At 73.7% G+C, this 228,535-nt stretch carries 195 protein-coding genes and 3 pseudogenes (2 of these 198 only partly in view); 92 read left to right on the top strand and 106 right to left on the bottom strand.

All coding sequences use genetic code 11. The features are described 5' to 3' along the window. Both ACFYU9_RS20005 and ACFYU9_RS20000 read right to left on the bottom strand, forming a co-directional pair. Window positions 1–219, bottom strand: partial view of a DUF397 domain-containing protein gene (locus tag ACFYU9_RS20005; RefSeq protein WP_389207595.1) — the 5' portion only. The gene continues 27 nt to the left of window position 1, outside the view; only the first 219 of its 246 coding nucleotides appear in the window; it begins with the start codon at window positions 217–219; its stop codon lies off the left edge, out of view. Continuing rightward, window positions 216–1,043 carry a Scr1 family TA system antitoxin-like transcriptional regulator gene (locus ACFYU9_RS20000; RefSeq protein ID WP_389207593.1) on the bottom strand — a complete coding sequence of 276 codons (828 nt, stop codon included), beginning with the start codon at window positions 1,041–1,043 and terminating at the stop codon, window positions 216–218. Before ACFYU9_RS20000 ends, ACFYU9_RS20005 begins: the two co-directional genes overlap by 4 nt. Before the next feature lie 128 nt (window positions 1,044–1,171). Between ACFYU9_RS20000 and ACFYU9_RS19995 the strand changes: the two genes are divergently transcribed. The 3 genes from ACFYU9_RS19995 (at window position 1,172) to ACFYU9_RS19985 (ending at window position 3,064) form a co-directional block, all read left to right on the top strand. Further along, window positions 1,172–1,609 carry an ATP-binding protein gene (locus tag ACFYU9_RS19995; protein ID WP_389345561.1) on the top strand — a complete coding sequence of 146 codons (438 nt, stop codon included), beginning with the start codon at window positions 1,172–1,174 and terminating at the stop codon, window positions 1,607–1,609. A 21-nt stretch (window positions 1,610–1,630) separates the two neighbouring features. Continuing rightward, entirely contained in the window at window positions 1,631–2,386 is a 756-nt protein-coding gene (locus ACFYU9_RS19990) for an SDR family oxidoreductase (protein WP_389345560.1), read from the top strand. Window positions 2,387–2,506: 120 nt separating this feature from the next. Beyond that, on the top strand, window positions 2,507–3,064 hold the full coding sequence (locus ACFYU9_RS19985) for an RICIN domain-containing protein (protein WP_389207587.1): 558 nt from the start codon (window positions 2,507–2,509) through the stop codon (window positions 3,062–3,064). Between the two features lie 106 nt (window positions 3,065–3,170). Here the strand turns inward: ACFYU9_RS19985 and ACFYU9_RS19980 are convergent. Both ACFYU9_RS19980 and ACFYU9_RS19975 read right to left on the bottom strand, forming a co-directional pair. Next, window positions 3,171–3,299 (bottom strand): annotated as a pseudogene (locus ACFYU9_RS19980) (ADP-ribosylation/crystallin J1); the annotation flags it as partial. Between the two features lie 70 nt (window positions 3,300–3,369). Beyond that, window positions 3,370–5,508, bottom strand: a complete 2,139-nt coding sequence (locus ACFYU9_RS19975; protein ID WP_389345559.1) for a LamG-like jellyroll fold domain-containing protein — start codon at window positions 5,506–5,508, stop codon at window positions 3,370–3,372. A 437-nt stretch (window positions 5,509–5,945) separates the two neighbouring features. Here ACFYU9_RS19975 and ACFYU9_RS19970 point away from each other — a divergent pair, with 437 nt between their 5' ends. Together ACFYU9_RS19970 and ACFYU9_RS19965 are read left to right on the top strand one after the other, a co-directional pair. Next, the gene (locus ACFYU9_RS19970; RefSeq protein ID WP_389207583.1) at window positions 5,946–6,572 is read left to right on the top strand and encodes a nucleoside/nucleotide kinase family protein; all 627 of its coding nucleotides are present in this window, start codon (window positions 5,946–5,948) and stop codon (window positions 6,570–6,572) included. 28 nt (window positions 6,573–6,600) lie between these two features. Next, window positions 6,601–7,179 (top strand): isochorismatase family protein, encoded by a 579-nt coding sequence (locus tag ACFYU9_RS19965; RefSeq protein ID WP_389345558.1) that lies wholly within the window; start codon window positions 6,601–6,603, stop codon window positions 7,177–7,179. Here ACFYU9_RS19965 and ACFYU9_RS19960 read toward each other — a convergent pair. Next, window positions 7,133–7,858: a hypothetical protein gene (locus ACFYU9_RS19960; RefSeq protein WP_389207579.1), complete on the bottom strand. Its 726-nt coding sequence runs from the start codon at window positions 7,856–7,858 to the stop codon at window positions 7,133–7,135. The genes ACFYU9_RS19965 and ACFYU9_RS19960 overlap by 47 nt on opposite strands. 214 nt (window positions 7,859–8,072) lie before the next feature. Here ACFYU9_RS19960 and ACFYU9_RS19955 point away from each other — a divergent pair, with 214 nt between their 5' ends. The 7 genes from ACFYU9_RS19955 to ACFYU9_RS19925 all read left to right on the top strand — a co-directional run bounded on the left by ACFYU9_RS19955 (window position 8,073) and on the right by ACFYU9_RS19925 (window position 16,704). After that, window positions 8,073–8,786, top strand: a complete 714-nt coding sequence (locus ACFYU9_RS19955) for a DUF4232 domain-containing protein (protein ID WP_389345557.1) — start codon at window positions 8,073–8,075, stop codon at window positions 8,784–8,786. Window positions 8,787–8,948: 162 nt separating this feature from the next. Then, window positions 8,949–9,437: a hypothetical protein gene (locus ACFYU9_RS19950; protein WP_389345556.1), complete on the top strand. Its 489-nt coding sequence runs from the start codon at window positions 8,949–8,951 to the stop codon at window positions 9,435–9,437. Then, entirely contained in the window at window positions 9,434–12,937 is a 3,504-nt protein-coding gene (locus ACFYU9_RS19945) for a hypothetical protein (protein WP_389345555.1), read from the top strand. Before ACFYU9_RS19950 ends, ACFYU9_RS19945 begins: the two co-directional genes overlap by 4 nt. Before the next feature lie 30 nt (window positions 12,938–12,967). Beyond that, the gene (locus tag ACFYU9_RS19940; RefSeq protein ID WP_389207572.1) at window positions 12,968–13,576 is read left to right on the top strand and encodes a tetratricopeptide repeat protein; all 609 of its coding nucleotides are present in this window, start codon (window positions 12,968–12,970) and stop codon (window positions 13,574–13,576) included. Between the two features lie 4 nt (window positions 13,577–13,580). Further along, window positions 13,581–14,471 (top strand): LysR family transcriptional regulator, encoded by an 891-nt coding sequence (locus ACFYU9_RS19935; protein WP_389207571.1) that lies wholly within the window; start codon window positions 13,581–13,583, stop codon window positions 14,469–14,471. A gap of 41 nt (window positions 14,472–14,512) precedes the next feature. Next, window positions 14,513–15,475, top strand: a complete 963-nt coding sequence (locus ACFYU9_RS19930; RefSeq protein ID WP_389345554.1) for a hypothetical protein — start codon at window positions 14,513–14,515, stop codon at window positions 15,473–15,475. Between the two features lie 68 nt (window positions 15,476–15,543). Further along, window positions 15,544–16,704, top strand: coding sequence for a M24 family metallopeptidase (locus tag ACFYU9_RS19925; protein ID WP_389345553.1), 1,161 nt, complete (start codon window positions 15,544–15,546; stop codon window positions 16,702–16,704). A gap of 167 nt (window positions 16,705–16,871) precedes the next feature. On the opposite strand, the gene treZ is transcribed toward ACFYU9_RS19925, so the two are convergent. Together treZ and ACFYU9_RS19915 are read right to left on the bottom strand one after the other, a co-directional pair. After that, a complete protein-coding gene (gene treZ, locus ACFYU9_RS19920) occupies window positions 16,872–18,623 on the bottom strand; it encodes a malto-oligosyltrehalose trehalohydrolase (protein ID WP_389345552.1) in 1,752 nt (583 codons plus the stop codon). Between the two features lie 55 nt (window positions 18,624–18,678). Continuing rightward, entirely contained in the window at window positions 18,679–19,686 is a 1,008-nt protein-coding gene (locus tag ACFYU9_RS19915; protein ID WP_389345551.1) for a GNAT family N-acetyltransferase, read from the bottom strand. A 119-nt stretch (window positions 19,687–19,805) separates the two neighbouring features. On the opposite strand from ACFYU9_RS19915, the gene ACFYU9_RS19910 reads away from it, so the two are divergent. Together ACFYU9_RS19910 and ACFYU9_RS19905 are read left to right on the top strand one after the other, a co-directional pair. Then, the gene (locus ACFYU9_RS19910) at window positions 19,806–20,363 is read left to right on the top strand and encodes an FHA domain-containing protein (protein ID WP_389345550.1); all 558 of its coding nucleotides are present in this window, start codon (window positions 19,806–19,808) and stop codon (window positions 20,361–20,363) included. A 218-nt stretch (window positions 20,364–20,581) separates the two neighbouring features. Further along, complete coding sequence (locus ACFYU9_RS19905) at window positions 20,582–21,622, top strand: cytochrome P450 (protein ID WP_389345549.1); 1,041 nt, start codon at window positions 20,582–20,584, stop codon at window positions 21,620–21,622. Between the two features lie 38 nt (window positions 21,623–21,660). On the opposite strand, the gene ACFYU9_RS19900 is transcribed toward ACFYU9_RS19905, so the two are convergent. From ACFYU9_RS19900 to glgX, 3 genes are all read right to left on the bottom strand, one after another. Next, window positions 21,661–22,188, bottom strand: a complete 528-nt coding sequence (locus tag ACFYU9_RS19900) for a hypothetical protein (RefSeq protein WP_389345548.1) — start codon at window positions 22,186–22,188, stop codon at window positions 21,661–21,663. Between the two features lie 26 nt (window positions 22,189–22,214). Beyond that, window positions 22,215–24,563 (bottom strand): malto-oligosyltrehalose synthase, encoded by a 2,349-nt coding sequence (gene treY / locus ACFYU9_RS19895; protein WP_389345547.1) that lies wholly within the window; start codon window positions 24,561–24,563, stop codon window positions 22,215–22,217. A gap of 70 nt (window positions 24,564–24,633) precedes the next feature. Beyond that, on the bottom strand, window positions 24,634–26,754 hold the full coding sequence (glgX, locus tag ACFYU9_RS19890; protein WP_389207556.1) for a glycogen debranching protein GlgX: 2,121 nt from the start codon (window positions 26,752–26,754) through the stop codon (window positions 24,634–24,636). A gap of 193 nt (window positions 26,755–26,947) precedes the next feature. Between glgX and ACFYU9_RS19885 the strand changes: the two genes are divergently transcribed. From ACFYU9_RS19885 to ACFYU9_RS19870, 4 genes are all read left to right on the top strand, one after another. After that, window positions 26,948–27,739, top strand: a complete 792-nt coding sequence (locus tag ACFYU9_RS19885; RefSeq protein WP_389345546.1) for a Tat pathway signal sequence domain protein — start codon at window positions 26,948–26,950, stop codon at window positions 27,737–27,739. Between the two features lie 50 nt (window positions 27,740–27,789). After that, a complete protein-coding gene (locus ACFYU9_RS19880; RefSeq protein WP_389345545.1) occupies window positions 27,790–29,112 on the top strand; it encodes a copper amine oxidase in 1,323 nt (440 codons plus the stop codon). An 88-nt stretch (window positions 29,113–29,200) separates the two neighbouring features. After that, on the top strand, window positions 29,201–30,463 hold the full coding sequence (locus tag ACFYU9_RS19875) for an SAV2148 family HEPN domain-containing protein (RefSeq protein ID WP_389207552.1): 1,263 nt from the start codon (window positions 29,201–29,203) through the stop codon (window positions 30,461–30,463). 87 nt (window positions 30,464–30,550) lie between these two features. Beyond that, complete coding sequence (locus tag ACFYU9_RS19870) at window positions 30,551–31,279, top strand: 3'-5' exonuclease (RefSeq protein ID WP_389207550.1); 729 nt, start codon at window positions 30,551–30,553, stop codon at window positions 31,277–31,279. A gap of 80 nt (window positions 31,280–31,359) precedes the next feature. On the opposite strand, the gene ACFYU9_RS19865 is transcribed toward ACFYU9_RS19870, so the two are convergent. Continuing rightward, on the bottom strand, window positions 31,360–32,190 hold the full coding sequence (locus ACFYU9_RS19865) for an alpha/beta fold hydrolase (RefSeq protein WP_389345544.1): 831 nt from the start codon (window positions 32,188–32,190) through the stop codon (window positions 31,360–31,362). Window positions 32,191–32,236: 46 nt separating this feature from the next. Further along, window positions 32,237–33,094, bottom strand: coding sequence for a phosphotransferase enzyme family protein (locus ACFYU9_RS19860; RefSeq protein WP_389345543.1), 858 nt, complete (start codon window positions 33,092–33,094; stop codon window positions 32,237–32,239). Window positions 33,095–33,198: 104 nt separating this feature from the next. On the opposite strand from ACFYU9_RS19860, the gene mgt reads away from it, so the two are divergent. From mgt to ACFYU9_RS19840, 4 genes are all read left to right on the top strand, one after another. Continuing rightward, entirely contained in the window at window positions 33,199–34,404 is a 1,206-nt protein-coding gene (gene mgt, locus ACFYU9_RS19855) for a macrolide-inactivating glycosyltransferase (RefSeq protein WP_389345542.1), read from the top strand. Between the two features lie 187 nt (window positions 34,405–34,591). Beyond that, on the top strand, window positions 34,592–35,806 hold the full coding sequence (locus ACFYU9_RS19850; protein WP_389345541.1) for a S8 family peptidase: 1,215 nt from the start codon (window positions 34,592–34,594) through the stop codon (window positions 35,804–35,806). 109 nt (window positions 35,807–35,915) lie between these two features. Then, entirely contained in the window at window positions 35,916–36,473 is a 558-nt protein-coding gene (locus ACFYU9_RS19845; RefSeq protein WP_389345540.1) for a DUF1697 domain-containing protein, read from the top strand. Between the two features lie 88 nt (window positions 36,474–36,561). Next, complete coding sequence (locus ACFYU9_RS19840; RefSeq protein ID WP_389207539.1) at window positions 36,562–37,167, top strand: DsbA family protein; 606 nt, start codon at window positions 36,562–36,564, stop codon at window positions 37,165–37,167. On the opposite strand, the gene ACFYU9_RS19835 is transcribed toward ACFYU9_RS19840, so the two are convergent. Beyond that, on the bottom strand, window positions 37,164–37,922 hold the full coding sequence (locus ACFYU9_RS19835) for a hypothetical protein (RefSeq protein WP_389345539.1): 759 nt from the start codon (window positions 37,920–37,922) through the stop codon (window positions 37,164–37,166). The two genes, ACFYU9_RS19840 and ACFYU9_RS19835, sit on opposite strands and share 4 nt — an antisense overlap. A 174-nt stretch (window positions 37,923–38,096) precedes the next feature. Between ACFYU9_RS19835 and ACFYU9_RS19830 the strand changes: the two genes are divergently transcribed. After that, the gene (locus tag ACFYU9_RS19830; RefSeq protein WP_389207535.1) at window positions 38,097–38,663 is read left to right on the top strand and encodes a TIGR03086 family metal-binding protein; all 567 of its coding nucleotides are present in this window, start codon (window positions 38,097–38,099) and stop codon (window positions 38,661–38,663) included. Here the strand turns inward: ACFYU9_RS19830 and ACFYU9_RS19825 are convergent. The 13 genes from ACFYU9_RS19825 to ACFYU9_RS19765 all read right to left on the bottom strand — a co-directional run bounded on the left by ACFYU9_RS19825 (window position 38,555) and on the right by ACFYU9_RS19765 (window position 49,953). Beyond that, entirely contained in the window at window positions 38,555–39,373 is an 819-nt protein-coding gene (locus ACFYU9_RS19825; protein WP_389345538.1) for a sirohydrochlorin chelatase, read from the bottom strand. The genes ACFYU9_RS19830 and ACFYU9_RS19825 overlap by 109 nt on opposite strands. Window positions 39,374–39,377: 4 nt before the next feature. After that, the gene (locus tag ACFYU9_RS19820; RefSeq protein ID WP_389207531.1) at window positions 39,378–40,289 is read right to left on the bottom strand and encodes an ABC transporter permease; all 912 of its coding nucleotides are present in this window, start codon (window positions 40,287–40,289) and stop codon (window positions 39,378–39,380) included. Continuing rightward, the gene (locus ACFYU9_RS19815; protein WP_389207529.1) at window positions 40,276–41,079 is read right to left on the bottom strand and encodes an ABC transporter ATP-binding protein; all 804 of its coding nucleotides are present in this window, start codon (window positions 41,077–41,079) and stop codon (window positions 40,276–40,278) included. Before ACFYU9_RS19815 ends, ACFYU9_RS19820 begins: the two co-directional genes overlap by 14 nt. 44 nt (window positions 41,080–41,123) lie before the next feature. Next, entirely contained in the window at window positions 41,124–42,233 is a 1,110-nt protein-coding gene (locus ACFYU9_RS19810; RefSeq protein ID WP_389207527.1) for an aliphatic sulfonate ABC transporter substrate-binding protein, read from the bottom strand. Between the two features lie 222 nt (window positions 42,234–42,455). Next, the gene (locus tag ACFYU9_RS19805) at window positions 42,456–43,814 is read right to left on the bottom strand and encodes a sulfate adenylyltransferase subunit 1 (protein ID WP_389345537.1); all 1,359 of its coding nucleotides are present in this window, start codon (window positions 43,812–43,814) and stop codon (window positions 42,456–42,458) included. After that, the gene (gene cysD, locus ACFYU9_RS19800) at window positions 43,814–44,749 is read right to left on the bottom strand and encodes a sulfate adenylyltransferase subunit CysD (RefSeq protein WP_389207523.1); all 936 of its coding nucleotides are present in this window, start codon (window positions 44,747–44,749) and stop codon (window positions 43,814–43,816) included. Before cysD ends, ACFYU9_RS19805 begins: the two co-directional genes overlap by 1 nt. A gap of 91 nt (window positions 44,750–44,840) precedes the next feature. Further along, window positions 44,841–45,407 (bottom strand): adenylyl-sulfate kinase, encoded by a 567-nt coding sequence (gene cysC / locus ACFYU9_RS19795; protein ID WP_389345536.1) that lies wholly within the window; start codon window positions 45,405–45,407, stop codon window positions 44,841–44,843. Beyond that, window positions 45,404–46,120, bottom strand: a complete 717-nt coding sequence (locus ACFYU9_RS19790; protein ID WP_389207519.1) for a phosphoadenylyl-sulfate reductase — start codon at window positions 46,118–46,120, stop codon at window positions 45,404–45,406. Before ACFYU9_RS19790 ends, cysC begins: the two co-directional genes overlap by 4 nt. Then, window positions 46,117–46,296, bottom strand: a complete 180-nt coding sequence (locus ACFYU9_RS19785; RefSeq protein WP_389345535.1) for a hypothetical protein — start codon at window positions 46,294–46,296, stop codon at window positions 46,117–46,119. The genes ACFYU9_RS19790 and ACFYU9_RS19785 overlap by 4 nt, the downstream gene beginning before the upstream one ends. After that, on the bottom strand, window positions 46,293–47,990 hold the full coding sequence (locus ACFYU9_RS19780; RefSeq protein WP_389207515.1) for a nitrite/sulfite reductase: 1,698 nt from the start codon (window positions 47,988–47,990) through the stop codon (window positions 46,293–46,295). Before ACFYU9_RS19780 ends, ACFYU9_RS19785 begins: the two co-directional genes overlap by 4 nt. Before the next feature lie 126 nt (window positions 47,991–48,116). Beyond that, on the bottom strand, window positions 48,117–48,200 hold the full coding sequence (locus ACFYU9_RS19775; RefSeq protein ID WP_389208060.1) for a putative leader peptide: 84 nt from the start codon (window positions 48,198–48,200) through the stop codon (window positions 48,117–48,119). A gap of 145 nt (window positions 48,201–48,345) precedes the next feature. Continuing rightward, window positions 48,346–48,939, bottom strand: a complete 594-nt coding sequence (locus tag ACFYU9_RS19770; protein ID WP_389207513.1) for a GNAT family N-acetyltransferase — start codon at window positions 48,937–48,939, stop codon at window positions 48,346–48,348. A 204-nt stretch (window positions 48,940–49,143) separates the two neighbouring features. Then, a complete protein-coding gene (locus ACFYU9_RS19765; protein WP_389207511.1) occupies window positions 49,144–49,953 on the bottom strand; it encodes a helix-turn-helix domain-containing protein in 810 nt (269 codons plus the stop codon). A gap of 135 nt (window positions 49,954–50,088) precedes the next feature. Here ACFYU9_RS19765 and ACFYU9_RS19760 point away from each other — a divergent pair, with 135 nt between their 5' ends. Then, the gene (locus tag ACFYU9_RS19760) at window positions 50,089–50,511 is read left to right on the top strand and encodes a hypothetical protein (RefSeq protein WP_389207509.1); all 423 of its coding nucleotides are present in this window, start codon (window positions 50,089–50,091) and stop codon (window positions 50,509–50,511) included. Window positions 50,512–50,735: 224 nt separating this feature from the next. Here ACFYU9_RS19760 and ACFYU9_RS19755 read toward each other — a convergent pair whose 3' ends face one another. Together ACFYU9_RS19755 and ACFYU9_RS19750 are read right to left on the bottom strand one after the other, a co-directional pair. Then, the gene (locus tag ACFYU9_RS19755; RefSeq protein ID WP_389208058.1) at window positions 50,736–52,046 is read right to left on the bottom strand and encodes a GAF domain-containing protein; all 1,311 of its coding nucleotides are present in this window, start codon (window positions 52,044–52,046) and stop codon (window positions 50,736–50,738) included. A 364-nt stretch (window positions 52,047–52,410) separates the two neighbouring features. Beyond that, window positions 52,411–54,060: an acyl-CoA dehydrogenase family protein gene (locus ACFYU9_RS19750; protein WP_389345534.1), complete on the bottom strand. Its 1,650-nt coding sequence runs from the start codon at window positions 54,058–54,060 to the stop codon at window positions 52,411–52,413. A gap of 17 nt (window positions 54,061–54,077) precedes the next feature. On the opposite strand from ACFYU9_RS19750, the gene ACFYU9_RS19745 reads away from it, so the two are divergent. Further along, window positions 54,078–55,247, top strand: a complete 1,170-nt coding sequence (locus ACFYU9_RS19745; RefSeq protein WP_389345533.1) for a YihY/virulence factor BrkB family protein — start codon at window positions 54,078–54,080, stop codon at window positions 55,245–55,247. Here ACFYU9_RS19745 and ACFYU9_RS19740 read toward each other — a convergent pair. Genes ACFYU9_RS19740 through ACFYU9_RS19725 form a run of 4 tightly spaced genes read right to left on the bottom strand, consistent with a single transcriptional unit; the run spans window position 55,244 to window position 62,186 of the window. Then, a complete protein-coding gene (locus tag ACFYU9_RS19740) occupies window positions 55,244–58,804 on the bottom strand; it encodes an SAV_2336 N-terminal domain-related protein (protein WP_389345532.1) in 3,561 nt (1,186 codons plus the stop codon). The genes ACFYU9_RS19745 and ACFYU9_RS19740 overlap by 4 nt on opposite strands. After that, on the bottom strand, window positions 58,794–59,816 hold the full coding sequence (locus ACFYU9_RS19735; protein WP_389345531.1) for an AAA family ATPase: 1,023 nt from the start codon (window positions 59,814–59,816) through the stop codon (window positions 58,794–58,796). The genes ACFYU9_RS19740 and ACFYU9_RS19735 overlap by 11 nt, the downstream gene beginning before the upstream one ends. A gap of 19 nt (window positions 59,817–59,835) precedes the next feature. Continuing rightward, window positions 59,836–61,746, bottom strand: coding sequence for a trypsin-like peptidase domain-containing protein (locus ACFYU9_RS19730; protein ID WP_389345530.1), 1,911 nt, complete (start codon window positions 61,744–61,746; stop codon window positions 59,836–59,838). Continuing rightward, a complete protein-coding gene (locus ACFYU9_RS19725) occupies window positions 61,743–62,186 on the bottom strand; it encodes a CU044_2847 family protein (RefSeq protein WP_389345529.1) in 444 nt (147 codons plus the stop codon). The genes ACFYU9_RS19730 and ACFYU9_RS19725 overlap by 4 nt, the downstream gene beginning before the upstream one ends. A gap of 136 nt (window positions 62,187–62,322) precedes the next feature. Between ACFYU9_RS19725 and ACFYU9_RS19720 the strand changes: the two genes are divergently transcribed. Further along, entirely contained in the window at window positions 62,323–63,078 is a 756-nt protein-coding gene (locus ACFYU9_RS19720; RefSeq protein WP_389345528.1) for a helix-turn-helix domain-containing protein, read from the top strand. Here ACFYU9_RS19720 and ACFYU9_RS19715 read toward each other — a convergent pair. The 3 genes from ACFYU9_RS19715 to ACFYU9_RS19705 form a co-directional block, all read right to left on the bottom strand. Next, entirely contained in the window at window positions 63,003–63,425 is a 423-nt protein-coding gene (locus ACFYU9_RS19715) for a VOC family protein (protein ID WP_389345527.1), read from the bottom strand. The two genes, ACFYU9_RS19720 and ACFYU9_RS19715, sit on opposite strands and share 76 nt — an antisense overlap. Before the next feature lie 78 nt (window positions 63,426–63,503). Next, window positions 63,504–65,822: an N-acetylmuramoyl-L-alanine amidase gene (locus ACFYU9_RS19710; RefSeq protein ID WP_389207491.1), complete on the bottom strand. Its 2,319-nt coding sequence runs from the start codon at window positions 65,820–65,822 to the stop codon at window positions 63,504–63,506. Between the two features lie 174 nt (window positions 65,823–65,996). Further along, window positions 65,997–66,563 (bottom strand): TetR/AcrR family transcriptional regulator, encoded by a 567-nt coding sequence (locus ACFYU9_RS19705; protein WP_389207489.1) that lies wholly within the window; start codon window positions 66,561–66,563, stop codon window positions 65,997–65,999. Between the two features lie 98 nt (window positions 66,564–66,661). Between ACFYU9_RS19705 and ACFYU9_RS19700 the strand changes: the two genes are divergently transcribed. From ACFYU9_RS19700 to ACFYU9_RS19685, 4 genes are all read left to right on the top strand, one after another. Continuing rightward, complete coding sequence (locus ACFYU9_RS19700; RefSeq protein WP_389345526.1) at window positions 66,662–67,873, top strand: MFS transporter; 1,212 nt, start codon at window positions 66,662–66,664, stop codon at window positions 67,871–67,873. Between the two features lie 29 nt (window positions 67,874–67,902). Continuing rightward, on the top strand, window positions 67,903–68,280 hold the full coding sequence (locus ACFYU9_RS19695) for a nuclear transport factor 2 family protein (RefSeq protein ID WP_389345525.1): 378 nt from the start codon (window positions 67,903–67,905) through the stop codon (window positions 68,278–68,280). A 232-nt stretch (window positions 68,281–68,512) separates the two neighbouring features. Then, window positions 68,513–69,649, top strand: coding sequence for a ribosome small subunit-dependent GTPase A (rsgA, locus tag ACFYU9_RS19690; protein ID WP_389345524.1), 1,137 nt, complete (start codon window positions 68,513–68,515; stop codon window positions 69,647–69,649). 139 nt (window positions 69,650–69,788) lie between these two features. Continuing rightward, entirely contained in the window at window positions 69,789–71,522 is a 1,734-nt protein-coding gene (locus ACFYU9_RS19685) for an AlkA N-terminal domain-containing protein (protein ID WP_389345523.1), read from the top strand. On the opposite strand, the gene ACFYU9_RS19680 is transcribed toward ACFYU9_RS19685, so the two are convergent. The 4 genes from ACFYU9_RS19680 to ACFYU9_RS19665 form a co-directional block, all read right to left on the bottom strand. Beyond that, window positions 71,519–71,893, bottom strand: a complete 375-nt coding sequence (locus tag ACFYU9_RS19680) for a PPOX class F420-dependent oxidoreductase (protein ID WP_389207479.1) — start codon at window positions 71,891–71,893, stop codon at window positions 71,519–71,521. The genes ACFYU9_RS19685 and ACFYU9_RS19680 overlap by 4 nt on opposite strands. Window positions 71,894–71,939: 46 nt before the next feature. Continuing rightward, window positions 71,940–72,422 (bottom strand): DUF456 domain-containing protein, encoded by a 483-nt coding sequence (locus ACFYU9_RS19675; protein ID WP_389207477.1) that lies wholly within the window; start codon window positions 72,420–72,422, stop codon window positions 71,940–71,942. Between the two features lie 95 nt (window positions 72,423–72,517). Next, window positions 72,518–72,967 (bottom strand): hypothetical protein, encoded by a 450-nt coding sequence (locus ACFYU9_RS19670; RefSeq protein WP_389207475.1) that lies wholly within the window; start codon window positions 72,965–72,967, stop codon window positions 72,518–72,520. A gap of 128 nt (window positions 72,968–73,095) precedes the next feature. Further along, complete coding sequence (locus tag ACFYU9_RS19665; RefSeq protein WP_389345522.1) at window positions 73,096–74,079, bottom strand: helix-turn-helix domain-containing protein; 984 nt, start codon at window positions 74,077–74,079, stop codon at window positions 73,096–73,098. Window positions 74,080–74,313: 234 nt separating this feature from the next. Between ACFYU9_RS19665 and ACFYU9_RS19660 the strand changes: the two genes are divergently transcribed. The 4 genes from ACFYU9_RS19660 (at window position 74,314) to ACFYU9_RS19645 (ending at window position 81,815) form a co-directional block, all read left to right on the top strand. Further along, on the top strand, window positions 74,314–78,096 hold the full coding sequence (locus ACFYU9_RS19660) for a S8 family serine peptidase (protein ID WP_389345521.1): 3,783 nt from the start codon (window positions 74,314–74,316) through the stop codon (window positions 78,094–78,096). 123 nt (window positions 78,097–78,219) lie between these two features. Continuing rightward, window positions 78,220–79,533 (top strand): protein phosphatase 2C domain-containing protein, encoded by a 1,314-nt coding sequence (locus ACFYU9_RS19655; RefSeq protein ID WP_389345520.1) that lies wholly within the window; start codon window positions 78,220–78,222, stop codon window positions 79,531–79,533. Window positions 79,534–79,574: 41 nt separating this feature from the next. Then, a complete protein-coding gene (locus tag ACFYU9_RS19650) occupies window positions 79,575–81,317 on the top strand; it encodes a pyruvate dehydrogenase (RefSeq protein ID WP_389345519.1) in 1,743 nt (580 codons plus the stop codon). A gap of 93 nt (window positions 81,318–81,410) precedes the next feature. Then, entirely contained in the window at window positions 81,411–81,815 is a 405-nt protein-coding gene (locus ACFYU9_RS19645; protein WP_389345518.1) for an ATP-binding protein, read from the top strand. Window positions 81,816–81,868: 53 nt separating this feature from the next. Here ACFYU9_RS19645 and ACFYU9_RS19640 read toward each other — a convergent pair whose 3' ends face one another. Next, window positions 81,869–82,942 carry a DUF2637 domain-containing protein gene (locus ACFYU9_RS19640; RefSeq protein WP_389207463.1) on the bottom strand — a complete coding sequence of 358 codons (1,074 nt, stop codon included), beginning with the start codon at window positions 82,940–82,942 and terminating at the stop codon, window positions 81,869–81,871. Between the two features lie 206 nt (window positions 82,943–83,148). Next, a complete protein-coding gene (locus ACFYU9_RS19635; protein ID WP_389345517.1) occupies window positions 83,149–84,015 on the bottom strand; it encodes a (2Fe-2S)-binding protein in 867 nt (288 codons plus the stop codon). A 147-nt stretch (window positions 84,016–84,162) separates the two neighbouring features. Between ACFYU9_RS19635 and ACFYU9_RS19630 the strand changes: the two genes are divergently transcribed. Continuing rightward, window positions 84,163–84,954 carry a GntR family transcriptional regulator gene (locus tag ACFYU9_RS19630; RefSeq protein WP_389345516.1) on the top strand — a complete coding sequence of 264 codons (792 nt, stop codon included), beginning with the start codon at window positions 84,163–84,165 and terminating at the stop codon, window positions 84,952–84,954. 74 nt (window positions 84,955–85,028) lie between these two features. Further along, window positions 85,029–86,579, top strand: coding sequence for a WD40 repeat domain-containing protein (locus tag ACFYU9_RS19625; RefSeq protein ID WP_389345515.1), 1,551 nt, complete (start codon window positions 85,029–85,031; stop codon window positions 86,577–86,579). 16 nt (window positions 86,580–86,595) lie between these two features. Here the strand turns inward: ACFYU9_RS19625 and ACFYU9_RS19620 are convergent, their stop codons facing one another. Then, on the bottom strand, window positions 86,596–87,618 hold the full coding sequence (locus tag ACFYU9_RS19620) for a saccharopine dehydrogenase NADP-binding domain-containing protein (RefSeq protein WP_389345514.1): 1,023 nt from the start codon (window positions 87,616–87,618) through the stop codon (window positions 86,596–86,598). 105 nt (window positions 87,619–87,723) lie between these two features. Between ACFYU9_RS19620 and ACFYU9_RS19615 the strand changes: the two genes are divergently transcribed. Next, a complete protein-coding gene (locus tag ACFYU9_RS19615) occupies window positions 87,724–88,674 on the top strand; it encodes a helix-turn-helix domain-containing protein (RefSeq protein WP_389345513.1) in 951 nt (316 codons plus the stop codon). A gap of 7 nt (window positions 88,675–88,681) precedes the next feature. Here the strand turns inward: ACFYU9_RS19615 and ACFYU9_RS19610 are convergent, their stop codons facing one another. Both ACFYU9_RS19610 and ACFYU9_RS19605 read right to left on the bottom strand, forming a co-directional pair. After that, complete coding sequence (locus tag ACFYU9_RS19610; protein ID WP_389207453.1) at window positions 88,682–89,449, bottom strand: hypothetical protein; 768 nt, start codon at window positions 89,447–89,449, stop codon at window positions 88,682–88,684. Window positions 89,450–89,647: 198 nt separating this feature from the next. After that, a complete protein-coding gene (locus tag ACFYU9_RS19605; RefSeq protein WP_389207451.1) occupies window positions 89,648–91,342 on the bottom strand; it encodes a PucR family transcriptional regulator in 1,695 nt (564 codons plus the stop codon). A gap of 381 nt (window positions 91,343–91,723) precedes the next feature. Between ACFYU9_RS19605 and ACFYU9_RS19600 the strand changes: the two genes are divergently transcribed. Then, on the top strand, window positions 91,724–93,190 hold the full coding sequence (locus ACFYU9_RS19600; RefSeq protein ID WP_389207449.1) for an NCS2 family permease: 1,467 nt from the start codon (window positions 91,724–91,726) through the stop codon (window positions 93,188–93,190). Window positions 93,191–93,275: 85 nt separating this feature from the next. Further along, window positions 93,276–94,412 (top strand): XdhC family protein, encoded by a 1,137-nt coding sequence (locus ACFYU9_RS19595; RefSeq protein WP_389345512.1) that lies wholly within the window; start codon window positions 93,276–93,278, stop codon window positions 94,410–94,412. A gap of 6 nt (window positions 94,413–94,418) precedes the next feature. Here the strand turns inward: ACFYU9_RS19595 and ACFYU9_RS19590 are convergent, their stop codons facing one another. Beyond that, on the bottom strand, window positions 94,419–95,024 hold the full coding sequence (locus tag ACFYU9_RS19590) for a TetR/AcrR family transcriptional regulator (protein ID WP_389207445.1): 606 nt from the start codon (window positions 95,022–95,024) through the stop codon (window positions 94,419–94,421). Between the two features lie 162 nt (window positions 95,025–95,186). Here ACFYU9_RS19590 and ACFYU9_RS19585 point away from each other — a divergent pair, with 162 nt between their 5' ends. Next, the gene (locus ACFYU9_RS19585) at window positions 95,187–96,350 is read left to right on the top strand and encodes an acyl-CoA dehydrogenase family protein (RefSeq protein WP_389207443.1); all 1,164 of its coding nucleotides are present in this window, start codon (window positions 95,187–95,189) and stop codon (window positions 96,348–96,350) included. Here ACFYU9_RS19585 and ACFYU9_RS19580 read toward each other — a convergent pair. Beyond that, window positions 96,319–96,759: a glutaredoxin domain-containing protein gene (locus ACFYU9_RS19580; RefSeq protein ID WP_389207441.1), complete on the bottom strand. Its 441-nt coding sequence runs from the start codon at window positions 96,757–96,759 to the stop codon at window positions 96,319–96,321. The two genes, ACFYU9_RS19585 and ACFYU9_RS19580, sit on opposite strands and share 32 nt — an antisense overlap. Window positions 96,760–96,862: 103 nt before the next feature. Here ACFYU9_RS19580 and ACFYU9_RS19575 point away from each other — a divergent pair, with 103 nt between their 5' ends. From ACFYU9_RS19575 to ACFYU9_RS19560, 4 genes are all read left to right on the top strand, one after another. Beyond that, entirely contained in the window at window positions 96,863–97,267 is a 405-nt protein-coding gene (locus ACFYU9_RS19575; RefSeq protein ID WP_389345511.1) for a hypothetical protein, read from the top strand. 174 nt (window positions 97,268–97,441) lie between these two features. After that, window positions 97,442–98,203 (top strand): SDR family NAD(P)-dependent oxidoreductase, encoded by a 762-nt coding sequence (locus ACFYU9_RS19570; RefSeq protein ID WP_389345510.1) that lies wholly within the window; start codon window positions 97,442–97,444, stop codon window positions 98,201–98,203. 132 nt (window positions 98,204–98,335) lie between these two features. Beyond that, window positions 98,336–99,040: a TetR family transcriptional regulator gene (locus ACFYU9_RS19565; protein ID WP_389207436.1), complete on the top strand. Its 705-nt coding sequence runs from the start codon at window positions 98,336–98,338 to the stop codon at window positions 99,038–99,040. 140 nt (window positions 99,041–99,180) lie between these two features. After that, window positions 99,181–99,582, top strand: a complete 402-nt coding sequence (locus tag ACFYU9_RS19560) for a Zn-ribbon domain-containing OB-fold protein (protein WP_389207434.1) — start codon at window positions 99,181–99,183, stop codon at window positions 99,580–99,582. 151 nt (window positions 99,583–99,733) lie between these two features. On the opposite strand, the gene ACFYU9_RS19555 is transcribed toward ACFYU9_RS19560, so the two are convergent. From ACFYU9_RS19555 to ACFYU9_RS19535, 5 genes are all read right to left on the bottom strand, one after another. Further along, on the bottom strand, window positions 99,734–100,690 hold the full coding sequence (locus ACFYU9_RS19555) for an electron transfer flavoprotein subunit alpha/FixB family protein (RefSeq protein WP_389207432.1): 957 nt from the start codon (window positions 100,688–100,690) through the stop codon (window positions 99,734–99,736). Window positions 100,691–100,723: 33 nt separating this feature from the next. Further along, complete coding sequence (locus tag ACFYU9_RS19550) at window positions 100,724–101,509, bottom strand: electron transfer flavoprotein subunit beta/FixA family protein (protein WP_389207430.1); 786 nt, start codon at window positions 101,507–101,509, stop codon at window positions 100,724–100,726. Between the two features lie 28 nt (window positions 101,510–101,537). Continuing rightward, window positions 101,538–102,689 (bottom strand): acyl-CoA dehydrogenase family protein, encoded by a 1,152-nt coding sequence (locus tag ACFYU9_RS19545; RefSeq protein ID WP_389207428.1) that lies wholly within the window; start codon window positions 102,687–102,689, stop codon window positions 101,538–101,540. A gap of 586 nt (window positions 102,690–103,275) precedes the next feature. After that, window positions 103,276–103,860: a TetR/AcrR family transcriptional regulator gene (locus tag ACFYU9_RS19540; RefSeq protein ID WP_389345509.1), complete on the bottom strand. Its 585-nt coding sequence runs from the start codon at window positions 103,858–103,860 to the stop codon at window positions 103,276–103,278. 116 nt (window positions 103,861–103,976) lie between these two features. Then, window positions 103,977–104,465: a hypothetical protein gene (locus tag ACFYU9_RS19535; protein WP_389345508.1), complete on the bottom strand. Its 489-nt coding sequence runs from the start codon at window positions 104,463–104,465 to the stop codon at window positions 103,977–103,979. Window positions 104,466–104,608: 143 nt separating this feature from the next. Here ACFYU9_RS19535 and ACFYU9_RS19530 point away from each other — a divergent pair, with 143 nt between their 5' ends. After that, window positions 104,609–105,037 carry a BlaI/MecI/CopY family transcriptional regulator gene (locus ACFYU9_RS19530; RefSeq protein ID WP_389207423.1) on the top strand — a complete coding sequence of 143 codons (429 nt, stop codon included), beginning with the start codon at window positions 104,609–104,611 and terminating at the stop codon, window positions 105,035–105,037. A gap of 5 nt (window positions 105,038–105,042) precedes the next feature. Beyond that, window positions 105,043–106,053, top strand: coding sequence for a M56 family metallopeptidase (locus ACFYU9_RS19525; protein ID WP_389207421.1), 1,011 nt, complete (start codon window positions 105,043–105,045; stop codon window positions 106,051–106,053). A 26-nt stretch (window positions 106,054–106,079) separates the two neighbouring features. On the opposite strand, the gene ACFYU9_RS19520 is transcribed toward ACFYU9_RS19525, so the two are convergent. Beyond that, the gene (locus tag ACFYU9_RS19520; protein ID WP_389208056.1) at window positions 106,080–106,535 is read right to left on the bottom strand and encodes a tellurite resistance TerB family protein; all 456 of its coding nucleotides are present in this window, start codon (window positions 106,533–106,535) and stop codon (window positions 106,080–106,082) included. Window positions 106,536–106,640: 105 nt separating this feature from the next. Here ACFYU9_RS19520 and ACFYU9_RS19515 point away from each other — a divergent pair, with 105 nt between their 5' ends. Next, window positions 106,641–106,979 carry an ArsR/SmtB family transcription factor gene (locus tag ACFYU9_RS19515; protein WP_389207419.1) on the top strand — a complete coding sequence of 113 codons (339 nt, stop codon included), beginning with the start codon at window positions 106,641–106,643 and terminating at the stop codon, window positions 106,977–106,979. Window positions 106,980–107,052: 73 nt separating this feature from the next. Further along, window positions 107,053–108,405 carry an MFS transporter gene (locus ACFYU9_RS19510; RefSeq protein WP_389345662.1) on the top strand — a complete coding sequence of 451 codons (1,353 nt, stop codon included), beginning with the start codon at window positions 107,053–107,055 and terminating at the stop codon, window positions 108,403–108,405. Window positions 108,406–108,471: 66 nt separating this feature from the next. On the opposite strand, the gene ACFYU9_RS19505 is transcribed toward ACFYU9_RS19510, so the two are convergent. Next, entirely contained in the window at window positions 108,472–109,917 is a 1,446-nt protein-coding gene (locus tag ACFYU9_RS19505; RefSeq protein WP_389208052.1) for a glyceraldehyde-3-phosphate dehydrogenase, read from the bottom strand. 210 nt (window positions 109,918–110,127) lie between these two features. Here ACFYU9_RS19505 and ACFYU9_RS19500 point away from each other — a divergent pair, with 210 nt between their 5' ends. Beyond that, window positions 110,128–110,811, top strand: a complete 684-nt coding sequence (locus tag ACFYU9_RS19500; protein WP_389345507.1) for an esterase/lipase family protein — start codon at window positions 110,128–110,130, stop codon at window positions 110,809–110,811. Continuing rightward, the gene (locus ACFYU9_RS19495; RefSeq protein WP_389345506.1) at window positions 110,808–111,854 is read left to right on the top strand and encodes a PhzF family phenazine biosynthesis protein; all 1,047 of its coding nucleotides are present in this window, start codon (window positions 110,808–110,810) and stop codon (window positions 111,852–111,854) included. The genes ACFYU9_RS19500 and ACFYU9_RS19495 overlap by 4 nt, the downstream gene beginning before the upstream one ends. Before the next feature lie 26 nt (window positions 111,855–111,880). Here the strand turns inward: ACFYU9_RS19495 and lysA are convergent, their stop codons facing one another. From lysA to ACFYU9_RS19480, 3 genes are all read right to left on the bottom strand, one after another. Further along, a complete protein-coding gene (gene lysA / locus ACFYU9_RS19490) occupies window positions 111,881–113,224 on the bottom strand; it encodes a diaminopimelate decarboxylase (protein ID WP_389345505.1) in 1,344 nt (447 codons plus the stop codon). A 5-nt stretch (window positions 113,225–113,229) separates the two neighbouring features. Then, window positions 113,230–113,577 carry an SAV_915 family protein gene (locus ACFYU9_RS19485; RefSeq protein WP_389345504.1) on the bottom strand — a complete coding sequence of 116 codons (348 nt, stop codon included), beginning with the start codon at window positions 113,575–113,577 and terminating at the stop codon, window positions 113,230–113,232. 135 nt (window positions 113,578–113,712) lie between these two features. Then, a complete protein-coding gene (locus ACFYU9_RS19480) occupies window positions 113,713–115,548 on the bottom strand; it encodes an endonuclease/exonuclease/phosphatase family protein (protein WP_389345503.1) in 1,836 nt (611 codons plus the stop codon). Window positions 115,549–115,814: 266 nt separating this feature from the next. Here ACFYU9_RS19480 and ACFYU9_RS19475 point away from each other — a divergent pair, with 266 nt between their 5' ends. After that, a complete protein-coding gene (locus ACFYU9_RS19475) occupies window positions 115,815–116,975 on the top strand; it encodes a hypothetical protein (RefSeq protein WP_389345502.1) in 1,161 nt (386 codons plus the stop codon). A 42-nt stretch (window positions 116,976–117,017) separates the two neighbouring features. Here ACFYU9_RS19475 and ACFYU9_RS19470 read toward each other — a convergent pair whose 3' ends face one another. Beyond that, window positions 117,018–117,503, bottom strand: coding sequence for a carboxymuconolactone decarboxylase family protein (locus tag ACFYU9_RS19470; protein ID WP_389345501.1), 486 nt, complete (start codon window positions 117,501–117,503; stop codon window positions 117,018–117,020). 271 nt (window positions 117,504–117,774) lie between these two features. Here ACFYU9_RS19470 and ACFYU9_RS19465 point away from each other — a divergent pair, with 271 nt between their 5' ends. The 3 genes from ACFYU9_RS19465 (at window position 117,775) to ACFYU9_RS19455 (ending at window position 120,124) form a co-directional block, all read left to right on the top strand. Next, window positions 117,775–118,686, top strand: coding sequence for an RNA polymerase sigma-70 factor (locus tag ACFYU9_RS19465; RefSeq protein WP_389345500.1), 912 nt, complete (start codon window positions 117,775–117,777; stop codon window positions 118,684–118,686). Window positions 118,687–118,746: 60 nt separating this feature from the next. After that, on the top strand, window positions 118,747–119,355 hold the full coding sequence (locus tag ACFYU9_RS19460) for a phosphoribosylanthranilate isomerase (RefSeq protein ID WP_389345499.1): 609 nt from the start codon (window positions 118,747–118,749) through the stop codon (window positions 119,353–119,355). Between the two features lie 85 nt (window positions 119,356–119,440). Beyond that, window positions 119,441–120,124 (top strand): alpha/beta fold hydrolase, encoded by a 684-nt coding sequence (locus ACFYU9_RS19455; RefSeq protein WP_389345498.1) that lies wholly within the window; start codon window positions 119,441–119,443, stop codon window positions 120,122–120,124. Window positions 120,125–120,207: 83 nt separating this feature from the next. Here the strand turns inward: ACFYU9_RS19455 and ACFYU9_RS19450 are convergent, their stop codons facing one another. The 5 genes from ACFYU9_RS19450 to ACFYU9_RS19430 form a co-directional block, all read right to left on the bottom strand. Next, window positions 120,208–121,974 (bottom strand): ABC transporter substrate-binding protein, encoded by a 1,767-nt coding sequence (locus tag ACFYU9_RS19450; protein ID WP_389345497.1) that lies wholly within the window; start codon window positions 121,972–121,974, stop codon window positions 120,208–120,210. A 284-nt stretch (window positions 121,975–122,258) separates the two neighbouring features. Further along, the gene (locus ACFYU9_RS19445; RefSeq protein ID WP_389345496.1) at window positions 122,259–122,795 is read right to left on the bottom strand and encodes a PadR family transcriptional regulator; all 537 of its coding nucleotides are present in this window, start codon (window positions 122,793–122,795) and stop codon (window positions 122,259–122,261) included. 39 nt (window positions 122,796–122,834) lie between these two features. After that, the gene (locus ACFYU9_RS19440; protein WP_389345495.1) at window positions 122,835–123,716 is read right to left on the bottom strand and encodes a hypothetical protein; all 882 of its coding nucleotides are present in this window, start codon (window positions 123,714–123,716) and stop codon (window positions 122,835–122,837) included. A gap of 9 nt (window positions 123,717–123,725) precedes the next feature. Further along, window positions 123,726–124,907, bottom strand: a complete 1,182-nt coding sequence (locus ACFYU9_RS19435) for a DUF2306 domain-containing protein (protein ID WP_389345494.1) — start codon at window positions 124,905–124,907, stop codon at window positions 123,726–123,728. A 143-nt stretch (window positions 124,908–125,050) separates the two neighbouring features. Then, window positions 125,051–126,313, bottom strand: a complete 1,263-nt coding sequence (locus ACFYU9_RS19430; protein ID WP_389345493.1) for an MFS transporter — start codon at window positions 126,311–126,313, stop codon at window positions 125,051–125,053. Window positions 126,314–126,360: 47 nt separating this feature from the next. Between ACFYU9_RS19430 and ACFYU9_RS19425 the strand changes: the two genes are divergently transcribed. The 3 genes from ACFYU9_RS19425 (at window position 126,361) to ACFYU9_RS19415 (ending at window position 131,056) form a co-directional block, all read left to right on the top strand. Further along, complete coding sequence (locus ACFYU9_RS19425) at window positions 126,361–127,047, top strand: ArsR/SmtB family transcription factor (protein WP_389207389.1); 687 nt, start codon at window positions 126,361–126,363, stop codon at window positions 127,045–127,047. Window positions 127,048–127,187: 140 nt separating this feature from the next. After that, window positions 127,188–128,567 (top strand): rhodanese-like domain-containing protein, encoded by a 1,380-nt coding sequence (locus ACFYU9_RS19420; protein WP_389345492.1) that lies wholly within the window; start codon window positions 127,188–127,190, stop codon window positions 128,565–128,567. A 167-nt stretch (window positions 128,568–128,734) separates the two neighbouring features. Then, window positions 128,735–131,056: a SpoIIE family protein phosphatase gene (locus ACFYU9_RS19415; RefSeq protein WP_389345491.1), complete on the top strand. Its 2,322-nt coding sequence runs from the start codon at window positions 128,735–128,737 to the stop codon at window positions 131,054–131,056. On the opposite strand, the gene ACFYU9_RS19410 is transcribed toward ACFYU9_RS19415, so the two are convergent. From ACFYU9_RS19410 to ACFYU9_RS19350, 13 genes are all read right to left on the bottom strand, one after another. After that, window positions 131,028–134,075, bottom strand: a complete 3,048-nt coding sequence (locus ACFYU9_RS19410; RefSeq protein WP_389345490.1) for a HAMP domain-containing protein — start codon at window positions 134,073–134,075, stop codon at window positions 131,028–131,030. The two genes, ACFYU9_RS19415 and ACFYU9_RS19410, sit on opposite strands and share 29 nt — an antisense overlap. 327 nt (window positions 134,076–134,402) lie before the next feature. Then, entirely contained in the window at window positions 134,403–134,960 is a 558-nt protein-coding gene (locus tag ACFYU9_RS19405) for an ATP-binding protein (RefSeq protein WP_389345489.1), read from the bottom strand. Next, window positions 134,957–135,361 (bottom strand): STAS domain-containing protein, encoded by a 405-nt coding sequence (locus tag ACFYU9_RS19400; protein ID WP_389345661.1) that lies wholly within the window; start codon window positions 135,359–135,361, stop codon window positions 134,957–134,959. The genes ACFYU9_RS19405 and ACFYU9_RS19400 overlap by 4 nt, the downstream gene beginning before the upstream one ends. Before the next feature lie 197 nt (window positions 135,362–135,558). Then, window positions 135,559–136,590 (bottom strand): questin oxidase family protein, encoded by a 1,032-nt coding sequence (locus ACFYU9_RS19395; RefSeq protein ID WP_389345488.1) that lies wholly within the window; start codon window positions 136,588–136,590, stop codon window positions 135,559–135,561. 432 nt (window positions 136,591–137,022) lie between these two features. Continuing rightward, the gene (locus tag ACFYU9_RS19390) at window positions 137,023–137,862 is read right to left on the bottom strand and encodes a discoidin domain-containing protein (protein WP_389207376.1); all 840 of its coding nucleotides are present in this window, start codon (window positions 137,860–137,862) and stop codon (window positions 137,023–137,025) included. A 260-nt stretch (window positions 137,863–138,122) separates the two neighbouring features. Beyond that, entirely contained in the window at window positions 138,123–138,677 is a 555-nt protein-coding gene (locus tag ACFYU9_RS19385) for a phage tail protein (protein ID WP_389207374.1), read from the bottom strand. Between the two features lie 6 nt (window positions 138,678–138,683). Next, entirely contained in the window at window positions 138,684–140,696 is a 2,013-nt protein-coding gene (locus ACFYU9_RS19380) for a putative baseplate assembly protein (RefSeq protein ID WP_389207372.1), read from the bottom strand. Beyond that, window positions 140,693–141,097 (bottom strand): GPW/gp25 family protein, encoded by a 405-nt coding sequence (locus tag ACFYU9_RS19375; protein ID WP_389207371.1) that lies wholly within the window; start codon window positions 141,095–141,097, stop codon window positions 140,693–140,695. The genes ACFYU9_RS19380 and ACFYU9_RS19375 overlap by 4 nt, the downstream gene beginning before the upstream one ends. Window positions 141,098–141,143: 46 nt before the next feature. Then, window positions 141,144–141,431 carry a PAAR domain-containing protein gene (locus tag ACFYU9_RS19370; RefSeq protein WP_389207369.1) on the bottom strand — a complete coding sequence of 96 codons (288 nt, stop codon included), beginning with the start codon at window positions 141,429–141,431 and terminating at the stop codon, window positions 141,144–141,146. A 117-nt stretch (window positions 141,432–141,548) separates the two neighbouring features. Further along, window positions 141,549–143,405 (bottom strand): VgrG-related protein, encoded by a 1,857-nt coding sequence (locus ACFYU9_RS19365; RefSeq protein WP_389207367.1) that lies wholly within the window; start codon window positions 143,403–143,405, stop codon window positions 141,549–141,551. Beyond that, window positions 143,405–144,211 carry a LysM peptidoglycan-binding domain-containing protein gene (locus tag ACFYU9_RS19360; protein ID WP_389345487.1) on the bottom strand — a complete coding sequence of 269 codons (807 nt, stop codon included), beginning with the start codon at window positions 144,209–144,211 and terminating at the stop codon, window positions 143,405–143,407. Before ACFYU9_RS19360 ends, ACFYU9_RS19365 begins: the two co-directional genes overlap by 1 nt. A 5-nt stretch (window positions 144,212–144,216) precedes the next feature. Then, window positions 144,217–144,657, bottom strand: a complete 441-nt coding sequence (locus tag ACFYU9_RS19355; RefSeq protein WP_389207363.1) for a phage tail protein — start codon at window positions 144,655–144,657, stop codon at window positions 144,217–144,219. Window positions 144,658–144,667: 10 nt separating this feature from the next. After that, the gene (locus ACFYU9_RS19350) at window positions 144,668–145,585 is read right to left on the bottom strand and encodes a hypothetical protein (RefSeq protein ID WP_389345486.1); all 918 of its coding nucleotides are present in this window, start codon (window positions 145,583–145,585) and stop codon (window positions 144,668–144,670) included. Window positions 145,586–146,150: 565 nt separating this feature from the next. Here ACFYU9_RS19350 and ACFYU9_RS19345 point away from each other — a divergent pair. Then, the gene (locus ACFYU9_RS19345; protein WP_389345485.1) at window positions 146,151–146,288 is read left to right on the top strand and encodes a hypothetical protein; all 138 of its coding nucleotides are present in this window, start codon (window positions 146,151–146,153) and stop codon (window positions 146,286–146,288) included. Between the two features lie 749 nt (window positions 146,289–147,037). Here ACFYU9_RS19345 and ACFYU9_RS19340 read toward each other — a convergent pair. From ACFYU9_RS19340 to ACFYU9_RS19325, 4 genes are read right to left on the bottom strand one after another with little or no spacing between them, the layout of a single operon-like run. Then, complete coding sequence (locus tag ACFYU9_RS19340; protein WP_389207359.1) at window positions 147,038–147,181, bottom strand: DUF6760 family protein; 144 nt, start codon at window positions 147,179–147,181, stop codon at window positions 147,038–147,040. After that, window positions 147,178–147,672, bottom strand: a complete 495-nt coding sequence (locus ACFYU9_RS19335; RefSeq protein WP_389345484.1) for a hypothetical protein — start codon at window positions 147,670–147,672, stop codon at window positions 147,178–147,180. The genes ACFYU9_RS19340 and ACFYU9_RS19335 overlap by 4 nt, the downstream gene beginning before the upstream one ends. Further along, the gene (locus tag ACFYU9_RS19330; protein WP_389207356.1) at window positions 147,672–148,115 is read right to left on the bottom strand and encodes a phage tail protein; all 444 of its coding nucleotides are present in this window, start codon (window positions 148,113–148,115) and stop codon (window positions 147,672–147,674) included. The genes ACFYU9_RS19335 and ACFYU9_RS19330 overlap by 1 nt, the downstream gene beginning before the upstream one ends. A 13-nt stretch (window positions 148,116–148,128) precedes the next feature. Next, window positions 148,129–149,697: a phage tail sheath family protein gene (locus ACFYU9_RS19325; protein ID WP_389207354.1), complete on the bottom strand. Its 1,569-nt coding sequence runs from the start codon at window positions 149,695–149,697 to the stop codon at window positions 148,129–148,131. A gap of 315 nt (window positions 149,698–150,012) precedes the next feature. On the opposite strand from ACFYU9_RS19325, the gene ACFYU9_RS19320 reads away from it, so the two are divergent. After that, entirely contained in the window at window positions 150,013–153,201 is a 3,189-nt protein-coding gene (locus ACFYU9_RS19320; RefSeq protein ID WP_389345483.1) for a hypothetical protein, read from the top strand. 5 nt (window positions 153,202–153,206) lie between these two features. Continuing rightward, on the top strand, window positions 153,207–153,638 hold the full coding sequence (locus ACFYU9_RS19315; RefSeq protein ID WP_389345482.1) for a hypothetical protein: 432 nt from the start codon (window positions 153,207–153,209) through the stop codon (window positions 153,636–153,638). A 12-nt stretch (window positions 153,639–153,650) separates the two neighbouring features. Here ACFYU9_RS19315 and ACFYU9_RS19310 read toward each other — a convergent pair whose 3' ends face one another. From ACFYU9_RS19310 to ACFYU9_RS19295, 4 genes and pseudogenes are all read right to left on the bottom strand, one after another. Further along, a complete protein-coding gene (locus ACFYU9_RS19310) occupies window positions 153,651–155,654 on the bottom strand; it encodes an ATP-binding protein (protein WP_389345481.1) in 2,004 nt (667 codons plus the stop codon). Between the two features lie 17 nt (window positions 155,655–155,671). Further along, window positions 155,672–156,247 (bottom strand): annotated as a pseudogene (locus ACFYU9_RS19305) (DUF4255 domain-containing protein); the annotation flags it as partial. Window positions 156,248–156,254: 7 nt separating this feature from the next. After that, window positions 156,255–158,273, bottom strand: a complete 2,019-nt coding sequence (locus ACFYU9_RS19300) for a VWA domain-containing protein (protein WP_389345480.1) — start codon at window positions 158,271–158,273, stop codon at window positions 156,255–156,257. A gap of 163 nt (window positions 158,274–158,436) precedes the next feature. Further along, entirely contained in the window at window positions 158,437–159,066 is a 630-nt protein-coding gene (locus tag ACFYU9_RS19295; protein WP_389207345.1) for a response regulator transcription factor, read from the bottom strand. A gap of 251 nt (window positions 159,067–159,317) precedes the next feature. On the opposite strand from ACFYU9_RS19295, the gene ACFYU9_RS19290 reads away from it, so the two are divergent. After that, window positions 159,318–160,658 carry a hypothetical protein gene (locus tag ACFYU9_RS19290; protein WP_389207343.1) on the top strand — a complete coding sequence of 447 codons (1,341 nt, stop codon included), beginning with the start codon at window positions 159,318–159,320 and terminating at the stop codon, window positions 160,656–160,658. A gap of 57 nt (window positions 160,659–160,715) precedes the next feature. On the opposite strand, the gene ACFYU9_RS19285 is transcribed toward ACFYU9_RS19290, so the two are convergent. Next, window positions 160,716–161,540, bottom strand: a complete 825-nt coding sequence (locus ACFYU9_RS19285) for a DUF4157 domain-containing protein (protein WP_389207341.1) — start codon at window positions 161,538–161,540, stop codon at window positions 160,716–160,718. Between the two features lie 223 nt (window positions 161,541–161,763). Between ACFYU9_RS19285 and ACFYU9_RS19280 the strand changes: the two genes are divergently transcribed. Beyond that, window positions 161,764–163,386, top strand: coding sequence for an adenosine deaminase (locus tag ACFYU9_RS19280; RefSeq protein WP_389345479.1), 1,623 nt, complete (start codon window positions 161,764–161,766; stop codon window positions 163,384–163,386). A gap of 177 nt (window positions 163,387–163,563) precedes the next feature. On the opposite strand, the gene helR is transcribed toward ACFYU9_RS19280, so the two are convergent. From helR to ACFYU9_RS19260, 4 genes are all read right to left on the bottom strand, one after another. Then, the gene (gene helR / locus ACFYU9_RS19275) at window positions 163,564–165,741 is read right to left on the bottom strand and encodes an RNA polymerase recycling motor ATPase HelR (protein ID WP_389207337.1); all 2,178 of its coding nucleotides are present in this window, start codon (window positions 165,739–165,741) and stop codon (window positions 163,564–163,566) included. A gap of 120 nt (window positions 165,742–165,861) precedes the next feature. Further along, window positions 165,862–166,884: a methylmalonyl Co-A mutase-associated GTPase MeaB gene (gene meaB, locus ACFYU9_RS19270; RefSeq protein WP_389345478.1), complete on the bottom strand. Its 1,023-nt coding sequence runs from the start codon at window positions 166,882–166,884 to the stop codon at window positions 165,862–165,864. Window positions 166,885–166,888: 4 nt separating this feature from the next. Further along, a complete protein-coding gene (scpA, locus tag ACFYU9_RS19265) occupies window positions 166,889–169,063 on the bottom strand; it encodes a methylmalonyl-CoA mutase (RefSeq protein ID WP_389345477.1) in 2,175 nt (724 codons plus the stop codon). Further along, window positions 169,063–170,892 (bottom strand): methylmalonyl-CoA mutase family protein, encoded by a 1,830-nt coding sequence (locus tag ACFYU9_RS19260; protein WP_389345476.1) that lies wholly within the window; start codon window positions 170,890–170,892, stop codon window positions 169,063–169,065. The genes scpA and ACFYU9_RS19260 overlap by 1 nt, the downstream gene beginning before the upstream one ends. Before the next feature lie 366 nt (window positions 170,893–171,258). Here ACFYU9_RS19260 and ACFYU9_RS19255 point away from each other — a divergent pair, with 366 nt between their 5' ends. Continuing rightward, a complete protein-coding gene (locus tag ACFYU9_RS19255; RefSeq protein ID WP_389345475.1) occupies window positions 171,259–172,101 on the top strand; it encodes a hypothetical protein in 843 nt (280 codons plus the stop codon). On the opposite strand, the gene ACFYU9_RS19250 is transcribed toward ACFYU9_RS19255, so the two are convergent. After that, window positions 171,998–173,104: a LacI family DNA-binding transcriptional regulator gene (locus tag ACFYU9_RS19250; RefSeq protein WP_389345474.1), complete on the bottom strand. Its 1,107-nt coding sequence runs from the start codon at window positions 173,102–173,104 to the stop codon at window positions 171,998–172,000. The genes ACFYU9_RS19255 and ACFYU9_RS19250 overlap by 104 nt on opposite strands. 184 nt (window positions 173,105–173,288) lie before the next feature. Between ACFYU9_RS19250 and ACFYU9_RS19245 the strand changes: the two genes are divergently transcribed. Then, complete coding sequence (locus ACFYU9_RS19245; RefSeq protein ID WP_389345473.1) at window positions 173,289–175,541, top strand: RICIN domain-containing protein; 2,253 nt, start codon at window positions 173,289–173,291, stop codon at window positions 175,539–175,541. Between the two features lie 16 nt (window positions 175,542–175,557). Here the strand turns inward: ACFYU9_RS19245 and tatA are convergent. After that, window positions 175,558–175,725: pseudogene (gene tatA, locus ACFYU9_RS19240) on the bottom strand (Sec-independent protein translocase subunit TatA); the annotation flags it as partial. Window positions 175,726–175,816: 91 nt separating this feature from the next. Between tatA and ACFYU9_RS19235 the strand changes: the two are divergent. After that, window positions 175,817–176,032: a hypothetical protein gene (locus tag ACFYU9_RS19235; RefSeq protein ID WP_389345472.1), complete on the top strand. Its 216-nt coding sequence runs from the start codon at window positions 175,817–175,819 to the stop codon at window positions 176,030–176,032. Here the strand turns inward: ACFYU9_RS19235 and mgtA are convergent. The 4 genes from mgtA to ACFYU9_RS19215 all read right to left on the bottom strand — a co-directional run bounded on the left by mgtA (window position 176,029) and on the right by ACFYU9_RS19215 (window position 181,729). Further along, window positions 176,029–178,650 carry a magnesium-translocating P-type ATPase gene (gene mgtA / locus ACFYU9_RS19230; RefSeq protein WP_389345471.1) on the bottom strand — a complete coding sequence of 874 codons (2,622 nt, stop codon included), beginning with the start codon at window positions 178,648–178,650 and terminating at the stop codon, window positions 176,029–176,031. The two genes, ACFYU9_RS19235 and mgtA, sit on opposite strands and share 4 nt — an antisense overlap. Then, entirely contained in the window at window positions 178,634–178,936 is a 303-nt protein-coding gene (locus ACFYU9_RS19225; protein WP_389208050.1) for an ArsR/SmtB family transcription factor, read from the bottom strand. The genes mgtA and ACFYU9_RS19225 overlap by 17 nt, the downstream gene beginning before the upstream one ends. Before the next feature lie 180 nt (window positions 178,937–179,116). Next, entirely contained in the window at window positions 179,117–180,988 is a 1,872-nt protein-coding gene (locus ACFYU9_RS19220) for a potassium transporter TrkA (RefSeq protein WP_389345470.1), read from the bottom strand. 186 nt (window positions 180,989–181,174) lie between these two features. Further along, the gene (locus ACFYU9_RS19215; protein WP_389207316.1) at window positions 181,175–181,729 is read right to left on the bottom strand and encodes a hypothetical protein; all 555 of its coding nucleotides are present in this window, start codon (window positions 181,727–181,729) and stop codon (window positions 181,175–181,177) included. A gap of 164 nt (window positions 181,730–181,893) precedes the next feature. On the opposite strand from ACFYU9_RS19215, the gene ACFYU9_RS19210 reads away from it, so the two are divergent. Further along, entirely contained in the window at window positions 181,894–183,177 is a 1,284-nt protein-coding gene (locus ACFYU9_RS19210; RefSeq protein WP_389345469.1) for an NAD(P)/FAD-dependent oxidoreductase, read from the top strand. Here ACFYU9_RS19210 and ACFYU9_RS19205 read toward each other — a convergent pair. From ACFYU9_RS19205 to ACFYU9_RS19190, 4 genes are all read right to left on the bottom strand, one after another. Continuing rightward, the gene (locus ACFYU9_RS19205; protein WP_389345468.1) at window positions 183,160–184,629 is read right to left on the bottom strand and encodes an NAD(P)/FAD-dependent oxidoreductase; all 1,470 of its coding nucleotides are present in this window, start codon (window positions 184,627–184,629) and stop codon (window positions 183,160–183,162) included. The two genes, ACFYU9_RS19210 and ACFYU9_RS19205, sit on opposite strands and share 18 nt — an antisense overlap. Window positions 184,630–184,654: 25 nt before the next feature. Next, window positions 184,655–185,428: an MBL fold metallo-hydrolase gene (locus ACFYU9_RS19200; RefSeq protein WP_389345467.1), complete on the bottom strand. Its 774-nt coding sequence runs from the start codon at window positions 185,426–185,428 to the stop codon at window positions 184,655–184,657. A gap of 70 nt (window positions 185,429–185,498) precedes the next feature. Then, window positions 185,499–186,476, bottom strand: a complete 978-nt coding sequence (locus ACFYU9_RS19195) for a GlxA family transcriptional regulator (protein WP_389207309.1) — start codon at window positions 186,474–186,476, stop codon at window positions 185,499–185,501. 239 nt (window positions 186,477–186,715) lie between these two features. Next, a complete protein-coding gene (locus ACFYU9_RS19190; protein ID WP_389207307.1) occupies window positions 186,716–186,931 on the bottom strand; it encodes a DUF6243 family protein in 216 nt (71 codons plus the stop codon). A gap of 372 nt (window positions 186,932–187,303) precedes the next feature. On the opposite strand from ACFYU9_RS19190, the gene ACFYU9_RS19185 reads away from it, so the two are divergent. From ACFYU9_RS19185 to ACFYU9_RS19100, 18 genes are all read left to right on the top strand, one after another. Continuing rightward, entirely contained in the window at window positions 187,304–187,966 is a 663-nt protein-coding gene (locus ACFYU9_RS19185) for a hydrolase (RefSeq protein ID WP_389207306.1), read from the top strand. A gap of 5 nt (window positions 187,967–187,971) precedes the next feature. Next, the gene (locus ACFYU9_RS19180) at window positions 187,972–188,478 is read left to right on the top strand and encodes a DoxX family membrane protein (protein ID WP_389345466.1); all 507 of its coding nucleotides are present in this window, start codon (window positions 187,972–187,974) and stop codon (window positions 188,476–188,478) included. Between the two features lie 168 nt (window positions 188,479–188,646). Further along, complete coding sequence (locus ACFYU9_RS19175; protein ID WP_389345465.1) at window positions 188,647–189,228, top strand: Dps family protein; 582 nt, start codon at window positions 188,647–188,649, stop codon at window positions 189,226–189,228. Continuing rightward, complete coding sequence (locus tag ACFYU9_RS19170) at window positions 189,228–190,652, top strand: dihydrolipoyl dehydrogenase family protein (RefSeq protein WP_389345464.1); 1,425 nt, start codon at window positions 189,228–189,230, stop codon at window positions 190,650–190,652. Before ACFYU9_RS19175 ends, ACFYU9_RS19170 begins: the two co-directional genes overlap by 1 nt. A gap of 397 nt (window positions 190,653–191,049) precedes the next feature. After that, window positions 191,050–191,883, top strand: coding sequence for an alpha/beta fold hydrolase (locus ACFYU9_RS19165; RefSeq protein ID WP_389207299.1), 834 nt, complete (start codon window positions 191,050–191,052; stop codon window positions 191,881–191,883). A 47-nt stretch (window positions 191,884–191,930) separates the two neighbouring features. Beyond that, entirely contained in the window at window positions 191,931–192,884 is a 954-nt protein-coding gene (locus ACFYU9_RS19160; RefSeq protein WP_389207297.1) for an alpha/beta hydrolase, read from the top strand. Next, window positions 192,881–194,767: an amidohydrolase gene (locus ACFYU9_RS19155; RefSeq protein ID WP_389345463.1), complete on the top strand. Its 1,887-nt coding sequence runs from the start codon at window positions 192,881–192,883 to the stop codon at window positions 194,765–194,767. The genes ACFYU9_RS19160 and ACFYU9_RS19155 overlap by 4 nt, the downstream gene beginning before the upstream one ends. A gap of 14 nt (window positions 194,768–194,781) precedes the next feature. Next, window positions 194,782–195,525: a GPR1/FUN34/YaaH family transporter gene (locus tag ACFYU9_RS19150; RefSeq protein ID WP_389207293.1), complete on the top strand. Its 744-nt coding sequence runs from the start codon at window positions 194,782–194,784 to the stop codon at window positions 195,523–195,525. 43 nt (window positions 195,526–195,568) lie between these two features. Continuing rightward, window positions 195,569–195,883 (top strand): GNAT family N-acetyltransferase, encoded by a 315-nt coding sequence (locus tag ACFYU9_RS19145; RefSeq protein WP_389345462.1) that lies wholly within the window; start codon window positions 195,569–195,571, stop codon window positions 195,881–195,883. A gap of 181 nt (window positions 195,884–196,064) precedes the next feature. After that, window positions 196,065–197,396 (top strand): ABC transporter substrate-binding protein, encoded by a 1,332-nt coding sequence (locus ACFYU9_RS19140; protein WP_389345461.1) that lies wholly within the window; start codon window positions 196,065–196,067, stop codon window positions 197,394–197,396. Then, on the top strand, window positions 197,396–198,361 hold the full coding sequence (locus ACFYU9_RS19135; RefSeq protein ID WP_389345460.1) for a carbohydrate ABC transporter permease: 966 nt from the start codon (window positions 197,396–197,398) through the stop codon (window positions 198,359–198,361). Before ACFYU9_RS19140 ends, ACFYU9_RS19135 begins: the two co-directional genes overlap by 1 nt. Then, the gene (locus tag ACFYU9_RS19130) at window positions 198,358–199,245 is read left to right on the top strand and encodes a carbohydrate ABC transporter permease (protein ID WP_389345459.1); all 888 of its coding nucleotides are present in this window, start codon (window positions 198,358–198,360) and stop codon (window positions 199,243–199,245) included. Before ACFYU9_RS19135 ends, ACFYU9_RS19130 begins: the two co-directional genes overlap by 4 nt. Then, complete coding sequence (locus ACFYU9_RS19125; protein ID WP_389345458.1) at window positions 199,242–201,992, top strand: AAA family ATPase; 2,751 nt, start codon at window positions 199,242–199,244, stop codon at window positions 201,990–201,992. The genes ACFYU9_RS19130 and ACFYU9_RS19125 overlap by 4 nt, the downstream gene beginning before the upstream one ends. Before the next feature lie 132 nt (window positions 201,993–202,124). Next, the gene (locus tag ACFYU9_RS19120; RefSeq protein WP_389207283.1) at window positions 202,125–202,961 is read left to right on the top strand and encodes an alpha/beta fold hydrolase; all 837 of its coding nucleotides are present in this window, start codon (window positions 202,125–202,127) and stop codon (window positions 202,959–202,961) included. A gap of 103 nt (window positions 202,962–203,064) precedes the next feature. Next, window positions 203,065–204,150, top strand: a complete 1,086-nt coding sequence (locus tag ACFYU9_RS19115; protein WP_389345457.1) for an LLM class flavin-dependent oxidoreductase — start codon at window positions 203,065–203,067, stop codon at window positions 204,148–204,150. After that, window positions 204,147–204,758: an FMN reductase gene (locus tag ACFYU9_RS19110; RefSeq protein WP_389345456.1), complete on the top strand. Its 612-nt coding sequence runs from the start codon at window positions 204,147–204,149 to the stop codon at window positions 204,756–204,758. Before ACFYU9_RS19115 ends, ACFYU9_RS19110 begins: the two co-directional genes overlap by 4 nt. A 72-nt stretch (window positions 204,759–204,830) precedes the next feature. After that, window positions 204,831–207,686 carry a helix-turn-helix transcriptional regulator gene (locus tag ACFYU9_RS19105; protein WP_389345455.1) on the top strand — a complete coding sequence of 952 codons (2,856 nt, stop codon included), beginning with the start codon at window positions 204,831–204,833 and terminating at the stop codon, window positions 207,684–207,686. Between the two features lie 388 nt (window positions 207,687–208,074). Continuing rightward, window positions 208,075–210,330 (top strand): helix-turn-helix domain-containing protein, encoded by a 2,256-nt coding sequence (locus ACFYU9_RS19100; RefSeq protein ID WP_389207277.1) that lies wholly within the window; start codon window positions 208,075–208,077, stop codon window positions 210,328–210,330. Window positions 210,331–210,345: 15 nt separating this feature from the next. Here ACFYU9_RS19100 and ACFYU9_RS19095 read toward each other — a convergent pair whose 3' ends face one another. The 3 genes from ACFYU9_RS19095 to ACFYU9_RS19085 form a co-directional block, all read right to left on the bottom strand. After that, a complete protein-coding gene (locus ACFYU9_RS19095) occupies window positions 210,346–211,338 on the bottom strand; it encodes an alpha/beta hydrolase (RefSeq protein ID WP_389207275.1) in 993 nt (330 codons plus the stop codon). Beyond that, a complete protein-coding gene (locus tag ACFYU9_RS19090) occupies window positions 211,335–212,408 on the bottom strand; it encodes a helix-turn-helix domain-containing protein (protein WP_389345454.1) in 1,074 nt (357 codons plus the stop codon). Before ACFYU9_RS19090 ends, ACFYU9_RS19095 begins: the two co-directional genes overlap by 4 nt. Window positions 212,409–212,752: 344 nt before the next feature. Next, on the bottom strand, window positions 212,753–213,844 hold the full coding sequence (locus ACFYU9_RS19085) for a magnesium and cobalt transport protein CorA (protein ID WP_389345453.1): 1,092 nt from the start codon (window positions 213,842–213,844) through the stop codon (window positions 212,753–212,755). A 184-nt stretch (window positions 213,845–214,028) separates the two neighbouring features. Here ACFYU9_RS19085 and ACFYU9_RS19080 point away from each other — a divergent pair, with 184 nt between their 5' ends. After that, entirely contained in the window at window positions 214,029–215,147 is a 1,119-nt protein-coding gene (locus ACFYU9_RS19080; protein WP_389345452.1) for a winged helix DNA-binding domain-containing protein, read from the top strand. A gap of 29 nt (window positions 215,148–215,176) precedes the next feature. Here the strand turns inward: ACFYU9_RS19080 and ACFYU9_RS19075 are convergent, their stop codons facing one another. Beyond that, window positions 215,177–215,992 (bottom strand): response regulator transcription factor, encoded by an 816-nt coding sequence (locus ACFYU9_RS19075; RefSeq protein ID WP_389207261.1) that lies wholly within the window; start codon window positions 215,990–215,992, stop codon window positions 215,177–215,179. Between the two features lie 118 nt (window positions 215,993–216,110). On the opposite strand from ACFYU9_RS19075, the gene ACFYU9_RS19070 reads away from it, so the two are divergent. Together ACFYU9_RS19070 and ACFYU9_RS19065 are read left to right on the top strand one after the other, a co-directional pair. After that, window positions 216,111–217,835, top strand: a complete 1,725-nt coding sequence (locus ACFYU9_RS19070) for an AMP-binding protein (RefSeq protein ID WP_389345451.1) — start codon at window positions 216,111–216,113, stop codon at window positions 217,833–217,835. Next, on the top strand, window positions 217,832–219,487 hold the full coding sequence (locus ACFYU9_RS19065; protein ID WP_389345450.1) for an AMP-binding protein: 1,656 nt from the start codon (window positions 217,832–217,834) through the stop codon (window positions 219,485–219,487). Before ACFYU9_RS19070 ends, ACFYU9_RS19065 begins: the two co-directional genes overlap by 4 nt. On the opposite strand, the gene ACFYU9_RS19060 is transcribed toward ACFYU9_RS19065, so the two are convergent. The 3 genes from ACFYU9_RS19060 to ACFYU9_RS19050 form a co-directional block, all read right to left on the bottom strand. Then, window positions 219,484–220,098, bottom strand: a complete 615-nt coding sequence (locus ACFYU9_RS19060) for a GNAT family N-acetyltransferase (protein WP_389345449.1) — start codon at window positions 220,096–220,098, stop codon at window positions 219,484–219,486. The two genes, ACFYU9_RS19065 and ACFYU9_RS19060, sit on opposite strands and share 4 nt — an antisense overlap. Before the next feature lie 67 nt (window positions 220,099–220,165). After that, window positions 220,166–220,975 carry a TIGR04222 domain-containing membrane protein gene (locus ACFYU9_RS19055; protein ID WP_389207256.1) on the bottom strand — a complete coding sequence of 270 codons (810 nt, stop codon included), beginning with the start codon at window positions 220,973–220,975 and terminating at the stop codon, window positions 220,166–220,168. Window positions 220,976–221,090: 115 nt separating this feature from the next. Next, a complete protein-coding gene (locus ACFYU9_RS19050) occupies window positions 221,091–222,008 on the bottom strand; it encodes a hypothetical protein (RefSeq protein ID WP_389207255.1) in 918 nt (305 codons plus the stop codon). Between the two features lie 245 nt (window positions 222,009–222,253). Here ACFYU9_RS19050 and gcl point away from each other — a divergent pair, with 245 nt between their 5' ends. After that, the gene (gene gcl, locus ACFYU9_RS19045; protein ID WP_389207254.1) at window positions 222,254–224,041 is read left to right on the top strand and encodes a glyoxylate carboligase; all 1,788 of its coding nucleotides are present in this window, start codon (window positions 222,254–222,256) and stop codon (window positions 224,039–224,041) included. 160 nt (window positions 224,042–224,201) lie between these two features. On the opposite strand, the gene ACFYU9_RS19040 is transcribed toward gcl, so the two are convergent. Further along, window positions 224,202–225,203 carry an ArsR family transcriptional regulator gene (locus ACFYU9_RS19040; protein ID WP_389345448.1) on the bottom strand — a complete coding sequence of 334 codons (1,002 nt, stop codon included), beginning with the start codon at window positions 225,201–225,203 and terminating at the stop codon, window positions 224,202–224,204. A gap of 98 nt (window positions 225,204–225,301) precedes the next feature. On the opposite strand from ACFYU9_RS19040, the gene ACFYU9_RS19035 reads away from it, so the two are divergent. The 4 genes in view from ACFYU9_RS19035 to pqqC are tightly spaced (at most 41 nt apart) and all read left to right on the top strand, a layout consistent with a single transcriptional unit that may run on beyond the window. After that, window positions 225,302–226,537, top strand: coding sequence for an MFS transporter (locus ACFYU9_RS19035; protein WP_389345447.1), 1,236 nt, complete (start codon window positions 225,302–225,304; stop codon window positions 226,535–226,537). 41 nt (window positions 226,538–226,578) lie between these two features. Beyond that, window positions 226,579–226,800, top strand: coding sequence for a hypothetical protein (locus tag ACFYU9_RS19030; protein WP_389207251.1), 222 nt, complete (start codon window positions 226,579–226,581; stop codon window positions 226,798–226,800). Between the two features lie 13 nt (window positions 226,801–226,813). After that, window positions 226,814–227,848, top strand: a complete 1,035-nt coding sequence (locus ACFYU9_RS19025) for an MBL fold metallo-hydrolase (RefSeq protein WP_389345446.1) — start codon at window positions 226,814–226,816, stop codon at window positions 227,846–227,848. Then, on the top strand, window positions 227,845–228,535 hold the 5' portion of the coding sequence (gene pqqC, locus ACFYU9_RS19020) for a pyrroloquinoline-quinone synthase PqqC (protein WP_389207250.1). Its footprint extends 50 nt past the window's final position; the window shows 691 of its 741 coding nt (coding positions 1–691); the start codon lies at window positions 227,845–227,847; the stop codon falls past the right edge of the window. The genes ACFYU9_RS19025 and pqqC overlap by 4 nt, the downstream gene beginning before the upstream one ends.

Here is a 228,535-nt window from a genome sequence, read left to right as displayed (position 1 = left end):
CGTGCCCCAGGCGGTGGGGTCGAGGGCGAGCCGGGCGTCGTGGGGCCGCTTGGAGTCGCGGACGTGGACGGTGGTGGGGCAGGTGGCGACTTCGACGCAGTCGCCGTCGCCGCTGCTGCTGTACGTGGACTTGTGCCAGGAGAGCGCTACCTCGACGCAGTCGCCGCTCCCGCCGCTGCTGTAGCTGCTCTTGAACCATGCCAGGTCTGTGGTGCTCATGTCGCTCCTCGCATCTCCCGCAACAGGCTCTGGGAGTCTTCAAGGGTGAGAGCCTGTGACCGCATCCTGGCATACCGCATCTGGAAGATGCTGACCACTTCGGCGTCGGAGAAGAGGAGACCGCTCTCCTGTCCCTCGGAGTATCCGAGCCAGTTGTGGTCGGGCGTCTCCAGGATCTGGAACGGCCCGTCGAGACCGGCGTGATGGTCCCGGCTCTGCTCCATCACCTGGATCTCGATGTTCCGCTCCTGGGACATCAGCAGGATGTGGTCGAGCTGTGCCCGATGCACCTCGGGCCCGCCTGTCTGCTTGCGCAGCACGTGCTCCTCAATGATGAAGCTGTACGCGGTATTGGGTCGTCCCGTAAGTAACTGCGCGCGCTTCGCTCGCGCGACCAGCTTCTCCTCGATGTCCTCGTCACTCATCAGCGGAAGCTGCTTCTGGAAGAGCGTGTTCGCGTACGGCTCGATCTGGAGCAGTCCGGGGATCAGTCGGCTCTCGTACGTGTAGAGGCACAGCGCCGTCAGCTCCAACTTGGCCCACTGCTGGAACCAGTTGGCCAGGCCCGGCTGCCGCGACAGATGCTTCGCCGCTCCCTTGATCGCCCCGAACGCGTCCAACTCCACCTCTGAGCGGTCCACGAGCTTCTGCGATGGAAACCTCCGCCCCTGCTCCACCGACGCCACCGTCTGCTGCGAGTACCCCACTCTCGGGGCGAACTCCTCCTGGGTGAGCCCCGCCCGCCTTCGGAACGCCTTGAGTACTTCCCCGAAAGCCTTCAGGCTCTCCGAGGGCTCCGGCTCCGTGTTGTCGTCGTCTGTCATCACGTACACCTCCCAGAGGAATGCTCACGGGGCGTGACTGCTCGTGTCTACACTCCGAACCCGTACGCTTACCGAGCGTACGAGTTGGTGAGCTGGGATGAAGGCCGTTTCGGCGCCACATTGGCCCCATGACTCCCCCTCGGACCCGCCAAGAGCCGGTTACCGTACGTGTGTTCACCCAGCGCTTCAGTTCCACCCCGCGCGGCGCCCGCCTCGCCCGCCACCTCACGCTCCACCAGCTCGACCGCTGGGGCATCGGCTACGGCTCGACCGCCTCCGACACCGTCGCGCTGATCGTCGCCGAGCTCGCCGCGAACGCCGTCACGCACGGCCGAGTCCCGGGCCGGGACTTCGAGTTGACGCTCACGTACGCGGGCGAGCCGGCAGCGACCCTCCGTGTCGACGTCTCCGACACCCGTACCGAGAGCCGTCCTCGCCTCGCCCCGCTCGCGCCGCTGTCGGACAATGGACGGGGTCTGTTCCTCGTCGATGCGCTGGCCAGTCGGTGGGACGTCCTGGACCGCGTGCCCGTCGGCAAGACGGTCCGCGCCGAGCTGGACCTGTAGCGGAGAAAGGCGGCCGGTGTCATGGCCACGATCCTGGTGACAGGCGGTACCGGCACCCTCGGACGGCTCGTCGCCGCGCGGCTGCGCGACGGCGGTCACGAGGTGCGCGTGCTGAGCCGGCACTCCGAGCCGTACGCCGTCGATCTGCGCGAGGGCGGGCCGGCGCTCGACGAGGCGCTCGCGGGCGTGGACACCGTGGTGCACTGCGCGACGACGCAGACCGGCGGCGACGAGGACGCCGCCCGGCACCTGGTTGGCGCGGCGCAGCGGGAGGGGGTCCGGCACCTGGTCTACATCTCGATCGTCGGCGTCGACGAGGCGCCGTTCCCGTACTACAAGTCCAAGCTCGCCGTCGAGAAGATCGTCGAGGCATCCGGGGTCGGGTACACGATCCTGCGCGCGACGCAGTTCCACGACCTCGTCCTGCGCTTCCTGGAGATCACGGCCAAGCTGCCCGTGATGCTGCTGCCGGCAGGCTGGTCCGACCAGCCCGTCGACACCGACGAGGTCGCGGCCCGGCTCGCCGAGCTCGCTTCCGCCCCTCCGGCGGGCCGCGTGCCCGACATGGGCGGCCCCGAGATCCGCAGCTTCGCCGACCTCGCCCGCGCCTACCTCCGGGCCAGCGGCCGCCGCCGCGCCCTCCTCTGCGTCCCCGTCCCGGGCGCGGCCTCCCGCGGCTTCCGCGAGGGCGGCCACCTCGCCCCGGACCACATGGACGGACGCGTCACCTTCGAGGAGTTCCTGTCGACGCGACCGGGAGCGAAGACGGCCCGTTAGTCACGCCCACGCCGCGTGAGAGACACAAAACCGACCGGTTGGATTTGTTGTCACGCATTGGCTACTCTCAGTGATGTACCGCGCACGTGCGGTGACTGAACTAGAGGTGGGAACGTGAAGATGCGCAAGCAGTGGGCCGTGGGTGCGGCGGTTGTCGCGATGACGGCCGCGGTGATGTCGGGGACGGCCGGCTCGGCGACCGCCGAAGGCCCGGCGGGGGCGGCGCCGCGGTCCATCGTCGCCCAGCAGTTCACGCTGCGGCTGCTGAGTGACGACAAGCAGGTCGCGAACGTCCAGGGCGCGGGCACCGCGGACGGCGTGCCGATCATCCAGTACCCGTGGTCCGGCAGGTCCAACGAGCGGTGGGAGCTCGACTCGGCGCTCGGCGGCTACTACCGGATCAAGTCGGTCAGCAGCGGCAAGTGCGTGAACGTCGAGGGCGGCGGCAACGCCAACGCGACCCGGGTCATCCAGTACACCTGCGGCACCTCCGACAACGAGCTGTGGAAGTTCGTCCCGGTGGGCAGCGGCTACCAGGTCGTCGTCAAGTCCAGCGGCAAGTGTCTGAACGTCGCCGGCGGCGTCGGGGTGGGCCACGGCCTCATCCAGTACGACTGCGTCGCCGGCGGAGCGCCGAACGACGTGTGGCTGCCCGTCTGGGAGCCGAACAACCTCTGACCGCTGCCCCGCGCCGGCGCCGGCCCCGTCTCGGGGGCGGAGCCGGCGCGGGCCCGGCAGGCGGTTCACTCGCCCCGGCGGCCGGAGCGTCCGGCAGGGCCGCCGCTCAGCGGAACTCGTGGACGACCTCGATCGCGCCCACGATGACCTCGAAGCGGGTCACGTAACCGACGTCGCTGTGCGGGACGTTCCAGTCGCGCGCGATGCGGATCGCGCAGTCCTCGGCTCTTTCCGGTGCCGCGGACCGCGGACCGCGGACGGCCGGGACGGAATCTCCCGTCCCGACCGCCCCGGCGTCGCGCGCGTCAGGCCACCGGCGCCTGGAAGTGGCAGTTCGTCGAGATCGGTGACGTGGTCGTGCCGTCGGTCGCCCGGACGCGCCAGCCGTACTCGTGGCCCGGGAGCAGCTGCGGGACCGGGACGGAGACCGTGCCCTGGCCGCGGACCTTGGCGCTCGCCGAGCCCGTCTCGCCCATGGTGATCGGCTGCGGCTGGGCCGGGTCGGTGTTGTCCCAGATCGAGAACTCGGCCCAGACCTCCTTCGACGGGTCCGGGTGGGTGACCGCGGCCGTCAGGGTCGGAGTGAGGCTGGTCGCCGTCCCGTAGTCGGCGCCGAAGGGGTCGACGTCCTGGTGGCAGCCCTGGGAGAGCGGCTCGCCGGGCGCGTCGCGCAGTGCGGTGTTCCGGCCCGTCGGGGCCGTGAGCTTCCCGGCGTACGCGGCGATCTGGTCGTCGCGCAGCGGGTAGTCGAAGGCCGCCGCGCGCTGCACGAAGCCGTTGAAGTACGCGTTGTTCGCGCCCTTCACCCTGTCGCGGCCGACGACGAACGGGCCGGTGGCGGCCCAGCGGTCGGCGTCGGCGTGGGTGGCGGTGGCCTTCTTCGTACCGTCGACGTAGAGGGAGACCGTGCCGGCGGCGGCGTCGTACACGCCCGTGAGCCGGGTCCACGTGCCGGCCGTGGCCGGGGCGATGGCCTGGTCGACGCTCCAGGTGGCGCTGTCGGCCTTCGGGAGGGCGAAGCGCCAGGTGCTGTCGCCCGCGTTGTAGAAGAGCATCGTCCCGCTGATCGTCGTCCCGTCCTGGGACAGCACGACGCCCGTGCCCGCGCCCGGGTTCGCCTTCGCCCAGGCGGAGACGGTGAAGCTGTGGGCGGTGTCGACGGCCGGTCCGGCCGCGGTGACGGCGCCCGAGGAGCCGTCGAGCGCCAGCGCCCCGCCGTGCTCGCCCGGCGCCCAGGAGGCACCGCCCGTCAGCGTGCCCGCGTACCCGCCCGAGCCGCCCGTCGTGGCGCCGGGGCCGCCGTCGAGCCGCCAGGACAGCTTCGCGGCGCCCTGCGTGCGGCCGTACAGCGGGGTGTGGTCGGAGTAGCCGGTCGCGGAAGGCGTGCAGGGGTTGGTGACGGTCACCGGCGTCGACCCGGTGCAGGTCGGCTGGACCGAGACGCGGTAGTCGGCCTGGTCGGCGAAGTCGGTGCGGGAGTCGCAGCCGGTGAAGCCGTCGGTGGCGAAGAGGTAGTCGATCTTCGAGGTCGTGTAGCCGGCGTACGAGACGATCCCGCCGTCCGGGTCCGTCGTCACGCCGTCGAGCGTGAACTTGGTGACCTCGTTGGACGCCTCGCCCGGCACGTACGTCCGCTGGTCGCACTCGGACATCAGGCTGTAGAGCGGCTGGAGCCGGTCCTGGAGCCGGGTGTTGAAGTCACCGCCGAGGACGACGGACGGGAACTTCCCGACCACGGCCGCGATCGTCGCGATCTGGTCGTCGTAGTACTGGTCGGCCAGCGCCTGCGTCAGCTTCGCCGGCACGTCGGCGCCGAAGTTCGACACGTGCGTGGTGCACACGTGGTTCTCCCAGCCGGCCACCTCCACGCACAGCACCGTGCCACGGTCCATCGACAGACCGAGCGGAGTGGTGAAGTCCGTCTCGGTCTTCCACGTCATCCGGCCCTTGACGCCGATGGCGACGCCCAGCGTGCCGGACAGCGAGCCGCGGCACTTCGAGCCCTGCGTGTCGACGAACTCGACGCCCGGCTTCTCCGCTTGGTACGCGTCGCCCGGACGCGTCACGCCCGCGAGCGCGAACGTCCAGTCGGAGCCGGGATCGTCGGCCTCCAGCTTCGCCTCCAGCGGCGCGAGGTGGCTGGTCGAGCACACCTCCTGGAGCATGACCACGTTGAGGTCCTGCTCCTGGACCAGCCGGGCGATGCCCTCGATCTTCTTGCCGGGCACGTTGCGGTACGGGCAGTAGCCCGCGTCCGAGGCGATCCTGCCGCCCGCCTCGCCGCACATGTTCCACGTCATCGCCCGCACCGACTCCCGGACGGGCGCGGTGCCGGCCGCGTCCCCGGGGACCGTGGTGACCGCGGCGGCCGGTGTCGCCTGCGCCCCGAGCAGGACGACGGTGGCGAGGACGGTCGCGAGGACCGTCGTCAGGGCGGTCGTCATGGCCTGCAGCCCGTGGGCCGCTCTTCTTCTCATGAGTCGTCACTTACCAGCGGACCTGTGGGGGTCCGCTCTTCCCCCCGCCCCGGCTCCGGGGCAGTGATCACGACTCTGCCAGCCCTGTCACCGCAGGTCGACGCATATCAGGGGGAGGAGGGAGGAGGGAGGAGGCGGGGGGAGTGAGAGGCGGTGGGGCCTGGGTCGGACCGAGGCCGGGTCGGGAGAGGCCGGGCCGGGCTGAGGCCGGGTGGGGCCCGGGCCGGGCCGGTGTCGGGGTCGCCCGGCCGGATCCACCCCCGTCGGATCCGGCCGGGCTCATGGGCCGTCGTCAGGCCGCCTCGGCAGGCATGCCCGCCTCGACCCAGTCCTGGACGCCCTCGCGGTACTGGCCGCTCCGGCACCTCCCCGGTCCCGTGGGCTCCGGTGCGACAATTCCCGGCATGGACGCGCGGGAACTGGAACGGCTCACCGAGCGGGCCCGGGGGCTGGCCCGGCCCGGACGGCGGCGGCTGCTCGGGATCGCCGGGCCGCCCGGCGCCGGGAAGTCGACGCTCGCCGGACACCTCGTCGCCCGGCTCGACGGCCTCGCCGCGCTCGTACCGATGGACGGCTTCCACCTCGCGCAGGCCGAGCTGGAACGGCTCGGCCGGGCCGGGCGCAAGGGCGCGCCCGACACCTTCGACGCGGCCGGGTACGCGGCCCTCCTCGGCCGGCTGCGGGCCGCCGAGCCCGGAGTGACCGTGTACGCGCCCGCCTTCGACCGGGCCCTGGAGGAGCCGGTCGCCGGGGCCGTACCCGTACCGCCCGAGGTGCCGCTCGTCGTGACCGAGGGCAACTACCTGCTGCACGACGAGGGCCCCTGGTCCGCCGTGCGCCCGCTGCTCGACGAGGTCTGGTACGTGGACCTCGACGACCGCCACCGCGTCCCCCGGCTCGTCGCGCGCCACGTCCGCTTCGGCAAGGACCAGGAGCGGGCCGAGCGCTGGGTCGCCGAGTCCGACGAGGCCAACGCCCGCCTGGTGGCACGGGGCAGGGACCGCGCCGACCTCGTCGTACCGATGTCGTGATCCACCCGGCAGGCAATAGCGTGTGTGCATGACACACGCGCCGGCGGTCCTCGTCATCGACATGCAGAACGCCCTCGCCGAGATCGCCCACCGCGCCGACGACACCGTCGCCGTCATCGCCGGGCTCTGCGCCCGCGCCCGTGCCGCCGGCCTGCCCGTCATCACCGTCCAGCACCACGGCGGCGGCCTCGAACCCGGCACTCCCGGCTGGCGGATCGTGCCCGAACTCGCCCCGGCCGACGGCGAGTCGGTGATCGCCAAGACCAGTGCCGACAGCTTCCTCGACACCGGCCTCGACGCCGCCCTGCGCGCGCTCGGCGCCACGGAACTCGTCGTGACGGGCTTCGCCACCGAGATCTGCGTCGACACCACCGCACGCCAGGCCCTCAGCCGCGGCTACGACCTCGTGCTCGTCGCCGACGGCCACACCACCTCGGTGCGCGGCGGCGAAGGCCCGTACGCCGCGCCCGACGCGTCCGTCGCCCACCACAACGAGATCTTCCGCAACCTGGACTTCCCGGGGCGCTCCGTACGCGTCCTGCCCGCCGCCGACGTCGACTTCAGCCCGCCGCGTGCGCGCCGGCCGCCCGCGCCCACGCGCGGATGACCGGGTGCGGGCGGCTGCCGTCGCCCGCCAGCTCCGGCTGGAACAGGGTGGCGAGGAAGAAGGGATGGCCGGGCAGTTCGGCGATCCGGATCTGGCCGTCGTCGTCGGCGCCGGTGAAGCGCAGGCCGTGCGCGGTCAGGGTGTCGAGGTGGCGGCTGTCGGGGCCGTAGTTGCAGTGGTAGCGCTCGGTCGTCAGCTCGGCGCCGATCACCTGCTCCGCGAGCGAGCCCGGCGTCACCCGCACCGCGCCCTCGTGGCCCACCAGCGAGCAGGCGAGCGGGGCGAGCAGCAGATCGGCCTCGTCGGCCGCCGGGTCGTTCTCGGCGTGCGCCGCCCGCTCCAGGTCGCACACGTTCCGCGCGAACTCCAGGAGCGCGTGCTGGAAGCCCGCGCAGGTGCCCAGGAACGGGATGCCGTCCTCGCGGGCCGTGCGGATCGCGGCGATCGCGCCCGCCTCGCTCTCGTACGGGCTGCCGGGCAGCAGCCACACGGCGTCGAAGCCCTTCACCGCGCCGGGCTCCTCGGCGTCCCGGCTCCGGATCCAGTAGGCGTCGAGGACGAGGCCGTCGCGCTCGGCCAGCGCTTCGAGCAGCAGTGGGATGCGGACATGGGACTTCACGTGCGGGGAGCGGTCGCCGACGAGGGCGATACGGGCGGTGTGCGTGGCCTGTGCGTTCATGACCACCATGCTGGCCGCGCCCGGCGTTCACGTCCAACGATGATTCCTGCACTCTCCATCGCAGATGCTTATCGAGCCGGGGGGCGGGTGGGTGGTGAGTCCGTGGGCCGGCGGGTCGGTGGGTGGCGAGTTCGTGGATGGTGGGTCCGTGGGTGGCGATCCGGGGTGCCGCGAAGCTGTGGTCGGAGCGTCCGGGCGGGCGTACCGTGACGACATGAAGCACAAGGCCGCGTTTTCGGTCGCATTCCTCGCCGCCGCGTCGCTGTCGATGACGGCCTGTTCGTCCTCTTCCAACTCCTCCTCCTCGCCCTCGGCGCCGTCACCGGCTCCGTCGGCCCCGACCACGACGGCCCCGACCCCGACGGCCCCGACCCCGACGGCCAGCGGCGCGCCGAATTCCCCGTCGGCCCCGGCTGCCCAGCCGTCTTCGCCTTCGTCGCCTTCGTCGCCGGGTGGGAGTGGCCGGCCGGCCGGTTCGAGCAGCCCGGCCGGCACGAGCGGCGGCGCGCCCAAGGAGTGCGCGACCAGTCAGCTCTCGGCCGCCCTGACCACTCCCGAACCCGCCGCGGGCTCGATCTACGCGACCCTGGTGTTCACCAACCGCTCCACCGTCACCTGCACGATGACCGGCTACCCGGGCGTGTCCTACGTGGCGAAGAACGGCGTGCAGTCCGGCAACGCCGCCGTGCGCGAGCCCGGCACGACCGCCACCGTCACCCTGCACCCCGGCGGACGGGCGAAGGCCGCACTGCGCGACGCGAACGGCGTCAGCGGCTACGACCCGGCACAGTGCGCGCTCTCGCCCGCCGAGGGCCTGCGGATCTACCCGCCGGACCAGAAGGCCGCGCTCTTCGTCCCGTGGAAGACCGAGCACTGCGCGGGGCCGACGGTGCACGCGCTGACCATCGCGCCGGTCAAGACGGGCTGATCCGGCGGATTCAGCTGGTCCGGCCGGTCCGTTTGATACGGCCGGTCCGGTTGATGAGGCCGGTCCGGTTGATCCGGCCCGAGGGCCGGTCCGGGAACCGGGCGAGTCGTACCCTCGTCCTCGACAGTGGTACGCGAACTCGCTCTGTTCTTGGGAGAGTTGATGTCGAATCCGGAGGCGACCGCGCTCGCGATGGCCGCTGCGACGACGATCGTCACGGCGATGGCGACCAGCGCCTGGCAGGCCACGAGAGCCGGAGTCGCGAGGATCTTCGGGCGGGCCGCCGGCGACGAGTCGGGGCCGGACTCCGGATCCGAGGCCGGGGCCAGGGCCGGGTCGGCCGTCGAGGTGCGCCTGGAGCGCAGCGCGGCGCGGATCGCCGGCGCCGACGACCCGGAGCGGGTACGGCAGGCGCAGATCGACCGGTGGCGGGACGACATCGAGGACCTGCTCCTCGACCATCCCGACGCGGCGGCCGAGCTGGCGGCCCTGGTGGAGGCGGTCCGGCGGCAGCTTCCGCCGGTCGGGGAACGCTGGGTCCAGCGCGTCGAAGCGCGTGACGGAGGGTTCGCCGTCGGGGCGCAGGGGCCGGGCAGCAGCGTCGTCGTCCACCGTGACCGGGAGACGCCGCCCACCGGGGACGCTCGTTGAACTCCGCGCCGCAGCAGCAGCACCAGCAGCATCAACAACAGCAGCAGTACGTCACGGCCGTCAACGGCTTCGCCTACGGCTGCGTCGGCGCGGACATCCACGTCTTCGGCGACGGCGTGCCGCTGTACGTCCTCCAGCGCTGGCGCGCCGAGGCCCGGCCGGACCCCGCCTGGCTGCTCGATCTGCCCAGCCGCGTGCTGAACGCGCGCTACGAGGTCGTCGACTTCACCGGGCGCGAGGAGGAGCTGACCGATCTGCGCCGCTGGCGCGACCACGGTCCACGGCTGGCGGTCCAATGGCTGCACGGGCCGGGCGGCCAGGGCAAGAGCCGGCTCGCCGCGCGGCTGGCGGAGGAGTCGGCGGCGGCCGGCTGGACCGTGGCGACGGCCGTCCGCGGCCCCGGCGTCGCCCACCCGCCACCCGGGAGCCAGGACCTGCGCACCGACGACGGTGCCGGGGTGCTCCTGGTCGTCGACTACGCCGACCGCTGGCCCGTGGCCCATCTGACCTGGCTGCTCAGCAACACGCTGCTGCACCGTCCCGCCGGCCGGGCGCGCGTGCTGCTGCTCGCCCGCAGCCGGGACGCCTGGCCCGCCCTCCGCGCCTCCCTCGCCGACCTGCAGGCCGACGCGTCGACCCGTAGCCTGCCGCCCCTGGCACCCCTCGACGCGGGCCACCGGACCGGCGACAGCGAACGCCACGACATGTTCCGGGCCGCGCGCGACGCCTTCGCCGACCTCTACGGCGTGCCCGCGCGCGGCATCGAGCCGCCCGCCGAACTGGGCGGACCGGACTTCGGACTGACGCTCGCCGTCCACCTGGCCGCGCTGGTGGCCGTGGACCGCCACGCCGTCGCCACCGGCCGGGTACGGGACTTCGTACGGGACGGCGTACCCGCACCCGTACCCGTATCCGATCCCGTACCCGTGCCCGTACGGGATCCCACGCCCGACATGACCGGCCTGACCGCGTACCTCCTCGACCGGGAACGCCGCCACTGGCACACCCTGCACGCGACCGGAGCGCTCGGCAGCACCAGCACGGAACTCTCCCGTGCGGTGTTCGTCGCCGCGCTCACCGGCGCGCTTCCCTACCGGCAGGCGAAGCGGGCTCTCGGGCTCGCCGGCCCCGGCGCCGACACGGACCGCCTGCTCACCGACCACGCGTACTGCTATCCGCCCGGCGCCTCCGGCACCGTCCTCGAACCCCTCTACCCCGACCGCCTCGCCGAGGACTTCCTGGCGCTCTCCCTCCCGGGCCACGACCTCCCGGACCACGCCGCCGACCCGTGGGCGGCGGACGTGCCCGAACTCCTGCTGCCCGCGCTGCCAGTGCTGCCCGCGGCCGGGGCCGGAGAGTCCGGCGCGTCCGGCGCGTCCGCCGGTTCTGCTGGTCCCGATGGCTCCTCCGGTTCCGGTGGTTCCTCCGGTTCCGGTGGTTCCGCCGGTCCCGCTGGGTCCGCCGGTTCCGACGGCTCTGCCGGTTCCGACGGCTCCGCCGGACTGCCGGCCTACGCTCCCCGGGCCCTCACCTTCCTCGTCGCCGCCAGCCACCGCTGGCCCCACCTGCTCCCCACCCTGGAGGCCCTGGACGCCCGGCTGCCGGACGACGTCGACGCGAACGAGGAGCTCGCCGCCGCCGCGGCCGACCTCGCCGAACGACTCGCCCCGCGCCGCCTGTCCGTGCTGGCGGCGGCCGACCGCGTCGAACGCGCGCGGATCCACCGCGCCCTGGGGCGGCGGCTCGACCAGGCGCGGCGGGCCGTGCAGGCCGCCCCCGCGCTCGCGGAGGCCGCGCGGCTGTACCGCGACCTCGCCGCCTCGGACCCGGCCGGCTTCGACGCCCTCTTCGCCGAGTCGTCGTTCGAACTGGCCATGGCCCTGGTGTTCGCGGAACTGGAACCCTGGACGCGCGAACCCCATGAGCACCTCGCGGTCGACACGGCGGGGCTCGACCAGGCGGCGGCCGCGTTCCGCGACGCCATCGAGGCCTTCCGCCGACTGGCGGCGCAGAGCCCCGGCGAGCACCGGGAGGACCTGGCCAAGGTGCTGATGGCGGCCTCCTTCCTCGTGCCGCGGCTCGGACCGTCGGACCAGGCCGTCGAGGCGGCCCTCGAAGCGGTCGACCTGGTCCGCCAACTGGTGGAGGAGGAGCCCGACGGAGCCGACACCAACCTGCCCTATGTGCTCGCGGCCGCCGCCACCACCCTGACCGGAGCACACCCCGAGAAGGCGCGGACGCTGGCCGGCGAGTCGGTCGGCATCGCACGCCGGGCGACCCGCGAGGACCCCGTGAGGAACGCGGAGCACCTGGCCTTCGCGCTCGCCACCCAGGCGTCGGTGCTGCTGCGCCTGGGCGAGGGCGAGGAGGCCCTCGACGCGCTCAGCGAGGCGGCGGAGCTCAGCGGCCGGGGCACGGCGGCAGGCCCGGACCCGGACCCCTGGGCGAGCGTCATGCACCAGGTGCTCGGCTTCGTATGGGTGCAGGAGCGTGCCACCGGCGCGACGACCGGCCGCGACACGGCCGTGGACGTGCTGTGCCGACTGGCCTTCGGCGACACCTCCGGTCGCGCGCCCGCGCTGCTGGACGCCCTGTTCGCCCTCCTCGGCATGCTCGACGCGGCCACGCACACGGAGGACATGCTCGCGGTGCACCGAGCCGTCATCCACCTCCTGCGCACCTCGGACGAGATCCCGTACGCCCCGGGCGATCGCGCCGGACGGTCCGACGTCAACGGGGGGCTGGTGCAGGTGAGCGCCCTCCTGGCGAGGGCGGACCGCTGGGACGAGGCCCTGGCGTACCTGAACGAGGCGGCCCGTGAAATGCAGGCCGAAGGGGTCGGTTCCCTCGACGTGAGCCTGACGAGCGCGCTCACCGTCCTGGTCGCCATGCTGGCCGACCTCGACCCGGACGAGGGCGGCGATCCGTACCGCCGCATGGCGCGACCCGAGGCCGTACCCGTCCTCCTCCTGGTGAACGAGACGTACCGCCGCCTGGCGCGGAACGACCCCGCCGGCTACGAACTCGGGCTCGCGATCACGGAGAAGGTCCTGTCCGAGGCGCTGTGGATGCTGGGACGGGACGGGGAAGCCGTCGCCGCCGGCCGGGAGTCGGTGCGCGTCTGGCGCCGCTGCGCCGCCCGGGACGACGCACCCGAACACCGCTACCAACTCGGCCTCGCCCTGCGCCGGCTCGCCGACAAACTGACGGACACCGACGTACCGGAACAAGCGGCCACCGCGGCGCGCGAGGCCGCCGAGATCTGGCGCGCCCTGTCCTGCGAAGCCCCCTCGGCCGGCCACGAGGCCGGCGTCGCCGCGGCCCTCTACCTCGTCGCCCGCAACCTGCGCCGGCTCGACCCCGCCACGGCCCTGGCCGCCGCCGAGGAGTCCGCCGACGTGCTGCGGCGCTTCCCCGGCGACGACCCCGCCGAGCACCGGTCCACCCTCGCCATCGTGGAGAGCCTCGTCGCCTGGATCCGGGAGGAAATGCGCGAATAGGCCGGCGATGGTCGGGGATAGGCTGCCGCCATGACGATCAGCGACACCGGCGACACGGGCGGAACCGCCGACCCCGCAGGCACCTCAGGCGCCGGCGCCACCAGCCCCACCGGCGCCCTCCGCGACTGGGAAGAGCGCGTCGCCGCCGCCTGGGCCGGGCTCGACGCGTACGAGGACGACCCCGCCGCCTTCCGCGCCCGCATCGCGGAACTCGCCGCCGAGCGCCCCGAGGACGACCCCGCCGCCCTCTTCGAACTCGCCGCCGCGCACGACTCCACCGGCGAGCCCGAGCAGGCCGTGCGCCTCTACCGGCGCGCCCTCGACGGGAGCCTCACCGGACTGCGGCGCCGCCGCGCGGTCATCCAGCTCGCCAGCAGCCTGCGCAACCTCGGCCGCCCCGACCAGAGCGTCGAACTCCTCACCGAGGAAAGGGCCATCGCGGCAGACAGGCTCGACGCCGACGAGACCGCGCTGTCCGCCGCCGTCGACGCCTTCCTCGCGCTCGCCCTCGCCGACACCGGCCGCGAGCGCGAGGCCGCGTCGCTCGCCCTCGGCGCCCTCGCCCCGCTGCTGCCGCGCTACAACCGCTCGCTCGCCGCCTACGCGCGGGACCTGCTGAAGACGCCCCAGGGGTCCTGAGCCGGTGGACCCGCACCTCCTGCGCACCTACGTCGCCGTCGCCCGGCTCGCCTCCTTCTCGGAGGCGGCCCGCGACCTCGGCTACACCCAGTCGGCGGTCTCGCAGCACATCGCCGCCCTGGAGGCCGACCTCGGCCAGCCGCTGCTCACCCGCCGGCCCGTCGCCCCCACCCCGGCCGGCGAGCGGCTGCTCGAACACGCCGGTTCGCTGCTGCTCCGGCTCGACGCGGCCCGCGCCGACCTCGCCCGCTTCGCCGCCGCGCCACGCGGGACGATCACCCTCGTCGCCTCACCACTCGCCCTGCACCCGCGGGTCCTCGCCGCGCTGCCCGCCACGGGCGTGACCCTGCGCACCCTGCCCCGCGACGAGGTGCCGGCCGTCGTGGCCGTCGGGGAGGCCGACCTCGGGCTCGTCGACGGGATCGCCGCGCCCAGCGACCCGCTGCGGCTGCCCGACGTCGCCCCGCTCACCGCCCGCGCGGTCGCGGAGGATCCCGTCGCCGTGGTCCTGCCGGCCGGCCACCCGCTGGCCCGGCGCTCGGGCCTCGACCTCGCCGACCTCGTGGACGCCCGCTGGCTCGACGCCCCCGACGCCGGCTTCCCGCTCGACCGGCTGCGCGCCGCGCACGCCGGCCCGGCCGGCCACGGCTTCCGTACCGCCCTGCGCTACGAGGGCACCGACGCCCGTACCCTCACCGCCCTCGCCGCCGCCGGCCACGGCCTCGCCCTGCTGCCGGCCTCCGCCGCCGCCGGCGTCCCGGGCGCGGTGGCGGTCCCGCTCGCCGTGCCCCGCCTCGTCCACCGCACCGAACTCCTGCACGTCGGAGGCGAACCGGCAGGTCCCGCAGTCGAGTTGGCCCGACGTCTCACCCTCCGCCCGCCGGACGGCCGATAATCTGGCTACCGGCCGGCGATGGCGACGAAAGGCGGGGCGACGTGGGGTGGTTCCGGCGAGGGTCGAGGCGCGACGACGAGGACGCGCCGAGGGACCCGGAATTCTCGTACTTCTCCGAGCGCGAGGCGGCCCTCTTCCGGGGCCGGGTCCGGGCGGCCTTCGCCGAGCTCGGACTCGAAGTCACCGTCTACGCCGATCATGTGACGGACAACGCGGGCCGCCGTTTCGGCCTCGGCAACCTCGCCGCCGTCTGCCACCAGGACCCGCGCGGCACCCGCGTCTGGCCCCGGATGATCGACCGGCACGTCCGGCTCGTGGTCCGCGCCCTCGAAGGGCCCTCCGCCCTCGACACGCTGCCGCCCGAGCAGATCCGCGCCCAGCTCTACCCGCGCGTCGTCAGCGGAGACGGCATCGACCCCGGCACCTTCGGCTACGCCCGCAGCGTCGCCCCCGGCCTCTACGAGGTCCTCGCGCTCGACCTGCCGGAGAGCGTCATGACCCTCACCGACGAGGCCCTGGAACGCCTCGGCGACCCGGCCCGGCTGCGCGCCCGGGCGCTCGACAACCTGCGCGGGCTGCCCGTGGAGGGCCACGAGACCGTCAAGGACGCCGACGGCATGCGCTTCGAGGTCATCCTCGGCGACTCCTTCTACACCGCGAGCCGCGTGCTCGACCTCGACGCCGTCGTCCGCCGGGTCACCGGCCGCCCGCTCACCGACGACGGCGCCCTCGTCGCCATGCCCTTCCGTCACCAGCTGGCCTTCCACCCGATCCGGGACACCACGATCGTGCCCGCGCTCGGCGCGATGGCCTCGTTCGCCGCCTCCGGTTACGAGGACACGCCGGGCGCCATCAGCCCGTACGTCTTCTGGTGGCGTGGCGGCACGCTGACCCAGCTCAGCGAGCACGGCGAGGAGGACGGCCAGCTGCGGATCGTCGTCGGCGACGAGTTCCAGGAGCTGCTGGAACGCCTCATCGTCCGCCGACCCGACCAGGGCCGCTGAGGCCGGTAAGCGGTCGCGTCCGCCGTCCGCTCCGGGCAGGATGGCGTACGTCGAGGAGGAGATCACCCATGCCCGAGAGCACGCCCGAGAGCACGCCCGAGAACAGCACCGCCCCCACGCCCTTCACCGCCGACGACTACCGGGCCCGGATGGCCCGCGCCGCCGACTCCGCCGCCGCGGCGGGGCTCGCCGGCGTGCTCGTCGCGCCCGGCCCCGACCTGGTCTATCTGACCGGCTACCAGCCCACCGCGATCACCGAGCGGCTCACCGTCCTCGTCCTCGCGCCCGGCCAGGACCCGGTCCTCGTCGTGCCCACCCTGGAGGCCCCGGACGCCGCGAAGGCGGCGGGCGCCGAGGCCCTGACGCTGCGCGACTGGACCGACGGCAAGGACCCGTACGCCGTCACCGCCCCGCTGCTCGACGTCTCCGGCCGCTTCGGCGTCAGCGACAACGCCTGGGCCATGCACCTGCTCGGCCTCCAGCAGACCCTGCCCGACACCTCGTACGTGTCGCTCACCGAGGCCCTCCCGATGCTCCGCGCCGTCAAGGACGACCACGAGCTCGCCAGGATCGCCGCCGCCGGCGCCGCCGCCGACGAGGCCTACGGCGAGATCGTCAAGGTCCGCTTCGCCGGCCGCAAGGAGACCGAGGTCGCCGCCGACCTCGCCGCCCTGCTCATGCGCTTCGGCCACTCCCAGGTCGACTTCACCGTCGTCGGCTCGGGCCCCAACGGCGCCAACCCGCACCACGAGGCCGGCGACCGCACCATCGAGCACGGCGACATGGTCGTCCTCGACTTCGGCGGCCTCAAGCACGGCTACGGCTCCGACACCACCCGCACCGTCCACGTCGGCGAACCCACCGACGAGGAGCAGCGCATCCACGACCTCGTCCGCGAGGCCCAGCAGGCCGGCTTCGAAGCGGTACGCCCCGGCGCCGCCTGCCAGGACGTCGACCGCGCCGCCCGCAAGGTCATCACCGACGCCGGCTACGGCGAGTACTTCATCCACCGCACCGGCCACGGCATCGGCGTCACCACCCACGAACCCCCGTACATGATCGAGGGCGAGGACCTGCCCATCCTCCCCGGCATGTGCTTCTCCATCGAACCGGGCATCTACCTCCCGGGCCGCTTCGGCGTCCGCATCGAGGACATCGTGACCCTGACGGAGTCCGGCACCGGCCGCCGCTTCAACAACACGTCACGCGAAATGGCGATCGTGGAGTGACGCCCACGTCACAAGCCCGCGCGGCCGGGCGGCACCCTGCCCCCGGCCCCGACACTGACGCACCGCGCCTGCCCGTCCGACACGGCCCCCGCCCGTGCCACCGATGCCGGCTTTGAGCGTCAGGGCCTCTGGCTGATCACGAAGCCCTGTTCCGCGTGGAGCCGGGCTCAGCCGTCCGTCAGGATCACCGCCGACTCCGGCGGCAGCCTCAGCAGCCCGTCTTCGCCCGGGGCCTCCGTCCGTTCCCACGCCGCGAGGACCCGGTCGCGGCCGGTGGAGCCGAGGGCGATGTCGGCCGGTTCCTTGCCCAGGTTGACCGCGATGCGGATGTCGCCGCGGCGGAAGACGAGCCAGCGGGCTTCCTCGTCGTAGGCGACCTTCACGCCGCCGAGGTCGGGGTCGGTGAGGTCGGGGAGGGTGCGGCGCAGGGCGATGAGCTGGCGGTACCAGGTGAGGAGGCGGCGGTGGGGGTCGCGTTCGCGTTCGGTGCGGTCGAGGACGGAGCGGTCGCGGGTGGCCGGTTCCTGGGGGTCGGGGACGTCCTCCTCGGCCCAGCCGTGGGCGGCGAACTCGCGGCGCCGGCCTTGCCGTACGGCCTCGGCGAGTTCCGGGTCGGTGTGGTCGGTGAAGTACATCCAGGGTGTGCTCGCGCCCCACTCCTCGCCCATGAAGAGCATGGGGATCGCCGGGCCGGTGAGGACGAGGGCGGCGGCGCAGGCGAGGAGGCCGGGGGAGAGGGCGGTGGAGAGGCGGTCGCCGGTGGCGCGGTTGCCGATCTGGTCGTGGGTCTGGGAGTAGCCGAGGAAGCGGTGGGCCGGGGTGCGGTCGCGGTCGACGGGGCGGCCGTGGTGGCGGGCGCGGAAGGTGGAGTACGTGCCGTCGTGGAAGAAGATCCGGGTGAGGGTCTTGGCGAGCGCGGCCATCGGGGCACGGGCGAAGTCGGCGTAGTAGCCCTGCGACTCGCCGGTGAGCGCGGTGTGCAGGGCGTGGTGGAAGTCGTCGTTCCACTGGGCGTGGACGCCGAGGCCGCCGATCGCGCGCGGGGTCGTGGTGCGCGGGTCGTTGAGGTCGGACTCGGCGATCAGGAAGTGCTTGCGGCCCTGCTCGCGGGCCACCTCGTCGACGGCCGCGGACAGCTCCTCCAGGAAGGTCAGCGCACGGGTGTCGGCGAGCGCGTGCACGGCGTCCAGGCGCAGGCCGTCGATCCGGTAGTCGCGCAGCCAGGCGAGCGCGCTGCCCAGGAAGTACGCCCTGACCTCGTCCGAGCCCGGCGCGTCCAGGTTCACCGCCGCGCCCCAGGGCGTGTGGTGCGTCTCCGTGAAGTACGGCCCGAAGGAGGGCAGATGGTTGCCGGACGGGCCGAGGTGGTTGTGCACGACGTCCAGGACGACGCCGAGTCCGAGCCCGTGCGCCGCGTCGACGAAGCGCTTGAGCGCCGCCGGCCCGCCGTACGGCTCGTGCACGGCCCACGGCGCCACCCCGTCGTACCCCCAGCCGTTCACCCCGGGGAACGGGCACAGCGGCATCAGCTCCACATGGGTGATGCCGAGCCCGGCGAGCTCGCCGAGGCGCGCCGTCGCCGCGTCGAGAGTGCCCTCGGGCGTGAAGGTGCCGACGTGCAGCTCGTACAGGACGCCGCTGCGCAGCTTGAGCTTCGGCGACGCGTGCTGCCAGGCGTACGTGTCGTGGTCGACGACCGCGGCCAGGCCGTCCGGGCCGTCGGGAAGCCGGCGGGCGCGCGGGTCGGGGAGCACGGGGCCGCCGTCGAGCGAGAAGCCGTAGCGGTCTCCGTCGGCGGCGGGGACGACCCCGGTCCACCAGCCGGCCCGCTCGGCCTCCCGCTCCAGCGGGTGCTCCGCGCCGTTCAGCTCCAGCGTCACCCGGTCACGGGCGTGCGGCGCCCAAACCTCGAACAGCACGTGACGGTCCCCTCGACGACACGGACGACGGACGACTACGGGACCATCCTGGCAGTCAGTCGGCCCGACCGCCCGGCGCATCCCACACGAAGTTGATCGCCCGCTCGAAGGCCGTGTAACCCGCCCGGGCGAACGAATTCGCCATCGGCACGTTTCCGACGTCCGTCGCCGCGCGGATCCGCGGCACGTCCTCGGCGGCGAGCACCCGGGTGCCCTCGGCGAGGATGTCGTCGACGTAGCCCTGGCCGCGGTGGGTGGGCAGCACGCCGATGTACGCGATGATCGCGTGGTAGTTGTTGCGCGCGGGGACGACGAAGCCGACCGGCTCGCCGGTGCCGGGCAGCTCGGCGATCCGCCACCACTCGCGGGGCGTGGTGTAGTGCGCCAGCTCGTCGTCGTAGTGCAGCTCGGCGGCCTCGCGCGGGGAGAGCCCGCCGGCGAGGTCGGCCCGGCCGTGGGCGTCGAGGGTGCCCTCCATGACCGGGGTCATGAGCGCGAGCAGGTCCTCGCGGTCCCGGACCGGGCGGAAGACGAGGCGCTCGCCCGGCGCGGGCACCGGGCTGCCGGCCCGCCACTCCAGGCGGAGCCGCTCGACGAGCGGGCGGGCGCCGGAGTCCGTGAGGACGCCGAAGAGGGTCTCCAGGAGACCGCGGGTCTTCGGGTCCTCCCGCCAGTTGGCCGGCATGAAGCGGCCGAACTCGGGGCGCGGGCCGTCGCCGATGACCGCGGCGCTCGCGGTCCGAAGGAGCTGCCGGCCGGTCTCGGCGGCCTCCTCGGGCGGCAGCGCCGGGTCCAGGTCGAAGAAGTCGAGGGCCTGCGGTCCGGTACCGGGCCGGCCGGTCCACCAGCCGATGCGGCCGACGAGACGGTCGCCGCGCAGCGCCACCCACAGCCACTCCGGGCGGCGGCGGCCGGTGGCGAGGTCGTCCGCGAGCTCGTGGTCGAGGACGTAGTCGAGGCGGTTGAAGAGGTCCAGTTCGCCGGGCCCGGCGAGCGGCCGGACGGCGAGCGGGGAGGCGGAGGTGTGAGAAGAGGAGTGAGAAGAGGCGTGCTGCGAGGTCAAGATAAGGGTTCCCCCAGGTCGGCGAGTCGGCAGACCGTAGCAACGAACCGGCAGGGGCCGCACCCGAGTTAACGGGGCCCTTCTGGACACCTCGGGGCCTTCCGGCCGACAATCACGATGTGACGACCCCTTACGAGCTGCCGGCGGGCCCGCCGGACGCCCCTCGGCTGAGCGACGCCGAGCGGGAGCGCGCGCTCGCGTTGCTGCGCGAGGGCGCGGCGCAGGGGCGTCTGTCGCACGACACCTTCCTGTTCCGGATGGAGCGGGTGCTGCTCGCCCGGCGGCCCGACGAACTGGCCCTGCTCACCGCCGATCTGGCGACGGAGTCGCCGTGGACACGGCGGGTGGTGGGCGCGGTCGAGAAGATGTCGGCGTTCACCGCGAAGCTGGGCCGGGCCTGGCACTCCGAGCGGCTGCCGAAGCTGCTGCTTCCGCACCCGGGGCCGTATCCGCTGCGGATCGGGCGGGATCCGGTGAACGGGCTGCGGCTCAGCCACGAGACGGTGTCCCGGCTGCACGCGGAGCTGTCCTCGCAGGGCGGGCTGTGGGTGCTGCGGGACCTCGGGTCCACCAACGGCACGACGGTCAACGGGCGCCGGGTGACGGGCGCGGTGGTGGTGCGGGCCGGCGACCAGGTTGGATTCGGCCAGATGTCCTTCCGTCTCTCGCTCAGCTGAGTCCCGGGCGTGCCGCGGCGCCGCCCGTCGTCCGGCCTTCCGTCTCTCGCTCGGCTGTGCCGTCGTCCAAGCCCTTCGTCCGGCCTCTCCCTCCGCTCAGCCCTTTCGTCCGATCGTGCCGGGGTCGAAATCACCCGTTCGGCGGTATACCTGCTGCGACCGGGTCTTCCCGGTGATGGTCTGGGGAGACGCGCGCCGCTGACCGACGAGGGGGCGAGATGAGCGACGAGCCGAACCGTTCACCCTGGCGGAACAACTGGGCCGAGCTGCCCACCATGGCACCCGCGCCCGTCCGGCCGGGGCCCCGGCCCGGGCCGGCACCGCACCGGCGCCCGGGGGCGCGCCATGTGGCGCCCAGCCCGCTGGAACCGGGCGCCGGCCGCGACCCGTACCGCGTCTACCGGGTGCTCCGCGAGGAGTTCCCGCTCACCCACGACCCGCTGCTGCGGGCCTGGGTGCTCAGCCGGTACGCGGACGTGGCGAGCGCTCTCACCGACGCCCGCTTCACCCACGGCCACCGGCCCGGCGACCCGCCGTGCGCCGAGACCCACACCGACGTGGACGAGGCCGAGCTGCGGGCCGTCGCCGAACGCACCGCGTTCGTCCTGGCCCGCCGGATCGCCGACCGGCCGCAGGCCGACCTGGTCGCCGACTTCTGCCACTGGCTGCCCGCGGGCACCGTCGCCGCCGCCGTCGGCGTCCCGTACCGCGACATGATGCGCCTGGTGCGCGGCCGGGCCGCGTCCTCGCTGGCCGGGCAGTGCACGGCGCAGATCGCCGTGCGCGAGAAGGCGCTCGCCGGCTTCCTCGCCGACGTCCTCACCGACCCCGACCCCGACCGCACCGCCGCCCTGCGCGACGCGCCCGCCGGGCTCGTCGCCCGCGCCTGGACCGAGTCGCTGCGCCGCGAGCCCCCGGTGCAGATCGTCATGCGCCGCACCCGCGGCGAGATACGGGTCTCCGGCGGCACCCTGCCGTCCGGCGCCCCCGTCGCCCTCCTCATCGGCGCGGCCGGCCGCGATCCGGAACGCTTCCGGGCCCCCGACCGCTACGACCCCTTCCGCGACGACGCCGGCCAGCTGACCTACGGGCCCGGCTACTGCCCGGCCGTCACGCTCGCCGCGCTGGAGGCCGAATACGCCCTCCGCGCGCTCTTCCGGGCCATGCCGCGGCTGCGGCTGGCGGAGGGCTTCCGGCCGGAACGGACGGGTGTGATCACGCGGGCGCCGAGGAGCCTCGTGGTGCGGCCGGGCGGTTAGGGCCTGTCCGGCGGATCATGGCCGCGGCCTGTCCGACCCTAATCCGCCGGACAGGCCCTAGGGCGCCCGGGCAGCAGCACGGAGGCGAACAGCAGGACGCCCGGGAGGATGCCGGCGGTCACCCGGATCGCCGGCGTGGGCGCGTCGAGGGCGGCCAGGACCAGGCCCGCGAACCCGCAGGCGGTCAGCGCGGCGGCGAGGACGTGCAGGGCGGAGCGGCGCCAGGCGACGGCGAGGCCGAAGAAGTGGACGCCGACGACCAGGGTGATCCAGCCGACCGTCGCCTGCGGCAGGTGGAGCACCGGGTTGAGCACCACGAGTCCGGCCACGAGGGCGGCCGCCTCGGCCGCCACCACGTACCAGTAGCCGCGCCCGAAGCGCGGGCCCGCGGCCGGCTCGGCCGCCGTGCGGGTACGGCGGCCGAGGACGACCACGGCGAGGAAGGCGGCGATGGCGAGGACGCGCAGCGCGGCCGCGGCCGGCGTGGGGAGGAAACCGATGTTCGCCGCGACGAAGAAGAGACCGAATCCGGCCCCGATCATCCGCCCTACCTGATCTTTTGTCATGATCACGAGCTTAGCCGGGCGCCTCGTCAGGCATCGCGCACCAGCAGTGCCACCGGACCGGCCTCGAACAGCTCCGCCAGCTTCACCGGCGTGTCCGGACCGCCGGTGAACTCCCGTACGCCGTCCAGGGCGTCGAGCCAGCGGCCCGCCGGCAGGACCATCGCGGTGTCCTGCCAGCCGCCCGCCTCGGCGAGACGCAGCGGGAGCCGGGTGACGGCGGTGAGGACCCGGCCCGCGCGGGCGAAGGCGAGGCAGTGCGGGGCCGCCGGGCCGGTGGCGGTCAGCGGGGCGTACGAGGCGGAGGTGCCGAACAGGTCCGGGTGGTCGCGGCGCAGGCGCAGCGCGGCGCGCACGAGCGAGGTCTTGTCGTCGTCGGGGCCGATCGTGAACGGCGCCCGGTTGTCGGGGTCGACCAGCGCGCGGTAGTCGCGCTCGGTGTTCTGGTACAGCTCGGGCACGCCCGGCATGGTGAGGTGGACGAGCGTGGCGCCGAGGGCGTGGGCGCGGATGTGGGGTTCGAGCGCGAAGGCCGACTCGGAGGCGCCGCGCAGCGGGATGCGACCCGGCCCCGCGGCGACGAAGTCGGCCACCGCCCGCTCGTAGCCGGCGTCCGGCTCGGTCCAGCTGGTGTGCAGGCCCGCCTCGCGCACGGACTTCAGGACGGCGGGACCGAGCCGGTCCGGGTCCGGCGTGCCGAAGCCGAAGGCGGTCTGCCAGGCCGTCCACGCCAGATGCGGATCGGGGGCGGGCACCCCGGAGACCTGCTCCAGGAGCTCCGCCCACCGCTCGGGACACTGCGCGAGGACGGCGATCCCGGCGCGTACGTCCGCGCTGCGCTTGGTGTCGTGGGTGGACAGGACCGTGCCGGTGGCCGGCCAGTCGCGGGCCAGCCGGGCGCAGTAGGTGTGGAACTCGTCGGGCGTGACGGCCGGCCGGCCCGGGTCGCCGCCGACCTCGTTGGCGGACAGCAGCGGCGTGTAGCGGTAGAAGGCGGTGTCCTCGACGGACTTGGCGCGCAGCGCGGAGGAGGTCTGGGCGAAGCGGGCCCGGAAGGCGCGGTGCTCGGGGCCGTCGCCGTACGCGCCGAGCACCAGGTCGCGGACCACGTCCACCGCCGTCGCCTCCTCCGGCACCGCGAACGCGGCCTTCGCGCCGCGCGCCGCCTCCGGGGTGAGGACCTCCTCGCCGCCGGTGCGGTAGGGGCGGTAGACCGGGACGCGCACGAGGAGTTCGCGGATGGCGGTGTGCAGCGCCCAGGGCGCGTGGTCGCGCAGCCGCGGGTCGGCGGCGCAGATCCGGCTCGCGGTGCGGGTCAGCGCGGCGGTCTCGGCGGCCAGTTCGTGCGTCACCACCTTGTACGCGGCGCGCCGCGCGGTCGCTTCCCAATAGCCGCCCCGGTCCCCGGCGCGGCCCGCGAACTCGCGGTAGATGTCGGCGAGTTCTGCGGCGCCCACCGGGTCGGTGAAGACGCCGTCCACGTGCCGCAGCGCGTCGTAGCCGGTGGTGCCCGCCACCGGCCAGGAGCCGGGCAGCGGCTCGGCGCCGGTGAGGATCTTCTCGACGACGATCCAGCACCGGCCGCCGGTCGCCGCCTCCAGGCGCTCCAGATAGCCCTCCGGGTCGGCGAGCCCGTCCGGGTGGTCGATCCGCAGCCCCTCGACGACGCCGTCCGCGACCAGTTCGAGCACCTTCGCATGGGTGGCCGCGAACACCTCCGGGTCCTCGACCCTGACCCCGATGAGATCCGAAATGGTGAAGAAGCGGCGGTAGTTGAGGTCGGTGCGGGCCAGGCGCCACCAGGCGAGGCGGTACCACTGGGCGTCGAGCAGCTCGTCGAGCGGCAGCCCCGCCGTGCCCTCGCGCAGCGGGAACTCCTGCCCGTCCAGGGTCAGGGCGCCGCCGGACACCCGGATCCGGTCGCGCACCTGTGGCAGCCGGGCCGGCAGCACGGGGAGCAGCAGCCGCCCGTCGCCCGCCGCCCAGTCGATGTCGAACCAGCGGGCGTACGGCGAGCCGGGCCCCTCGCGCAGCACCTCGCGCAGCGCGTGGTTGTGCCGGGCCGAGGCCGCCATGTGGTTGGGCACCAGGTCCAGGACCAGGCCGAGCCCGTGCGCCCGCGCGGTCGCCGCGAGCGCACGCAGTCCGGCCTCGCCGCCGAGCTCCGCCCGTACCGCGCGGTGGTCGGTCACGTCGTAGCCGTGCGTGGAGCCGGGCACGGCCTCGAGGACGGGGGAGAGGTGGAGGTGCGAGACCCCGAGCCCGGCGAGGTGCGGGACGGCCCGCGCGGCGGCGGCGAAGGGGAAGTCCGGCCCGAGCTGGAGCCGGTAGGTGGCGGTGGGCAGCGCCCGTTCCGAGGAGGACGAGGAGGACGTCATGCGAACGTACGTACCCCGTTGGGAGGCTTCCGTGTCATGACGTTCACCCGTACGGGCCACACCGGCCCCGTCAGGCCGGCCGCCGCAGCACCGTCAGCGTCAGCGGTGCGAGCGCCACCCGCTCGCCCGCCGTCACCTGTGGGCCCAGCTCGGGCGGCATGCCCTCCGGATGGGAGGTGTCCACGACGACCTTCCAGCACTCGCCGTGGGTGTCCGGCACCTCGAACTCCAGCTCCTGCGCCGAGGCGTTGAACATCATCAGGAAGGAGTCGTCGGAGATCCGCTCGCCCTGCGGGCCCGGCTCGGAGATCGCGTTGCCGTTGAGGAAGACCGTCAGGGCCTGCGCGTGTGCCGCCTGCCAGTCCCGCGAGGTCATCTCCACGCCCTCCGGCGTGAACCACGCGATGTCCGTCAGCTCGTCGTGGGTGCCCTCGACCGGGCGGCCGTGGAAGAAGCGGCGGCGCCGGAAGACCGGGTGCTCGCGGCGCAGCCGGACCATCGCGCGGGTGAACTCCAGGAGCGTGGCCTCGGGTTCGCCGCCCGGCTTGGGCCAGCGCACCCAGGAGACCTCGCTGTCCTGGCAGTAGGCGTTGTTGTTGCCGCCCTGGGTGCGGCCGAACTCGTCGCCGTGGCTGAGCATCGGCACGCCCTGCGACAGCATCAGCGTGGCGAGGAAGTTACGGGTCTGACGTGCCCTCAGCTCACGGATGCCGATGTCGTCGGTGTCGCCCTCGGTGCCGCAGTTCCACGAGCGGTTGTGGCTCTCGCCGTCCCGGTTGCCCTCCCCGTTGGCCTCGTTGTGCTTCTCGTCGTACGACACGAGGTCGCGCAGCGTGAAACCGTCGTGGCAGGTCACGAAGTTGACCGAGGCCAGCGGGCGGCGCCCGTCGTCCTGGTAGAGGTCCGACGAGCCGGTGAGCCGGGAGGCGAACTCGGCCAGCGTGCGCGGCTCGCCGCGCCACAGGTCCCGTACGCAGTCGCGGTACTTGCCGTTCCACTCGGCCCACTGCGGCGGGAAGTTGCCCACCTGGTAGCCGCCCTCGCCCAGGTCCCACGGCTCGGCGATCAGCTTCACCTGGCTGACCACCGGGTCCTGCTGCACCAGGTCGAAGAACGAGGACAGCCGGTCCACCTCGTGGAACTGCCGGGCGAGGGTGGCCGCGAGGTCGAAGCGGAAGCCGTCGACGTGCATCTCCGTCACCCAGTACCGCAGACTGTCCATGATCATCTGAAGGACGTGCGGGGACCGCATCAGCAGCGAGTTCCCGGTGCCGGTGGTGTCCGTGTAGTAGCGCGGATCGTCCCCGAGCCGGTAGTACGAGGGATTGTCCAGGCCCCGGAAGGAGAGCGTCGGGCCCAGGTGGTTGCCCTCGGCCGTGTGGTTGTAGACCACGTCGAGGATCACCTCGATCCCGGCCTGGTGCAGCGCCCGGACCGCCGACTTGAACTCCAGGACCTGCTCGCCCCGGTCGCCCCACGAGGCATAGGCGTTGTGCGGGGCGAAGAAGCCGATCGTGTTGTAGCCCCAGTAGTTCGACAGGCCCGCGTCGACCAGCCGGTGGTCGTTGACGAACTGGTGGACCGGCATCAACTCCAGGGCGGTCACGCCCAGTTCCTTCAGATGCCCGATCACCGACGGATGCGCGAGCCCCGCGTAGGTGCCGCGCAGCTCCTCCGGCAGGTCCGGGTGGAGCATGGTCAGGCCCTTCACATGGGCCTCGTAGATCACCGTGTGGTGGTACTCGGTGCGCGGCCGCCGGTCGTCGCCCCAGTCGAAGTACGGGTTCACCACCACCGAGGTCATCGTGTGCGGCGCCGAATCGAGGTCGTTGCGGGCGTCCGGCCGCCCGAAGGGGTAGCCGTACACCGCCTCGCCCCAGTCCACCGCGCCCGAGATCGCCCGCGCGTACGGGTCGAGCAGCAGCTTCGCCGGGTTGCAGCGCAGCCCGCGCTCCGGCGCGTACGGGCCGTGCACCCGGAAGCCGTACCGACGGCCCGGCATCACCCCGGGCAGATAGGCGTGCCGCACGAAGGCGTCGGTCTCGCGCAGCTCGACCGAGGTCTCCGTGCCGTCGTCGTCGAGCAGACACAGCTCGATCCGTTGGGCGGTCTCCGAGAAGACCGCGAAGTTGGTACCGGCGCCGTCGTAGGTGGCGCCCAGGGGATACGCCTGTCCCGGCCAGACCTGCATAGACGAACTCTTCCCCTTCGGAAGGAGGTGTGTACGTCGGCCAGATCCTGCCCGAAACGTGCGCAACCTCCTAGGACTTCGGCCCGTCCTACCGGGTGACCATCACTCCATAGGGGGAAAACATGAACGTGTGGGGGGAAGTGTGTACGAAATAGTGCGCCGTCACCTGGGGAAGGTGGTGGCGGGCGCAGCCATGGCCGTGACCGGGACCGCGGTGGCCGTCGCCGTCACCCTGCCCGGCAGCGCCGGTGCCGACGAGGCGCCGCGCGCGGGCGCCGGCGCCCCCGGCAGCACGGTCTCGGGGGCGCAGGGGGAGACGCAGGGCGACGGGCAGGCGCCCGGACCGGCCGCGCTGGCCTCCGCGCCGCCCGAGGGGGAGAAGGGAGTGGGCACGGACCCGCTCACCGCCGACGAGCTGAAGCGGGCCGAGGCCCTGGCGATGACCCCGCCGGCCTCCCCGCCGGGGGTGCCCCCGGCCACCGCGCAGCGGAACGCCGAGGGCGGGCGCGGCCCGCAGCGCCTCGGCACCGAGCTCGCCGACCCCGCGCCCGGCGAGAGCGCCGGCGGCCCGCGCCGCGCCCAGGTCCGCTTCTACGACTACGGCCGCGACGAGCTCATCACCCGGACGGTCAACCTCGACACCGGCAGGGTGGAGCAGTCCGGCGCCCAGCGCGGGGTGCAGCCCTCCGCCCACCCCGAGGAGCTGCGCGCCGCCCTGGAGCTGATCCTCGCCGACCCGCTCGGCAAGGGCGTCAAGGAGGACTACAAGGACGCCACGGGCCGGGAGCTGACCTCTCCCGACCAGCTGTGGTTCAACGGGGACGTCTACCGCACCTACCGCGAGGCACACGTGCCCGCGCCGCTCGCCAAGTGCGGCGAGCACCGCTGCGTCCGGCTCGTCACCAAGGTGAAGAACGGCGCGTGGATCGACACCCGCAAGCTGATCGTCGACCTCAGCGCCCGCACCGTCACCCGCGTCGGCTGACCACCGCCGCCTCGTCCAGGATTTGCCTCGTACCGAGGGAGTACGTACGCATGACCACTCCGCGACTTCGGCAGGCCCGCCGCCCGGGCGCCGTCCTCGCCGCGACGGCCCTGCTCGGCGCCGTCGCCACCGCCGCAGCGAGCCCGGCCGGCGCCGCGCCGACGCCGACGCCGACCGCGACGCCCACCCGGCCCGCGCCCGCCCCGGCCGACTGCTCCGCCGCGTACCGCATCGAGCAGAAGCTCGACGGTGGCACCGTCTGGCGGATGTGCTGGCGCTACTCGACCGACTCCGGGCTCGTCCTGGACAAGGTGACCTACCAGCCGCCCGGCGAGCGCGCGCCCATCCGCGTCCTCAACAGCGCCAAGCTCGCCCAGATCCACGTCCCGTACGACAACGGCAAGGCCGAGTACGACGACCTGACCGGCGCCGGCTTCGGCTGGGGCCTGCAGAACCTGAAGCCCGGCGAGTGCCCCGGCGGCACCATCACCTCCGTGCGGGTGCCCGACATCGGCAGGATCAACGGCCTGTGCACCACCACCCGGGCCCGCGGCCACGCCTACCGCATGGCCGCCGACTCCGGCAAGGTCTACCAGGCCCAGGGCAAGGACCTGCTCGTCTACACCGTCAACAAGGTCGGCTGGTACGAGTACATCAGCGAGTGGCGCTTCTCCTCCGACGGCGCCATAGCCGCCAACGTCGGAGCCACCGGCAGCCTTTCGCCCGTCGACTACGACGCGACCGACGGCCGCGGCTGGCCGATCGGCAAGGGCGCCCGCGACTACGCCACCAGCCACGCCCACAACGTCTTCTGGAAGCTGGACTTCGGCCTCGACGGCAGCAACAAGGGCCGCATCGAACAGTTCGACTCCAAGGTCACCCCGCCGGTCCGCGACGGCAGCCCGACCGTGAAGACGACCCGCACCCCCGTCACCAAGGAACTCGCCGGTGACGCCGCCAACATGCGCTGGTGGCGGGTGGTGAGCGCGACCGGCAAGAACAAGGACGGGCACCAGCGTTCGTACGAGATCGTGCCCGGCCACACCAACACCTACGGCGGCCGCCCCTTCACCAAGCACGACATCTACTTCACCCAGGCGCGCGCCTGCGAGCAGTTCGCCAGCAATAACATCCTGAACTGCGGCCGGGGCGCTCCCGACAGCGTCGACAAGTGGGTCAACGGGGAGACGCTGACCAATCCGGCGGTCTGGGTCAACATCGGGTTCCACCACATCGCCCGGGACGAGGACCAGCAGCCGATGCCGGTCCACTGGCAGGGATTCCAGCTCCTGCCCAGGGACGTAACCGCTATGAATCCGCTCACTCCGTCCGAACTCGCCAACCAGAACGGCGCGCCGAACACGGGCAGTTGAGCAACGGGCCGGGCGATCCTGCTGCACCGCCTCCCGCTCCCGGAGTACCCTTCCTTGATCGTTGTCGGGAGCAGAAGGCGGTGCGCGGGTGAGCTCGGGAGGTCTGGAGCTGCCACCGGGCGAGGCGGGGCACGACGGGGGACCGGACGGCCCCGGTGCGGCGCCGCCCGGCGCGGTCTCCGTCGTCCGGCCGGTCGAGATCGGGGCCGAGCTGGAGTGGGGCGCGGAGGCGTGGAGCGAGGTGCGCACCCGGGCCCAGCGGGCCGGCCGCGCCTACATCTGGCTCAACCTCGTCGAGCAGCGGCTGCGGGCCGTCGTCGCGGCCGTGCTGCGGCCGGTGTACGAGCCGGTGCACGGCGAGGAGTGGGTGGTGGCCGCGGCCGGGCCGGCCGGCCAGGAGTGGGTCCAGCGGGCCGTCGCGGTCCGCGAGGTCTCGCGCCGCAAGGGCTATCTGCTCGACCCGGCCGACGACAACGTGCTCAGCTTCCTCACCCTCCCGCAGCTGCGGGAGCTGATGGTGCAGCACTGGCCCTGCTTCGAGCCGTACTTCGACGACCGGCGCGAGGTCGAGCTCGCCCTGGACGAGCTGGAGGTGACCCGGAACGTCGTCTCCCGCAACCGGGCCCTGTCGCTGACCGTGCTCGCCCAGTCCGAGCGGGCCTCCGCCCGGCTCCTGGAGATCCTCGGGAGCGGGGCGGGGGTGCCCTCGGCCGACCGGCTGCCGGTCGACGCGGTCGAGGACCTGGTCGGCGACCGGTACGCGGACGTGGTGTCCGTCCATCCCGACCGGGTGCGGCTGCAGCGCCAGCTGCCGGCCGAGGACCTGTTCGGCGGGGCGCGCCGGCTCGACGCCACGGGCATAGGCCTCAACCTGCTCGTGCAGAACTTCTCCGGGCGGCGCATGGTCCGGCTCGCCGAGTCCGGCTGCCGGATACGGCTGCTCTTCCTCAACCCGGCCAGCAGCGCGGTCAAGCGGCGCGAGCGGGAGCTCGGCCTGAAGAAGGGCGAGCTGAGCCGCGCGGTCGAGATGAACATCCTGCACATGCGCCGGGTCCGCGCCGCGCTGCGCGACCCGGGCGCCTTCCAGATCCACGTCTTCGACGAGACCCCGCGCTTCACCGCCTATCTGGTCGACGGCGACGGCCCGGACGGGCTCGCGGTCGTCCAGACCTATCTGCGCAAGGCGCGCGGCATGGAGGCGCCGGTCCTCGTGCTGCGCGGCGGCGGGCGGAACGTGGTGCGCTCCGGTGGTCAGGGCGGCGGCCTCGACCAGGACGGAGAACACGGACTTTTCGCGACATACCGGGAGGAATTCGAGTCGGTCTGGCTCGACTCGCGCCCCGTCTCGTGAGCCCTCCGGCCGCCCCCTCGACCGCGTTGTCAGTGGCGCGTGCGAAGGTTTTCAGCACCACGGGGGAGATCACGTAAGGAGGACCCGATGGCTTGGCATGGGGAACCACTGGTCGGCTTCGACCTGGAGACGACCGGTACGGACCCGCTGGAGGCCCGCATCGTGACGGCCTGCGTCGTCGGCGTCCACGGCGGCCGGGTGGTCCGGCAGCGCGACTGGCTCGCCGACCCGGGCATCCGCATCCCGGAGCAGGCGTCCGCGATCCACGGCATCAGCAGCGAGCGCGCCGCCGCCGAGGGCCGCCCGGGGCGCGAGGTGGCCGACGAGATCGCGCGGACACTGACCGGCTACTGGGCCGAGGGAGTCCCGGTCGTCGCGTACAACGCCTCCTTCGACCTGACCCTGCTCTCCGCCGAGCTGCGCCGGCACGGACTGCCCTCGCTCAGCGAGCGGCTGGGCGGCGCCGGCATAGGCCCGGTCGTCGACCCCTACACCATCGACCGGGCCGTCGACCGCTACCGGCGCGGCAAGCGCACCCTGGAAGCCGTCTGCGTCGAGTACGGCGTCGAGCTCACCAGTGCCCACCAGGCGGCGGCCGACGCGCTCGCCGCCGTCCGGGTCGCGATCGCGATAGCCGAGCGGCACGCCTCGGTCGCCGCCCTCGACCCGGCCGAGCTGCACGAGCGCCAGATCGGCTGGTACCGGACCTGGGCCGAGGACTTCCAGGCCTTCCTGCGGAAGAAGGGCGACACGGAGGCGGTGGTGGACCCGGTCTGGCCGCTGCGGGAGCTCGGACCCGTGCCGGTGGCCGGCTAGGCGTCCGCCTGGGGGGCGAACCAGGAGTCCACCCAGGGCTTCGTCTGAGAGTTTGCTGGGGAGTTCGCCTAGGAATTCGCCTAGGAGTTCGCTCGGATGAAGTCGAGCAGCAGCTCGTTGACCTTCTCCGGCTGGTCGAGCTGGAGCCAGTGACCCGCGTCCTCGACGCGCTCGTAGCGCCAGGAGCCGGCGACGTGCTTGCCGGTGTCCGCCATCGACTGCTCGGTGAGGAAGCGGTCGCCGGTGGACCAGACGCCCATCACCGGCACCGTCGCGGGCAGCGGAGGCAGCGGGAGCACCGGCGCGAACATGATCTCGGCCGGCAGGCCCGCGCGGTAGACGTTCAGCGCGGCCGTCAGATTGCCGGGCTCGCGCAGCGGCTCCATGACGGCCTCCGCGTCCGGGTGCTCGGCGAGCATCTCGCGCAGGTTCGCGTAGTCGTCGTGGGCCAGCCAGTTCTCGGCGACCTCCGCCAGCTGGAAGAGCAGCATGTACCAGGACAGCTGCCGCTGCTCCCAGCCGGCGCCGCGGACCGCGGCGAAGTGGCCGACGGACAGGATGCTGAGGCTCAGCACCCGGTCCGGCAGCGCCTGCGCGAAGCCCTGGACGATGCCCGAGCCCCAGTCGTGGCCGACCAGATGGGCCCGCTCGATCCCCAGACGGTCGAGCAGCTCCACCATGTCGGCGACGGACGCCGAAGGCGCGTACGCCTGTGCGCCGCCCTCCGGCCGGTCCGAGCCGCCGAAGCCGCGCAGCGTGGGCGTGATCGTCTTGAACCCCGCCGCGTTCAGGGCCGGGATCTGATGGCGCCACAGGTCGTGGCTGTCCGGGAAGCCGTGCACCAGGAGGACCGCCGGGCCCTCGCCGCTCACCTCGACGTCCAGTGTGACGTCGGACAGTTCCATCCGCATCCCAACACCCCTTCGTTACCGACCGGTTCGATCGGGGATCATGATGTCAGAAGGGGTACCAGCGCACCTCGGGATCGCCGTCCCTGAGGCTCGCCACCCGGCGCTCGAACTCGGCGAGCGCCTTCGGGTTCGCCGGGGCGTGCTGGGCCACCCAGGCGCAGCTCGCGGTCTCCCGCGCGCCGCGCAGCACCGCGCAGCCCTCCCAGGCGCGCACGTCCCAGCCGTACGCCTCGGTGAAGGCGTCGTAGGCGGCCGGGTCCAGGCCGTAGCGGTCCCGGGCGAGGGCGAGGACCACGAGGTCGTGCTCGCGCAGGTCGGAGGAGAAGGTCTCCAGGTCCACCAGGACCGGGCCGTCGGGGCCGACATGGACGTTGCGGGGCAGGGCGTCGCCGTGGATCGGGCCGGGCGTCAGGTGCGGGGTGAGCGCGGCGGCCGCCGGGGCGAAGGAGTCGCGGCGCTCGCGCAGGAAGGCCGCGTCGGCCGGGTCGACGGCGTCGCCCGCGAGCCGCAGCCAGCGCTCGACCCCGCCGAGCAGTTCGCGGCGCGGGAGTTCGAGCCCGGCCGGCTCGGGCAGGGCGTGGACGGCGCGCAGCAGCGGGGCGAGGTCGCGCGGCTCGGTGGGCCGGACGGCCTCGGGGAGCCGGTGCCACAGGGTGAGCGGGTGGCCCCCGACGAGGAGCGGCTCGGCCTCCGCGGCCCGTACGGCGGGGATGCCGGCCGATTCCAGCCAGCCGGCCAGGGCCAGCTCCCGCTCGGCGCGCGGCAGCAGTTCGGCGTCGCGGCCGACCTTGACCACCAGGTCGCCGAGGGCGAAGACCGCGTTCTCGCCCAGGGCGAGCAGCCTCGCCTCGTCCGCCCGCAGTCCCGCGGCGGCCAGGATCTCCCGGGCCCGCGCCTCGTCCATCGTTCTCTCCTCAGCTGTGCGCTTCACAAGCGATTTCCGCCAAAGTCTCGCACGTCTCCCCTATTCATTAGACGAGACGTTCCGTCTCACCTAAGCTCGCCGTCATGATCAACGACCGCCGCGCCCACATCGCCATGTTCTCCATCGCCGCCCACGGCCATGTGAACCCCAGCCTCGACGTCATCCGCGAACTCGTCGACCGCGGCCACCGGGTGAGCTACGCGATCCCCGCGGCCTTCGCCGACAAGGTCGCCGCCACCGGCGCCACCCCCGTCGTCTACACCTCGACCCTGCCCACCGACGACGACCCCGACGAGTGGGGCACCGAGCTCATCGACAACATCGAGCCGTTCCTCGCCGACGCCGTCCAGGCGCTGCCGCAGCTCGCCGCCGCCTTCGACGCCGACCGGCCCGACCTCGTCCTGCACGACATCACCTCGTACCCCGCCCGCGTCCTCGCCCACACCTGGGGCGTGCCGGCCGTCTCCCTCTGGCCGAACCTCGTCCCGTGGACCGGATACGAGGAGGAGGTCGCCGAGCCGATGTACGCGGAGCTGAAGGCGTCGCCGCGCGGCAAGGCGTACTACGAGCGCTTCACCGACTGGCTCGCCGGGCACGGCATCGACACCCACCCCGACCCCTTCGTGGGCCGCCCGCGCCGCGGCCTCGTGCTCATCCCGAGGGCGCTCCAGCCGCACGCCGACCGGGTCGACGAGTCCGTCTTCACCTTCGTCGGAGCCTGCCGGGGCGAGCGCGCCGAGCCGGGGGAGTGGCGCCGTCCGGCGGGTGGCGAGAAGCTGCTCCTGGTCTCGCTCGGCTCCTCCTTCACCAAGCAGCCGGCCTTCTACCGGGCCTGCGTCGAGGCCTTCGGCGGACTGCCCGGCTGGCATGTCGTGCTCCAGATCGGTGCCTTCGTCGACCCGGCCGAACTCGGTGAGGTCCCGGACAACATCGAGGTGCACTCCTGGGTGCCGCAGCCCGCGATCCTGCGCGAGGCCGACGCCTTCGTCACCCACGCCGGCGCCGGCAGCAGTCAGGAGGGCCTGGCGAGCGCGACCCCGATGGTGGCCGTGCCGCAGGCCGTCGACCAGTTCGGCAACGCCGACATGCTCCAGTCGCTCGGCGTCGCCACCCATCTGCCGATGGACGAGGTCACTCCCGAGCGGCTGCGCGAGACGGTGCTCGCGCTCGTCGACGATCCCGAAGTGGCCCGCCGTGCCCGGGAGATCAAGGCGGAGATGGCGCGGGAGGGCGGCGCGCCGAGGGCCGCCGATCTGATCGAGGCCGAGCTGAACGGGTCGTCAGCCTGACGCGGAGTGGGACGAGTTGAGGCGACTCGTCCCATTCCCCTTTTTAAGAAAGCTTGTTGAAAAAGCCATAGGTGTGTGAAGGCCTTGATTTGCACTCGGCAATCGGTCAGGGTTTCGAACGTGCCGCCGGAAGAACCTCGTCCGGCGGCCCAACCCCCCACAAATCCTGACGAGGAGACCCCTCTTCATGGCAATACACAAGCGTGACCGCAAGCAGTTCCGGATCATCGCCATCACGACCGCGATCGCCGCGGCCGCCGGAGTCACCGTCCTCACCGGCCCGTTCGCCGGTGCGACGCCCGCACCCGCCGAGGGCACCGTCTACGGCCTCGGCGTCAAGGGCGCCGTGGCGGGCAGCTATGTCGTGCTGCTCGACGGAAAGACCGGCCGGGACGGCAAGAGCGAACTGGCCAAGGAGTACGGCGGCACCCTGCGCCGCAGCTACGACTCCAGCGTCAACGGCTTCTCCGTCAACGGCCTCACGGAGACCGAGGCCAAGCGCCTCGCCGCCGACCCGGCCGTCGCCAAGGTCGTCCAGAACCGCACCTTCCACATCGACGAGACCCAGGAGAAGCCGCCGTCCTGGGGCCTCGACCGGGTCGACCAGACCGACACCGCCGGCGACGACAAGTACACCTACCCCGACAGCGCGGGCGAGGGCGTCACCGCCTACGTCGTCGACACCGGGGTCCGGATCAGCCACAAGGACTTCGGCGGCCGGGCCTCGTACGGCTTCGACGCCGTCGACAACGACGACACCGCCCAGGACGGCAACGGCCACGGCACGCACGTCGCCGGGACCATCGCCGGCTCCACGTACGGCATCGCCAAGAAGGCGAAGATCGTCGCCGTGCGCGTCCTCGACGACAACGGCTCCGGCACCACCGAGCAGGTCGTCGCGGGCATCGACTGGGTCACCAAGAACCACAAGGGCCCGTCCGTCGCCAACATGAGCCTGGGCGGCGGCGCCGACCCGGCGCTCGACGACGCGGTGCGCAAGGCCATCGCCTCCGGCGTCACCTTCGGCGTCGCGGCCGGCAACGAGTCCGCCGACGCCGGCCAGGGCTCCCCGTCCCGGGTCACCGAGGCGATCACCGTGGCGTCGTCCACCAAGGACGACCAGCAGTCCGACTTCTCCAACTTCGGCTCGGTCGTGGACCTCTACGCGCCGGGCTCGGAGATCACCTCGGCCTGGAACGACAGCGACACCGGCACCAAGACGATCTCCGGCACCTCCATGGCCACCCCGCACGTGGTCGGCGCCGCCGCCGTCTACCTGGCCGGCCACAAGGACGCGACGCCGGACCAGGTCGCCCAGGCCCTGGTCGCCGGGGCCACCCCGGACAAGATCGGCAACGCGAGCCCCGGCACCGCCAACAAGCTGCTGAGGATCGTCGAGTAGGCGGTCGAGCATCTCGCCGAGTAGTAATCCCGTAGCGAGCGGGAAGCCTTGAAGCGGCGGCCGCCGCGCCCTCCCCCACGGGGCACGGCGGCCGCCTTATGGTGTGCCCATGACGACCACGTACGCCCTCCTGCTCCGCGGGATCAATGTCAGCGGACGCAACAAGGTGCCCATGGCGGAGCTCCGTTCGCTCCTCGAAGGGCTCGGCCACGACGGTGTGAGGACCTACCTCCAGAGCGGCAACGCCGTCTTCGCCACCGACCGCGAGACCACCGAGGACGAGCTCGCCGCCGAGGTGGAGGACGCGATCGCGAAGCACTTCGGCTTCCGCGTCGCCTGCCTCGTGCGCGGCCACGACTACCTCGCCGCCGTCGAGGCCGGCTGCCCCTTCCCCGCCGCCGAGCTGGAGGGCAAGCAGCTCCACGCCCTCTACTTCTCGGGCCCCGTCACCGCCGAGCGGTTCGCCGCGCTCGACCAGGAGGCGTTCCTGCCCGAGGCGTTCGCGCTCGGCGACCGCGTCCTCTACCTCTACGCACCGAACGGCCTGGGCCAGTCCAAGCTCGGGGAGGCCGTCTCCCGGCCCTCCCTGTACAAGGACGTCACCGTCACCGGGCGGAACTGGAACACGGTGCGCAAGCTCGTCGAGATGACGGCGCCCGAGAGCTGACGGGCCTGCGGGGCACGGTAATTGGCCCAGTGGAACGACTCCTGAATGGCCCGCCCGGACGGGCCATCCCGGGACTACTGTTCCTTCCATGACAACGACTGTGGACTTCTACTTCGACCCCGCCTGCCCCTTCGCCTGGATCACCTCCCGCTGGATCCTGGAGGTCGAGCAGCAGCGCGACATCGACGTGCGCTTCCGGCTGATGAGCCTCTACTTCCACAACGAGGGCAACGAACTGCCCGACTGGTACCGCACCCTCGTCGACGCCTCCATCGGCCCGGTCCGGGTGGCCGCCGCCGCGGCCGAGAAGCACGGCGAGGAGATCCTGCGCCCGCTCTACACCGCCTACGGCACCCGCATCCACGACCGGAAGAACAAGGACTTCGACGCGGTGATCGCCGAGTCCCTCGCCGAACTCGGCCTCCCGGCCGAGCTCGCCGCGGCGGCCCGTGACTCCTCGTACGACGCCGCCGTCCGTGTCAGCCACGACGCCGGCAAGGACCCGGAGGCCGAGGCGTACGTCGGCACGCCGACGATCCACGTCGACGGCACCGCCTGGTTCGGCCCCGTCCTGCGCGCCATCCCGCGCGGCGAGAAGGCCGCCGAACTCTTCGACAGCTTCCGCGTCCTGGCCGCCCACCCCGACCTGTTCGAGCTGAAGCGGGAGCGCTCGGGCGGCCTCGACTTCAGCTAGTCCGTCGGCCTGTCCGGCGGATCAGGGGCGGATGGGCCCCGGTCCGGCAGCCTGCCCGGCCGCTTCCCCGGCCGGGCCGCCCGGCCCGCGACCAGGGCCCGGCGGATCCCGGCGGCCGCCCGGCGGGCGTGCTCGTCCGTGGCGGTGGTCTCCGCGGTGCCGGGGACGAAGCGGTGCTCGGGCTCCTTGCAGTACGGGCACGGGGCGCCGTCCTGCACCAGGTGGCCGTCCTCGCAGGCGGGGTTGCGGCACGGGCCGCGGCCGACCAGGAACTCGGCGATCTCCTGCGGGGCCCAGCGGCGCCGGTCGTCCTCGTCGCGCTCGTGCAGGGCGTGGGACCAGCGGGTGTGCCAGCGCCGCTCGACCCGGTCGAGGAGCTGGGCCGGGGTGCGGTGGGCGAGCTCGGCGTACAGGATGTCGTGCAGGCTGCGCGGCAGGGAGAAGCCGAGGGCCTGGAGCAGCGGCTGCGGGAAGCCCTGCAGGACGAAGCCGACCGGATCGCTCCCCGGCCCCCGCTTCCACCTGCGGCACCGGCACACGCCCTGCTCCGGCAGGGCGGCGCCGCACCGCCCGCACTGCCCCCGGCACTCCGCGCACAGCCCGCCGTCCAGACCGTCGACATGCGGCGCCGGAGCCCGCCCGCACTCCCGGCAGCAGGCGGCGCACGGTCCGCAGAGCCGCTCCTCGCCGAACCGGGTCGTCCAGGAACGCTGCTGGCAGCGGCAGCACAGCCGGCTCTGGCAGTAGTCACCCACCCCACGTCTCCCTTCGGAGCTCGACGCCTCGGGCGTTCTTCTGGCATGTGCCTCAGGCACACCCGGAACAACGATCCGATGATCCGAAGGAAACGCTCCGTCCGGCGCTCCGCGGCTGCGCGCTGTCGCGAATCTTCAAGACCGCGCCGCGCACCCCTGCGTACCGTGACGGGCATGAACGAGATCCACCACCACCTCACCGCCTGCGCCGCCGAAGCCGCCCGCGTCACCCGGGGCATCGGCACCGGGCAGCTCGACGCCCCGTCCGTCTGCACCGACTGGACCGTCCGCGAGCTGGCCAACCACCTCGTCCTCTACTCCGCACACGGCCTGGAGCACCGCGCGCTGCGCACCGCGCTCCCCGAGGAGACCGTCCAGCGGGACTTCACCGCCGACGCCGACTGGTCCGACCGGTACCGCGCGCAGCTCGACCGGGCGCTCGCCGCCTGGGAGAAGCCGGAAGCCTGGGAGGGCGACGTCGATCTCGGCGGCAGCGCCATGCCCGCGACCGGGATCGCCGCGATGCTCGTCCTCGAACTCGCCCTGCACGGCTGGGACCTGGCGCGCTCCACCGGCCAGGAGTACGAGGTGCCGGAGGAGACCGGCGACTACCTGCTCGACGTGGTCGGACGCTATGCCGAGATGTACCGGGAGTACGCCGGGTTCGACGCGCCCGTCGTCACCGCCGCCGGGGCCGCGTCCTTCACCAGGGCCCTCGCGCTCAGCGGCCGCACGGTCTGAGCCGCCGCCTCGTACCGCTCCAGGAGCAGCCGCGCCAGCTCGGGCGACGGACCGAGGACGTCCGCGAGCACGTCCGCCCCGGCCGCGCCCTTCGCGATGCGGTCCGGCAGCCGGCCCGGGGCGATCACGTACGGGGACACCGCGACGCGGCGGACGCCCGGCTCGGCGCGCAGCGCCCGCACGGCGTCCTCCGTGCGCGGAAGGGATGCGGAGGCGAACGCGGGCCGCACGGAGCACCAACCGGTGCGCCGCAGCTCCCGCGCCGTTTCTGCGATCACCGCGATCGCCTCCGGGTCGGTGGAGCCCGCCGAGGCCAGCACGACCCCGGTGGTGCTCTTGTCGGCGGGCGTGAGCCCCGCCTCGTACAGCCGCCGTTCGACCGCCGCGAGCAGCAGCGGCGACGGGCCGAGGACCGCCGCCTGGCGGACGGTCAGGGACGAAGGGGCCTGCCGCAGCACGGCGGGGATGTCGGCCTTCGCGTGGAAGGCGCGGGTCAGCAGCAGCGGCAGCGCCACCACCTCCCGCACCCCCTGCGCGGCGAGCCGGTCGAGCACTCCGGTCACCGACGGCAGGTTGAAGTCCAGGAACGCCGTCTCCACGCGCAGCCCCGGCCGCAGCAGACCGGCCCGGCGCACCAGCGCCTGGACGGTGGCCGCGTGCCGCGGATCGCGGCTGCCGTGGGCGACGACGAGGAGGACCGGCGTACTCACGGGATCAGCCCTTCACCAGCAGACCGCGGCGGCGCAGCACCGCACGCTCCACCGGGCTGAAGACCAGCAGGTCGATGGCGACGCCGACGAGCAGGATCAGGAAGATCGCCAGGAAGATCCCCGGCATGTCGAAGTTGTTCCGGCCGTTCTCCAGGAGCTGGCCGAGGCCCAGGCCCAGGTCGGGCGAGGAGGCGATGATCTCCGCCGCCATCAGCGAGCGCCAGGAGAACGCCCAGCCCTGCTTGAGGCCCGCGAGATAGCCGGGCAGCGCGGCCGGCATCACGATGTGCCAGGCGCCCTTGAGGCCGGTCGCGCCGAGCGTCCGGCCCGCGCGCAGGAACAGCGGCGGCACCTGGTCCACGCCCGCGACCAGGCCGTTGGCGATGGAGGGCACGGCGCCGAGCAGGATGACCGCGAACATCATGGAGTCGTTGAGCCCGAGCCACAGCACCGCCGGCGCCACCCAGGCGACCGAGGGCAGCGACTGCAGACCGGACAGGATCGGGCCGATCGCCGTGCGGATCACGCCCACCCGGGCCACGATCAGGCCGAGCGGCGTGCCGATCGCGAGGGCGAGCAGGAAGCCGAGCAGCGCCCGGGACACGCTGGTCCACAGCACGTCGAGGAGCGTGCCCTCCAGCCACATCGTCTCCAGGCTGCCCCAGACGGCGCCCGGCGACGGCAGCTTGCCCTCGTCGGTGACCTTGGCGGTCACCAGGACCTGCCACACCACCAGGACGAGCGCGATCGCGAGGACCGGCGGCAGGACCTTCTTCAGCAGGATCTCGCGCACCGGGACGCGGCTGATCTGCACGCTGTCCAGGGCGTCGAGCCCGGCCTCCAGGCCGGCGATGTCGTCGGCCTTGCCGGTGTCCGGCCGGGAGGCGTCGGCGGTCGTGGTCTCAGTGCTGGCCATGACGGCGGATCTCCCCACGCAGGTGTTCGGTGATCTCGAGGGACAGCTCGGCGACGTCGGCGTCCTCGATGCGGCGCGGCTGCGGGATGTCGATGGTCCACTCCCGGGCGATCCGGCCGGGCCGGGAGGAGAGCAGGACGACGCGCTCGGCGAGCCGCACGGCCTCGCGCACGTTGTGGGTGACGAACAGGACCGAGAGCCGCGTCTCGCGCCAGATCCGGGTCAGTTCGTCGTGCAGCACGTCACGGGTGATGGCGTCGAGCGCCGCGAACGGCTCGTCCATCAGGAGCAGGTCGCTGGCCTGGGCGAGGGCCCGGGCCAGGGCGACGCGCTGGCGCATGCCGCCGGACAGCTCGTGCACCCGCTTGCCGTACGAGCCGCCGAGCCGCACCAGTTCGAGCAGCCGCTCGGCCTCCGGGCGGCGCTCCGCCTTCGGCACGCCGCGCAGCTTCAGGGCGAGTTCGACGTTCTTGCCCGCGGTGAGCCACGGGAAGAGGGCGTGCTCCTGGAACATCAGGGCCGGCCGGCCGCCGGGGGTCTCGATGGACCCCGCGGACGGCCGGTCGAGCCCGGCGACCAGGTTGAGCAGGGTGGACTTGCCGCAGCCCGAGGCCCCCAGAAGGGTCACGAACTCGCCCGGCGCGACATCGAGCGTGATGTCGTCGAGGACGAGCTGACCGCCGGCGGGGCCGCCGAAGGACTTCGAGACGTGCGCGATGCGCGCGGCGTGGTCGACCGAGGCCGGGCCGACACGGTCCTCGGCCTTGGCGAGCGTCGTGGTCGTGGCCATGTGCGTCACCTTCCTGGGAGACCTGAACTCGGGCTGCGCTCTGGTTACTTCACGCCGAGACCGGCGTCGGAGACCTCGGGCTGCCCCGCGGCCTTGAGGACCTTGTTGAGCGGCTTCAGGTCGTAGATGCCGTTCAGGTCGGGCTGCTTGAGGAGACCGGCCTTGACGGCGTGGTCGGCCTGCGCCTGGAGCGTGGCGGCCAGCGGGTCGTTGGTGAACTGGATCGACGGCCAGGCGCCGTTGATCACCTTGTCACCGAGCGCCTTGCCGGACAGCGCCTTCAGCTTGGCGTTGGCGGAGGCCTTCGCCTTGTCCTGGTTGGCGTTGATCCACTCGTTCGTCTTCACCGAGCCGCGCAGGACCGCCTCGACGACGTCCGGGTGCTCCTTGAGGAACTTCTGCGACACGATGATGTCGGTGATGACGAACTTCTTGTCCGGCCACAGGTCGGACTCGTCGAGCAGCACCTTCGCGCCCTCGGCGACCAGCTTCGACGCGGTCGGCTCCGGCACCCAGGCGCCGTCGATGTCACCGGACTTGTAGGCGTCCGGCGTCACCTTGTTGTCGGTGCGGACGACCGAGACGTCGCCCTTGCCGCTCTGGGAGTCGACCTTCCAGCCCTTCTCCGCGACCCAGTTGAGGAAGGCCACGTCCTGCGTGTTGCCGAGCTGCGGGGTGGCGATCCGCTTGCCCTTGACGTCGTCCAGGGTCTTGATCTTCGCGGGGTTCACGACGAGCTTCACGCCGCCGGAGGCCGCGCCGCCGATGATGCGGAGGTTGGTGCCCTTGGACTTGGTGTAGCCGTTGATGGACGGCGAGGGGCCGATGAAGCCGATGTCGATCGAGCCGGCGTTGAGCGCCTCGATCTCCGACGGGCCCGCGTTGAAGGTCGACACCTTCAGCTGCGTGCCGCCCAGTTCCTTCTGGAAGATGCCCTCGTTGTCGCCGACCAGGGCCGTGGCGTGCGTGAGGTTGGGGAAGTACCCGAGCCGTACGGCGTCGGCCGAGAGCTTCGCGCCCTCGGCGGCCACCTTCTTCTCGTCGTTCTTCGCCGCGGAGCCGTAGCTGCAGGACGCGAGCGCCCCGATGAGCAGGGGCAGTGCGGCTGCGGCGGCCAGGCCGCGGCGCAGGGTGGTACGGGTGGTGGCAGGCACGGGAGGGTTCCCCTCGATCAGTGTCAGTGAAGTCTGCGTTTACGCCGTTCGCGGTCGAACGGGTGGAGCGGGTGGAGCGGGTGGAGCGTTATCGCGCCGCCGCAGCGGCGCGGCGAGGTCAGCACGCACATCGCGCGACGCCTCCCCGGCCCGCGCCGAGGGCACCGGAGCCCACTCGGCCGCCCTCCTTGGCGAAGGTGGCCCAGAAGTCCTGACTGATCATCAGAAGTCCCAGCCTTCCTCGTCGTCGACCGTCGTCGTCTCGACGGCCTTGGCGGTGGCGAAGGACTCGCCGGCCATGCCGGCGGCGAGTGTGGTGCCGTCGGCGGGGTCGATCAGCAGGAACGAGCCGGTGCGGCGGGAGTCCGCGTACGAGTCCAGCGCGAGCGGTTCGGCGGTGCGTACCTTGACGCGGCCGATGTCGTTGGCGACGAGCTGCTCGGGGTTGGGGTGCTGGGAGAGGTCGTCCAGGGTGAGCCGGGAGGGGATCTCCTTGACGATCGCCTTGACCGTGCGGGTGGTGTGCTTGAGCAGCACCCGCTGGCCGACCGTCAGCGGGGTGTCGGCCACGTGGCAGACCGTCGCCTCGACGTCCTGGCTCGTCGCCGGGGCGTCCTCGGCGGGCGTGAGCAGGTCGCCGCGCGAGATGTCGATGTCGTCGGCGAGCCGGATGGTGACCGACTGCGGCGCCCACGCGATGTCCACGGGCTCGCCGAGCGCGTCGATCCCGGTGATCGTCGACGTCCTGCCGGACGGCAGTACGGTGATCTCCTCGCCGACCCGGAACGCGCCGGCGGCGATCTGGCCCGCGTAGCCCCGGTAGTCCGGGTGCTCGGCGGTCTGCGGACGGATCACGTACTGCACCGGGAAGCGCGCGTGGCAGGCCGTCAGGTCATGGCTGACCGGGACCGTCTCCAGGTGCTCCAGGACCGTCGGACCGCCGTACCAGTCCATGTGGGCGGACGGCTCCACGACGTTGTCGCCGGCCAGCGCGGAGATCGGGATCGCGGTGATCTCCGGGACGCCGAGCTCGGAGGCGTAGGTGGTGAACTCCTGGGCGATGGCGGCGAAGACGGATTCCTGGTAGGCGACCAGGTCCATCTTGTTGACGGCGAGGACGACGTGCGGGACGCGCAGGAGGGCGGCGACGGCGGCGTGGCGGCGGGTCTGCTCGACGACGCCGTTGCGGGCGTCGACGAGGACGACGGCGAGTTCGGCCGTGGAGGCGCCGGTGACCATGTTGCGCGTGTACTGCACGTGTCCCGGCGTGTCGGCGAGGATGAAGCGGCGGCGCGGGGTGGCGAAGTAGCGGTAGGCCACGTCGATGGTGATGCCCTGCTCGCGTTCGGCGCGCAGGCCGTCGGTGAGCAGCGCGAGGTCGGGCGCGTCCTGGCCGCGGGAGCGGGAGGCGTGCTCGACGGCTTCGAGCTGGTCGGCGAGGACCGACTTGGAGTCGTGCAGGAGACGGCCCACCAGGGTGGACTTGCCGTCGTCGACGGAACCGGCGGTCGCGAAACGCAGCAGCGTGGTCGCCGCGAGCTCCGCGTTGCCGGCGGTCGGCTGGTCGGTGGTCGTGCTCATTAGAAGTACCCCTCGCGCTTGCGGTCTTCCATCGCGGCCTCGGACAGCTTGTCGTCCGCCCGGGTGGCGCCCCGCTCGGTGAGCCGGGACGCGGCGATCTCGGTGATCACGGCCTCCAGCGTGGTGGCGTCGGAGTCCACCGCGCCGGTGCAGGACATGTCGCCGACCGTGCGGTAGCGGATCAGCCGCGTCTCCACGGTCTCGGAGTCCTTCGGGCCGCCCCAGTCGCCGGCCGTCAGCCACATGCCGTTGCGCTGGAACACCTCGCGCTCGTGCGCGAAGTAGATCTCCGGAAGCGCGATCTTCTCCCGCTGGATGTACTGCCACACGTCCAGCTCGGTCCAGTTGGACAGCGGGAACACCCGGACGTGCTCACCGGGAGCGTGCCGGCCGTTGTACAGCTGCCACAGCTCCGGCCGCTGGCGGCGCGGGTCCCACTGGGAGAACTCGTCGCGGAGGCTGAACACCCGCTCCTTGGCGCGGGCCTTCTCCTCGTCGCGCCGGCCGCCGCCGAACACGGCGTCGAAGCGGTGCTGCTGGATCGCCTCGGTCAGCGGGACCGTCTGCAGCGGGTTGCGGGTGCCGTCCGGGCGCTCCTTGAGCGCGCCGCGGTCGATGTACTCCTGCACCGACGCCACGTACAGCCGCAGCCCGTGCTCGGCGACCACGCGGTCGCGGTACTCGATGACCTCGGGGAAGTTGTGCCCGGTGTCGACGTGCATCAGCGTGAACGGGATCGCCGCGGGGGCGAACGCCTTCAGCGCCAGGTGCAGCATGACGATGGAGTCCTTGCCACCGGAGAACAGGATCACCGGCCGCTCGAACTCGCCCGCCACCTCACGGAAGATGTGGACGGCCTCGGACTCCAGCGAGTCGAGGTGCGACAGCGCGAACGGGCTGTCGGTCTCCTCGTGGAGATGGGCGACGGTGGTCATGCTGTGCCCCTTTCGTGAGCTTCTCCGCCCGCGCGGCGCGCAACCGCGGCGATCGTCGTGGTCCGCGGCCCGTCGGCCGCGCGTGCGTCGCTCACAGCAGACCCCGCTCGGTGAGCAGCGCGTGCAGCTGCGCCGCCGACTCCTGCACGGTCTGGGTGTGGGACTCGATCCGCAGGTCGGGCGTCTCGGGTGCCTCGTACGGGTCGTCGACACCGGTGAGACCGCTGATCTCGCCCGCCGCCTGCTTGGCGTACAGGCCCTTGACGTCACGCACCGAGCACACCTCCACCGGCGTGGCGACGTGCACCTCGACGTAGGCGGTGCCCTCGGCGGCGTGCCGCTTGCGGACCGCCTCGCGGCTGTCGGCGTACGGCGCGATGACGGGCACGAGCACCGTCACGCCGTGGGAGGCGAGGAGCTCGGCCACGAAACCGATCCGCTGCACGTTGGTGTGCCGGTCCTCGCGGGTGAAGCCGAGGCCCGGCGAGAGGAACTCACGGATCTCGTCACCGTCGAGCACCTCGACGCGGTGGCCCTCGCCCCGCAGCCGGCCGGCCAGCTCGTACGCGATGGTGGTCTTGCCGGCGCTCGGCAGACCGGTGAGCCAGATGGTGGCACCCGTCACGTCGTTCTCCTGGGTTTCCTGAGTGTCCGTCATCCGTGCAGCCCGCATTCGGTCTTGGCGCGCCCGGCCCAGCGGCCGGCCCGCGCGTCCTCGCCCTCGGCGACCCGGCGGGTGCAGGGGGCGCAGCCGACGGAGGCGTAACCGTCCATCAGGAGCGGGTTGGTGAGGACGCCGTGCTCCGTGACGTACGCGTCGACGTCGTCCTGGGTCCAGCGGGCGATGGGGGAGATCTTCACCTTCCGCCGCTTCTCGTCCCAGCCGACGACCGGGGTGTTCGCCCGGGTCGGGGACTCGTCGCGGCGCAGTCCGGTGGCCCACGCGGCGTAGCCGGTCAGGCCCTCCTCCAGCGGCTTGACCTTGCGCAGCGCGCAGCACAGGTCGGGGTCGCGGTCGTGCAGCCGCGGCCCGTACTCGGCGTCCTGCTCCTCGACCGACTGGCGCGGCGTGATCGTGATGACGTTGACGTCCATGACGGCGTCGACGGCGTCCCGGGTGCCGATGGTCTCGGGGAAGTGGTAGCCGGTGTCGAGGAAGACGACGTCCACGCCCGGCATGGCGCGCGAGGCGAGGTGCGCGACGACCGCGTCCTCCATGGAGGAGGTGACGCAGAAGCGCTTGCCGAAGGTGGCGGCCGCCCACTGGAGGATCTCCAGGGCGGAGGCGTCCTCCAGCTCGCGGCCGGCCTGCTCGGCGAGTGCCTTCAGGTCGGCCGCGGTCAGCTCCTCGGCGGACTGATCGACCGTCATATCTCGTTCCTTCCAGGGGTGTCGGCCGGAAGTCCGGGGGCGAGCAGCCCCAGGAACTTCAGCTGGAAGGCTCGGCTGCACGCGGCGCATTCCCAGGCGCCATGGCCCTGCTCGCCGGGACGCAGGTCCTCGTCCCCGCAGTAGGGGCAGTAGAAGGGGGCGGCTCGCTCGCTCACGACAGCGCCTCCTCGGAGGCACGCGCCGCCCAGGTGGCGAAGCGCTCGCCGTCCGTGCGCTCCGACTGGTAGCGCGTGAGGACTCGCTCGACGTAGTCGGGCAGCTCGGCCGCGGTCACCTTCAGGCCGCGGACCTTGCGGCCGAAGCCGGCCTCCAGGCCGAGCGCGCCGCCCAGGTGGACCTGGTAGCCCTCGACCCGGTTGCCGTCGTCGTCCAGGACCAGCTGGCCCTTGAGACCGATGTCCGCGACCTGGATACGGGCGCAGGCGTTCGGGCAGCCGTTGATGTTGATGGTGAGCGGCTCGTCGAACTCCGGGAGACGGCGCTCCAGTTCGTCGATGAGCGAGGAGCCGCGGCCCTTGGTCTCGACGATCGCGAGCTTGCAGAACTCGATGCCGGTGCAGGCCATCGTGCCGCGCCGGAAGGGCGACGGGGTGACCCGCAGGTCCAGCGCCTCCAGGGCGGAGACGATCGACTCGACCCGCGCCTCCTCGACGTCCAGGACCAGCATCTTCTGCTCGGCGGTGGTGCGGACCCGGCCCGAGCCGTGCGCCTCCGCGATCTCGGCGATCTTGGTGAGCGTGGCGCCGTCGACCCGGCCGACGCGCGGCGCGAAGCCCACGTAGAAGCGGCCGTCCCGCTGCTTGTGGACGCCCACGTGGTCGCGCCACTGTCCGATCGGCTGCTCGGGGGCGGGCCCGTCGGTCAGCTCGCGCTTGAGGTACTCGTCCTGAAGGATCTGACGGAACTTCTCCGGGCCCCAGTCGGCGACGAGGAACTTCAGCCGGGCGCGGTTGCGCAGCCGGCGGTAGCCGTAGTCGCGGAAGATCGAGATGACGCCCTCGTAGACGTCCGGCACCTCGTCGAGCGAGACCCAGGCGCCGAGCCGGACGCCGAGCTTGGGGTTGGTGGACAGGCCGCCGCCCACCCAGACGTCGAAGCCGGGACCGTGCTCGGGGTGGTTCACGCCGACGAAGGCGATGTCGTTGATCTCGTGCGCCACGTCGAGCAGCGGCGAGCCGGAGATCGCGGACTTGAACTTGCGGGGCAGGTTGGAGAAGTCCTTGTTGCCGACGATCCGGCGGTAGATCTCCTCGATGGCGGGCGTGCCGTCGATGATCTCGTCCTCGGCGATGCCGGCGACCGGCGAGCCGAGGATGACGCGCGGGGTGTCGCCGCACGCCTCGGTGGTCGACAGGCCGACCGCCTCCAGGCGGTTCCAGATCTCCGGGACGTCCTCGATCCGGATCCAGTGGAACTGGACGTTCTGCCGGTCGGTGATGTCGGCGGTGCCGCGCGCGAACTCCTGGGAGATCTCGCCGATCACCCGCAGCTGTTCGGTGGTCAGCCGGCCGCCGTCGATGCGGACCCGCAGCATGAAGAACTCCGCGTCCAGCTCCTCCGGCTCCAGGACACCGGTCTTGGTGCCGTCCAGGCCCTCGCGGCGCTGGGTGTAGAGACCCCACCAGCGCATGCGACCGCGCAGGTCGTTGGGGTCGATGGAGTCGAAACCGCGCTTGGAGTAGATCGTCTCAATACGTGTCCGCACATTGAGACCGTCGTCATCCTTCTTGAACTGCTCATTGCCGTTCAGCGGGGTGAAGTGCCCCGCGGCCCACTGCCCCTCGCCACGGTGGCGCCCGGTCTTGCGACGGGCGGCGGCGGGAGTGGGGTTTTCCGGGGTGGCGGCCATGGCGATATGTCCTTCGGGACGGCGAGAGGGCGGCTCTGACCTGCACACTCGCGCGTGGGTCGGAGGGTGGCGCGGCGGTGCGCGGCGAAACAGGACGTCAGGAAGAGTGCGGCGGTGCTGGTTTTCTCAGCGCGCCGAACAGATGGCGCTGGACATGCGGCCGAGGTCGACGTGCCGCCGACTCACCAAGGCAGTTCCAGTTCCAGACATGACGGAAGCGTGTCACGGGACTTTGGACCCAGTCCAGCTTCGTCCATGATATGGACAGGTATGTCTCGCTTGATGAGATGCTGTGGCCTGGGTCACGCAAAAGGGGCCCAGTTCAGGGCCCCTTTCATGGATGTCTGGCGATGCCTCAGGCGTGGGCGCCCGGCCACGGGCCCGGCGTCTCGACCACCGGCGCCTCCTCCACCGTGGTGTCGAAGAGCCGGAAGCCGCGCCGCTCGTAGTTCGCCATCGCGTGCTCCCCGTCGAGCGAGCAGGTGTGCAGCCACACGCGCTTGGTCGGCGTCCGCTCCGGCCAGCGCTCGGCCAGGTCCCAGGCGCGCTCCACCCCGTAGGAGAGGAGGTGCCCGCCGATGCCGCGGCCCCGGAATCCGGGGATCAGGCCGAAGTAGACGATCTCCACCACGCCGTCGTCCTGCGGGTCCAGCTCCACGTACCCGGCCGGCGTGCCGTTCTCGTACGCCACCCAGATCTCGGCACCCGGCTTCTCGACGATCTCCTGCCACTGCGCGTAGGTGAGGGAGAGCCGGTCGGTCCACTTGATGTCGCCGCCGACCGCCGTATAGAGGAAGCGGCTGAACTCCGCCGACGGCGTCCCGGCGCGCACGACCTTCAGGTCCCGGCCCTCGGGGGCGGGGGCCGGGCGGAGGTCGGACGGCGAGGTCTGTTCGAGGGACCAGGTGGTGAGGGTGATGCTCTGGGGCGAGGTATCGGGCGTGCTCATGGGCTTATCGCATCATGCGGAGCGCCGGATTCCCAGGGGCTTCCTGCCCTGCGGGACCGGAATCACGACCGGGACGCCGCCCCGGAGCGAGGGACGGAGGTGCCGCACGGGGTTCCGTGCGGGGTCACCACGGGGTTTTGCACGGGGCCGCGCACGGGGTCCCGAGCTGGGGCGCCGCACGGGGCCTCGGGCCAGGTCGCCCCGTCAGCGACGGGCGGCCGCGGCCTCGGCGAGCAGTTCCGCGGTACGGGCGTCCGCCGGAAGGAAGGCCTCCAGCTTCAGCTCGGCCACGGTGACGTCGGCCGCCGTGCCGAACCGGGTCAGCGTGGTGAGCAGCCGCAGCTCCTCGTCGCCCGCGGGCGTGCGCAGCCGCAGCGGGACCGCGAAGCCGACGTAGTCGGGGCCCGGGTCGCGGGGGCGCTCCGGGACGAGCGCGGTGAGCCCGGCGATCCGCTCCGTGAGCCGGTTGTCCGGATTACGGACAGCCTCGTTCCGCATCGAGTCCAGGATGTGCCAGGCCCACTCCTCCAGGTTCACGATCCGGGGCGCGAGCCCGCGCGGGTGCAGGAGCAGCCGGGCCACGTCCACCGGGGCCCGCAGCAGCTCCGGATCGGCCGTCGCGGTGAGCGCGGCGAAGGCGGCGTTGCCCGCCACCAGGTCCGCGTACCGGTCGACGATCACCGCCGGATACGGCTCGTGCGCCTCCATCACGCGGATCAGCGCCGTGCGCACCGGCGCGAGCGCCGGATCGTCGAGCCGGGACTCGCGGTACGCGGGGGCGTAGCCGGAGGCGAGGAGCAGGGCGTTCCGCTCGCGCAGCGGAAGCTCGAGCGACTCCGCGAGCCGCACCACCATCGCCCTCCCCGGCACCGACCGGCCGCTCTCGATGAAGCTCACATGCCGCTGCGTGGTCCCGGCCCGCGAGGCCAGCTCCAGCTGGCTCATCCGGCGCCGGCTCCGCCAGGCGCGAAGGGAAGGCCCCACGCCGCTTCTCGGTCTCGTCTCGGTGGTCACGGCCCCGTGTCTACCGGAGCGGAGGGCGTGCGGACCATTCCCCGGCGGGAATTGCCGGGACGCACGCCTGCCCGGAATCTGGACGCACACCGACCGGATCGCCGGACACAGACCGCCGAACGAGGAGCGTCCCCCATGTCGTACCCCGACCCGCAGACCGTCGCCGACCGCTACGCCGCCGTCTGGAACGAGTCCGACCCCGAGGCGCGCCGCCGCGCCGTCCGCGAGCTGTGGCACGAGGACGGCGTCCACGTCCTCCAGCCGCCGCAGGAGCTGCGCGAGGCCGCCCGCGCGATCGGCTTCGCCGAGCCCGAGCTGCGCGCCCGCGGCCACGCCGAGCTGGACGCCCGGGTGAACCGCGCGTACGAGGAGTTCGTCGCGTCCGGAACCATGACCTTCCGCGCCGTGCGGGACGCCGAGCGCCTCGGGAACGTGATCAAGTTCCGCTGGGAGGCGGTGCTCGGCGAGACGGGGGAGGCGGGCGGCGGCGGTCTCGAGTTCGTCGTCCTGGCCGAGGACGGCCGGATCGTCGAGGACTACCAGTTCATCGAGAGCTGAGCCGGGCCGCCAGGCCCGGGCGGCCCGGGCGCTCAGGTCCGGGCGGTGCGGCCCGGGCGGGCCGGTCTGGTCCGGCCGTCCAGCATGTGGACGGCCGGGGCGTGCGGCGCGGCGACCACGTACGTGGAGAGAACCCGCTCAGCCGGTCACCGCGGCGCAGTCCTGAGCCCCGGGGAGCCGCTCAGCCGGTCACCGCGGCGCAGTCCTGAGCCCCGGGGAGCCGCTCAGCCGGTCACCGCGGTCATCGCGGCCCGGGCCGCCACCACCGCCGGGGCCGTCGACTGCGGCAGCAGGTCCGACGGATGGGCCGGGCGGCGCAGGTCGACCTCGACCTCCTCGCTGAAGCGGTACGGCCGGTGGGCGAGGACGCCGGCCAGGTTGCGGCGGACGCGCGACATCTCGGCCCGTACCGTCACCGTCCTCGTCCGGTCGCCGAAGACGTCCTCGGCGAGCTCGGCCGCCGTCCGGCCCTCCGGGTGCAGGGCGAGCAGGTAGAGGAGTTCGGCGTGCCGGGGGCTGAGCTCCTGCGACCAGCTGCCGGCCGCGCCCGACACCGCGACGGTCCAGCGGCGCGGCCGGCTGAGGTCGAGGACGACCCGGCTCGCCGCGCCGGCGGCGGGGCCGTCCGCCGGGGGCACGTCCTCGGCCCTGAGCAGCCAGCCGCCGGGCAGCGGTTCCACCGCGCACATGCCGAGCGACGGCAGCCACACCCGCCCGGCCTTGACGGACTTGGGCAGCGCGAGCCGGTCCACCGGCGCCATGCCGGTCACCGCCGCCGTCCAGCCGTGCGGGTCCACGGCGATGGCGCGCCCGCCCACCCGGCACAGGATCGGCGCGGCGACCGAGCGCAGCCGCTCGATCGACCGCAGGTGCCGCTGCCGCATCTCCGCCTCGGCGAGCTGGGCGACGGAGGCGACGAGCGCGAGCGTCGTCGGGTGGAAGCTGGACGCCGGGCCGCTGACGTCGACGATCCCGAGCAGCCGCTGGTCGCGCGGGTCGTGGACGGGCGCGGCGGCGCAGGTCCAGTTGTGCAGCTGCTGGACGTAGTGCTCGGCGGAGTGGACCTGGACGGCCCGGCCCATCGCGAGGGCCGTGCCCACCGCGTTGGTCCCGGTGTCGCTCTCGCTCCAGGCGGCGCCCTCCTCCAGACAGATGCCGTGGGCCTGCCGCATCACCGACAGATTGCCCTCCCGCCACAGCACCCGGCCGTGCTCGTCGGTCACGACCATCATCTGCATCGAGGCGTCGGCGATCCGCGCGAGCCCGGCGCTGAGGGTCCGCATCACCTCGCCCAGCACCGTCGAGCGGCGCCGCTCCTCCAGCTCGTCGCGGCGCAGCAGCACGCTGCTGGTGCCCTGGTCGGGCTTGAGGCCGAGCCGGAACATCCGCTGCCAGGAGGCGTCGATGACCGGCCGGGGCGCGACCGGCGGGGTCCGGCCGGCCAGCGTCTCCTCACGGACCCTGTGCAGCAGCCGGGTCGCCTGGGCGGCGTCCATCGAGGCCAGCCGGCTCAGGTCGAGTTCGGTGTTGTTCATCGGTCCCTCCCAGCCACCCGCGGTGCGGTAGTCGGTGCTCGGTCGCATGCGTCGTGCGGTGTCGCGATGCTGCTGCTGTATCGGTTCTGCAGGGTGCGTGCCGCGGTACCGGCGTGCGTCCAGGCGCCCATCGTGCCGCTCCGCGGGGCGGCGCGCCGGGTGCTTCCGGTAATCCTGCAACCCCTTGCAACTCTGGCAACCCCCGCCCCCGTGCACGAGGGTGGAGCCGAAGCGGAGGGTGGTGCCGTGTCGGCGCAGCACCACCCCCCGCTTCTCCGCGCGTGCCGACCCCCGCAGGTCCACCCCTGGCACGCGCGGCACCAGCACCTCGCTCACCCGCCCGGGCGACGCTTCGCACAGAAGTTCAGGCCAGCGGCCGGGCCCGTTCCACCACCGCACCGAGATCGAGCGTGTGCGGCAGCGTCCCGAACGACGCCCCCCAGTCCCCGCCGAGCCGCGACGCGCAGAACGCGTCCGCCACCTCCGCCGGCGCCCACCGCACGAGCAGCGCGCCCTGCAGCACCCGGGCCATCCGTTCCACGAGCCGGCGCGCCCGCGCCTCGATCCCGTCCAGATCGGCCAGTTCGGCCAGCAGGTCCCGGATCGCCCGGTCGAGCCGGTGGTCCGCGCCCCGTGCCCGCCCCACCTCCATGAGGAACGCGTCGAACGCGCCCGGCTCCCGCTGCAACGCCCGCAGCACGTCCAGCGCCTGCACGTTCCCGGCGCCCTCCCAGACCGAGTTCAGCGGCGACTCGCGCAGCAGCCTCGGCAGCCCGGACTCCTCCACGTACCCGTTGCCGCCCAGGCACTCCAGGGCCTCCGCCACCACCGGCGTGCACCGCTTCGTCACCCAGTACTTCGCCACCGGCACCGCGATCCGCAGCAGCGCCCGCTCCTGCTCCGCGCCGGTGCCCGCGCCGTCGTACGCCGCCGCGAGCCGCATCCCGAGCACCGTCGCCGCCTCCGACTCCAGCGCCAGATCGGCGAGCACGTTGCGCATCAGCGGCTTGTCGACGAGCAGTCCGCCGAAGGCCGCGCGGTGCGAGGCGTGGTGCACGGCCTGCGCGACCGCCTGCCGCATCAGCGCCGCCGAGCCGAGCACGCAGTCGAGCCGGGTCGCCGCCACCATCCCGAGGATCGTGCGCAGCCCGCGCCCCTCCTCGCCGACGAGGCGCGCCCACGTCGACCCGTCGAACTCCACCTCGGCGGAGGCGTTCGAGCGGTTGCCCAGCTTGTCCTTCAGCCGCTGGACGGCGAACGCGTTGCGCGTGCCGTCCGGCAGCACCCGCGGCAGCAGGAAGCAGCTCAGCCCCCCGGGAGCCTGCGCGAGCACCAGGAACCCGTCCGACATCGGCGCCGAGCAGAACCACTTGTGGCCCGTCAGGACGTACTCACCGGCGGCCGCCAGCGGCTCCGCCCGGGTCGTGTTCGCCCGGACGTCGCTGCCGCCCTGCTTCTCCGTCATGCCCATCCCGAGCAGCACGCCCGCCTTCTCCAGCGGCGGCCGCAGCTCCTGCTCGTACACCCGGGACGCGAGCAGCGGCTCCCAGGCAGCCGCGAGCTCCGGGTCCGTGCGCAGCGCCGGCACCGCCGCGTGCGACATCGACAGCGGACAGCCGTGCCCCGCCTCCACCTGCGTGGCGAGCACGAACGCCGCCGCCCGCCGCACATGGCCGCCCGGCCGGTCCCAGGCCCCGCCGCCGAGCCCGGCCGCCACCCCGCGGCCGAGCAGCCGGTGCCAGGCCGGATGGAACTCGACCTCGTCGATCCGGTGGCCGTACCGGTCGTGCGTCCGCAGTCGCGGCGGATGCTCGTTCGCGAGCCGCCCCCACTCCTGCGCCTGCGCCGAACCCGCCGACACCCCGAGGGCCGTCAGCTCCTCCACGGCCTCCGCCGACACCTCCGGTGCCAGATGCCGCTCCACGGCCTCGACGAGTGCCCGGTCGCTCGCGTACACGTCGTACCCCACCAGCGGAGGTGCCTGGTTGGTCACGGTGTGGGTCCTTGCTGCCATGCCGATACGGTAAGGAGGTGCAGGCAGCAAACGAAACACCCGACCGTGGCGACCGGGGCGAGGAACCGGACCGGGCCGAGGAACCGGACCGGGCCGAGCGGCGCCGCTGGCGCAGGCTCCACCGTGCCCGCGTCCTCTACCGCAACGTCTCGAAGCGGAAGATGGCCTGGCTGCTCCTCAAGGACACGGTCAACTCGTGCATGGAGTACCGCATCCTCGGCCTCGCCGCCGAAGCCGCCTTCTTCACCCTGCTGTCACTGCCCCCGCTGCTGCTCGGCCTGATCGCCATGCTCGGCTACGCCGACGAGTGGACCAACACCGACACCGTCGTCAGCATCCAGCAGAACATCCTGCACGCCGCCGGCACCGTCCTGTCCGGCAAGGGCGTCAACGAGATCGCCCGCCCGCTGCTGGAGGACGTCACCAGGGCCAAGCGGCCCGAGATCATCTCCCTCGGCTTCGCCATCGCCATCTGGTCCGGCTCCCGCGCGGTCAACGTCTTCATCGACACCATCACCGTCATGTACGGCCTCGACGGCCACCGCGGCATCGTCAAGACCCGGCTGCTCTCCCTGCTGCTCTACATCGTGGCCCTGCTCATCGGCGCGGTCGTGCTGCCGCTCGCCGTCGTCGGGCCCGACCGGCTCGTGCACATCCTGCCCTGGGGCACCGAGGTCGTCTCGGTGCTCTACTGGCCGACCGTCATCCTGCTGTCCGTCGTCTTCCTGACGACGCTGTACCACGTGTCCGTGCCGGTCCGCTCTCCGTGGATCGAGGACATCCCCGGCGCCTTCGTCGCCCTCGGCATGTGGGTCCTCGGCAGCTTCCTGCTGCGCATCTACCTGATCAGCCAGGTCGAGGGCCCCACCATCTACGGCTCCCTCGCCGCGCCCATCGCCGTCCTCCTGTGGATCGGCATCTCCGCCTTCGCCGTCCTCGTCGGCGCCGCCGTCAACGCCGCCATCGACCGCGTCTGGCCCTCCGTCGCGACCGCCGCCGCCCGCGAGGCCGGCGAACGCGCCCGCGCCGCCCGTGCCGCCGACCTCGTCGCCCGGCAGCGCGCGGAGGAGGACGACGTGGACGAGGACGACCCCGACATGCCGTCCGAGTTCCCGGAACGCTGGTCGAAGTTCCTGCCGCCGGACGACGTGAAGTCACGGCTGCACGCGAACCGGGAGAAGGACTAGAGCCCGGGATCCTCCCCCGGAGCGAGTTCCCGCCGCTCGTGGCGGAAGACCACCACGAGCTGCCAGCCCTCCGCCGTCGCCGTGACCGTGGTGAACCGGGCCTTCAGGGCCGGCGGCAGCTTCGTCCGCAGCCGGTGCGAGACCAGGACCGTCACGATCAGCAGCGCGCCCGCGGTCTCGGCGTCCGTCGGCTCGCGGCCGGCGCGCGCGAGGGAGACCCCGGCCTCCTCGGTGCCGTCGTGGACGACGACATCGACCCGTACCGGCGGATACGAGCCGCCCGGCAGCTCCGCCGCCAACCGTTCCGGCAGCTTCTCCACCGCCCACTCCACCAGACGCGGCGCCTCGGGCCCGTGGCCGAGCGGGGTCCGGATCGAGCCGTCCGAGCGCGGCACGACCAGCCCGAAGTACGGCCGGTCGCGCGTGTCGTTGACCAGCGAGTACAAGGTGCCGAGCAGGGTCGAGGGCTCGGTCCTGGTGCCGGCGCGCCGGCGGACGAGGAGCACTCCCGGCGCGTCCGGCGGCGCGTCGTCGAGCTCGGCCAGCCGCCCGGCCAGCTCGTCGCGCCAGTCGCGCAGCCTGTCGCGCTCGGCCTGGGCCCACGCCCCCGGCACCCCGTCGAGCGGCTCCCCGTACCAGAGGGCCAGGGCCGAGCCGAGGGCCGCGCGCGCCGCGTTCCGGTCGCCGCGCCGCAGCGCCGCGTCGGCCTGCCCGACGAGCGCCTCCGCGGCGAGCAGGTCGAGCGAGGCCGGATTCACCGGCAGCCGGTAGGAGCCGTACGAGAGTTCCACGGGGTGCCCCTGGGTGCGCAGCCGCAGCGCGTACGTCCCGGGACGCACGTCCGGGGTCTCCCGTACGGCCTCGGCGGCCTCGTCCTCCGTGACCGGCAGTCCGCGCGCCGCGAGCAGCCGGCACAGGAAGGCGTTCCGCTCGTACGCGCGCTCCGACACGTCCTCGCCCGCGACCGTCGCCTGCGGCGGCCCGAGCAGGCGGTACGCGACGCTGTCGGAGCCGAGCCCGCGCCCGGGCCTGCGGCGGAGGTCGGAGAGCGCCCAGGCCCCCTGCTCGCGCTCCGCCGGATCCTTGGACAGCAGCAGGCGCACGGCCGTGTCGAGGGCCGGAGGGACCTCCGGGCGCAGCCGGCTCGGGAGCGGCGGGACGGTCTCGGCGTGGTGCCGGAGCACGGTGGCGAGGTCCGCGTCGGTGAACGGCGGGGCGCCGGTCAGCATCTCGTACACGATGCAGCCGAGCGAGTAGAGATCGGCGGCCGGGCCGGGCTTCTCGCGCTGTCGTTCCGGCGCGAGATAGCGCGCGGTGCCCCGTCGGGGCAGGACGCCCGGGACCGGCGACAGCGGGAAGGAGCCCGCGCGGTCCGGGTCGGTTCCGGCGCCGGGCCCGGTGTCGCCGTACGGCCACCACAGCCGGTGGTCGCGCAGCCGCGGATACCCGTCGACGCCGAGGATCTTCGACGGCGTCAGGTCGCCGTGCCCGTCGCGGCGCAGCTCGCGCGCCATCAGCCCGGTGCGCACGAGGTCGCCGATCCGGACCGCCTCCTCGACCGGCAGGGCGCCGGCGGCGTCGAGGTACTCGCGCAGCGAACGGCCCTCGACCAGTTCGGTCACCACGCAGCAGCCCGTGGGCACCACCACGACGTCGAGCACCTGTACGAGGGAGGAGTCGGGTGTCATCTCGGGGTTCAGCGTGTGGGCGATGAGGTCCGCCGCCACCGCGTCCGTGTTCCGATGGCCCTCGGGCCGCTCGTCCGGCGGCGGGAAGAACAGGTACGACAGGGCGACCGGCCGGTCGAGATAGCGGTCGTGGCCGCGCCACACCCGGCTGCCGGCGCGCCCGAGCCGGGCGCCGATCTCGTACCGCTCGCCCAGATCGGGCGGCACGATCTCGTCGGGACCGGAGCCGGGAGGAGTCGCGGGCCCGCCCGCCGCCCGCTCCGGCCCCCGCAGCAGCCGTACGCTCTCCTCGCTCACCAGCGCGAACGGCCGCCCCGCCGCCCGCTCCCCGCGCTGTCCCGCCAGGCTCTCCACCAGCGCCCGGAACTCACCCGGCAGCGCACCCGCACGCGCCTCGATCTCCGCGCTGACCAGGGCGAGCAGCCGCGCCGTGCCCAGCAGGGCCGAGCGCGGCAGCGTGCCGAGCAGCACCTCGCGGACGCCGGGCCGGAAGTCGTACGCGCCGGGCGCCGCGCCCGGTTCGGCCCGGAGCATGCCGCTGAGGACGACCTCGGCGAGGTGCCGCGGCTCGGGGTGCTGCTCCACGGCCGCCTGGACGAGCCGCATCACGGGCAGGTGCGCCGAGCCGACCGCAAGGTGCGCGGCGAGCCGGAAGGCGTGCGGCGAGGCCACGGAACGGAAGCGCAGCACCAGCTCCTCCGGATCGGCCCCGGCGGGCACCAGGCCGTCGTCCTCCGGCGGGGGCCCGGCGCACGGCGTCACGAACGCCGCCGCGCCCGGCACTTCGGCACCGGCCGGCGAGGCGACGAGCGCGGCCCAGTGCCCGAGCCAGTCCTCGGAGGGTTCGAGCACGGGCACGGGCACACCCGCCGGGGCGGGGCCGCCGTCGTACGGGGTGAAGGCGAGGGCGGTGTTGGGCACCCCGGCGGCGGGGGAGGCGAGCATCCCGGGCTCGGCGGGCGCCGCCGTGTGCCGCCACAGCCGCTCGGGCAGCGGCTGGAGCAGCGCGACCGGCAGCTCGGCGCCGAGCGCGGCCAGGGTGGTCCGCCAGCACCGCCCGGCCTCGCCGTCCCGCCACTGCGGGCCCATCGCGTCGCTGACCACGAGCACGGCGGTCCGGCCGCGTTCCCGGTGCCGCGACGGCAGCCGGCCGTCCGGGCCGAGCCGCAGCACGTCGAGCGTGCGGAACGCGCCCGTCTGGGTGAGCGCCGCGTGCAGCTCGCGCACCAGCGGCCGCCACAGGGTCATCGTGGGACCGGCGTCGTACACGATCCGCAGATGGAGCCAGCGCTCCCGCCGGGGCCGCAGCACCGGCAGCCACAGCCGGCTCCCCGCACCGGCCCCCGGGCCCGGGCCGGGCGGGCCGAACGAGGCGATCCGGTCGGCGGTCGCCGCCTCGTCCAGCTCCCAGCCGCCGGTGGCCGGCACCGTGCGGCGCAGCGGACGCAGCGAGCGCTGCAGCGCCAGCGGCCCCGCCAGCATCGGCGGCGCCGGAGCCAGCAGGGACATGTGCCACGGGCCCGGTCCTGACCCGGCGCCCGGTGCGGGGACGGGTTCGGGCGCCGGCGTGCGCAGCGGCACCCGGGGCGGGGCGGGCGGTTCCGGCGCCGGTGACCCGGCCGGGGCGCGGTCACGGGACGGGCGCGGCTTCGGCGGCTTGTGCACGGCGGAGCGCGGCGCCGACCACACGACGCGCTTGCGCCGCGCCGGCCCCCGCCGCGGCTCGCCGCCTTCCATCTGCCGTGCCAGCCAGAGGAGTTCGGCGAGCTCCCGGCCGGTCGGCGGCTCGTCCCCGGCCGCGCCGAGCAGCGCGGCGAGCGCCCCGAGGGCGCCCGGCGCGCGGGACCGGTCCGCGCCCTCAGCCGCCATCGGCGTCCCAGGACTCCGTCGCCCGCCCCAGATACGGCATCAGCGCCTTCGCCAGCTCCTCGCGCGACTGCGCCTCCAGGCCCGAAGTGCGGGTCAGATAGACCGCGTTGAGCAGCTGGTCGGTGGCCAGCTCGCCCGCGCTGCCCCGGAGCAGGAAGGCCTCCAGGAGCGCGTGGTCACGCTGGTCCAGCTCGCCGAGGTGCGCCCGCACGATGTCCTCCAGCTGCTCGCGCAGCGGCCGGCGCAGTTCGAGGCGCACACAGCGGCGCAGGAACGCGGGCGGGAACTCCCGCTCGCCGTTGCTGGTGAGCACGACGAACGGAAAGGCCCGGCAGCGCACTTCGCCGCCGCGCACCGGCACCCGTGCCTCGGAGTCCGCGACCATCACCTCGGCCACCGGATGCGCGTGCGCCGCCCGCACCAGCTCCGGGATCTCGTACTGCCCCTCCTCCAGGACGTGCAGCAGGTCGTTGGGCAGGTCCAGGTCCGACTTGTCGATCTCGTCGATGAGCAGCACGCGCGGCCGCTCGTGCGGCAGCAGCGCGGTGCCGAGCGGGCCGAGCCGCAGATGGTCCTCGATGGGCGCCTCCCCGGCGCGCGGCGCACCGTCGGCGGCCCGGCCCGCCGCGTAGAGGCGGGACAGCGGGTCGTACCGGTACAGCCCGTCGGTGAGGGCGGTGCGGCTGGTGACGTTCCAGCGCAGCACCCGGCCGAGCCGCAACTCCCGTGCCACCGCGTACGGCAGGCTGGACTTCCCGCTGCCCGGCGGGCCCGTGACGAGCAGCGGGCGGCGCAGATACAGGGCCGCGTTCACCAGCTGCACGGTCTCCGGCGTCGGCTGGTACGTGCGGGCCCGGTGCACCCGGCCCGGCGCCCCGCCCTCGGCCTCCTCGGTCCGCGCCGGCGGCAGCGCCGGCCCGCCGTCGAACCGCCGCCACGGCGGCGGCGCGGGCAGGTGGTCGATGCCGTCGTGCGGCTCGCTCGATCCGGTGTAGACGGGCCAGAGGGACATGGACGGCTCTCCAGGGTGGTCAGTCGACGGGGGAGTGGCGCAGCGGGCGGACGTCCGGGAACCGGCGCGGGTCCTCCCACACCAGGGAGAGACCGGCCGCCGCCCAGTGCGGCTCGGGACCCTGGTGCACGAACGCCTCCTTGCGCAACTCGAAGATCACGTCCGGCAGTTCGGAAGGAGGCAGCCGGGAGATCCGCTCGGCCACCCGGTCCAGGAACCCCGCGCCCGCGCAGTCGCCGGTGCACGGCCCGCCCGGTGCGCAGCCGCTGCGCGGCCACAGCAGGATCGGCGCGGGCGCGTCCAGGGCCGCGCCGTGCAGCGCGCGCTCCCGCTGCGAGAGGGGCGGACGGGTGAAACCGACCGGGCCGCGCACGTTCTGGAGGAGGACCGACAGCTGCGCCGCCCGGTGCGGAGTGGCACAGGCGATCCGGTGCAGCGGCGAGCCGGGCTGGCGGTCCATCTCGTCCCACATCCGGCGCAGCTGGACCTGCTGCCGCCCCTTCGTCCGCCGGTCGTGGTCGAGCACCACGACCGGGGAGAGGCAGCCGAGCGGTGCCTCCTTGCCCGGCCTGCGGGTCCACTCGTCGACGTCCTTGTTGAGCCAGCCCCGGGGCAGCGCGAACGCCACCAGCGGCCGGCCGTCCCCGATGTCCTCGTAGGCCTCGTCGATCCGGTCGACCACCCAGCCCTTCAACTGGCGCTTGGTCAGCCGGCGTTCGCTCACCAGGATGCGGTCGCCGGCGCGGTACACGGAGACCTCCGCCAGCACCGTGCCGCCGTCGGCACCGCTGCGCCGCACCTCCACGAGGATCGGCGCCCAGGCCCTCGGCGCGCTGTCGGGCACGGCCTCGTGCCGGGGTTCGTCGTCGTACGGATACGCCGCCGGGGCGCGGCGGCGCGGCGGCGATGCGGCCGCGGATACGCCGCCGGTGCCGCCGGCGCACTCCCGGCCCGGGTGAGCCGGGGGCGGCCCGGGACGGTCGTGCGCGGGCGGCTCGGCGTGCCGCTCGCGGTGCTCCCGCGCCCACGCCCGGAAGGCGCGGCGCAGCTCGTCGTCGGGGAGCTGGTCGCCGATCCGCACCGCGAAGTCGGCCAGCGGGACCTGCCCGCGCACCGGCCGGCTCTCCGTGAGCAGGTACCACACGCCCGCCCAGAGCCCGGTGAGCGCCGCCGCCGGCGGGACCAGACCGAACCGGCCCGTCGCCGCGTGCAGCAGCCGCCCCACGGGGACGGCCTGCGGCCGGCACAGCTCGGCCAGCTCCACCAGCTCCCGCAGCCGGCGCTTCTCCTCGGCCGAACAGCCGGGCGTGGGCACGAGATCGGCCAGCGCGGGGACGTGCCGGGCGAGGACCTGGGCGGGGATGATCCGGGCGTTGCGGACGGCGGGATCGTACGCGGCGACCATGCCGACCACGGTCCCGTCCCCGGCCCGCATGGCCGCCGAGCCGCTGAAGCCGTAGGAGGGCTCCTGGCCGTGGTCCGCCCAGTACTCGGCCTGGTTCCACTCGTCGCGGATCCGCTGCCGGGCCGCCGTCACCCGTAACTCGGCCTGGGCGCCCTCCCGTTCGTACCCCTCGGGGAACCCGTACGCCACCAGCCGCACCGGCTCGCGGCACTCCCCGACGCCCTCCGGCTCGGCGAACACCACCGGCGGCACGGGCACCGGCCGGTCGAGCGCCAGCACGGCGACGTCACCCGTGTCGTTCGGCGCGCCGCCCCACGGACCGCGCGCCGCGACCCGCGCCGGCACCTCCCCGAGCCCCGGCGCCCCGGGGAACCAGACGGAGACCCACTCCCGGTCCGGCACCACATGCGCGCAGGTCAGCAGCCGGTCGGGAGCGACGAGAAACCCTGAGCCCAGCACCGCGGCGCCCTCGTGGCCGCCGCCCTCTTCGGCGACGCGCGCGTGCCAGGCCGGCGAGGTCGTCACCGCACGCCTGGCGCCGCGCCGTCACCCGCCTCGGAGGCGGGTGCGGAGGGCGGGGCCCCGGTGGGACCGGGTGTTGAGGTGTGGGCCTGCGGCGGCACCGAGACCGACGCCTCCGTGCGTCCGCGGTCCGGGGACCAGGTGAGCCGCACCACCAGATGGCCCTCGACCGCCGTCTTGGCGATCACCGCGCCCGCCTCGGCGGTCAGCTTCACACCGAACTCCAGCTCCACCCCGTCCGGCCGGAGCGCGCCCCCGCGGAAGACCGCGAGCGCCGACTCGGCGGCCGTACGGATCCCCGCCAGCGCCTCGTCGAGCGTCTGACCGGCCCTGACCAGCGAGTTCCCGCCCCGCGTCGTCACCGGCCGCGCGCCCGGCCGGATGCCGTCCGCCTCCACGAGCACCGCGCCGTCCCCGGTGCCGAACTCCATCAGTGTGCCCACCACAACCCCCGTGCCCTGCCCGGTCGGTCCGCCCACCCTGCTGTCCAGACCGCCATTCTGGCCCCACCGGCGCCGCCCTGTCAGCGAGTCGGCCGAGCCCGGCATGATCGACAGCACACCCCCTTAGGCTGGAGGGATGTACGCGGAACGCCCCTCGCGGCTCGCCGGCGCGTTCGTCTGGACCCGGGCCGTCGCCCGGGAGACCGCGGCCGTGCGCCCGGTGCTGCCGGACGGGTGCATGGACCTGATCTGGGCCGACGGCCGGCTGCTCGTCGCCGGTCCCGACACCCGCGCGTACGTGCCCCGAGACCCGGCCGCCGCATACGCGGGCGTGCGCTTCGCGCCCGGGGAGGCGCCGGGCGTGCTCGGGCTCGGGCCCGCGGCGAGCGAGCTGCGCGACCGGCGCGTGGACATGGCCGAGCTGTGGGGCGACCGGGCGGCGCGACGGCTCGCCGACGAGGTGACCGGCGCGGCCGACCGGGCCGCCGCCCTGGAGGAAGCGGTGCTGCGCCGGGCCGCCGCCGCGCCGGCGCCCGATCCGCGGCTGCGGGCGGTGGTGGCCCGGCTGCGCGCGGGCGGTTCGGTCGCGTCGGCGGCCGACGAGGCGGGCCTCGGCGCGCGGCAGCTGCACCGTCGCTCGCTCGCCGCGTTCGGCTACGGACCGAAGACGCTGGCCCGCGTCCTGCGCCTCCAGCGGGCGCTGGCCCTGGTGGCGGCCGGGCTGCCGTACGCGGAGGCGGCGCACCGTGCGGGCTGCGCCGACCAGGCCCATCTGGCCCGCGAGATGCGGGCCCTGACGGGCACGACCCTGACCGGCTACTTCGCGGGCTCCGGTGCCCGGTCCGCGTACAGCGACACCGCCGCGCCGTCCGGGTCGAGCACCACCGCGTAGCGCTGTCCCCAGACCGCGTCCCACGGCTTCAGGTGCCCGCGGTGACCGGCGGCCGTGAGCGTCTCGTACACCGCGTCGACCTCCTGCGCGTCCGCGCAGCGGAAGGCGAGCGCGACCCGGTCGCCGCCCGCGGGCCGGGACCACTCGGGGTCGTAGGAGCGGACGGTGTCCTCGGTGTCCCACAGCACGCGCAGGCCGCCGGGCAGCGCGAGCTCCACGTGCGGGGCGCCCTCGGCGCCGGCCGGTACGTCCAGGCCGAGCAGCCGGTAGAAGGCGAGGGAGGCGGCCATGTCGGCGGTGACCAGGCCGATGGCGTCGAGCTGGGGAACGGGTCGGTTCGTGTTCATGCCCGCACGCTAGAAGGCCCCGGGCCGATCCGTCTTGAACGGATCGGACACCGGGGCCGGCGCGCCTCGGGGGCGGTCCTACTTGAGGTAGACCAGGCCGTCCGTGGTGACGGTCGGCCGGCCGGCCGTGCCCACCACCACGATCTTGACCGTGTGCTTGGCGCTGGTCGCCCAGGTCTTGGTCCAGATCGCGTTGCGGTACAGGGTGGTCGCCGACTTCAGGTCGACCGTGGCCACCTTGACGTTGTCCACGTACACGTACGCCTGGCCGGAGGTGGTGCTCCGGGAGACCACCCAGGCCGCCGAACGGCCGGTGAAGGTCCAGGTCAGGGACGCGTTCTTGGTGCCGCTGGAGTACGACTTGCCGGCCAGGTAGCTGGTCGACGAGCGGGCCGTCCAGGTGCCGGCCTTCACCGCCGAGGTCTCCTGGAGGATCACCGGGGTGGCGGCGACGGCGGCCGTGCCCTTGTTGCCGGCCTGGTCGTACGCCGACAGGGTCCAGGTGGTGGCCACGGCCGGCTTGGCGGCGAGGACGCCGGAGACGGTCGTGGCCGGGCCGTAGGTGACGGCCGGCGTGGTGAGCCGCACGTCGCGCAGGGCCGGCGTGTCGGTCGCCTTCCAGCGCAGCAGCACCGGCGCGGAGGTGGTGTTCACGGTGCCGGCCGTCAGTTCGGCGGTCGGCTTGGTGGTGAAGACCGGCGCGGTGGTGTCGCCGACGACGGTGACGCCCGCGCTGGTGGCCGCCTTGCCCGACTGGTGGGTCGCGCGCACCTGCACCGAGTGGGCGCCGGCCGTGACGGTCGCGGAGGCCGAGGTCGCCGTGCCGGCGACGGTCGCGGCGACCTTGCCGTCGACCAGCAGCTCGTTCTTCGCGATGAGCGAGGACGGCGTGGTGGCGCTCCAGTTCACGGTGACCGGGCCGCGCGTGTAGTACTTGCCGCCGGCCGCGCCGGCGCCCGAGACGGACTTGACGGTCAGTCCGGCGACCGGGCCGCCCGCCCAGGAGCGGAGCGTGCCGAGCTGGGCGTACAGGTTGTTGCCCGGGCACTCGGTGTTGTAGCCGTCACGGTGACCGAAGATCGTCGGGAAGGTCAGCTTGTCCTGGGCGGCCCAGTTCCGGCCCGTGCCGCTGGGGCCCGCGGCGCCCGCGGTCAGCGTCGTGGTGCCGGTCGGGTCGACCCCGTACTGCCCCAGCTTCCACGCCGCGAGCCGGGCGACCGAGGTCAGCGCGGCGGTCGACGGGGTCGCGGTGTTGTAGTCGCCGAGCACGGAGATGCCGGCGGTCTCGGAGTTGAAGCCGTAGGTGTGCGCACCGAAGACGGGGCGGTCGACACCGCCCTTGCGGCCCTCGTAGATGACACCGCACTTGTCGACCAGGAAGTTGTAGCCGATGTCCTTCCAGCCGTTCGACTTCACGTGGTACGTGTAGATGCCACGGACGATCGCCGGGCCGTCGGCGCACGTGTACGTGTTGGAGTCGGCGGTGTGGTGGACCGCGACGGCCTTGACCGGGCCCGGCAGATAGCTCGGCGCCTCGGGGCTGATGGACTCGTCCGCGCCCCACTCCGTGCGCGACTTGATGACCGGCTGCGGCACCGTCGACGGCGGGGCCGGCGGCACGGACACGGTCGGGGTGGCGCTCGCCGTCGCCGAGGCCGAGTCGGTCGGCGCGGGCGAGGTCGTCGCCGGGTCGGTGGTCGCCGGATCCGTCGGCGTCGTGGCCGTGTCCGACGGCGAGGCCGTCGCGGTGTCGGTCGGGGCCGGGTCGGTCGTCTGGCCGGGCGTCGGCTCGGTCGTCGTGCCGCTGCCCGGGTCGGTGCTCGTCGGGGTGTCGGACGGGGTCGGGTCGGTGGTCTCCGCGCCCGCCGCGCCGCTCATGACGTACGCCGCCGTGTCGATCGAGCTCGTCTTGGACCTGCCCGGGTCGATCATGTCGACGCGCAGTCCGGCCGGGAGCTTGGCCGTGGCCTTGCCGCCCGCGACGACCCGCACCTCCACGCCGTCGGAGGCGCCGACCCACGCGGGATCGGTGCCGCCGCGCTTGGCGGCCTTGTCCTCCGGCGCGGTGTTGCCGTCCAGGTGCACCCAGCGGCCCCAGGTGTCCGTGCCGGCCTTGCGGGCACGGGCCTCCACGCTGCCGGTGATCTTCGCGGACGGGTCGGACCAGGTGACACCGAGCATGCTGAACGGCTTGGTGTCCTGCTGCGCGAGGCTCGCGCTGTGTCCGCTCGCGTCCGTCTTCAGGCCGAGTGACCTCGCCTCGGTGCGGACCGGCCCGGAGCCGCCCTCGTCGTCGAGGGAGCCGCTCGGATTGCCGGTCACCCCCTGGAAGACGAGGATCCCGGACAGACCGGCCGCGACCGCCGCGGCCGTACCCCATATTCGACGCCGCCGCATGCGGCCCCACCCCATCGTCTGTCAGTGGCTGGATACCTACGTTCGAGTGCCTGATCGGCGGGGCGAAACATACCGGAGGGTCGAACTTCGTTTGCCACCGGGGGAGGTACCGGGGAGGCGCGAGGGAGGCGTGGGAGAGGTTATGGAGGTTATGACGGAAATGAGGAGGCGGACTCAGCGCGTTCCGGCCAGGGCGGTGACCGTGTCGGCGGTCCGCCGGGCGTACTCGGCGTCCAGCGTCGTGCGGTCGAACAGCAGCCGGTACCACATCGGCCCGTAGACGAGGTCGACGAGGAAGTCGGTGTCGTCGTAGGCCAGTTCGCCGCGCTCGCGGGCCCGGTCGAGCAGGGAGCGCACCACGTCGCGCCGGGGCAGGATCAGTCGCTCCCACATCGTGCGGGCGAAGGCCTCGTCCTGGATGCTCTCCGCGGCGAGCGCCCGGTTGAGGACACCGCTGACGCCCTGCTGGGCCTCGAAGGTCGCGGTCAGCAGCTCGACCAGATCGCCGTGGAGCGTGCCGGTGTCCGGCACGGGCAGCCGGCCGGCCGCGATGTCGGTGAGGACCTCGAGGATCGCCTCGCCCTTGCTCCGGTAGCGCCGGTAGACCGTCTGCTTCGAGACGCCGGCGCGGGTCGCGATGCCCTCCATGCTCACCGCCCGGTATCCGCTCTCGTCGACCAGGTCCCTGGTCGCGCGCAGGATGGCGTCGTCCACGCCGGGGTCTCTGGGTCGTCCGCTCATGGCCCCACCTTAATCCATTGACATACGGACCGCTCCGTATTGTAATTCCATTACGAACCGCACCGCACCGTATTGAAAGGGAGGTGGAGGGGGTGGACGTGACGCCCTTCCGTCGTTCCGGGCCGGCCCTGTGGGCCCTGGCCCTCGGCTACTTCTCCTTCGGCACGTCCTCGCTCGCGGTGGTCGGCCTCAGCGCCCCCCTCAGCGAGGACCTGCACGTCACCCAGGCCCGGGTCGGCCTGCTCGTGACGGTCTTCGCGCTCACCTTCGCCGTCACCGCCCCGCTCGCCCCCGTGGTCCTCGGGCGCCTGGGCCGCAGGAGCGTGCTGCTCGCCGGACTCGCGGTGATGGCCGCCGGAGGCGCCGCCGCCGCGCTGGCCCCCGACTACGGGGTGCTGTGCGCGGCCCGCGTGCTCACCGCCCTCGGCGGGGCCGCCTTCGGCCCGGCCGCCTCGGCGACGGGCTCCCTGCTCGTGCCCGAGGAGCGCCGCACCCGGGCGCTGGCCACCGTCTTCGCCGGGATGACGGCGGCGACCGTGCTCGGCGTGCCGCTCAGCACGAGCCTCGGCCAGAGCGTCGGATGGCGGTGGACCACCGCCGGCACGGCCGCCCTGACCCTGCTCGCGCTGGCGTTGGTCGCCGTCCTCGTGCCCGCACCCGAGCGCGGCACCCCGGTCGGCATGGCCGCCTTCCGCCCGGTGCTGCGCACCCGGGGCGTCCTGCCCGTGATCACGACGACGCTCGCCTTCATGGCCGCGCAGTTCACCGTCTACGGCGTCGCCGGCGCCTATCTCACCGACCGCTTCCATGCCACCACCGGTCAGGTCGCCCTGCTCCTGCTGGTGTTCGGCATCGCCGGAGTCGTCGGCAACGCGGTGGCCGGCCGGGTCTTCGAGCGCCTCGGCGGCCCCGTCACGATCACCGTGGCCCTGGCCGGCCTCGCCGCCGCGTTCGCCGGCCTGCTGCTCGCCCCGGCCGGCTTCCCGGCGGCGGTCGCCGCGTTCACCGTCTGGGCCGTCTTCAGCCAGCTCTTCCAGGCCCCGCAACAGGCCCGGCTCGTCGCCCTCGTCCCCGACCAGCGAGCCCTCGGCCTCGCCCTCAACGCCTCCTCCCTCTACCTCGGCATGAGCCTGGGCAGCCTCCTCGGCTCCACCCTGCTGCCCGCCACCGGCGCCGTCTGGCTGCCGGCCGCCGGACTCGTCCCGCTCGCCCTGGCCGCCGGCGCCCACCGCGCCTCCGGCCGCCACCGCCCCCGCCCACCCGCCTCACCCGGCTCCACCACGGGCCCGGTCACCACCGCCGCCCGCTGACCCGCCACGCACAGGAAGAAGAACTCATCGTGACCAGCGACAAGAACACCGCCCTCGTCCGGGACTTCATGGAGACCGTCTGGAACCAGGGCCGCACCGACTCCGCCGCCACCTATGTCGCCGCCGGCCTCCTCCAGCACAACCCCCATCTCCCCGACGGCCTCGACGCGCTCACCGGCCTGATCGACACGCTCCGCGGCCAGATGCCGCGGCTGCGCTTCGACATCCGCCGCACCGCCGCCGACGGCGACCTCGTCTTCGTCCACAGTCACTTCACCCCGGCCCCGGGCGAGACGGGCCAGGCCGTCGTCGACATCTTCCGCGTCGAGGAGGGCCTGATCGCCGAGCACTGGGACGTCCACCAGGAGATCCCCGCCACCACCGCCAGCGGCCGTCCCACCGTCTGACGACCGGGCCCCGCGCGCCACGGAAAAACCCGTGGCGCGCGGGGAAGGGCCGGGGCTACGGTGAGGCGCGTCGAAGATCACGGCCGGGGTGGCCGTGCCGACCCTTTTCCCAGCGGAGGTGTGACAGATGGCTGTCGTCACGACGGGCGTTGCCCGCAACCAGATGCTTCTCCACTCCACCTCCGTGGCCACCGGCTGACGTTTCCGGGGCCACCCCTGTGAAGGGTCCCCCTTGTCTTTCCGCGACACCGACGCTTTCTCCTCTTCCGCCTCCTCTCTCCCCTCGCTCTCCTCTTCGCTGGCTCCCTACGGCTGGGACGACGCCTGGGCCGCCGAGTTCGCCCCGTACGCCGCGCAGGGCCTGCTGCCCGGCCGGGTCGTCCGCGTCGACCGGGGCCAGTGCGACCTGGTCACGCCCCAGGGACTGGTGCGCGCCGACACGGCGTTCGTCGTCCCGCACGACCCGCTGCGCGTGATCTGCACGGGCGACTGGGCCGCCGTCGACCCCGAGGACGCCGGCGACCCCCGCTACGTACGGGCGTATCTGCCCCGCCGTACGGCCTTCGCCCGCTCCACCTCGTCCAAGCGGTCCGAGGGCCAGATCCTCGCCGCGAACGTCGACCACGCGATCATCGTGGTCTCGCTCGCCGTCGAGCTCGACCTCGGCCGCATCGAGCGCTTCCTCGCCCTCGCCTGGGAGTCCGGCGCGCAGCCGCTCGTCGTGCTCAGCAAGGCGGACCTGGTGCCCGACCCGGTCGGCCTCTCCTACCTCGTCGACGACGTCGAGACCGTCGCCCCCGGCGTCCAGGTCCTGCCCGTCTCCTCGCACACCGGCGAAGGACTCGACGTGCTGCACGCGGTCGCCGCCGGCGGCACGAGCGTGCTGCTCGGCGTGTCCGGCGCGGGCAAGTCGACCCTCGCCAACACGCTGCTCGGCGCGGACGTGATGGACGTCCAGGCCGCGCGTGACATCGACGGCAAGGGCCGCCACACCACGACGACCCGCAACCTCCTCGCCCTGCCCGGCGGCGGTGTCCTCATCGACACCCCCGGCCTGCGCGGCGTCGGACTGTGGGACGCCGAGGCCGGCGTCGGGCAGGTCTTCGCCGAGATCGAGGACCTCGCCGCCGACTGCCGCTTCCACGACTGCGCGCACGACTCCGAACCGGGCTGCGCCGTCACCGCCGCGATCGCCGACGGCACCCTTCCCGAACGCCGCCTCGACAGCTACCGCAAGCTGATCCGCGAGAACCGGCGGATCGTCGCCAAGACGGACGCCCGCGTCCGCGCCGAGATGCTGAAGAACTGGAAGCGCATGGGCGCGGAGGGCAAGGCGGCGATGGAGGCGAAGCGGGGGCGGCAGCGGTAGGCGGCCGGGGCGCCGTGGAGTGTCGCGCCGAGGCGCGTCGCGCGGCGGGCGGCGCCGGCTCCGACGACCGCCCCGCCACGCCCTGCTCCGCGTCCGAAAACCGCCAGTCGGTGTCCGTCCGCTCCCGCACACTGGAGGCATGACGGACACGGCGACGGCGGTGACAGCGGGCGCGGGGCTCGACGAGGAGACGCGGTACCAGGCGGTCAGCAGCAGGGACGCCCGATTCGACGGGGTGTTCTTCTTCGGGGTGGCGACCACCGGCATCTACTGCCGGCCCAGCTGCCCCGCCGTCACCCCCAAACGGCGCAACGTCACCTTCTACCCGACCGCCGCCGCGGCCCAGGCGCACGGCTTCCGGGCCTGCCGCCGCTGCCGGCCGGACGCCGTGCCGGGGTCGGCGGAGTGGAACGTGCGGGCCGACGTCGTCGGGCGGGCCATGCGGATGATCGGCGACGGGGTCGTGGACCGGGAGGGCGTGCCGGGACTCGCCGACCGGCTCGGGTACAGCGCACGGCAGGTGCAGCGTCAGCTCACCGCCGAGCTGGGAGCCGGGCCCGTCGCGCTCGCCCGCGCCCAGCGGGCGCACACCGCGCGGGTGCTGCTCCAGACGACGGACCTTCCGGTCACGGAGATCGCCTTCGCGGCCGGCTTCGCCAGCGTGCGCCAGTTCAACGACACCATCCGCGCCGTCTACGCCCGCACACCCACCGCCCTGCGCGCCGAGTCCGGCACCGGCACCGCGCCCGGGGGCCGTACCGGGGCGGCGTCCGGGTCAGGCCGTGCCGGTGCGGCGTCCGGCTCCGCCACGCGATCCCCTACCGGCGCGGAGGCCGGCTCCCGAACCGACTCCGCGGCCGCGCCCCGCATCGACGCCACGGCCGGATCCCGCGGGGCCACCGCCGCCGAGTCCGGCGCGGGCTCCCCGGCCGGGCACCATCCCGACTCCGCGGCCGCGCCCCGCACCGCCACGGCGCCCGGGGGCCGTGCCGGTGCGGCGTCCCGTTCCCGTACCGGCTCCGCCACGCGATCCCGTACGGGGTCCGCCACCCCGTCCCAACCCGAATCCGCCACTCCGTCCCACCCCGACTCCGCCGCCGCCTCCCGCATCGCGCTCGCCGCCGGCGTCCCGCTGCGGCTCGCGCACCGGGGTCCGTACGCGGCCGGGGAGGTCTTCGACCTGCTGGCCGCCGAGGCACTGCCGGGTGTCGAGGAGGTCGTCGGCGCGCCCGGCGCCCGGACCTACCGGCGCACGCTGCGGCTCCCGTACGGCACGGGCATGGTCTCCGTCGACGAGCGCTCCTCGGGGAGCTGGCTGGAGGCCCGGATCCACCTCACCGAGCTGCGCGACCTCACCACCGCCGTGCAGCGCCTGCGCCGGCTGCTCGACCTGGACGCCGATCCGTACGCCGTCGCCGAGCGCCTCGGCGCCGATCCGGACCTCGCCGCCGCGGTCGCCGCCCGGCCCGGGCTGCGCTCCCCGGGCACCGCCGAGCCGGAGGAGTTCGCGCTGCGGACGGTCGTCGGCCCGGAGGAGGCCGTGCGGCTCGTCGAGCGCCACGGAACCCCGCTGGAGACGGCCTGCGGCACGCTCACCCACCTCTTCCCGGAGCCCGCTGCCCTGACCGGCCACCCCGTCGCGGGCCCGCTCGCCACCGCCCTGGCCGACGGCACGCTCCGCCTCGACGCGGGCGCCGACCGGGACGCCTCCGCCGCGGCGCTCGCCGCCGTCGCCGGTGTCGGGGCCGAGGCGGTCGCGGCGATCCGCACCCGTGCGCTGGCCGACCCGGACGTGCCCGCGCCCGGCCTCCCGGACCGCCCGGAATGGCGGCCCTGGCGCTCGTACGCGGCGCGGTATCTGGCCGTGCCCTAGCCGAGACCCCAGCTGTGGATCCGGCGCGGACGGATCCGGATGACCTCCTCGCTGAAGTACGGGCCCAGCGCGTGCGGGCCCACGAGCAGCTCCGCCTCGCCGCGCAGCTCCACGCCCCGCACCCGCCAGGGCCGCTCGCTCGCCAGGTCGTCGACGACGAGCGCCACCTTCGGGTTGTGCCGGAGGTTGCGCCACTTCTTCGTGCGGCCCATCGCGCCGCCGCCCACCAGGACCGTGCCGTCCTCCTGCGGGAAGAAGCCCACGGGGTTGGCCTGCGGCTGGCCCGACGGGTCGACCGTTGCCATCCGGCCGAGCCGCTGGGTCCGCAGATAGGCGCGCTCCGCCTCGCTGAAACCGTCGAAATCCCTCATACCGCCAGGATCGCGCGAAACGCGTCCCGCCGGACCCGTGGCGCCCTCAGCCCCAGATCTCCGCCCCCACCCACGCGCCCACGATCAGCAGGCAGGCGAACAGCTCCACGAGCACGCTCGTGCCCGCCGCCCGCATCACCTGGCGGGTGGCCGCCCGGGCCTGGCCGTGGCCGCCGAGGCGGAGGCGTTCGGACAGGTAGATGCCGCCGACGAAGCCGGGGATCGCGCCGAGCACGGGGATCAGCACGAAGCCCAAGGCGGCGCCGATCCCCGCGTACGCGACCATCCGGCGGGTGATGCCGACGCCCCGGAAACGGCGGGGCGGCAACTGCCAGACGATGACCTGGGTGAGCAGCAGCAGCCCGGTGGCGGAGACCAGCAGGATCCAGGCGAGGCCGGTCCGCTCGTGCAGCGACCACCACAGCATCGCGGCCCACACCAGCCACGTGCCCGGCACGCCGGGCGTCAGCACCCCGAACAGGCCGAGCAGCATCACCATGCCGATCAGCAGCTGCTGCCACACACCCATCTGCCCAGCGTGCCGGAGCCCGCGCGTCCCCGCAGGTCAAGCCGTACGCAAGGAGTACGCGAGGAGGGCGCGAGGAGTGTGCGGTGAATGCGCGGTCAGCCGGTCGCCACCGGCAGGGCCGCGGCCACCAGGTGGCGCTCCCTGCGGCTGATCAGCGGGAAGATCAGTTTCAGCGAGTGCTCGCTGTACGGAGAGGAGAGGACCATGGACGAGTTGAGTACGCGTTCCTTGATCTCCGAACGGTAGAGGTGCGCCCGCTGGATCGTCATCGTGTGCTCCACGGGCTTCGCGAACATCGGGTCCGCCCGGAAGATGATCAGTCGGCGGTCCGTCATCGCCAGATACATCGGCGTCGGCGTCGGGACCACCGTCACCGACACGCCGCTCGCGAGGCCCGAGATCATGCCCGACGCGAGGCCGGTCGCGAACTGACGTCCCACCGGCACCGTACTCAGGGCCACGATCGTGGTCACCTCCACCCGCTCCCCGGGCTCCAGCATCGGGTGCACGGCGGTCAGCAGGGCGCGACGGCGCCTTCCGTTCATAGGGGTGCTCTCCTGAGACAGATTCGGGTCGGACGGATCCGGACCGGACGGATGCGGGTCGGACGGATCCGGATCGGACGGATCCGGAATTCGGCCGTCACCTTACGGCCACCACTCCGGTCGCCCCGCTACCGGGCCACCCACCCCTTCTCGTACGCGTGCCAGCCCAGCTGCAGCCGCGTCGTCACGCCCGCCAGCTCCATCAGCCCCTTCACCCGCCGCTGCACGGTCCGCAGGCCCAGGTCCAGCTGCTTGGCCACGCTCGCGTCCGTCATCCCGGCGAGCAGCAGCGAGAGGATCTCCAGGTCCGTCGGATCCGGGCCCGTCATCTCGTCCTCCGTGATCTGCGCGCCCGCGCCGAGCCGCAGCGGCAGGGCGTCCCGCCACACCGACTCGAACAGGCCCATCAGGGATTCCAGCAGGCCGCTGGCGTGCACGACGAGCGCGGCCGGTTCGGCGCCGCGGCCGGTGAGCGGGACCATCGCGAGCGTGCGGTCCGCCACGACCAGCTTGGTCGGGACGCGGTCCACCACCCGGATCCGCTCGTGCCGGCCGAGCGCCGTCGACAGCTCCAGGATGCCCGTCGGCAGGGCCAGCACCTCGCGCTCGATGACCACCCGGTAGCGCACGCCCCGCTCGACGGCCAGCGCCTCCGCGTCGTTGTCCACGCCGGAGACGGCGATCGGCTTGCCGGTGACCAGGGCGCACACCTCGTCGACGGCGCCGAGCTGGAGCTGGAGGAAGCGGTGGGTGACCGCGCTCGCGCCCGTCACCACCTCGACCAGGTCGTGCACGGCGGGCTCGGTGGCCGCCTCGGCGCGGTACTCCTGCGCGAGCAGGGACGCCGCCAGCTCCGCCTGCTCCAGCTCGTGCCGCTGCTGGGTGAGCAGCGCGCCGAGCGCCACCCCGGGCGGGGCCGCGACCCAGCGCCCGGTGCGGGCCGAGGACTGGGCGGCCAGGCCCTGCGACTCCAGGCGGCGCAGCGTCCGCTCGGTGTCGCCCACCGGCAGGGCGAGCCGGTGGGCCAGGTCGGAGACCTCGGCCGCGCCCAGCGCGACCAGCGCGCGGTAGGCGGACTCCTGCCGTTCGTCGAGACCTATCGCTCCCAGCATGTGCCAGCTCCCACCCCTCGCGCGGACGTCCCGGACGACCCGGACATCCCGGGACCGGCGGCGGACGCGTTCGTTCCGTCGTTGCCTGGCGGGAATCGGCCACGGCGCATTCCCGCCTTGCCCATCCTGCCTGCACCACCCTCACCTCTGCCAATGTGGCGCCACCGCAGCACCAACAGCCTTCGGACATGGGTGCCTTGTGCCCGCATGCCCGGACATTGGAGGGGGAGAGCGATGCGCCCGATTTCGCGTACGGCCCTGGGGGCGGCGACCGCCGCCGTCCTGGCCGTCACCGCGGTCGCGGCGTCCGCGGCCGCAGCGCCGCAGGACGACCCGGCGACCGGCGACCGACCGCTGGTCGGCAGCGCGGCCGCCACGGCCGCGCAGGGACCGCGGGGGACCGCCACGGTCACCCTCGTGACCGGCGACCGGGTCGTGGTGACCCGGGACGCGGACGGCAACCCGGCGGCCACCGCGCTGCCGCGCGAGGACGGCACGGTGCCGTTCACGCAGACCCGCCGCTCCGGACGGGACCTGTACGTCTATCCCGAGGGAGCCACCGCCGCCCTGGCCGCCGGCCGGGTCGACGAGGAGCTGTTCAACGTCACCGGCCTGATCCGCCAGGGGTACGACGACGCCGGCACGACCGCCCTGCCGCTGATCGCGGTCTACGGCACCGGCCTCGCGACCGCCCGCGCCGTGCCGCCCGCTCCGCGCGGCGCCACCCGCGGCCAGGTGCTTTCCGCCGTCGACGGCGTCGCCCTCAAGGCCGACAAGAAGCAGGCGGCCACCTTCTGGGCCGACATCACCGCGCCCGCCGCCCGCACCACCGCACCCGGCCTGAAGAAGCTGTGGCTCGACCGCAAGGTCGAGGCCCTCCTCGACCGCTCGACCGCCCAGGTGCACGCCCCCGAGGCCTGGGCCGCCGGCTACGACGGCACCGGCACCAAGGTCGCCGTCCTCGACACCGGCGCCGACGCCGACCACCCCGACCTCAAGGGCCGGATCGTCGAGTCGAAGAACTTCACCGACTCCGACACCACCGACGACCGCCAGGGCCACGGCACCCACACCATCTCCACCGTCGGCGGCACCGGCGCCGCGAGCGGCGGCAAGAAGCGGGGCGTCGCCCCCGGCGCCGCACTGCTCGCCGGCAAGGTCCTCAACGACTCGGGATCCGGCGCCACCTCGTGGATCATCGCCGGCATGGAGTGGGCGGTCGCCCAGGGCGCCGACGTCGTCTCCATGAGCCTCGGCAACCCCTCCGAGACCGACTGCACCGACCCGATGAGCGTCGCCGCCGAACAACTCGCCCACACCAAGGGCACGTTGTTCGTCATAGCCGCCGGCAACTCGGGTCCCGGCGACAACACGGTGTCCTCGCCCGGCTGCGCGCCGAGCGTGCTCACCGTCGGCGCCACCGACCGCGACGACTCCACCGCCCCCTTCTCCAGCCGCGGACCCGCCGCCAACGAGGCGCACACCCTCAAGCCGGAGATCGCCGCACCGGGCGTCGGCATCTCGGCCGCCGCCGCCGGCGGCCGGGGCGTGTACGCCTACCGGACGATGTCCGGCACCTCGATGGCCACCCCGCACGTCGCCGGCGCCGCCGCCATCGTCAAGCAGCGCCACCCCGACTGGACCGCCCAGCAGATCAAGGCCGCGCTCGTCTCCTCCGCCGACAGCGGCGTCCCCGGCGACGCCCGCGAGACCGGCGGCGGCCGGCTCGACGTCAAGGCCGCGATCGACCAGACCGTGCTCGGCGCCCCCGCCGTGCAGGGCGGCACCTACCACTGGCCGCAGGCAGCGGCCGACCGCACCACCGTCGCCGTCCCCTACACCAACACCGGCGAGAAGCCCGTCACCCTCGACCTCTCCGTCGAAAAGGTCACCGGCAACGACGGCTCGGCCGTCCGCACCCCGGTCGCCCGCCTCGGGCAGCGCACCGTCACCGTCCCGGCCGGCGCCACCGTCGAGGTCCCGCTGAAGCTCGACCCGGCCGCCCACCTGGAGCGCGCCCAGTACGGCGACGTCACCGGCCGCGTGATCGCCACCGGCGCCGGCGGCACGCACGTCGTCACCCCGTTCGCGCTCCACGTCGAGCCCGAGACCCTCACCCTGCGCGTCAAGCTGATCGACCGTCAGGGCGAGCCGGCCGCCGGCGCCTCCTCCCTCGACGTCATCGGCACCGACGACGCCCGCGGCGAGCGCCGCTTCAACGACGGCTCCGCCGACCAGGTCTACCGGCTGCGCGCCGGCCGCTACTTCCTCTCCTCCTTCGTCACCACGCCCGACATGGGCGAGGGCGCCACGCTCAACGACTCGGTCAGCTACCTGGCCCGGCCGCAGCTGGAGCTGAAGAAGGACACCACCGTCGTCCTCGACGCCCGCGAGGCCCACCGGCTGTCCGTGAGGACCGAGCGGCCGTCCGAACTCCGCGGCGCCACCCTCGCGTTCGCCCGCGCCTGGGACGACACCTGGCTGCACGCCGGCACCGCCACCGGGCCGCGCACCATCCGCGGCTACTACACCGACGTCGAGGGCCGCGCCACCGACGGCACCTTCGAGTTCGGCAGCTACTGGCGCGCGGCCGCCCCGCAGATCACCTCGCTCGCCACCACCGACGGGCTGACCCTGCACCCGCTCACCGCCTCCACCGCCTCCGACAACCTCGACGGCACCGGCTCCGCCCGGCTCGTCGACGCGGCCACCGGCACCCCCGCCGAGCTCGCCGCCGCCCAGGTCAAGGGCCGCGTCGCGCTGGTCCGGCTGCCCGACGACAGCACCGCCGCGAGCACCCTGGCCCGTAACGCCAAGGCGGCCGGCGCGCTCGCCGTCGTCACGTACCACCAGGCCCCGGGCCGCTGGTACCCGAGCGGCGGCTTCACCGGTCTCGGCCTGCCCGTCGTCTCCGTCCCCGCCGACGAGGCGGCCCGGCTCCTCGACAAGCTCGCCGCCGGCGAGGTCACGCTGGCCTGGCGGGCCACCGCGAAGAGCCCGTACGTCTACAACCTGGCCTTCCCCGAGGCCCGTCCGGTCCGCGAGGACAGGACCTACCGGGTCGAGGACGGCGCACTCGGCCGCACCGACTCCCGCTACGGCTCCGCCGGCATCGGCACCGACTTCGTCGAGTTCCCGGCCGCCTACCGCCCGAACGGCACCGCGATCTCCTTCGGTTCCCTGGAGACGGTCCCGGTGCCCGGCACCCGCACCGAGTACTACACGCCCGGCGACACCGCCTGGCAGCAACTCGTGGGCAGCGGCTTCCCGTTCGGCGAGCTGATGGTCGGCGGCCGGCACGCCTACACCGCCGGTGAGCGGCGCGCCGAGAACTGGTACGACGGCGTCATCGCCCCCACCGCCCCGCGCGACGCCGCCGGCGAGCCGGTCCTCGTCGCCGAGCGCCAGGGCAACCTCATCGGCTTCGCCGACGCGATGTGGGGCGACGCCACCCACTATGCCGAGCCCGGCTCCTTCGGCGACATCGGCAACCTGCGCCTCAGCAAGGACGGCACGGAGATCGGCGCGAGCAGCTGGCCGTCCGGCGTCTTCGAGGTGCCGGCCGAGCCCGGCACGTACACCCTGGAGCAGAACACCACGAAGATCGGCAGCCGGGTCTGGGCCCGCTCCGTCTCCGTGCGGTCCGTCTGGAAATTCACCTCGCGGCTCGACGAGAACGTCTATTCTCAGTCCATCCCGATCCTGTTCCCCCGGTACGACCTTCCGGAGGACGGACTCAAGACCCTGGCCGCCACCGACGGCCAGCGCATCGGCCTCGGCGTGACCGGCCACGCGGGCTACCGGCCGGCCGCCCTCACCTCCGCCAGGCTCTCGTACTCCTACGACGGAGGCACGACCTGGACCGAGGCCCCGGTCACCCACCAGGGCGACGACTGGACCGCCACCGTGAACCACGCGGGCGCGGGCGGCCGGCAGGTCACCCTGAAAACCGAACTGACGGACGCCAACGGCAACTCCGTCACCCAGACCGTGGTCCGCGCCTACGACGTGCGCTGATCACGCCGGTCCGCCGGGCGGTCCTCCCGTGGGGGGTGGGGCCGTCCGGCGGATCACTCTTTTGCCGTAACGCTTTTGCTGGTGTCCCGTTTTCCGACGCCCCGTGCGGTGGACAATAAGGGCATGACTCAGCAGGGGGACACCAACTGGTGGGACAAGCTGTACGACGAGTCCGCGCCGGACACCGCGCCCGCGCCGACCGCCGACAGCCTCGACGAGCGGTACGACTCCGCGGCGGCGACGACGACGGCAAGCGCCACGACGGCGAGCGCCACGACGGCAAGCGCCGCGACGGCGAGCGCGCCGGAGTTCACGGCGGCCGCGCCCGCCGCCGCGCCCGCCACCGCGCCCGCCGCGCCCGCCCCGCCCGTCGAGCCGGCCGACCCGCCCGCCCCGCCCGTCGAGGCGCCGACCGTGCAGGTCCAGCTCCCCGCGCCCCGGCCCCGTACCGGACACGTGGGCAGCCGCCCGCCCACGTACGAGCCCGAGCCCACCACCCTGCCCACCGCCCGCCCCGGCGAGCTCGACGACCTCGTCGCCGACACCGTCCTCGACGGCGCCCGCTACGGCTCCTACACCCTGCGCGCCGCCTCCGTCCGCGGCGACTCCGCGCGCTACCGCGGCGAACCCCGGCGCGACGCCCTGCTCACCGCCCGCTTCGGGCATGACGAGGCCGCGCTCGTGCTCGTCGCCATCGCCGTCGGCCGGCGCGCCGCTCCGGACACCCACCTCGCCGCGGCCGACGTCTGCCGCTGGATCGGCGAGGCCGTCGGCCGCAGCCACGCCCGGCTCTCCGAGGACATCCGCTCCGGCCGCCGGGGCGACCTCAAGTCCGGGCTGCACCGGCTCACCGACCGCACCTACGGCAAGCTGCGCACCCGCGCCGCCGAGCGCGGCCTCGACCCCGACGAACACACCGCCGGGCTGCGCTGCCTGCTGCTCTCCGCCGACCCCGACTGCCGCACCCGGGTCTTCTTCGGCGTCGGCCCCGGCGGCCTGTTCCGGCTCCGCGACGGCTCCTGGCAGGACATCGAACCGCTCCTTCCGGAGGCGGCGGCCACCGTCGGCGCGCCCGTCGTCGGCTTCGGATCGCCGCCGCCGGCCGACGAGCCCGAGGCCGGTGAGGACGGCGAGCGCCTCACCATGAAGCTCGCCGTCACCGACACCCCCGGCCGCCCCTTCATCGAGTCCGAGCCGGCGCCGCCCGCCGAGCCCTTCCGCTTCCGCGCCTCCGTCGCCCGCCCCGGCGACACGCTGCTGCTCGCCTCGAACGGCCTCGCCGAACCGATGCGCGGCGAGCCCGCCCTCGCCCACGAGCTCGCCGCGCGCTGGGCCGGCGCCGAGCCGCCGGGCCTCGCCGTCTTCCTCGCCGACACCCAACTGCGCGTCACCGGCTACGCCGACGACCGCACGGGCGTGGCCGTCTGGGAGGCGTAACGCGACGGGCGCGACCCCCGTGCCCGTGGGTTGATGGATCCATGGCCAAACAGAACGTCGCGGAACAGTTCGTCGACATCCTCGTCCGCGCGGGCGTGCAGCGCCTCTACGGCGTCGTCGGCGACAGCCTGAACCCGGTCGTCGACGCGATCCGCCGCAACGCCGCCATCGACTGGATCCAGGTGCGGCACGAGGAGGTCGCCGCCTTCGCCGCCGGCGCCGAGGCCCAGCTCACCGGCAGGCTCGCGGCCTGCGCCGGCTCCTGCGGCCCGGGAAACCTGCACCTCATCAACGGCCTGTACGACGCGCACCGCTCCATGGCCCCGGTGCTCGCCCTCGCCTCGCACATCCCGTCCGGCGAGATCGGCCTCGGCTACTTCCAGGAGACCCACCCCGACCAGCTGTTCCGCGAGTGCAGCCACTACAGCGAGCTGATCTCCAACCCGAGCCAGATGCCCCGGCTGCTGCAGAGCGCCATCCAGCACGCCGTCGGCCGGGGCGGCGTCAGCGTGGTCGCGCTGCCCGGCGACATCGCCGCCCTGCCCGCCTCCGAGAAGACCGTCGAGACCGCGCTCGTCACCTCCCGGCCCACCGTCCGGCCCGGCGACGGAGAGATCGACGACCTGGTGCGGATGATCGACTCCGCCGAACGGGTGACGCTGTTCTGCGGCAGCGGCACGGCCGGGGCGCACGCCGAGGTCATGGAGTTCGCCGAGCGGGTCAAGTCGCCCGTCGGACACGCGCTGCGCGGGAAGGAATGGATCCAGTACGACAACAAGTTCGACGTCGGGATGAGCGGGCTCCTCGGCTACGGCGCCGCCTACGAGGCCACCCACGAGTGCGATCTGCTGATCCTGCTCGGCACCGACTTCCCGTACAACGCCTTCCTGCCCGACGACGTGAAGATCGTCCAGATCGACGTACGGCCCGAGCGGCTCGGCCGGCGCTCCAAGCTCGACCTCGCGGTCTGGGGCGACGTCCGCGAGACCCTGCGCTGCCTGATCCCGCGCGTGCGGGCTAAGACGGACCGGCGCTTCCTCGACCGCATGCTGAAGAAGCACGCCGACGCCCTGGAGGGCGTGGTCAGGGCGTACACCCGCAAGGTGGAGAAGCACGTCCCGATCCATCCGGAGTACGTGGCCGCCGTGCTCGACGAACTCGCCGACGACGACGCGGTCTTCACCGTCGACACCGGGATGTGCAACGTCTGGGCCGCGCGCTACCTCACCCCCAACGGACGCCGCCGGATCATCGGCTCCTTCAGTCACGGCTCCATGGCCAACGCGCTGCCGCAGGCCATCGGCGCGCAGTTCCTCGACCGTGGCCGGCAGGTCGTGTCGATGTCCGGCGACGGTGGATTCACCATGCTCATGGGCGACTTCCTCACCTTGGTCCAGTACGACCTGCCGGTGAAGGTCGTCCTCTTCAACAACTCCAGCCTGGGCATGGTGGAGTTGGAGATGCTGGTGTCCGGACTGCCCTCGTACGGAACCACCAACAAGAACCCCGACTTCGCCGCCGTCGCCCGCGCGGCCGGCGCCTACGGCGTGCGGGTGGAGAAGCCCAAGCAGCTCGCGGGCGCCCTGAAGGACGCCTTCAAGCACAAGGGCCCGGCGCTCGTCGACGTCGTGACCGACCCCAACGCCCTGTCCATCCCGCCGAAGATCAGCGCCGAGATGGTCACCGGCTTCGCGCTCTCCGCCGGGAAGATGGTGCTCGACGGGGGCGTGGGCCGCATGCTCCAGATGGCGCGGTCCAACTTGCGCAATGTGCCCAGACCTTGACGGTCCGTACATGTCGATGAATGCGTGCCTTCCCGCGGGGCATGCATCCCCGTGAGCCTGTTCGATCCGACGACGGGGTGGGGGTTACCGGGTATGGCCGGGGAGGCGAAGCAGCCGACTCAACTGCTGAGAAAGGTGGGAGGCGCCGATCTCACCGCGGTACCGGAGGTGCGCCATGCGTTACGCGCGATGCTGGGCGGCTGGGGCGAACCGGGCGCCACCGACGTCGCCGAGCTGCTCACCAGCGAACTGGTGACCAACGCGCTCATCCACACGGGACACGGCGCGGTCGTCACCGCGACCGTCGACCCCGAGCAACTGCGCGTCGAGGTACGGGACTTCGTGCCCGGCCTGAAGCAGTCGCGGGTACCGCGCGCCGACGACGGTACGCACGGCCGCGGCCTGGTCCTGGTCCAGGCGCTCGCCGACGCCTGGGGAGTGGACCAGCACGGCGCGGGCAAGGTGGTCTGGTTCGAACTGAACGGCGGGGCCGCCTGAGGAGTCTCCTCGGGCGGCCCCGCCGTACCGTGCGTGCCGGGGTCGGACCCGGCTCAGCCGAACTGCTGCTCCATCTCCGCGAGCTTGCGCTCCAGGGAGTCGAGCCGGGGCAGCGTCTGCGTGTCGTCCTCGGCGGTGAGGTCCACCGTCCGTGGCCCGGCCGCGAGCGGCTCATGGCCCTTCACGGCCTGCAGGGAGGGTCGGGATCGTAGCGGCAGCTGTCCGGGGTCGGCTATGGCGGGCTCCGCGACGGCGGCCGGCACCGGCCCCGTCGCGGAGCCCGCACCGGTGGCCGCGCCCAGCGCCGCCACGTCGACCTGCCGGCCGCCCCGCCCAAAGGCGCGGTGCTGCCGGTTTATCGCCTTCAGCCGCGCCCGGTCCAGCTTGGCCTGCTCCCGCCTGCGGATGCGGTCCTGCTCCCGCTCCCGCCGGTCCTCGCGCACCTCGTCCACGGCCTCGTCCAGCGTCCGTACGCCTTCCAGGAGCATCAGCGACCAGGCGCCGAAGGTCTCCCGGGGCGCCCGCAGCCAGCGGACCATCCGGATCTGCGGCAGCGGCCGCGGGATCAGGCCCTGCTCGCGCAGCGCCGCCCGCCTGGTCTGCTTCAGCGCCCGGTCGAAGAGCACCGCCGCCGACAGCGACATCCCCGCGAAGAACTGCGGGGCGCCCGCGTGGTCGATGCCCCGGGGCGCGTGCACCCAGTTGAACCAGGCCGCGGCCCCCGCGAACATCCAGACGAGCATGCGCGAGCCGAGCGCCGCGTCACCGTGGCTGGCCTCGCGGACCGCCAGCACCGAGCAGAACATCGCGGCGCCGTCGAGTCCGAAGGGGACCAGGTACTCCCAGCCGCCCTCGAGGTTGAGGTTCTGCCGGCCGAAGCCGACGAGCCCGTGGAAGGAGAGCGCCGCCGCGACCGCGGCGCAGCAGAAGAGCAGCACGTAGGAAGCGGTGCCGTAGACGGCCTCCTTGCGCCTGCGGCGCTCCTCGCTGCGCTCCCAGGAGTCGTCGGCCGCGGCCTGGTCACCGGCGCGCTTGCCGCGCGCGAGCACCGCCACCGCCGTCAGGACTCCCGCCACCATCACGCCGCCCGGAAGCAGCCAGTCGAGCGATATGTCGGTCAGTCTCATTGCGATGTCCCTTGCCTCGCAGTAGGGCGGTACGGCCGCCCATACTGGCCGACCCGGCGAGGCGGCCACGGGCTTTCGGGACAAGAGCACGCCATCGGGGCCGGAGGGCCTACGAATGGGGGCGATCTGGTCGAACTGGCGGGCGAGAGAGCCGAGTTGTGTTCGAATCCGACCACTCGTGAGGGTGCGCCGAGAGCAGGGGGCGGTCAGGCCGTCGCCGCGAGCCGGCGAACCCGCTCGCCGTCGGCGGTGCGGGGGCAGGTGAGGCAGGTGTCCTCGGGGCGCAGCGTGTAGAACAGGCAGCAGGTCGCCCGGTCCCGGGTCGCGCGGGCCGCGCCGCACGCCTCGGCCGAGCCCGGCAGCTCCCGGAAGCCCGCGGGCCCCACGTACGGCCCGGCCGTCCCCGGCATCAGCCGCTCCAGCTCGGCCAGCGCGCGGTCCTCGTCGCCGAGCAGCGCCGCGACGTACCAGAGGCCCTCGACGATCTCGTCCGTCACCATGCCCCACAGGGCCCGCCGGCCCCGTCGCATCCGCGGCCCGAAGCCGGTCAGCACCGCCTCGAAGTGCTCCGCGAGCGACTCCCGGACCTCCGCCCGCAGCGCCTCCTCGCCGGCGACCACCCGCGCGCCGGGGAGCGCCGCCGCCGGATCGTCCGGCAGGCACGCGAACTCCTCCACGCGCATCGCGAGCCGCCCGAGCGCGCGCTGGAAGGCCACGTTCCGGGCGGGCAGGCGCGGCACCCGGCGGTGCAGGAACCAGGGGAGGGTGACGAGGAGGCAGACCGGCCACGCGTAGCGGTGCAGTGCGAAGCTCGCGACCACGTCAGGCCGCGCCGCGCGTCCGTAGTCCCGCCGCACCTGCGCCTCGTCCCAGGCGAGGAAGGCGTCGAGCCCGTCGCCGCCGGAGGCCAGCTCCGCCGCGCCGACCCAGCCCGTGCCCCGCGGCAGCCGCGCGTCCGCCGGCAGCTCGGTGATGCTCAGGGCGGTGAAGACCTCGCCGAGCCGGGCGTACGAGGCCGCGACGGGCGAGGAGGGGGAAGTGGGGGGAGACGGCAGCAGAACGGGCATGGCCATACGGGACCACCGAATCGCGATCGTTAGCAGGTTAGCCTTACCTTACCCGATGCGCACGGTGTTTGAACTGCGACGCCGTCCGCCTATCGTGCACGGGGGACCCGGGCACCGCGAGCCGGGCCGGCACGAAGGCGCAGGAGGACCCGGGTGGAGCAGGCGGCGTACGAGAGGTACGAGGCAGGCGAGGCGTACGCCGATGCGCCGAGGGTCCCCGAGCAGTCACGGGCACAGCAGGGAGCGCGGGCACAGGCGCCGGACCACGCCCGTGGCGAGCACACCCACAGCGAGCCGCCCGCCCCCGGCCTCGCGCCCCGGCCCGTGCGGCGGCACTCCGTGCGCGGCCAGATCCTGCAGGCGCTGCGCACCGCACTCGTCGGCGGCGAACTCGTCCCCGGCGAGGTCTACTCCGCCCCCGCCCTCGGCGAACGCTTCGGCGTCTCCGCCACCCCCGTCCGCGAGGCCATGCAGCAGCTCGCCATCGAGGGCGCCGTCGAGGTCGTCCCCAACCGCGGCTTCCGCGTCAGCGAACGCACCCCCCGCGAGCTCGCCGAGCTCGCCGAGGTGCGGGCCCTGATCGAGGTCCCCGTCATGCTCCGGCTCGCCCGTGACGTCCCCGCCGCCCGCTGGAGCGAACTCCGCCCGCTCGCCGAGGCCACCGCCACCGCCGCCGCCCGCGGCGACCGCGCCCACTACGCCGAGACCGACCGCGCCTTCCACCGCGCCGTCCTCTCCCTCGCCGGCAACGAACAGCTCCTCGTCATCGCCGACGACCTCCACCGCCGCTCCCAGTGGCCCCTCGTCAGCGCGCCCGTCACCCGGCACGCCGAACTCGTCGCCGACGCCGCCGAGCACACCGCCCTGCTCGATGCCCTGATCGCCCAGGATCTTCCGGTCGTTTCGGCACTCGTACGCGAGCACTTCACCGGAGCGCAGGACTGACGACTAAGGTCGACAACGACAGGGTCCCTTCGTTCTGTACCGCTCGTCATGACCGCGCCGACCGAGAGGTGATCATGCCGTCCGTCCGCGCGGAGCGCCCAGGGGCCGCGGCCCTGCTCGGCTGGCTCACCGACCCCGACGCCCCCCGCCTCTGCCTCGTCACCGGCGGCCCCGGGCTGCTCGACTGGCTGGCCCGGCACGGCCCGCGCGGCGCCGGCCGCCGCCGCACCGCCCGCGCGCTCGTCCCGCTCACCGGACGCAGCGCCCTCGGCACCGCGTGGGCCGTCGCCGACCGGCTCGGCGTCGTCGCCACGTCCCCCGCCGACCTCGCCCGCGCCCTCGCCACCACCGAGACCTCCCGCACCTCCCGCACCGTGCTGCTCCTGCCCGCCCTGCACACCGCCGCCGAACCGGAAGCCGTCGCCGCGCTGCTCGCGGACGTCGCACGGCTCGGGCGGGTGCGGATGGTCGTGGAGGTGCGGCCGGGGACGCGGGAGTACGAGGTCCTGGCGGAGGGCCGGGTCACGGTGGTGGAGGACGAGGAGGAGGGTGAGCCGGGGGACGGCGGCGGCGAGCCGCCGCGCGCCGCGCCCGGTGCGCCCGAGGTGGACCTCTCCGATCCCGTCGCCGTCTGCGGCGCCGATCCCGTCGCCGTCACCACCGGGTACATACGTGACCCCTGGGACGAGCACGGCGGGCTGCGCGCCGCCTGGCTGCGCGCCGGACAGGGCCTGTGCGCCGCGCACACCCCGGGCGACCGGGCCCTCGGGCTGCTCGCCGTCCTCGGCGACGGCGCCGACCCCCGGCTGCGGCCCGCCCTCGACGAACTCGCCGCCGTCTCGCCCTGGCGCGTGCGCTGGACCCGCGTCACCGGCGACATCGCCCCGCCCTGGCCCGGGCCGGTCGCCGCCCTCGCCGCGCAGGGCGGCACCCTGCTCGTCGCCGACCTCGGCGGCGCGGTACGCCTCGTCAGCGCCGCCGACGCACGCGCGCTCGGACGCCTCGACCACCCCGTCACCGGGCGCGTCCGGGCACTCGCGCCCGCCCCCGACGGGACCGTGCTGCTCCTCGACGAGCGCGGCCGGCTGCACACCGTGCCCGGCCGCGAACCCCGCGCGCCCTACCTCCACCGCCTCACCGAGGCCGTCTCCGCCACGCTCAGCCGGCACCCCGGGACGGCGCTCGCCGCCATCGCCGGCTCGGTGGTCGTGGGCGACCGGCTGGGCTCCGTACACGCCTTCGGACTGACCGGGCTGCACCAGGCGGCCCTGCACAGCGGGCGCGTCACGGCCGTCGCCGCCGTCGAGTCCGAGACGCCGTTCGTGTGCAGCGGCGGCGCGGACGGCGCCGTACGCCTGTGGACGCCCGGCACCGACGCGGAGCCCGCGCCGCTCGTCGAGCGCTCGTCGCCGGTCGTCTCGCTGGACGCCGCGGAGACGCCGCACGGGCCGGTCCTCGCTGCCGCTTGGGGCGACGGTGTGGTGGAGCTGCGCCGGGTGGAGCAGGGCGACCGGCTCGTCTTCCGGCCGGGACCGCCGGTGCGGGCCGTCGCCGTGACGGCCGACGGAGCGCTCGTCCTCGGCCTGGACGAGGTGCTCGTCCGGCTGGAGCGGCGGACCGGGTGACGCGGGGCCCCGGCCGCTATCCGCGCAGCTCCACCGTCAGGTGCGCCCCCAGCGCGCCCAGGAAGTCGGCCGCGTCGAACAGCTCGCCCGCCGACGCCACGCCCACCGTCCTCGTACGGCCCGTGAGCACGCGGTCGACCGCCTCGACCACGAGCGGCGCCGTGACGGCGTAGATGTCCCGGCCGGTCGCCACCGCGCGGCGTTCGGCGCCGCCGGAGCGGACGAGGACGTCGACGAGGAAGGTCTGGTCGGAGCGGCCGTGCTCGTCGGCCGGGGTGGGAGCCGGGGTGTCCGGGGACGCGATGTCCCGGGCCGCCTCGACCGTCATGTAGGTGGTGACCTCGGGGATGCCGAGGTGGCTGGGGAGCGTGACGACATCGGCCATCGTGAACTCGCCGATGACCGCGCGCGGGCCCATCGGAGCGGGGAACACCCAGTCGAGGGCCGGCAGGGCGTCATCGCGGTGTTCGAGCCGGCCGCCGGTGAAGCGGACACGGCGGCCGCCGCGCCGCTCGCGGGAGACGGCACCGGCCGCACGGGTGCCGTTGGTGGGGTGCCAGCTGTTCAGGCCGTACGCGACGTGGGCCTCGTCGGCCGACGACCAGTCGCCCATCGCGGCGGTGGCGAGGAGGTCGCCGAGGCCGCCGTAGAAGGCCATCGCGGGCAGGACGACCGTTCCGGCGGCGCGGGCGCGGTCCGCGAAGCGGGCGAAGGTGTCGGCGTTGGCCTCGATCTCGGCCGCCACGTCCAGGTACGGGATCCCGGCCCGCAGAGCCGCCTCGATCACGGGGCCGGCGGTCTCGGCGAACGGCCCCGCGCAGTTGATCACGGCGGCCGCGCCGGCGAGCGCCCGGTCGAGCGCGGCCGGGGCGTCGACCGTCGCCGGACGGGCCTCCAGGCCGGGGTGTTCCTCCGCGAGCGCCTTCAGCTTGGCGTCGTCGCGGCCCGACAGGATCGGGACGTACCCGCGTGCGCGCAGCTCCGTCACGACGAACCGGCCGGTGTGCCCGTACGCCCCGTATACCGTCACCGATTCCATGGTTCTGCTCTCCCCGTGGTGGATGTCGTCCGTCGCGACCATCCAGCGTGCGGCCGGAGTTCCACGGTGAGTGTCCGGAACGACATGACCCGTACAATTCCGGACGTGGACTCCGTCGCCCTCGCCGTCACCGACGGCATGCTGCAGTTCGAACTCTCCGTGGCCCACGAGGTGTTCGGCTCCGCGCCGGCCGCCGTCCCCGGCCCTTGGTACGAGCTCTCCGTCTGCGGGCCCGGCGCCGTGCGGTTCGGGCGGTTCGCCCTGGAGCCCGACCACGGGCTCGACCGGCTGGCAGACGCCGCCACCGTGATCGTCCCCGGCTGGGCCGACGTCGATGCGGACCCGCCCTCCGACCTGGTCGACGCCGTACGCGCGGCACACGAGGCGGGCGCGCGGGTGGTCTCGCTCTGCACGGGCGCGTTCGTGCTGGCCGCCGCTGGTCTCCTCGACGGGTGGCGGGCGACCACGCACTGGGCGCACACGGCGGAACTGGCCGCCCGCTACCCGCGGGTGACGGTGGATCCGGACGTGCTGTACGTGGACAACGGCAGCGTGCTGACCTCGGCCGGCAAGGCGGCCGAGATGGACCTGTGCCTGCACCTCGTACGCCTCGACCGCGGCTCGTCCGTCGCCAACGCGGTCGCCCGCCGGCTGGTCGTGCCGCCGCACCGGGACGGCGGCCAGGCCCAGTTCGTCACCACCCCGGTGCCCGCCCCGGACAACCACCCGCTCGCCGAGCTGTTCCCCTGGGCGCTCTCCCGGCTCGACCAGCCGCTGACCGTCGAGGACCTGGCCCGGCAGGCCCGGATGAGCTCGCGCCATCTGGGGCGCCACTTCCGGTCGGTGACCGGCACCACCCCGCTGCAATGGCTGCTGGCCCAGCGGATCCGGCACGCCCAGGAGCTGCTTGAGACCACCGGCGACAGCGTCGACCGCATCGCGGAGGCCACCGGCATGGGCACCGCCACGACGCTGCGCCGGCACTTCAGCCGTACGGTCGGCGTGCCGCCGGACACCTACCGGCGCACGTTCCGGGCGCGGACGCACGGCGCCTGAGCTGCACTCAGATCGCCGGCCGCGGCTTGAGCTGCGCGGCCAGCCACGTCGGTACGCCCCCGAGGAGCCGGAAGAGCCGGCCGGCCTCCGCGCGCAGCCGGCCGGCCTCCGGTTCCGGCTCGGTGTCGGCGAGCGAGGCGAGGGCGGGCGCGGTGCCGACCAGGTAGCCCAACTCCTCGCGGATGCGCAGGGATTCGGCGAAGCCGTGCCGCGCCTCGGCCAACTCGCCCTCGCGCAGGGCGAGTCCGGCGAGGTGGCGCCAGGTGAAGGAGAGCAGCAGCTCGTCGTCGTGGGCCGTCGCGCCGGCGTGGGCGCGGCGGTAGGCGGCGCGGGCCGCCTGCGGGGAGTCGCCGAGGTTCTGGGCCATCAGGCCGCGGCGGAAGTCGAGGAGGGCGCGGCCCGCCGTCTCGGGGCCGGTGAGCGCCGCCGCCCGGCCGAGCGCCGCGCGGGCCTCGTCGGCCCGGTCCCGTACGCCGAGGAGGGTGGAGGCGTAGGCGAGGTAGCCGCGTTCGCAGGCCGCCGCGCCGCGCTCCTCGTCGGTCCGGGCGACCGCCTCCGCGGCGCGCAGCGCCTCCTCGGCCTCGGCCCAGCCCTGCTCGGTGTAGAGACAGCGTTCGATCAGCAGGGCCGCCCGCTCCAGGGCCGCGGCCGGTTCGGCCGCGCGGGGCGTGAGGAGTTCGGCCGCGTCCGTCCAGCAGCCGCGGGAGCGAAGCCTCCAGACCGCGGTCTCCAGTGGGGTTCCCCGGCCGTACGCCACATTGCCCTCCCCGAGCACGCCATCGAGCTGAGTAGGACGGCATCTCAGCACGAACCGAAGGCGTGGGCCAAGGGGTCGGGTGAAACTTTTCACAAAGGGGAGGGGTGGCGGAACGCGGCCGGAAGAGGCTAGGGGCGGCAGTTTCCTGCCGCCCCGTCAGTTCCACCGGTCACCCGATGAGATGAAGCCTCGTCGGTGCCGTACGCGTTCACCCGGTCAGCTCATGCGCAGGGCCAGGAAGAAGTCCAGCTTGTCCTCCAGGCGGGAGAGGTCCCGGCCCGTGAGCTGTTCGATCCGGCCCACCCGGTAGCGCAGCGTGTTCACGTGCAGGTGGAGCCGCGTCGCGCAGCGGGTCCAGGAGCCGTCGCAGTCCAGGAACGCCTCCAGGGTCGGGATGAGCTCCGCCCGGTGCCGCCGGTCGTAGTCGCGCAGCGGGTCCAGGAGGCGGGCCGTGAAGGCGCGCCGGACGTCGTCCGGGACGAAGGGCAGCAGCAGCACGTGCGAGGCCAGCTCGTGGTGGCCGGCCGCGCAGACCCGGCCCGGGCGGGCGGCGGCGACCCGGCGGGCGTGCCGGGCCTCCTCCAGGGCGCCGCGCAGCCCCTCGGCGGAGTGCACGGCGGCGCTGACGCCCAGGGTGAGCCGGCCGTCGTCGGCGAGCCCGGCGGACAGCGGGGCGCGCACGGCGCCGAGCAGCGCGTCGGCGTGCAGGCCGAGCGAGGTGGCCGGCAGGTCGTCCTCGCTGTCCGGCAGCGGCGCGGTGGCCAGCGGGACGAGCGCGATGGCCTCGTCGCCGCTGTGCGCGACGGCGATCCGGTCGGCCGAGTCGGGGCCGGTGGTGGCCGGGTCGACCAGGATCTCCTCCAGGAGCGCCTGGGCGACGGGGCCGCTGTCGACCGCGCCCTGCCCGCCGTCCTGCTCCCATTCGACGCGGGCGACGACGACCTGCCAGTGCGGCGCGGTGCCGAGGCCGGGCAGCAGCACCGGCGCGGCGACCCGCAGCCGGGCGGCGATCTCGGCGGGCGCGGCGCCCGTCTGCACCAGCTCCAGGACCTCCTGGGCGAGCCGGCGCCGTACCGTGCGGGCCGCGTCGCGCCGGTCGCGCTCCACGGCGATCAGCTGGGTGACGCCCTGGAGCAGGTCGAGCCGGGCGGCCGGCCAGTCGCTCGCGTCGGCCTCGACGGCGAGCAGCCAGTCGGACAGCACGGTCTCGCGCACGTCACGGGTGCCGGGCTGGGCGCCGCGGCCGGTGTTGCGGATCGGGAAGAGCGAGTAGGCCGTGCCGGCGGCGGTGAGCCGGTGCGGGCCGCGCCGGCCGGTGCGGGTGGCGGCCAGGTGCTCGCCCGCCAGGGTGGCGGCGAGGGCCGGGTCGAGGGGGTCGCCGGCGCCCGCGATCTGGCGGCCGGTGGGGGAGAGCACCCAGGCCCGCAGGTCGAGGTCGGAGCCCAGGAGGTCCAGGACGACCTCCGGTCCGCCGCCCGCCGGGCCGGAGGTCATCAGCCGCCTGTGCCGGTCTACGACAGCGGCCAGGTCGCCCGCCCGCTCACCGGAGACCTGTCGAACGACATGCTCGGTGATCGTCGCGAACGCAACGGACTCGTGTACGGCAAACAGCGGAAGCCGGTGGCGAGAACACGCCTGTACGAGATCCTCCGGGATGTCCCCCAGTTCGGCCTCGCCCGCGGCGAGCGCGGCCACTCCGGCCGAGGTCAGGGTCCGCACGAAGGGCTCCGCGTCCGCGGGCTCGCGCATCCAGGCGAGGCCGGTGAGGACGAGCTCGCCGCCGGACAGGTAGCGGCTGGGATCCTTGAGGTCCGTGGTCATCACGCCGCGGACGGAGCGGTCCAGCTCCTCCTCGCCGCCGAGCAGCCGCAGGCCCAGCGCGTCGTTCTCCAGCAGTGCGCGCAGCCGCATGATCTCGCCGCCGTTCTTCTCGTCAGTGGTGGTCGGTGTTCGATGGTGAAGGATGTCGCGTTGTGATCGGTGACCGGGGGTCACCGTTTCCAGCGGGGAACGGCGGGGCTGGTGTTCCCCGCCTTTCGTTCGAATCTACAAGACGGTGGTGGTGACCGGCCAACCGCTTCATGGTTTCTGTCACTGCACCGTGGCGACCGGGCCTTGTGTACTAGGCCACACACCTCGCGTTAACAGCGCGTGAAGAGATTCACCCCGTTCGTCTCGGGCCGTCCCCCGGGTCGTGCAGCCAACTGGAAATCCCAAATCCCGCAGTCCCACGCGCGTCCGCGCCCATGGATTCCGATGCGGGTGCCCCTTTGAACCTTGGGAGTAGGCCCCATGACCCAGTCGTCAGTGGAGCCCGGGACGACGGCGGAGGACGCGGGCAACGGCTCGCGCAATCCTGCCGGCAGGTCCTGGCTCGACCGGTACTTTCACATCTCGGAGAGAGGATCCACCGTCGCGACGGAGATCCGCGGCGGCGTCACCACCTTCATGGCGATGGCGTACATTCTCCTGCTCAACCCCCTGATCCTCTCCGGCAAGGATGTCGCCGGAAACCAGCTCGGACAGGCCGCGCTGATCACCGCCACCGCCCTGTGCGCGGCCGTGACCACGCTCCTCATGGGCTTCTGGGGCAAGGTCCCGCTGGCCCTCGCGGCCGGCCTCAGCGTCTCGGGCGTGATGGCCTCGCAGGTCGTCCCGGTCATGACCTGGCCGCAGGCCATGGGCATGTCCGTGGCGTACGGCGCGGTGATCTGTCTCCTGGTCGTCACCGGCCTGCGCGAGATGATCATGAACGCGATCCCGCTCGCGCTCAAGCACGCCATCACCATCGGCATCGGTCTCTTCATCGCGATCATCGGCTTCGTCAAGGCCGGCTTCGTGCACGAGAACCCCGCTCCCGGCGGCGGCCCGGTCACCCTGGGCCCGGCCGGTGAGCTCCAGGGCTGGCCCGTCCTGATCTTCGCCTTCACCCTGCTGCTGATCTTCGCTCTGCAGTCGCGCAACATCCCCGGCGCGATCCTCATCGGCATCGTCAGCGGCACCGTCGTCGCGGCCGTCCTCAACGCGGTCGCCGACATCCCGGCCAAGGCCTGGTTCTCCGGTCCGCCGGAGCTGCACGGCAGCGCGGTGTCCGCGCCCGACTTCTCGTTGATCGGCAACGTGTCCTTCAGCGGCTGGGGCGACGTCGGCTACATCACCATCAGCATGATCGTCTTCACCCTGGTGCTGGCCGGCTTCTTCGACGCCATGGCGACCATCCTCGGCGTCGGCACCGAGGCCAAGCTCGCCGACGCGCAGGGCCGCATGCCCGGCCTGTCCAAGGCGCTGTTCATCGACGGTGCGGGCGGTGTCCTCGGCGGCGTCGGCGGCGCCTCCGGCCAGACCGTCTTCGTCGAGTCCGCCACCGGCGTCGGCGAGGGCGCCCGTACCGGTCTGGCCTCCGTGGTCACCGGCGCGTTCTTCGCCCTGTGCCTCTTCTTCACGCCGCTGACCGCGATCGTGCCGCAGGAGGTCGCCGCGGCGGCCCTGGTCGTCATCGGCTCGATGATGATGCAGAACGCCAAGCACGTGGACTGGAGCGACCGCTCCGTCGCGATCCCGGTGTTCCTCACCGTGGTCCTCATGCCCTTCACGTACACCATCACCACCGGTGTCGCGGCCGGCGTCATCTCCTACGTGGTGATCAAGAGCGCGCAGGGCAAGGCCCGGGAGGTCGGCGGCTTCATGTGGGCGCTGACCGCGATCTTCATCGTCTACTTCGCCATCCATCCGATCGAGAGCTGGCTCGGAGTCGGCTGACCGCCCGCCGGCCAGGCAGGCCGGCCGACTCCCGGGTAGGGTCGCCCTTCGCACGCAATGAGCCGAAGGCCCCGAGGAGTTCGCCATGCTGGACATCGCCGACGAGCTGCACCGGTGGGTCGAGCAGGGCCGCGACTTCGCCGTCGCCACCGTCGTCGCCGTCAGCGGCAGCGCGCCCCGGGAGCCGGGCGCCGCGCTCGCCGTCGACGGCGACGGAACGGTGCTCGGCTCGGTCTCCGGCGGATGCGTGGAGGCCGCGGTGTACGAGCTGTGCCGGCAGGCGCTCGAGGACGGCCGTACGGTCCTCGAGCGCTTCGGCTACAGCGACGAGGACGCCTTCGCGGTCGGTCTGACCTGCGGAGGCGTCATCGACGTCCTCGTCACCCCGGTGCGCGGCGGGGTCCACGCCGCCGCGCTCAGGGCCGCCGCCTTTGGGGAGGCGGCGGCCCTGGTCCGGGTCGCCCGGGGCCCCGGCGAGCTGCTCGGCCGGGCCCTCCTCGTCCGTCCCGGCGGTGCGTACGAGGGCGGGCTCGGCGGCCACCGGGAGCTCGACCGCACCGCGGCGGCCGAAGGCCGCGCGATGCTGGACGCGGGCCGCACCGGCACCGTGGAGACGGGTGCGGACGGCAGCCTGTGCGGGCGGCCCTTGACCCTCCTCGTCGAGTCCTCCGTCCCCGCCCCGCGGATGATCGTCTTCGGCGCCGTCGACTTCGCGTCCGCGCTCGCCCGGGTCGGCCGCTTCCTCGGCTACCACGTGACCGTCTGCGACGCCCGACCCGTCTTCGCGACGCGGGCCCGCTTCCCCGACGCCGACGAGGTCGTCGTCGACTGGCCCCACCGCTACCTGGAGTCCACGGCCGTGGACGGCCGGACGGTGCTGTGCGTGCTCACCCACGAGGCCCGGTTCGACGTCCCCCTGCTCCGGGCCGCGCTCCGGCTCCCCGTCGCCTACGTCGGCGCGATGGGCTCCCGCACCACCCACGAGGACCGCACCAGGCGGCTGCGCGAGGCCGGCGTCACCGAGCCCGAGCTGGCCAGGCTGCGCTCCCCGATCGGCCTCGACCTCGGCGCCCGTACGCCCGAGGAGACCGCCCTGTCCATCGCCGCCGAGATCGTCGCCGACCGCCGCGGCGGCAGCGGCGCCTCCCTCACCGGCGCGCACACCCCGATCCACCACGACGGCCCGCGCGAGCCGGCCGGCCGGACCGGCTCCCCGGTGTAGCCGCGCTCAGCCCTTGCGCAGGCCGTTCAGGAGCAGCTCGGCGAGCTGTTCGTACGCCGCCGCGTCCGCGAGTCCGGTCGCCGCGGCCACCTGCCGCTGCTGGATGCGGACCATCACCGAGGAGATGACGTCGGCGGCGAAGGCCACGTGCACGTCACGGAAGACGCCCGCCGACACGCCCTCCTCGATCAGCTCCTGCACCCGCCCGGCGGCGGCGCGCGTATTGCGCTCGTACACCTCGGCGGCCGGCTCGAAGGCGGCGACGTCGTCGAAGAACTGCGGGGAGACGGGCGCCAGTTCGGCGGCGACGGCCCGCAGATAGGCGGCCAGCCGCTCGGCCGGCCCGGTCGCGGCGGCCAGTACCGCCTCGACGCGCACGGTGGCGCGGCGGAAGAACTGCACCACGGCGGCCCGGACGAGCTGCTCCTTGCTGCCCGCGAGGCCGTAGAGCGTGCGCTTGGAGCAGCGCAGCCGGGCGGCCAGGTCGTCGAGGGTCAGCTGGGCGAAGCCCTCGCCGACCAGGAGCGCCACGAGGTCGTCGAAGAGCTCGGAGCGCCGGGCGGCGCCCCGGCCCGTGAGCCGGGGGGCGTGTGCGGCGGAGGTCTCGATCACCCGAACAGTATGCCGGTCGACCCGTTCGGGGGGTTACGGAAACCCCTGTCTGCGCTACGCTAACCGGTACTGCCGTACCCCTCGCAGTACCGTTTCGCGGATCTCCCGATCCGTCCCGCAGTGCCTTTCGCAGCCACCCCTTTGCGTCGAGATGGAGTCGCCATGGATGTCGACCGTCTGCTTCCCACCCCCGAGGCGGCGGACCTCATCGCTCTCACGCGGGAGATCGCCGACAAGGAGCTGGCCCCCCGCGCCGACGAGCACGAGGCCAAGGAGGCGTACCCGGAGGGCCTGTTCGCGACCCTCGGCGAGGCGGGGCTGCTCGGTCTCGCGTATCCCGAGGAGTTCGGCGGCGGAGGTCAGCCCTACGAGGTCTACCTCCAGGTCCTGGAAGAGCTCGCGGCCCGCTGGGCCGCCGTCGCCGTCGCCACCAGCGTCCACACCCTCGCCTGCCACCCGCTCTACGCCTTCGGCACCGCCGAGCAGAAGGAGCGCTGGCTGCCCGCGATGCTGGAGGGCAGGCTCGTCGGCGGCTACAGCCTCTCCGAGCCCCAGGCCGGCTCCGACGCCGCCGCGCTCACCTGCAAGGCCGAGCCGGCCACCAACAGCACCGGCGGCGCCGCGTACCGGATCACCGGCACCAAGGCGTGGATCACCCACGGCGGCAAGGCCGGCTTCTACTCCCTCTTCGCCCGCACCGCCCCCGGCAGCCGCGGCATCTCCTGCTTCCTCGCGCCCGGCACCGCCGAGGGCCTCTCCTTCGGCGCGCCCGAGAAGAAGATGGGCCTCCAGGCCGTGCCCACCACGGCCGCCTACTGGGACGGCGCGCTCCTCGACGCCGACCGGCGCATCGGCGAGGAGGGCCAGGGCCTCCAGATCGCCTTCAGCGCCCTCGACGGCGGCCGCCTCGGCATCGCCGCCTGCGCCACGGGCCTCGCCCAGGCCGCCCTCAACGCCGCCGTGGCCTACGCCAACGAGCGCACCACCTTCGGCCGGAAGATCATCGACCACCAGGGCCTCGGCTTCCTCCTCGCCGACATGGCCGCCGCCGTCGACTCCGCCCGCGCCACCTACCTCGACGCCGCCCGCCGCCGCGACCTCGGCCGCCCCTTCAGCCGCCAGGCCAGCGCCGCCAAGCTCATCGCCACCGACGCGGCCATGAAGGTCACCACGGACGCGGTCCAGGTCCTCGGCGGCTACGGCTACACGCGGGACTTCCCCGCCGAGCGCTACATGCGCGAGGCGAAGATCATGCAGATCTTCGAGGGAACGAACCAGATCCAGCGCCTGGTGATCAGCCGACAGCTGTCGGCGGCGGCGAAGTAGGCCGCGCCAGCTGCTCCCGGACCCACGCCGGGTCCGGATTGGTGTACGGTCGGCCCGCCACGACGACCGTCGGGACGGTCTCGTTGCCCTCGTTGGCCGCCCGTACCGCCGCCGCGGCCTCCGGGTCGCGCCAGATGTTCACCCAGTGCGCCCGGCGGGCGCCGAGGCCGAGCCGGAGGCGCAGGCGCATGCAGTACCTGCAGCCGGGCCGCCAGTAGACGACCGGACGGCCGTCGGCCCGCGCGGCGGTCGTGCGCGGGAATATCAGCGGCGAGTACAAGACCGCGCACACCGCGAACACCAGCAGGAACGCGGCGGCGGCGCCGGGCGAGCCGCGCAGGGCCGCCCGGACCACCGCCAGGGCGCCGACGAGGACGAAGAAGAGCGGCAGGAGCCAGGCACGCATCATGGCCCGCAGGCTACCGGCGCGCCCCGGTTGCCGGGGGGCCGGAACGGGCGTACAGCGGAAGAGGGGACCCGATCCGACGGAATTTCCGGAGAGGAGTCCCATCATGCTCGGTGAGCTGATCGGCCAGGAACAGGGCGTGACCACGGGAATGCGGGTGCTGTCCACGGACGGCGGCCACCCGGTGATGGAGGCGTCGTTCCAGGCGACCGGGACGATGCTCGATGTCCCGGTCAAGGACATCGGGACGTACGAGTCGGTGCTGCGCGCGGACGGCACGCTCTGGGGCGAGGGCCAGGGCGTCGTCATGACCCAGGAGGGCGAGACCGTCACCTGGCACGGCTCCGGAGTGGGCCGCCTGAACCAGAACGGCAGCGTGAGCTGGCGCGGCTCGATCTTCTTCGAGACCGCGGCGGAGCGCTTCGCCAAGCTCAACTCGCTCGCCGGAGTCTTCGAGTTCGAGGTGGACGCGGACGGCAAGGCCGACGCCAAGCTGTACGAATGGTCGTGAGGCCCCGGCCCCGGGAGAGCGGCCCCCGCGGACCTGCTCGCCGTCGACGCCGCTCGGTAGGGTGAGCGGCGTCGACCGTGCCCGGACCCCGGGCGCCCACAAGGCGCCGTGGCCGGCCATCCATCACACCCGGCGGCCCGACACCCGCCGCCGGGCGCTCGTACGAGGAGATCCATGGACATCGCAGGTTCCGCCGCGCTCGTCACCGGTGCCGCTTCCGGGCTCGGGGCCGCCACGGCCGCGGCGCTCGCCGCGAAGGGCGCCACGGTCTACGGTCTCGACCTCGACAAGGCGGTCGCGGGCGCCGAGGCGCCCGCGGACGGGGTCACGCTGATCGCGGCCGACGTCACCGACGAGGAGCAGGTGCGGGCCGCGCTCGCACGGATCGAGGAGGACGGGGCGGAGCTGCGGCTCGCGGTGAACTGCGCCGGCATCGCGCCCTCGGCCCGGGTGCTCGGCCGCAAGGGCCCGCACGACCTGGAGCTGTTCCGCGCGGTCCTGGACGTCAATCTGGTCGGCACCTTCAACGTCATGCGGCTCGCCGCCGAGACCGTCGCCAAGCAGGAGCCGGACGAGCACGGGCAGCGCGGACTCGTCGTCAACACCGCCTCCATCGCCGCCTTCGAGGGCCAGGTCGGCCAGATCGCGTACGCCGCCTCCAAGGCCGGTGTCGCCGGGATGACCATCACCGCCGCCCGTGACCTCGCCCAGTTCGGCATCCGCGTCGTCACCGTCGCGCCCGGCATCGTCGACACCCCGATGATGGCCGGCTTCAGCGACGAGATCCGCGCCGGGCTCGCCGCGAGCGTCACCTTCCCGCAGCGGCTCGCCCGCCCCGAGGAGTACGCCCGCCTGGTCACCATGATCGCCGAGCACGACTACCTCAACGGCGAGACGATCCGGATGGACGGCGCCCTGCGCATGGCCGCCCGCTGACGGTACGGCGCCGGCGGCCCGTGCGTCGGCGGCCCGTGCGTCGGCCTCTCGGTCAGCGGCCTGACGGCCGCTGACCTCGCAGATGGCACCTAGTGCCGCCGTGAGAGGGATCCGAGTGCTAGGTTCGAGTGCATGAGCACGAACCCCGCCAAGCCCTCGATGCGTGACTCCCTCGTCGCGGCGGCCTTCCAGCTCTTCCTGGAGCGCGGCTACGAGCAGACGACGGTCGACGACATCGTCAGGACCGCCGGGGTCGGCCGCAGGTCCTTCTTCCGGTACTTCCCGTCCAAGGAGGACGTGGTCTTCCCGGACCACGAGCAGAGCCTCGCCGACATGACCGCGTTCCTCGCGGCGAGCGAGGACTCCGACGACCCGCTGGCCCGGGTCTGCGAGGCCACCCGGCTCGTCATGCGGATGTACGCCGAGAACCCCACCTTCTCCGTGCAGCGCTACCGCCTCACCCGCGAGGTCGCGGGCCTGCGGACGTACGAACTCTCCGTCGTCTGGCGCTACGAGAAGATCCTCGGCGACTATCTCCGCACCCGCTTCGCCGACCGCCGCGACGGCACCCTGCGGGCCAACGTCGTCGCCGCGGCCGTGGTCGCCGCCCACAACCACGCGCTGCGCCACTGGCTGCGCTCCGGCGGCGAGGGCGACCCGCTGGCCGAGGTCGACTCGGCCCTGGAGTTCGTCCGCACGACCTGGGACCCGGCCGCGGCGCCGGCCGGGACGGCGGCGGAGCAGGAGCCGGACGACGTGGTCGTGGTGATCGCCAAGCGCTCGACGCCGATGTGGCGCGTGGTGCGCGAGGTGGAGGCGAGCCTCGGCGAGAGCTGAGGGGCGGGGCGGGCCGCTCTCAGGACACGGAGGGATCTCAGTATCGTCAATTGAGGGAACTCAGGTCTTTATTTGCTGGCACTCAGTGCCATATGTTGGCTCCATGCACGGTTGAGCCGCCGAGTGCAAGGAGAACCATCGTGTTCCACACCGGATCCACGGGCCTGCGGAGCCAGGCCGGCGCCGTCCTCGAAGCCGAGCAGCCGGCCGCCGAGCCCGAGCTCTACTTCCAGGTCTGCCACTGGTGCCAGACCACCACCTTCCAGCGCCTGCTCTGCCCGACCTGCGGGTCCACCGAGCTGACGCCCCGACTCAGCGCGGGCGAGGGTGTGATCTCCGTACGCCGCGCCTTCACCGCCGCCCAGGCCGACCTCTGGCCGGTGCACATGGCCGAGGGCTTCGTGGTGCGCTGCCAGGTCGACGGGCCCCCGCACGCGGTGCGCCCCGGCGTCCGGGTCAAGCTCCTGGACGACGGCACGGGGCCGGGCCGCCGGCCGGTCGTGCGGCTGAGCGAGGAGGTCGCGCTCGACGGCTGGTTCTGAGCGTGGACGCACGGGGACACGGACGCACGGGCACGCGCGGACACACGCGGACGCGGAGGACTCACGGACACGCGGCACGCGGCACGCGGACAGATGGAAGGGGCGGGTGGCACAGAGTGCCACCCGCCCCTTCTTCATTCAGGCGTGCGGATCAGCGGGCGCCGATCTCGTCCGTCAGCTGCGGCAGCACCTCGAACAGGTCGCCGACCACACCGAAGTCGACCAGGTCGAAGATCGGGGCCTCGGCGTCCTTGTTGACCGCGACGATCGTCTTCGACGTCTGCATGCCGGCCCGGTGCTGGATCGCGCCGGAGATGCCCGCCGCGATGTACAGCTGCGGCGAGACCTGCTTGCCGGTCTGGCCCACCTGGTTGGAGTGCGGGTACCAGCCGGCGTCCACCGCGGCGCGCGAGGCGCCGACGGCCGCGCCGAGCGAGTCGGCCAGCTTCTCGACGACCGCGAAGCCCTCGGCCGCGCCGACACCGCGGCCGCCCGAGACCACGATCGCCGACTCGGTGAGCTCCGGACGGCCGGTGGCGACCCGCGCGGTGCGCGAGACGACCGTGGCGGCGTTGCCGGTGAAGGCGACCGACACGTTCTCGACGGCGCCGGCGGCCGGCGCGGCCTCCGGGGCGGCCGAGTTCGGCTTGACGGTGATGACCGGCACGCCGTGCGAGACGGTCGACTTCACCTGGTACGAGGCGGCGAACACCGACTGGGTGGCGACGGGGCCGTTCTCGCCGGCCTCCAGCTCCACCGCGTCCGTGATCAGACCGGACTCGAGCCGCAGCGCCACGCGCGCCGCGATCTCCTTGCCCTCGCCGGACGAGGTCACCAGAACGGCGGCGACGCCCTTGTCCTTGGCGATCTGGGTGAGCGCGTCGACCTTCGGCACGACGAGCTGCTCGGCGAACTCCGCGCCGTCCGCGACGTACACGGTGGCCGCGCCGTACTCGCCGGCCGTCGCGGCGATCGAGGCCGCGGCCTCGCCGGCGCCGAGGACGACCGCCGAGGGCTCGCCGATCCGGCGGGCCAGCGTGAGCAGTTCGAGGGCCGGCTTGCGGACCGCACCGTCGGCGTGGTCCACGAGAACCAGGATCTCAGCCATGATTCCTTGCTCCTGAGGGATGGTGACGGTGGGTCAGATGAACTTCTGGCCGGACAGGAAGGCGGCGAGCTGCTTGCCGCCGTCGCCCTCGTCCGTGACGATCGTGCCCTGCGTGCGGGCCGGGCGCGCCGTGGCCGACTCGACCAGCGTCCAGGAGCCGCCGAGGCCGACCGTGTCGGCGTCGATGCCGAGGTCGTCCAGGTCCAGCTCCTCGACCGGCTTCTTCTTCGCGGCCATGATCCCCTTGAAGGAGGGGTAACGGGCCTCGCCGGACTGGTCGGTGACCGAGACGACGGCCGGCAGCGGGGCCTGGAGCTGCTCGCTGGCGGCGTCGCCGTCACGGCGGCCCACCACGATGCCGCCGTCCACCGAGACCTCGGAGAGCAGCGTCATCTGCGGCACGTTCAGCCGCTCGGCGAGCAGCGCCGGCAGCACGCCCATGGTGCCGTCCGTCGAGGCCATGCCGCAGACGACCAGGTCGAAACCGGTCTTCTCCAGGGCCTTGGCGAGGATCGCCGAGGTGCCCATGACGTCGGTGCCGTGGATGTCCTCGTCGTTGACGTGCACGGCCTTGTCGGCGCCCATCGACAGCGCCTTGCGCAGCGCGTCCGTGGCGTCGTCCGGGCCGACCGTGACGACGGTGACCTCGGCGTCGTCGGCCTCCTCGGAGATCCGCAGCGCCTGCTCGACCGCGTACTCGTCGAGCTCGGAGAGGAGGCCGTCGACCTCCTCGCGGTCGGTGGTCAGGTCGTCGGCGAAACCGCGGTCGCCGGACGCGTCGGGAACGTACTTCACACAGACAGCGATCTTCAGGGTCACGGCCTGTCTCCTTTCAACGAGCAGGTGGTTACGGGAGGTTGCGGGCCATGACGATGCGCTGGACCTGGTTGGTGCCCTCGTAGATCTGGGTGATCTTGGCATCGCGCATCATGCGCTCGACCGGGTAGTCACGGGTGTAGCCGTAGCCGCCGAGGAGCTGGACGGCGTCGGTGGTGACCTCCATGGCGACGTCGGAGGCGAAGCACTTGGCGGCGGCGCCGAAGAACGTCAGGTCGCCGTCGACGCGCTCGGACTTGGCGGCGGCGGCGTAGGTGAGCTGGCGCGCGGCCTCGAGCTTCATGGCCATGTCGGCGAGCATGAACTGCACGCCCTGGAAGTCGGCGATCGGCTTGCCGAACTGCTTGCGCTCCTGGACGTAGCCCTTGGCGTAGTCGAGGGCGCCCTGCGCGACACCGAGGGCCTGGGCGGCGATGGTGATGCGGGTGTGGTCGAGCGTCTTCATCGCGGTGGCGAAGCCGGTGCCCTCCTCGCCGATCATGCGGTCGGCGGGGATGCGGACGTTGTCGAGGTAGACCTCGCGGGTCGGAGAGCCCTTGATGCCGAGCTTCTTCTCCGGGGCGCCGAAGGACACGCCCTCGTCGGACTTCTCGACGACGAACGCGGAGATGCCCTTGGAGCGCTTCTCGGGGTCGGTGACGGCCATGACCGTGTAGTACTCCGACACACCGGCGTTGGTGATCCAGCGCTTCACGCCGTTGAGCACCCAGTAGTCGCCGTCGCGCACGGCGCGGGTCTTCATGCCGGCCGCGTCGGAGCCCGCGTCGGGCTCGGACAGGCAGTAGGAGAACATCGCGTCGCCCTTGGCGAGCGGGCCGAGGTACTTGTGCTTCAGCTCCTCCGAGCCGGACAGCATGACCGGCAGCGAGCCGAGCTTGTTGACGGCCGGGATGAGGGAGGAGGAGACGCAGGCGCGGGCGACCTCCTCGATCACGAGCACGGTCGCGAGCGCGTCGGCGCCGGCGCCGCCGTAGGTCTCGGGCACGTGCACGGCGTGCAGGTCGGCCGCCACGAGCGCGTCCAGCGCCTCCTGCGGGAACCGGGCCTCCTCGTCCACCGCGGCGGCGAACGGCGTGATCTTCGCCTCCGCCAGCGAGCGGACCGTCTCCCGGAGCATCTCGTGCTCCTCCGACAGGCGATACAGGTCGAAGTCCTTGGCCATGGTCTGGGGCTCCCCTAGCAATGCTTGTGGCAGTTGTGGCGTTTGGCACTGAGTACCCTCAGCAAAACACACTCAGTGCCATGATGCTAGTAGCTGGGTGTCCGCGCAGCGAAACGCCCCAGCCTGACGGATGTCAGACCGGGGCGGCTGGGGTGACCGGGTGGCGGCGCTACACGGTGGCGCGGCGGCACGACGACACGGCGCCGCTCGCGCGGCGGACGGGCGACGCGGGGTCGGCCGTACGAGCCGAAGAGCCCCGCGGTCCGTGCGGGCCGACGAGTCCGCGGCCGGTACGAGCCGTATGACCCGTACGTCCCGTCGCCAGGCGCGGGAGGCGCACGCCGGGGCCGGTCACGGCACGGCCCCGGGCGTGCCGCCGTTACGGGGCCGGGACCGGGTGCCGTTCCCTCACGGCACGGCGTACCCGCCCGCAGGGGGACCGGGGCAGCGCCTCGTGCGCATCACGCCAGCCACTCGACGGGGCCGCGGCGACGGCCATCGCTTCCTTGCGTGCCTCCGACTCGGCGACCCGTGTCGTGTCGCGCGGCGTCCACCTGCTGCCGAGCCTGCCCCGCACCGGGCGGCTTCAGGCGTCGGCCGGCACCGGGTCGCGTTCGGCGCAGCGCAGCAGCACCGCCGCCACCGCGCGGGCGCGCACGGCCGGCTCCGTGGTGCCCTCGCGCAGCGCCGTGACCATGGCGCCGTCGCCGAGCAGTGCGAGCTGGCGGGCGAGCGTCTCGTGGTCGCGGTAGCCGGCGTCGGTCAGGAGGCTGTCGAGGCGGGCGATGACCTTCTCCTTGTGCTCGGCGGCCACATCGTGGGCCGGGCTCTCCGGATCGGCCGTCTCGACCATCGTGTTGATGAAGGCGCAGCCACGGAAGTCCGCGGCGGCGAAGCGCTCGGCGAGTCCGTCGAAGAGGGCGAGCGGGAGCTCCTCGGGGGTGCGCTCGCTCGCCTCGATCCGGCCGTCCAGCCAGGCCCGCCACATGCTGTCGCGGCGCCGCAGCACCTCGACGACCACGTCGTCCTTGCTGGGGAAGTGCCGGTAGAAGGAGGCGCGGCCCACTCCGGACTCGGACAGGATGCGCTCGATGCCGACGGCCCGGATGCCTTCTTCGTAGAAGAGACGCTCCGCTGCGCGGAGGAGTCGTTCTCTCGCGTTCGTGGCCATACGGAACGGTACCATTCGGTGCCGAAACCTCTAGTGGTTCGTCAAGCCGCCCCCGTCGGCCGAAAAACGGGTCGTCATCGCCGACCCCGACTGCCCCTCGCGGCGCCGGCTGTGGCTCAGTGCCGGACGATGCCGGTGCTCTCGCCCCGCAGTACCGGCTTGCCGTCCTGGTTGCTGATCTCGACGTCGAGCTCCAGGCCCGTCCCGGCGTGGACCTCGCTCATCGCGCGCACCGTCACCTCGGCGGTGATCGTGTCGCCCACCCACACCGGGCGCAGGAACTCCCAGACCATGCGGCGCGCGATGAAGTCGAGCCGTCCGCCGATCTTCGTGGCGAGCGAGGCGGTGAGCAGCCCGTGCGCCATCGCCCGCCCCTGGTCGGGCAGATGGTGCCGGCCCTGGTCCCCGGTGAGCTCGGCGAAGGCGGCGACGTCCGCGTCCGTGATGGTCCGGCGCTCGCGCAGCACCTGACCGACCTTCAGGCCGGCGGCGGGGCGGGCGCCGGAGTCCGGCCCCAGGCGCTCCGGTGCTCCCCGCTCCGGCCCCAGGCGCTCCGGTGCTTCCCGCTCCGGTGCTTCCCGCTCTGACACTTCGCGCTCTGACACTGCGCTCCTCCTGACGAGCGTCGGGCATGAGGCCGCCAGTCTCGCAGCGCACCTGTGAGCGCCGCAACCAAGCGCTTGCTCAGTCACGGCTCCGGGGGTGGACCGGTGAGTACGATGGGGGCCGGACGGGAGAGGACGGCGGCGTGACGGATCGAAGCGGCTCGGGCGGGACGGAGTCCGCCCCGCGCAGGCGCGGCCAGGGCGAACTGGAGGCCCAGGTGCTCGCCGTGCTGAGGAACGCGCCAGGCCCCGTGCCCGTCGTCTGGGTCCAGGAGGGCCTCGGCGGCGACCTCGCCTACACGACCGTGATCACCATCCTCACCCGGCTGCACACCAAGGGCGCCGTCGCCCGCGAGCGCGCCGGCCGCTCCTTCGTCTGGACCGCCGTCGCCGACGAGGCCGGACTCGCCGCCCTGCGCATGCGCAAGGTCCTCGACGCCGAGGCCGACCGCAAGGCCGTCCTCGCCAGCTTCGTCACCGCCCTGACACCCAACGACGAGCGACTGCTGCGTGAACTCCTCGCCGACGAGGCCGAAGTGAGAACGGACGACACCGGGGAGGGCGGAGACTAGCGGCCATGGGGGTCTTCGTCTTCCTTCCGCTGCTGCTCCCGCTCAGCGCCTGGCCCGTCGCCCGGCTCGCCGAGCACCGGTTGCACCCGCGCGCCGCCACCCGGCTGCTCACGGGCTTCGCCGTCGTGCTCGCGCTCTGCAGCACCCTCTGCCTGGCCCTGCTCATGGTCGTCGGCACCGCCCAGCTGCCCGGCAACCCGCTGCCCGACGGCTGGTCCGACCCGGAGGTGCGGGCCGCCGTGCCGTACGACGAGATCGCCGGGCGCGCCGCCATCCCGGCCCTCGGCGCCGTCGTGCTCGCCTGTCTGCACGCCGTCGCCCGCCACCTGCGGGTGCGCCGCCGTGCCGAGCGGGCCCTCGCCGGGCTGCCGGGCGGACGGGCGGTCGCGGTGCTGCCCGACCCCGCCCCGTACGCCTACGCCCTGCCCGGCCGGCGCCGGCCGGGCCGCTCCGGCGGCAACGGTGACCGCCGCGGCCGGGTGGTGGTCAGCACCGGGATGCTCGCCGCGCTCGGCCCGGCCGAACGGCGGGCGCTCTTCGCGCACGAGCGGGCCCATCTGACCGGCCGCCACCACCGCCATCTGCTCGCGGTGCGACTGGCAGCCCGAGCCAATCCCTTTCTGCGCCCGCTGTGCACCGCCGTCGCCTACACCGCCGAGCGGTGGGCCGACGAGGAGGCGGCCGCCGCCGTCGGCAACCGCCGCACGGTCGCCCGCGCGATCGGCCGCGCGGCGCTGATCTCCGCGCCCGTACCGGTCGCCGCCACCCTCCCGCAGATCACCGGAGGGATCTCGCGCAGGGGAGCGGGCGCGGGAGCGGGCCCGGTGCCGCGCCGGGTCGCCGCCCTGCTCGGCCCCGAGCCCGCCGAACCCGGCGTCGCCTGGCCGCCGCTGTCCACCGCGGCGGGCCTCGCGGTGTGGGTCGCGGCGGCGGGCGCGACGGTGTCGGCGCTCTCGTCGGCGAACTCGGCCGTCACGCTCGTCCTCGTCCTGCATTCCGCCACACCCCTGGTGTAGTGGCGAGGCCCGCCTGCGGGGAGGGCCTACAGGTCGAACTCGTGCGGCGGCAGGTCGAGCGCGAAGCACGCCTCCCGCACCACGGCCTGCTCGGTCTTGTCGAAGTCGCCGTCGGCGCCGCCGATGACGATGCCGATCTGGACGACCGCGCGGGCCTCGGCCGGCTTCTTCTTCGCCTTGGCGATCTCCTGGAGGACGCTGACCTTCCCGAAGTCGAAGTCGGCGGCCAGCTTGTCCAGGTTGGCGTCGAAGCGGCGCTGCAGATCCGTCGCGTCGAAGTTCTGCAACACCTCGTTCGTCGCGATGAGCTGGGCGACCCGGCGGCGCTCGGAGGCGTCGACGGTGCCGTCCGCCGCGGCCACGAGCGCGCACATCGCCATGCTGGCATCGCGGAACGCGCCGCTCTTCAGGTCGTTCTTCGTCGCGAGCAGCTGGGTCTGCATCGATGCCGCGGATTCCTTGATGCGGTCCCACAGGGCCATGTCCATGTACTCCTGACGTCGTCGATCAATTTCTACGTGACTGTAGAACGTAGCAGGGTGCCGGGGAGTTCCCCGGCATTCCGCACGGCTGCCTACGATGAGGAGGTGCCGGAACCCCAGACCCACGAGCGGACCCCCGGGGCCCGTGAACTCGCGGCCGCCGCCGCCGTCTTCGCGCTGCTCGCCGACCCCACCCGCCTCCAGCTCGTGTGGCTGCTCACCAAGGGGGAGGCCGACGTGACCGCCCTGACCGAGGCGTGCGGCGCCGCCCGCCCCGCGGTCAGCCAGCATCTGGCGAAGCTGCGGATCGGCGGCCTCGTCCAGTCCCGCAAGGACGGCCGGCGGGTCGTGTACGCGATGCCCGACGGCCACCTCAAGCGGCTGGTCGTCGAGGCGATCAGCCGCGCCGACCACGAGGTGAGCGGCGAGCCCTGGCACGACTGAGCGTCCGCCCCGGCCTCCGGCCCCATCCCGTCAACATGTGCGCACCCATGCACGCTTCCGCTACGGTGGAACCGTGCTCTCCGTGCTGCGCACCCCCGCCTTCCGGCGCCTGTTCACGGCCCAGGCCGTCGCCCTGGTCGGCACGGGCCTCGCCACCGTCGCGCTGTCCCTGCTCGCCTACGACCTCGCGGGCGCCGACGCCTCCGCCGTCCTCGGCACCGCCCTCGCGCTCAAGATGGCCGCCTACGTGGCCTTCGCCCCGCTCGCCGGCGTCCTCGCCGCCCGGCTGCCCCGGCGCACCCTGCTCGTCTCGCTCGACCTGCTGCGCGCGGGCATCGCCCTCTCGCTGCCCTTCGTCACCGAGGTCTGGCAGATCTACGGGCTCGTGCTGCTTCTCCAGGCCGCCTCGGCCACCTTCACCCCCGCCTTCCAGGCCACCGTCCCCGACGTGCTGAGCGGCGAACGCGCCTACACCGAGGCCCTCTCGCTCTCCCGGCTCGCCTACGACCTGGAGAGCCTCGCCTCACCGACCCTCGCCGCCGCGCTCCTCGCCGTCGTCCCGTACCCCTGGCTGTTCACCGGCACCTCCGCCGGATTCCTCGCCTCCGCGCTGCTCGTCCTCACCCTGCGCCTGCCGAAGTCCGCTCCCGCCGGCCCCGCGCGCGCGGAGCGGCGCGGCTCCCGGGTGCTGCTCGGCGCCCGGCTGATGCTCGCCACGCCGCGGCTGCGCGCCCTGCTCGCCCTCGACCTCGCGGTGGCCTCCGCCGGGGCCCTCGTCCTCGTCGGCACCGTCACCCTGGTCCGGGTCACGCTCGGCCGGCCGGCGGGTGACGTGCCGCTCGCGCTCGGCGCGTACGGCGCGGGCTCGATGGCCGTCGCGCTCCTGCTGCCCCGGCTGCTCGACCGGCTCGACGAGCGGCGCGTCATGCTGACCGGCGCCCTCGCCCTGCCCGCCGTGCTCGGCGCGCTCGCCCTCGCGCTCACCCTGGGGCGCGGCGCCGTGGCGTGGGCCGGGCTGCTCGGCGCGTGGACGCTCGCCGGGGCGGCGACCTCGGCCGTGCTCACGCCGAGCGGCCGGCTGCTGCGCCGCTCGGCCGACCCGGCGGACCTCCCGGCCGCCTTCGCCGCCCGCTTCTCCCTCTCGCACGCCTGCTGGCTGCTCACGTATCCGCTGGCCGGACGGCTCGTCTCGCGCGGCGCCGGACCGGTGCTCCCGGCCGCGGTCCTCGGCGCTCTCGCGCTGGTGGCCGCGCTCGCCGCCGCCCGGCTGTGGCCCCGTACCGACCCGGAGGCGCTGCCGCACAGCCACCCCGAGCTGCCCGCCGGCCATCCGCACCTCGCCGGCGCCGGGGCGCCGGGCTCGCACGCGCACGCGCACGTCTTCCACATCGACGCGCTGCACCACCGGTGGCCCGAGGCCGCCTGAAACGCCGGACGGCGGTGGGGCAATGCCCCACCGCCGTCACGGTCGACGCTTCGAGCTCCGGACGGATCAGACCGCCGGCGCCGGGTAGGTCGGGTACTCGACGCCCGAGACGTGCTGGACGACCCGGATGACCTGGCACGAGTAGCCGAACTCGTTGTCGTACCACAGGTACAGGATCGCGTTGTCGCCGTCGACCTTGGTCGCGCCGGCGTCGACGATCGACGCGTGACGCGAGCCGACGAAGTCCATGGAGACCGCGTCGGGGGCCGTCGTGAAGTCGATCTGACGCTTCAGCGGCGAGTGCAGCGAGACGTCGCGGAGGTACTCGAGGACCTCGTCGCGGGTGGTCTCGCGGCCCAGGCGCAGGCTCAGGATCGCTATCGAGACGTCCGGGACGGGGACGCGGATCGAGGAGCCGGTGATCGGCGCCTTCAGGTCGGGCAGCGCCTTGGCCACGGCGGAGGCGGCACCCGTCTCCGTGATGACCATGTTGAGCGGCGCGGAACGGCCGCGGCGGTCGGCCTTGTGGTAGTTGTCCAGCAGGTTCTGGTCGTTCGTGAACGAGTGGACGGTCTCCACGTGACCGCGCAGCACGCCGTACTCGTCGTCCATGGCCTTGAGCGGCGGGACGATCGCGTTGGTGGTGCAGGAGGCGCAGGACAGGACGCGCTCGTCCGGCTTGATCGTGTCGTGGTTGACGCCGTGCACGATGTTCGGGACGTCGCCCTTGCCCGGGGCGGTCAGGACGACCTTGTCGATGCCCGGACGCAGGTGCTTCGACAGGCCCTCGCGGTCACGCCACTTGCCGGTGTTGTCGATCAGGATGGCGTCCTTGATGCCGTACGCCGTGTAGTCGACCTCGGACGGGTCGTTCGCGTAGATCACGCGGATCGCGTTGCCGTTGGCGATGATCGTGCTGTTCGCCTCGTCGACCGTGATCGTGCCCTGGAACTGGCCGTGGATCGAGTCGCGGCGCAGCAGCGAGGCGCGCTTCACCAGGTCCGCCTCGCCGCCACCGCGGACGACGATGGCGCGCAGGCGCAGGCCGTTGCCGGAGCCGGCCTTCTCGATGAGCAGGCGGGCGACGAGCCGGCCGATGCGGCCGAAGCCGTACAGGACGACGTCACGGCCCTCGCCGCGCTCGATCTTGTTGGCGCCGGTGGCACCCGCGACGGCCTGGGCGGTGAAGTCCGCGACCGACAGACCGCGGTCGTCCGTCTTGAAGTCGGCGGCCAGCATGCCGATGTCGATCTGGGAGGGGCCCAGGTCGAGGGTGGTGAGCGCCTGCAGGAACGGCATCGTCTCGGTGACCGACAGCTCCTCGCCGTCGATCTGGCGGGCGAATCGGTGGGTCTTGAGAATGCTCACCACCGACTTGTTCACCAGGGAGCGGCTGTGCAGGAGGACGGTGACGTCCTGCTCCCGGTGCAGCTTCCCGATGATCGGAATCATGGACTCCGCGATCTCCTCGCGGTTCTTCCAGTTTGTGAACGAGTCCTCGTTGACAGTCACAGAAAGCATCTCTCGATCGAGCTAGGCAGTGCTCAAATGCTAACCCGTCCTCTCCGATGTGCGGCAGGGGGGTCCCGTGTGGTCCTGGACACGGGGGTGTGACGTGAAGGTTCCCGGCGGTAACATCCCGGGGTCGAGCGCCTGACACCCCGTCAATCCCCGTGGCCGACCACCGGGCCACCCCACACCGGCCGCCCTGGAGGCCCGTCGATGCGCCGCTCCGTCAGCTCTCTCCTCGCCCTGTCGGCCGCGCTGGTCGCCCTGCTCGCCGGGCCCCAGGCCGCGCCCGCGCGGGCCGCCGCCGGCCACCGGCCCGTCATCCTCGTCCACGGCTACAACGCCGACCCGGGGGTGTGGGGCAGTCTCGACGCCAGGCTCCGGGCCGCCGGGTACGCCGACGGCGAGATCTTCCGCTGGGGCTACGACACCCACCAGTCCGTCAACGAGGTGCTCGCCGGCCGCTTCGCCGCGTACGTGGACGACGTGCGCCGCCGCACCGGAGCCGACCGCGTCGACATCGTCGCCCACTCCTACGGCAGCCTGCCCACCCGCTGGTACGTGAAGTACGGCGGCGGCACCGCCACCGTCGCCCACTGGATCTCCCTCGCCGGACCCAACCACGGCACGAGCGTCGCCTGGGCCTGCGCCCTGTGGGACCAGGCCTGCCGCGACATGAGCCCCGGCAGCTGGGTGCAGAACCGCCTCGCCGAGGGCGACGAGACCCCCGGCCCCGTCGCGTACACCACCTTCTGGTCGAACTGCGACGAGGTGATCAACCCCGACGACAGCGTGCCGCTCACCGGCGCCGACAACCGCCCGGCCGGCTGCCTCAAGCACAACGCGCTGCTCACGGACGACGGGGTCGCGCGGGGCGTCCTGGCGGCACTGGCGTGACCGCCGGCCACCGGGTGACGGTCGTCCGCGCCTGCCTGCGGGACGGCGGCGGTGGCGACGGTACGGGTGGCGGGGACGGTACGGGCGGCAGCCCGACGGCCGTCGTCCTGGAGGACGGGCCGCCGCTGACCGACGCGCAGCGGCGCCGGGTACCCGGCGCCGCCGGCACCTCGCACGCCGTCTTCGTCCGCCGCGCCGGCGACCTCACCGACCTGCGCTTCTTCACCTCGGCGGGCGAACTTCCCGCCTGCGGCCACGGCACGGTCGCCGCGCTCGCCGTCCTCGCGCCCGGCCGGGTCACGCTCCGGGCCGGCGGGCGCGTCTTCACGGGCCGTGCCGAGCACCACGGCGAGCGGATCGCGGCCGCCTTCGATCCCGGCCCCGTCACCTTGAGGGGCGCGACGGAGGAGGAGTGTGCGCTGGTCCTGGCGGCCCTTGGCCTCAGGCCGGGGGATATCGGATCCGATGTGCGGGATGGTGGCTCCCGGGTGCGGGATATCGGATCCAGTGCCCAGGATTTCGGATCCGGCGCGGGTGATGCTGGATCCAATATCCGCGATGCTGGATCCAATATCCGGGATACCAGATCCCGTACATGGGATCTCGGATCCGATATCCGAGTCGCGGGCGTCGGCCGCGCACGCATCCTGGTCCCCGTCCCCACCCGCACCGCCCTCGCCGCCCTCACCCCCGACCTCGACCGCCTCCGCGCCGCCTGCGACCGTCTCGGCCTCCTCGGCGCGTACGTCCACTCCGCGCCCACGCCCGGAGGCCGGCTCGCCGCCCGGATGTTCGCCCCGTCGATCGGCGTCCCCGAGGACATCGCCAACGCCAACAGCACCGCCTGCCTCGCCGCCCACCTGGCCGGCCGCGGCATCACGGCCGTCTCCGTCGACATGGGCGACTCGCTCGGCAGTCCCGCCACCATCACGGCCACCACCGGCCCCGGCCGCACCGTCGAACTGGGCGGCACGGCCGAGATCCTGACGGACCGACGGACCGACGGACCGACGGACTGGCTGACGGGTTGCCGGGCTGACTGACCGACTGACGCACCGGCGGGCCTGCCTCAGAGGCCGACGTCCCGTGCCCGCAGGTCCTCCAGCGTCTCCCTGCGCACCAGCAGCCGGCTGTTCCCGCCGGACACCGCCACCACCGGCGGGCGGCCCACGAGGTTGTACGAGGAGGCCATCGACAGGTGGTAGGCGCCGGCCGCCGGAAGGGCGAGCAGGTCGCCCGGGTGGACGTCGGCGGGCAGCGGGACGTCCTCGGCGAGGACGTCACCGGCCTCGCAGTGCCGGCCGACCACGGTCGCCCGCATCGGGGCCGCGCCGGACCGGCGTCCGATGAGCCGGGGCGCGTACCGGACCCCGTACAGCGCGGGCCGCGGGTTGTCGCTCATGCCGCCGTCGACGGCGACGAAGACGCGCTCGGGCGTGGTCTTCACGGCGAGGACGCGGTAGACGGCGATTCCGGCGGGGCCGGTGATCGCCCGGCCGGGTTCGACGATGAGGCGGGGGACGGGCAGTCCGGCGTGGGCGCAGCTCTCGACGAGTTCGGCGCGGACGCGGCGGGCCAGGGCCGGGAGGTCGAGGGCGGGGTCGCCGGGGCGGTAGGGGATGCCGTGGCCGCCGCCGAGGTCCAGCTCGGGCAGCACGACGCCGTGCGCGTCGCGGGTCCTGGCCATCAGGCCGACGAGCCGGCGCACCGCCACCAGGTAGGGCTTGACGTCGGTGATCTGCGAGCCGAGGTGGCAGTGCAGGCCGGTGAGCCGCAGCCGCGGCTGGCCGAGGACGCGGGCGACGGCGTGCTGGGCGTGGCCGTCGCGCAGGGAGAGCCCGAACTTCTGGTCGTCGGAGCCGGTGCGGATCTTGGCGTGGCCGCCGGCGCTGATGCCGGGCGTGACCCGCAGCATCACCTTCTGCTCGTCGCCCGGGCCGACGGCGGCGGCGATCCGGGCGATCTCGGCCGGGCTGTCGATGACGATCCGGCCGACGCCGAGCCGGAGGGCGGTCCGCAGGTCGTCGGGGGACTTGGCGTTGCCGTGCAGCAGGATCCGCTCGGCCGGGAAGCCGGTGGTGACGGCGAGTTCCAGCTCGCCCGCGGAGCACACGTCGAGGCCCAGGCCCTCCTCGTCGACCCAGTGGGCGAGGGCGCGGCACAGGAACGCCTTGGCGGCGTAGTGGACGTCGGCCTCCGGGAAGGCGTCGCGGTAGGCGCGGCAGCGGGCGCGCACCTCGTCCTCGTCCAGGACGTAGACGGGCGTGCCGTGGCCTTCGGCGATCTCGTCGAGCGCGACCCCGCCCACTTCGAGCCGCCCGTGGGGGCGTTCGACGGTGGAGGCGGGCCAGACGGACGCGGGGCCGTCGGCGGGGCGGGGAGCGGTGAACGGCGGCAGGGCGGTGACGGTCATCGCGTTCACCGGGCCGCGACGGGCAGCGGCCGAAGGGGCTGTCCGGAAGGCGGGCCGAGGTGCCTCGGGCCGGGCGCCGTGAGCGTCGGGTCGACGGTCAGCGTCTCGACGCCGAGGGGCCGGACCAGGGCCCGCAGGGCGGGTTCGGCGAGCGCCGTCCACGGCTGGTCGGCGCCGAGGACGGCCCGTAGCCGCGCGGGCGTGGTGAACGCGACCGCCGTGCGGACGCCGGGCGGGGTGCGGAAGAGCCGGGCCGCGCAGCCGTGGGCGACCGGCCGGACGGGCACGCAGAGCCGTCCGGCCGGGACCTGTTCGCAGGGCTCGGGATCGTCTCCGTACAGGGTGTGGGTCATGGTGGTGCCTCCCCGGGAACGTGCGCCCCGGCGCCGTTCGCGCCGGGGCTCCGCTCCCGAAGCTATGCCCGTGCCCCGCCCGTCGGGGACCCGTCCTGACGGGCCCCTGACGGCGTCTTGACGATATTCGTCCGGTCAGGGAACGAGGCGGACGACCTGCGGGTCGTGGTCGCTGGCCTGGTCGGCGAACTCGCTGTTGACGTGGACGATGTCGTAGTCGTACGAGGTCAGCGCCGGGCTGGTGAGGATGTGGTCGAGGGCCTGGGAGTTGCCCTGGTACACGTACGTGTAGCGCTCGGCGGCCGGCAGGCTGTTGATGAGCGGGGTGAGGACGCCGCCGGCGGTCAGCTTGGTGACCGTGTTCGAGAACTCGAAGTCGTTGAGGTCGCCGACGACGACCACCCGGGCGGACGGCTGCACGGCGAGCACCTGCTTGACGAACGCGTTCACCTGGTCGGCCTGCTGGCCGCGCTGGGTCTCCGAGGAGCGGGCCGGCGGCTGGTCGCGGGCGTAGAGGGGCTGGTCGCCGCCCTTGGAGGTGAAGTGGTCGGCGACCACGAAGACCGTCTTGCCCTGGAAGGTGAACTCGCCGACGAGCGGCTTGCGGCTGGCGTTCCAGGCCGAGTGGGACGGGTTGATCCGGCCGGGGGAGACGGACAGGGCCGCGGTGCCGCCGTTGCCGACGACGGAGACGGCGGTGGTGGAGGTGCCGCCGGGGCGGTCGGTGAAACCGACCCGGGCCGGGTTGTAGAGGAAGCCGACGCGGATGTTGCCGCCGGGCTCGCCGCCGTCCTGGTCGTCGACCGGTTTGATCTGGCGGTAGGCGTAGGCGGGGCCGCCGGCCGCCTGGACGGCGGCGATCAGCTTGGCGTAGGTCTGGTCCGCGGCGACGACGCCGTTGTCGGTGGCGCCGTTGTTGTCCTGGACCTCCTCCAGGGCCACGACGTCGGGCGAGGCGAGGTTGCGGACGATGCCTGCGGCCAGGCGGTCGAACTTGGCCTGCGGGTCGGTCGGGTCGAGGTTCTGCACGTTGTACGTGGCGACGGCCAGCTCGTTCGCGTTCTGCGCCCGGGTGGTCTCCGGGGCGAGGACGTTGTCGGTGAGGGAGCCGAGGGTGGTGGCCTGGATGCCGTAGCCGCCGAAGTCGTCGTAGTCGAGCGGGCCGGCGGTGGTACCGGAGAGCACGTCGCCGACGTCGGCGACGGGGAAGGCGGTGGAGAGCAGCGACTCGACCTTGACCCGGCCGCCGTTCTGGGAGGCGTACGAGCCGTAGCCGGTGCCGCCGCGCGGGGTCGCGTGCTCGTTCGGGTCGGCGGTCACGAAGAGCTCGTTGTAGCTGTTCGAGGCGCCGACGACGCGGGCGTCGGTGACCTGGACGCGCATGCCCTCCAGGGACTCGTACAGGTCGAGGGCGTAGGTGGCGGGAGCGAGGGTGAGGTTCTCGATCGAGCCGCCGGCGGCGTCGGGCGCGTAGGCGTCGGGGACCGAGGCGGCGTCGAGGGTGAAGGCGGCGGGGAGGGCGTTGCCGGTGGAGAGGGTCGAGGTGATCGACGCGGAGGTCAGCTCGGTGAGGGACTGGCCGCCGCCGGCCGTGCCGCCGGGGTAGTACTCGGAGACCGTGCCGCGGACCGTGATCCTGTTGCCCACCTTGGTGGAGGGGGTGGTGGATCCGGTGTAGACGAACAGGGCCTCACTGGTGGCCGCGTTGCCGTCGCCGATCGGATCCTGGATCCAATATCCACGAGACGTTCCGGTGGAGCGGATCGCCGTCACGATGCCGGTGACGCTCACGCTCTGGTTGTTGTAAGGCGATATCCGCTTGGTGCCCTGCACGGCGGCGATGGAGACGGTCGCGGCGCTGGCGGTGGTGGGCAGGGCGAGCACGCCGGCGGTGAGTGCGCCCGTGACGGCGACGGCGGCCGACAGGGTGAGGCGGCGCCGGGACGTGCCGGAGGGATGACGGGAGGTCATGGGGGTGCCTTTCGCGAGCGGTTGCGGACGGATCGCGGACCGGGCGGTGGGCGTCTGGGGGAACGCGCCGCGGCGGCAGGGCAGTTGTAGTGGCGGAGGATGTCGCCGGGGGAACCGGAAGGTGTGCGACGCGTGTCACTTCTACGCGCGTCGCACAGTCTCGCCGAAATGTCGTGTCCCTGCCACCACTGAAGGCGGGGTCCGTTCCCGCCCGGATTCCCGGGATCACCCCGAACCGCACCGCCGGACCTGGCACGCTTGCCGTCGTGACGTACGTCGTGACCGTGGAAACGTGCATACCGGACGGCGCCCCCGAGCTCGACGACCTCGGGCAGGTCGGGGCCGCCGTCCTCCTGGAACGCGGCTTCGGCTCCGTGGCCGGCGCCGAAGGACCCGACGGCGTGGAGGTGGACGTCTTCGACATGGCCGTCGGCGCCCACCCCGGCGGCGCCGTGCTCACCGTGAGCGTCGCCGCGCCGACCCTGGAGGCCGCCGAGGAGGCCGTCGGCGCCGTGACCCAGGAGGTCCTCGACCGGGCCGAACAGCTCGCTGGCTGGCTGGTCGTGAGCAGCGAGGTCAGGCTCCACGCCGAGCGCGCCCGGGAGAGCCTCGCCGCCGCCGACGGGCCCGACGCCCCGCCCAGCGACCCCGCCCTCCGCCGGGCCCGGCACGCCGCCCGCCCCGGCACGGCCGGAGCCCCCGGCACTCCCGGCGTCCCTGGCGCCGGAAATGCCGGGGACGGCTGGATCCCCGACGACGACATCGTCGAGGAGAACCCCGACCCCGAGGCCGAACTGCGGGCCATGGCGCCCCGGCTGCGCGCCTTCGACCCGGCCGTCTTCGCCGCCGCCCCCGAGACCGCCGCACTCGCCGCCGGCGCCCTCGTGCACGCCGCCGAGGTGCTCATCGACGAGCTCTACGACGACGTGCAGGCCCTCGCCGAGGAGGACACCGACGTCGCCGCCTGCCAGGGGCACCTCTGGCACCTGGACCGGCTGCCCGCCCGGCACGCGGCCCGCTACGACGAACTCTTCGCCCGCCGCTTCCTGGTGACCGCCGTCGCCCTCACCACCCGCTTCACCGACGGCAGTTTCCGCCGCCTCGGCTGCCCCGCCGAGGAATGGGTCGCCCGCCTCCTGCTCGAACAGGCGCGCATCGCCCTCGACCTGTACGGCCTCCTCGACGAGGCCGTCACCGCCGCCCTGGAGCGTTTCGCGGAGCGGGTCGACGAGGACCGGGCGCACCGGCAGGCCGGCGGGTCCGGCAGCTGGTTCACCCCGTTCGGCACGGACCGGTACGTGCATCCGTACGCCGTCGACGCCTACCCGGACGGCGGCCCCGGCCCCGACGCGGACCCCGGACCGGGTCCGGAGGGGCGGGCCGGGGGCCGCAGCGAGGAGTGCTCCGAGGAGACCGAGGGCGCCTGACCGGCGGCCGGGGCCGCGGCTCGGGCCGCGGCCCCGGGCGGGTCAGCTCGACAGCTCGCCGAACATCCCCGGCTCGTACGAGCCGCCCTGCTGCCGCGCGATCACCCCCAGCCGGTTGGCCGCGTTGACCTGGGCGACCAGCGACACGAGGGCCGCCGTCTGGTCGTCGTCGTAGTGCTTGCGCACCTCGGCCCAGGTCTCGTCGGACACGCCCGTGCCCGCGTCCGCGAGCCGGGTGCCCTCCTCGGCCAGCGCGAGCGCGGCCCGCTCCGCCTCGGTGAACACCGAGGACTCGCGCCACGCCGCCACCAGCCCCAGCCGCACCGGGCTCTCCCCGGCCGCCGCGGCGTCCTTGACGTGCAGGTCCAGGCAGAAGCCGCAGCCGTTGATCTGGCTGATCCGCACCGACACCAGCTCCTGCGTGGGCTTCGGCAGCGCCGACTGCGTGATCACCAGGCTCGCGTTGCCGAACCGCTTGCCGAACCGGCCGCCGACCTCGTTGGCCATGATGTTGAAACGGGGTTCCATCGCAAAGTCCTCACCTGTGGCGGAAATCTTCCGGACAGCGGCTTCCGCGCCGTCCGGTCACGAGACGCCGCCGCCCCCGATCCCGTGACACGGCCCGTCGTGTGACCTGGGCCACTGCTCCGGAGTGTCACGAAGCGGCGCCCGGCGGCGTCCTGTGCGCGTGGCACCGACAGCAGCGCACGGACACGACCGGCACGGACACGACCGGCACGGACACGACCGGCACGGACACGACCGGCACGGGCAGGACCGACACGGACAGGAGCGACCGGTGAGGAACGAGGACCACGCGCGCGAGGACGGCCCCGGCGGCCGTACGGACGAGGCGACCGACACCTTCGTCACCCACCGCAACCTCCTGTTCACCGTCGCCTACGAGATGCTCGGCTCGGCCGCCGACGCCGAGGACGTCCTGCAGGAGGCCTGGCTCAAGTGGGTGGGCGTCGACCTCGCCGCCGTACGCGAGCGGCGCGCGTACCTCGTCAGGATCACCACCCGGCTCGCCCTCACCCGGCTGCGCACCCTCGCCCGCCGCAAGGAGTCCTACGTCGGCCCCTGGCTGCCCGAGCCGCTGCTCACCGCGCCCGACGTCGCCGAGGACGTCGAACTCGCCGACAGCGTCTCCATGGCGATGCTCCTCGTCCTGGAGACCCTTTTGCCGACCGAACGCGCGGTGTTCGTCCTGCGGGAGGTGTTCGGGCTCGACTACGACGAGATCGCCGAGGCCGTCGACAAGACCCCGGCCGCCGTCCGCCAGATCGCCCACCGGGCCCGCGCCCACGTCGCCGCGCGCCGCCCGCGCGGCACGGTCTCCCCGGCCCAGACCCAGGGCGCCCTCGACGCGTTCCGGAAGGCCGTCGAGACCGGCGACCTCCAGGGCCTGTTCGACCTCATCGCGCCCGACGTGGTCCTGCTGACCGACGGCGGCGGAGTCGTGCGGGCCGCGCTCGAACCCGTCGTCGGCGCCGAGGCCGTGGTCGCCGTCCTCGCCCGGATCGCCGCCGTCGCCACCCTGCGGCCCGCCCGGATCAACGGCTGCCCGGCGCTCGTCGTCGACATCGACGGCGAGCCCGACAGCGTCATGGCGATCCGCATCGACGACGGCCTGGTCACCGGCCTGTACGCGGTGCGCAACCCCGAGAAGCTGTCCCGGATCGGCGAGGAGGCGCCCCTCGGCCGCTGAGTCCGGCCGGCGGGCCCCGGCGGTAGGCTCGGTGGAGCCGCCGGGTGCAGAGGAGAGACAGTGTTCGTGAAGGTGTGCGGGCTCGCCACGACCGCCGACATCGACGTGGCCGTCGAGGCCGGCGCCGACGCGGTCGGCCTGGTGATCAGCGGGACCAGCGTCCGCGGTCTGGAGCGGGAGCACGCGGCGCGGCTCGCCGCGCACGCCCCGGCCGGCGTGCTGTCCGTCCTCGTCGTCAACGACACTCCCGCCGTGCGGGCCGCCGAGCTCGCCCGCGAACTGGGCGTCGGCGCCCTCCAGCTGCACGGCGGCCACTACGGCGCCGAGGACTTCGCGGCGGCCGCCCTCGTCTTCCCGCGGCTCTGGCGGGCCACCTCCCTCAAGGAGCGGCCCGACACCCGCGTCGGCGCCCACGGCGAGGAGGTCCTGCTGCTCGACTCGCCCCGCGCCGGCTCCGGCGCCCGCTGGGACCTGTCGCTGCTCGACTCGGCCCGCCCCGAGGGGACCTGGCTCCTCGCCGGCGGCCTCGCCCCCGAGAACGTCGCCGCGGCCATCGCGCAGGCCCGCCCCTGGGGCGTCGACGTGTCCAGCGGCGTCGAGTCGGCGCCGGGCGTGAAGGACCCCGACCGGATCCGCGCCTTCGTCGCCGCGGCGAAGGCCGCCGCCTGACCGCGCTCGCGGAGGCCGTTGTCAGACCCTCCCGATAGCGTGCGCGGGAGAAGACAGTTCCGCACTCGCTCCGGGGGTATCGACCGTGGACATCCTGCTCGTCGCCGGCCTGTGGCTCGACGGCTCCGCCTGGGACGACGTCGTGCCCGAGCTCACCGCGCTCGGCCACCGTCCCGTGCCGCTCACCCTGCCCGGCCAGGGGGACGGCGCCGCCTCCGCGACGCTCGACGACCAGCTCGCGGCCGTGCTCGCCGCCGTGGACGCGGCCGACGGCAAGATTGTGGTGGTGGGCCACTCGGCCGCGGCGAGCCTGGCCTGGCTGGCCGCCGACGCGCGCCCGGAGAAGGTGGCCAAGGCGGTCCTGATCGGCGGCTTCCCCGCCCCCGACGGCCGGGCCTACGCACCGTTCTTCCCGTGCCGGGACGGCGTCATGCCCTTCCCCGGCTGGGACCCCTTCGAGGGACCGGACGCCGCCGACCTCGACCAGGAGACCCGGGACCGCCTCGCCGCCGCCGCGCTCCCCGTCCCCGAGGCGGTCGCCACGGGCGTGGTGCGCCTGACCGACGAGCGCCGCTTCGACGTGCCCGTCGTGCTCGTCTGCCCCGAGTTCACGCCCGCCCAGGCCAAGGAGTGGATAGCCGCCGGCGAGAGCCCCGAGCTCGCACGGGCCGCCCGCGTGGAGTACGTGGACATCGACTCGGGCCACTGGCCGATGACCACCCGCCCCCGAGAACTCGCCCGCGTCCTCGCCGAGGCGGCGACCGACTAACGGCGCCCGCGGATCCCATCCGCCCTTCGTGCCCGGCGGCGCGACGCGCCACCGGGCACGAAGGGGATTCCGGAAGGGTCCGGCTACCTCACGACGCCGAGCGACGCGTAGTCGTACTGGCCGCTGTAGGCACCGGCCGTGTAGACGTTGGTCAGTCGCGAGCTGCGCCAGATGATGTTCTTCTCGTAGGTGAAGGGCAGGTAGAGCGCGTCCTCCGAAACCTTCGTGTTGATCTGCTTGTAGATCTCGCCGGCCTTGGCCGGGTCGGTCTCCTTCAGCGCCTTGTCGAACAGGCCGTTGACGGCCGGGTCGTTCAGCTCGGAGAAGTTGTAGTTGGCGCTCTGCAGGATGAAGCGGCCGTCCACGAGCGGCTGCAGATAGCCCTGGCCGGTCGGGAAGTCGGCGCCCCAGCCCTGGATGATGATGCCGTAGCCCTTCTCCTTCACCACCTTCGGCGAGCCGATGATGCCGGCGGTCTGGGCGCCGTCGTAGGCGTCGATCTGGGCGTCGATGCCGACGGCCTTCAGCGAGTTCTGCAGCGACTCGGCGGTGGCGATCTCGATCTTCTTGTTGTTGCGGACCGCGATCGTGGTCTTGAAGCCGTTCGGCTTGCCGCACTTCTTCAGGGCGTCCTTGGCCTTGGCCAGGTCCGGGGCGCCGGAGAGCTTGCCGTACGGGTCGGCCTTGGGGTCGGCGCCCTTGATGGCCGGCGGAAGCATGTTGGGGGCGATGTCGCCACCGGCCTGCGGGCCGCCACGGGCGGTCTGCAGCGACTTGGAGTCGGCCGCGTAGATGATGGCCTTGCGGCACTCGATGTTCGGGATGACCGTCTGCGGGAAGACCGCGTACCGGATGAAGCCGGTCTGCGGGTTGTCGACGTTCTCCTTGTGCTGCTGCAGCACCTTCTGGCGGGCCGCGGCGCCGACACCGGTCGCGTTGAGGTCGAGGTCGTACTCGCCCTCGACCAGACGGTTGTCCATGTCGTCGGCGTTCGTGGTGAACGTGACGCTGATCTTGTCCGGCAGGGCCTTGCGGACCGAGTCCGACTTCGGGTCCCACTTGTCGTTGCGGACGAGCTTCAGCGACTTGCTCGGAGTGTACGAGTCCCACTTGTACGGGCCCGAGGAGAACGGGTGCAGACCGTACTGGCCCTTGGTGTCCTTGTCCTGGCGGACCGGAGACGCGGCCGGCATGGCCAGCATCTGCAGGAAGTCACCGTTGGCGACCGGCAGCTTGAAGACGATCGTCTTGTCGTCCGGCGTCTGGATGGCGCTCAGGCCGAGCTTGTCCGGGGCGGTGTCCTTGTACGGACCCTTGTACTCGCCCTTGGGGTCGAGGACCCGCTGCAGATAGACCGGGCCGCCGGAGATGACGTCCTGCGCCCAGATGCGCTCGATGCCGTACTTGACGTCCTTGGAGGTGATCGGCTTGCCGTCCTCCCACGTCACCCCGTCCTTCAGCGTGAACGTGTAGGTCAGACCGTCCGCCGAGACCTTGCCCGTGTCGGTCGCGAGGTCCGGCACCGGCTCGGTGGAGCCGGTCCCGGGCACGGGCTTGAAGGTGACCAGTTGGCGCGCGTAGAAACGGGAGAAGTTCCACACGAAGGTGTAGTAACCGCGCTGCGGGTCCCAGGAGTCGGCCTCCTGCGCACCGATGAACTTCAGCTCGCCGCCCTTCTTGGCGGAGGGGCTGGCGATCTGGTTCACACCCGCGTTGAAGCCGGGACCGCCCTTGCCCTTGTCGCCACCGCCGCCGGCGCCGCCCCCACAGGCGGTGGTGACGACCATCGTGGCCGCCGCGAGCAGCGCACCCGCGGCGACTCTGCGCCTCTGGGAGCCGTTCAGAGCCATGTCGTGCAACCTCCGAAGTAGTGGCGGCCGTCGTGCGGTGATCCGCCGTTGGATGAAGTGCCCCCTGCCGACAGCGGCAGGGGGCGGCCTTGCGGGGGAGCGGAGTACGGTGAACGAGAGCCCTTCGGGGCGCACGCGTCACGTCACGCCGACCCCGAAGAGGTTGAACGCAAGCACGGTAATGAAGATCGCGGGGCCAGGGAAGATCAGGAGCACAGGACCGTGCCCGGCAGGACGCCGAAGAGGCCCCGCCGGCGGTAGTCCAGCACCAAGTGGCGTGACTCCTAGGCGGAGTTGTCGCCCTGCTCCGGGTCCCGGTCGGCCACCCAGTGCCAGAAGTCGACCATCATCCGCTCGTAGCGGATGCCGAACTCCAGGGCCTCGCGCTGGCCGCGGGTGAGCAGTTCGCCCACCGACGCGGCCAGCGACTCGTACGCGTCCAGGGTGCGGGTGTGCTCGGTGATCTGGACCGGGGCGTGGGTCCCGGGGCTCGCACCGAACCAGAGCTTGAGGATGCCGCGTTCGCGCGCCTCGACCGGGACGAAGGCCGGGTCGTCGAGCCAGCCGCGCAGCGCCCGCGCGCCCTGCTCCGTCACCCGCATGAGCCGCCGGTTCCGCCCGCCCTCGCGCCGCACCTCGGCCAGCAGTCCCGCCTGAAGGAGCCGGTCGCACTGCGCGTACACCTGGGCGTGCGGCACGGACCAGAACGGCGCGACCGTGCGCGCGGCCTCGATCTTCACGTCGTACGGGCTTGCCTCGCCCAGTTTGTCGATGATGCCGAGCACCAGGAAGGAGGGCGTGGTCAACCGAACGTCAGGCATGCCGCGACCGTACACGCAGCGCGCGCCCCCGGGCCGTGCCTACGCGGCGGCGGCCGCCGCCCGGTGACGGAGCCAGAGCAACTGACCCGAGACGCCCGTCGCGAACAGTCCGGCGACCAGGCCGATCAGACAGAGAGCGGCCCCGGACGACCAGTCGACGTCACCGCCGTGCACGACGAGCAGCACCGCGACCACGAGCGAGACGACCGGGACGGCGAGCAGGGCCGGGCGGATGCGGGCCAGATCGTCCTCGGCGAGCGAGCCGAGCACGCCGACACCGAGCGCGAGCGCCCACACGCCGAGGCCCTGCGCGTCGGCGCGGCTCACCTGCCACGGCACCAGCGCGCCCCAGAAGCCCGGTGCCGCGAGCAGCCCCGCGCCGATCCCGAACCAGCCCGCGCCGAGCAGCGCGAGCGGCGGCTTCGTCCAGCCGGGCAGCGGCGCGGTCCGCTCGGCCGGCCCGGGCGCCGGGGCGGGCATCCGGTACTGGAGTGCCAGGCACACCACCGCCCCGAGCGCGAGCAGCGCCAGCGTCGCCACCCAGCCCAGGCTGAACATGACGACGAGGATGGGCCCGCCGGTCGCCACCCGCAGCTCGCCGCCGTTGACCAGCGACACCGTGAACAGCCCGACGAGGACCACCGCCAGCGGCCAGACCAGGGTGCGGACCTCCTCCCAGGTGCCGGCCCGCCCGACGGTGAGCAGCGCGGGCGCCGTGCCGAGCATGGCCGCCCCGAGCAGCCCGGGGCTCAGCGCCGAGGGCGAGGTCCAGGGGCCGGCCGCGTGGCCGGCGACAGCGGCGACGACGAGCAGGGCGCCGACGGCGATGCTGACCAGGGCCACGGCCGTGCTCAACATGACGATTCCCGCGGTGAGTTCACGACCGCCGCCTGTCGTCGTCCGATCCGTGCGCTCGCTCATGGGGCTCCTTTACGGATGGGTCCGAGAGGTGCGGGCCGGCGCCGGTACCGCCGCGGCGGACCGCCCTCTGCGGGCCGCCTCCCGCCCGTACAGCACGCGCAGGCTGATCACCGCATGGGCGCCGAAGGCCAGGAAGCCGCACCCGATCCCCGCCCCCGCGACCAGCGCCGTCAGCGCGTCGAGACCGAGGGAGCGCTCGCACACGACGGCCGTGGCCGCCGAGAACGCGGGCGCCAGGCACAGCGCGAGCAGGTGGGCGCGCCACTCCTCGCGCGCCCACACCGCGCCCCGCCGCCCCGCCCGCACGGCGCGCAGGTGCAGGGCCGCGATGACCACGCAGTACGGGAGGAGATACGCGAGCAGCAGCCGGCGCCCCTCGGTGCCGTGGTCCAGGAAGCCGCGCGCGAGCCACACCAGGCCGGCCGCGCCGGCCGCGTATCCGGCGGCGAGCACCGGCCACGGGTACCAACCACCGGAGACGAAGGGGTGGTTGTCGCGCCGGTCCAGTGCGCGCGAGGCGAGCAGCGCGCCGAACACCACGAGCAGGCCGAGATGCATGATCGCCACACGGTTGACGTCCTGGAGCGGGAGCCCCGGGTAGAGCACGGGCAGCGCGCCCCACTCGATCCGCAGCAGCGGCGCGGTCATCAGGTAGCCGTAGCCGAGCAGCATCCACCGCTGGTGCAGCTCCGGCAGACCGGTGACGGCGGTCAGGACGCCGAAGGTGACGCTGAAGACCGTGCCGAGCAGGATCGTCGCGAGCACGATCCAGAACGCCGCCCCGCTGAACGCCTCCTCGGGCCGGGTCCGGACCAGATAGAGCGCGGCGCCCGCCATCGACACGTACACGACGGCCGCGTACGCGATGCCGAGCGCGCGGTGCAGCCGGATCCGCCGCCGGACCGCCGTGAGCAGCTGCGCCGGGCCGAGCAGCATCAGCAGCCCGCCGAGCACCGAGTGCAGGACGAGCGGCAGCAGGCTGCGGGTGTACGGGCCCATCCGGTCGCGGACCGCGGCGGCCACGTACTCGGGCGAGACCGACCGGCCGAGCAGCCACTCGCCGAACGCGGGCGCGCCGGGCCGCGCGTACGGCCAGAGCTCGGTCATCGCGATCGGGGCGTAGACGAGACAGACCGCCGTGACGGCGACGGCGGCGGCCCGGCCCCAGCGATGTGCGGTGGCGCGTGGCATCACGACTCCCTCGATAGTCCTTTCTGGACTATCGAGGAAGGTAAGGGCAACCCCCGCCCCGGTCAATGCCCTCGAACGAGCGTTACCGGCACGGGGGTTGGGCGGGGCGTCAGCGCAGCGGCACGGATCTTCACGATCGAGCCTCAAGCGCGCCGGACGGACGGGTGTTCGCTGATCCAGCGGGCGGCGACCAGTCCTGACACCGCGGTGAGGACGGCCGCGGCGACGATCGTGGCGTTCAGGCCGAGGAGGTCGGCGAGGACGCCCGCGACGAGGGCGCCGGCCGCGTAGCCGATGTCGCGCCAGAAGCGGTACGTGCCCAGGGCGCCGGCGCGCCAGGCCGGGTGGGCGTGGTCGGAGACGGAGGCGATGAGCGCCGGGTAGACCATCGCGGTGCCGAGGCCCAGGAACACGGCCGACAGGACGCCGGCGAGCAGTGGGCGGTCGAGCAGGAGGAGTGCGAGGACGAAGCCCACGGACTGGACGAGCATGCCGGTGACGATCAGCGGCTTGCGGCCGACGCGGTCGGCGAGGTGGCCGGTGGGGATCTGGCCGAGGCCCCACAGCAGCGGGTAGAGGCCCTTGATCAGGCCGATGGCCGCGAAGCCGAGGCCGTGCTCGGTGAAGAGCAGCGGGAAGACGCCCCAGGTCAGGCCGTCGTTGAGGTTGTTGACGAGGCCGGCCTGACTGGCGCCGCGCAGTGAGCGGTCCCGCCACGAGGTGCGGACGAAGGTCTCCCGCAGGCCCGGCTGCCCGGCGGCCTCCTTGGTCACCCCGGCGGCCGGCGGCGCCGGGTGCTGGGAGAGTTCGAGGGCGACGTGCGCGGCGGTGTCCCGGACGACCAGGGAGAGGCCGAGCCCGGCGGCCACGAAGACGACGCCGATGAGCTCGGGCACGGGCCGCAGCCCGTAGACGGTGGCGAGGTAGCCGGTGAGCAGGGCGGTGGCGCCGAGGGCCGCGTATCCGGCGGCCTCGTTGAGCCCGGTGGCCAGGCCCCGGCGGGCCGGGCCGACCAGGTCGATCTTCATATTGACGGTCATCGACCAGGTCAGCCCCTGGTTGGCGCCGAGCAGCACGTTCGCCGCCACGATCCAGCCCCAGGACGGCGCGTACGCGAGCACGAAGGGCACCGGGACGCCGATCAGCCAGCCCGTGAGCAGCAGCTGCCGGCGGCGGAACCGTGCGGTCAGGGCCCCGGCGGCCAGATTGGTCAGGGCCTTGGTGACGCCGAACGCGATGATGAACGAGAAGACGGCGAGATCGCTGCGGAGCCCGAAGACCTCGGTCCCGATGAGCGGAACCGTGGTCCGCTCCAGGCCGACCAGCCCGCCCACCGCCGCTGTGACGATCACCAGCAGCGCGAACTGCGCCCGGTTCTCGCGCAGCCCCAAACGGACCTGTTCCATCGTCGAACCTCTCATCTACAATATTCCATGGATTTATGGAGGATTGCATGCCGGAGAACGAGAAGGCCAACCCGAAGGCTGACCTGTACGAAGCCTTCGCCGTCAGCGGCAAGGCGCTGGCCAGCGGAAAGCGCCTGGAACTGCTCGATCTGCTCGCCCAGGGCGAACGCACCGTCGACGCCCTCGCCAAGGCGTCCGGGCTCAATCTGACGACCGCCTCGGCCCATCTGCAGACCCTCAAGCAGGCCGGCTTCGTCACCACCCGCCGCGAGGGCGTCCGCATCCACTACCGCCTCGCCGGAGACGACGTCGCCCGGCTGTTCGCGCTGCTGCGCAAGGTGGCCGAGACCCATCGGGCCTCCGTCGCGGCCGCCCGCGACGCCTATCTGGGTGGCGGGGGCGAGGGTGCCGGGGACGAAGCCGTCGAGGTCGGCCGCGAGGAGCTGATCGCGCGGGCCGAGGCCGGCGAGATCGTCGTCCTGGACGTGCGTCCGGCCGAGGAGTACCTGGCCGGGCACATCCCGGGCGCCCTGTCGATCCCGGTCGGTGAACTGCCGGGCCGTGTCGACGAGTTGACCGACGACCGCGAGATCGTCGTGTACTGCCGCGGCGAGTACTGCGTGCTCGCGTACGACGCCGTACGGCTCCTGGGCGAGCGAGGGCGCCGGGCCGTGCGGCTCAACGACGGGATGCTCGAGTGGCGGCTCGCGGACCTCCCGGTGGCGGAGGGGTGACGGCCCGGAGGGCTCTGGATACCCCTAGGGGTATTTGACGGCGACGGGAGGGCGGAGCTACGGTCGAGGTCAGATACCCAGGGGGGTATGAAGAGTCGTCCTCTCGGGCCTACGCGACCCCTACACAACGGAGATCCGCCGTGTTCTTCAGCCAGTACTACCTCGACTGTCTCTCCCAGGCGTCGTACATGATCGCGGACGAGACCACCGGTCAGGCCGTGGTCGTCGACCCCCGCCGGGACGTCTCCGAGTACCTCGCCGACGCCCGCGCCCACGGCTTCACCGTCGTCGGCGTGATCAACACCCACTTCCACGCCGACTTCGTCGCCGGGCACCTGGAGATGGCCGACGAGACCGGCGCCTGGATCGGCTACGGCCGCCGCGCCGAGACCGAGTACCCCATCCGCAAGCTCGCGGAGGGCGAGCGCATCGCGCTCGGCGACGTCGTGCTGGAGATCATGGAGACCCCCGGCCACACCCCGGAGTCCGTCAGCGTCCTCGTGTACGAGCACGCCGCCGACCCCGTCCCGTACGGCGTGCTCACCGGCGACGCCCTCTTCATCGGCGACGTCGGCCGACCCGACCTGCTCGCCTCCTCCGGCGTCACCGCCGAGGAGCTCGGCGCGATGCTCCACGACAGCGTCCAGCGCAAGCTCATGGGCCTGCCCGACGCGGTCCGGGTCTTCCCCGCGCACGGCGCCGGATCCGCCTGCGGCAAGAACCTGTCGACGGAGAAGCAGTCCACGATCGGCGAGCAGCGCGCCACCAACTACGCCTGCGCGCCCATGAGCCGCGAGGACTTCGTCGCGATCGTCACCGCCGGCCAGTCCGCCGCGCCCGGCTACTTCGCGTACGACGCCGAACTCAACCGCAAGGACCGCGCCCGCTACGACGGCGGCGCCGGCCCGCGCCCGCTGCGGATCGCGGACTTCGCCGCCCTGCGGGAGAGCGGCGCGGTCGTGGTCGACGCCCGCGACCCGCAGGAGTTCGCCGCCGGACACTTCCGCGGCGCCGTCAACGTGCCCGCCGACGGCCGCTTCGCCGAACAGGCCGGCACCGTCCTCGACCCGGCCGCCGAGCTGGTCGTCGTCGCCCCGCAGAACCGCGAGGACGAGATCGTCACCCGCCTCGCCCGGATCGGCTTCGACCGCGTCGCCGGCTACCTCCTCGGCCCCGACGACGCCCTCGTCGCCCTCGCCGACCAGGTCACCCCGGCCAGCCGCCTCACCGTCGCCCAGCTCGGCGCCGCACTGACCGGCGACAACCCGCCGCTGGTCGTCGACGTCCGCACCGAGGGCGAGCGCGAGGCCAACGGCTTCATCGCCGAGGCGCTGCACATCCCGCTGGCCGAGCTGCCCGCCCGACGGGCCGAACTGCCCACCGACCGCCCGCTCGTCGTGCACTGCGCCGGCGGCCACCGCTCCGCGATCGGCAGCAGCCTGCTGCGCCACCACGGCTTCGCGGACGTCTCGGACCTGCTGGGCGGGTACACGGCGTGGGCGCTGGTCGGAGCGGCGTAGCCGATTCGCGGCCGCCGGCCGCGGAGGGAGCCGGGGGCCGTGGAGGCCCGACGCGAAGGTGGGCGACGGCCCACCCGGGGGCGGACCGCCCCGCCGCCGTCACCGCCCCCCGCCGCCGCCCCGCCCGTAGACTGCTAAGGGGCACGCGCGCGCGTCCGGAGGTCGTGGTGACCGGTTCCGCCGAGGTCTTCGCCGGTCTGGCCGCCGAGAACCGGCGGCTGCGGGCCGAGGCCGCACGACGGCATCTGACCGATCTGGCGACCGGAATCCTCGCGGCCCAGCTGGGGCTGTCCACGGTGGACGCGGGCGAGCACCTGACCGCACTCGCGCACGCGACCGGGCTGTCCGTGGAGGACCTCGCGGCGGACGTCGTCAACGGGGTCGCGGGCCCCGGCGACCCGCGCGTCGCGCCGGTCGAGGCCCCGCCCGCGCTCGCCCGCCGGCTGCGCCGTACCGCCGCTGCCGCCGAGGTCGCCGACGATGCGCGGGACGCGGCCCGCACCCTGCTGGTGACCGGCCTCGCCCCGCTCGGCGCCGACAGCCTGTGGCTGTGGCGCGGCACCGAGGCCGGAGGGATGCGGCTCGTCGGGCACGCGGGGGTCGGCGCGGCGGAGGCCACGGCGTGGCAGTGGATCCCGCCGGCCGCGCCCGAGCCCTTCCGCGCGGCCCTCGCCGACGGCGCCCCGGTGTGGCTGGAGGAAGGGCCCGAGGCCCGTGATCCGGCCCCGCGTCCGGGCACCGCCCGGGCCGTCCTGCCGCTGCGCCGGCGCGCGGCGACCGTCGGGGTGGCGCTGGTCGGATGGCCCGGTCCGGTCGCATTCGATCCGGGGCTGCGGCGGGCGGTGAGCGGGCTGATGGAGGTGGCGGTGGCGGTGCTGGACCGGCCGGAGGACGTCGGGGCCGGGGCGCCGGTGCTCGTCGACGTACTGGATGCGCTCGCGCATCCGGGAATGCTCGTGCGGGCCGATCCGACGACCGGGGCGCTCCTGGCGGAGCACGTCAACGAGGCGGTGGCCACGGCGGTCGGCGGGGCGGTGCCGGCGGACGACCGCTCGCTGGTACGGCTGTTCCCGCACGCGCACGGCGAGCTGGGCCGGCTCGTGCAGCGCGCCCGCCGCACCCGGCACCCGCAGCACGCCGCGCATCTGCCGACCGGCCGCGCGGCCGGCCCGCCGGGCCCGCTCCTTGACGTGCGGGTGGTGCCGGCGGGGCCGGAGCGGGCGGTCGTGGTGTGGCACACGGACGGCGATCCGGGGATCGCGACGGGCCGGGCGGTGGCCCGGCTGCAGAGCGTCGCGGCGTTCCAGGACAGCCTGACGGGCGGCGAGACGGTGTGGTCGGAGCAGGCGTACGGCATCTTCGGCATGCCGCGCGACGAGGCGCCGCTGCCGCTGCTCGCGCTGCGCGGCCGGGTCCACCGCGAGGACGGCGACGCGCTCACGGCGCTCCTGCACACCCTCACCGACCGCCGCTCCGGCGCCCAGACCGTGCTGCGGATCGTGCTGCCGGACGGTTCGGTGCGGCATGTGCGGGTGGCGGCGGAGCCGCTGCTCGAAGGCGACACGGTCACCGGCTTCGTCGGTGTCTACCAGGACGTCTCGGCGACCCGCCGCGCCGAGCTCGCGCTCACCGCGACCTTCGACCACCTCACCGCCGTCCGCGACCAGGCGGAACTGCGCCACCAGCTGGCCCTCCAGCTCCAGCAGGCGATCGTGCCCGAGGTCACGGCCCTGCGCGAGCTGCCCGGCGGCCTGACGGTCGCCGCCCGCTACCGGCCGGCCGCGGAGGAGTACCAGGTCGGCGGCGACTGGTACGACGTGCTGCCGCTGCCCACCGGCAAGGTCCTCGTCGCGGTCGGCGACATCGCCGGGCACGGCATCGACTCCGTCACCGGCATGGTCGCCCTGCGCAACGCCCAGCGCGCCCTCGCCTTCACGGGCCGCCCGCCCGGACAGCTGATGGGCTGGCTCAACGAGGTCACGCTGCGCACCGGAGCCGGCTCGACCGCGACGGCGGTGTGCGCGCTGTACGACCCCGACGACGGCGAACTCGTCTGGTCCAGCGCCGGCCATCTGCCGCTGCTCCTGCTCCGCGGCGGCCGGGCCCGGCTGCTCGAACCGCCGCAGGACATCCTGCTCGGCGCGGTGCCCTCGTACGCGTACGAGGAACGCCGCACCGCCCTGCGCCCCGGCGACACCCTGCTGCTCTACACCGACGGCCTGGTCGAGCGCCGCCACGACGGCCTCGCGGCCGGGCTCGGCCGGCTGGTCACGACCGCCGGACGGCTGGCGTCCGCCGGGAACCTGGAGCTGCTCGTGGACGGGCTGCTCGGCACGGCGATGGGCGACACCGACGACGACACCAGCATCGTCGCCGTCCGGGTGCGCCGCCCGGACGAGAAGCCCGGCCGGCCGGGCGAGAAGCCCAAGGGGGAAGACCAGGGACCCGGGGCAGAGCCGGTCAACTCCACAGACGCTGACGGATCTTGACCATCAGCTCCGTCTCGTCCACCGGTTTCGCGAGGTAGTCGTCCGCGCCCGCCTCCAGGGCCCGCGCCCGGTCGCCCGGCATCGCCTTCGCCGTCACCACGATCACCGGCAGCGCGGCGCGGCCGGGCAGCCGCCGGATCTCCTCGATGGCCTGGTAGCCGTCCATGCCGGCCATCATCACGTCCATCAGGACCAGCCGGACGTCCTCCCGGGCCTCGGCGAGCAGCTCGATGGCCCGCGGGCCGCTGTCGGCGGTCAGCACCCGCAGGCCGTGCGCCTCCAGGACCTGGGTGAGCGCGAAGACGTTGCGGGTGTCGTCGTCGACGACGAGGACGGTGGCGCCGCCGGGGCGGCCCGGGGCGGGCTCGGGCGCCGTCGCCGGCGCGTCGGCGACGGCGCCCGAGCCCGTCTCCGGCTCCGCCTCCGCGCCCGGGGCCGCCGCCCGCTCCGGCAGGTGGAAGGTGAAGCGGCTGCCCTCGCCCTGGGTGCTCTCCACCTCGATCGTGCCGCCGAGCAGCGTCGCGACCTCGCGGCTGATGGACAGGCCGAGCCCGGTCCCGCCGTATTCGCGCGCGGTCGTCCCGTCGCCCTGCTGGAACGCGTCGAAGATGTGCCGCAGCCGGTCCGGCGGGATGCCGACCCCGGTGTCAGCGACCCGGAACGCGAGCACCGGCCGCCCTTCGCGCAGCGCGGCGTCCCGCAGCGCCGCGGGGATCTCGTCCGGCGGGGTGTGCCCGACGGTGAGCGCGACCCGGCCCCGCTCGGTGAACTTCAGCGCGTTGGACAGCAGGTTGCGCAGCACCTGCCGCAGCCGGGCCTCGTCGGTGGTCAGATGGGCCGGTACGTCGGGGGCCACGGTCACCGTGAATTCGAGGCCGCGTTCGTCGGCGACGGGCCCGAACGTCGTCTCCAGGTACTCCAGGAGCTGCGCCAGCGCGAACGGCTCGCGCCGCACCTCCATCTTGCCCGCCTCCACCTTCGACAGGTCCAGGATGTCGTTGATCAGCTGGAGCAGGTCGGAACCGGCCGAGTGGATGACCTCCGCGTAGTCGACCTGCTTCTCCGTCAGGTTCCCCTCCGGGTTCTGGGAGAGCAGCCGGGCCAGGATCAGCAGGCTGTTGAGCGGGGTGCGCAGCTCGTGGCTCATGTTGGCGAGGAACTCGGACTTGTACATCGAGGCGCGCGACAACTGCTGGGCACGCGCCTCCAGTTCCTGCCGGGCCTGCTCGATGACCCGGTTCTTCGACTCGATGTCCTTGTTCCGCTCGGCGAGCAGCGCGGCCTGCTCCTGCAACTCGGCGTTCGAACGCTGGAGTTCCTGCTGCCTGGCCTGCAACTCCAGGGTGCGGGAGCGCAGTTCGTCGGCGAGGCTGCGGGACTGGGCGAGCAGCTCGTCGGTGCGCAGATTGGCCACCAGAGAGCTGAGCACCGCCCCTGCGCTCGCCACGAAGCGGTCGAGGAAGTCGCGCTGGAGCGCGCCGAAGGGCCGCAGGGAGGCGAGTTCGACGGCGCCGAGCAGCTGGTCCTCGACCACGATCGGCAGCACGACGAGCGCGGCCGGCTCGGCGTCCCCGACGGCCGAGGACACCGTCGCGTACCCCTCGGGCACCGGGTCGACGAGCAGCGTGCGCCGGTCCCGCGCGGCCTGCCCGACCAGCCCCTCGCCGAGCCGGAAGCGGCGCGGACGGCCGTGCGGGGCGGTGACCGCCTCGGTGACCGTGTCGGCGACCGGCAGCCCGTACGAGGCGGCCAGGGCGAGCACCGGACCCGGTGCCTCCCTGTGTCCCTCCCCGGCCTCCCCGCCTTCCCCGCCGTCTCCGGCCTCCGCGCCGTCCATGCCGTCCCCGCCCTCCCGGCCCTCCTCCACGACGAAGAACGCGCCGTACTGCGCCGAGACCAGCGGCGGCACCTCCGCCATGATCAGCTCGGCGATCTCGTCGAGCCCGCGGGTGCCCTGCAGCAGCGCGGTGATCCGGGCGAGGTTGGTCTGGAGCCAGTCCTGCTCCTCGTTGGACCGGGTCGTCGCGCGCAGCGACTCCACCATGGCGTTGATGTTGTCGCGCAGCTCGCCGACCTCGCCGGGCGCCTCGACGGCGATCGAACGGGTCAGGTCGCCCTCGGCGACCGCGCTGGTCACCTCGGCGATGGCCCGCACCTGGCGGGTCAGGTTCCCGGCGAGCTCGTTGACGTTCTCGGTGAGGCGCATCCAGGTGCCGGAGACGCCCTCCACCTCCGCCTGCCCGCCGAGCTTGCCCTCGGTGCCGACCTCGCGGGCCACCCGGGTCACCTCGGCCGCGAACGACGACAGCTGGTCGACCATCGTGTTGATGGTGGTTTTGAGCTCCAGGATCTCGCCGCGCGCCGCCACGTCGATCCGGCTGGTCAGGTCGCCCTGGGCGACCGAGGTGGTGACCTGGGCGATGTTGCGGACCTGGTTGGTCAGGTTGTCCGCCATCGAGTTCACGTTGTCGGTGAGGTCCTTCCAGGTGCCCGACACCCCGCGCACCCGCGCCTGCCCGCCGAGCTTGCCCTCGGTGCCGACCTCGCGGGCCACCCGGGTGACCTCCTCGGCGAAGGACGACAGCCGGTCGACCATCGTGTTGATGGTCTCCTTCAGCTCCAGGATCTCGCCGCGCGCGTCCACCCGGATCTTCTGCGTGAGGTCGCCGCGGGCGACGGCGGTGGCGACCTGGGCGATCGAGCGCACCTGCGAGGTCAGGTTGTCCGCCATCGTGTTCACGCCGGTGGTGAGCTCCTGCCACACGCCGCGCGCCCGCGGCTCGTGCACCCGCCCGCCCAGCAGGCCCTGCCCGCCGACCTCGCCGGCCACCCGGGTGACCTCGGAGGTGAGCAGCGACAGCCGGTCGACCATGTCGTTGTAGACGGTCGCGATCTCGGCCGGGAGCCCGCCGGGGCCCTCCGGGAGCCGGACGGACAGGTCGCCGTCCCGTACGGCGGTGAGCCCGGCGAGCAGCCGCCGCAGCGCGTCCTCGCCGGGAGGTGGCGTGCGCTCTGTCATAGAGGACCTCGTAACGGGAGGGGCGCCCTCCTCCTCGTCCACTCTAGGACCGGCCCGAGGCGGGGGCCTGCGGGAGCCGTCGCCGCCCACCGCGGGCACGTCCGAGCACGTGTACGTCCGCGTTCTCGGCGTTCGCGCTGCCGGCGGTCGTCGGCGAGGTGACACGGTTCTTCCGGGACACCGGCTGGGCCGTACGGGTGCCAGGCCGGCTCCGGGAACTCCGCATCGGCCTCTCCAGGTCCGCCGGCCGGCTCGAACGGCGCCTCGGTCACCGCCCCACCCGCGCCGCACTCGTCTCGCGGCTGCTCGCCCGGATCCTCGGCGAACTCAGGACGGGACTCCTCGACGACCGTCCGGCGGTCCGTACGGCGGTCCGTAGCCCGGCCCGAATCGCCGCCCGGACCCCGGCCCGGGCCGCTGCGGGGTCGGGCGGCTGACCTCCAGCCACACCACCTTCCCCGGCGCCCCGTCCGCCTTGTCCACCCAGCCCCAGGCACCGGCCAGCCGGTCGAGCACCATCAGCCCGTGGCCGCCCGGCTGCGACGGGGAGCGCGGGCCGTGCGCGCGGGGGTGCGCCGGGCTCGGATCGGACACCTCCACCCGTAGCAGCCCCCCGGCACCCGAGCGCCCGCCCCAGTGCCGCAGCACCAGCTCCTCGGGCCCGCCCGCGTGCAGACACGCGTTGGTCACCACCTCCGACACCAGCAGCAGCACGTCCTCCGCCCGCTCGCGCCCCTCCGGCGTCGCCGCCGGCAGCCAGCCCCACTCGGCGAGCGCCGCCGCCGTGAAGTCCCGGCACCGCGTCACCGCCCCGCGCGCACTTTCCAGGACCAGCCGTCTGACCTGGTCCTCGGCGGGGTCGTCGGCGGGCCGTGGCGTCGTCATGACCCCTCCGCCGCCGGGGGCGCTGCGTCGGCGAGCGCTGCGGCGGTGCTCTCGTACACCCGGAACACCGACCGCGCCCCGGTGATCTCGAACATCCGGTCCACCGGCGGGCCGAGCCCGGCCAGATCGAGCCGCCCGCCCCCGTCCAGCAGCCGCAGCCGGGCCTGCAGCAGCACGTTCAGCCCGGTCGAGTCGCAGAACCGCAGCCCCGCGCAGTCCACCACCACCCGCCGCCCGGCCCCGCCCTGCCCGGCCAGCGCCTCCTTCAGCGGGGCCGCGGTGTCATGGTCCAGCTCCCCCGTCAGCGCCAGCACCACCGTCCGCCCGTCCGGCCCGCTCTCGCCCCAAGGCGGATCGAGCACCCGCACGGCGAGCCGCCCCGCGTAGCCGTCGTAGGCCATGGCAGTCATGGACCGCGCCTCCCTTCGTCCCTTGGCGTGCCTCCGCGTGCTCCGCGTCCGCCGGCGAGTATCACCATCGTCGGCCGAAGGCGCGCACGGCGCGATCCTGGACGACGGCAGGCACGAGGAGGGTGCCTCATAGGCGGCTGCCCGCTACGGAGCCGGCTATGCGGCGCGGCCGGCGGCCATTGGTCCGGCTAGCCCATCGGCTCGCTGAGCTCGATGGCGCGCAGGGCCGCCGCGAGGGCGGGGGCGTCGCCGACGTCGAGGGCCGTGTCCGTGAGTTTGATGACGTGTTCGTCGCCGTGGGCGAGGGCGCGGGCGAAGACCTCCTCGGGAGCGAGGGAGCCGGCTGGTGCGGGAGTGACGGGAGTGGCGGGGGCGTACATGGCGGTGACCGCGGCGGAGGCCGTCCAGGCGGCGGCGAGGCTCGGGGCCCACAGCGCGCGGGGGAGGGCGGGGAGGGTACGGAGGACGGCGTTCGGGGCCGTGGCCGCGTGGACCAGCATCGTCTCCTCGCCGTGGCCGTGGGTGGCGTAGCGGTGGGTCGCCGCCCGGACGAGTTCGGTGAGGCGCGCGTGGGCCGCGTCCGGGTCGGCCACCGACGGCGCCCACACCGGCAGGCCGGTGACGCGGGCGAGGCGGTCGGGGAAACCGCCCGTCTGCTCGGCGAGGAGCGGCACGGCGTCCAGGGCGTCGGCCGCGCGGACGGCGCCGGGGAGCGGGGTGACGCCGGTGACGGGGCGGTGGCGGGCGGCCCAGTAACCGAGGCCGTGGGCGAGTTCGGCGAGGCGGGGGCCGCCGGGCCCGGACGGCTCGCCGCCGAGCAGGGTGCGCACGGCGTGCCCGACGCGGATCACCGGATGCGTCGAGCCGCCGTACATGCCGGGCAGCAGCCGCGGCCACCACTCGGCGAGCACGGCACGCCAGGGCCGGCCTTCGAGTTCGCGCCCGAAGTGCGCGATCCAGTCGGCGGCGCGGCGCGGATCGCCCAGCGCCTCCCGCCAGTCGGCGGCCGTCACCGGCGCGACGGCGGCAGGGAAGTCCTCCAGCCTCGGCGCGTACCGGTCCAGCCAGCGGTGCACCGCCCGCGCCTGCCCGTGCGAGGCGAGCGCCTCGACGGCCATCGGCGCGTGGTTCGTGAGCCGGCCGAGCCGCTCGGGGCCGTGGGCGTGGAGTCGCTGGAGGGCTTCGTCGAGGGTTCCGGTGGTGTCCGTACCAGTCGTCATGGAAGGCGACGGTAGGCCGGGGCGCGGTGCCGGCGCATCGGGCCGCGGGCCCGGATCCGCGGCCGCGCGGACCTAGGTCCGCGGGCCCGGCCGCGGGCCCGGAGTCCGGTCCGCGTCCGTACCGGAGTCCGGTCCGTGGCCGTACCGCGGTCCGTGGCCGTGCCTGGAGTCCGGTCCGTGGCCGTACCGCGGTCCGTGGCTGTGCCGGAGTCCGATGTCCGGTCCGTGGCCGTGCCGGAGTCCGATGTCCGGTTCGCGGGCCCGTGGTCCGGTCGGCGGCCGCCTCCGGGTCCGGCGCGTGGCCGCCCCCGAGTCCGGTCCGCGGCCGCCCCCGAGTCCGGTCAGGAGCCCAGGGCTCCGGCCCGCAGCCGCCCCGAGCCCGTTCAGCGGCCCTGGACTCCCGTCCGCGGCCGCCCCCCAAGCCCGGTCCCCTCAGCCGCGGTGGCCGAAGAACTCGACCTCGGCCACCGCCAGTTGGTGCCCGTGCCCTGTCCCGTACCAGCTTTCCGGTGTGATCCGCACCTTCGTGACCCGTGAGCCGCGCAGGTCGAAGGTCTGCTGGCCCGGCTGGTCGCTGAGCGTCACCTCGTGCGTCGACGTGCCGCCGTCCGCCGTGATCACCTCCACGCGCAGCCGGGCCGGGCGGGCCTGGGTCAGGAACTCGTCCTTCTTCGCCGAGGCGCCGCCGAACACCAGCAGCTTCGTCACCTTGACCCCCGGCGCATCGAACTCCGCCTCCAGGGTGGCCCCGGGGTCCGCCGGTGCCCAGTAGCGGTTGTTGAAGCCGTCGAAGGCCGCCCCCGCCGGATGGCCCTTCAGTGCGCTGGACGCCCGGACGGCCGCGGGCGGCAGCGACTCGGGCGTGCCCGTCTCGTCGCGCGCGAGCCCGAGCAGGCCTCGGACCTGCGGCAGCCCGAACCAGACGGCGCAGGCTATGACGAGCAGCGTCAGCGGCAGCGCGACCCTCGGCCGGCGCCAGGCCGGGCGAGGGCGGGTCCCCGCGACCGGTGCCTGCCGGCGTCGGCGGCGCAGCAGCCTGCGCCACCACGGCGGCCGGGCCGCGGGCGGCGGACCCGGGTCCAGGAGCAGCGCGCACCGGGCGCACAGGGTGCGGCCGGCCTCGTTCTCGGTGCCGCAGTTGGGACACCGTACGGTCGCGGCCGGAGGCGGTACGGGATCGGGCCGGCGCTCCGGTTCCGGCGGCGGACCCGGCACATCGGCCCCGGTCTCCTCCCCGGGGCGCCGCAGCCCGGCCTCGGCCGGAGAGGGCACGGCGGGAGGATTCGCGACCGGAGGGGCCACGGCCGGCGGAGCCTCCGCGCGCGGCGGCACGGGCGGAGGCGGGGGAACGGCGGGCGGCGGCGGCGCGGGTGCCCGGTGCACGGGCTCCGGCGTGTGCCGTACGGGCTCCGGCGGCGCGGGCCCGGGCCGCGCCGCCTCCTCCCCGTCCCAGTTCAGGAACGCCCCGCACGACGAACAGAACGGCGTCCCCGCCGCGTTCCGCTGCCCGCACGTCGGGCACACCATCCCGCTCATCGCGCACCCCCGGGCAGCAGCTCCAGCGTGAACCCCACGTGCGCCGGGATCTCGGCCCGGATCAGCTCCTCCAGGCGCGCCCGGTTCACCGGCCCCTGGTCCGGCACGGCCAGCCGGACCGTCACCCAGGGCCGCGGGTCGCCCGGCAGGGCCGTGCCGGGGGTGGTGGACCAGACCGTGCCGCCGCTCTCGGTGATCTCCGGTTCAACGCCGCCCGTCCGCAGCCGCAGCGCCTCCGCGAGCCCGGGCAGCGTCCCGCGCGCCCGGTGCCGGGCCACCGCGCCCCGTACCGCCGCCCGCCGCTGCTCCACCGGGGCGGAGTGCGGGTCGGGTTCGACGGCGACCCAGGCCGCCAGCCACTCCAGGAAGTCCTCCGGCGCGGTGCGCGGGTCGAGGTGCGCGGGCAGGTTGTCGAGGCTGAGGAGGACCGGGGCGAGGACGTCGTCGAGCGCCGCCAGGAACCGGGCCAGGAAGTCGTGCTCCAGGTAGACCGCGGGCAGCAGGTCGATCAGCGGGTGCGGGCTCGGCAGCCCGGGGACGGCGGTGCGCACGGCGGTTCAGACCTCCCGGACTCTCAGCTGGTGCTCGTACGAGAAGACGAGGGCGTGCCGGTCGAGCGCGATCCGCCCGTCGGGCACCTCGGTGCGCTGCCCGGTCAGCGGGTCGGCGCGGTAGAGCCGTACGTCGTCGACCAGGTCGACGCCCGGGACCCGCTGGAGCACCGCGTACGCCTCGCCCGTCTGCACCGGCCGCCCGAACGGCCAGCCCTCGCCGGACGGTCCTCCGGTCAGCGGGTTGAAGTAGCCGTTGAGCGCCGTCAGGGCCGCCTCCCGGACCCGCTCGGCGGCGGCGCCGCGGCCCGCCTGCACGGTCGCGACGAAGGTGACGCCCTGGTAGTACGGCGGCTCGACGGCCAGGCGCGCCCCGATGGGCCGGCGGGCGTCCAGGTGCTGCGCGATGCGTTCCAGGGTGTTCGGCGGCGGGATCAGCTCGTCGAACGCGATCCGGCCGTGCGCGTCGCCGCGCCCCGCCGGCACGAGCAGCAGCCGCACCCCGGCCTCGCCGTCCTCGGGGACGCAGTGCACCCGGGCCGCGTCCGGCGCGACCTCGCGGGCGAGGAGCTCGTAATCCCTCGGCACGACGGCTCGCTGGAGCGTCCGGAGGGTCAGCGGGCCCCTGGCCCGGGCGCTCTCCACGCTCTCGCCGTCGACGCCGCCGACCGCCGGACGCCGGTTCTCCACGCGCGCCACCAGCGGGACCGTGCCGCGCAGCACGCGCAGCGTGGAGCGGGCCACGTTGCCCCGCACTCCGCCGCCCGTGCGGTACGAACGGACCTGTACCAACGCGCCCTTGGCCGGTACGGCACCGAAGTGCCGTACGGAGCCGTCCCGTTCGCGCACCGCGGGTCCGAACTCGACGCGTCCCGTGCCCTCGTCGAGCGTGAAGTGGCGGTCGTCCGGGCCGGAGTGGGCGAAGTCGTCGACCCGCGTCCACGGCTCGGCGGGCGCGTCGCTCGCGTCGAGCGTCGCGGGCGGGGTGACCTCCAGGGCGAACTCGCCGGGGACGACAGGCGGTTGGGCGACCGCGAACGACTGGCCCGCCACCCCCTCCGCCGTGCCCAGGACCTCGTCGGTGATCCGCTCCGCGTGCTCGGCGGCGACCGTCGCCCCGATGGTGAAGGCGGTGATGCCCCGGACCACCGGCGGCGCCACGTACGTCGGCTGGTCCGGCGCCGCCTCGACGAGCCGGCAGCGCAGCCAGCCGCCGCCGCGCCGGACGACGCTCGCCGGACTGTGCGTCGCGGGCAGGTGCAGGATCAGCTCGCCGGCCTTGTTGAAGCCGCCCGTGTCGTCCTTCTCCACCTCACAGGCCGCCCAGCGCCGCCCGTCCCACGCCTCCCACACCAGCGGCGGCCGCAGCGGGTCGACGCCCACGCCGTGCACGGAGCAGTCGAGCCGCAGCACCACGACGCCGGCCGGGACGGCCGCCGACAGGCCCACGTACAGCGCGTCGCCGGGGACGGGGGAGGGCGAGAAGCAGGGCACCTCGCGGCCGAGCGCCAGCTCCTCGGTGCGGTCCACGGCCGTACGGTCGCCCGCCCCGGCCTGACGCGGATCCACGGCCCCGGCGGCGCCCCCCGTCGCGGCCGCCGGCCAGGTCGCGAGCGCCGCGTACGCGCACGGCACGATCGTCAGGTCCCGGGTGGTGGTGAAGACGACCGCCGCCTCGGTCTCCGTGCGGACCGTCGCCACCTCCGTACCGGCCCGGACGAACACCGGCTCCGGCTGCGGCGCCGAGAGCCGGAACGTCACGTCCGTGCCGGCGGCCGTCGGCGGGTGCAGCCGCACCCCGATCAGGTCGAGGAAGGTCAGATAGCTCTTCTCCGGCACCCGGTTCACCCGGTAGACGAGCTGGTCGACCATGGTCGCGAACGCCTCGATCAGCGTCACCCCGGGATCCGACACGTTGTGGTCGGTCCACTCCGGGCAGCGCCGCTGGACGTACCGCTTGGCCTCGTCCACCAGGCCCTGGAAGCGCCGGTCGTCCAGGTTCGGGCTGGGCAGCGTCATCCGTGGTCCTCCTCCGGGATCACATAGAACGGGAAGACGAGGTTGCGGGGATCGTTGGCGCCCCGCACCGTGTAGCCGATGTCGATGTAGAGCACGCCGTTGTCGGCCTCGTCGAAGCGCACCGCCACCTCGGTCACCTCGATCCGCGGCTCCCACCGCTCCAGGGCGAGCCGCACCTCGTAGGCGAGCTGCCCGGCCGTCCCGGCGTCGGCCGGCGCGAACACGTAGTCGTTGACGGCGCAGCCGAACTCGGGCCGCATCGGCCGCTCCCCGGGCGAGGTCGCCAGGATCAGCCGGATCGACTCCTCCAGCTCGCGCTCACCCCGTACGAGGGCGATCGAGCCTGTCGCGTCGGTGCGCGGCGGAAACGCCCAGCCCGCGCCGACGAACTCCTGTCCCATGCCACGCTCCCCGCTCTCTCGCGTCTTCCGCGTCTCTACCGATTCCTCAGCCGCCGATGACGACCGTCGGGCACCCGGACACCACCGGCGCGCCGCAGGCCGCCAGGTCGCCGACCCGGGCCGCCGGGGCGCCGCCGATCAGCACACTGGTGCTGCCGGGACCGGCGATCGCCGACGGCGGGTGCGGGGGCGGGCTGGGGAAGGAACACACGTGCGGGGTGCCGACCGTGGCGGCGGGGGCGCCGCCGATCAGGACGGTCGGCACGCCGGGCGGGCCGATCACCCCGGGATGACCGGTGGGGTCGCCGACCCGTGCGGCGGGCGCTGGTGCCATGACCGTGCTCACTCCCTGTGTCCGAGAACGAAATGATCCGCTGGTGCGGATGCGATGGAGCGGATCTGAAGGAACTGATCGGATGGAACCGATCGATGGAGCTGATCCGATGGAACGTCAATTGATCTTCACCAGAGCGGCGTTGAGGGAGAGCGACATCCCGCCCTTCACCTCGGTGCGCTGAGTTCCGTCGACGGACACCGACATTCCGTGCACATCCACCGCCCCCGCCGACGACACCTCGACCTTGCCCTGCCCGCCGTCGACCTTCACGCCACCCGACCGGGCCGTCAGGGACACGCTGTCGCCCTTGAGCTCGACCGCGCCGTGCTCGGCGTCGAGGGTCACGCCACCGCTCGCCGTCACCTGTACCTTGTCCTTCGCCGTGATCTTCACGCTGCCGTCGCTGCTGACGGCGATCGTGGTGCCCGTACGGTCCAGGTCGATGGTGAGCTTGCCGTCGCCGGTCGTCAGGCGCACGCCCTTCGGGCCGTTCGCCGTGTCGAGCAGTTCGAGCCGGTTGCCCTCGCGCGAGGTCAGGGCCTTGCGCTCGACGGCCCCCGAGGTCTTGTCCACCGGGCTGCTCCGCTGCGGCCGGTCCTTCCCGTTGTAGAGCCCGGCGAGGACGTACGGACGGTCGAGCCGCCCGTGCTCGAAGCCGACCACCACCTCGTCGCCGACCTCCGGGATCAGCGGCTCGCCGCCGCTGGTGCCGGCCGCCTGAGCCGTACGCGCCCAGTCGCTCGCGTACTCGTCCGACAGCCACGGGAAGCGCACCTTCACCCGGCCCGAGCCGTCCGGATCCTGGGTGTCGGTCACGGTCGCGTTCACCAGGCCGGCCGCCCCCGGCGCCGTCCCCGAGGTCCGGCCCGGGCCGCCACCGGTCAGCCCGAACAGCGACCGTTCCTGCTGGCCGGAGACCGTCAGCCAGGTCTCGTACCCGCGGTGCGGATCGAAGACGTGCCGGGAGGAGGTGACGGTGTACCGGCCCTCGAACGGCGCCCCGACCGCGTTCAGCGCCACCGCCGCCCCCGCCCGCACCTCCGGGTTCCCCCGGATCACCGCCTCCAGCTCGGCGAACGAGCCCGCGATCCGCTCCGCCAGCGCCTTCGCCGCCCGGTCGACCCGCTCCTGCGTGCCGTACCCGCCGTCCGTGACCACGTGCCGCGCGGTCCCGAACGGCTGCGTCACCTGCGCCGCCGTCACCCCGACCTTCAGCGTCGACGAGTTCCCCGCCGGCGCCCGCCCCACCAGGGCCCGCTTGCCGGTCACGTCCCAGCCGCGCACCTCGACCTCGGACACCTGCTCGGCGGCCGAGACCGACGCCCGGCAGCGCAACAGGTTCGCCCCCAGCTCCAGGACCAGCGGCTCGCGCTCGGCGCGGGCGGAGGCGTCGGGCGCACCGGTCGCCTCGGTGGGCTTCACGATGTGCAGCTGCCCTTCCCGCACATAGGCCTGGGCGCCCGCCTCCTCGGCGAGCGCGCGCACGAACTCCCAGTCACTGACGTTGGGTTGGGCCACGTGGTCGAGCACCGGCCCGGCCACGTCCATCGTGCCCGTCTTCAGCCCGGCCCGCCGGGCCACCTGGGCGCAGATGTCGGACAGCGTCATGTTCTGATAGCTGGCCACCCGCACCCCGCGCAGCAGCCGGTACGTCTCGTCGAGACCGCGGACGACGGTGAACGTGCCCGAATCGTCCAGCTCCAGTTCGAGTGCCGTCACCACCCCGGTCAGCAGCGGCTGCGGCGCCCCGCCGCCCCCGCCACGGGCGGAGAGGCGGGCTTCGGCGCCGACCTCGATCCCCGCCTGCTTGAGCAGCGTCCGGTCCGGGTCGCGGAACCGCAGCACGAACAGGTCCGGCAGCGTCCGGCTGTCGTCGACGTACCCCTCCACGAGCTGGTTCGCGAGCCGCGCGGGCAGCGCCGTGCCCCCGAACTCCACCACCAGCGCCGACGCGACCCCCTGCCCCGCCATCAGCGCTCCCTCCCCGACTCGTCGCGATGTTCCCGCTCCGTAAGGCGCCCCAGCTCGTCGGGGGCCGGGAGCAGCAACTGCCGCCCCGGCGTGAGCCGCAGCGGATCGTCGATCCCGTTCGCCTCGGCGATCACCCGCCACGCCCCCGGATTGCCGTACTCCCGCTGCGCGAGGGACGGCAGCGAGTCCCCGGCCGCCACCCGGTGGGTCCGGCGGGCCGCGAGTGCGCCCGAGGTCGGGTTCTGCCCCGGCGTCTCCCCGCTGATCTCCTCGATCGTCACCTGGCAGACGGCCCGGATCGGCACCCCGGACGTCGTGAACAGCGTGTACTTCGCCTGTACCTGGCTGACGTAGCCGGGGAAGCCGGTGAGCCCGCCCCAGTGGAACACCACCCAGGGCGGCGAGGAGCGCTGCTGCTGGCGGCTCTCGCTCGTCGGCACGCAGCACGCGAAGAGCTGCTCCACCGCCGTCACCACCCGGGTGTCCTGGGTGTCGGCCGCGTCGAAGAACATCTCCACCGTCAACTTGCTGGGCTGCGGGCCCTGGTACTCCGGCGGGCCCGCGCTCTTCGCGCCCTTCGCCGGAGTCCGCTTCCAGGCGGCCGCCTTGGTGAGGCTCAACTCCTTGGGATTGAACTGGAATTCGATCCGGCCGCACGGCGCCCCCGGCGTCAGCCCGCCGCCCGTCGGCGGCGTGCGCAGCTCCAGGTAGGCGTGTTCCAGCTTCGGCCGGGCGGAGCCGGCCGTCCGGCCGGCCGAGGCCACGCCGGAGGTGCCGGCCGCGCTGAAGGCGATGGGCGCGCTCATCGTGCTCAGCCCTCCATCACATAGCCGTGGTGGGCGATCTCGATCGTCTCGATCGCCACCTTCGGCGACTCGGGCGAGAAGGACGGACCGGTCCAGCGCACCGGCACCACCTCGAGGAGACCCCACCGGGCGACCTTCCGGCCGTCCCCGGTCCTGGCCTCGATGTGCGCGGTCTTGCGGGTGAAACCGGTGGTCATGCTCGCGAACCAGCGGGCGACCTTCTCGGTCTCCCGGGTCAGCGGTCTGGACAGCTTCACGTTCGAGTACTTGAGCCGCGTGGGCAGTTGCCACACATGGCCGTTGTTGCCGCCTTCCTCGCGCGTCTCCAGGACGACCTCGCAGCCCAGCCCCTCACAGGTGTTGAAGGAACCGAGCTCGATCTCGTCGATCGTGACGACGAAGCAGACGCTGACGGCGGGGTCGTCGCCGCGGTCGGGGGTGGTCATGACCGTGACGTCACCTCTTCTCGATCAGAAAGCCGGCCCGCTCGCGCTCCAGGCGCAGATCGGCCTTGAGGAGGCGGGCGAGCGGAGGGTAGAGGGCGCGGACGAACTCGTCGGTGACGGGCGGGGTCTGGTGCGCGGACTGCGGCTGGTGGCCGGGTCCCGGACCGGGGGCGGACGCTTCCGCCGGAGCCGCAGTCGCCGAGGTGGCGGAGGGGGGAGCGGGCTCCGCCGGAGCGGACGGGGGAGCGGGCTCCGGTTCCGGGGGCGGAGGCTCCTCGGCGGTGACCTCGCGCTGGACGGGGAGGCGGTGCACGACAGGGGTGGCGGGGTACGAGGGGACAGCCGCCGGCGCCGCCGCGAAGGGCGCCGGAGCGGAGGACTGCGACGCGAACGGCAGCGACGGGGCGTGCGGAGCCGCGGACGGCGGCGTGAACACCACACTCCCGTCGGCCATCCGCTGCGCGACCCCGGCGGCCACCGCGACCGCACCGGCGTCGAGCAGCGACCCATGACCGGGCACGGCCGCACGGGAGCCCGGCAGGAAGGACGGCGCGGCGGCAGGCGCGGGGGGCGGTGCGGCCTGCGCCGCGGTACTCCGTTGCACGAGTGCGTGCGGGGCGCCGGGTTCGGCCCGGGTCACCGGGTGTCGCGTGGCGCGCTGGACCGTCTCGGGCCCGGTCACCCAGCGCACGGGCACGGGCGTGGGCTCGGACGTCGCGGCCGGGGAGGGCGCCGGGGTGTCGGTCGAGGTCCGCTGGACGGGGCCCGCCGGAGGAGTGCTCTCGACGGTACGGAGGGACAGCGGGCGCTCGCCGAGGAGCGGGGCCACGGGGTCGGGGGAGGGCTGGTGGACCTCGACGACCTGGGTTTCCTGGACGTCCTGGACGTGCGGGGCCTCGGCCGGAGGTGGCGCCTCGGTCCGCTGCACCGGCGGCGAGGGCGCGGGTGACGGCGACGGTGACGGCGACGGTGACGGCGACGGCGGGGCGGGGACCGGAGCAGGAGCCGCTGCCGCCGCGGGGCCCTCGGCCGGCGAGGGCGTCGGGGCGGCGGCCTCGCTGCGGGCCGTGGGCGGCAGCGCGGGCAGGGGCGCGCCGAGCCCGGGCGTCCGTTGGACCGGCTGCACGAAGGGTGCCGTCCGCGCGTCCTCGGCGCGAGCCGTGGGTGGGAGCGCGGGCAGGGGTGCGCCCAGTCCGGCAGTGCGCTGAACGGACGGTAGGGAGGGCACGGAGGGCACGGAGGGCACGGAGGGCGTGCGGGGCGGGTTCGGTGTGCCCGCGGCGGACCGCTGGACCGGTGGCATCGGGGAGGTCCCGGCCTCCGGAGCGGACGGCTCCGAGGAGGGCTCGACGGGCGGCTCGACGAGGGGCTCCCGCTCGCCCAGCAGGCTCCGCGTCGGCGGTTCTTCCCCGGGCGGGGCCTCGGAAGGCGACTCGGGAGGGGTGCCGTGGGGTGCCTCAGGAGGTGCCTCGGGAAGCGGCGCCTCCGCCTCCGTGCGGATCTCAGGAGTCGGTTCGGGACCGGACTCCGAGCGCTGGACGACCGGATCCGGAGCCGCCGTCTGCTGCGGGCTCGCCGGCCGCACCGGCGTCGACGGCGCCTGGGACGACGGGGAGGTCAGGGACGGCTGAGGCGCGGGCGTCGGGGCGCTCTCCGCCGCCCGCTGGACGACGGACCTCGGCGCCAGCGGTGGCCGGGCGACCGGCTCCTCCGGCTCGCGTGCGACGGTCGCGGGCGGCAGCGTCGACGGCGGCGCACTCTCCCCCAGTACCGGAGTGACCGGAGTGACCGGAGTGACCGGAGTGACCGGAGGGAGCGTAGGGGCCGGAGAGGCCGCTGCAGCCGGGGGAGGCACTGAATCCGACCGCTGCGCCACCGCCTCCGGCGTCGTCGTGCCCAGCGTCGATGTGACTGGCGTCGGCGCGCCCGGCGCGCCCTCCGCCCGTACCGCAGCGGCCGAAGGCGCACTCGGAGAACCCGGAGCGGCCGCAGCGGTCACGGCAAGCTCCGTCGCGGGCTGCCGCGTCAGCTGCGCCGTCACGGCCGACGGCTCCGGCGCCGGGAAGCCCCGGACCGGGGTGGTGACGCCGTGCACCACCCCGCTCGGCGCCTCCGCGCTCACGGCGTGCCCCAGCGGCGTCGTGAACGCGGTCGTCTGCCGGGTCGGCAGGGCGGCCTCGAAGGCGGTCGGGTCGGTGACGAGCGCCGGCGGGGCCAACGTACGCTGGAGCGGCGGGAGTTCAGGGATGTCGAAACGGTCCTCGCGGGACGCGGCGGCCGGTTCCGGCGACGGCGGAGCCGCCGCCTCGTGCCGGCGCGCACGTTCCCCGTCGCCGCCTCCGCGCAGCCAGGACAACAGACCCATCGGTGCCCTTCCCCCTCATCCTCCGTTGAGGCGGGCCACTTGGGCGACGAACCTCAGACGTTCCTGGTGCTCCATGTCGAGGAGCTGATCGAGCGGCCAGTGGAAGTGGTAGGCGAGGTACGCGACCTCCTCGTACAGGCGGTCGGCCGCGTACGTCACGATTCCCCCAGGCGCCCACCGGCGAGGTCCACCGCGAACTCCTCCTGGCAGGACGGGCAGGTGACGGCGGCCCGGGTGTGGCCCTCGGCGTTGATGCGCCGGTAGAAGTCCTGGAGGAAGGCGAGGTCGGAGGCGAACAGGTCCTCGATGACGCCCGGGTGGATGTCGTCGACCGCGCCGATCCGCGTCACGACGCGGGAGATGAGGACCACGGACAGGTACGCGGAGTTCTCCCGGACCCGGTCGTCGCGCAGCGGTACGAGTTCGTCGCGAGCCGTCGCCAGGCGCATCACGCCGTCGCGGTGGACGGTGCCCGCGTCGTCGACGTACCCGCGCGGCAGCCGGAAGGCGAACTCGGTCCGCATGCCGCCGCCTTCGGCCTCCCCTCCGAAGCTTCCGGAGCTTGCTGAGCTTCCGAAGGTTCCGGAGCTTCCGGACGAGGGGGCCGGGGCGGCGGCGCGCGGTGGTGCGCTCGTCGAGGTACGACGCATCACTCGACTTCCATGCTCTCGTACGTGATCACCAGCTTCTCGGTGAGGACCGAGGTGTCGCCGGCCTTGAGGGTGCCGATCTCCAGGGACTTCGGCCAGGCGTTGATGAGCTTGTAGCGCTTGATCGGGATGCCCTCGTAGTCGTACACGATGATGGCGCCGTGGCGACGGGCGCCCATCATCTTGCCGAAGCGGGACTCCTTGACCCAGCTCTCGAAGCTGTTGTCCTCGGTGAGACCGCGGCTGACCGTGACCTCGCCCGCCTTGGGGCGGCCGGGCAGCTTCTTGATGGCGTACTTGCCGTCGGCGGTGTTCTGCTTCAGCTCGATGACGTCCTGCTCCATCTTCAGACCACTGACCTCGGTGATCTGCTTGATGACGACGCTGTCGAACTCGAGGCCGAAGGAATGACCGACGGAACTGTCGAGATCGGGAAGGGGCACGGCGTACTACTCCTCACTCGTCTACGGCACCAGAGCCGCTGGTCAGCTGGGAGAGGCGGAAGACGACGAACTCGGCGGGCTTGACCGGCGCCACGCCGATCTCGCAGATGACCTGGCCCAGGTCCACGCTCTCCGGCGGGTTCGTCTCGCGGTCGCACTTGACGTAGAACGCCTCGTCCGGGGTGAGGCCGAACAGGGCACCCTTGCGCCATTCGTTGACCAGGAACGCCGAAACCGTCCGGCGGATCCGGGACCACAGGGCGTCGTCGTTGGGCTCGAAGACGACCCACTGGGTGCCCGCGAGGATCGACTCCTCCAGGTAGTTGAAGAGCCGGCGGACGTTGAGGTAGCGCCAGGCCGGGTCGGAGGCGAGCGTCCTGGCACCCCAGACGCGGATGCCGCGACCGGGGAAGGCGCGGATGCAGTTGAGGCCCACCGGGTTGAGCCGGTCGTGCTCGCCCTTGGTGAGCTGGGTCGCGAGGGCGACGGCCTCGCGGACCACCTCGTTCGCCGGAGCCTTGTGGACGCCGCGCTGGCTGTCGTTGCGGGCCCAGACGCCGGCGATGTGGCCGCTCGGCGGGACGAGGGAGATCCGGCCCGACGAGGGGTCGGCCACCCCGATCCACGGGTAGTAGAGGGCGGCGTACTTGGAGTCGTAGTTCGCCCGCTCGGTGCGCCAGGTGTGGATCTCCTGGGGGCTGAGGCCGGGCGGCGGGTCGAGCACGGCGACCCGGTCGCCCATCAGCTCGCAGTGGGTGATCAGGCCCTGCTGGACGGCGATCACTCCGTCGAGGTCGATGAGCCCGCGTTCGTACGCGCTCATCAGGTCCGGCACGGCCACCATCGTGACGTCCTCGACCGCCTCCAGGCCGCCGAGGCCGGAGCGCCGGTCGGCGTCGCCCACGTACACGTCGGGCGTCAGCGACCCGGTGGGCACCGGTGCGGCGCCGGGCGCGCCGGCGGGCACGGCGAGCGTCGCGGTCTGCGTCGCGGGGCGGGCAGGCGCGGCGCCGGTGCCGGGCTCGGCGATCTCGATCAGCGCCGAGCCGGCGTTGACCCGGGTGACGACGTTCTCCTTGCTGCGCTTGGTGGTGACCGACGGGTACGTCTCGACGACCTCGTCGTCGCGCCGCACGATCAGCCGGAAGGCGTCGGACGGCGGGTCGTCGCCCTCGACGTCCGCGATCTCGACGCTGATCCGGCCGGTGACGCCGGGGCGGGCGGTGATGGCATACGGTCCGACGGTGACGGCGGCGGGCTGCTGCGCCGCTGCCGCTTCCGGGGCCGTTCCGGTTGCGGTTCCGGCACTGGCCCCGGTCCCGTCTTCTACGCGTACGACGTAGCAGATCCCGCCGCCGTTGGCGAAGAAGCCGTAGACGGAGCGGGCCAGGTACGTTCCTTCGACGAAGCCGCCGAACCGGGTCACGAACTGGGTCCAGTTCGTGATCAGGGTCGGCTCGTCGAACGGCCCCTTCTCCGCGAAACCGACGAAGGCGGCGACCGAAGTGCCCACCCCTTCGATGGGCCGGGACCCCGATTCGACCTCTTCGACGTAGACGCCGGGGGACAGGTACGACGGCATACGGCGCGCTCCCTCCTGGAATGACGGCCATTCTTCTGACGCGGACGATCACCGGGAACGGAGGGAGGGCCGCCGGGCGGGCACCGAGGGCTGCCCGATCGTGCAAGGCGCCGGGTCCGCTCGTCCGCACGCACGGCCTGGGTGCGGTGCGGCCGGCCCCGGCACGCTGACGGGACCGCGTACGCCGACGGCACCGCCTTGCCGTCGCCACGGCCCCCGGGAGGACGGATGAAGTCGGTCCCGGAGAAGCAGCCCGAGACGCGGCACCCGGACCGCGTGCCTTCCGAACGCGCCGCTCCCGAAGGCGACTTGGGGGTGCGGAATCTCCAACGGCTCCAGGGTGCGGCGGGCAACGCGGCCGTGGCCCGGCTCGTGGCACAGCGCTACACCGCCCCCGTGAAGACGCCGCCTTCGGCCGCGCCCGGGTTCCGCCGGGTCGGGGCCGACGTGGCCGCCAAGAAGCGGACCCTGGCCGCCCACGCGCCCGCCGCCACTGAGTCGAAGTCGGCGCAGGACGCGGCGGTGGCGCCCCCGGACGACAAGGAGGCGCAGGGCAAGGCCGCGAACGCGGAGAAGATGAACGCGGCGAAGCCGGGGGAGTTCAACAAGGCCGCGTTCATCGAGGCCGTGAACAAGGCGATCGACGCGCAGGCGCCGAAGAACCTCGACGAGGCGGACAAGTTCTCGAAGTCGGGAAAGGCCGACAAGGTCAAGGGCGAGGTCGACGGGAAGGTCAAGGACGGCAAGAGCGCCTCGGCCAAGGACATCGAGACGACGACCAAGGCCCCGCCGGACACCTCGGCGGCGAAGGACAAACCGGTCACCCCTCTGACTCCCGACCACCCGCCGGGCAACCCGGGCGCGCCGAACGCGGCGGACGCGGTGCCGGAGAAGCAGCCGGCCGCCGTCACGGACTTCTCGGCGGGCCCGGCCGCCAACGACAAGGCGATGGCCGACGCCGAGGTCACCGAGGAGCAGCTCGCCAAGAGCAACGAGCCGGAGTTCGACGACGCCCTGAAGGCGAAGAAGACGGCGGAGGCCGACTCGGCGCAGGCGCCGGGCAAGGCCCGCGCGGGAGAGCAGGCGAAGCTCTCCACGGCGAAGGCGGGCGCGGCGGCGGCCGGCGCCCAGGCCATGAACGCGCTCACCGCGACCCGGGCGGCGGCCGGGAAGTCCGTCGACGGCGGCAAGGGCGACACGAAGTCGAAGGACGAACGGAAGCGCGCCGAGGTCACCGGGAAGCTGCAGAAGGTCTTCGACGCGACGAAGAAGGACGTCGAGGCGACGCTGACGGGCCTCGACAAGAAGGTCGACGACGCCTTCACGGCCGGGGAGAAGACGGCGCGCGACGCCTTCATGGCCGACCAGAAGTCCCGCATGGACAAGTACAAGTCCAAGCGCTACTCGGGATTCTGGGGCAAGGCGAAGTGGGTGAAGGACAAGTTCGCCGGCCTGCCGTCGGAGGCGAACCAGCTCTACCAGGAGTCGCGCAAGCTGTACGTGTCCAAGATGCAGGCGGTCATCTCGTCGGTGGCCGACCTGATCGGGGCCGAACTGGGCCGCGCGAAGACGAGGATCGCGCAGGGCCGGGCCGAGCTGAAGGCGGAGGTGGACAAACTCCCGTCGGACCTGAGGCAGTTCGGCGAGGAGGCGGCGAAGGACTTCGCGGGAAAGTTCGACGACCTCGAGTCGTCCGTGAACGAGAAGTCCCAGCAACTGGTCCAGGACCTGGCGAACAAGTACACGGCGGCACTGAACGCCGTCGACGAGGAGATCAAGAAGCTCCAGGAGGCGAACAAGGGCCTGATCGACAAGGCGAAGGACGCGATCGTCGGCGTCATCAAGACGATCAACGAGCTCAAGAACCTGCTGCTCGGCATCCTCGCCAAGGCCGCCTCGGCCATCATGAAGATCATCAAGGACCCGATCGGCTTCCTGGGCAACCTGGTGCGGGCGGTGGGCGCCGGCCTCCACCTCTTCGTCTCCAACATCGCCGACCACTTGAAGAAGGGCCTGGTCTCCTGGCTCCTCGGCACGGCGACCAAGGCCGGCCTGACCCTCCCGGAACGGTTCGACCTCCGCGGCATCATCTCCCTGATCACCTCCCTCCTCGGCCTCACCTGGGCCAACCTCCGCACCCGCATCACCAGCAAGGGCGTCCCCGACCAGGCCATGACCGCGGTCGAGTCCTCCCTCCCCATCGCCCAGTCCCTGGCGAGGGAGGGCCCGGCGGGCGCGGTGAAGGAGATCGAGGCGGAGGTAGGCGACCTCAAGTCCACGATCCTCTCCAAGCTGACCGAATACCTGATCCCCACGGTCATCGTCGCCGGCATCACGTGGATCCTCTCGCTCCTGAACCCCGCCTCCGCCTTCGTCCGCGCGGTCAAGGGCATCATCGACATCGTCTCGTTCGTGGTGAACCAGGGCTCCCAGATCGCCGCGTTCGTCAACTCGGTCCTGGACGCGGTCATCGAAATCGCGAACGGCGGCGCGGCGGGCGTCCCGAAGATGGTCGAGGGCGCCTTGGCGGCGAGCGTCCCGCTGCTGATCGGCTTCCTGGCGTCACTGCTGGGCATCGGCAACCTGGCGAACAAGGTGAAGTCGGTGTTCCAGTCGGTGGCGAAGCCGGTGAACAGGGCGATCGACAAGCTGGTCGACTTCATCGTGAGGAAGGGCAAGGCCCTCTGGCAGAAGCTCAAGTCGAAGGTCGTAGCAGACAAGAGCGGACGTCAGCGACCCGGAGGCACGAAGGGCGAGAAGAGCCGCATAGGCACGGTTCGCATCCCCTTCCACATGCAGGGCCGGCTGCACCACCTGATCTTCGTGCCGCCGAAGCGCCTGCTGATGGCGTCGACTCCGGAGCAGATCCAATCCAAGGCGAATGACACGATCAACGCATTGCGGGGCGTGGACGACCCGTCGGGGAGGACTGCGGCCAAGATCGCGGAGTTGCAGCACATCGTGACGCTTGCTGGCAACGCGATCGTCGCGATCGAGCTGTTTGGCCCGAACGAGGACGAGGAAGATGTCAAGCGCGAGCTAGATCCGCTGCGTGAGGCGTGTAAGAGCTACGCCTCGCGCAATGACGCCAAGGACTTCGATCCGGAGGCGGAGTCGAAGGAGGAGAAGGAGAAGCAGTGGAAGGAGGCGGTGAACAGAGCAAGGCATGTTCCGCCGCGTCTCTATTCGGGAGGAAAGCATTGGCAGGGCACGGATGACAAACAGCGGCGTGAGTCGAGCAAGGACAACGCGCAATTCGCATTCTCCGTCAAGGAGCCGCAGGTGAAGGAGCTGGAACGCGACACCCTTCTGAACGGGGAGCGCGTATATCAGGGGGGAGGAACTTTCCACGCCTTCAAGCAGTTCGGCATCCAGGTCGGCTGGGACGGCGGGGAAGCAGCCTTCTGGCTGCGCGCCGAGATCACGGATCTGGATCCGGCGAACCCCGAAGCCTCCAAGAAGCCGGGCTCGGTGCACTCTCATCCAAGGCGAGCGAGGGGCTGACTGCTGTGCGTGCGCTGATGCCTCTGCGGATTCCCGCCGGTTGGGCCGTGATATTCAATGGATTCGTCGAGTTTCCGGAAGATGACCCTCCGAGTCGTGAAGAGACGGAATCCTATCGCGGTGAGGATATTCTCTCAATTCAGCAGATAGTGTTCACCGGTGAAGGCTGGAGCGTGGACACCGCGTCATGGTTCGTCGACTTGGGGTGGTATCCGGGAGGGGACCCTCTGGGTTCGTATCGGCTCTGTCTTGTGGGCGATGGTTGGGGCGACGTGAAAATTCGGTTTGAGCACCGCTCTTGTTACGTCATTCAAAGAGCTCTGAATAGGATCCTGCGGATGGTGTCCGACGGTAAGAAGGTCGAGCTGATCGGTCGAGTGCTCGCCGATCCCAGGTTCCCGACCCTGCCCCCGGAGCTGCCGTCGCCGCCCGCATGACAGGTGGCGATGTCACCCGCTCGCCCGCAGCAACTCCGCGTACCGCCCGAACTCCGACTCCAGCGTCAGCCGCCCCAGCTTCTGGTATTCCCTCTGCACCGCGTGGATCAACATCCGCATCGTCAGCTCCCCACCCGCCTCCGCCGCCAGATACGCCGCCGTCACCGCGATCGACCTGATGTTTCCTCCCGCCAGCTCGAACGCCTCCGCGCAGAACTCCAGGTCCAGGTCGCCGGCCCGCGGCAGGTGCGGGCCCAGGGATCGGTCCCACAGCAACAAGCGCTGAGGGGCGTCCGGGACCGGGAAGTCGACGATGAGGTCGAGGCGGCGGGTGAAGGCGTCGTCGAGGTTGGCGCGGAGGTTGGTGGCGAGGATGGCGAGGCCGTCGAAGGACTCCATGCGCTGGAGGAGGTACGCGGACTCCACGTTCGCGTAGCGGTCGTGGGCGTCCTTCACCTCCGAGCGTTTGCCGAAGACGGCGTCCGCCTCGTCGAAGAGGAGGACGCCGTTCACGCCCGCCGCCTCCGTGAAGATGCGTTCGAGGTTCTTCTCCGTCTCTCCTACGTATTTGTCCACGACCGTCGCCAGGTCGACCGTGTACAGGTCCAGGCCCAGGTCCGCCGCTATCACCTCCGCCGACATCGTCTTTCCTGTGCCCGAGTCGCCGGCGAAGAGGGCGGCCACACCACGGCCCCGGCCCCCGCCCGGCCGCATCGACCAGGTGCCCAGGACGTGGTCCCGGTGACGGGCGCGCGCCGTGAGTTCGTGGAGTTGCACCGCGGTGTCGGGCGGGAGGACCAGGTCCGGCCAGCCGACCGTCGGTTCGATGCGGCGGGCGAGGCGGTCGAGGCCGGCCGCGTTCTGGGCGCGGGCGCCTGCCCGGACATGGTCGGCGGTGATCTCGCCGCCCTCCAGACCGGACGTCTGGACCGCCGCACGGGCGGCGCGGACGACCTGCTCCGGGGTGAGGAGGAAGGGGGACAGGAGGGTCGGGATGTCCAGGGGCACCGGGACGCCCGCGCTCCGCTCCCACAGTTCCGCCCTCGCCTCCGGCTCCACCCGCGGCGCCCGCACCAGGAGCGGGGGACCGGACGACCAGCCCGCGTCCCACGGCATCCGGCCCACCAGGAGCAGCGGTACGGGCGCCTCCGTCAGTGCCCGCAGCAGGCCGGGCCGCTCCCGGGCCACCGCGTCCAGCGGCGCCGCCACCAGGCCCGCCCCCGTCAGCCGCGCCTCCCGCACCAGTGACCGGATCGCCTCCGCCGGCGCCGGGTCCTCCGCGAGCCGGGCCAGGTCGACGCCGAGGACCGCCCGGCCCGCCGCCGTGAGCGCCGACGCGGCCAGGGCCGTACCCGCGCCGCCGCCCTGCTCCTCCTGGAGGTATGCGAGCCGGACCCCGTCGTCCAGGGCCCGGGCGAGGGCCGACGGGTCGCCCACCCCCGGCACGGCCTCCCACGGGGCCCGTACGTCCGCCAGCCGCGGATCCGGCGTGTCGTCGCCCAGGAGGTGCGCCGTCACCCGGTCCGGGACCCGCAGCGCACGGCTCAGGAACGGCCGGTCGAGGTCCTCCACGAGCAGCAGCCCGCCGGCCCGCAGCGGCGCCCGCGCGCCGAGCCGCGCCCGCGCCTCCCGGTCCGCCGCCGGCACCCCGCAGAGCCCGAGCGCGAGCCCGGTCGACGGCCGCCGCCGTGTCACGTCGTCGTTGAGGTAGCCGTAGAACGACTCGAAGCGGTCGTCCAGGTCCGGCAGAAGGGCGATCAGCAGAAGCTCCACGTCCAGGGGCGTCAGGCCGAACTCCTCCGCCAGCCCTGCCAGCAGGCCCTCGTGCGGCAGCGCCGGCACCGGCTCCGACGGCAGCACGCGCGGGCCCGCGAGCAGCCGCTCCACCGCCTCCTCCGTCAGGTACAGGCCCCGGAACGCGTCGTCCGGATCCGGGTCCACCGCCCGGCGCGCCTCCACCGCGCGGCGGATCCGCAGCTCCAACTCCTGTGCACGGGACAGTAGTTCCTTCGTCACTCGGCCGTTCCTCCACGAGGCTTCTCGTCGACCTGCACGCTCAGGCCCTCCTCGCCGACCGGCGGACCCACCTCGTACCGCGGCGACGCCGTCAGCGGCACGCTCACCACCAGGTCGAGCGAGGGCTTCAGCTCGCCGCCGAGCGCGCTCCACACGTCCGCGAAGGACCGGTCCTCGGGCGGCGGCAGCGCGATCGACATCGGCACGGGGGCGCCGATCTCCTCCAGGGTGCCGGTCAGCCGGGCCGGCGGCAGCGCGTCGTAGCGCAGCAGGCAGGCCAACAGGGAGGAGAGGAGCCGGTGTTCGTCCTCAGGGCGCTTCGTCCAGGCGGTGATCAGGTACGAGAGTTTGAAGAAGCGGGGCGGGCGGTGCCGGGCGATCACCGTGCCCCGCTCGTCGTACTCGTTGTGCAGGCCGCGTGAGCGGCGCCTCATGTCCTCGCGGATGTCGTACAGATACAGGTTGACCATCGGCGCGTTGACCTTCGCCGCCCACTCGCGGGTGGGCGCGTCGAAGACCACCGCCACCTGGCCGCCGCCCAGGACCTCGGCGCGGATCAGCGACCGCAGCACGTCGTCGACCTCGTGGATCACCGGCCCGTCACCCCCGCTCCGCGAAGTCCGGTGGCTGCAGGGCGTGCTGGACGACGAGCACCGGGGCCTCGAGCCGCGGCAGCCGCGGCACCTCGGCCCACAGCAGCCGCGGTCCGAGCCGGTCCCGGCGCAGGACGAGCACCTGCGCCTCGAAGGTGCCGTCGGGGCCGACCCGTACCGGGGAGGTGTCCGCCGTGAGACCCACGGACCACACCAGGCGGACGCTCTCGCCCGGCGGATAGTCCGCGCCGCGCACCACCACGGTCTCGCCGGGGCGGACGACGCCCGGGGTGACGTCGAGCCGCGGCTGCAGCACCTGCAGCCGGGCGGTGGCGGTGTTGTTGCCGTACCTCGGGTCGAGCAGGATCCCGCGCACGCTGCCCCGCACGTCGCCGGTGAGCGCCGCCCCGTACACCGCCGTCTGCGTCACCGTCAGCCGCCCGCCGGGCGGGATCGAGCAGGGTGCGGCGGCGGTGCAGCGGCCGACGGCGCCGAGCTGCCGGCTCGGAGAGTCCGGCCAGGTGGTGCCGAGGACCACGCCGCGGGCCGTGTCGGGGCCGGCGTTGGTGAGCGTGTACGTGGCGACGGTGGCGCGGCCCGTGTACGTACGGGCGGGGGCCAGGCGCAGCGTGACGGCGAGGTCCGCCGACGGCGGCACCGGCGGCGGCAGCACCCGCACGACCGCCGTGTCGGTCCCGGTGTTGCCCGCCTTGTCGGTCGCGGTGCAGGTGACCGTGGTCTCGCCGACCGGGAACAGCGACCCGGACGCCGGGGTGCACTGCGGCGTCAGCGGACCGTCCTGCGGGTCCTCGGCGGTCGCCGTGTAGTCCACGCGGACGCCGGAGTCCGAGATCGCCCGCGACGTGCGGTCGTCGACGGTCACGACCGGCGCGGTCACGTCCTTCACGGTGATCGAGATGGACTCCGTGTACGCCGGGTCGGCGGCGGCCGCGGGACCGAGGTTCGGCGAGTTCGGCGGCCGCGTGCCGAGCAGGAACTCGACCGTGCAGGTCAGCGTGCGTCCCTGCGGCGCGTCCGGATGGACGGTGATCGTCTCGTCGAAGCCGGCGACCTCTCCGCTGACCACGTCCCGCACCGGCGGGTCGAGTGCCACGGTCAGCCCGGGGTCGCAGGCGGTGAGCTGATGACCCACGCTGGTGGGCAGGTTGGTGAGGCCGCGGACGACGGCCTCGGCGACCTGGTCGGGCACGATCCCGGAGAGCTTGGTGCCGCCGGTGGCCTCGATGATGTGCGTGGCGTTGTCCGGAGTGGTGTGGTCCTGGTAGCCCGGGTCGCCCGCGTCGCCGGTGCCGTCGAGGCCGTCGCCGATCTTCGTGTCCACGTCGACGCCGACCACGCGGACGTTCTTGTCCTGCAGGGCGGCGATCGTGTCCTCGAGGGTGTGCCCGTTGCTGGGGTTGTGGCTGGAGGCGTCGCCGATGAGGACGACGACGGGGCTGGAGTTCTCGCGGAACACCGTCTGGCCGTCGGCGCCCTGGGAGACGTTCCACAGCCCGTTGATGAAGTCCTCGGTCGGGCCGGGGGGGCCGCCCATCGTGTCGTCGAGCGCGTTGACCCCGGCCTGGATCGCGTTGTCGTCCTGCGTGAGCGGCGCGGTCACCTTGAAGCCGGCGTTCGGCGGGTCGCCCAGCTGGTCGCCGTAGGTCGCCACGGCGAACCGGGCGTCCGGCTGGGCGTCGCGCACCTTCTGGACGATCTGCGGCAGGCCGCCGCGTACGTCCGCGATGGCGTCGCCCATGCTTCCGGTGCCGTCCACCAGGAGCACCACCTCGGGCCTGGGCGGCACCGGCGGAGTGCGGACCTGCTTGCTCACGGGCAGCGACTGGCCCGGGGCGAGCTCCGCGGTGACGACGGCCGGCGTCACCGGATCCGTCGGCACGTCCTGGGCCGGGCGGAGCGCCGGCACGGTGCCGGCCGTCCCGGCGGCGACCAGTAGCAGCGCGAGGGCGGCGATCCGCCCCCGTCGCGGTTCCCCGTTCCACCGGAACGGCGGTGACCAGCGCACAGTGCAGCTCCCTACGCCTCGCCTACGATCCGTGCGTCCGTCGCGTCCATTGCGACCACGCGAGGATCCACCCGTCACTCCTGGATGTCACGGCCTGCCCGTCCCCGCCGAGGGAAGAAGAAGTGCCCCAACGGGCAAACACCGGTAGCGGCATGACGAACGATCAGATCAGGCCTTGGCGCATGGCGTACGCCACGGCGTGCGAGCGGTTGCGCAGCTGCAGCCGGGTGATCACCGCGTGCAGCACGTTCTTGATGGTGCGCTCCGAGTACGACAGCTTCGCGGCGATGTCGGCCGTGTCGTACCCCTCCGCCACCAGGCGCAGCACGTCCACCTCGCGCGCCGCGAGCCCCGTGAAGTGCAGCCCGCGCGGCGCGAGGACCTGTCCCTGGAGCCGGCCGACCTCCTCCAGGAGGCGCCCCACCAGGTCGGAGGGCAGGTGCCCGGCGCCCCTCGCGACGGTTCCGATCACCTGCACCAGATGGTCGGGGGTCGCCTCCGCGCGGCGGATGACCCCGGCGACCCCGCACTCCGCGGCGGCCACCAGCTTCTGTTCGTCGATGTCCCGCGTCACGAGGACGGTCCGCGCGGTGCTGGTGCGCCTGATGTGCCGTAACAGGCGCAGCAGTTCGTCGTCGACGGCGTCCGCGACGAGCACCACGACCTCGGGCTTCGGATCCGCGTCCGCGCTCCAGTCCGTCACCAGGACCTCGGGCCGGGTCCTGAGCTGACTCGTCACCCCCGCCTGGGAAATCGGGTCCTGGGCCCGCAGTGCCACGGCTGTCCGCTCCATGATCTCTCCCCCCGGAGAATGCCACCGAGCCGGTGTCACCGGGACCCCCCGGTGTGCTCGGTCGCAAGCGTGAGAACGCGATAGAACGCAGGCAACGCCTGCCGACGTCAACCTCACACATCGTCAGGTGGCTTGGAAATGCTCTTACCCAACCCGGCGGAAACAGAACCGTCGCGAGGGCACGGGTTCTGCCCGAAAGTGTTCCTCCCTGGTCGCTGCCGCACGGTCGGGCCCCTTCTACGGTGCGGCCCATGAGTCTTACGGCACACCTCGACGCCGCGTCCGTGACCGCCGCACCGGGCGAGGAGACGCGCCTGCCCCTCCAGGTACGCAACTCCGGCTCCACCGTGGAGGAGTACCGATTCGAGGTGGTCGGGGCCTGCGCCACCTGGACGACGGTGGAACCGGCCACGCTCTCCCTCTACCCCGGAAGCTCGGAAACCGCCACTGTCATATTCCAGCCACCGCGTGATCCCTCCGTGCCCGCCGGCGAGACGCCGTTCGGCATCCGGGTGGTCCCGACCAGCGACCACGCGGAGCCGGTCGTGCCCGAAGGCCGGGTCACCGTGGCACCGTTCACGGAGGTCACGGCCGAGCTGGTGCCGCGCGGTTCGCAGGGGATCTTCGCGGGCCGCCACAAGACCGCGGTCGACAACCGGGGCAACGCACCCCTGACGGCCACCCTCTCGGCCGTGGCCGCCACGGAGCGGACGCAGGTCTCCTTCAAGCAGCGGGAGCTGCTGATCGAGCCCGGCCGGGCCGCCTTCGCCGAACTGCGCGTCAAGTCCGCCAAGCGCCTGTGGCGCGGCACGCCCCTGACCCACACCTTCCAGGTGCTCGTCACCCAGACCGTCCCCGAGGGCGAGGAGCCCGCGGCCCCGGTCGTCCTCGACGGCACCTATCAGCAGCAGCCGCTGCTGCCCCGCTGGCTCCCCCGGGCGCTCGTCCTCGCCTGTGTGCTCGCCCTCGCCCTGGTGGGGCTCTGGTACGGGCTGCTGCGACCGGCCGTGAAGTCGGCGGCCCGCGAGGCGATCACGCCCGAGGTCATCGCCTCCGCCACGGCGAGCGCGAGCCCGAGCAAGGGCGGAGGTGAAGGCGGGGCATCGGGCGGCGGCTCGGGCGGTGCGGACGGCACGCCGACCACGGCGCCGCCCGCCACGGCCGCCCCGACCCCGTCCGCCACGGGCAGCGCCAAGCCCAAGCCCCCGGCCAAGCCGGTCGCGCCGCCCGCGCCGACCAGTGCCCAGGTCCAGGTCCGGGACGGGGTGGGCGGCGGCGCCGAGAGCGGTACGGCCCTCACGGTGGCGGACGGCAAGACCTTCCGGCTCACCGACATCGTCGTCCAGAATCCGCAGGGCGACGCGGGCACGGTCGTGGTCCGGGCGGGCGACCGCCGGATCCTGACCCTCGCCCTGGAGAACTTCCGCGACTCCGACTACCACTTCGTCACCCCGGTCCTGGTGTCCGCCGGCGACGCGGTCACCCTGACCGTGGACTGCCGCAAGGTCGGCCGGCCGGTGGGCGCCCCGCAGCCCGACCGGTGCTCGACCTCCCTCTTCCTCGGCGGCACGCTCCAGGGCGGCAAGTCCTAGGGCCTGTCCGGCGGATCAGGGTCGGACAGGCCCTGGCCGCCGGGAACCAGTCGGTCCTCAGGCTTCGGGCGCCGACTCTTCCTCCTCCTCGGCGCCCGAATCCGCCTGCCGCTGCACGAACGAGCCCTGCACGTCGGCCGGTTGCTCGTCCTCGTCCTCCGTCGCCGCCCGCTGTACGGAGGCGGCGGCGGGCGCGGCGGCCGGCGCCGTCTCGGGGACCGCTGCAGGCGCGGGCCCGGCCAGCACCCGCTCCGCGTTGGCGACGGCCTCCCGCTCGTAGCGGTCCGAGGGGTCGCTCACCCGGATCCCGCCCGCCGCCTCGGTGCCGTCGACCGGGCCGCTGCGCTGCTGGATCACATGGGTCAGCTCGTGCGCCAGCGTCGTGCGGCCCTGCGGCGAGGACGGGTCGTACGCCTCCCGCTGGAACACCACGTTGTTGCCGACGGTGTACGCGTGCGCCCCGATGCCCTTGGCGGAGGCGTCGGCGGCCGCGTCGGTGTGGATCCGCACGTCGGAGAAGTCGGCGCCCATCCGGGCCTCCATGTCGCCGCGCGTCTCGGCGTCGAGCGGCCGGCCGCCGCCCGAGGAGACCACGTCGTGCACGGGGGAGCGCTCGTCGGACTGCTCCTGGGCCTCGCCGGCCGCCGCCTTGCTGCGCTGCACCATCGCCCCGACGGCACCGTTGCCCACGGCCCGCTGCAGCGTGCCGAGGCCGGCCGCGCCCACGACGTCCGTGCGGCCGGCCGCCGCGGCCTCGTAGAGCCTGGCCGTGTCGCGGCCGCCGCTGTCCTGCTCGTGCTTGTGCTCGTGGTCGTGGTCGTCGTGCTCCTGCTGGTGTTCGTGCCCCAGCTGGTGCTCCTGCTCGTTGTCGTACGCACTCATCGTCGGCTCCCCGAAGACGTCAGGACGGGGGCTGCGCGGCCCCCGGCTTCCAGCCTCGCCAGCCGCCCCTGCCCCGTCCAGGTCCGCCCCGGGACGCCGGGGGCAGGAAGCGCTGCCCGTTCGCGCAGCGCCAGGCGCGCAGCATCACTCGTTCGGGTGGAGTAGATCGCGAACCGCACGGGAAGGCGGCCCGGTCGCCCGGTCCGCTCGCGATCATGCTCAGGTGATCTCCAAGCCCTTAGACCGCCGGTCCGCCCGCCGCGCTCCGCGCCGCTCGGCCGGCCTCGCCGCCACCCTGGCGGCCCTCTGTCTCCTGCCCGCCCAGGCCGCCGTCGCCGCGCCCCTCGCGCCCCCGGCCCCCGCCCCGAACGGGCCCGCCGGGCCGCGCGTCACGCCGGGCGAGGCCCTGGCCTCGGCGCGGCTCGCCGCGATCCGCGACGACCCGGCCGCGCTCCAGCGGTTCTTCGCCGCCCTGCCCAAGGGCGGGGAGCTGCACAACCACCTGTCCGGCGCGGTCTCCACCGAGTACCTCATCGAGCTCGCCGCCGAGGACGGGCTCTGCGTCGACACCACGACGATGACCGCCGTCGTGCCGCCGTGCGGCCCCGGCACCCGGCCGGCCGCCGACGCCCGCACCGACCGCGCCTTCCGTGACGCGATCGTGCGCGAGTGGTCCATGCAGGACTTCCCGGCCGACACCAGCGGCCACGACCACTTCTTCGACACCTTCGGCAAGTTCGGCGAGGTGACCTGGCGCAACCGCGGCAAGCTGCTCGCCAACGTCGCCGACTCCGTGGCCTCCCAGAACCAGTTCTATCTGGAGACCATGGTCAGCCCGGCCTCCGAAGGCGCCAAGAAGCTGGCCGCCGAGGTCGGCTGGGACGCCGACCTGGCCAGGCTCCACGGCAAGCTCGTCGCGGACGGCAAGCTCGACAAGCTCGTCGCCGACGCGAGCAAGGAGGCCGACGACGGCGACGCCGAGTTCCGCACGGCCGCGCACTGCGGCACGGACCGCCCGGACCCCGGCTGCGGGCTGACCGTCCGCTGGATCTCCCAGGTCTCGCGCGGCAGTTCGAACGAGCGGGTCTTCACGCAGATGGCCCTGGGCATGCGCCTGGCCGAGCGCGACCCGCGCTTCGTCGCCGTCAACCTCGTCCAGCCCGAGGACTGGGACAGCTCGCTGAAGAACTACAGCCTCCAGATGCGGATGCTGCGGTACCTGCGCGGGGTCTACCCGAAGGCCCATGTCACCCTGCACGCCGGCGAGTTGTGGCCCGGACTGGTCAAGCCCGAGGACCTCACCTTCCACATCGGCGAGGCCGTGGACGTCGCCGGCGCCGAGCGCATCGGGCACGGCGTCGACCTCGTCCACGAGAACGGCTGGCAGCGGACGGCCACCACCATGGCCGACCGCGAGATCGCCGTCGAGGTGCCGTTCAGCAGCAACGCCCAGATCCTCGGCGTCAAGGGCGCCGACCACCCCTTCGAGACGTACCGCTCCTACGGCGTCCCGGTCGTCCTCGCCACCGACGACCCCGGCGTCTCGCGGATCGACATCACCCACGAGTACCGGTACGCCTCCGCGACGTACGGCCTCGGCTACCGCGACCTCAAGGACCTGGCCCGGGCGTCCCTGGAGTACTCCTTCCTGCCGGGTACGAGCCTGTGGCAGGGCAACCCGACCCGGGACGGCTACCGCGTGGCCGGCGTCTGCCGCGCCGACCGCCCCGGCACCGAGAACCCCCGCCCCGCCTGCCGCCGCCTGCTCGACGCCAGCCCCAAGGCGCGCGTCCAGTGGCGCCAGGAGGCCGCGTTCGGCCGGTTCGAGCACGCGCTGCCCCGCTGAACCGCCGAGCGGCGCACCTGCCGGACCACAGCCGCTGAACTGCTGAGCCGCCGAAGCGCCGAGGCGCCGAAGCGTTGAGCTGCTGAAGCTCTGAAGCTCTGAAGCGCGGAACCGTTGAGCGGCTGACTCGCCGGTCCCACCCCGCCCCCGGCGCACGCCGGGGGCGGGGTGCCGCCGTCACGCGCCGGTCAGCACGACCAGCCGCTGCGTGGCCCGCGTCATCGCCACGTACCGGTCCACCGCGCCCTCGATCCCCGTACCGAACCGCTCCGGGTCGACCAGCACCACCAGGTCGAACTCCAGGCCCTTCGACAGCTCCGGCGTCAGCGACCGCACCCGCGGCCGCTCCCGGAAGTCCGGCGCGCCGATGACACAGGCCACGCCCTCCGGGTGCTCCGCGAGCCAGCCGTCGAGCACCGTCTCCAGGTCGCCGGCCGGACCGTGCGCGACCGGGATGCCGCTGCTGCGCACGGAGGTGGGCACGTTGGCGTCGGGCAGCGCGGCCCGGATGGCCGGCTCCGCCTCCGCCATGACCTCTTCCGGCGTGCGGTAGTTGATGCCGAGCGAGGCGATCTCGATCCGGTCCAGGCCGACCCGGTGGAGCCGCTCCTGCCACGACTCCGTGAAGCCGTGCCGGGCCTGGGCGCGGTCGCCGACGATGGTGAAGCTGCGCGACGGGCAGCGCAGCAGCAGCATCTGCCATTCGGCGTCGGTGAGTTCCTGCGCCTCGTCGACGACGATGTGCGCGAACGGGCCCGCCAGCAGGTCGCGTTCGGCGTCGGGCAGCTCGGAGTCGTCGACCAGGCTGATCTTCGCGTCCTCGCCGCGCAGCATGCTCACCAGACCCTCGCCGTCGTCCCCGTCGGCGCCGGAGTCGGCCACGGCCGAGACCAGGTTGTCGACGACCTTCGCCATCTGCTCGCGCTGCGCGGCGAGGGCCGCCGCGCGCCGGCGCTGCCGCAGGCCCGCCTGCGGGTCGCCGAGCCGCTGCCGCGCCGCGTCCAGGAGCGGCAGGTCGGACACGGTCCAGGCGTGCGGCTCCGGGCGCTGCAGCTTGCGCACGGCGTCGGGGCCGAGCCACGGCGCGCACAGCCGCAGGTACGCGGGCACGGACCACAGGTCGCCGACCACGTCGCGCGGGTCGAGCACGGGCCAGGCGGCGTGCAGGGTGCCGGCCAGCTCGCGGTCGGCGCGCAGCGCCCGGCGGAACAGCGCCTCCGGGATCTCGTGCTCCAGGTCGGCGAGGCTCAGCTTGTCGAGCAGGATCGTGCCCAGCTCCTCCCAGATCCGCTCGCGCGCCTCGTTGTGCGGGGTGCCCGGCTCCGGCGCGCCGAACGCCTCGGCCCAGTCCTCGGCCGTGACCTGGACGTCGCACCACGGCGTACGGACCGTGATCGTCTCGGTGGGCGGCTCCTCGTAGAAGCGCACGCCCACCTCGATCGCGTGCACCATCCGCGCGGACGCCTTCAGCCGGGCCACGTCCGCGTCGCGCTCCGGCAGCGCGTCGTCGCCCTCGGGCACCAGGTCGCGCACCGTGCAGGTCCGCACGCCCTCCTCGCCGAGGCTCGGCAGCACGTCGGAGACGTAGTCCAGATAGGGCTGGTGCGGGCCGACGAACAGCACGCCGCCGCGCCGGTGGCCGAGCCGCGGGTCGGAGTAGAGCAGGTACGCCGAGCGGTGCAGCGCGACCACCGTCTTGCCGGTGCCGGGGCCGCCGTCGACGACGAGCGCGCCGCGCGAGCCGGCCCGGATGATCGCGTCCTGGTCGGACTGGATGGTCGCGAGCACGTCCCGCATCTTCGCCGAGCGGTTCCCGCCGAGGCTCGCGATGAACGCCGACTGGTCGTCGAGGGCGGCATGGCCCTCAAGGCCCTCGGCGGTGAAGACCTCGTCCCAGTAGTCGGTGATCCGCCCGCGGGTCCAGCGGTAGCGGCGGCGGCTGACCAGGCCCGCCGGGCGGGCGTGGGTGGCGGCGAAGAAGGGCTCGGCGGCCGGCGCGCGCCAGTCGAGCAGCAGCCGGCGCCCGGTGCTGTCGGTGAGGCCGAGCCGCCCGATGTACACCGGCTCGCCGTCCGCGCCGACCACCCGCCCGAGGCACAGGTCGAGGCCGAAGCGGCGCAGGGTGCGCAGCCGGGCGGACAGGCGGTGGATCTGCTGGTCCCGTTCCAGCGCCTCCCGGCCGCTGCCGCCCGGCGCCCGCCGCAGGACGTCGAGCTGCTCGGACAGCTCGGCGACGGCCTGCTCCAGGCTGTCCGCGACGGCGGCGAAGTGGTTCTCGTCGGCGGCGATCAGAGCCGGGTCGTTCTTGGCGGAGAGGTCGTCGGACAGGGCGAAAACGCTGGTGAGGGCGGTCATGGTGAATGATTCTGAGCCACGAGGGGGGCCTTGCGGCAAGGCCCCCCATGCGCTATACGTTAAGAAGGGCGAGGAACGGTGGACCGTTCTCGCCCTTCGTGTTGTCCCGCTCGCACCCGGCTACGGCCGGCGGTCCGCGTCCCGGTCGCCGCCCAGGTCGCCGCCCCGGTCCCCGAACGCCTCCAGGATCCGCTCCGCCGCGAGCGTCGCCGTCAGCTCCCCGTCCCGCACCCGCCGCTCCACCTCCGGCGTGAGCGCCCGGACGGCCGGATCGGCGTGCAGCCGGGCCAGCAGTTCGTCGCGGACCATCTGCCACGTCCAGCCGACCTGCTGCTCACGGCGCCGGTCGGCGAGCCGGCCGGTCGTGTCGAGCAGCGTACGGTGCTGTTCGAGCCGCGACCAGACCTCGTCGAGTCCGGTCGACTCGCGTGCGCTGCAGCTGAGCACCGGCGGCGACCAGACGGCGTCCCGGCCGCGCATCAGCCGGAGCGCGCCGGCCAGTTCACGGGCGGCGGCGCGGGCGTCGGGCTCGTGCGGGCCGTCCGCCTTGTTCACGGCGACCACGTCGGCGAGTTCCAGGACGCCCTTCTTGATGCCCTGGAGCTGGTCGCCGGTGCGGGCCAGCGTCAGCAGCAGGAAGGTGTCGACCATGTCGGCAACGGCCGTCTCCGACTGCCCGACGCCGACCGTCTCGACGAGGATCACGTCGTATCCGGCCGCTTCCATCACCACGATGGACTCACGGGTCGCCTTGGCGACGCCGCCGAGCGTGCCGGCGCTGGGGGAGGGCCGCACGAAGGCCGCCGGATCCACCGCCAGCCGCTCCATGCGCGTCTTGTCGCCGAGGATGGAGCCGCCGGTGCGGGTGGACGACGGGTCGACGGCGAGGACCGCGACCTTGTGGCCGAGACCGGTCAGCATCGTGCCGAAGGCGTCGATGAAGGTCGACTTGCCGACCCCGGGCACGCCGCTGATCCCGATCCGCCGGGCCCGGCCGCCGTACGGCAGCAGCCGGGTCAGCAGCTCCTGGGCGAGCACCCGGTGCTGGGGCCGGGTGGACTCCACGAGGGTGATGGCGCGGGCGACGAGCGCGCGCCTGCCCTCCCGTACACCCTTCTCGTACGCGTCGATGTCGATGGCCATGGGATCAGGCGTCGTGTCCCAGGTCCGCCGCGAGCCGGCGCACCAGGTCCGCGGCCGCGTCCGGGATCACCGTGCCGGGCGGGAAGACCGCGGCGGCGCCCATCTCGAGGAGGACCGGCACGTCCTGGGGCGGGATGACCCCGCCGACCACGATCATGATGTCCTCCCGGCCCTCCGCCGCCAGCTCGTCCCGCAGCGCGGGGACGAGCGTGAGGTGGCCGGCCGCGAGGGAGTTGACGCCCACGATGTGGACGTCCGCCTCGACGGCCTGCCGGGCCACCTCGGCCGGCGTCTGGAAGAGCGGGCCGACGTCGACGTCGAAGCCCAGGTCGGCGAAGGCGGTCGCGACGACCTTCTGGCCGCGGTCGTGCCCGTCCTGGCCCATCTTGGCCACCAGGATGCGCGGCCGCCGGCCCTCGGCCTCCTCGAAGGCGTCGACCAGGGCCCGGGTGCCGTCCACGGACGAGGAGGTGCCGGTTTCGTTGCGGTACACGCCGGAGATCGTACGGATCTGCGCCGCGTGCCGCCCGTACACCTTCTCCAGGGCGTCCGAGATCTCGCCGACGGTGGCCTTCGCGCGGGCCGCGCGCACGGCCAGTTCGAGCAGGTTGCCCTCGCCGCCGGCGGCCCGGGTGAGGTCGTCCAGCGCGTCCCGGCAGGCACGCTCGTCCCGCTCGGCGCGCAGCCGGCGCAGCTTGTCGATCTGCTGGGCGCGCACGGAGGAGTTGTCGACCTTCAGGACCTCGATCTGCTCGTCGCCGTCGACCCGGTACTTGTTGACGCCGATGACCGGCTGCCTCCCCGAGTCGATGCGCGCCTGCGTACGGGCCGCGGCCTCCTCGACGCGCAGCTTCGGGATGCCCGCGTCGATGGCCTGCGCCATGCCGCCGGCCGCCTCGACCTCCTGGATGTGCTGCCAGGCCCGGCGCGCCAGGTCGTAGGTGAGCCGCTCCACGTACGCGCTGCCGCCCCACGGGTCGATGGTCCGCGTCGTGCCCGACTCCTGCTGGATGAGCAGCTGGGTGTTGCGGGCGATGCGCGCGGAGAAGTCCGTCGGCAGCGCGAGGGCCTCGTCGAGGGCGTTGGTGTGCAGCGACTGGGTGTGGCCCTGGGTGGCCGCCATCGCCTCCACGCAGGTGCGGGTGACGTTGTTGAAGACGTCCTGGGCGGTGAGCGACCAGCCGGAGGTCTGCGAATGGGTCCGCAGGGAGAGCGACTTGGCGTTCTTGGGGTCGAACTGCTTGACCAGCTTGGCCCAGAGCAGCCGGGCCGCCCGCAGCTTGGCGACCTCCATGAAGAAGTTCATTCCGATCGCCCAGAAGAACGACAGCCGCGGCGCGAACGCGTCGACGTCCAGGCCCGCTTCGCGCCCGGCGCGGAGGTACTCGACGCCGTCGGCGAGCGTGTACGCCAGCTCCAGGTCGGCCGTCGCGCCCGCCTCCTGGATGTGGTAGCCCGAGATGGAGATCGAGTTGTAGCGGGGCATGTTCCGCGAGGTGAAGGCGAAGATGTCGGAGATGATCCGCATCGACGGCTTCGGCGGGTAGATGTAGGTGTTGCGGACCATGAACTCCTTGAGGATGTCGTTCTGGATGGTCCCGGCGAGCTTGTCGGCGGAGACGCCCTGCTCCTCCGCCGCCACGATGTAGAGCGCGAGAACGGGCAGCACCGCGCCGTTCATCGTCATCGACACCGACATCTTGTCCAGCGGGATGCCGTCGAACAGCTGGCGCATGTCGTAGATCGAGTCGATCGCCACGCCCGCCATGCCGACGTCGCCCGTGACGCGCGGGTGGTCGCTGTCGTAACCGCGGTGCGTCGGCAGGTCGAAGGCGACCGACAGGCCCTTCTGGCCCGCCGCCAGGTTGCGCCGGTAGAAGGCGTTGGACTCCTCGGCCGTGGAGAAGCCCGCGTACTGCCGGATCGTCCAGGGCTGGTTGACGTACATCGTCGGGTACGGGCCGCGCAGGTACGGCGCGATGCCCGGGTACGTCCCGAGGAAGTCCACGTCCGCCAGGTCATGGCCGGTGTAGAGCGGCTTGACGCCGATGCCCTCCGGCGTCTCCCACAGCAGGTCGTCCCCGCCGGACGCCCGCTTGACGGCGGCCTGCCACTCGTCGGGGCTGCCGGCCGGGCGCGGGGATCCCAGGTCGATCCCGGTGAAGTCGGGGATTCCCATCAGGACACTCCCATGCGGTCGAGGGTGGCGGAGAGGACGGCGACGGCGTCGCACCCCGCGAAGACGTACGAGTCGACACCGGCGTACGAGCCGGGTCGGCCGGCCAGCGACACGTGCCGGGCCCCGGCGGCGCGCAGCGCGGCGGCCTCGGCCTCGGCGCGCTCCTCGTACACGGCGTCGCTGGAGCACAGGCACGCCTCCAAGGCGCCGCTGTCCGCGAAGGAACCCCCGGTGACGGGCTCGATGCCGCCCGCCTGGAAGAGGTTGGCGGCGAAGGTCAGCCGGGCGGTGTGCGCGGCGGCGGAGCCGAGCGCGGCGAGATGGACGCGCGGGCGGGCGCCGGTCGCGGCGAGATGGGCGTCGGAACGGGCGCGCAGCGCCTCGAACGCCTCGTCGCGGCGGACCCGGGGGAGACCGCCGGCCGGTGCGGCCGGTGCGGGCTCGCGGACCACCGGCTTCTCGCCGAGGTGCGGGAACTCGCTGACGCCGGTGACCGGTTCGCGGCGCTTGGCCAGGTCCCGGGACCGCTCGGCCCAGGTCGCGGCGAGCCGCTCCCCGGTCCAGCCCGAGCGCAGGGCGGCGGCCTGGCCGCCGGACCGCTCGGTCTCCTGGAAGAACTCCCAGGCCGCGTGGGCGAGTTCGTCGGTCAGCCGTTCCACGTACCAGGAGCCGCCGGCCGGGTCGATCACCCGGCCGAGGTGCGACTCCTCGACGAGGATCGTGGAGGTGTTGCGCGCGATCCGGCGCGCGAAGGCGTCCGGCAGGCCGAGCGCGTGGTCGAAGGGCTGGACGGTGACCGACTCTGCGCCGCCGACGCCGGCGGCCAGCGTGGCGACCGTGGTCCGCAGCATGTTCACCCACGGGTCGCGGGCCGTCATCATCACCGGCGAGGTCACCGCGTGCTGGACCTGCGCCCCGGCCGCCGGCGCGCCGCACGCCTCCGCGATCCGCGCCCACAGCCGGCGCGCGGCGCGCAGCTTGGCGATCGTCAGGAACTGGTCGGCGGTGGCCGCGTAACGGAACTCCAGCTGCCCGAGGGCCTGCTCGACGGTCAGCCCGCCGCCGTCGGTTCCGCCGTCGGTGAGCGCGCGCAGATAGGCGACGCCGGTGGCGAGCGAGCAGCCGAGCTCCTGCGCGGCCGAGCCGCCGGCCTCGTGGTACGGCAGGGCGTCCACGCTCAGGGCGCGCAGCCCCGGGTAGGTGTCGGCGCAGCGGCGCGCGAGGGCGACGGCCGAGGGGAGGCCGGCGTCGTCCGCGGAGCCCGTCCGCGCCTCGGTGCCGAGCGGATCGGCGCCGAGGTTGCCGCGGACCGCGTCCGCGGCGACCCCGCGCCGGGCGTACAGGGCGAACAGCTCCTCGGCCGCGGCGGCGGTCTCCGCGCCGGCGTCCAGGACGACCGGTGCCAGGTCCAGGTACACGTCCCGCAGCACCCGGTCGAGGTCGGCGACCGGAATCCCGCCGGAGCCGACGGCCAGCCACAGCGACGTGACCCCGTTCTCCAGGTCGGTGAGCACCGCGTCGGGGTCGGCGACCGCGTGGCGCTGCCGCACGTCCCAGCCGCCCGCCGTATTGCCCTCGGCGCGCCCGCCGCGGACGAACGGGGGGAAGCCGGGCAGCCCGGCGTCCGGCGTCGCGTCCCTGGCCGTGTACAGCGGCCGGGCACGCAGCCCGCCGTCCAGGGCGCTCGCCAGCGCCTCCTCGGCTTCGCTCTCGGGTACGTCCTTGCCCGACCTGCTCAGTACGCCCGCCACGAGGCGCTGCCACTGCGCATGGGTCGCTGCGGGGAACTCGGCGGCCAGCGAAAGGCCGTCGTCAGGCAGCACAGTCATGTCCGGATGCTAGCCAGCCGCACAAAGGAGCAGCAGGCCGATCAGCTGTGACCTTGACCTCCTTGATGCGCACGGCCCTCCGTGCATAGGCGTTCACGGTCTTCGCTGTCAGTGCCCCCGCGTACGGTCGGGCACACCACGTGCCCGTCGTGGCCCTCGCCAACGAGATCCTGACCCTCCGAAACCGCCCCCGGATCGACCAGACGCTCCTGGAGGGAGACCTCGGCCCCGCCAGGTGACGGCCGGTGCCGGGCGAGGCCCCGGCGGCAACATCGCGTTCCCGCGCCCACACGGGCGGGTGATCAACGGCCCCCGGGGTCCGCGGGAGCGCTCCACCCGCGCTCCGCGTACCTAGACTCCCGCCACATGTCCCTCTGGCTGCTCAACCACTTCAGCACCTTCACCCTGGCCGTCGTCACCGTCGGCGCGGCCGTCGTGTGCGCCGTCGTCGGAAGCGTGGTGCTGCGTCGCCGGTATCCGTCGCTGGCGAAGGGGGAGCACAACGAGATGGTCGGGGTGACGCTCGGGATGTTCGGGGCGATCTACGGGATCATCCTGGCGTTCGTCATCGTCACGCTCTGGACGCAGCTGGACAGCACCCAGACCATCGTCGCCACCGAGGCGACCGATGTCGCGCTCATCTCCCGTGACGGCGCGGCCTTCCCGGCGCCGGTGCGCGAAGGGCTCGACAGCGCGCTCAGCGGGTACGTGCACGCGGTCGTGGACCAGCAGTGGCCGCGGATGCGGGACGGACGGCCGAGCTACGGGGCGACGGAGAGCCATCTCGTCGACGCCTACACGGTGTTGCAGTCGTACGACCCGAAGGGGCCGCGCGAGCAGGTGTTCTACGAGCAGGCGGTCGGCCATCTCAACGACGTGGCGGGGCAGCGGCGGGCCCGGTTGAACATGGCGGAGCAGGAACTGCCGCCGCTGCTGCAGATCCTGGCCTTCGGCGGCGCGATCGTGCTGATTCCGCTCACGTTCCTGTACGGCATGCGCAAGCTGCGGATCCAGCTGGTCTTCGTCGCCTCGGTCGCGGGCCTCATCGGCTTCAGCCTGCTGCTCGTCGTGGTCCTCGACCGGCCGTTCGCCGGTGATCTCAGTGTCAGCCCGGCGCCCTACCGGGAGGGAGCGCTGGCCCGGTACTGGGATCCGGCGCAGTCGGGCGCGGGCGCGGGGAGCGTGGCCGGGAAGCCGGCGCACCGGTGAGCCGGGCGATGGCCGCCGCCGTGCTGTCGCCCGTCGCCAACTCCGGCAGCAGCAGCCGCGGTTCGTGTTTCGGGCGGGTGCCGGAGGCGAGGGATTCCAGGAGCAGCCGCACCGCCTCCCGGGCCATCCGGCGCTTCGGCAGCACCACGCTGGTGAGGGCCGAGCGGGACAGCAGGCCCTCGGGCGTGTCGTCGTAGGCCACCACCGACAGGTCGTGCGGCACGGAACGCCCCGCCGTGCGGGCCGCCTCCACCGCCGCCGCGGCGAGCACGTCGTGGGTGGCGAAGAGCGCGGTGGCGTCCGGGGCCGCGCCGAGGGCCGCGCGGGCCGCGGCGAGGCCGCCCCGGAAGGTGGGGTCGGCGGCGGTGTGGACGGCGCTGTCGGGCACGGTGATGCCGTCCTCGGCGAACGCCCGCCGGAAGCCCTCCACCCGTACTCCGTGGGCGGGGCTGGCGAGGACCGCCACGCGCTCGTGGCCCAGCTCGCGCAGATGCCGTCCGGCGAGCCGGCCGCCGTGCGTGTAGTCGAAGGTGACGACCGGGAAGCCCGCGGGCAGCGCCGCCTCCCAGGCGCACAGCACCACCGGGAAGCGGGCGCCGGCGAGCAGCGGCAGATGGCCGGTCAGCCCCTGGTCCCCGGCGATCAGGAGCGCGTCGACGGAGCGGCTGGTCAGGCTCGCGAGATGGCGGCGCGCCCGCTCCCCGTCGAGCCGGGTGGTGCAGAGCAGCAGGTGGTAGCCGCGCTCCTCCAGGGCGTCCTCGACCTCCTCGACCACCTCCGCGTAGAACGGCGTCGAGACGGTCGGCACGAACAGGCCGACCGTGCGGGTGCTGCCCGTCGCCAGCGAGCGGGCCACGAGGTTGGGCACGTAACCGAGTTCGTCGATCGCGGCGCGGACGCGCGCCTCGGTCGACGGGCGGACTGCGACCCGCCCGGTCACGACGTTGGACACGGTCTGCTTGGTGACGCCGGCGCGCTCCGCCACGTCCTGCATGGTCACCATGGCGCGCCCCCGTCCTGCCCCGTCGAACCCCTCGCGTGAGGCTCGCAAAGTAGCCGGGCCCGCTGTCGCGGTCAAGGTCGCCCGACCCCTTGTTTTACCGGTCAAAGAACCCCTAGGGTCCGTGCCGTCAACGGCGCCGCGTGACCCGCACGACCTCGAACCCCCTCTCCGACAGGGAGTACTCGTGACAACTCCGCGCAGCAGACTCGCCGGCAGGCTGACGGGCGTGCTCGCCGCCGCGACGCTGGCCCTCACGGCCGGCGGCACCCTCGCCGCCCCGGCCGCCGCCTCGGCCTCCGCCGTGCCGCCCGCCGCCACGTACACCGTCACCGTGGGCGCCAAGGGCCCCTGGAACCACCCCGACGACACCCCGGCCGCCCCGTACGTCGACAAGGACGGCACCTTCTACTTCCAGCAGTCCCACGCGCTGTACGGGGCGACCGACTCGCGCCAGTGGAACTTCTTCACCGGCACGAACCTCGACACCGCCGCCCGGTCGAGCGCCCTCAGCGACGCCGTCGACCCGGCGAACCCCAATGACCGCAACAACGACACCACCTGGCGCTGCGACAACAGCCCCACCGGCGCCGAGTCCACCCAGGCGCCCGCCGGCAGCGGCTACGCCCACCGCAACTACTGCGACCTGGCCGGGGTCTGGGTCGATCCGGACACCGGCGACTGGTACGGGCTCGTGCACAACGAGTTCACCCCGCAGCCGTTCGGCGACGGCGTCCACTTCGACGGCATCGACTACGCCGTCTCCACCGACCAGGGCCGCACCTGGAGGGTCAAGGACCACGTCATCACCTCGCCGTACAGCACCCGGCGCGGCGACACCGCCGCCTTCCCGCAGCAGACCTACCACTACGGCACCGGCGACCCGAGGCTGTTCGCCGACACCGCCTCCGGCTACTTCTACGCCTTCTACGGCTCGCGGATCGTGAACAAGGGCGGCGGCTGGGCCGCGTTCTACGGCCATGTCGCCCGCGCCCCGATCGCCTCGAAGATGGCCCGCGGCTCGTGGCGGAAGTGGTACGACGGCGCCTGGACGCAGCCCGGCGTCGGCGGCCGCGAGAGCACCATGGTGCCGGTCGGCGCGGGCAGCACCACCGGGTACGTCCCGCCGGCGAAGGAGTACGACCCCGCGAACAGCGGCACGGTCGCCCAGCAGGTCGCGGCGGGCCTGACGCCCCCGACCTCCCCGCTGTTCGTCATGGACATCACGTACAACGCGTATCTGGGGCTCTACATCGGCGAGCCGCAGGCCGTCGACCAGAGCGGCAACGCGCCGCAGGAGCTGTACGCCACCGACGACCTCACCACCCAGAAGTGGTTCAGGCTCGGCGACACCGGAAGCTACCGGACCGCGTCCTGGTACCGCTGGTTCCTCGACAGCGGCAACAAGACCGCCACCGGCATCGTCGGACGGGACTTCCGCGCCTACTGCTCCTTCGGCTGCTCGGCCAACTCCAGCAGCGAGTACGTCAACCTGAGGATCGACAGCAGCGCGCCCGCCGCGCCCGTCGACACCACCAGGAGCTACCGCATCGCCAGCGCCGACGGGCGGGTCCTCGCCCAGGCCGGCGCGAGCGGCCCGGCCACCACCTCGACTCCGGCGGCCACCGGCTCGGCGCTCGAATCCTGGACCTTCACCGCCGAGGGCGACGGCTCCTACCGCATCGCCAACGCCGCCAGCGGACAACTGCTCGGCGTCGACGCGTCCGGCAACGGCGGCCGCGCGTGGGGTGCGAGGCCGACGGTCGGCCCGGCGGGCGCGGGCGGCTCCACCGTGGGCCAGGAGTGGTTCGTCGTCCGCGGCACGTCACCGGCGGACAACACGGCGACCGGCACGTACCGGATCGTCAACCGCTACAGCGGCCTCGTCATCGGCCTCTCCGCCGACACCGCCCGGGCCGCCGAGACCACCCCGGTGCGCGCCTGGAACGACAGCACGGGCAGCGCGGTGGGCGGCGGCCGTACGGCGGGGGAGCAGTCCCTCACGCTCACGGCGACCGGAGCCGCCGGCGGCCTGGACGGGGTGCACACCCTCACCACCGGCGGCAAGGCGCTCGACGACCCGGACAGCAGCACCGCGAGCGGCACGCAGCTCGTCACGTGGAGCCCCAACGGCGGCGCCAACCAGAAGTGGACCTTCTCCCGGCAGTCCGACGGCACCTACGAACTGAGGAACGGTGCCTCCGGCCTCTGCGCCGACATCGACGGCGGTTCCACCGCCGCCGGTGCCCGCGTCATCCAGTGGACCTGCCACGGCGGCGCCAACCAGCGCTGGGTGGCCACCCGGCTGTCCTCCGGCGCCTACACCCTCGCCTCGGCGCGCAGCGGCCTGCTGCTGACCACGGCCTCCAAGGCGAACGGCGCCCCGGTCACCCAGCAGCCGGACACCGGCGGCGCGGCGCAGCAGTGGACGATCGGCTGACCGGTCACTTCTCCGCTTCGGCCGCCGTGCCCTCCTCGCGCATCGCCCGGGTCTCGCTCTTGAGGATGCGCAGCGACTTGCCGAGCGAGCGGGCGGTGTCCGGGAGCTTCTTCGAACCGAACAGGAGGATGAACGCGAGCGCGACGAGGAGCAGATGCCACGGGGCCAGTGCGTTGTGGAGCACGTGAGCCACCTTTCCTGAGCTTGAGTGACGGCACCCCATGATAGTTCAATAGTTGCGCAAGCTTTGAAGTCGCGACGTGGGGGTGGAGGACATGACGGTCCAGGAGAGCGCGACTCTCGTCGGCGGTCCCGCGAGCGGCCTGCGGGTGACGGTGACCGGCCGGCCGCGCATGCTGATCGTGACCTACCCCTGCGCGGTCGACGCGACCGATACCGCGGTGCGGGTCGACGCCATGCACGTCTACCGGCTCGACCCGCACGCACCGGACGGACCGCCGCGCTACGGCTACGACCCGGCCAGTCCCTAGGGAGCGTCCTCGCGGCGGGACGCCCGCAGGCGGCGGCGCGCGAACCGCAGCGCCACCGCGTACAGCGCCAGGACGACCGCGAGCAGCACGTAGTACAGCGACGGCAGCGGAGCCATCGCAAGCACCGGGCCGAGCGGCGTCAGCGGCAGTACGAGGCCGGCCGCCGCGAGGGCGGCGGCCGCGCGGCGGACCGGGCCAGGGGCCGCGCCGTCGCCGCGCAGGCCGCGAAGCAGGACCATCACCAGCGCCTGGGCCAGCAGGTTCTCCGTGAACCACCCGGCGTGGAAGAGCTCCTGGGCCCGGTCCGACGACCAGGTGCTGAGGAAGAGCACGGCGAACGTGGCCACGTCCGCGACCGCGTTGAGGAGCCCGAAGCCGGCGATGAAGCGCAGGAAGCCGCGGTGCCGCAGCCGGACCGGGCGGCGGAGCACGGCCGGGTCCGGACGGTCGTAGGCGAAGGCGAGCTGCGCGGCGTCGAAGCACAGGTTCTGGACCAGGACCTGCGCCGGCAGCATCGGCAGGAACGGCAGCAGCAGCGCCGCCGCGAGCATCGCGGTGACGTTGCCGACGTTCGACGACAGGGTCGTGTGCAGGTACGTGGCGATGTTCGCGCCGCAGAACCGGCCCGCCGCCACCGCGTGGTCGACCGCCGCGAGGTCCTTCTCGGCGAGGACCACGTCCGCCGTCTCCCGTACGACGTCGACCGCGCCCCTCGGGCAGATGCCGACGTCCGCCGCGAGCAGCGCGGGCACGTCGTTGGCGCCGTCGCCGAGGAACCCGGTGACATGGCCCGCCGCGCGCAGGGCGTCGACGATGCGCGCCTTGTGCTCGGGCGCGCAGCGCGCGAAGACGGTCGTCCCGCGCACCGCCTCGGCGAGCGCGGCGTCGTCGAGCCGGTCGACGTCGTCGGCGGTGAGCACCCGGCCGGGATCGAGGCCCAGCTCGCGGCAGGTGTGGGCGGCGGTGCCCGGATGGTCGCCGGTCAGGATCCGCACCGCGACACCCCGCTCGGCGAGGCTGGCAAGCGCCTCGGCCGCGGTCGGGGCGAGCGCGTCGCGCAGCACGACGAAGCCGAGGAAGGCCAGGCCCCGCTCGTCGGCCGGCGTGTACTCGCGGCGGCGGGCCGGACGGTCGGCGAGGGCCACCGCGAGCAGCCGGGCACCCGTGTCCGCCTCCCGCGCGGCCACCGCGAGCAGCCGCGCCCGCTCGGCCCCGTCGAGCGCGCACCGTTCGAGCACCTGCTCCACGGCTCCCTTGACGACCAGGGTGTCCGTGCCGAGCCGGCCGGGCCGGCGGACGACGGCGGTCGCCAGGCGCCGGACCGGATCGAAGGGCAGCGCCGCCACGCCGTCGCTGTCGTCCTCGCCCGCGACCGCGTCGGCGGCGTCGAGGATCGCCTCGTCGAGGGCGTCGGGCGAGGGGAGCTCGGCGAGCTGGAGCGTCCACCAGGCATTGACGCCGGCCCAGCGCAGCACCTCGGGCGCGTCCCTGCCGTGCGCGTCGACGGCCCGCACGACGACCGGCCGGTCCTGGGTGAGCGTACCGGTCTTGTCCAGGCAGAGCGTGTCGACCGCGCCCAGGTCGTGCAGCGCGGGCAGCCGCTTCACGATCACCTTGTGGTCGCGGGCCAGCCGGGCGGCGCCCCGGGCCAGCACGGTCGTCACCACGACCGGCAGCATCTCAGGGGTGAGGCCGACCGCCACCGCCACGGCGAAGGGCAGCGTCTCCAGGCCGCGTCCGTGCAGCGCGGCACCGGCCATGAGCACGAGCGGCGGGGTGAGCAGCATGAAGCGGATCAGGGTCCAGGAGATCCCGTGCACCGCCTGCTCGAAGGCGCTGTCCCGGCGCCGCCCGGCCACCCGGCTCCGGTCCCGGCCCGGGCCCCGGCTCCGGTGCGCGGAGGCGAAGCGGGTGCGGGCGCCGGTGGCGACGACCACGGCGGTCGCGCTGCCGTACGCCACGCTGCTGCCGAGGAAACACAGATGCGGCCGGTCGAAGGGGTCCGGGCCCGTCCCGTCGGGCGCGTCGAGCGGATGCTTGGCGACCGGCGCCGACTCGCCGGTGAGCGCGGCCTCGTGGACCCGCAGACCACTGGCGCGCAGGAGCCGTACGTCGGCGGGCACCAGGTCGCCGGGGCCGAGCCGGACGACGTCGCCCGGCACCAGCTCCGTCGCCGGGATCTCCCGGGGCGGCGGCGCCGGCCCGTCGGGCGCCGGGCGGCGCAGCACGGTCGCGGTCGTGGCCACCGACTCGCGCAGTGCGGCCATCGCCTGGTCCGCGCGGTGCTCGCCGGTCGAGCGCAGCAGACAGCTCACCACGACGAGGGCGAGGATCACGCTGCCGGTGCCCCAGGCGGCGACCGCCGTGGATATCAGCCCCAGGCAGAGCAGCACCGCGGTGAACGGGTCGCGCAGCGCGCGCAGGAAGCGCCGCGGCCGGGACACCGGCCGCCCGGCCGGCAGCACGTTCTCCCCGTACCGGGCGAGCCGCCGCTCCGCCTCCTCGTGGGTCAGGCCGCGCGGTCCGCTGTCGAGCCGGCGCAGCAGCTGGAGCGCGGTGAGCGAGGTGAGCGCTTCGGGTGCCGGGGCCGGTGCCGACGTCTCAGGCACCGGTGCCATGGCGCCGTACCGGGGTGCGGGCGCTGAGCTGCCCCACCATCACCCGTACCACAGCCACCACGTCGGGATCGTCCAGGTAGTAGACCTGCCGCCGGCCCTCGCGCCGGGAGCCGACCAGGCCGGCCAGCTTCAGCTTGGTCAGGTGCTGGCTGACGGCCGGAAGGGCGCCGCCGACGCGCTCGGCGAGCCCCGTCACATCGCTCTCGCCCTGGGCCAGCACCCACACGATGTGCAGCCGCGCGGGGGAGGAGAGCAGTCCGAACGCGGCCGCGACCTCCGCGAGCATCTCGGCCGGAGGATCCGCGGATCCGTCGGCGAACCCGCCCGTGACTGCCGCCACCACTGCTGTCCCCTTCCGGCCCGATGCGAAGGTCCAAGTCTAGGCCCGGCCCGCCGGGGCCCGGCCCGCCGAAGGCTGCCGCCGGGCCACCGCCGCTGCTCGGCGACGGCGACGGCGAGGCGACCGCTACTGCTCGGCGAGGACGACGACGGCGTCGCGCGGGCCGAGGACCAGCGGGGCGGTCTTCGACGGGTTGAGGAAGATCCCGTACGTCGGCGGATCCTCGCTGTGCCGGGCGAGCCGGTAGCCGATCGCCGTCTCGCCCTCGCGCCGTGCCGCCTCGACGACCGTGGCGAAGTTGGCCTCCGCCCCGGGCACGACGTAGTCGGACGCGGGCTTGAGGTAGATCTCGGAGCCCTCCGGGTTGAACAGGTCGGTGAAGACGTTGTACAGGTCACGGTTCTCGGTCAGCTGGGTGAGCAGCAGACTGATCACCTTGGTGCTGACGATGAAGTCGTCGGCCTTGGTGACCTGGGCGACCTCGCGGTTGGCGTCGTCGTTCATCTCCGTGACGATCGAGTACGGGTCGCCGAGCGCGTCCTCGATGTCGCGCAGGTGGAGCAGGGTGACCAGCGTCCGGTCGTCGGCGGGTCCGGGGGCGACGGTGTCGTCGGAGAGCACGACGATGTGCCGGTAGCCGCCGAGGTCCAGGGCTTCGAGGGAGGACCGGCGGGTCGGCCGGCAGTGCTTGTAGCCCACCGTCAGGTGCGCCACCGGCTGGTCGAGCGCGGTCGCCGGGCGGCGCGGCGCCGCTATGTCGAGCGTCGAGCCCGGCTGCACGAAGCTGTCGAGCAGGGTGACGAGCTTGGCCGTGCGGGAGTTCTCGCCGATGAGCAGCGTGCGGTCGAGGGCGGGCGGCTGCGGGGGCGCCGAGGTGATCGCCGACTCGACGACGCGGGGGCGGGTCTTGGCCGGCCGTATCAGCAGGTCGTCCTCGGCGATCACGAGGATCTGGTCGCCGGGGCCGATGACGGTGTCCATCGGCGGATTGACCAGCACCTCGCCGCCGGCGCGGCGCAGCCCGGCCGGCGCGCCGATCTCGAAGGCGTGCAGCGCCTCCCCGTAGGTCGTGCCGACGAGGGCCGCCTCCTCGCGGAGGTAGAACTCGTTGCCCACGAAGCTGAGCAGCTCGTTGAAGACGCCGGACAGGCCGGTCTGCCGGTGCGCCTGCGCGATGAGGCGTACGGCGATGTCCTCGGCGTCGATGACCAGCGCGCCCTCGCCCGCGGCGAGCCGGGCCGCGGCGAGGTTCTCCGAGTCGTGCACGGCGGCCACGATGTGCGGGCGGGCGCCGCGCCACGTACGGCTGTGCAGGAGCAGCAGCACCTTGATGACGTCGACGTCCCGGTCGTGGCCCACGGACGGCAGCACCATGACGGCCTTGGCGGTGTCCGGGCCGACCAGTTCGAGGTCGGTCCGGACGAGCGGGTTGCCGGAGCGGCAGATCACCCGGGTGCGTCCGGTGTCCGGTATCCGCGCCCGGATCGCGTCCTCCATGGCGACCTTGTCGCGGTCGGCGAGGATCACCACGCACGAGCGGCGTTCGCTCTGGTTGGCCTCGACCAGCTCGGCCACCACGGTGAAGACCTGGTCCGACCAGCCGAGCACGATGGTGTGCCCGCGCTCTATCAGCCGCGAGCGGCCCTTGCGCAGCTCCGCGATCTTCTGGTTGAGGCCGGTGGTCAGCACACCGATGAGCGCGGAGACGATGAAGATGCCGCCGATCGTCACGGCCAGCATCAGGCCGAGGAAGACGGGGCCGCCGGTGTCGCCGCCCATGGTGCCGGGGTCGAGCGTGCGCAGCAGGCTCATCCAGGCGACGCCGAGCCAGCCGCCGTTGTCCTCGGCGTCGGTGTCCGTGAAGACCACGACCAGCGTGGAGACCAGCGTGATGAGCAGCAGCGAGGCCAGGGCCAGCCAGCTGATCAGCGCGGGCGTGCCGCGGTCCATCGTCCCGTCGAACCAGTACCGAAACCGGGTCCGAAGCCTGTCGCGCACCGCCGATCCCTCCCCCGTGCGTGCCGCCGTACCTCTCTTTGATCATTGTTCCACCCGGCTGTGACAGCGCGGCCCGCCGCTTCCGCGACGGCCTGGACCACGGGTCTCGGGGTTCAACGGAGTTCCCGGCACGCGGAGTTCCGGGCAGACGGACTCACGGACTCACGGACCCGCGGACCTGCGGGCTCACGGACCCGCGACCCGGGACCGGTCGTGGAACCAGGCGACCGTCCCCACGAGCACCGCGGCCGCCACCCCGTAGACGGGCAGCCACAGCGTCGTCGTGGCCGACAGGCACTCGGCGACGGCGGTACGTGCCTGGGTCCGCGCGGCGAAGGCGAGGGCCGCGCCGTCCCGCCCCGCCAGGCTTCCGAGGGCCGCCTGCGCCTGGAGCGCCTGGTACCGGCCGAGCAGTGCGCAGTCGTGGCGCGTGGCCGGCATCGGGAACAGCCACGAGGCGCGCTGGAGCAGCGGAGCGAGCGCGACCGCCACGCACAGGCCGACGACCAGGGCGTACGCGACGAGTCCGCGCAGGTACGGCGAGCGGAGGTCGGGCGACCACCGCGCCCGCCGCTGGAAGGCGAGCAGCACCGCCAGGAGCGTCACCCCGATGAACGTGGCGAACCACTGCCACGAGCCCTGGGCGAGCGCGAACGTCAGCACCGCGGCGAGCCCGATGCCGATGACTCCGGGGGCGGGAAGGGCCTCGTCCGCGGCTGTCCGGGGGCTGGGAACACTCACGGAACCCAGCATTCCGGTCGGGGTGCCGGAGGCGTGGACGCCATGCCGGGACGGCCGTGACTCTTGACAAAAAGTCATGCCCCTGACAGCAGTGGGGGCTGCACGGCACGACACGGCACGGCACCGCACGGCATTTCACAGACCCACAGGGGGGCGATCAGCGCATGACCAGGCCTGAGAGCGCGGGCACCGGAACGGGGCCCGACTACGACGTCGTCATCAGCGGAGCGAGTCTCGCAGGCAGCGCCGCCGCGATCCTGCTCGCGCGCCGCGGCGTCCGCGTCGCCCTGCTCGAACGCCGCTCGGACCCCGAGGCGTACAAGGTGCTGTGCACCCACTCCATCACCGCCAACGCCTACCCGGTCCTCGACGAACTCGGCCTCGTCCCCGCCCTGGAGAAGGCCGGAGCCGTCCGCAACGAGGCCCGCTGGTGGACCCGTTGGGGCTGGATCCACCCGAAGGCGGCGCAGGGCGGGGCCGAGCTGCCGTACGCGTACAACGTCCGGCGCAGCGTCCTCGACCCGATGATCCGGTCCCTCGCCGCGCGGACCCCGGGCGTCGAGCTGCTCCTCGGCCACCGGGTGACCGGACTGGTCCGGGAGGCCGGGCGGACCGTGGGAGTGCGCGCGGCGACCCCGGAGGGCGAGCGCGAGATCCGGGCCCGGCTGGTGGTCGGCGCCGACGGCAGGGACTCGGCTGTGGCGAAGTTCGCCGAGGTGCCCACGAAGACGCACGAGAACGCGCGCTTCGGCTATCTCGCGCACTTCCGCGACCTCCCGCTGCCCGGCGGGATCGGCCAGACCTGGTTCCTCGAACCCGACATGGCGTACGCCTTCCCGAACGACGACGGGGTGACCGTGCTCGCCGTGCTCCCCGGCAAGGAGCGGCTGCCGGCCTTCCGGGAGGACCTGGAGGGCAGCTTCCTCTCCTTCGTCCGCGCCCTGCCCGGGGCGCCGCCCGTCGACTCCGCCGAACGCGTCTCGAAGATCATCGGCACGGTCGACTACCCGCTCGTCACCCGCGAACCGACCGCGCCGGGCCTCGCCCTCGTCGGCGACGCGGCCCTGACCGGCGACCCGCTGTGGGGCGTGGGCTGCGGCTGGGCCCTGCAGTCCGCGCACTGGCTCGCCCAGGCGGTCGCCGCCGCCTCGACCGGCCGAGGCGACCTCGACGCCTCCCTCGCCGCCTACGCCCGCACCCACCGGCGCCGGCTGCGCGGCCACCAGACCGTGGCCGCCGGGTTCGCGGCCACGGCCCGCCCGTTCAACCCGGGCGAGCGGCTGATGTTCTCGGCCGCGGCCCGCGACGAGGCGATGGCCCGGCACATGTACCTGTTCGCCTCCCGCCTGATCGGCCCGATGCGCTTCCTGAACCCGGTGGCGCTCGCCAGGGCCGCGGCCGTCAACGTCCGGCACCGCGGGGAGGCGGTGTCACCGGCGCGGCCGTGAGCGGGCGCGGCCGGCGCCGGCGGCCAGACGGTCGAGGTGGCCCTGGACGAGCTTGGCGAGCGCCGGGCCGTGCTCGTAGCCGAGCGGGGCGAGGTCCGGGGGCAGCACATAGCCCTCGGGCATCCGCGCGTACGTCTGCTCCATGAGCCGGCGGTACGCGTCGGCGAGCAGGCCGGGCCAGTCGCCGGTCAGCGGCGGGCGCATGCGCGACTCGGCCGCGAGCGCGGCGTGGTGGGCCGCGGCCTCCTCGATCGCCTCGGCGGCCGTCCAGTCGGCGATCGGCGCCCGGTCCGGCCGCCACGGCGCCAGCCGGCGGCTCGGCGGGCCGCCCAGGACCTCGGCCGCCAGTTCCCGGGCGATCAGCGGCGAGGCGTGCAGCCCGTCCCGGTGGGTGCCGGTGGCCACCCACAGGCCGGGGCGCCCGGCGTTCCCGAGCAACGGGTGCCCGTCGAGGCCGACCGGCCGGTTGCCGTGGTGGATCCGGGTGACCCGGGCGCCGGCCAGGCCGTGGTGCAGCTGGCCGAGACCGGCGTCGAGGAGGAAGCGCAGCGCCCCGGCGGTGGGCGCGTCGCCGGGGCGCAGCGCGGGCGCGGCGGAGGCGCCGACGTACCAGGTGCCGTCGGCCTGCGGCACGGCGTGCAGCCCGCACGCGTAGGCGCGGTTGGGCGTGCGCAGCACCACGGGCGGAACCGGGCCGCCGGGGCGGAGGGACACGGCCGTGCCCTCGGCGGCCACCACCGGCAGCACGGGCAGCTCCGGATCGATCCCGTCGAGCAGCCCGCCCGTCCACGCCCCGGCCGCCACGACCACCCGCCCCGCCCTGAACCTCTCGCCACGGGTGACCAGTTCGTACGCCTCGCCGTCGGCCCGCAGCCGGCCGGACCCGACCCGGCGCACGTCCGGCAGCGCCCCCAGCGCCGCGTCCAGGGTCTCCAGCCAGCGCCGCGCGTCCAGGAACCGCTCGTGCGGCAGGAACACCGCGCCGAGCGCCCGGTCGTTGTCCAGCGGCCGGTACCCGGGCACATCGGCGGGGGAGACGTCCTCGACGGGCAGCCCGTGCCGCGCCCCGGCGGCGCGCACGGCCCGCAGCGCCGACTCGTCCAGCGGCCCCGACACCGCGTTGAGCAGCAGATACGTTCCGGCCCCGTAGCCGTCCGGCCGCGCCGCGGCCCCGGCCCGCTCCCGTACGGCCGCGCGCCACGCCGGCCAGTGCGCCGCCGCCTGAACGGCCATGTCGAGCCGTAACGCCCCGTGCCGCGTCCGCACTCCGGCCGCCGTCACCTCGCCGAGCACCCCGAGCATCGCCCCGGCCGCCCGCGAAGCGCCCGGGCCCCGCCGCCCCGACAGCACGACCCGGGTGCCGGGAGCGGCCGACGCGACGGCGTACGCGACCGACTGCCCGAGCACGCCCGCACCTACGACCAGCACGTCCACGTCCGTCACGTCCGTCACGCTGCCCCCTCCCGTACGCACCGGCTCACAGGCTTCCCCCGGCACGCCGGGTCACACGCCCCGCCGCGTTGAGCCGGGACAGCCGCCGGTGTTCGCGGTCGGCCCAGCGGCGGACCCGGTCGGGCTCCAGCGGGGTGCCGTGGCCGACGTGGAGTCTCGTCGGGCCCAGGGCGAGCATCGTGCGCAGGCTGGCGAGGTTGCGCAGCGGGTCGTCGTGGAAGGGCGGGTTGGCGGGCCGGCCGCGGACGAGACCGAAGAAGGAGTTGGCGATCAGGTCGCCGGCGACGAGGTCGCCCCCGTCGGTGAGGACGGAGACCGATCCGGCGGTGTGGCCGGGGGTGGGCATGATGCGCGCCGCGATCCCGAAGTCCGTCAGGTCGGTCTCGCCGGTCACGAGCACGTCCGGTTCGAACGGTTCGGCCCGGACGTGCAGCTCCTTGTTCCCGGCCATGAGACGGCCCATCGGGCCGGTGGGCAGATAGGGCTCGCGGACCCGGCCGGTCCGGTACGGGCCGAGGTCGGCGACGTGTCCCGCCACGGGCGCCCCGGTCAGGCGGTGCAGCTCGGCGGCGGAGCCGAAGTGGTCGATGTGGCCGTGCGTGACGACGATCAGCGACACGTCGGCCGGGTCCACACCGTGCGCGGCGATCTGCTCGACGATCCTCCGGCCGCTGCCGGGCGTTCCCGCGTCGACGAGGACGGGCCGGCGGCCGAGCAGCAGATGGGCGTTGATGTGGTGCCGGCCCAGGACCGGGATGGGGACGACCTTGGTCGGGAACACGGTGCTCTCCTCGGGCATGGCTGACTTCCGCCGCGCGGTGGTCCACGGGCGGTCGGTGTGAGCAGGGAGGTGCGAGGTGCGACGGGGCTCAGCGGAAGCGGCGGCGGTACTGGGCGGGGGTGGTCCCGAGACGGCGCCGGAAGCAGCGGTGCAGGCTCTCCACGGAACCGAGGCCGCTGAGCGCGGCGATCTCGGGCAGGCCGTGCGCACTGTCCTGGAGCAGCCGGCGGGCGGCCTCCAGCCGCGCGGACTCGACGTACGCGGCCGGTGTGGTGCCGGTGCGCTCGCGGAACAGCCGGGAGAAGTGGCGCACGCTCAGATGCAGCCGTGCGGCCAAGGCCTCGGCGGACAGATCGTCGGCGAGGTGCTCGCCGATCCACACGCGCAGCTCGTCCACCGGGTCGCCGGGTGTGGCCGGCAGCGCGAGCGGGACGCTGAACTGGCTCTGCCCGCCCGCGCGCTTGACGTACATGACCATGGTCCGGGCGGTGGCGAGTGCGAGTTCGGGCCCGTGGTCCTCGGTGACCATGGCCAGTGCCATGTCCATCCCGGAGGCGATGCCGGCGCAGGTCCACAGCCGGCCCTCCCGGATGAAGATCGGGTCCGGATCGACGGTGACGAGCGGGTGGTCGGCGGCCAGCCGCGCGGCCGTCCGCCAGTGCGTCGTGGCGCAGCGGCCGTCCAGCAGGCCCGCCGCGGCCAGCAGGTGCGCGCCCGAGCAGACGGACCCGAGCCGGTGGCTCCCGGGTCCCGCCGCGCGCAGCCAGTCGACGATCTCGCCGTCGAGCGCCGGCTCGACCTCCTGGTCGCGCACGTGGACGGCACCCGAGACGAGCAGGGTGTCCACGTCGCCGTCCACCTGGTCCAGCCTCAGGTCGGCCATCAGCCGGATCCCGCTGGACGTGGTCACCGGCTCGCCCCGGGCCGTCGCGACACGGACGGTGTAGCCGGGCCGGCCGGCGCCGGCGACGCGCGTGGCGACGGAGAACACCTCGGCCGGACCGGTGACGTTGAGGATCTCGACGCCGGGGAAGGCGGCGACGACGACGCGGTGCGGGGGGAGCATGCGCCGATCATTTCGCCCGGCACCCAGGGCCGCAATGACCATGTTCTGTCAGATCCGGCCATGGCCGGCAGCGCCACCGCCGGCGCGTCCCCGTACCCCGCCGGCGCGTCCCCGCACCCCGCCGAGCCGGACCGGTCGCGCCCGGTACGGCAGCGCGGCCCCGCAACGGCGGCAGGGCCCGGACCGTGTGTCGCGGTCCGGGCCCTGCCCGTGGGGTGCCGCCCCGTGGCGGCGGTGCGTCAGCTCTGTGCGGTGTCGTCGCCCGCCTGCGCGGCGTCCTCGGCCGCGCGGAACTTCTCGCGCATCTTGCGCACCAGCTCCGCCTTCTGGTCGGCGGCACCCTGGCGGTCGAGGTTGCGGTGCGGCCCGTTGTTCTGCCGTTCGGCGCGGGACTGCCGCTTGCGCTGGCCGCCGCCCTGGCCCACGGGGTTGTTGATGTTCTTGCTGTCGGTCACGGGTTCTCCCGGTGGTGAGGTGCGAAGTGATCTACGGATTCATCGGTGGGGGACGGGCGCGGCGACGGCCAGGGGCGTCGGCGGGAGCCCGTCACGCTCTCACTCGTAAATCGGTGTCTGGAAGAACATGACAAGGACGTTACCCGGTTCCGACGGCCCCGCGCGCCAGGATTCTCGCCGCCCGCCGCCGCGACCTCGGCGTTCGCGCCCGTGACACCGCGCCCTCCCGCCCCCGGCCGGGTTGTGCGCTGTCGTGCCAACCCCTGGGCGCGGGAGGTCAAAGCGGCCGGTGGAAGCGCTCTTAGCGTGAAGACGTGCCGAGCCGCCGACGACGTGGCGGGCACGTCATTCATGGCTTCGAAAGGACCCCTCGTGTTCGACATCGACAAGGTGCAGGCCGCTCCGAGCAAGGACCTGCTCACCCCCGACAACTCGGTCATGCTCTTCGTGGACCACCAGCCGCAGATGTTCTTCGGCACCGGCAGCGGCGACCGTGCCGCGATCATCAACAGCACCGTGGGCCTCGCCAAGGCGGCCAAGGCCTTCGACGTGCCGGCCGTCCTGACCACGGTCGCCGCCGAGTCCTTCTCCGGTCCCCTGCTGCCGCAGCTCGCCGAGGTGTTCCCGAAGAACGAGATCATCGACCGCACCACCATGAACGCCTGGGAGGACGAGGCGCTCGTCGCGGCGGTCAAGGCGACCGGCCGCAAGAAGATCATCCTGTCGGGTCTGTGGACCGAGGTCTGCCTGGTGCTGCCCGCCCTCTCGGCGCTCGAGCAGGGCTACGAGGTGTACGTCGTGACCGACGCCTCCGGTGGCGTCAGCCCGGCCGCCCACGAGCACGCCCTGCAGCGGATGATCGCCGCCGGCGCCGTCCCGGTCACCTGGGTCCAGGTCCTCCTGGAGCTGCAGCGCGACTGGGCGCGTCAGGAGACGTACGGCGACGTCATGGAGATCGTCAAGGCCCACGCGGGCGCGTACGGCCTCGGCGTCGTGTACGCGCAGACGGTCATCGGCGCGCACGCGGCCGGCTGACCCCGGTGGACACCGGCATTCTGATCCTGCGTCTGCTGGTGGGACTGCTCGTCGCCGGCCACGGTGTGCAGAAGATCAGCTCGCACCTGGGCGGCAGGGGACTCGAGGGCGGTACCGAGGAGTTCCGCTCCGACGGCTTCCGCGGCGGCGCCCTCACCGCCCTGGCGGCGGGCGGCGGCCAGATCGGATCGGGCCTGCTGCTCGCCGCCGGCCTCCTCACCCCGCTCGCCGCGACCGGCGCCATCGGGGTGATGACGGTCGCGCTCACCGTGAAGTGGCGCCATGGCCTCTGGGTGCAGAACGACGGGTACGAGTACCCGCTCGTCCTCATCGGCACCGCCGCCGCCCTCGCCGCCACCGGCCCCGGCGCCTGGTCCCTCGACGCGGTCCTCGGCCTCACGCCGTACCCGCTGTGGTGGGCCGCGCTCGCGCTCGTGGCCGGCCTCGGCAGCGGACTCCTCACCCGGCTCGTCCTGCACCGGCCCCCGGCCCCGGCGACCGCCGAGGGCTGACCGCCGACCGGCGTGCCATGACCGGCGAGCGCTGACCGGCACCGCCGAGCGCCCGGCGCGAGCCGCACAGACCGGGTCCGGCCGCCCGCGTACCCCCGACCGGGCGGCCGGGCCCTTCCCGTCCCCTTCCCCGTCCCCTTCCCGTCCCCTTCCCCTCAGGAGCACTCGATGGACACCCTCACGACGACCCCGCACGGCGGCGGTCAGCCGCTGCTGCACCAGAAGGGCGCCGAGACCCAGGCGTTCGGCACGCTCAAGCAGCTGCCGATCGGCCTCGGCCACGACACCCGCATGTACGCCTGCCAGCGGCTCAACCACGTCCTCGCCGACACGCAGATCCTCCACTCCCTCTACAAGAAGCACCACTGGCTCATGCGCGGGGCGACCTTCTACTCGCTCCACCTGATGCTGGACAAGCACGCGGAGGCCCAGCTGGCCATCGTGGACGCGCTGGCCGAGCGCGTGCAGAGCCTCGGCGGCGTCGCCGTCGGGGACCCGCGCCACGTCGCGGAGCTGACGTCGATCCCCCGGCCGCCGGACGGCGTCGAGCCGGTGCCGGTCATGCTGTCGCGGCTCCTCGACGCGCACGAGCGGATCCTGATCGACGCCCGGGACGCCGCCGCCCGGCTCTCCGGCGAGGGCGACGAGGGCAGCGCCGACCTGCTCGTCTCCGAGGTCGTCCGGACCGGCGAGGCGCAGGTGTGGTTCCTCGCCGAGCACCTCGTGGACACCCCTCTGGTGCGCGGCTGATGGACGCGTACGACGTCGTCGTGGCCGGCGGCGGGCCGGCCGGCGAGGTCGTCGCCGCCCGGGCCGCCCGGGCGGGGCTGACCGCCGTCGTCGTCGAGGCCGAGGCGGTCGGCGGCGAGTGCTCCTACCGTGCCTGCGTGCCGAGCAAGGCCCTGCTGCGGCCCGGCGCCGCCCGGGCGGAGGCCCGCTCGGTCGACGGGGCCCGGCAGTCGGTCACGGCGGCCCTCGACCCCGCGCGCGTGCTGGCCCGCCGCGACCGCTTCACCGGGCGCGGCGACGACACCGGCCAGGCCGAATGGCTCGACGGTGCGGGCATCGCGCTCGTACGCGGGCACGGCAGGCTCGCCGGTGAGCGCCGGGTGGAGGTGACCCGGGCCGACGGCACGGTCGTCGTCCTGCGGGCCCGGCGCGCGGTCGTGGTCTGCACCGGCACGGAACCCGCCCTTCCGCCGGTCGCGGGAATCGACGGGATCGGCGTGTGGACCAGCCGGCAGGCCACCACCGCCGACGCGGTGCCCGAGCGGCTCGTCGTCATCGGCGGGGGAGTGGTGGCCTGCGAGATGGCCACCGCGTGGCGCTCGCTCGGCTCCGCCGTCACCCTGCTCGTCCGCGACCAGGCCCTGCTGACCGGCTGGGAGCCTTGTGCCGGCGAGGAGGTCACCCGGGGGCTCGGCGATCTGGGCGTCACGATCCGCTTCGGGGTGTCGGCCGTGCGGGTCGCCCGTGACGAGGCCACCCGCACGGTGACCGTGGACACCGACGACGGCGCCACCCTCGTGTGCGACGAGCTTCTCGTCGCCGTCGGCCGGCGCCCGCGCACCGCCGACCTCGGCCTGGACTCCGTCGGACTCCCGGCCGGCGACTGGCTCCAGGTCGACGACACCTGCCGCGTCACGGCGGTCGGCGGCGACTGGCTCTACGCCGTCGGCGACGTGAACCACCGTGCGCCGCTGACCCACATGGCCAAGTACCAGGCCCGCGCCTGCGCCGCCGCGATCGCCGAGCGGGCCGCGGGCCGGCCCGCCGGCACCGGCGACTGGCCGGCGTGGAGCGCCCGGGCCGACCGCGCCGCCGTCCCCCAGGCCGTCTTCACCCGCCCCGAGGTCGCGAGCGTCGGTCTCACCGAGCGCGCGGCACGCGAGGCGGGCCTCGCGGTACGCGCCGTCGAGTACCGCGTCGACGACGTCGCCGGCGCAGCGCTCCACGCGGACGACTACCGCGGCCTCGCCAAGCTCGTCGTCGACGAGACCCGGGGAGTCGTCGTCGGCTGCACGCTCACCGGCCCGATGGCGACCGAACTCATCCACACGGCCACCGTGGCGATCGTGGGCGAGGTACCCGTCGAGCGCCTGTGGCACGCCGTACCCGCCTTCCCGACGGTGAGCGAGGTCTGGCTCCGGCTCCTGGAGGCGTACGGCCTCTGAGACCGGGCCGGCCACTTCCCGGCCCGGCCCGCCTCCTCCGAGCCAGGTCCCTGATCTCTGAGCCGGGTCGGCCACTTCCGAGTCCGGCCCCTGGCCTCCGTGCCCCGCCCGCCACTTCCCGGCCCGGCCGGCCCGCCTCCTCCGCGTCCGGTCCCTGACCTCCGTGCCCCGCCCGCCACTTCCCGGCCCGGCCCGCCCCTTCGAGCCGAAGCCCCGCTTCCGAGCTCGGTCTCACTCCGCAGAGCCGGGCCCCGCCCGCCCGGCGCGCCCGCCACCCGCCCGGCGCACCCGCCGCCCGCCCGGCGCAGCCTCCCGTCCGCCCCGCGCACCCTCCCCGGCCCAGCGCCCCTCCCACGCCGCACCACTCCACACACCCTCCACAAGGACACACGCACCCATGCATCTCACGAGACGCACCCTCACCCTCGCCCTCGCCCTGCCCGCGACGCTCGCCGCCCTGGTCGGCGCCGCGCCCGCGGGCCGCCCTGCCGCCGCCGACGCCGGTACCGGCCCGCGCGGTCCCAAGCCCACGATCGTCCTGGTCCACGGGGCGTTCGCGGACGCCTCCAGCTGGAGCGGCACGATCCGGCGGCTGCAGCACGCGGGTTACCCCGTGCTGGCGCCCGCCAACCCGCTGCGCGGGCTCGCCGCGGACACCGCCTACCTGCGCGGTGTGCTGGCCTCCGTCGACGGCCCCGTCGTCCTGGTCGGCCACTCCTACGGCGGCGCCGTCATCAGCGGCGCCGCGGCGGGCGACGGCAAGGTGAAGGCCCTCGTGTACATCGCCGCGTTCACGCCGGACAAGGGCGAGAGCGCGGGCGAGCTTGCCGCCAAGTTCCCGGGCTCCACCCTCGGCGACACCGTGAACCCGCGGCCGTACCCGCTGCCCGGCGGTGGCACCGGCACCGAACTCGTCATCGCCCAGGACAGGTTCCACCGGCAGTTCGCCGCCGACGTCCCCGCCGCCGATGCCGCGGTCATGGCCGCGACCCAGCGTCCGGTCGCCACGGCCGCGCTGGAGGAGAAGGCCGGGGAGCCGGCCTGGAAGACGATCCCGTCCTGGGCGCTGGTCGCCACCGCCGACAAGAACATCCCGCCGGCGGCCGAACGGTGGATGGCCCGGCGCGCCCACTCGCAGATCACCGAAGTGGACGCGTCCCATGCAGTGGCCGTCTCCCGTCCGGCCGTGGTCACCCACGTGATCCTCGCCGCCGCGCGGTCGACCCGCTGACGCTCCGACCCGCCCGTCCCGTACACCCTTTCGAAGGAGAACCGCTCATGAAGAACCGTCCGGTCCTCGAAACCGCGGCCCAGGCGTTCGCCGACGCCACCGCCCAGCCGCCGTTCCTCTACGAGATCCCCGTCGCCGACGGCCGCAAGGCCGTGGACGACGTCCAGAGCGGCGAGGGCGTCGCCCTGCCCGACGTCGACGAGGAATGGATCACCGTCCACGGCGGCGCGGCCGGCGACGTCCGCGCCCGGATCGTGCGTCCGCGTGGCGCCACCGGCGCGCTGCCCGTCATCCTCTACATCCACGGCGCGGGCTGGGTCTTCGGCAACGCCCACACCCACGACCGGCTCGTCCGCGAACTCGCCGTCGGCACCGGGGCGGCCGTGGTCTTCCCCGAGTACGACCTGTCGCCCGAGGCCCGCTACCCCGTCGCCATCGAGCAGAACTACTCCGTCGCCCAGTGGGTCGCCCGCGAGGGCCACCACAAGGACCTCGACGGCACCCGGATCGCCGTCGCGGGCGACTCGGTCGGCGGCAACATGAGCGCCGCCCTCACCCTCATGGCCAAGCAGCGCGGCGACGTGACGCTCGTCCAGCAGGTCCTCTTCTACCCGGTCACCGACGCGAGCTTCGACACCGAGTCGTACCACCGGTTCGCCGAGGGCTACTTCCTGCGCCGCGACGCCATGAAGTGGTTCTGGGACCAGTACACGACCGACGAGGCCGAGCGCGCGCAGCCCACCGCCTCCCCGCTGCGCGCCACCACCGAGCAGCTGACCGGCCTGCCGCCGGCCCTGGTCATCACCGCCGAGGCCGACGTCCTGCGCGACGAGGGCGAGGCGTACGCGGCGCGGCTGCGGGCCGCCGGCGTCCCCGTCACCGCGCTGCGCGTCCAGGGCGTCATCCACGACTTCGTCATGCTGAACGCCCTGCGCGAGACGCACGGCGCGGAGCTCGCCATCGGCGTCGCCACCGAGACGCTGCGCAAGGCCCTCGCATGACCGGCGCCTCCACCAGCATGCCGGTCGCGGGCCTCGTGCCCGCCCCCCGGCGGGAGCACGCGCACGCCGACCTCCTCGTCCGCAACGCCAAGGTGTTCACCGGCGACGCCGCCCGCCCCGAGGCCCGGGCCGTCGCGATCCGCGACGGCCGGATCGCGGCCCTCGGCGACGACCACGACCTCGCCCACCTCGTCGGGCCGGGAACGAAGGTCGTCGACGCGCTGGGCCGCCGGGTGATCCCCGGACTCAACGACTCGCACCTGCACGTCATCCGGGGCGGTCTGAACTACGTCCTGGAGCTGCGCTGGGACGGGGTGCGCAGCCTGCGCCACGCCCTGGCCATGCTGCGCGAGCAGGCCGGCCGCACCCCCAGGGGCCAGTGGATCCGCGTCGTCGGCGGCTGGACCGCCGAGCAGTTCGCCGAGCGGCGCATGCCGACCGTCGCCGAGCTGAACGCCGCCGCCCCGGACACCCCGGTCTTCGTGCTGCACCTGTACCAGTCGGCCCTGATGAACCGCGCCGCCGTCCAGGCCGCGGGCTTCACCCGGGAGACCCCCGACCCGCGCGGCGGACAGTTCGTCCGGGGCCGCGACGGCGAACCCAACGGCGTGCTCCTCGCCGCGCCGAGCGCCCTCATCCTCTACTCGACGCTGGCCAAGGCGCCGGCGCTCGACGAGGCCGACAAGCGCACGTCGACGCGGCACTTCCTGCGCGAACTGAACCGCTTCGGGCTCACCTCGGCCGTCGACGCCGCCGGCGGGTTCCAGAACTTCCCCGACAACTACGCGACGGTCGTCGACCTCGCCAGGTCGGGTGAGCTGACCCTGCGGATCGCCTACCACCTCTTCCCGCAGACGGCCGGGCAGGAGCTCGCCGACCTCAAGCGCTGGACGGAGATGGTCAAGCCGGGGGACGGGGACGAGTGGCTCCGGCTGAACGGCGCCGGCGAGAACCTGACCTGGGCCGCCGCCGACTTCGAGAACTTCTCCGAGCCCCGGCCCGAACTCGCCGCGGGCTACGAGGCCGAGTTCGAGAAGGCGGTCCGGCTCCTGCTGGAGAACGGCTGGGGCTTCCGGCTCCACGCCACGTACGACGAGACGATCCGCCGCGACCTGGCCGTCTTCGAGAAGCTCGCGGCCGAGGGGCTGTTCCCCGGCGGCAACCGCTGGCTCTTCGACCACGCGGAGACCGTCTCGGCCGGCAGCCTCGACCGGATCGCGGCGCTCGGCGGCGCCGTCTCCGTCCAGAACCGCATGTCCTTCCAGGGCAGCGCGTTCCGCAGCCGCTACGGCGCGGAGGCCACCGCCCACACCCCGCCGGTCCTGGCCATGCTCGACCGGGGCCTGACCGTCGCCGCCGGAACCGACGCCACCCGCGTCTCCTCGTACAACCCGTGGGTCGCCCTGCACTGGCTGGTGACCGGCCGCACCGTCGGCGGCACCGCGCTCTACCCGGCCGGGAACCTGGTCGACCGGGAGACCGCCCTCGGCCTCTACACCCGGGGCGGAGCGCTGCTCACCGGTGAACAGGACGTCAAGGGAACGCTGCGGGAAGGCTCGTACGGCGACCTCGCGATCCTCTCCGACGACTACCTCACCGTGCCCGAGGACGTCATCCCGGACATCGAGTCCGTCCTCACCGTCGTCGGCGGCCGGATCGTCTACGCGACCGCGGAGTACGAGGGCCTCGACGAGACGGTCCCGCCGGTGAGCCCCGAGTGGAGCCCGGTGGCCCACTTCGGCGGCTACCAGAGCGGCGCACGCCAGGCGTCGCTCGTGGCCGAGGCCGTCGCCGAGTCCGAGCAGCAGCGCCGGTGGCGCGTCGCGCGCGGCTCCCTCCCCGACACCCGGCCGTCGTTCGTCGACCCCTGCTTCGAGCACTGAGAGAGATCCACACGATGAGTACCGCCTCAACCGCCGCCGCCGGCAGCGGCGACGACGCCCCGGCCACCCCGCCGGACCTTCCCCCGGGCCGGCGCTTCGAGCCGGACCTCCGGTCGATGACCCGGATCAACCTGCGCCCCATCGCCTCGCCCATGCCGCTCGGCTTCTTCACGATAGCCATCGCCTCCGTGATGACGGGCTGCCTCCAGCTCGGGCTGTTCGACGAGGCGGCCCGCGGTGCCGTCGCCTTCACCGTGCTGCCGGCCTTCGTCCTCCAGCTCCTGGTGAGCGTCCTGGCGTTCGGGGCCCGTGACGTGATCGCGGCGACGCTGATGGCGGTGTTCGCCGGCAGCTGGCTGCCGTACGCGCTCATCATGCTCAGCGGTGCGCCCGACGGCCTGCGGGTCCTCGGCGTGTTCAACCTGGCGCTGCTGTGCTTCGGGGCCCTGATGACCGCCGTGACCCGGCCCAAGCGCGCGCTGTGGCTCGTCCTCGCGGTCTCCCTGCCCCGCTGGGCCGCCACCGGCCTCTCCGGGATCACCGGCGCCGAATGGCTGACGCGCACCTCCGGTGCGCTCGGCCTCGCCGTGGCCCTCGTCGCGATGTACACGGCGTTCGCCCTGATGCTGGAGGACATGCGCAGCGAGCAGGTGCTGCCCATCGGCCGCAGCGGCCCCGCGCACCTCGCCGTGGAAGGCGACCTGTCCGTACAGCTCCGCAACCTGGAACGCCAGGCAGGCGTGCGCCGCACGCTCTGACCCGCGTCCACCGCCCCCGTAACCCGACCGCACAGGAGCAGACATGAAACCGCAGGTGACGGACCGGCCCGAGAAGTCCCGGTACGAGATCCTCGCCGGAGACGACGGCACCGAGACCGCGGGCTTCGCCGAGTACCACCTCTCGGAGGGCGAGATCGCCTTCATCCACACCGAGATCGACGACCGGTTCGCCGGCCGGGGCCTGGGCGGACTGCTCGCCCGCGCGGCCCTCGACGACGCCCGGACCCGCGGGCTGCGCGTCCTGCCGTACTGCCCCTTCATCAGGGGCTGGATCGGCAAGCACCCCGACTACGCCGACCTGGTGCCCGAGGCGCGGCGCGCCCGCTTCGGCCTCTGACACACCACGCGGGCCGTCCCGGCCCGAGGCCGTGACGGGACCGATCCCGCACGCGGCCCGGGCCACGGGGCACCTATCGAACACTTGAACATCGAACGATTGGTCTATGTCGTGCGAACGGGGTAGCTTTCCGAAACGCCGGCCGGGAAACACGCGGCGGGCGATCGGAGGAAGCACACCCATGAGGTTCGGCGCGAGGCTCGCTCTCGCCGTCATCGCTCTCGCCGTCACCGCCACCGCCTGCGGCACTCCGCAAGGCGGCGGTTCGCGCTCGCACACCACCGCGGACTGCGCGCCCTACGCCCGGTACGGCAAGCACCCCGGCACCCGGGTCACCGTCTACGCGGAGAACCGGGACCGGGAGGCCGACCTGTTCGAGGAGACCTGGGCGGACTTCGGGGCCTGCACCGGAATCGACGTCCAGTACGAGGGCGACGGGGAGTTCGAGGCGCAGATCCAGGTCCGGGTCGACGGCGGGAACGCGCCCGACGTGGCGTTCTTCCCCCAGCCCGGGCTGCTGGAACGCTTCGCGCGGGCAGGGCGGCTGAAGCCCGTGAGCACCGGGGTCGCGGCCCTCGCGAAGCAGGGCTGGTCCGCGGACTGGAACAGCTACGCGACCGTGGACGGCACCCTCTACGGCACGCCGCTGGTCGCGAACGTGAAGTCGTTCGTCTGGTACTCCCCGAAGTTCTTCCGCGACAGGGGACTGGCCGTTCCCCGCACCTGGGCCGAGCTGATGGCCGTGACGGAGAAGATCGCGGCGTCGGGCGTCAAGCCCTGGTGCGCGGGCATCGAGTCCGCCGAGGCGACCGGCTGGCCCGTGACGGACTGGATCGAGGACGTCCTGCTGCGCCAGCAGGGCACGGCCGTCTACGACCAGTGGGTCGCCCACGAGATCCCGTTCAACGATCCGCGGGTGCTCCGGGCCATCGACACCGTCGGGTCCGTCCTCAAGAACGACCGCTACGCCAACGGCGGTTTCGGTCCCGCCCGGTCGATGGCGTCGATCTCCTTCCAGGAGGCCGGCACCCCCGTGCTCTCCGGAAAATGCGCCATGCACCGCCAGGCCTCGTTCTACGCAGGCATGTGGCCGAAGGGCACCGGAATCGGACCGGACAAGGACGTCTACGCCTTCCTCCTGCCGGGGGCCGACCCGGCCAGCCGCCCCGTCCTGGGCGGCGGGGTGTTCACCGCGGCGTTCGCCGACCGCCCCGAGGTGCGGGCGTTCCAGGAGTACCTGGCCTCCGCCGACTTCGCGAACGCGCGCATGAGGAAGGGCCCCTTCGTCTCGGCGAACCGGGGCGTGGATCCGGCGAACGCCGCCACCCCGGTCGACCGGCTCTCGATCCAGCTCCTCCAGGACCCGCGGACGCAGTTCAGGTTCGACGGCTCGGACCTGATGCCGGCCTCGGTCGGCGCCGGAACGTTCTGGAAGGGAGCCGTCGACTGGGTCGGCGGCGCGAGCACCCGGCAGTTCGCCGACTCCGTCGAACGGTCCTGGCCGGGCCGCTGATGCCGTTCGACGCCGTCGCCCAGCAGCCCAAACTGGTGTACCTGCTCCAGGGCGTCGCCGCCTTCGCGGCGGTGGTCGCCCTGGTCCTCCTCGCACTGCACCGGAGGCAGGTGCGCAGGAGGGCCGCGGCCCTGATCCTGCTCGCCCCCGCGCTGCTGCTGCTCACGGCCGGTCTCCTCCTGCCCGCTCTGCGCACCCTGGCGCTGTCGTTCACCGGCAGCGGGGGCGACACCTGGGCCGGCCTCGACAATTACGTGTGGCTGTTCACCGACCACCGGGCCCTGGTGGCGCTGCGCAACACCCTGGCGTGGGCGGTGCTCGTGCCGTTGGCGTCGACCGCGGTCGGCCTGCTCTACGCGGCGGCCGTCGCCCGGTCGCGGTTGCGCACGCTCGCGCTGTCGCTGGTCCTGACGCCGATGGCGATCTCCTTCGTCGGCGCGGGGGTCGTCTGGAAGTTCGTCTACGCCTACCGTCCCCCGGAAGCCGCGCAGATCGGACTGCTGAACCGGCTCGTCGTCGCCTTCGGCGGCGCACCGCGCCAATGGCTCGTGGACTCTCCCTGGAACGTCCTGTTCCTCATCGTGGCGATGGTGTGGACCCAGGCCGGCTTCGCCGCCGTCCTGCTGACCTCCGCGATCAGGGCCGTACCCGCGGAGCTGACCGAGGCGGCCCGGCTCGACGGCGCGTCCCCGCGGCAGATCCTCTGCCGCATCACCGTGCCGTCGATCAGGCCCACGCTGCTCGTCGTGCTCCTCGCCCTGGCGATCGGCACCTTCAAGGCCTTCGACATCGTCAAGACCATGACCGGCGGACAGTTCGACACGGGCGTCCTCGCCCACGAGATGTACGACCAGGCGTTCCGCTACGGCGAGACGGGCCGCGGCGCGGCGCTCGCCGTCCTCCTCTTCGTCCTCGTCACCCCCTTCGTCGCCCACCAGGTCCGGGCGCGCCGGAGGACCCGGTGAACGGCGTACGGGAGCGTCTGACCTCCCGCGCCGTCACGTCGCTCGCCGTGGTGATCGCCTTTCTGTGGACGACACCGACCCTCGGCCTGCTGCTCTCCTCCTTCCGCCCCGAGCAGGACATCAAGACGACCGGCTGGTGGACCGTGTTCGGCGCGCCGCGCCTCACGCTCGACAACTACCGCGAGGTGCTGTCCGGCGGCGGGAACGGGTCGGGGCGGCTCGCCGAGTACTTCGTCAACTCCCTCGTCATCACCCTTCCCTCGGTGCTGTTCCCGCTCGTGCTGGCCTTCCTCGCGGCGTACGCCCTGGCCTGGATCGACTTCCGGGGCCGCGACGCGATCGTCGTCGGCGTCTTCGCGCTCCAGATCGTGCCGCTGCAGATGGCGCTCGTGCCCCTCCTGAAGCTCTTCTCCCAGGGCTGGCTGTTCCTGCCCGCGTGGCAGCTCACCGGTCCCGCGCGCTTCGGCCAGGTCTGGTTCGCGCACACCGTCTTCGCGCTGCCGTTCGCCGTGTTCCTGCTGCACGGCTTCCTGGCCGGGCTGCCCCGCGACCTGATCGAGGCCGCCCGCGTCGACGGCGCGTCGCACGCGACGCTGCTGCTGCGGATCGTGCTGCCGCTCGCCCGCCCCGCCCTCGTCGCCTTCGCCGTCATCCAGTTCGTCTGGGTGTGGAACGACCTCCTGGTGGCCCTGACGCTGTCGGGCGGAACCGCCGAGACCGCGCCGATGACGGTCAGACTGGCGAGCATGGCCGGGACGTACGGCAACGAATGGCAGCGGCTCACCGCGGGCGCCTTCGTGGCGGCCGTCGTCCCGCTGCTCGTCTTCCTCTGCCTCGGGCGGCACTTCGCCCGGGGCCTGCTCGCCGGATCGGTCAAGGGATGAGCGCCGGACCGGGCGCGCGGCCGGCAGCGGGGCTGAGCCGGCCCGGACTGCGGGGCCGCGAAGCCGAGCTGGAGCGGCTGCGCGCCCTGGTCGAGGCGGTGCGCGACGGCGAGGGAGGAGCGGTCGCGCTGCTCCTGGGCGAGCCAGGGATCGGCAAGACCGTCCTGCTGCGGGAGGCCGTCTCGCTCGCGCGCGCCCACGGATTCGTCGTCAGCCACGGACACGCCGAGGAACTCCACGAGCTGGCACCGCTCGCCTCACTGGCCTCGGGCCTCCTGCACGGAGACCCGCCGCTGCTGGCCGGCGCGGACTTCGCGGACCTCGCCGGCCACCACGACCAGCGCATCTGGCTCGTCGAACGGCTGGCCCAGCTGATCGAGGAACGCTCCGCGGGCACGCCCGTGCTGATCGCGGTCGACGACGTCCAATGGGCCGACCCGCTCAGCCGGTTCGCGCTGAGCGTCCTGCCCTCCCGGCTGCTCAGCTCCCCGGTCCTCTGGCTGCTCACCGGCCGGGAGGACCCGGAACTGTACGGGCACGGGCCGCGGCCGGCGACCCTCGCGCTGCGCCCGCTGTCCGGGACGGCCCTGACCGAGCTGGCCCGCGACGTCCTCGGGGCGGACGTGCCGCCGCGGGTCCAGGAGCTCCTCGACGGGGCCGGCGGCAACCCCTTCCTCGCGGCCGAGACGCTCTCGGGCATCGCCGCGTCGGGCACCGACGGACCGCAGCCGCCCGAGCGGCTGGTCCTCGGCGTACGCGGCCGGCTGGCCGATCTGCGGCCGGACACCCTGCACTTCCTGCGGATCGGCTCGGTGCTCGGCCGCGCGTTCTCACTCGCGGACGCCGCCGCCCTGTGCGGCCGGCCCGCCTCCGCACTCGGCGCCGAAGTCGACGAGGCGATCGCCGCCGCACTCCTCCACGACGACGGCGAACGCCTGCTGTTCCGCCACGACCTGCTCCGGCAGGCGGTGTACGCCGACCTCGCCCCCTCCGTGCGCCGGGCGCTGCACCGGGAGGCCGCGAGCCGGCTCGTCGCGGCGGGCCGGAGCTCCGCCGACGCGGTCCCGCACCTGCTCAAGAGCGCCGAACCCGGCGACACCGAGGCGATCGGACTGCTCGGCACGGCCGCCACGGACGTGATCGCCGTGATGCCCGACCTCGCCGCCGACCTGGCCGTCCGCGCGCTGGAACTCGTACCGCCCCACGCGCCCATGGTGTTCGACGTCGGAGAACGCGCCATCGTCGCGCTCACCCGCGCCGGCCGCTACACGCAGGCACGCGACACCGGCGACGTGCTGCTCGCCCGGCGGCCGCCCCTGGACGTCTTCGCCCGTCTGCAGTCCGTCCTCGGCGACACGCTGTGGCACCTCGACGACGTCCACGAGCTGACCCGCCGCTCGACGGCGGCGCTGGCGGCCGTCACCGACCCGGCGATCCGCGCCCGGCTGACCGCCCGCCAGGCCCTGGCCCGCTCCCGCGGGCGCGACCTCGACGCCGCCCGCGAGACCGCCGAACGGGCGCTCGCCGAGGCGGCGCGCTCCGGCGACCGGGAGGCCCGCGTCCTCGCGCTGTGGGGCCTCGGCGAGATCGCCCTCAACGCCGGCGACTGCGCCGCCGCCGTCGAACACCACACGGCGCTCAGCGTGTTCGACGGGGCCTTCCTGCCCGAGGAGGCCGTCGCCCGCATCCACATGGACGACTTCGACACCGTACGGCGCCTGCTCCGCACGGCCGGCGACGCCCCGCTGCGCCCCGCGATGCTGATCTGGGCCCAGGCGACCCTGAACACGGCGCTCGGCCGGCTCGACGACGCGGACGCCGACTTCGTCACCGCCGAGCGGCTCGAAGCCGAGCTCCACGTGCCCGGCAACCTGGTCAACATCCGCGTCAACCGCGGACTCCTCGCGCTGCTGCGCGGCGACCGCGACGCCGCCCGGGAACACCTGGACGTCGTGCGGGCGACCGTCGCCGAACGGCCCAACACGGGCAACCACGCCACGCACCAGTACTTCGAGGCCGTCGTCGCCGACGCCGACGGCGACCACGCGGCGGCGGCCGACCTCGTCCGCTCCGCCCAGCGCGACCACCCCTTCCTGCGGTGGCGGCTCCTGCGCCCCCATGTCGTCCAGGCCGTGCGGATCGCCCTGCGCGGCGGGGACCGGAGGCTCGCCGAGGACCTCGCCGGCCAGGCCGCCGACCACGCCACCCGCAACCCCGACGTGCCGAGCGCCCAAGGGGCGGCCGCCCACGCGTCGGCGCTGCTGAACGACGACGGCGGACTCCTGGAGGTGGCGGCCGGCATCCTCGGCGCCGGTCCACGACCGCTGGCCCTCGCCGCCGCCTCCGCCGACCTCGGGCGCGCGCTGCTGACCTCGGGCGACGCCTCCGCGACGGCCGCCCTGAGCAGGGCGCACGAACTCTACGCCCGGGCCGGGGCCGACGCCGAGGCCGAACGGGTCCGCGCCGACCTCGAACGGGCCACCAGCAGCCCCGGCCGGCGCACCAGAGGCCGGCGGCCACGCGCCGACCAGGGCTGGGACGCGCTCACCGCCTCGGAACGCAAGGTGGCCCGGCTGATCGCCGCCGGTCACACCAACCGGTCGGCGGCGGCGGCCCTCGTCGTCTCCCCGCACACGGTCAACACCCATCTGTCGTCGATCTTCCGCAAGCTCTCGGTGCGCTCCAGGGTCCACCTGGCCCGGATCGTCCTCGCCGAGGACGACGCCGCACCGGCCACCGGCGGCTGAGCGACCTCTGCGCCCCCGTGCAAGGCACGGTGCGCGGTACGGCAACAGCGGGCGCGGGACCGGTCCTAGCGTGACGGGCATGCCGCGCCGCTCGGACGCGCGGACCCGTCATCCCGAATCGAGGAACCCCCCATGCCGTACATCACCGTGGGCCAGGAGAACACCAACCCCGTCGAGCTGTACTTCGAGGACCAGGGAGCCGGGCAGCCGGTCGTCCTCATCCACGGCTTCCCGCTCGACGGCCACTCCTGGGAGCGCCAGAGCGCCGCGCTGCTCGACGCCGGCTACCGCGTGATCACCTACGACCGCCGCGGCTTCGGACGCTCCTCGCAGCCGACCACCGGCTACGACTACGACACCTTCGCCGCCGACCTCAACACGGTGATGGAGACCCTCGACCTGAACGACGCCGTCCTCGTCGGCTTCTCCATGGGCACCGGCGAGGTCGCCCGCTACGTCTCCACGTACGGCTCCGGCCGCGTCGCCAAGGTCGCCTTCCTGGCCTCGCTGGAGCCCTGCCTGCTCAAGAGCGACGACAACCCGGACGGCGTCGCCCCGAAGGAGTTCTTCGACGGAGTCGTCGCCGCCGTCAAGGCCGACCGCTACGCCTACTACACCGCCTTCTTCAACGACTTCTACAACCTCGACGAGAACCTGGGCAGCCGCATCAGCGAGGAGGCCGTCCGCAACAGCTGGGACACCGCCGCCCGCGGCGGCTCCTTCGCCGCCTCCGCCGCGCCGGCGACCTGGTACACCGACTTCCGCGCCGACATCCCCGCCGTCGACGTGCCGGCCCTGATCCTGCACGGCACCGCCGACCGCATCCTGCCGGCCGAGGGCACCGCGCGCCCCTTCCACAAGGCGCTCCCGGCCGCCGACTACGTCGAGGTCGAGGGCGCCCCGCACGGTCTGCTGTGGACCCACGCCGAGGAGGTCAACACCGCCCTCCTCGCCTTCCTGGCGAAGTGACGATCCACCGCTGACCCGCCGGGTGACGCCGGCCCCCCGGCGTCACCCGGGCCCCCGGTTCCCCGGCGCGGGAACCGGACGAGCTCAGGAGAGCAGACACCCCATGCAGTTCGGCATCTTCACCGTCGGGGACGTGACACCCGACCCCACCGACGGCCGCACCCCGAACGAACACGAGCGCATCAAGGCGATGGTCGCGATAGCGCTCAAGGCCGAGGAGGTCGGTCTGGACGTCTTCGCGACCGGCGAGCACCACAACCCGCCGTTCGTGCCGTCGTCACCGACGACCATGCTCGGCTACATCGCCGCGCGCACCGAGAAGCTGATCCTGTCCACGTCCACGACGCTGATCACCACCAACGACCCGGTGAAGATCGCCGAGGACTACGCGATGCTCCAGCACCTCGCCGACGGCCGCGTCGACGTGATGATGGGCCGCGGCAACACCGGCCCGGTCTACCCGTGGTTCGGCCAGGACATCCGCCAGGGCATCAACCTCGCCAAGGAGAACTACGCGCTGCTGCGCCGGCTGTGGCGTGAGGACGTGGTGGACTGGGAGGGCACGTTCCGCACGCCGCTCCAGGCCTTCACCTCGACCCCGCGGCCCCTGGACGGCGTCCCGCCCTTCGTCTGGCACGGCTCCATCAGGTCCCCCGAGATCGCCGAGCAGGCCGCCTTCTACGGCGACGGCTTCTTCCACAACAACATCTTCTGGCCCGCCGACCACACCCGGCGCATGGTCCAGCTCTACCGGCGCCGGTTCGCGCACCACGGTCACGGCCGGCCGGAGGACGCGATCGTCGGCCTCGGCGGCCAGGTCTTCATGCGCAAGAACTCCCAGGACGCCGTACGGGAGTTCCGCCCGTACTTCGACAACGCGCCGGTGTACGGCCACGGCCCGTCCCTGGAGGACTTCACCGAGCAGACCCCGCTGACCGTGGGCTCTCCCCAGCAGGTCATCGAGCGGACCCTGTCCTTCCGCGAGACCGTCGGCGACTACCAGCGCCAGCTGTTCCTGATGGACCACGCGGGCCTGCCCCTGAAGACCGTCCTCGAACAGCTCGACATCCTCGGCGAGGAGGTCGTGCCCGTGCTGCGGCGGGAGTTCGCCAAGGGACGCCCGGCCGACGTGCCGGAGGCGCCCACGCACGCGTCCCGGCGCGCCGCCCGGGAGGTGTCCGCCGCATGAAGCTGACCGTCGTCTCCGCGGGGCTGAGCACCCCCTCCTCCACCCGCCTGCTCGCGGACCGGCTGACCGAGTCGGCCCGCGACGCCCTCGCCGCCCGCGGGCCGGCGGCGACCGAGGTCGTGGAACTGCGCGAACTGGCCGGCGACATCGCCAACCACCTCGTCACCGGATTCCCCCCGCCGCGCCTGAGCGCCGCGATCGACGCGGTGACCGCGGCCGACGGCCTGATCGTCGTGACTCCGGTGTTCGCCGCCTCCTACAGCGGTCTCTTCAAGTCCTTCTTCGACGTGATCGATCCGGACGCCCTCTCCGGGACGCCCGTCCTGATCGCGGCGACCGGCGGCACCGCCCGCCACTCGCTGGCCCTGGAGCACGCCGTACGGCCGCTCTTCGCCTACCTCCGCGCCGTCGTCGTCCCCACCGCCGTGTTCGCGGCCTCCGAGGACTGGGGCTCGGGAGGAGACGAGTACACCGACGGCCTGCCCGGCCGCGTCCGCCGCGCCGGCGCCGAACTCGCCACGCTCATGGCGGCGCGCCCGGCCGGAACGGAGCCCGAGGACGACGTCACCGCCCTCGAACGGCAACTCGCCGACCTGCGCTTCGACTGAGCCGGGCCCCCGGGGCGGGGGCCCGGGCGGGGCGACGGCGCTGTGGCGCGAATGGTCATACTGTTCCGCCGTATGAGCGCGAACCGAGTGACGACAAGGGCCGTACCCTCCCGGTCCGGCGGAGCACGCACCCCGCTGCGCGGCAGGGACGCCGAACTGGCCTTCGTCGAGGCCCGGCTCGACGCGCTCGCCCGGGACGAGGGCGGCATCGTCCGCGTCGGGGGCCCGGCCGGCATCGGCAGGTCCAGGATCCTCGCCGAGGCCGCGGCGGCCGCGCGGAGGCGCGGGTTCCGGGCGTTCGAGGGAGCGGCGGACCCCGACGAACAGTTCGTGCCGCTCGGCCCGCTCCTCGAAGGCGTACTCTCCGGCGACGAACCGCTGGCGGGCGGCCGGCGGCTCCGGGACCTCGCCCGGACACCCGGCCAGCGCTTCTGGCTGCTCCAGGAACTGGGGGAGCGCCTGCGGGAGGCGGCCCGCCGAGGACCCCTGCTCGTCGTCCTCGACGACCTCCAGTGGTGCGACGACCTGACCCTCCTCACCTTCCACACCCTCGCGGCGGGCCTCTCCTCGCACCCGATCCTGTGGCTGGTCGCCGTGCGCGGCGGCAGCGTGCCGTCGGGGGTGCGCATCACCCTGGACCGGATACGGCAGGCGGGCGCGCACGAACTGGTCCTCGGAACGCTGGAGGACGGGGCGGTCGCCCGGATCACCGAGGACGTCCTCGGCGCCCCGCCCGGCCCGGACGTCCTCCGTCTCGCCCGGCGCGCCGAGGGGGTGCCGCAGCTCCTGGTCGAGCTGCTCGGCTCGCTGAGGCAGGAGGCGGTGACCATCGAGAACGGCACCGCCGGGCTGCCGGCCGGACCTCCCGCCCCACGAGAACTCCCCTCGGTCGCGCGCCGCCTCGGCCAGCTGTCCGCCGAGGCCCGGGAGCTGGTGCAGACGGCGGCCGCCGTGGGCGGCCCGGTCACCGTCGCCCTGCTGGCCGAACTGCTCGGCAGGTCCTCGGCGGCGCTCATCACGGCCGTACGGGAATCCCTCGACGCCGATCTGCTCGCCGAGAGCGGAGACCGCCTCGCCTTCCGCCAGGACCTGATCCGCGAGGCCGTGGAAGCCGGCCTTCCCCTGCCGCTGCGCGAGGCCCTGCGCCGTCAGGCCGCCGGGCTGCCGCCGGGAAGCGGGGCTCCTCCCGCCGAACGGCCCGGGCCGGCGGCGGGGACGGCGGGGACGGCGGGGCCACGGGACGCCGCGGAGGCCGACCGGCTGCGCACCGACGCGGCGGAACTCTCCGCCACCGCCCCGGCACGCGCCGCGGAACTCCTCCTCACGGCCCTGGAACTCACCGCGGCGGACGCCCCGGAGCGGCCGCGGATCGTCGCCGAGACGATCCCGCCGCTCTGGCAGACGGGCCGGGCCGACCGGGCGCGCGAGCTGGGCGCCGCCGCCCTGGCGGCCGGCGGCCTCGGACCCGAGGACGAGGCGGGCATACGCCTGGCCCTGGCGCGCCTCGCCGTACCGTTCGACTTCTCCGAGGCGGTCCGGCAGGCCCGCGCCGGGGCGGCACTGCCCTCGGTCTCCGCGACCGCGAAGGGGCGCCTGCTCGCCGTGCTCGCCGTCGGCCTGTCGATGTCGGGCGACCACGAGGCGGCCGAGCGGGTCGCCGCCGACGCCTGGCACACCGCCGCGGCGGCGGGGGACCGCTCCGCCGAGGCCACCCTGACGACGGTCCGCTCGGCCGCGAGCTTCCACCGCATGGACCTGGCCGAGGCGTTCCGCCAGGCCGAACGGTCCGCCGCGCTCGCCGACGCCCTGGGCGTCAGCACCTCGCTGTGGGTGCCGGAGGCCCTGTGGCACGCACTCCTGTCGCACACCACCGGACGCACCGCCGAGGCCCTCGCCGCCACGGAGGAGGGCATCCGGCTCACCGGCGAGCAGGGCCGGACCGCGGCCACCCGGATGTGGCTCATGACCCGCTCCCGCATCCTGCTGGAGGCCGGACGGCTCGCCGAGGCCCGGGCCGACGCCGAAGCCGCGTCCCCGGCGGCCGGCGATCCCGGCCCGGGCAACCTCGCCGACGTCACGCTCCGGTACGTGATGCTGCGCGTCGCCCTCCACACCGACGACCGGCCGACCGCACGCGCCTACGCGGCACAGGCGCGGCGCATGCGCGGCGACGGCGCACCCGTCGTACGGCACTTCGGCTCCTGGATGCTGGCGCTCATGGCCGACTTCGAAGGCCGGCCCGACCGCGCGATGGCCGAACTCGACGAGGTGATGACCTCACCCGCCGCGGACCGCCCGGCCTACGCCGGCCTGGTCGACCCCGCCGACGCCCCGGTGCTCGTCCGGCTGGCGCTGCGCGCCGGCGCGCACGAACGGGCCGCGCAGGCGGTCGCCCAGGCCGAGCGGAGGGCCGCGCTCAATCCGGACCTCACCCTCCTCGCCGCCACCGCCGCGCACGCCCGGGGGCTCCTCGACAACGACCTCGCCCCGCTGCTGCGCGCCGTCCGGCTGTACGAGGACTGCCCCCGGACGCTCGCCCGGGCTTCGGCCCTCGAGGACGCCGGACGCAAGCTGGCGGCCACCCGCAGGGCGGAGGCCGTGCCGTACTTCGAGTCGGCCCTCGCGCTCCACGCGCGAGCGGGCGCCGGGCGGGACGCGGCACGCGTGCGCCGGCGGCTGCGCGCCGCCGGTGTCCGCCGCCGGCCCTCGGCGGCCGGACTCTCCCCCGATTGGCCCGAGTTGACCGCCGGGGAGACACGGGTCGTGCGGCTCGTGGCCCGCGGCCTGACCAACCAGCAGGCGGCCGAGGACCTCTCCCTCTCGCCGCACACCGTGAGTTCACACCTGCGCCGGGCCTTCACCAAGCTGGACATCACCTCGCGCGCGCAGCTGTCCCGGCTCGCGAAGGAGCGCGACAGCGGAGAGTAGTCGCTTCGTATCCCCTGTGGGGGCCGGGGCAATGGACGATTCGTGCGATGTGCCGGCGTCGTCGCTTCCTCAGACTGATCAAGAGCCGCGGAACGGGCATGTCCGCGGGAACCGTCGGTCGAGAGGGGTACGGCGCATGACCGCGAGCCTCCGGCGAGCCCGCCCCGGCCGGACACGGACGACCGCGACCACGTCTGCCCCGGCGTCCACGTCCGCGGGAGCGTCACCGTCGTCCACGAGCGGGCCAGGACCCCGCTGGAGCCGACCGGCCCGGTCTTCCGCGACCCGGCCCGAGGGCACCCGCCGCGGTTCGGCGGGGCCGGCCGTGCGCCTCCTCTCGGCGACAGCGGGACGGGACCCATGCTTCGACGTGGGGGAAAGAGGAATCGTGTACGGGAAGAAATCGTTCGGTGCCGTCCTGCGCGGCCTGCGGCAGCGGGACCGCCTGACGATGGAGGAACTGGCCGAGGCGTCGGGCGTGAGCGTCCGGGCCATCGGCGACATGGAGCGGGGACGCAGTCTGGTCCCGCAGCGGCGCACGGTGGTGGCGCTCGCGGAAGGGCTCGGGCTCGCCGACGACGAGCGGGAGGCGCTGCTGACCGCGGCGCGTGCGGCACGCCCGACGCGTACGGTCGCCGCGGCGGGGACGGTCGTGCCGCCGCGGTCGGTGGGCGACTTCACCGGGCGCGAACCGGAGCTGGCCCTGCTGCGGGAGGCCGCGGAGCGCGTCCCGGCCGACGGAGCCGTGCCGGTGTGGGTCGTCTCGGGCCCTCCGGGGTGCGGCAAGACCACGCTGGCGCTCAAGGCTGCGGCGGAGCTGGCGGAGAGGTTCCCCGACGGGTGCTTCGTGGTGGACCTGCACGGGGTGGACGGTCCCGTGGACACCGGCGAGGCGCTGCTGAAGCTGCTGAAGGCCCTCGGCGTGTCGGACCGCCGGCTGGCGCGGGAGGACCAGCAGGGCCGTGAGGGGCTGCTGCGGGCGCTGCTGGGCGACCGCAGGTGCCTGGTGGTGCTCGACAACGCCCGCGACGAGCGGCAGGTCCGCGCGCTGCTTCCGGCGGGCGGCCGGAGCCTGGTGCTGGTCACCAGCCGGCGGCCCCTGACCGGGCTCGAGGACGTCGCCCGCCTCGCGCTGTCGGAGATGGCGCAGGAGGAGGCGGTCGGTCTGCTGCGCCGGATCCTGGGCGAGGAGCGGGCGGACGCGGAAGCCGAGGCCGTGGCGCGGGTCGCGGAGCTGTGCGGGCGGCTGCCGCTGGCCCTGCGGGTGGCGGGCAACTGGCTGACGGTCCGCTCCGGATGGACCGTCGACCACCTGGTCCGGCGGCTGGCCGACGAAGAACGCCGACTGGGCGCGCTCGCCGCCGGCGACGTGCGCGTGGAGGCCGCTTTCGAACTGTCCTACCGTCAGCTGACCGGCCAGGCGGCGCGCATGCTCCGGCTGCTGAGTCTGGTGCCGGGGCCCGACATGACCGCCGCCTACGGTGCCGTGCTGAGCGCCACCGACGTCTTCGAGGCCGAGGACGTGATGGAGGAGCTCGTCGAGGCCGGCCTGCTGCAGGCCACCTGCACCGGCCGCTACCAGGTGCACGACCTGCTGCGGCTGTACGCCCGCGCCCGACTGTCGGGCGAGGAGGAACCCGCCGAGCGGGAGGCCGCCGACGACCGGCTGCGCGGCTGGCTCCTGGAGACGGCCGTGGTCGCCGGCCGCTGGTACAAGCCCGAGTTCGGCGCACCGCCGTCCTCCTGGCGGGGCCCGGTCCCGCTGGAGAGCGCCGGGCAGGCCCGTGCCTGGCTCCAGAACGAGGCCCCGTCCTGGCTCGCCGCCCTGCGCGCCGCCGCCCAACGGGGCGAGCACACCCGGGTCGTGGAGACCACCTACGCCATGGAGTGGTTCTGCAACCTGTGGGTTCACTGGGGCCACTGGCCCGAGGTCTTCCGCCTGGCCGGCGCGGCCGCCACCGCCCTTGACGACCCGCTCATGCAGGCGTTCCACCTCAACATGTACTCCTGGTCCCTCACCTGCGAATCCCGGTACGCGGAGGCCGTCGAACGGGCCGGCGAAGCACTGGAGTACGCCCGCCGCGCCGGCAACGCCCCCCAGCAGGCCTCGGCGCTGGCCCTGGCGGCCTGGGCCCGGTCGGAACTCGGCGAGGTCCAGGAGGCGGCCGACACGTCGCTCGCCGCCATCGGCATCTACGAGCAGACCGACGACCGCGCGGGCTGGCTGGGCGCCATGTTCACCCACGGAACGTCCCTGCGTCTGCTCGGGCGGGTCGAGGAGGCCCTGGTCCAGCACCAGCGCATCATCACGTTCCTGGACGCGCCCGACTGTCCGGTGAGCGGGCACCTCGCCGACATGTACCGTGCCAACACGACCGGCGCGCTCGGCCGCGGCCACGCCGTCCTCGGGCGATGGCGCGAGGCCGCCGACCATCTGAGCGATGCCGTGGCGCAGACCCGCCGCCTCGGCGTTCCTCACATCGAGGGCAGCGCGCTCGTGCATCTGGGAGAGGCCCAGATCGCCCTGGGAGAAGCCGACGAGGCCCGCTCCTCGCTTCGTCGGGTCGTCGCCTTCGGTGACGCCGTCGACGGCAAGGACCTGGAGACCGCGCGCGGGCTCCTGGCCTCGCTCCCCGCCGGGTGAGGGGGCCGCGACGGCTCAGCAGCGGTGCCGGTGCAGGGCGACGTGCACGGTGTCGAGGGCCTGCACGAGCGCGGCGCGGGCCGCGTCCGTGTCGCGCAGCGGATCCAGCACCATGAAGTCGTGGATCGTCCCGTGGTAGCGCATCGACACCACCGGGACGCCGGCCGCCCGGAGCTTCGTCGCGTACGCCTCGCCCTCGTCGCGCACCACGTCGGCCTCGCTGGTGACCACCAGCGCCGGCGGAAGACCGGCGAGCTGCTCCAGCGACGCCCGCAGCGGCGAGGCGGTGACCTGGCTCCGCTGTCGTACGTCGGGCAGGTACTGGTCCCAGAACCAGCGCATCGTCTCACCGTCGAGGAAGTAGCCGGTGGCGAACTCCCGGTACGAGGAGGTGTCGAAGCCGGCGTCGGTGACCGGGCACAGCAGCACCTGCTGCAGCAGCCGCACCCCGCCCCGCTCCTTGGCGAGCAGGGTCAGCGCCGCCACCAGGTTGCCGCCCGTCGAATCGCCCACGGCGGCCATCCGGCTGCCGTCCAGACCGATCTCGCCGCCCCGCTCGCAGACCCACTTCGCCACGGAGTAGCACTGCTCCACGGCGACCGGATACCGCGCCTCGGGGGCACGCTCGTACTCGACGAAGACCACGGCCGCGTCCGCGCCGAGGGCGAACGCGCGCACCAGCCGTTCATGCGTGCCGGCATCGCCCAGAACCCAGCCGAGACCGTGCAGGAACAGCACCACCGGCATCTCGCCGACGCTGTCGGCGGGCCTGACCACCCGTACCCGTACGTGACCGGTCGGGCCGCCCGGCAGGGCGAACCACTCCGTGCAGACGGCTTCCGCCTCGCGAGCGTCCGGCGCGCCCCTGCCCTGCAGCCGCGCGAGGTCCCGCCGGGCCCGCTCCGGGTCCGGTCCGTGCGCCCACGGCGGGCAGCCGTGGGCGGCCACGAAGGCCCGAGTGGGGTGGTCCAGGACCGGTCGGGCGGACGAAGGGACGAAGCCGGTCACCCACGGTCTCCCGCCGAGAGGGCTGGAGACGGAAGGGCGGTTCGGCCGGCACCGCGGACACCGGCGGCGCCCCCGGGCACGGTCCGCGCCGGGCCGTCCCCCGCCGGACCGCCGAGGCCCTCCCCGGCGGTCCGCAGGTCGCGCCACTCCCGGGGGGAGACGCCGTAGGCGGCGCGGAAGGACCGGCTGAAGTGCGCCGGGCTGACGAAGCCCCACCTCTGGGCCACCGCGGACACGGTGGGAGCCGCCTTGCCGCGCCGGGCCAGTTCGCGGCCGCACTCCTCCAGGCGCCGCTGCCGGATCAGCCGGCCGACCGTGGTCCCCTCGCCTTCGAACAGCCGGTGCAGATAGCGGACGGAGATCCGCTGCGCCCGGGCGATGCGCTCCGGTGACAGATCCGGGTCGCCCAGGTTCCGGTTGATGTGGTCGCGGACGCGCAGCACCAGATGGCTCGGCGCGTCGGCGTCCGGGCCACCGGGGTGGGCCCGTTCCGCGATCAGGGTGGCGAACAGCTCGACGACGTTGCCGGCCAGCCGGTCCGCGACGGCCGGCGGGTAGTCGTCGGCCGAGGAGGAGGCCAGGGTGGCCAGGAACGGCATCAGCATCGCGCCGAAGCCGTCCCCGGTGCCGATGGCGTGGCCCGTGACCTGCCGGATGTCGCTGTCCGACACGCCCAGTGCGCGGCGCGGCAGCTGGAAGACGTGCGTGGCGAACCGCCGCGGATAGTCGAAGGTGTACGGCCGGGTCTGGTCGTACACCACCAGGTCGCCCTCGCCCACCTCGGCCCGCCGCCCGTCCTGGACGAACGTGGTCGTCCCGGACACCTGGACACCGACCGCCACCAGCGCCTCGGACGACCCGGCGATGAGCGCCGGCGTACGGCTGACCCGCTTCGCGTCGGCCTCCACGGTGGACACCTGCAGATACCCGAGACGGTCGGTGACGATCCGTCCGTCGAAGGGCCCGTCGCCCCGGGGAGCGACCCGCATCGGCACCAGCGTCCTGCTCACCGCGTCGTTCCAGTACGCGACCTTGTCCTGGTCCGGCACGGAGGCGGTCGTCAACACCACGCTCAATTTCTCTCCGCTCAGGGGAATCGACTCCAGGTCTGCCACGGGAGCGCGACCCCACCACCTCGGCGATGCCCGGGTTCCCGCCCGCACCGACAGCCAAGCAGCGGGCCGTCCCCGTCTCCAGGCAGAACCACAGGCAGGATTCGGCAGAACGCGACACGGAGCCGGTCCTTCCCTGGGGCCAGTCCGTTCCCTGAGCCGGTCCCTCCCTGGAGCCGGTCCCTCCCTGCGCCGGTCCCTCCCCGGCGCCGGTCCCGCCGCCGCCCCGCGGCCCGCGCCTCAGATCGCCTCGGCCTCGGGGCGGACGACCTGTAAGTCGATCACTCGCTTCCGGCTCGTTCCTACAGCCAGTCCTTCCGCTTGAAGACCACGTACAGACTCGTACAGACCACCGCCATCAGCACCACCGCGAACGGATACCCGCCCGCCCAGTGCAGCTCCGGCATGTTGTCGAAGTTCATGCCGTAGATCGTTCCCACCAGTGTGGGGGCGAACAGGATGGCGGCCCACGAGGAGATCTTCTTGATCTCCTCGTTCTGTTCGAAGCCCGCCTCCGCCAGCGCCCGCATCTCCGCGTTCTGCTGCTGGGTGACCAGGGTGGCGTTGACCGTGAGGATCTCGGTGAGGGCCTGGCGGAAGCCGTCGACGCGTTCGCTGGTGTGGGTGACGTGGTCGGCGACGTCGCGGAGGTAGCGCTGGAGTTCCTCGTGGGTGCCGTATTTGGCGAAGCCGGCCATGAGGCCGTGGAGCATGCCGACGAGCGGGCGGGTGGCGCGCTGGAACTCGACCATTTCGCGGGAGAGTTCGTAGATGCGGCGGGAGACGGCGGGGTCGCCGCCGAAGACCTCGGTCTCGATCTCGTCGATGTCGTTCTGGACGCCGGCGACGACCGGGGCGTAGCCGTCGACGACCGCGTCGAGGATGGCGTAGAGGACGGCCTCGGGGCCGAGGGCGAGGAGTTCGGGGGTCTGTTCCATGCGGCGGCGGACGGCGGAGAGGTCCGGGGCGGCGCCGTGGCGGACGGTGATGAGGAAGTCGGGGCCGACGAAGACGTGGAGTTCGCCGAAGTCGACCTCCTCCGGGGCGTCGAGGTAGCGGGCGGCGCGCAGGACGACGAAGAGGGTGTCGCCGTAGCGCTCCAGCTTGGGGCGCTGGTGGGCCTCCATCGCGTCCTCGACGGCGAGTTCGTGGAGGTCGAACTCGGCGGCCAGGGAGTGGAGTTCGGTCTCGGTCGGGCGGTGCAGGCCGATCCACGCCATGCCGTCGGGGTGCTCGCGCAGCTGGCGGAAGGTTTCCGCGAGGGTGGCGGGGGAGGAGACGTGGCGGCCGTCGCGGTACAGGGTCGCCTGGACCACGCTCGGCCGGTCGGGTCCCGGGTCCGCGGGCGGGTCGGCGGCGTGGTGCCGGGCCGTGCTCGGGCGGCGGTCGGTCATCGGTCGGCCTCCTGGAACGGCAGGGGACGGCGGGGACGGCAGGGGACGGCGGGGAGGAGTCCCGGATCGCAGGATATACGGGGTGAAAACGGGTCGAGGTGGCGAGATTCGTGCCCGGATCCTCCGTGCCGGCGGAGAGGCAAGAGGACAGGATCTGACCTCTTTCGGCGTTACGGTGCCTCTCATGGCCCTCGACGCGAAGCTCCCGCTGCTCTCCACCCGCGCCCTCAACCGTGCCACCCTCGACCGCCAGCTGCTGCTGCGCCCGGCCGCCCTCGGCGCCGAGGAGGCCGTCCACCACCTCGTCGGCCTCCAGGCGCAGAACACCAAGCCGCCGTACTACGCGCTCGCCGCCCGTCTCGACGGCTTCCGGCCCGAGGAGCTGTCCGGACTCATGGAGTCGCGCCGGGTCGGCCGGATCGTCTCGCTCCGCTCCACCATCCACACCCACACCGCCGCCGACGCCGTCGCCCTGCGCCGCCTCGTCCAGGACGGGGCCATCGACCGCGAGCTGAAGATGTTCCGCAAGGGGCTCGGCGGCGTCGACCTCGACCGGCTCACCGAGCTCGCCGCCGCCTACGTCCGGGAGAAGCCGCGCACCAACAAGGAACTGCGCGAGCACCTCTCGGCGCGGTGGCCCGACGCCGACCCGCAGTCCCTCGGCACCGCCGCCCGCTGTCTGCTGCCCATGGTCCAGGCCACGCCCCGCGGACTGTGGGGGCGGAGCGGGCAGGTCGCCCTCACCACCGCCACGGACTGGTTCGGCCTGGACGCGGACGCGTCGGGCCCCGCCGCCATCGACGACACCGTCCTGCGCTACCTCCGCGCCTTCGGCCCCGCCTCCGTCAAGGACATGCAGACCTGGTGCGGACTCACCCGCCTCCGCCCCGCCTTCGAGCGGCTGCGGCCCGGTCTCCTGGTCTTCCGCGACGAGAACGGCACCGAGCTCTTCGACCTCCCCGACGCCCCGCGCCCCGACGCCGGCACCCCCGCCCCGCCCCGGCTGCTGCCCGAGTACGACAACCTGCTACTCTCCCACGCCGACCGCACCCGCGTCGTGCCGGCCGAGTACCGCAACCGCACCTGGACCGGCAACCAGCCCCACCGCGTCTTCCTCCTCGACGGCTTCCTCGCCGGCCTCTGGTACCTGGAGGAGGGCAAGGAGCGGACGGTCGTGACCATCGAGCCCTTCGCCCCGCCCACCCGGGCCCAGCGCGCCGCGCTCACCGCCGAGGCCGAGCGGACCCTCCGCCTGCTGGCGCCGGCGAACGTCCCGTACGAGATCCGGTACGCGACCGCCTGAGGTCCCTCCCCAAGGCCCAAGCCCCTTGCCTAAGGCAGCGCGCCCGCCCGCCGCGCCGCCACCACCGCCTCCAGGCGCGTGTGCGCCCCCAGCTTCCGCATCGCCGCGCGCAGATAGCCCTTCACCGTCTCCGGCCGCAGTCCCAGCCGCTCCGCCACCACCGCGTTCGTCGCCCCCGACGCCACCGCCGCCAGGACGTCCGTCTCCCGCGGGGTGAGCAGCACCCCCGGGGCGGCTCCCCGGTCCGCGGCGCCGGAGGCGTTCTCCAGGCGGCCGCACACCGCCCGCAGCCGCTCCCGCAGCTCCGGATCGGTCACCTTCGGCGCCAGCTCGCGCAGCTCCCCGTACGCCTGCCGCATCTCCTCGCGCTCGGCCATCAGCCGGCGCACCTCGTCCCGTACGGCCAGCGCCTGCTCCACGTCCCGCGCCGCCGCGACCGCCGCGTCGAAGACGCGCTCGCCGATGGGCAGGGCGTCGCGCAGCGCCCCGTACAGGACTCCGCGTACCCGGCGGCGTACGACGAGGGGCACGGCGATCACCGAACGCAGCCCTTCCGCCGAGACCGGGCCGTCGTACTCGTGCGTGATGTGCCGGGCCGAGGCGTAGTCGGTGACCGCGCACGGCCGGGACAGGGCCAGGCACTTGCCGCCGAGGCCGGAGCCGGTGGAGATGGCCAGGCCGCGCAGGGCCGGCGTCACCGCGCCGTTCAGCTCCTCGATCCGGATCCCGGAGCCGTCGTGGAGCAGCCCGCCGAACGCCACCTGGAGCCCCGTGGCGCGCCGCAGCCGCAGCAGGGCCTCGCGCAGCTCCACCGTGTCGACGTGCTCAGGGTCCCGCTCCGGCACGTTGTTCTCCTTCGTCGAGGCCTTCACCCCCGAACGGGGGTAGTGAGACCTGGGTCACTGATTACACGATGTCCGGGACCGGTCCCGCAATGGATCGGTGCCGCTACGAGGAGGACGCATGACCACGACGAGCGCGACGGAGGCGACGGAGAGGTTCCGGGCCGCCCGCGACTTCCTGCTCCAGCACCGCGAGGACTACGAGACGGCCTACGCCGGCTTCGTCTGGCCCCGTCCCGAGCGGTTCAACTGGGCGCTCGAGTGGTTCGACGTCATCGCCGCGGGCAACGACCGCACCGCCCTGCACATCGTCGAGGAGGACGGACAGGAGACGAAGCTGAGCTTCGCCGAGATGTCCGAGCGCTCGAACCGGGTCGCGAACTGGCTGCGCGCCCAGGGCGTACGGGCCGGCGACCGGATGATCGTCATGCTCGGCAACCAGGCCGAGCTGTGGGAGACCATGCTCGCCGCGATGAAGCTGCGCGCCGTCGTCATCCCCGCCACCCCGCTGCTCGGCCCCGCCGACCTGCGCGACCGCGTCGACCGCGGCCGGGCCCGGCACGTGCTGGTCCGGGCCGAGGACACCGCCAAGTTCGACGACGTGCCCGGCGACTACACCCGGATCGCGGTCGGCGGCGACGGCGCGGACGGCGGGGATGGCGGCGACGGCGCGGACCGAGGCGGCTGGCTCGGCTACGAGCGCGCGTACGCCGAGCCGGACGCTTTCGAGCCGGACGGCGTCACCCTCGCCGACGACACCCTGATGCTCTACTTCACCTCCGGCACCACCGCCCGCCCCAAGCTCGTCGAGCACACCCACACCTCGTACCCGGTCGGCCACCTCGCCACCATGTACTGGATCGGCCTCAAGCCCGGCGACGTCCACCTCAACATCTCCTCGCCCGGCTGGGCCAAGCACGCCTGGTCCAACCTCTTCGCGCCGTGGAACGCCGAGGCGACCGTCTTCATCCACAACTACGCCCGCTTCGACCCGGCCCGCCTGATGGCCGAGATGGACAGGCACGGCGTCACCAGCTTCTGCGCCCCGCCGACCGTCTGGCGCATGCTGATCCAGGCCGACCTCGGCCAGCTCGCCACCCCGCCGCGCGAGGTCGTCGCCGCCGGCGAGCCCCTCAACCCCGAGGTCATCGAGTCCGTCCGGCGCGCCTGGGGCGTCACCATCCGCGACGGCTTCGGCCAGACCGAGACCGCCGTACAGGTCTCCAACAGCCCCGGCCAGCCGCTCAAGGAGGGCTCGATGGGCCGGCCCAGCCCCGGCTTCCGGGTCACCCTGGTCGACCCGGTCAGCGGCACGCCCGACGTCGAGGAGGGCGAGATCTGCCTGGACCTCGCCGCGGGCCCGGTGGGTCTGATGACCGGCTACCACGGCGACCCCGAGCGCACGGCCGAGGCCATGGCCGGCGGTTTCTACCGCACCGGCGACATCGGCGCCCGCGACGAGGACGGCTACATCACGTACATCGGCCGCGCCGACGACGTCTTCAAGGCCAGCGACTACAAGATCTCGCCCTTCGAGCTGGAGAGCGCGCTCCTGGAGCACGAGGCCGTCGCCGAGGCCGCCGTCGTCCCCGCACCCGACCCGCTGCGGCTCGCCGTCCCCAAGGCGTACGTCGTCCTCGCGGCCGGCTGGGAGCCCGGACCCGACACCGCCAAGGCGCTCTTCGCGCACTCGCGCGAGGTCCTCGCCCCGTACAAGCGGATCCGCCGCATCGAGTTCGCCGACCTGCCGAAGACGGTCTCCGGCAAGATCCGCCGCGTCGAGCTGCGCAAGCTCACGGCGGAGGGACGGACGGGCACGGAGTACGCGGAGGGCGACCTCGCATGAGCACTCCCACGAGCACTCCCGGGGCTTCTTCCCCGAGCGCCCGCACGGTCCCGCAGCCGCTCTCGTACGCGCACGGCCTGTCCGACACGCCCCTGCTCGGCGACACCATCGGCGCCAACCTCGACCGCGCCGTCGCCACCTGGCCCGAGCGCGAGGCCCTGGTCGACGTCCCGACCGGGCGGCGCTGGACGTACGCGCAGTTCGGCGCCGACGTCGACCGGCTCACCGGCGCCCTGCTCGGCAGCGGCGTGGCCAAGGGCGACCGGGTCGGCATCTGGGCGGTGAACTGCGCCGAGTGGGTGCTCGTCCAGTACGCCACCGCCCGCATCGGCGCCGTCATGGTCAACATCAACCCGGCCTACCGCGCCCACGAGTTGGAGTACGTGCTCCGGCAGGCCGGCATCACGCTGCTCTTCGCCTCCCTCGCCCACAAGACGAGCGACTACCGGGCGATGGTCGAGCAAGTGCGCTCCGACTGCCCCCGGTTGCGCGAGACGGTCTACCTCGGCGACGCCAGCTGGGACGAACTGCTCGCCCGCACCGCTCCCGAGGGCGTGGTGCCGGCCGGGCTCTCCTGCGACGAGCCGGTCAACATCCAGTACACCTCGGGCACCACCGGCTTCCCCAAGGGTGCCACCCTCTCCCACCACAACATCCTCAACAACGGATACTTCGTGGGCGAGATGATCGCCTACACCGAGCAGGACCGGATCTGCATCCCGGTGCCCTTCTACCACTGCTTCGGCATGGTGATGGGCAATCTCGCCGCCACCTCGCACGGCGCCTGCATGGTGATCCCGGCCCCGTCCTTCGACCCGGCCGCCACCCTGCGCGCCGTGCAGGAGGAGCGCTGCACCTCGCTGTACGGGGTGCCGACGATGTTCATCGCCGAGCTCAACCTGCCCGACTTCGGCTCGTACGACCTCTCCACGCTCCGCACCGGCATCATGGCGGGCTCGCCGTGCCCGGTGGAGGTGATGAAGCGGGTGGTCGCCGAGATGAACATGGCCGAGGTGTCCATCTGTTACGGCATGACGGAGACCTCGCCCGTCTCCACCCAGACCCGCCGAGACGACGACCTGGAGCGCCGCACCGGCACCGTCGGCCGGGTCATGCCGCACGTCGAGGTGAAGGTCACCGACCCGGCGACCGGCCTCACCGTCCAGCGCGGCACGGCCGGCGAGCTGTGCACCCGCGGCTACAGCGTGATGCTCGGCTACTGGGACGAGCCCGCGAAGACGGCGGAGGCGATCGACTCAGGCCGCTGGATGCACACCGGCGACCTGGCCGTGATGCGCGAGGACGGCTATGTGCAGATCGTCGGCCGCATCAAGGACATGATCATCCGCGGCGGCGAGAACGTGTACCCGCGCGAGATCGAGGAGTTCCTCTACGGGCACGCCAAGATCGCCGACGTGCAGGTCGTCGGCGTGCCCGACGAGCGGTACGGCGAGGAGATCCTGGCCTGCGTGATCCCGCGCGACCCGGCCGATCCGCCGAGCCTGGAGGAGCTCACGGCCTTCTGCAAGGACCGCCTCGCGCACTACAAGATCCCGCGCCGGGTGGAGATCCTGGCCGAGTTCCCGATGACGGTCAGCGGGAAGGTCCGCAAGGTGGAGCTCCGCGAGCGGTACGGGACGACCGAGCGCTAACGGGCGGGTTCCTCCACCTCGCGGCGCATGCAGACGCGGGGCCAGGCGGCCAGGCCGTGGGCCGCCTCGGCCCGGCTGATCTCGCGCAGCCCCTCGGTGAGCGCGGGATCGCCCTCGTCGAGGCGGCGGAAGCCGAGCCGGGTGTAGTACGGGGCGTTCCACGGGACGTCGGCGAAGGTCGTCAGCGTCAGCGCGGTCAGGCCCTGCTGCCGCGCGGCCGCCGCGAGATGGTCGATGAGCGCCCGGCCGACGCCCCGGCGGGCGGCGTCCGGGTGGACCGAGACCTGCTCGATGTGGGCGGCGCCGTCCACGGTGTCCGTGAGCAGGTACGCGACGGGCCGGCCGCCCCGGTCCCCGTCCCCGCCCGAGTCCCCGCCCGTGTCTCCGTCGGGGTTCGACTCCCCGTCCGTGCTCCCGCCCGCTTCCTGCCCCGTGTCCTCCACCGCGACCCAGGCCCGGCCCGCGCTGCGGTAGTTCTCCAGGACGTCCAGCGGCAGGGGTTCGTCGTCGGCGATCTCCCCCATGCCGAGAGGGCGGAACGCCTCGCCCGCCGCGCGTTCGATGTCCTGGAGCAGAGGGAGTTCGGCCGCTTCGGCCACTCGGATGCGCATACGCCAGTATGGCGCGGCGCGGGCGGAACCGGCGCCGGTGGGAGCTGCCGGGGCGCGGGGCCCGGCCTCAGTCCGGCATGCCGCCCGGGCAGCTCGGGCCGCTGTCCGGGTTCCAGCCGCGGCCCGTCGCGTAGCCGTCCTCGCGGCTGCGGCGGCGGCGCAGCAGGCCGCCGTCGCGGGAGAAGTGCGGCAGGAAGAGGGTGAGCGCCGGGTCGCCGTACAGGGCCACGTACAGCAGGACGTCCTTCGCGTCCGTCACCTCGGCGCGGCGAGCGGGCAGCGGGTGCCGGTCGCGCAGGCCGGCGAGGAGCCGGCGGGCGGCCCGGGTGGTCGGCGGGACGCACAGCAGGGCCGCGGCGGCGAGCACCGGCACGGTGCCGAGCCCGAGCGCGAGCACCGAGGGCCCGGCGGCGGCGCTCGCGGGCGCGGTGACGCAGAGGCCGAAGCCGACCGTGACCGGCACGCAGACCAGCAGCACCCGGGCCGCCAGGAGCCGGCCCGGCGGCCGCAGCAGGCCGGTCCTGCCGAGGTCCGCGCGCAGCGCGTCCAGCGCCTGCCGGGCCTTCGGCCGGCCGGCCAGGACCCGCAGCGCGAGGGCCCGCTGGAGCGAGCGGTGCACGCCGAGCTGGAGCGGGTCACGGGTGCGGCCGGCCCCGCCGTTGGCGCGAACCGTCCCCCGGCGGCCGGCCGCCACCGCTCCGCGCTGGTGCAGCGCGACGAGCGCCACCGTCACCGCGGCGCGCGGCCCGCCGCGCAGCAGCGCCAGCGCCTCCGGAGCGAGCTTCGGGTGTTCCTGGCTGCGGGTACGCAACAGCAGGCCCGCCACGACCAGTTGGACCACGGCCACCCCAAGGAACCACCACATCCCCGTCGTCATGGTGTTCACCCCCCGAGAACGTTGTTCCCGGGGTTGGGGCTGTCGTCACGTGCGGATGGCCGAAATACTCATCGTCCGGAGGGGTTTCGGGCGCGGTTGCGGGCGTGCGCGGGCGTCAGGGGGCGCCGGTGGCGAGGAGTTCACCGGCCGGACGGTTGACGGGCTGCGGGGTGCCGGTCAGGTCGAGCACGAAGAGCGGGATGCCGAGGCCCTCGGCGCGGTCGTGGGCCTCGGGCGTGTACCCGGCCAGGGAGAAGTAGACGCTCACGGCCGAGCCGGTGAGCCCGTTGAGCCACAGGCACTCCACCGCCCGCACCCCGGTGGGCCGGGTGCTCGGGTCGACCTGGGCGACGAGCCCGGGCCCGCGCAGGTCGACGGCCGACGCCGACCGCTCCTCGGGCTGGACGACGTCCCGGAAGCCCAGCCAGCGCAGATACCCGGCCGACGCGGCGACCGCGTCCCGCGTGGTGCGGATCGTGACCGGCCGGAACGCCGTGCGCGGCGCGGCGGCGCCGTCGGCGGGCTCCGGGCGCGGGGCCGGCGGCGGCAGCGGCGAGGGATGGCGGCGCGCGAAGGAGCAGGCAGAGGCCGAGCCGGGGGACCCGGGGGACGCGCCGGGGCCGGGGGAGTCGGGCGCGGGCGCGCCGGCCGGCTCCGCGGCCGGCTGCGTCCCGGGCCCCACGACGGCCTCGGCACCGCCCGGGCCCGCGCCCGGCTCCCGTACCGCCCGCGCTCCGTCCCGCACTTCGTCCCGTGCTCCGTGCGCGCCTTCCGCCTCGCCCCGGACCGGCACCCGCAGCACCGCGCCGCAGGGGCAGCCGACCTCCGGGTGGGGCCAGTCGGAGGTGCGGGCGCAGGCGGTGCAGCGGACCGTGACCCACTCGTCCGACCAGTTGCGGTGCGTGATCGGCTCGGCGGCGCCCGCGATCACCGGCGGCGCGACCGGGGTGCCGCAGAGGCAGGGGAAGGCCGGCGCCGCGTACGGCAGCGTGCGGAGGCATTCCGGACAGCGCACCTGGACCGAATCACCCACTTGCGAACCCCCTCTGCGTCGTGCGCTCCCCATCGTCCACCAATCCGGACGTCCAGGGGGCCCACTTCGGCCATCACGCTCCGGCCGGGTGCGCTCCGTCGGGTCCCGCGGGCCCGGACGGGTCCCGGGGCGTGGACGTCTCTTGACGCCTCTCCACGGCCCCACCTACATTGCTTCCGTATAGCAGAACAGTACTTCCGCATTATGGAAACTGCGCCGACAAGGCCCCGAAGAGGAGCACTCCCATGCCTCGTATGACCGCCGCCGCAGCGGCCGTTGAGATCCTCAAGCGCGAAGGCGTCACCAACGCGTTCGGCGTGCCCGGTGCGGCGATCAACCCCTTCTACCGCGAGCTCAAGAACGTCGGCGGCATCAGCCACACGCTGGCCCGCCACGTCGAGGGCGCCTCCCACATGGCCGAGGGCTACACCCGCGCCAAGGCCGGCAACATCGGCGTCTGCATCGGTACGTCCGGCCCCGCCGGCACCGACATGATCACCGGCCTGTACTCGGCCATCGCCGACTCCATCCCGATCCTGTGCATCACCGGCCAGGCCCCGGTCTCGAAGCTCCACAAGGAGGACTTCCAGGCCGTCGACATCGCCACGATCGCCAAGCCCGTCACCAAGGCCGCGACCACCGTCCTGGAGGCCGCGCAGGTCCCCGGCGTCTTCCAGCAGGCCTTCCACCTGATGCGCTCCGGCCGCCCCGGCCCGGTCCTCATCGACCTGCCGATCGACGTCCAGCTGACCGAGATCGAGTTCGACCCCGAGACGTACGAGCCGCTGCCGGTCTACAAGCCGTCCGCGACCCGCGCCCAGGCCGAGAAGGCCCTGACCTTCCTCCTGGAGTCCGAGCGGCCGCTGATCGTCGCCGGCGGCGGCATCATCAACGCCGACGCCACCGACCTGCTCGTCGAGTTCGCCGAGCTCACCGGCATCCCGGTCATCTCCACCCTGATGGGCTGGGGCACCATCCCGGACGACCACGAGCTGGCCGCCGGCATGGTCGGCGTCCAGACCGCGCACCGCTACGGCAACGCGACCTTCCTGGAGTCGGACCTCGTCCTCGGCATCGGCAACCGCTGGGCCAACCGCCACACCGGCTACAACCTGGACGCCTACACCAAGGGCCGCAAGTTCGTCCACGTCGACATCGAGCCCACCCAGCTCGGCAAGATCTTCGCCCCGGACTACGGCATCGCCTCCGACGCCAAGGCCGCCCTGGAGCTCTTCCTGGAGATCGCCAAGGAGTGGAAGGCCGCCGGCACGCTGCCCGACTTCTCCGCCTGGGCCGCCTCCGCGCAGGAGCGCAAGGCCACCCTCCAGCGCCGCACGCACTTCGACAACATCCCGATGAAGCCGCAGCGCGTCTACGAGGAGATGAACAAGGCGTTCGGCCCGGAGACCCGCTACGTCACCACCATCGGCCTCTCGCAGATCGCCGCCGCGCAGTTCCTGCACGTCTACAAGCCGCGCCACTGGATCAACTGCGGCCAGGCCGGCCCGCTCGGCTGGACGATCCCGGCCGCGATCGGTGCCGCCACCGCCGACCCGGAGACCCCGGTCGTCGCGCTCTCCGGCGACTACGACTTCCAGTTCATGATCGAGGAGCTGGCGGTCGCCGCCCAGCACAAGGTCCCCTACGTCCACGTCCTGGTGAACAACGCCTACCTCGGTCTGATCCGGCAGGCGCAGGGCGGCCTCGGCATCAACTTCGAGGTCAACCTCGAGTTCGAGAACATCAACACCCCGGAGATCGGCGTCTACGGCGTCGACCACGTCAAGGTCGCCGAGGGCCTCGGCGTCAAGGCGATCCGAGTCGAGGACCCGGACAAGCTCGGCGAGGCCCTGGAGCAGGCCAAGAAGATGGCCGTCGAGTACCGCGTCCCGGTCGTCGTCGAGGCGATCCTGGAGCGCATCACCAACATCGCGATGAGCAAGACCGTCGACATGAGCGACGTCACCGAGTTCGAGGACCTGGCCACCGAGCCGGGCCACGCGCCCACCGCGATCAAGGCCCTCAAGGTCTGACCGGCACACCGCGAGATCGTGCGGCCCCCGCTCCGAGAGCACCGGAGCGGGGGCCGCCCGCGCTCACCCGCCCCGTGGCCGTACGCCGTCCTGCGTCCGGCGTCCGTACGTAGTCCGGCGTCCGTACGGCGCGTCCGGCGTCCGTACGTCGTCCGGCGTCCTACGTCCGTACGACGCCGTGACCCCGCCCGGCGTCCGGCGCCCGTACGAGGACCGCGCCCGCCTCCGTCCAGTCGTAGAGCACCGAGCGCCCCGCCCGGCGCCGCCGCACCAGACCCGCATCGAGCAGCACCTTCAGATGGCGGCCCACCGACCCGAGCCCCAGCCCGGTCAGCGCCACCAACTGGCTGGTGGACAGGGGCGATTCGAGGCGTACGAGGATCCCGGCGCGGGCCCGGCCGAGCAGCGTCCCGAGCGCCTCGGGCACGGCCGGGCCGCCGCCGTCCGCGAGCGCGCCCGAGCACGGGTACACCACCGCGAACCGCTCCGAGCCCTCCCATGACACCCAGCCCTTCGCCGACGTCACCGGTACGAAGAGCAGCCGGCCGGCCTCCACCGAACGCGGGGGATAATCACGGGCGTTGACCTGGAGCCGGCCGTCACCCAGCCAGCGCAGCTTCCCGGGGCACAGCTCGTCGAGCGCCGCAGCCCAGCCGCCCCGGCTCAACTGCGCCGTCCGCGCCGTGATGTCGGCCTCCAGGATCCGGCGCCGGCGCGGCCAGTCCGGCAGCACCGTCTCCCGCCACACCCACTCCAGGACCGTCGCGAGCCGGTGCGGCAGGTCCGGCGCCGAGCGCAGCGGCTCGGGTACGGGGCCGCCGACCGCGACCTCCAACTGCGGTACGGCGGAGGATGGTTCGGTCTCGCGGACCGCCATGACCTCCTCCGTGAAGGACCGCTCGCCCTCGCCCAGCGGCGTCGGCGTCAGGAAGTCCGCGTTCCAGGTGGGCCCGATCGCCGCCCGGACGAGCAGCGCGTCCAGCGGCTCGGCGGCGAGCCGGCGCCGGTAGGCGGGCAGGTGTGCGGCCAGCCAGGCGCGCTCGCCCGGGTGGGCGCCCGATCCCGCGTGCAGCGTCTTCAGGGCCGCGACCGTCTCGGCGAGCGGCGAGAGTACGAACCGGCTGCCGGCGAGCGCGTCCGTACCGATCCGCCACCAGCCCACGACGCCTCCCCGGACTCCCGTTGTTTCGGGACTCCCGTCGTTTCGCCCCGACGCGAAACAATACCGGCGGGGCATGTACCTGCCCGAGACTCCGGCGCATGCCCCGCCACAGCCCCCGCTACCGCGATCTCTTCCGCACCCCCGAATTCACCCCGCTCTTCCTGGCGAGCTCGGTCCAGGTCGCCGCCCAGACGGTCTCCGGCCTCGGCCTCGCCACCCTCGTCTTCCGTTCCACCGGCTCGCCGCTGCTCTCCGCCCTCGCCCTGTTCGGCCCGTCCCTCGCCCAGCTCGTCGGCGCCACGACGCTCCTGTCGGCCGCCGACCGGCTGCCGCCGCGCGCCGCGCTCACCACCCTCGCCCTCGTCTTCGCGGCCGGCACCGCCGCCCAGGCGATCCCCGGCCTCCCGGTGGCCGCCGCCTTCGCGGTCCTCTTCCTCCAGGGACTCGTCGGCTCCGTCGGCGGCGGCGTCCGCTACGGCCTGCTCACCGAGATCCTTCCGCGCGAGCGCTTTCTCATCGGCCGCTCCGTGATGAACATGGCCGTCGGCGGCTGCCAGATCGCCGGCTTCGCGACCGGCGGCCTGCTGCTCGCGCTGCTCTCGCCCCGCGGCACCCTGCTCACCGGCGCCGCGCTCTACGCCCTCGGGGCGCTGCTCGCCCGCGCCGGACTGACCCGGCGCGCCCCGCGCGCCACCGGCCGGGCCTCCGCCGCCGAGACCTGGCGGACCAACGCGAAGCTCTGGTCCGCCCGCCCGCGCCGCCACACCTATCTGGCGCTCTGGGTGCCCAACGGGCTCGTCGTCGGCTGCGAGTCGCTCTTCGTCCCCTACGCCCCCGAGCGCGCCGGCCTGCTCTTCGCCTGCGCCGCGGCCGGGATGCTGGCCGGGGACGCCGTGGTCGGGCGGTTCGTGCCGACCGCGTGGCGGGCCCGGCTCGCCGCGCCGCTCCAGGCCGTCCTCGCGGCCCCGTACCTGCTCTTCGCGCTGCGCCCGGGCCCGGCCCTCGCCCTGGTGGCGGTCACCGTGTCCGCCGTCGGCTACAGCGCGAGCCTGCTCTACCAGGAACGGCTCATGGACCTCGTGCCCGAGGAGCTGAGCGGCCACGCGCTCGGCCTGCACACCTCCGGCATGCTCGCGCTCCAGGGCCTGAGCGCCGCGCTCGCCGGCTCGCTTGCCCAGCTCACCTCGCCCGCCACGGCGATGACGCTGCTCGCGGCCGGTTCGCTGGCGGTGACCTGCGCCTTGGTCGCCCTGCGCGAGCGCCCCGGGCCGGGGCGGCGCGACACCCGACCGGCCGACCCCGCTTGCCCGGCCGTCCCCGGCGACCGACGCTGAGCCGAGGACCGTCACCCATCAGCGAAGGGCAGGACGTGCTCATGGCGAACACATCGCAGGCGGCGCCCGGAGACCGCCCGGAGCCCGCGGCGGAACAGACCCCGGCCCCGAACCCGCCCGCGGACCCGGGCACCTCCCCGGACGCCTCCCCCGATCCGCCCGCGGAGTCCCCGCCGCCGGCGGAGGCGTCCTGGCGGAGCCCCGGCCACACGGTCGTCGAGACCGCGCTCGAAGTGACCGGGTACTCCCAGGCCACCCGCTGACGGCACCCCGGACATGCTGCTCAAGGTGCTCGGCACCGCGGCCGGCGGAGGCGTCCCTCAGTGGAACTGCGCCTGCCGCGGCTGCGCCGGCGCGCGTGCCCACCCGGAGCGCCGCCGCCGGCACGCCTCGCTCGCCGTCGAGGCGGCCCCGGGCCGCTGGTACGTGATCAACGCGACCCCTGACCTCGCCGACCAGATCGAACGATGCCCCGCCCTGCACCCGCGCCCCGTCCCCCACTCGGGACCCGTCCCCGGCGCTCACCCCGTCCCCCACTCGGGACCCGCCCCCGGCCCTCACCCCGGACCCGTCACCGGCCCTCCCGTCACCGGCCCTCCCGTCCCCGGCCCCGGGCCTCGGCGCACCCCGATCGCCGGAGTGGTCCTGACCGACGCCGAACTCGACCACACCCTCGGCCTGGCCCGGCTCCGTGAGGCCGAGGGCTTCGAGGTGATCGCCACCGACCCGGTGCGCGACGCGGTGCGCGACCGGCAGCGGCTGGGCGAACTGCTCGCCCCCTACACCGATGTGACCTGGCGTCCGCTCCCGCTGCCGGGCAGCCCGGACGAGCCGCTCCTGCCGGGGTCCTCCGTGCACGCCGGCGCCGTACCGGTCTCCGGCAAGCGGCCCCGGTACGCCGCCGCGGCGCCGCGGCGGGCGCCGCGGGACGCACCCTGGGTGACGGCGCTGCGCCTCACCGACCGAGCCACCGGCCGCAGCCTCGTCTACGCGCCCGCCCTCGGCGCCTGGCCGGACGAACTCCACGCCGCGCTCGCCGAGGCCGACTGCGTCATCGTCGACGGCACCTTCTGGGACGACGCCGAACCGCGCGCGACGGGGTGCTCGGACCTCACCGCGACGGCCATGGGCCATCTGCCGATCACCGGCCCCGACGGTACGGCGCAGCGGCTCGCCGGCCTGCCGGGCCGCCGCCTCTACACCCATCTGAACAACACCAACCCCCTGGTCGACCCCGACGCGCCGCAGCACAAGGAGCTGATCCGGCTCGGTGTCGAAGTGGCATCCGACGGAATGGAGATCGTGCTGTGACCCTCGTGGACACCGGAGCCGACACGGCGGAGCCGTGGGGCAGGGCCGAGTTCGAGGAACGACTCCGCGACGTCGTCGAGCGGCGGTACCACGACCGCCATCCCTTCAACATCCGCATGCACGAAGGAGCGTTGAGCCCCGACGAGGTACGGCGCTGGATCACCAACCGCTTCCACTACCAGCGCCACATCCCCGTCAAGGACGCGCTGATCACGGCCAAGCTCGACACCTCCGAGCTGCGCCGCGTGTGGATCCGCCGCCTGGAGGAGCAGGACGGGCGAGGGGCGGACGAGGGCGGCATCGAGCGCTGGCTCCGGCTCGGCGAGGCCGCCGGTCTCGACCGGTCCGCGCTGCTCGCCGGCCGGCACGTCCTGCCCGGGGTGCGGTTCGCGGTCGACGCCTACGTCACCTTCTGCCGCGACCGCCCCGCCCTCGACGCCGTCGCCGCCACGCTCACCGAGCTGTCCGCACCGGACCTCCTGCTCCGCCGCACGGCGGCCTTCGAGCGGCACTACCCCTGGGTGGACGCCGGCGGGCTCGGCTACTTCCGGGACCGTGTCCACCAGGGCCGGCGGGCCGGTGACGAGGCGCTGTCCCTGGTCCTGGACCGGGCCCGCGACCGGGCCGGACAGGAGCGGGCGGTGGCCGCGCTCGTCTTCAAGTGCGAGGTGCTGTGGTCGCTGCTGG

The sequence above is a fragment of the Streptomyces sp. NPDC004327 genome, assembly GCF_042873935.1.
Classification (GTDB): Bacteria; Actinomycetota; Actinomycetes; order Streptomycetales; family Streptomycetaceae; genus Streptomyces.
The sequence above is the reverse complement of the archived record's forward strand: the minus strand, read 5'-3'. Positions and strand labels throughout refer to the sequence as shown.

Bases quoted from the DNA above. Each gene is read 5' to 3' on its own strand.
- ACFYU9_RS19840 (WP_389207539.1), top strand. From the start codon at position 36,562: ATGACAACGACTGTGGACTTCTACTTCGACCCCGCCTGCCCCTTCGCC.
- scpA (WP_389345477.1), bottom strand. From the start codon at position 169,063: ATGGGAATCCCCGACTTCACCGGGATCGACCTGGGATCCCCGCGCCCG.
- ACFYU9_RS19380 (WP_389207372.1), bottom strand. From the start codon at position 140,696: ATGACGCTGCCCAGCCCGAACCTGGACGACCGGCGCTTCCAGGGCCTG.
- ACFYU9_RS19940 (WP_389207572.1), top strand. From the start codon at position 12,968: ATGACGATCAGCGACACCGGCGACACGGGCGGAACCGCCGACCCCGCA.
- ACFYU9_RS19175 (WP_389345465.1), top strand. From the start codon at position 188,647: ATGGACACCCTCACGACGACCCCGCACGGCGGCGGTCAGCCGCTGCTG.
- ACFYU9_RS19705 (WP_389207489.1), bottom strand. From the start codon at position 66,563: ATGAGCGGACGACCCAGAGACCCCGGCGTGGACGACGCCATCCTGCGC.
- ACFYU9_RS19665 (WP_389345522.1), bottom strand. From the start codon at position 74,079: ATGCTGGGAGCGATAGGTCTCGACGAACGGCAGGAGTCCGCCTACCGC.
- ACFYU9_RS19790 (WP_389207519.1), bottom strand. From the start codon at position 46,120: ATGACGGTCGATCAGTCCGCCGAGGAGCTGACCGCGGCCGACCTGAAG.
- treY (WP_389345547.1), bottom strand. From the start codon at position 24,563: ATGACGTCCTCCTCGTCCTCCTCGGAACGGGCGCTGCCCACCGCCACC.
- ACFYU9_RS19845 (WP_389345540.1), top strand. From the start codon at position 35,916: ATGACGACCACGTACGCCCTCCTGCTCCGCGGGATCAATGTCAGCGGA.
- ACFYU9_RS19720 (WP_389345528.1), top strand. From the start codon at position 62,323: ATGTACGCGGAACGCCCCTCGCGGCTCGCCGGCGCGTTCGTCTGGACC.
- ACFYU9_RS19865 (WP_389345544.1), bottom strand. From the start codon at position 32,190: ATGCGGATGGAACTGTCCGACGTCACACTGGACGTCGAGGTGAGCGGC.
- ACFYU9_RS19135 (WP_389345460.1), top strand. From the start codon at position 197,396: ATGCCGTTCGACGCCGTCGCCCAGCAGCCCAAACTGGTGTACCTGCTC.
- ACFYU9_RS19225 (WP_389208050.1), bottom strand. From the start codon at position 178,936: ATGCTCGCGGAGGTCGCGGCCGCGTTCGGACTGCTCTCCTCCCCCGCG.
- ACFYU9_RS19325 (WP_389207354.1), bottom strand. From the start codon at position 149,697: ATGCCGTCGTACCTGTCCCCCGGCGTCTACGTCGAAGAGGTCGAATCG.
- ACFYU9_RS19195 (WP_389207309.1), bottom strand. From the start codon at position 186,476: ATGCTCCCCCCGCACCGCGTCGTCGTCGCCGCCTTCCCCGGCGTCGAG.
- ACFYU9_RS19670 (WP_389207475.1), bottom strand. From the start codon at position 72,967: ATGAACGGAAGGCGCCGTCGCGCCCTGCTGACCGCCGTGCACCCGATG.
- ACFYU9_RS19255 (WP_389345475.1), top strand. From the start codon at position 171,259: ATGTCCCTCTGGCTGCTCAACCACTTCAGCACCTTCACCCTGGCCGTC.
- ACFYU9_RS19250 (WP_389345474.1), bottom strand. From the start codon at position 173,104: ATGGTGACCATGCAGGACGTGGCGGAGCGCGCCGGCGTCACCAAGCAG.
- ACFYU9_RS19085 (WP_389345453.1), bottom strand. From the start codon at position 213,844: ATGACCGACCGCCGCCCGAGCACGGCCCGGCACCACGCCGCCGACCCG.
- ACFYU9_RS19770 (WP_389207513.1), bottom strand. From the start codon at position 48,939: ATGAGCACGCCCGATACCTCGCCCCAGAGCATCACCCTCACCACCTGG.
- helR (WP_389207337.1), bottom strand. From the start codon at position 165,741: ATGACCGCCCTCACCAGCGTTTTCGCCCTGTCCGACGACCTCTCCGCC.
- mgtA (WP_389345471.1), bottom strand. From the start codon at position 178,650: ATGGCACCGGTGCCTGAGACGTCGGCACCGGCCCCGGCACCCGAAGCG.
- ACFYU9_RS19580 (WP_389207441.1), bottom strand. From the start codon at position 96,759: ATGATGCGTGCCTGGCTCCTGCCGCTCTTCTTCGTCCTCGTCGGCGCC.
- ACFYU9_RS19755 (WP_389208058.1), bottom strand. From the start codon at position 52,046: ATGAACAACACCGAACTCGACCTGAGCCGGCTGGCCTCGATGGACGCC.
- gcl (WP_389207254.1), top strand. From the start codon at position 222,254: ATGCCTCGTATGACCGCCGCCGCAGCGGCCGTTGAGATCCTCAAGCGC.
- ACFYU9_RS19140 (WP_389345461.1), top strand. From the start codon at position 196,065: ATGAGGTTCGGCGCGAGGCTCGCTCTCGCCGTCATCGCTCTCGCCGTC.
- ACFYU9_RS19985 (WP_389207587.1), top strand. From the start codon at position 2,507: ATGCGCAAGCAGTGGGCCGTGGGTGCGGCGGTTGTCGCGATGACGGCC.
- ACFYU9_RS19760 (WP_389207509.1), top strand. From the start codon at position 50,089: ATGTCGTACCCCGACCCGCAGACCGTCGCCGACCGCTACGCCGCCGTC.
- ACFYU9_RS19885 (WP_389345546.1), top strand. From the start codon at position 26,948: ATGGCCGTGACCGGGACCGCGGTGGCCGTCGCCGTCACCCTGCCCGGC.
- ACFYU9_RS19965 (WP_389345558.1), top strand. From the start codon at position 6,601: ATGACACACGCGCCGGCGGTCCTCGTCATCGACATGCAGAACGCCCTC.
- ACFYU9_RS19710 (WP_389207491.1), bottom strand. From the start codon at position 65,822: ATGCGGCGGCGTCGAATATGGGGTACGGCCGCGGCGGTCGCGGCCGGT.
- ACFYU9_RS19575 (WP_389345511.1), top strand. From the start codon at position 96,863: ATGCTCGGTGAGCTGATCGGCCAGGAACAGGGCGTGACCACGGGAATG.
- ACFYU9_RS19905 (WP_389345549.1), top strand. From the start codon at position 20,582: ATGAGCGACGAGCCGAACCGTTCACCCTGGCGGAACAACTGGGCCGAG.
- ACFYU9_RS19995 (WP_389345561.1), top strand. From the start codon at position 1,172: ATGACTCCCCCTCGGACCCGCCAAGAGCCGGTTACCGTACGTGTGTTC.
- ACFYU9_RS19160 (WP_389207297.1), top strand. From the start codon at position 191,931: ATGAAGAACCGTCCGGTCCTCGAAACCGCGGCCCAGGCGTTCGCCGAC.
- ACFYU9_RS19565 (WP_389207436.1), top strand. From the start codon at position 98,336: ATGAGCACGAACCCCGCCAAGCCCTCGATGCGTGACTCCCTCGTCGCG.
- ACFYU9_RS19410 (WP_389345490.1), bottom strand. From the start codon at position 134,075: ATGACAGAGCGCACGCCACCTCCCGGCGAGGACGCGCTGCGGCGGCTG.
- mgt (WP_389345542.1), top strand. From the start codon at position 33,199: ATGATCAACGACCGCCGCGCCCACATCGCCATGTTCTCCATCGCCGCC.
- cysD (WP_389207523.1), bottom strand. From the start codon at position 44,749: ATGACCACCGTCGCCCATCTCCACGAGGAGACCGACAGCCCGTTCGCG.
- ACFYU9_RS19675 (WP_389207477.1), bottom strand. From the start codon at position 72,422: ATGGGTGTGTGGCAGCAGCTGCTGATCGGCATGGTGATGCTGCTCGGC.
- ACFYU9_RS19750 (WP_389345534.1), bottom strand. From the start codon at position 54,060: ATGGCAGCAAGGACCCACACCGTGACCAACCAGGCACCTCCGCTGGTG.
- ACFYU9_RS19365 (WP_389207367.1), bottom strand. From the start codon at position 143,405: ATGGCGGGGCAGGGGGTCGCGTCGGCGCTGGTGGTGGAGTTCGGGGGC.
- ACFYU9_RS19070 (WP_389345451.1), top strand. From the start codon at position 216,111: ATGACCACGACGAGCGCGACGGAGGCGACGGAGAGGTTCCGGGCCGCC.
- ACFYU9_RS19990 (WP_389345560.1), top strand. From the start codon at position 1,631: ATGGCCACGATCCTGGTGACAGGCGGTACCGGCACCCTCGGACGGCTC.
- ACFYU9_RS19440 (WP_389345495.1), bottom strand. From the start codon at position 123,716: ATGAGCGAGCGCACGGATCGGACGACGACAGGCGGCGGTCGTGAACTC.
- ACFYU9_RS19540 (WP_389345509.1), bottom strand. From the start codon at position 103,860: ATGGCCACGAACGCGAGAGAACGACTCCTCCGCGCAGCGGAGCGTCTC.
- ACFYU9_RS19405 (WP_389345489.1), bottom strand. From the start codon at position 134,960: ATGACGACGCCACGGCCCGCCGACGACCCCGCCGAGGACCAGGTCAGA.
- cysC (WP_389345536.1), bottom strand. From the start codon at position 45,407: ATGACGGACACTCAGGAAACCCAGGAGAACGACGTGACGGGTGCCACC.
- ACFYU9_RS19110 (WP_389345456.1), top strand. From the start codon at position 204,147: ATGAAGCTGACCGTCGTCTCCGCGGGGCTGAGCACCCCCTCCTCCACC.
- ACFYU9_RS19115 (WP_389345457.1), top strand. From the start codon at position 203,065: ATGCAGTTCGGCATCTTCACCGTCGGGGACGTGACACCCGACCCCACC.
- ACFYU9_RS19485 (WP_389345504.1), bottom strand. From the start codon at position 113,577: ATGACCCACACCCTGTACGGAGACGATCCCGAGCCCTGCGAACAGGTC.
- ACFYU9_RS19435 (WP_389345494.1), bottom strand. From the start codon at position 124,907: ATGCCACGCGCCACCGCACATCGCTGGGGCCGGGCCGCCGCCGTCGCC.
- ACFYU9_RS19480 (WP_389345503.1), bottom strand. From the start codon at position 115,548: ATGACCTCCCGTCATCCCTCCGGCACGTCCCGGCGCCGCCTCACCCTG.
- ACFYU9_RS19360 (WP_389345487.1), bottom strand. From the start codon at position 144,211: ATGAGCGCGCCCATCGCCTTCAGCGCGGCCGGCACCTCCGGCGTGGCC.
- ACFYU9_RS19645 (WP_389345518.1), top strand. From the start codon at position 81,411: ATGGCCGGGGAGGCGAAGCAGCCGACTCAACTGCTGAGAAAGGTGGGA.
- ACFYU9_RS20000 (WP_389207593.1), bottom strand. From the start codon at position 1,043: ATGACAGACGACGACAACACGGAGCCGGAGCCCTCGGAGAGCCTGAAG.
- ACFYU9_RS19375 (WP_389207371.1), bottom strand. From the start codon at position 141,097: ATGGGACAGGAGTTCGTCGGCGCGGGCTGGGCGTTTCCGCCGCGCACC.
- ACFYU9_RS19635 (WP_389345517.1), bottom strand. From the start codon at position 84,015: ATGGCCATGCCCGTTCTGCTGCCGTCTCCCCCCACTTCCCCCTCCTCG.
- ACFYU9_RS19860 (WP_389345543.1), bottom strand. From the start codon at position 33,094: ATGGACGAGGCGCGGGCCCGGGAGATCCTGGCCGCCGCGGGACTGCGG.
- ACFYU9_RS19805 (WP_389345537.1), bottom strand. From the start codon at position 43,814: ATGAGCACGACCACCGACCAGCCGACCGCCGGCAACGCGGAGCTCGCG.
- ACFYU9_RS19975 (WP_389345559.1), bottom strand. From the start codon at position 5,508: ATGACGACCGCCCTGACGACGGTCCTCGCGACCGTCCTCGCCACCGTC.
- ACFYU9_RS19030 (WP_389207251.1), top strand. From the start codon at position 226,579: ATGGCGAACACATCGCAGGCGGCGCCCGGAGACCGCCCGGAGCCCGCG.
- ACFYU9_RS19605 (WP_389207451.1), bottom strand. From the start codon at position 91,342: ATGCGGCTGCGCGCACTGCTGGAGAACGACGCGCTGGGCCTGCGGCTG.
- ACFYU9_RS19970 (WP_389207583.1), top strand. From the start codon at position 5,946: ATGGACGCGCGGGAACTGGAACGGCTCACCGAGCGGGCCCGGGGGCTG.
- ACFYU9_RS19035 (WP_389345447.1), top strand. From the start codon at position 225,302: ATGCCCCGCCACAGCCCCCGCTACCGCGATCTCTTCCGCACCCCCGAA.
- ACFYU9_RS19450 (WP_389345497.1), bottom strand. From the start codon at position 121,974: ATGGCTCTGAACGGCTCCCAGAGGCGCAGAGTCGCCGCGGGTGCGCTG.
- ACFYU9_RS19145 (WP_389345462.1), top strand. From the start codon at position 195,569: ATGAAACCGCAGGTGACGGACCGGCCCGAGAAGTCCCGGTACGAGATC.
- ACFYU9_RS19780 (WP_389207515.1), bottom strand. From the start codon at position 47,990: ATGGCCGCCACCCCGGAAAACCCCACTCCCGCCGCCGCCCGTCGCAAG.
- glgX (WP_389207556.1), bottom strand. From the start codon at position 26,754: ATGCAGGTCTGGCCGGGACAGGCGTATCCCCTGGGCGCCACCTACGAC.
- ACFYU9_RS19285 (WP_389207341.1), bottom strand. From the start codon at position 161,540: ATGAGTGCGTACGACAACGAGCAGGAGCACCAGCTGGGGCACGAACAC.
- ACFYU9_RS19355 (WP_389207363.1), bottom strand. From the start codon at position 144,657: ATGACCACCCCCGACCGCGGCGACGACCCCGCCGTCAGCGTCTGCTTC.
- ACFYU9_RS19470 (WP_389345501.1), bottom strand. From the start codon at position 117,503: ATGGAACCCCGTTTCAACATCATGGCCAACGAGGTCGGCGGCCGGTTC.
- ACFYU9_RS19595 (WP_389345512.1), top strand. From the start codon at position 93,276: ATGCTGGACATCGCCGACGAGCTGCACCGGTGGGTCGAGCAGGGCCGC.
- ACFYU9_RS19715 (WP_389345527.1), bottom strand. From the start codon at position 63,425: ATGAACACGAACCGACCCGTTCCCCAGCTCGACGCCATCGGCCTGGTC.
- ACFYU9_RS19260 (WP_389345476.1), bottom strand. From the start codon at position 170,892: ATGACTGTGCTGCCTGACGACGGCCTTTCGCTGGCCGCCGAGTTCCCC.
- ACFYU9_RS19820 (WP_389207531.1), bottom strand. From the start codon at position 40,289: ATGGCCAGCACTGAGACCACGACCGCCGACGCCTCCCGGCCGGACACC.
- ACFYU9_RS19445 (WP_389345496.1), bottom strand. From the start codon at position 122,795: ATGCCTGACGTTCGGTTGACCACGCCCTCCTTCCTGGTGCTCGGCATC.
- ACFYU9_RS19520 (WP_389208056.1), bottom strand. From the start codon at position 106,535: ATGGCCCTGTGGGACCGCATCAAGGAATCCGCGGCATCGATGCAGACC.
- ACFYU9_RS19545 (WP_389207428.1), bottom strand. From the start codon at position 102,689: ATGGCCAAGGACTTCGACCTGTATCGCCTGTCGGAGGAGCACGAGATG.
- ACFYU9_RS19290 (WP_389207343.1), top strand. From the start codon at position 159,318: ATGAGTCTTACGGCACACCTCGACGCCGCGTCCGTGACCGCCGCACCG.
- ACFYU9_RS19555 (WP_389207432.1), bottom strand. From the start codon at position 100,690: ATGGCTGAGATCCTGGTTCTCGTGGACCACGCCGACGGTGCGGTCCGC.
- ACFYU9_RS19395 (WP_389345488.1), bottom strand. From the start codon at position 136,590: ATGACGACTGGTACGGACACCACCGGAACCCTCGACGAAGCCCTCCAG.
- ACFYU9_RS19125 (WP_389345458.1), top strand. From the start codon at position 199,242: ATGAGCGCCGGACCGGGCGCGCGGCCGGCAGCGGGGCTGAGCCGGCCC.
- ACFYU9_RS19600 (WP_389207449.1), top strand. From the start codon at position 91,724: ATGACCCAGTCGTCAGTGGAGCCCGGGACGACGGCGGAGGACGCGGGC.
- ACFYU9_RS19525 (WP_389207421.1), top strand. From the start codon at position 105,043: ATGGGGGTCTTCGTCTTCCTTCCGCTGCTGCTCCCGCTCAGCGCCTGG.
- ACFYU9_RS19880 (WP_389345545.1), top strand. From the start codon at position 27,790: ATGACCACTCCGCGACTTCGGCAGGCCCGCCGCCCGGGCGCCGTCCTC.
- ACFYU9_RS19370 (WP_389207369.1), bottom strand. From the start codon at position 141,431: ATGGCACCAGCGCCCGCCGCACGGGTCGGCGACCCCACCGGTCATCCC.
- ACFYU9_RS19830 (WP_389207535.1), top strand. From the start codon at position 38,097: ATGAACGAGATCCACCACCACCTCACCGCCTGCGCCGCCGAAGCCGCC.
- ACFYU9_RS19120 (WP_389207283.1), top strand. From the start codon at position 202,125: ATGCCGTACATCACCGTGGGCCAGGAGAACACCAACCCCGTCGAGCTG.
- ACFYU9_RS19500 (WP_389345507.1), top strand. From the start codon at position 110,128: ATGCGCCGCTCCGTCAGCTCTCTCCTCGCCCTGTCGGCCGCGCTGGTC.
- ACFYU9_RS19775 (WP_389208060.1), bottom strand. From the start codon at position 48,200: ATGTCTGGAACTGGAACTGCCTTGGTGAGTCGGCGGCACGTCGACCTC.
- ACFYU9_RS19955 (WP_389345557.1), top strand. From the start codon at position 8,073: ATGAAGCACAAGGCCGCGTTTTCGGTCGCATTCCTCGCCGCCGCGTCG.
- ACFYU9_RS19655 (WP_389345520.1), top strand. From the start codon at position 78,220: ATGACTCAGCAGGGGGACACCAACTGGTGGGACAAGCTGTACGACGAG.
- ACFYU9_RS19425 (WP_389207389.1), top strand. From the start codon at position 126,361: ATGCCGGAGAACGAGAAGGCCAACCCGAAGGCTGACCTGTACGAAGCC.
- ACFYU9_RS19025 (WP_389345446.1), top strand. From the start codon at position 226,814: ATGCTGCTCAAGGTGCTCGGCACCGCGGCCGGCGGAGGCGTCCCTCAG.
- ACFYU9_RS19735 (WP_389345531.1), bottom strand. From the start codon at position 59,816: ATGTCCCTCTGGCCCGTCTACACCGGATCGAGCGAGCCGCACGACGGC.
- ACFYU9_RS19900 (WP_389345548.1), bottom strand. From the start codon at position 22,188: ATGACAAAAGATCAGGTAGGGCGGATGATCGGGGCCGGATTCGGTCTC.
- ACFYU9_RS19680 (WP_389207479.1), bottom strand. From the start codon at position 71,893: ATGAGGGATTTCGACGGTTTCAGCGAGGCGGAGCGCGCCTATCTGCGG.
- ACFYU9_RS19925 (WP_389345553.1), top strand. From the start codon at position 15,544: ATGCCCGAGAGCACGCCCGAGAGCACGCCCGAGAACAGCACCGCCCCC.
- ACFYU9_RS19170 (WP_389345464.1), top strand. From the start codon at position 189,228: ATGGACGCGTACGACGTCGTCGTGGCCGGCGGCGGGCCGGCCGGCGAG.
- ACFYU9_RS19155 (WP_389345463.1), top strand. From the start codon at position 192,881: ATGACCGGCGCCTCCACCAGCATGCCGGTCGCGGGCCTCGTGCCCGCC.
- ACFYU9_RS19055 (WP_389207256.1), bottom strand. From the start codon at position 220,975: ATGACGACGGGGATGTGGTGGTTCCTTGGGGTGGCCGTGGTCCAACTG.
- ACFYU9_RS19685 (WP_389345523.1), top strand. From the start codon at position 69,789: ATGACGGACACGGCGACGGCGGTGACAGCGGGCGCGGGGCTCGACGAG.
- ACFYU9_RS19625 (WP_389345515.1), top strand. From the start codon at position 85,029: ATGCCGTCCGTCCGCGCGGAGCGCCCAGGGGCCGCGGCCCTGCTCGGC.
- ACFYU9_RS19060 (WP_389345449.1), bottom strand. From the start codon at position 220,098: ATGCGCATCCGAGTGGCCGAAGCGGCCGAACTCCCTCTGCTCCAGGAC.
- ACFYU9_RS19950 (WP_389345556.1), top strand. From the start codon at position 8,949: ATGTCGAATCCGGAGGCGACCGCGCTCGCGATGGCCGCTGCGACGACG.
- ACFYU9_RS19960 (WP_389207579.1), bottom strand. From the start codon at position 7,858: ATGAACGCACAGGCCACGCACACCGCCCGTATCGCCCTCGTCGGCGAC.
- lysA (WP_389345505.1), bottom strand. From the start codon at position 113,224: ATGACCGTCACCGCCCTGCCGCCGTTCACCGCTCCCCGCCCCGCCGAC.
- ACFYU9_RS19200 (WP_389345467.1), bottom strand. From the start codon at position 185,428: ATGCCCGAGGAGAGCACCGTGTTCCCGACCAAGGTCGTCCCCATCCCG.
- ACFYU9_RS19740 (WP_389345532.1), bottom strand. From the start codon at position 58,804: ATGGCGGCTGAGGGCGCGGACCGGTCCCGCGCGCCGGGCGCCCTCGGG.
- ACFYU9_RS19640 (WP_389207463.1), bottom strand. From the start codon at position 82,942: ATGAGACTGACCGACATATCGCTCGACTGGCTGCTTCCGGGCGGCGTG.
- ACFYU9_RS19850 (WP_389345541.1), top strand. From the start codon at position 34,592: ATGGCAATACACAAGCGTGACCGCAAGCAGTTCCGGATCATCGCCATC.
- ACFYU9_RS19870 (WP_389207550.1), top strand. From the start codon at position 30,551: ATGGCTTGGCATGGGGAACCACTGGTCGGCTTCGACCTGGAGACGACC.
- ACFYU9_RS19235 (WP_389345472.1), top strand. From the start codon at position 175,817: ATGACGGTCCAGGAGAGCGCGACTCTCGTCGGCGGTCCCGCGAGCGGC.
- ACFYU9_RS19570 (WP_389345510.1), top strand. From the start codon at position 97,442: ATGGACATCGCAGGTTCCGCCGCGCTCGTCACCGGTGCCGCTTCCGGG.
- meaB (WP_389345478.1), bottom strand. From the start codon at position 166,884: ATGGCCATCGACATCGACGCGTACGAGAAGGGTGTACGGGAGGGCAGG.
- ACFYU9_RS19295 (WP_389207345.1), bottom strand. From the start codon at position 159,066: ATGGAGCGGACAGCCGTGGCACTGCGGGCCCAGGACCCGATTTCCCAG.
- ACFYU9_RS19815 (WP_389207529.1), bottom strand. From the start codon at position 41,079: ATGGCCACGACCACGACGCTCGCCAAGGCCGAGGACCGTGTCGGCCCG.
- ACFYU9_RS19065 (WP_389345450.1), top strand. From the start codon at position 217,832: ATGAGCACTCCCACGAGCACTCCCGGGGCTTCTTCCCCGAGCGCCCGC.
- ACFYU9_RS19400 (WP_389345661.1), bottom strand. From the start codon at position 135,361: ATGGCCTACGACGGCTACGCGGGGCGGCTCGCCGTGCGGGTGCTCGAT.
- ACFYU9_RS19165 (WP_389207299.1), top strand. From the start codon at position 191,050: ATGCATCTCACGAGACGCACCCTCACCCTCGCCCTCGCCCTGCCCGCG.
- ACFYU9_RS19080 (WP_389345452.1), top strand. From the start codon at position 214,029: ATGGCCCTCGACGCGAAGCTCCCGCTGCTCTCCACCCGCGCCCTCAAC.
- ACFYU9_RS19210 (WP_389345469.1), top strand. From the start codon at position 181,894: ATGACCAGGCCTGAGAGCGCGGGCACCGGAACGGGGCCCGACTACGAC.
- ACFYU9_RS19335 (WP_389345484.1), bottom strand. From the start codon at position 147,672: ATGCGTCGTACCTCGACGAGCGCACCACCGCGCGCCGCCGCCCCGGCC.
- ACFYU9_RS19650 (WP_389345519.1), top strand. From the start codon at position 79,575: ATGGCCAAACAGAACGTCGCGGAACAGTTCGTCGACATCCTCGTCCGC.
- ACFYU9_RS19430 (WP_389345493.1), bottom strand. From the start codon at position 126,313: ATGGAACAGGTCCGTTTGGGGCTGCGCGAGAACCGGGCGCAGTTCGCG.
- ACFYU9_RS19620 (WP_389345514.1), bottom strand. From the start codon at position 87,618: ATGGAATCGGTGACGGTATACGGGGCGTACGGGCACACCGGCCGGTTC.
- ACFYU9_RS19585 (WP_389207443.1), top strand. From the start codon at position 95,187: ATGGATGTCGACCGTCTGCTTCCCACCCCCGAGGCGGCGGACCTCATC.
- ACFYU9_RS19150 (WP_389207293.1), top strand. From the start codon at position 194,782: ATGAGTACCGCCTCAACCGCCGCCGCCGGCAGCGGCGACGACGCCCCG.
- ACFYU9_RS19105 (WP_389345455.1), top strand. From the start codon at position 204,831: ATGAGCGCGAACCGAGTGACGACAAGGGCCGTACCCTCCCGGTCCGGC.
- ACFYU9_RS19660 (WP_389345521.1), top strand. From the start codon at position 74,314: ATGCGCCCGATTTCGCGTACGGCCCTGGGGGCGGCGACCGCCGCCGTC.